The 230686-nt window shown below is 65.2% G+C and carries 196 protein-coding genes, 3 tRNA genes and 3 pseudogenes (1 of these 202 only partly in view); 99 read left to right on the forward strand and 103 right to left on the reverse strand.

Annotated features, from left to right (window positions below):
• The 9 genes and pseudogenes from G6N28_RS05995 to G6N28_RS06035 form a co-directional block, all read right to left on the reverse strand.
• Positions 1–235, reverse strand: partial view of an ABC transporter ATP-binding protein gene (locus G6N28_RS05995; protein WP_163898094.1) — the start only. The gene continues 845 nt to the left of window position 1, outside the view; 235 of the gene's 1080 nt are visible here — the first part of the coding sequence; the start codon lies at positions 233–235; its stop codon lies beyond the left edge, outside the window.
• 183 nt (positions 236–418) lie between these two features.
• A complete protein-coding gene (rplL, locus tag G6N28_RS06000) occupies positions 419–814 on the reverse strand; it encodes a 50S ribosomal protein L7/L12 (protein WP_163898096.1) in 396 nt (131 codons plus the stop codon).
• A gap of 42 nt (positions 815–856) precedes the next feature.
• Positions 857–1384, reverse strand: a complete 528-nt coding sequence (gene rplJ, locus G6N28_RS06005; RefSeq protein ID WP_163898098.1) for a 50S ribosomal protein L10 — start codon at positions 1382–1384, stop codon at positions 857–859.
• Positions 1385–1667: 283 nt separating this feature from the next.
• Positions 1668–2108 carry an anthrone oxygenase family protein gene (locus tag G6N28_RS06010; RefSeq protein WP_163898100.1) on the reverse strand — a complete coding sequence of 147 codons (441 nt, stop codon included), beginning with the start codon at positions 2106–2108 and terminating at the stop codon, positions 1668–1670.
• A 56-nt stretch (positions 2109–2164) separates the two neighbouring features.
• On the reverse strand, positions 2165–3070 hold the full coding sequence (locus G6N28_RS06015) for an ROK family protein (RefSeq protein ID WP_163898102.1): 906 nt from the start codon (positions 3068–3070) through the stop codon (positions 2165–2167).
• Between the two features lie 479 nt (positions 3071–3549).
• Positions 3550–3615: pseudogene (locus tag G6N28_RS27495) on the reverse strand (DUF7158 domain-containing protein); the annotation flags it as partial.
• A complete protein-coding gene (locus tag G6N28_RS06025; protein ID WP_163898109.1) occupies positions 3612–7826 on the reverse strand; it encodes a glycoside hydrolase family 38 N-terminal domain-containing protein in 4215 nt (1404 codons plus the stop codon). The gene G6N28_RS06025 and the pseudogene G6N28_RS27495, both read right to left, overlap by 4 nt.
• A gap of 47 nt (positions 7827–7873) precedes the next feature.
• Positions 7874–8215: a hypothetical protein gene (locus G6N28_RS06030; protein WP_163898112.1), complete on the reverse strand. Its 342-nt coding sequence runs from the start codon at positions 8213–8215 to the stop codon at positions 7874–7876.
• 51 nt (positions 8216–8266) lie between these two features.
• Positions 8267–9034 (reverse strand): endonuclease/exonuclease/phosphatase family protein, encoded by a 768-nt coding sequence (locus G6N28_RS06035; RefSeq protein ID WP_163898115.1) that lies wholly within the window; start codon positions 9032–9034, stop codon positions 8267–8269.
• 45 nt (positions 9035–9079) lie between these two features.
• Between G6N28_RS06035 and G6N28_RS06040 the strand changes: the two genes are divergently transcribed.
• On the forward strand, positions 9080–9634 hold the full coding sequence (locus tag G6N28_RS06040) for a nucleotidyltransferase (protein ID WP_163898118.1): 555 nt from the start codon (positions 9080–9082) through the stop codon (positions 9632–9634).
• A 64-nt stretch (positions 9635–9698) separates the two neighbouring features.
• Here the strand turns inward: G6N28_RS06040 and G6N28_RS06045 are convergent, their stop codons facing one another.
• Together G6N28_RS06045 and G6N28_RS06050 are read right to left on the reverse strand one after the other, a co-directional pair.
• Complete coding sequence (locus G6N28_RS06045; protein WP_163898121.1) at positions 9699–10655, reverse strand: helix-turn-helix transcriptional regulator; 957 nt, start codon at positions 10653–10655, stop codon at positions 9699–9701.
• Between the two features lie 20 nt (positions 10656–10675).
• The gene (locus tag G6N28_RS06050; protein WP_163898124.1) at positions 10676–13525 is read right to left on the reverse strand and encodes a cation-translocating P-type ATPase; all 2850 of its coding nucleotides are present in this window, start codon (positions 13523–13525) and stop codon (positions 10676–10678) included.
• Positions 13526–13582: 57 nt separating this feature from the next.
• Here G6N28_RS06050 and G6N28_RS06055 point away from each other — a divergent pair, with 57 nt between their 5' ends.
• Positions 13583–14083 carry a DinB family protein gene (locus G6N28_RS06055; RefSeq protein ID WP_407665006.1) on the forward strand — a complete coding sequence of 167 codons (501 nt, stop codon included), beginning with the start codon at positions 13583–13585 and terminating at the stop codon, positions 14081–14083.
• A gap of 6 nt (positions 14084–14089) precedes the next feature.
• Positions 14090–14686, forward strand: a complete 597-nt coding sequence (locus tag G6N28_RS06060) for a DinB family protein (RefSeq protein WP_163898131.1) — start codon at positions 14090–14092, stop codon at positions 14684–14686.
• Here G6N28_RS06060 and G6N28_RS06065 read toward each other — a convergent pair.
• Complete coding sequence (locus G6N28_RS06065; protein WP_163898135.1) at positions 14683–15036, reverse strand: hypothetical protein; 354 nt, start codon at positions 15034–15036, stop codon at positions 14683–14685. The two genes, G6N28_RS06060 and G6N28_RS06065, sit on opposite strands and share 4 nt — an antisense overlap.
• Before the next feature lie 566 nt (positions 15037–15602).
• On the reverse strand, positions 15603–16199 hold the full coding sequence (locus G6N28_RS06070) for a TetR/AcrR family transcriptional regulator (protein WP_163898138.1): 597 nt from the start codon (positions 16197–16199) through the stop codon (positions 15603–15605).
• Between the two features lie 89 nt (positions 16200–16288).
• Here G6N28_RS06070 and G6N28_RS06075 point away from each other — a divergent pair, with 89 nt between their 5' ends.
• The 5 genes from G6N28_RS06075 (at position 16289) to G6N28_RS06095 (ending at position 21638) form a co-directional block, all read left to right on the forward strand.
• On the forward strand, positions 16289–17278 hold the full coding sequence (locus G6N28_RS06075) for an oxygenase MpaB family protein (protein WP_163898141.1): 990 nt from the start codon (positions 16289–16291) through the stop codon (positions 17276–17278).
• A gap of 77 nt (positions 17279–17355) precedes the next feature.
• On the forward strand, positions 17356–18714 hold the full coding sequence (locus G6N28_RS06080; RefSeq protein WP_163898145.1) for an ABC1 kinase family protein: 1359 nt from the start codon (positions 17356–17358) through the stop codon (positions 18712–18714).
• A complete protein-coding gene (locus tag G6N28_RS06085; RefSeq protein WP_163898148.1) occupies positions 18715–19614 on the forward strand; it encodes an alpha/beta fold hydrolase in 900 nt (299 codons plus the stop codon).
• A 110-nt stretch (positions 19615–19724) separates the two neighbouring features.
• Positions 19725–20597, forward strand: coding sequence for a cyclopropane mycolic acid synthase family methyltransferase (locus G6N28_RS06090; protein ID WP_163898151.1), 873 nt, complete (start codon positions 19725–19727; stop codon positions 20595–20597).
• Positions 20598–20741: 144 nt separating this feature from the next.
• On the forward strand, positions 20742–21638 hold the full coding sequence (locus G6N28_RS06095) for a cyclopropane mycolic acid synthase family methyltransferase (RefSeq protein ID WP_163898154.1): 897 nt from the start codon (positions 20742–20744) through the stop codon (positions 21636–21638).
• Positions 21639–21656: 18 nt separating this feature from the next.
• On the opposite strand, the gene G6N28_RS06100 is transcribed toward G6N28_RS06095, so the two are convergent.
• Both G6N28_RS06100 and G6N28_RS06105 read right to left on the reverse strand, forming a co-directional pair.
• Positions 21657–22301 carry a porin MspA gene (locus G6N28_RS06100; RefSeq protein WP_163898157.1) on the reverse strand — a complete coding sequence of 215 codons (645 nt, stop codon included), beginning with the start codon at positions 22299–22301 and terminating at the stop codon, positions 21657–21659.
• 325 nt (positions 22302–22626) lie between these two features.
• Positions 22627–24192 (reverse strand): PE-PPE domain-containing protein, encoded by a 1566-nt coding sequence (locus G6N28_RS06105; RefSeq protein WP_163898160.1) that lies wholly within the window; start codon positions 24190–24192, stop codon positions 22627–22629.
• A 115-nt stretch (positions 24193–24307) separates the two neighbouring features.
• On the opposite strand from G6N28_RS06105, the gene G6N28_RS06110 reads away from it, so the two are divergent.
• From G6N28_RS06110 to G6N28_RS06165, 12 genes are all read left to right on the forward strand, one after another.
• A complete protein-coding gene (locus tag G6N28_RS06110; protein WP_163898164.1) occupies positions 24308–25255 on the forward strand; it encodes an endonuclease/exonuclease/phosphatase family protein in 948 nt (315 codons plus the stop codon).
• A 73-nt stretch (positions 25256–25328) separates the two neighbouring features.
• Positions 25329–25625: a hypothetical protein gene (locus G6N28_RS06115; protein WP_163898167.1), complete on the forward strand. Its 297-nt coding sequence runs from the start codon at positions 25329–25331 to the stop codon at positions 25623–25625.
• A gap of 106 nt (positions 25626–25731) precedes the next feature.
• Positions 25732–28458 (forward strand): AAA family ATPase, encoded by a 2727-nt coding sequence (locus G6N28_RS06120; RefSeq protein ID WP_163898170.1) that lies wholly within the window; start codon positions 25732–25734, stop codon positions 28456–28458.
• 137 nt (positions 28459–28595) lie between these two features.
• Positions 28596–29234, forward strand: coding sequence for an LpqN/LpqT family lipoprotein (locus G6N28_RS06125; RefSeq protein WP_235674477.1), 639 nt, complete (start codon positions 28596–28598; stop codon positions 29232–29234).
• 182 nt (positions 29235–29416) lie between these two features.
• Positions 29417–29800 carry a hypothetical protein gene (locus tag G6N28_RS06130; RefSeq protein ID WP_163898176.1) on the forward strand — a complete coding sequence of 128 codons (384 nt, stop codon included), beginning with the start codon at positions 29417–29419 and terminating at the stop codon, positions 29798–29800.
• A gap of 221 nt (positions 29801–30021) precedes the next feature.
• A complete protein-coding gene (locus G6N28_RS06135; RefSeq protein WP_163898179.1) occupies positions 30022–30399 on the forward strand; it encodes a hypothetical protein in 378 nt (125 codons plus the stop codon).
• A 442-nt stretch (positions 30400–30841) separates the two neighbouring features.
• Entirely contained in the window at positions 30842–31219 is a 378-nt protein-coding gene (locus tag G6N28_RS06140) for a hypothetical protein (RefSeq protein ID WP_163898179.1), read from the forward strand.
• A 169-nt stretch (positions 31220–31388) separates the two neighbouring features.
• Entirely contained in the window at positions 31389–33107 is a 1719-nt protein-coding gene (locus tag G6N28_RS06145) for a DUF4012 domain-containing protein (RefSeq protein ID WP_235674729.1), read from the forward strand.
• 428 nt (positions 33108–33535) lie between these two features.
• Positions 33536–34981: a tyrosine-protein kinase domain-containing protein gene (locus G6N28_RS06150; protein ID WP_163898182.1), complete on the forward strand. Its 1446-nt coding sequence runs from the start codon at positions 33536–33538 to the stop codon at positions 34979–34981.
• A gap of 468 nt (positions 34982–35449) precedes the next feature.
• Positions 35450–37000 (forward strand): asparagine synthetase B family protein, encoded by a 1551-nt coding sequence (locus G6N28_RS06155; RefSeq protein ID WP_163898185.1) that lies wholly within the window; start codon positions 35450–35452, stop codon positions 36998–37000.
• Positions 36997–37419, forward strand: coding sequence for an FAD synthase family protein (locus tag G6N28_RS06160; RefSeq protein WP_163905880.1), 423 nt, complete (start codon positions 36997–36999; stop codon positions 37417–37419). The genes G6N28_RS06155 and G6N28_RS06160 overlap by 4 nt, the downstream gene beginning before the upstream one ends.
• A 190-nt stretch (positions 37420–37609) precedes the next feature.
• Positions 37610–38392, forward strand: coding sequence for a class I SAM-dependent methyltransferase (locus G6N28_RS06165; RefSeq protein ID WP_163898188.1), 783 nt, complete (start codon positions 37610–37612; stop codon positions 38390–38392).
• A gap of 6 nt (positions 38393–38398) precedes the next feature.
• Here the strand turns inward: G6N28_RS06165 and G6N28_RS06170 are convergent, their stop codons facing one another.
• Positions 38399–39631, reverse strand: coding sequence for an O-antigen ligase family protein (locus G6N28_RS06170; protein WP_163898191.1), 1233 nt, complete (start codon positions 39629–39631; stop codon positions 38399–38401).
• A 1770-nt stretch (positions 39632–41401) separates the two neighbouring features.
• On the opposite strand from G6N28_RS06170, the gene G6N28_RS06175 reads away from it, so the two are divergent.
• On the forward strand, positions 41402–42667 hold the full coding sequence (locus G6N28_RS06175; RefSeq protein ID WP_264072568.1) for a lipopolysaccharide biosynthesis protein: 1266 nt from the start codon (positions 41402–41404) through the stop codon (positions 42665–42667).
• Between the two features lie 272 nt (positions 42668–42939).
• Here the strand turns inward: G6N28_RS06175 and G6N28_RS06180 are convergent, their stop codons facing one another.
• The gene (locus G6N28_RS06180; RefSeq protein WP_163898197.1) at positions 42940–44088 is read right to left on the reverse strand and encodes a CDP-glycerol glycerophosphotransferase family protein; all 1149 of its coding nucleotides are present in this window, start codon (positions 44086–44088) and stop codon (positions 42940–42942) included.
• 563 nt (positions 44089–44651) lie between these two features.
• Here G6N28_RS06180 and G6N28_RS06185 point away from each other — a divergent pair.
• Complete coding sequence (locus tag G6N28_RS06185) at positions 44652–45521, forward strand: glycosyltransferase family 2 protein (RefSeq protein ID WP_197745776.1); 870 nt, start codon at positions 44652–44654, stop codon at positions 45519–45521.
• Here G6N28_RS06185 and G6N28_RS06190 read toward each other — a convergent pair.
• Complete coding sequence (locus tag G6N28_RS06190) at positions 45444–46859, reverse strand: sugar transferase (protein WP_235674732.1); 1416 nt, start codon at positions 46857–46859, stop codon at positions 45444–45446. The genes G6N28_RS06185 and G6N28_RS06190 overlap by 78 nt on opposite strands.
• Before the next feature lie 80 nt (positions 46860–46939).
• Positions 46940–49261, reverse strand: a complete 2322-nt coding sequence (locus tag G6N28_RS06195) for a UDP-glucuronate decarboxylase (RefSeq protein ID WP_163898207.1) — start codon at positions 49259–49261, stop codon at positions 46940–46942.
• A gap of 886 nt (positions 49262–50147) precedes the next feature.
• Between G6N28_RS06195 and G6N28_RS06200 the strand changes: the two genes are divergently transcribed.
• Positions 50148–50666 carry an arsenate reductase/protein-tyrosine-phosphatase family protein gene (locus G6N28_RS06200; RefSeq protein WP_163905882.1) on the forward strand — a complete coding sequence of 173 codons (519 nt, stop codon included), beginning with the start codon at positions 50148–50150 and terminating at the stop codon, positions 50664–50666.
• A 65-nt stretch (positions 50667–50731) separates the two neighbouring features.
• On the opposite strand, the gene G6N28_RS06205 is transcribed toward G6N28_RS06200, so the two are convergent.
• The 16 genes from G6N28_RS06205 to G6N28_RS06280 form a co-directional block, all read right to left on the reverse strand.
• On the reverse strand, positions 50732–51046 hold the full coding sequence (locus tag G6N28_RS06205) for a DUF732 domain-containing protein (RefSeq protein WP_163898210.1): 315 nt from the start codon (positions 51044–51046) through the stop codon (positions 50732–50734).
• 135 nt (positions 51047–51181) lie between these two features.
• The gene (locus tag G6N28_RS06210) at positions 51182–51802 is read right to left on the reverse strand and encodes a hypothetical protein (protein WP_235674733.1); all 621 of its coding nucleotides are present in this window, start codon (positions 51800–51802) and stop codon (positions 51182–51184) included.
• Complete coding sequence (locus G6N28_RS06215) at positions 51802–52131, reverse strand: hypothetical protein (RefSeq protein ID WP_235674479.1); 330 nt, start codon at positions 52129–52131, stop codon at positions 51802–51804. Before G6N28_RS06215 ends, G6N28_RS06210 begins: the two co-directional genes overlap by 1 nt.
• A 244-nt stretch (positions 52132–52375) precedes the next feature.
• On the reverse strand, positions 52376–57208 hold the full coding sequence (locus tag G6N28_RS06220) for a cadherin-like domain-containing protein (RefSeq protein WP_163898213.1): 4833 nt from the start codon (positions 57206–57208) through the stop codon (positions 52376–52378).
• A 154-nt stretch (positions 57209–57362) separates the two neighbouring features.
• Positions 57363–62921, reverse strand: a complete 5559-nt coding sequence (locus G6N28_RS06225) for a cadherin-like domain-containing protein (protein WP_235674734.1) — start codon at positions 62919–62921, stop codon at positions 57363–57365.
• 467 nt (positions 62922–63388) lie between these two features.
• Positions 63389–64096, reverse strand: a complete 708-nt coding sequence (gene rplA / locus G6N28_RS06230) for a 50S ribosomal protein L1 (protein WP_163898219.1) — start codon at positions 64094–64096, stop codon at positions 63389–63391.
• A 132-nt stretch (positions 64097–64228) separates the two neighbouring features.
• Positions 64229–64657, reverse strand: coding sequence for a 50S ribosomal protein L11 (rplK, locus tag G6N28_RS06235; RefSeq protein ID WP_046751206.1), 429 nt, complete (start codon positions 64655–64657; stop codon positions 64229–64231).
• A 72-nt stretch (positions 64658–64729) separates the two neighbouring features.
• On the reverse strand, positions 64730–65548 hold the full coding sequence (gene nusG / locus G6N28_RS06240) for a transcription termination/antitermination protein NusG (RefSeq protein WP_163898222.1): 819 nt from the start codon (positions 65546–65548) through the stop codon (positions 64730–64732).
• Between the two features lie 27 nt (positions 65549–65575).
• A complete protein-coding gene (gene secE / locus G6N28_RS06245) occupies positions 65576–66025 on the reverse strand; it encodes a preprotein translocase subunit SecE (RefSeq protein WP_163898225.1) in 450 nt (149 codons plus the stop codon).
• Between the two features lie 67 nt (positions 66026–66092).
• Positions 66093–66165: transfer RNA gene (locus G6N28_RS06250), tRNA-Trp, on the reverse strand.
• 145 nt (positions 66166–66310) lie between these two features.
• A complete protein-coding gene (hadC, locus tag G6N28_RS06255) occupies positions 66311–66862 on the reverse strand; it encodes a (3R)-hydroxyacyl-ACP dehydratase subunit HadC (protein ID WP_163898228.1) in 552 nt (183 codons plus the stop codon).
• Positions 66863–66865: 3 nt separating this feature from the next.
• Positions 66866–67294 carry a (3R)-hydroxyacyl-ACP dehydratase subunit HadB gene (hadB, locus tag G6N28_RS06260; RefSeq protein WP_046751210.1) on the reverse strand — a complete coding sequence of 143 codons (429 nt, stop codon included), beginning with the start codon at positions 67292–67294 and terminating at the stop codon, positions 66866–66868.
• Complete coding sequence (gene hadA, locus G6N28_RS06265) at positions 67281–67733, reverse strand: (3R)-hydroxyacyl-ACP dehydratase subunit HadA (RefSeq protein ID WP_276000903.1); 453 nt, start codon at positions 67731–67733, stop codon at positions 67281–67283. The genes hadB and hadA overlap by 14 nt, the downstream gene beginning before the upstream one ends.
• 42 nt (positions 67734–67775) lie before the next feature.
• The gene (gene rpmG / locus G6N28_RS06270) at positions 67776–67943 is read right to left on the reverse strand and encodes a 50S ribosomal protein L33 (RefSeq protein ID WP_046751212.1); all 168 of its coding nucleotides are present in this window, start codon (positions 67941–67943) and stop codon (positions 67776–67778) included.
• A 37-nt stretch (positions 67944–67980) separates the two neighbouring features.
• Positions 67981–68054, reverse strand: a tRNA-Met gene (locus G6N28_RS06275).
• Positions 68055–68086: 32 nt separating this feature from the next.
• A tRNA-Thr gene (locus tag G6N28_RS06280) sits at positions 68087–68159 on the reverse strand.
• A 313-nt stretch (positions 68160–68472) separates the two neighbouring features.
• On the opposite strand from G6N28_RS06280, the gene G6N28_RS06285 reads away from it, so the two are divergent.
• The 8 genes from G6N28_RS06285 to G6N28_RS06320 are packed head-to-tail and all read left to right on the forward strand — an operon-like array spanning position 68473 to position 74421.
• The gene (locus G6N28_RS06285) at positions 68473–69327 is read left to right on the forward strand and encodes an NYN domain-containing protein (RefSeq protein ID WP_163898234.1); all 855 of its coding nucleotides are present in this window, start codon (positions 68473–68475) and stop codon (positions 69325–69327) included.
• A gap of 20 nt (positions 69328–69347) precedes the next feature.
• Positions 69348–70064, forward strand: coding sequence for an MBL fold metallo-hydrolase (locus G6N28_RS06290; RefSeq protein ID WP_163898237.1), 717 nt, complete (start codon positions 69348–69350; stop codon positions 70062–70064).
• A 7-nt stretch (positions 70065–70071) separates the two neighbouring features.
• Complete coding sequence (locus tag G6N28_RS06295) at positions 70072–70278, forward strand: hypothetical protein (RefSeq protein ID WP_163898240.1); 207 nt, start codon at positions 70072–70074, stop codon at positions 70276–70278.
• Between the two features lie 14 nt (positions 70279–70292).
• Entirely contained in the window at positions 70293–70934 is a 642-nt protein-coding gene (locus G6N28_RS06300) for a glycoside hydrolase family 25 domain-containing protein (RefSeq protein ID WP_163898243.1), read from the forward strand.
• Positions 70935–70993: 59 nt separating this feature from the next.
• Positions 70994–71950 (forward strand): T6SS phospholipase effector Tle1-like catalytic domain-containing protein, encoded by a 957-nt coding sequence (locus tag G6N28_RS06305; RefSeq protein WP_235674480.1) that lies wholly within the window; start codon positions 70994–70996, stop codon positions 71948–71950.
• Between the two features lie 51 nt (positions 71951–72001).
• Positions 72002–72703: a crotonase/enoyl-CoA hydratase family protein gene (locus G6N28_RS06310; protein ID WP_163898246.1), complete on the forward strand. Its 702-nt coding sequence runs from the start codon at positions 72002–72004 to the stop codon at positions 72701–72703.
• A 7-nt stretch (positions 72704–72710) separates the two neighbouring features.
• A complete protein-coding gene (locus G6N28_RS06315; RefSeq protein ID WP_163898249.1) occupies positions 72711–73694 on the forward strand; it encodes a magnesium transporter CorA family protein in 984 nt (327 codons plus the stop codon).
• Positions 73695–73737: 43 nt separating this feature from the next.
• Complete coding sequence (locus G6N28_RS06320) at positions 73738–74421, forward strand: DUF3060 domain-containing protein (RefSeq protein ID WP_179962025.1); 684 nt, start codon at positions 73738–73740, stop codon at positions 74419–74421.
• 241 nt (positions 74422–74662) lie between these two features.
• Here G6N28_RS06320 and G6N28_RS06325 read toward each other — a convergent pair whose 3' ends face one another.
• Positions 74663–75817 (reverse strand): zinc-binding dehydrogenase, encoded by a 1155-nt coding sequence (locus G6N28_RS06325; protein WP_163898255.1) that lies wholly within the window; start codon positions 75815–75817, stop codon positions 74663–74665.
• Between the two features lie 31 nt (positions 75818–75848).
• Complete coding sequence (locus G6N28_RS06330; RefSeq protein ID WP_179962026.1) at positions 75849–76580, reverse strand: ZIP family metal transporter; 732 nt, start codon at positions 76578–76580, stop codon at positions 75849–75851.
• Positions 76581–76702: 122 nt separating this feature from the next.
• Between G6N28_RS06330 and G6N28_RS06335 the strand changes: the two genes are divergently transcribed.
• The 11 genes from G6N28_RS06335 to G6N28_RS06385 all read left to right on the forward strand — a co-directional run bounded on the left by G6N28_RS06335 (position 76703) and on the right by G6N28_RS06385 (position 93480).
• Positions 76703–77599, forward strand: a complete 897-nt coding sequence (locus G6N28_RS06335) for a universal stress protein (RefSeq protein WP_163898258.1) — start codon at positions 76703–76705, stop codon at positions 77597–77599.
• A 19-nt stretch (positions 77600–77618) separates the two neighbouring features.
• Positions 77619–80864, forward strand: coding sequence for an exodeoxyribonuclease V subunit gamma (gene recC / locus G6N28_RS06340; RefSeq protein ID WP_163898261.1), 3246 nt, complete (start codon positions 77619–77621; stop codon positions 80862–80864).
• On the forward strand, positions 80864–84100 hold the full coding sequence (gene recB, locus G6N28_RS06345; protein WP_163898264.1) for an exodeoxyribonuclease V subunit beta: 3237 nt from the start codon (positions 80864–80866) through the stop codon (positions 84098–84100). Before recC ends, recB begins: the two co-directional genes overlap by 1 nt.
• Positions 84097–85755 carry an exodeoxyribonuclease V subunit alpha gene (recD, locus tag G6N28_RS06350; protein ID WP_163898266.1) on the forward strand — a complete coding sequence of 553 codons (1659 nt, stop codon included), beginning with the start codon at positions 84097–84099 and terminating at the stop codon, positions 85753–85755. The genes recB and recD overlap by 4 nt, the downstream gene beginning before the upstream one ends.
• Positions 85756–86055: 300 nt before the next feature.
• Positions 86056–87111, forward strand: a complete 1056-nt coding sequence (locus G6N28_RS06355; protein ID WP_163898268.1) for a tartrate dehydrogenase — start codon at positions 86056–86058, stop codon at positions 87109–87111.
• A 47-nt stretch (positions 87112–87158) separates the two neighbouring features.
• Positions 87159–88430 (forward strand): metal-dependent hydrolase family protein, encoded by a 1272-nt coding sequence (locus G6N28_RS06360; RefSeq protein WP_163898270.1) that lies wholly within the window; start codon positions 87159–87161, stop codon positions 88428–88430.
• Entirely contained in the window at positions 88417–88860 is a 444-nt protein-coding gene (locus tag G6N28_RS06365; RefSeq protein WP_163898273.1) for an SRPBCC family protein, read from the forward strand. The genes G6N28_RS06360 and G6N28_RS06365 overlap by 14 nt, the downstream gene beginning before the upstream one ends.
• A complete protein-coding gene (locus G6N28_RS06370; protein WP_163898275.1) occupies positions 88853–90661 on the forward strand; it encodes a sulfatase-like hydrolase/transferase in 1809 nt (602 codons plus the stop codon). Before G6N28_RS06365 ends, G6N28_RS06370 begins: the two co-directional genes overlap by 8 nt.
• Positions 90662–90702: 41 nt before the next feature.
• On the forward strand, positions 90703–91440 hold the full coding sequence (locus G6N28_RS06375; protein WP_179962027.1) for a TspO-related membrane protein: 738 nt from the start codon (positions 90703–90705) through the stop codon (positions 91438–91440).
• A gap of 72 nt (positions 91441–91512) precedes the next feature.
• Positions 91513–92091 (forward strand): YdcF family protein, encoded by a 579-nt coding sequence (locus tag G6N28_RS06380; RefSeq protein WP_163898280.1) that lies wholly within the window; start codon positions 91513–91515, stop codon positions 92089–92091.
• Positions 92092–92448: 357 nt separating this feature from the next.
• Positions 92449–93480, forward strand: coding sequence for an esterase family protein (locus G6N28_RS06385; protein WP_407665007.1), 1032 nt, complete (start codon positions 92449–92451; stop codon positions 93478–93480).
• On the opposite strand, the gene G6N28_RS06390 is transcribed toward G6N28_RS06385, so the two are convergent.
• The 7 genes from G6N28_RS06390 to G6N28_RS06420 all read right to left on the reverse strand — a co-directional run bounded on the left by G6N28_RS06390 (position 93477) and on the right by G6N28_RS06420 (position 99271).
• Positions 93477–93770: a hypothetical protein gene (locus G6N28_RS06390; RefSeq protein ID WP_128108311.1), complete on the reverse strand. Its 294-nt coding sequence runs from the start codon at positions 93768–93770 to the stop codon at positions 93477–93479. The two genes, G6N28_RS06385 and G6N28_RS06390, sit on opposite strands and share 4 nt — an antisense overlap.
• Positions 93763–94578 carry a slipin family protein gene (locus tag G6N28_RS06395; protein ID WP_163898286.1) on the reverse strand — a complete coding sequence of 272 codons (816 nt, stop codon included), beginning with the start codon at positions 94576–94578 and terminating at the stop codon, positions 93763–93765. Before G6N28_RS06395 ends, G6N28_RS06390 begins: the two co-directional genes overlap by 8 nt.
• The gene (locus tag G6N28_RS06400) at positions 94578–95210 is read right to left on the reverse strand and encodes a hypothetical protein (protein ID WP_163898289.1); all 633 of its coding nucleotides are present in this window, start codon (positions 95208–95210) and stop codon (positions 94578–94580) included. Before G6N28_RS06400 ends, G6N28_RS06395 begins: the two co-directional genes overlap by 1 nt.
• Positions 95207–97621: a nitric-oxide reductase large subunit gene (locus tag G6N28_RS06405; RefSeq protein ID WP_163898292.1), complete on the reverse strand. Its 2415-nt coding sequence runs from the start codon at positions 97619–97621 to the stop codon at positions 95207–95209. The genes G6N28_RS06400 and G6N28_RS06405 overlap by 4 nt, the downstream gene beginning before the upstream one ends.
• A 93-nt stretch (positions 97622–97714) precedes the next feature.
• Positions 97715–98167 carry a cyanase gene (gene cynS / locus G6N28_RS06410; RefSeq protein WP_163898295.1) on the reverse strand — a complete coding sequence of 151 codons (453 nt, stop codon included), beginning with the start codon at positions 98165–98167 and terminating at the stop codon, positions 97715–97717.
• 4 nt (positions 98168–98171) lie between these two features.
• Entirely contained in the window at positions 98172–98921 is a 750-nt protein-coding gene (locus G6N28_RS06415; protein ID WP_456093976.1) for an SDR family NAD(P)-dependent oxidoreductase, read from the reverse strand.
• Positions 98918–99271, reverse strand: coding sequence for a Fe-S protein (locus G6N28_RS06420; protein WP_163898298.1), 354 nt, complete (start codon positions 99269–99271; stop codon positions 98918–98920). Before G6N28_RS06420 ends, G6N28_RS06415 begins: the two co-directional genes overlap by 4 nt.
• Positions 99272–99310: 39 nt before the next feature.
• Between G6N28_RS06420 and G6N28_RS06425 the strand changes: the two genes are divergently transcribed.
• Positions 99311–100327 (forward strand): TIGR03617 family F420-dependent LLM class oxidoreductase, encoded by a 1017-nt coding sequence (locus G6N28_RS06425; RefSeq protein ID WP_163898301.1) that lies wholly within the window; start codon positions 99311–99313, stop codon positions 100325–100327.
• On the opposite strand, the gene G6N28_RS06430 is transcribed toward G6N28_RS06425, so the two are convergent.
• The gene (locus G6N28_RS06430) at positions 100324–100890 is read right to left on the reverse strand and encodes a helix-turn-helix transcriptional regulator (protein WP_235674481.1); all 567 of its coding nucleotides are present in this window, start codon (positions 100888–100890) and stop codon (positions 100324–100326) included. The two genes, G6N28_RS06425 and G6N28_RS06430, sit on opposite strands and share 4 nt — an antisense overlap.
• Positions 100891–100905: 15 nt before the next feature.
• Between G6N28_RS06430 and G6N28_RS26990 the strand changes: the two genes are divergently transcribed.
• The 7 genes from G6N28_RS26990 to G6N28_RS06460 all read left to right on the forward strand — a co-directional run bounded on the left by G6N28_RS26990 (position 100906) and on the right by G6N28_RS06460 (position 108675).
• Positions 100906–101274, forward strand: coding sequence for a hypothetical protein (locus G6N28_RS26990; protein WP_235674482.1), 369 nt, complete (start codon positions 100906–100908; stop codon positions 101272–101274).
• The gene (locus G6N28_RS06435; RefSeq protein WP_235674738.1) at positions 101220–101792 is read left to right on the forward strand and encodes a YncE family protein; all 573 of its coding nucleotides are present in this window, start codon (positions 101220–101222) and stop codon (positions 101790–101792) included. The genes G6N28_RS26990 and G6N28_RS06435 overlap by 55 nt, the downstream gene beginning before the upstream one ends.
• 74 nt (positions 101793–101866) lie before the next feature.
• The gene (locus tag G6N28_RS06440; protein ID WP_163898307.1) at positions 101867–103450 is read left to right on the forward strand and encodes a peptide chain release factor 3; all 1584 of its coding nucleotides are present in this window, start codon (positions 101867–101869) and stop codon (positions 103448–103450) included.
• A gap of 123 nt (positions 103451–103573) precedes the next feature.
• Positions 103574–105928 carry a DEAD/DEAH box helicase gene (locus tag G6N28_RS06445; protein WP_163898310.1) on the forward strand — a complete coding sequence of 785 codons (2355 nt, stop codon included), beginning with the start codon at positions 103574–103576 and terminating at the stop codon, positions 105926–105928.
• 24 nt (positions 105929–105952) lie between these two features.
• Positions 105953–107245 (forward strand): alpha/beta hydrolase, encoded by a 1293-nt coding sequence (locus G6N28_RS06450; protein ID WP_163898313.1) that lies wholly within the window; start codon positions 105953–105955, stop codon positions 107243–107245.
• A 44-nt stretch (positions 107246–107289) separates the two neighbouring features.
• Positions 107290–107625, forward strand: a complete 336-nt coding sequence (locus tag G6N28_RS06455) for a hypothetical protein (RefSeq protein WP_163898316.1) — start codon at positions 107290–107292, stop codon at positions 107623–107625.
• 12 nt (positions 107626–107637) lie between these two features.
• On the forward strand, positions 107638–108675 hold the full coding sequence (locus G6N28_RS06460) for a DUF2293 domain-containing protein (protein ID WP_128108326.1): 1038 nt from the start codon (positions 107638–107640) through the stop codon (positions 108673–108675).
• Positions 108676–108769: 94 nt separating this feature from the next.
• On the opposite strand, the gene G6N28_RS06465 is transcribed toward G6N28_RS06460, so the two are convergent.
• From G6N28_RS06465 to G6N28_RS06485, 5 genes are all read right to left on the reverse strand, one after another.
• Positions 108770–110422, reverse strand: coding sequence for an SWIM zinc finger family protein (locus G6N28_RS06465; RefSeq protein ID WP_163898319.1), 1653 nt, complete (start codon positions 110420–110422; stop codon positions 108770–108772).
• Between the two features lie 98 nt (positions 110423–110520).
• The gene (locus G6N28_RS06470; RefSeq protein WP_163898322.1) at positions 110521–110691 is read right to left on the reverse strand and encodes a hypothetical protein; all 171 of its coding nucleotides are present in this window, start codon (positions 110689–110691) and stop codon (positions 110521–110523) included.
• A 227-nt stretch (positions 110692–110918) separates the two neighbouring features.
• Complete coding sequence (locus G6N28_RS06475; protein WP_163898325.1) at positions 110919–111467, reverse strand: class I SAM-dependent methyltransferase; 549 nt, start codon at positions 111465–111467, stop codon at positions 110919–110921.
• 101 nt (positions 111468–111568) lie between these two features.
• Entirely contained in the window at positions 111569–112600 is a 1032-nt protein-coding gene (locus G6N28_RS26995; protein WP_235674483.1) for a hypothetical protein, read from the reverse strand.
• A gap of 15 nt (positions 112601–112615) precedes the next feature.
• Entirely contained in the window at positions 112616–114274 is a 1659-nt protein-coding gene (locus tag G6N28_RS06485) for an NERD domain-containing protein (RefSeq protein WP_163898328.1), read from the reverse strand.
• A gap of 46 nt (positions 114275–114320) precedes the next feature.
• Between G6N28_RS06485 and G6N28_RS27250 the strand changes: the two genes are divergently transcribed.
• Both G6N28_RS27250 and G6N28_RS06490 read left to right on the forward strand, forming a co-directional pair.
• A complete protein-coding gene (locus G6N28_RS27250) occupies positions 114321–114761 on the forward strand; it encodes an IS1096 element passenger TnpR family protein (RefSeq protein ID WP_264072478.1) in 441 nt (146 codons plus the stop codon).
• Positions 114683–115684, forward strand: coding sequence for a plasmid pRiA4b ORF-3 family protein (locus G6N28_RS06490; protein ID WP_264072477.1), 1002 nt, complete (start codon positions 114683–114685; stop codon positions 115682–115684). The genes G6N28_RS27250 and G6N28_RS06490 overlap by 79 nt, the downstream gene beginning before the upstream one ends.
• 8 nt (positions 115685–115692) lie before the next feature.
• On the opposite strand, the gene G6N28_RS06495 is transcribed toward G6N28_RS06490, so the two are convergent.
• Entirely contained in the window at positions 115693–116838 is a 1146-nt protein-coding gene (locus G6N28_RS06495; protein WP_163898331.1) for a serine hydrolase domain-containing protein, read from the reverse strand.
• Positions 116839–117065: 227 nt separating this feature from the next.
• Between G6N28_RS06495 and G6N28_RS06500 the strand changes: the two genes are divergently transcribed.
• Together G6N28_RS06500 and G6N28_RS06505 are read left to right on the forward strand one after the other, a co-directional pair.
• Positions 117066–117407 carry a DUF732 domain-containing protein gene (locus G6N28_RS06500; protein WP_163898334.1) on the forward strand — a complete coding sequence of 114 codons (342 nt, stop codon included), beginning with the start codon at positions 117066–117068 and terminating at the stop codon, positions 117405–117407.
• A gap of 49 nt (positions 117408–117456) precedes the next feature.
• Positions 117457–118428 carry a hypothetical protein gene (locus tag G6N28_RS06505; RefSeq protein WP_163898336.1) on the forward strand — a complete coding sequence of 324 codons (972 nt, stop codon included), beginning with the start codon at positions 117457–117459 and terminating at the stop codon, positions 118426–118428.
• 38 nt (positions 118429–118466) lie between these two features.
• On the opposite strand, the gene G6N28_RS06510 is transcribed toward G6N28_RS06505, so the two are convergent.
• The 3 genes from G6N28_RS06510 to G6N28_RS06520 form a co-directional block, all read right to left on the reverse strand.
• Positions 118467–119165, reverse strand: coding sequence for a mycothiol-dependent nitroreductase Rv2466c family protein (locus G6N28_RS06510; protein ID WP_163898339.1), 699 nt, complete (start codon positions 119163–119165; stop codon positions 118467–118469).
• Between the two features lie 83 nt (positions 119166–119248).
• Complete coding sequence (locus G6N28_RS06515; protein ID WP_163898342.1) at positions 119249–120331, reverse strand: serpin family protein; 1083 nt, start codon at positions 120329–120331, stop codon at positions 119249–119251.
• 419 nt (positions 120332–120750) lie between these two features.
• Positions 120751–121119, reverse strand: a complete 369-nt coding sequence (locus G6N28_RS06520) for a hypothetical protein (protein ID WP_179962028.1) — start codon at positions 121117–121119, stop codon at positions 120751–120753.
• Between the two features lie 206 nt (positions 121120–121325).
• On the opposite strand from G6N28_RS06520, the gene G6N28_RS06525 reads away from it, so the two are divergent.
• A complete protein-coding gene (locus tag G6N28_RS06525; protein ID WP_163898345.1) occupies positions 121326–122426 on the forward strand; it encodes an HNH endonuclease in 1101 nt (366 codons plus the stop codon).
• Between the two features lie 80 nt (positions 122427–122506).
• Positions 122507–125593, forward strand: coding sequence for a DUF3427 domain-containing protein (locus G6N28_RS06530; protein ID WP_163905897.1), 3087 nt, complete (start codon positions 122507–122509; stop codon positions 125591–125593).
• Positions 125594–125802: 209 nt separating this feature from the next.
• Here the strand turns inward: G6N28_RS06530 and drmC are convergent, their stop codons facing one another.
• From drmC to G6N28_RS06565, 7 genes are all read right to left on the reverse strand, one after another.
• Positions 125803–126507, reverse strand: a complete 705-nt coding sequence (gene drmC, locus G6N28_RS06535) for a DISARM system phospholipase D-like protein DrmC (protein ID WP_163898349.1) — start codon at positions 126505–126507, stop codon at positions 125803–125805.
• Positions 126497–128548, reverse strand: a complete 2052-nt coding sequence (drmB, locus tag G6N28_RS06540; protein ID WP_163898352.1) for an MrfA Zn-binding domain-containing protein — start codon at positions 128546–128548, stop codon at positions 126497–126499. Before drmB ends, drmC begins: the two co-directional genes overlap by 11 nt.
• Entirely contained in the window at positions 128548–132261 is a 3714-nt protein-coding gene (gene drmA / locus G6N28_RS06545) for a DISARM system helicase DrmA (protein WP_163898355.1), read from the reverse strand. The genes drmB and drmA overlap by 1 nt, the downstream gene beginning before the upstream one ends.
• Entirely contained in the window at positions 132261–136331 is a 4071-nt protein-coding gene (locus G6N28_RS06550) for an Eco57I restriction-modification methylase domain-containing protein (RefSeq protein ID WP_163898358.1), read from the reverse strand. Before G6N28_RS06550 ends, drmA begins: the two co-directional genes overlap by 1 nt.
• Complete coding sequence (drmD, locus tag G6N28_RS06555) at positions 136331–139768, reverse strand: DISARM system SNF2-like helicase DrmD (protein WP_235674484.1); 3438 nt, start codon at positions 139766–139768, stop codon at positions 136331–136333. Before drmD ends, G6N28_RS06550 begins: the two co-directional genes overlap by 1 nt.
• 1235 nt (positions 139769–141003) lie before the next feature.
• Positions 141004–142689, reverse strand: coding sequence for a zinc ribbon domain-containing protein (locus G6N28_RS06560; RefSeq protein WP_163898361.1), 1686 nt, complete (start codon positions 142687–142689; stop codon positions 141004–141006).
• Between the two features lie 387 nt (positions 142690–143076).
• Positions 143077–143673 (reverse strand): TetR/AcrR family transcriptional regulator, encoded by a 597-nt coding sequence (locus tag G6N28_RS06565; protein ID WP_163898364.1) that lies wholly within the window; start codon positions 143671–143673, stop codon positions 143077–143079.
• Between the two features lie 73 nt (positions 143674–143746).
• Between G6N28_RS06565 and G6N28_RS06570 the strand changes: the two genes are divergently transcribed.
• Positions 143747–145309, forward strand: coding sequence for a phytoene desaturase family protein (locus G6N28_RS06570; protein WP_163898367.1), 1563 nt, complete (start codon positions 143747–143749; stop codon positions 145307–145309).
• Positions 145310–145326: 17 nt separating this feature from the next.
• Here the strand turns inward: G6N28_RS06570 and G6N28_RS26805 are convergent, their stop codons facing one another.
• The 6 genes from G6N28_RS26805 to G6N28_RS06600 form a co-directional block, all read right to left on the reverse strand.
• Complete coding sequence (locus G6N28_RS26805; protein WP_179962029.1) at positions 145327–145947, reverse strand: VldE C-terminal domain-containing protein; 621 nt, start codon at positions 145945–145947, stop codon at positions 145327–145329.
• A 204-nt stretch (positions 145948–146151) separates the two neighbouring features.
• Entirely contained in the window at positions 146152–146760 is a 609-nt protein-coding gene (locus G6N28_RS06580; protein WP_163898370.1) for a TetR/AcrR family transcriptional regulator, read from the reverse strand.
• Positions 146761–146817: 57 nt separating this feature from the next.
• A complete protein-coding gene (locus G6N28_RS06585) occupies positions 146818–147522 on the reverse strand; it encodes a hypothetical protein (RefSeq protein WP_163898373.1) in 705 nt (234 codons plus the stop codon).
• A 93-nt stretch (positions 147523–147615) separates the two neighbouring features.
• Complete coding sequence (locus G6N28_RS06590; protein WP_235674485.1) at positions 147616–148782, reverse strand: acyl-CoA dehydrogenase family protein; 1167 nt, start codon at positions 148780–148782, stop codon at positions 147616–147618.
• 2 nt (positions 148783–148784) lie between these two features.
• Entirely contained in the window at positions 148785–149732 is a 948-nt protein-coding gene (locus G6N28_RS06595) for an LLM class flavin-dependent oxidoreductase (RefSeq protein WP_163898376.1), read from the reverse strand.
• Positions 149729–150979 carry a cytochrome P450 gene (locus tag G6N28_RS06600; protein WP_163898380.1) on the reverse strand — a complete coding sequence of 417 codons (1251 nt, stop codon included), beginning with the start codon at positions 150977–150979 and terminating at the stop codon, positions 149729–149731. The genes G6N28_RS06595 and G6N28_RS06600 overlap by 4 nt, the downstream gene beginning before the upstream one ends.
• 267 nt (positions 150980–151246) lie before the next feature.
• Between G6N28_RS06600 and G6N28_RS06605 the strand changes: the two genes are divergently transcribed.
• From G6N28_RS06605 to G6N28_RS06625, 5 genes are all read left to right on the forward strand, one after another.
• Positions 151247–151927 (forward strand): TetR/AcrR family transcriptional regulator, encoded by a 681-nt coding sequence (locus G6N28_RS06605; RefSeq protein WP_163898383.1) that lies wholly within the window; start codon positions 151247–151249, stop codon positions 151925–151927.
• Positions 151928–152059: 132 nt separating this feature from the next.
• Positions 152060–153592, forward strand: a complete 1533-nt coding sequence (locus G6N28_RS06610; RefSeq protein WP_235674486.1) for an aldehyde dehydrogenase family protein — start codon at positions 152060–152062, stop codon at positions 153590–153592.
• A 204-nt stretch (positions 153593–153796) separates the two neighbouring features.
• On the forward strand, positions 153797–155296 hold the full coding sequence (locus tag G6N28_RS06615; RefSeq protein ID WP_163898389.1) for a carotenoid oxygenase family protein: 1500 nt from the start codon (positions 153797–153799) through the stop codon (positions 155294–155296).
• 26 nt (positions 155297–155322) lie between these two features.
• Positions 155323–156384 carry an LLM class flavin-dependent oxidoreductase gene (locus G6N28_RS06620; RefSeq protein ID WP_235674487.1) on the forward strand — a complete coding sequence of 354 codons (1062 nt, stop codon included), beginning with the start codon at positions 155323–155325 and terminating at the stop codon, positions 156382–156384.
• 23 nt (positions 156385–156407) lie between these two features.
• Complete coding sequence (locus G6N28_RS06625; RefSeq protein WP_163898392.1) at positions 156408–157424, forward strand: LLM class flavin-dependent oxidoreductase; 1017 nt, start codon at positions 156408–156410, stop codon at positions 157422–157424.
• Positions 157425–157440: 16 nt separating this feature from the next.
• On the opposite strand, the gene G6N28_RS06630 is transcribed toward G6N28_RS06625, so the two are convergent.
• The 11 genes and pseudogenes from G6N28_RS06630 to G6N28_RS06680 form a co-directional block, all read right to left on the reverse strand.
• On the reverse strand, positions 157441–158856 hold the full coding sequence (locus G6N28_RS06630) for an MCE family protein (RefSeq protein WP_163898395.1): 1416 nt from the start codon (positions 158854–158856) through the stop codon (positions 157441–157443).
• On the reverse strand, positions 158857–159987 hold the full coding sequence (locus G6N28_RS06635) for an MCE family protein (RefSeq protein WP_163898398.1): 1131 nt from the start codon (positions 159985–159987) through the stop codon (positions 158857–158859). It lies immediately after the preceding gene.
• On the reverse strand, positions 159984–161237 hold the full coding sequence (locus G6N28_RS06640; protein WP_163898401.1) for an MCE family protein: 1254 nt from the start codon (positions 161235–161237) through the stop codon (positions 159984–159986). The genes G6N28_RS06635 and G6N28_RS06640 overlap by 4 nt, the downstream gene beginning before the upstream one ends.
• Complete coding sequence (locus tag G6N28_RS06645) at positions 161234–162499, reverse strand: MCE family protein (protein WP_170307885.1); 1266 nt, start codon at positions 162497–162499, stop codon at positions 161234–161236. The genes G6N28_RS06640 and G6N28_RS06645 overlap by 4 nt, the downstream gene beginning before the upstream one ends.
• Entirely contained in the window at positions 162496–163524 is a 1029-nt protein-coding gene (locus G6N28_RS06650) for an MCE family protein (protein WP_163898407.1), read from the reverse strand. Before G6N28_RS06650 ends, G6N28_RS06645 begins: the two co-directional genes overlap by 4 nt.
• Before the next feature lie 48 nt (positions 163525–163572).
• Entirely contained in the window at positions 163573–164889 is a 1317-nt protein-coding gene (locus tag G6N28_RS06655; RefSeq protein ID WP_163898410.1) for an MCE family protein, read from the reverse strand.
• Positions 164890–164893: 4 nt separating this feature from the next.
• The gene (locus G6N28_RS06660; protein WP_163898413.1) at positions 164894–165748 is read right to left on the reverse strand and encodes an ABC transporter permease; all 855 of its coding nucleotides are present in this window, start codon (positions 165746–165748) and stop codon (positions 164894–164896) included.
• Positions 165745–166554: an MlaE family ABC transporter permease gene (locus tag G6N28_RS06665; protein WP_163898416.1), complete on the reverse strand. Its 810-nt coding sequence runs from the start codon at positions 166552–166554 to the stop codon at positions 165745–165747. The genes G6N28_RS06660 and G6N28_RS06665 overlap by 4 nt, the downstream gene beginning before the upstream one ends.
• Before the next feature lie 308 nt (positions 166555–166862).
• Positions 166863–167534, reverse strand: coding sequence for a TetR/AcrR family transcriptional regulator (locus G6N28_RS06670; RefSeq protein WP_163898419.1), 672 nt, complete (start codon positions 167532–167534; stop codon positions 166863–166865).
• Positions 167535–167683: 149 nt separating this feature from the next.
• Positions 167684–168436: a hypothetical protein gene (locus G6N28_RS06675; protein ID WP_235674488.1), complete on the reverse strand. Its 753-nt coding sequence runs from the start codon at positions 168434–168436 to the stop codon at positions 167684–167686.
• 230 nt (positions 168437–168666) lie between these two features.
• Positions 168667–169886 (reverse strand): annotated as a pseudogene (locus G6N28_RS06680) (IS110 family RNA-guided transposase).
• A 223-nt stretch (positions 169887–170109) separates the two neighbouring features.
• Here G6N28_RS06680 and G6N28_RS06685 point away from each other — a divergent pair.
• From G6N28_RS06685 to G6N28_RS06695, 3 genes are all read left to right on the forward strand, one after another.
• Positions 170110–170904: a hypothetical protein gene (locus G6N28_RS06685; protein ID WP_163898422.1), complete on the forward strand. Its 795-nt coding sequence runs from the start codon at positions 170110–170112 to the stop codon at positions 170902–170904.
• A gap of 60 nt (positions 170905–170964) precedes the next feature.
• On the forward strand, positions 170965–171567 hold the full coding sequence (locus G6N28_RS06690) for a cytochrome c oxidase subunit 3 (protein ID WP_163898425.1): 603 nt from the start codon (positions 170965–170967) through the stop codon (positions 171565–171567).
• 63 nt (positions 171568–171630) lie between these two features.
• On the forward strand, positions 171631–171912 hold the full coding sequence (locus tag G6N28_RS06695) for a cytochrome C oxidase subunit IV family protein (RefSeq protein WP_163898428.1): 282 nt from the start codon (positions 171631–171633) through the stop codon (positions 171910–171912).
• Between the two features lie 14 nt (positions 171913–171926).
• On the opposite strand, the gene G6N28_RS06700 is transcribed toward G6N28_RS06695, so the two are convergent.
• A complete protein-coding gene (locus G6N28_RS06700) occupies positions 171927–173237 on the reverse strand; it encodes a protoporphyrinogen/coproporphyrinogen oxidase (RefSeq protein WP_163898431.1) in 1311 nt (436 codons plus the stop codon).
• 67 nt (positions 173238–173304) lie between these two features.
• On the reverse strand, positions 173305–173934 hold the full coding sequence (locus G6N28_RS06705; RefSeq protein WP_163898434.1) for a TetR/AcrR family transcriptional regulator: 630 nt from the start codon (positions 173932–173934) through the stop codon (positions 173305–173307).
• 98 nt (positions 173935–174032) lie between these two features.
• Between G6N28_RS06705 and G6N28_RS06710 the strand changes: the two genes are divergently transcribed.
• The 11 genes from G6N28_RS06710 (at position 174033) to G6N28_RS06760 (ending at position 185935) form a co-directional block, all read left to right on the forward strand.
• On the forward strand, positions 174033–175136 hold the full coding sequence (locus tag G6N28_RS06710; protein ID WP_163898438.1) for a spirocyclase AveC family protein: 1104 nt from the start codon (positions 174033–174035) through the stop codon (positions 175134–175136).
• Positions 175133–176488: a protoporphyrinogen/coproporphyrinogen oxidase gene (locus tag G6N28_RS06715; protein ID WP_163898441.1), complete on the forward strand. Its 1356-nt coding sequence runs from the start codon at positions 175133–175135 to the stop codon at positions 176486–176488. Before G6N28_RS06710 ends, G6N28_RS06715 begins: the two co-directional genes overlap by 4 nt.
• Positions 176489–176522: 34 nt before the next feature.
• Complete coding sequence (locus G6N28_RS06720; protein WP_163898444.1) at positions 176523–177335, forward strand: hypothetical protein; 813 nt, start codon at positions 176523–176525, stop codon at positions 177333–177335.
• On the forward strand, positions 177332–178912 hold the full coding sequence (locus G6N28_RS06725) for a phytoene desaturase family protein (protein WP_163898447.1): 1581 nt from the start codon (positions 177332–177334) through the stop codon (positions 178910–178912). Before G6N28_RS06720 ends, G6N28_RS06725 begins: the two co-directional genes overlap by 4 nt.
• Before the next feature lie 27 nt (positions 178913–178939).
• Positions 178940–179695, forward strand: a complete 756-nt coding sequence (locus G6N28_RS06730; RefSeq protein WP_163898450.1) for a hypothetical protein — start codon at positions 178940–178942, stop codon at positions 179693–179695.
• A gap of 3 nt (positions 179696–179698) precedes the next feature.
• Positions 179699–180454, forward strand: a complete 756-nt coding sequence (locus G6N28_RS06735; RefSeq protein ID WP_163898453.1) for a hypothetical protein — start codon at positions 179699–179701, stop codon at positions 180452–180454.
• Positions 180455–180518: 64 nt separating this feature from the next.
• The gene (locus tag G6N28_RS06740; protein ID WP_163898456.1) at positions 180519–182093 is read left to right on the forward strand and encodes an AMP-binding protein; all 1575 of its coding nucleotides are present in this window, start codon (positions 180519–180521) and stop codon (positions 182091–182093) included.
• 2 nt (positions 182094–182095) lie between these two features.
• Positions 182096–183259, forward strand: a complete 1164-nt coding sequence (locus G6N28_RS06745) for an acyl-CoA dehydrogenase family protein (protein ID WP_163898459.1) — start codon at positions 182096–182098, stop codon at positions 183257–183259.
• Entirely contained in the window at positions 183256–184395 is a 1140-nt protein-coding gene (locus G6N28_RS06750; RefSeq protein WP_163898462.1) for an acyl-CoA dehydrogenase family protein, read from the forward strand. Before G6N28_RS06745 ends, G6N28_RS06750 begins: the two co-directional genes overlap by 4 nt.
• Positions 184396–184427: 32 nt before the next feature.
• Positions 184428–185240, forward strand: coding sequence for an enoyl-CoA hydratase/isomerase family protein (locus tag G6N28_RS06755; RefSeq protein WP_163898465.1), 813 nt, complete (start codon positions 184428–184430; stop codon positions 185238–185240).
• The gene (locus G6N28_RS06760) at positions 185237–185935 is read left to right on the forward strand and encodes a hypothetical protein (RefSeq protein WP_163898468.1); all 699 of its coding nucleotides are present in this window, start codon (positions 185237–185239) and stop codon (positions 185933–185935) included. Before G6N28_RS06755 ends, G6N28_RS06760 begins: the two co-directional genes overlap by 4 nt.
• 16 nt (positions 185936–185951) lie before the next feature.
• Here the strand turns inward: G6N28_RS06760 and G6N28_RS06765 are convergent, their stop codons facing one another.
• Positions 185952–186575: a TetR/AcrR family transcriptional regulator gene (locus tag G6N28_RS06765; protein ID WP_163898471.1), complete on the reverse strand. Its 624-nt coding sequence runs from the start codon at positions 186573–186575 to the stop codon at positions 185952–185954.
• A gap of 70 nt (positions 186576–186645) precedes the next feature.
• Here G6N28_RS06765 and G6N28_RS06770 point away from each other — a divergent pair, with 70 nt between their 5' ends.
• From G6N28_RS06770 to G6N28_RS06785, 5 genes and pseudogenes are all read left to right on the forward strand, one after another.
• Positions 186646–187989: an FAD-dependent oxidoreductase gene (locus G6N28_RS06770; protein WP_163898474.1), complete on the forward strand. Its 1344-nt coding sequence runs from the start codon at positions 186646–186648 to the stop codon at positions 187987–187989.
• Positions 187986–189092: a hypothetical protein gene (locus G6N28_RS06775; RefSeq protein ID WP_163898477.1), complete on the forward strand. Its 1107-nt coding sequence runs from the start codon at positions 187986–187988 to the stop codon at positions 189090–189092. The genes G6N28_RS06770 and G6N28_RS06775 overlap by 4 nt, the downstream gene beginning before the upstream one ends.
• Positions 189089–189976, forward strand: a complete 888-nt coding sequence (locus G6N28_RS06780) for a DUF1295 domain-containing protein (RefSeq protein ID WP_163898480.1) — start codon at positions 189089–189091, stop codon at positions 189974–189976. Before G6N28_RS06775 ends, G6N28_RS06780 begins: the two co-directional genes overlap by 4 nt.
• A pseudogene (locus tag G6N28_RS27410) lies at positions 189964–190122 on the forward strand (FAD-dependent oxidoreductase); the annotation flags it as partial. The gene G6N28_RS06780 and the pseudogene G6N28_RS27410, both read left to right, overlap by 13 nt.
• A gap of 12 nt (positions 190123–190134) precedes the next feature.
• Positions 190135–191532: a phytoene desaturase family protein gene (locus tag G6N28_RS06785; RefSeq protein ID WP_407665008.1), complete on the forward strand. Its 1398-nt coding sequence runs from the start codon at positions 190135–190137 to the stop codon at positions 191530–191532.
• Here the strand turns inward: G6N28_RS06785 and G6N28_RS06790 are convergent.
• Both G6N28_RS06790 and G6N28_RS06795 read right to left on the reverse strand, forming a co-directional pair.
• Positions 191519–192250, reverse strand: coding sequence for a hypothetical protein (locus G6N28_RS06790; RefSeq protein WP_163898486.1), 732 nt, complete (start codon positions 192248–192250; stop codon positions 191519–191521). The two genes, G6N28_RS06785 and G6N28_RS06790, sit on opposite strands and share 14 nt — an antisense overlap.
• Positions 192247–193572, reverse strand: coding sequence for a protoporphyrinogen/coproporphyrinogen oxidase (locus G6N28_RS06795; RefSeq protein ID WP_163898488.1), 1326 nt, complete (start codon positions 193570–193572; stop codon positions 192247–192249). Before G6N28_RS06795 ends, G6N28_RS06790 begins: the two co-directional genes overlap by 4 nt.
• Positions 193573–193685: 113 nt before the next feature.
• Between G6N28_RS06795 and G6N28_RS06800 the strand changes: the two genes are divergently transcribed.
• Positions 193686–194312, forward strand: a complete 627-nt coding sequence (locus tag G6N28_RS06800) for a TetR/AcrR family transcriptional regulator (RefSeq protein WP_163898491.1) — start codon at positions 193686–193688, stop codon at positions 194310–194312.
• 45 nt (positions 194313–194357) lie between these two features.
• Here G6N28_RS06800 and G6N28_RS06805 read toward each other — a convergent pair whose 3' ends face one another.
• Complete coding sequence (locus tag G6N28_RS06805; RefSeq protein ID WP_163898494.1) at positions 194358–195131, reverse strand: hypothetical protein; 774 nt, start codon at positions 195129–195131, stop codon at positions 194358–194360.
• Between the two features lie 76 nt (positions 195132–195207).
• Between G6N28_RS06805 and G6N28_RS06810 the strand changes: the two genes are divergently transcribed.
• On the forward strand, positions 195208–195840 hold the full coding sequence (locus G6N28_RS06810; RefSeq protein WP_163898497.1) for a TetR/AcrR family transcriptional regulator: 633 nt from the start codon (positions 195208–195210) through the stop codon (positions 195838–195840).
• 21 nt (positions 195841–195861) lie between these two features.
• On the opposite strand, the gene G6N28_RS06815 is transcribed toward G6N28_RS06810, so the two are convergent.
• Positions 195862–196929: a spirocyclase AveC family protein gene (locus G6N28_RS06815; protein ID WP_163898500.1), complete on the reverse strand. Its 1068-nt coding sequence runs from the start codon at positions 196927–196929 to the stop codon at positions 195862–195864.
• 199 nt (positions 196930–197128) lie between these two features.
• On the opposite strand from G6N28_RS06815, the gene G6N28_RS06820 reads away from it, so the two are divergent.
• The 4 genes from G6N28_RS06820 to G6N28_RS06835 all read left to right on the forward strand — a co-directional run bounded on the left by G6N28_RS06820 (position 197129) and on the right by G6N28_RS06835 (position 201355).
• Positions 197129–197713, forward strand: coding sequence for a TetR/AcrR family transcriptional regulator (locus tag G6N28_RS06820; RefSeq protein WP_235674489.1), 585 nt, complete (start codon positions 197129–197131; stop codon positions 197711–197713).
• 121 nt (positions 197714–197834) lie between these two features.
• A complete protein-coding gene (locus tag G6N28_RS06825) occupies positions 197835–198905 on the forward strand; it encodes a spirocyclase AveC family protein (RefSeq protein WP_163898503.1) in 1071 nt (356 codons plus the stop codon).
• A gap of 45 nt (positions 198906–198950) precedes the next feature.
• Positions 198951–199718 carry a hypothetical protein gene (locus tag G6N28_RS06830; protein ID WP_163898506.1) on the forward strand — a complete coding sequence of 256 codons (768 nt, stop codon included), beginning with the start codon at positions 198951–198953 and terminating at the stop codon, positions 199716–199718.
• A gap of 50 nt (positions 199719–199768) precedes the next feature.
• Positions 199769–201355, forward strand: a complete 1587-nt coding sequence (locus G6N28_RS06835) for a phytoene desaturase family protein (RefSeq protein ID WP_163905912.1) — start codon at positions 199769–199771, stop codon at positions 201353–201355.
• 30 nt (positions 201356–201385) lie between these two features.
• Here G6N28_RS06835 and G6N28_RS06840 read toward each other — a convergent pair whose 3' ends face one another.
• The 5 genes from G6N28_RS06840 to G6N28_RS06860 all read right to left on the reverse strand — a co-directional run bounded on the left by G6N28_RS06840 (position 201386) and on the right by G6N28_RS06860 (position 205721).
• Positions 201386–202207, reverse strand: a complete 822-nt coding sequence (locus G6N28_RS06840; RefSeq protein WP_276001432.1) for a CbbQ/NirQ/NorQ/GpvN family protein — start codon at positions 202205–202207, stop codon at positions 201386–201388.
• A gap of 28 nt (positions 202208–202235) precedes the next feature.
• Positions 202236–203999 (reverse strand): nitric oxide reductase activation protein NorD, encoded by a 1764-nt coding sequence (locus G6N28_RS06845; protein ID WP_163898509.1) that lies wholly within the window; start codon positions 203997–203999, stop codon positions 202236–202238.
• Positions 204000–204052: 53 nt separating this feature from the next.
• Complete coding sequence (locus G6N28_RS06850) at positions 204053–204760, reverse strand: hypothetical protein (RefSeq protein ID WP_235674490.1); 708 nt, start codon at positions 204758–204760, stop codon at positions 204053–204055.
• A 65-nt stretch (positions 204761–204825) separates the two neighbouring features.
• On the reverse strand, positions 204826–205101 hold the full coding sequence (locus G6N28_RS06855) for a cytochrome C oxidase subunit IV family protein (protein ID WP_163898515.1): 276 nt from the start codon (positions 205099–205101) through the stop codon (positions 204826–204828).
• Positions 205102–205103: 2 nt separating this feature from the next.
• On the reverse strand, positions 205104–205721 hold the full coding sequence (locus G6N28_RS06860) for a cytochrome c oxidase subunit 3 (protein ID WP_163898518.1): 618 nt from the start codon (positions 205719–205721) through the stop codon (positions 205104–205106).
• 225 nt (positions 205722–205946) lie between these two features.
• On the opposite strand from G6N28_RS06860, the gene G6N28_RS06865 reads away from it, so the two are divergent.
• Positions 205947–206720: a hypothetical protein gene (locus tag G6N28_RS06865; RefSeq protein WP_163898521.1), complete on the forward strand. Its 774-nt coding sequence runs from the start codon at positions 205947–205949 to the stop codon at positions 206718–206720.
• A 32-nt stretch (positions 206721–206752) separates the two neighbouring features.
• On the opposite strand, the gene G6N28_RS26810 is transcribed toward G6N28_RS06865, so the two are convergent.
• The 7 genes from G6N28_RS26810 to G6N28_RS06895 form a co-directional block, all read right to left on the reverse strand.
• Positions 206753–207748 carry an acyl-CoA dehydrogenase family protein gene (locus tag G6N28_RS26810; RefSeq protein ID WP_179962031.1) on the reverse strand — a complete coding sequence of 332 codons (996 nt, stop codon included), beginning with the start codon at positions 207746–207748 and terminating at the stop codon, positions 206753–206755.
• The gene (locus tag G6N28_RS26815) at positions 207745–208869 is read right to left on the reverse strand and encodes an acyl-CoA dehydrogenase family protein (protein ID WP_179962032.1); all 1125 of its coding nucleotides are present in this window, start codon (positions 208867–208869) and stop codon (positions 207745–207747) included. The genes G6N28_RS26810 and G6N28_RS26815 overlap by 4 nt, the downstream gene beginning before the upstream one ends.
• Positions 208866–209675 (reverse strand): enoyl-CoA hydratase/isomerase family protein, encoded by an 810-nt coding sequence (locus tag G6N28_RS06875; RefSeq protein WP_163898524.1) that lies wholly within the window; start codon positions 209673–209675, stop codon positions 208866–208868. The genes G6N28_RS26815 and G6N28_RS06875 overlap by 4 nt, the downstream gene beginning before the upstream one ends.
• A gap of 78 nt (positions 209676–209753) precedes the next feature.
• Positions 209754–210314 carry a TetR-type transcription factor C-terminal domain-containing protein gene (locus tag G6N28_RS06880; protein WP_235674491.1) on the reverse strand — a complete coding sequence of 187 codons (561 nt, stop codon included), beginning with the start codon at positions 210312–210314 and terminating at the stop codon, positions 209754–209756.
• 131 nt (positions 210315–210445) lie between these two features.
• Entirely contained in the window at positions 210446–211213 is a 768-nt protein-coding gene (locus tag G6N28_RS06885) for a crotonase/enoyl-CoA hydratase family protein (RefSeq protein WP_163898530.1), read from the reverse strand.
• Entirely contained in the window at positions 211210–211974 is a 765-nt protein-coding gene (locus G6N28_RS06890; protein ID WP_163898533.1) for an SDR family NAD(P)-dependent oxidoreductase, read from the reverse strand. The genes G6N28_RS06885 and G6N28_RS06890 overlap by 4 nt, the downstream gene beginning before the upstream one ends.
• Before the next feature lie 57 nt (positions 211975–212031).
• Entirely contained in the window at positions 212032–212862 is an 831-nt protein-coding gene (locus G6N28_RS06895; protein ID WP_163898536.1) for a mycofactocin-coupled SDR family oxidoreductase, read from the reverse strand.
• A gap of 132 nt (positions 212863–212994) precedes the next feature.
• On the opposite strand from G6N28_RS06895, the gene G6N28_RS06900 reads away from it, so the two are divergent.
• The 5 genes from G6N28_RS06900 to G6N28_RS06920 all read left to right on the forward strand — a co-directional run bounded on the left by G6N28_RS06900 (position 212995) and on the right by G6N28_RS06920 (position 217065).
• Positions 212995–213468, forward strand: a complete 474-nt coding sequence (locus G6N28_RS06900; RefSeq protein WP_163898539.1) for a PaaI family thioesterase — start codon at positions 212995–212997, stop codon at positions 213466–213468.
• A gap of 72 nt (positions 213469–213540) precedes the next feature.
• Positions 213541–213966, forward strand: a complete 426-nt coding sequence (locus tag G6N28_RS06905) for a nuclear transport factor 2 family protein (protein ID WP_163898542.1) — start codon at positions 213541–213543, stop codon at positions 213964–213966.
• Between the two features lie 30 nt (positions 213967–213996).
• Positions 213997–215187, forward strand: a complete 1191-nt coding sequence (locus tag G6N28_RS06910) for a thiolase family protein (protein WP_163898545.1) — start codon at positions 213997–213999, stop codon at positions 215185–215187.
• Positions 215184–216221: an acyl-CoA dehydrogenase family protein gene (locus tag G6N28_RS06915; RefSeq protein WP_163898548.1), complete on the forward strand. Its 1038-nt coding sequence runs from the start codon at positions 215184–215186 to the stop codon at positions 216219–216221. The genes G6N28_RS06910 and G6N28_RS06915 overlap by 4 nt, the downstream gene beginning before the upstream one ends.
• A 43-nt stretch (positions 216222–216264) precedes the next feature.
• Entirely contained in the window at positions 216265–217065 is an 801-nt protein-coding gene (locus G6N28_RS06920; RefSeq protein WP_163898551.1) for an alpha/beta fold hydrolase, read from the forward strand.
• A gap of 11 nt (positions 217066–217076) precedes the next feature.
• Here G6N28_RS06920 and G6N28_RS06925 read toward each other — a convergent pair whose 3' ends face one another.
• A complete protein-coding gene (locus G6N28_RS06925) occupies positions 217077–218225 on the reverse strand; it encodes an acyl-CoA dehydrogenase family protein (RefSeq protein ID WP_163898553.1) in 1149 nt (382 codons plus the stop codon).
• Between the two features lie 208 nt (positions 218226–218433).
• On the opposite strand from G6N28_RS06925, the gene G6N28_RS06930 reads away from it, so the two are divergent.
• From G6N28_RS06930 to G6N28_RS06945, 4 genes are all read left to right on the forward strand, one after another.
• The gene (locus tag G6N28_RS06930) at positions 218434–219591 is read left to right on the forward strand and encodes an acyl-CoA dehydrogenase family protein (RefSeq protein ID WP_163898555.1); all 1158 of its coding nucleotides are present in this window, start codon (positions 218434–218436) and stop codon (positions 219589–219591) included.
• 151 nt (positions 219592–219742) lie between these two features.
• Positions 219743–220987 carry a cytochrome P450 gene (locus G6N28_RS06935; protein ID WP_163898558.1) on the forward strand — a complete coding sequence of 415 codons (1245 nt, stop codon included), beginning with the start codon at positions 219743–219745 and terminating at the stop codon, positions 220985–220987.
• Positions 220988–220992: 5 nt separating this feature from the next.
• Entirely contained in the window at positions 220993–221187 is a 195-nt protein-coding gene (locus tag G6N28_RS06940; RefSeq protein ID WP_163905916.1) for a ferredoxin, read from the forward strand.
• A 3-nt stretch (positions 221188–221190) separates the two neighbouring features.
• Positions 221191–222735 (forward strand): aldehyde dehydrogenase family protein, encoded by a 1545-nt coding sequence (locus tag G6N28_RS06945; RefSeq protein WP_163898561.1) that lies wholly within the window; start codon positions 221191–221193, stop codon positions 222733–222735.
• 15 nt (positions 222736–222750) lie between these two features.
• Here G6N28_RS06945 and G6N28_RS06950 read toward each other — a convergent pair whose 3' ends face one another.
• From G6N28_RS06950 to G6N28_RS06965, 4 genes are all read right to left on the reverse strand, one after another.
• Entirely contained in the window at positions 222751–224703 is a 1953-nt protein-coding gene (locus G6N28_RS06950; RefSeq protein WP_163898564.1) for a flavin-containing monooxygenase, read from the reverse strand.
• Between the two features lie 213 nt (positions 224704–224916).
• Entirely contained in the window at positions 224917–225537 is a 621-nt protein-coding gene (locus tag G6N28_RS06955) for a TetR/AcrR family transcriptional regulator (protein ID WP_163898567.1), read from the reverse strand.
• A 10-nt stretch (positions 225538–225547) separates the two neighbouring features.
• Positions 225548–226330, reverse strand: a complete 783-nt coding sequence (locus G6N28_RS06960; RefSeq protein ID WP_163898570.1) for a hypothetical protein — start codon at positions 226328–226330, stop codon at positions 225548–225550.
• 123 nt (positions 226331–226453) lie between these two features.
• Positions 226454–228775 carry an esterase-like activity of phytase family protein gene (locus tag G6N28_RS06965; protein WP_163898573.1) on the reverse strand — a complete coding sequence of 774 codons (2322 nt, stop codon included), beginning with the start codon at positions 228773–228775 and terminating at the stop codon, positions 226454–226456.
• A gap of 201 nt (positions 228776–228976) precedes the next feature.
• Here G6N28_RS06965 and G6N28_RS06970 point away from each other — a divergent pair, with 201 nt between their 5' ends.
• Positions 228977–229225: a type II toxin-antitoxin system Phd/YefM family antitoxin gene (locus G6N28_RS06970; protein WP_163898575.1), complete on the forward strand. Its 249-nt coding sequence runs from the start codon at positions 228977–228979 to the stop codon at positions 229223–229225.
• Positions 229226–229621, forward strand: a complete 396-nt coding sequence (locus G6N28_RS06975) for a type II toxin-antitoxin system VapC family toxin (protein WP_163898579.1) — start codon at positions 229226–229228, stop codon at positions 229619–229621. It abuts the gene before it with no gap.
• Positions 229622–229633: 12 nt separating this feature from the next.
• On the opposite strand, the gene G6N28_RS06980 is transcribed toward G6N28_RS06975, so the two are convergent.
• Positions 229634–230674 carry a patatin-like phospholipase family protein gene (locus tag G6N28_RS06980; RefSeq protein WP_163898582.1) on the reverse strand — a complete coding sequence of 347 codons (1041 nt, stop codon included), beginning with the start codon at positions 230672–230674 and terminating at the stop codon, positions 229634–229636.
• Positions 230675–230686 lie beyond the last annotated feature (12 nt).

Raw genomic sequence — 230686 nt, forward strand, 5'->3', positions numbered from 1 at the left:
TCTCGTAGAGCTCCTTGGCGGTGCACTGGATGACGTCGGTGCCGTCGACGATGATCTTGCCGCGCTCGGGGCGCAGCAAGCCGATCAGGGACTTCAGGAAGACCGACTTACCGGTACCCGACGGGCCCAGCAGCACGCTGACCTCGCCCGCGGGGATGTCCAGCGTGACGTCCTCCCAAATTCGCTGGGGCCCGAAGGACTTGGTCAGCCCTTCAACCTGAATACCAATGCCCACGCGAAATCCTTCCGCCAGATTTTTTTTCGCCACAAGTCACCCACCTGTGGCTTGAGTCACTGTAGCTTATGCCGTCTCGTCAGAACACAAGAGTGCGGTCATCGTGATATTGACGTGGCCGGCAGTACAGACGGCTGTGGGGCCGGCCTATTTGCTAGACCAGCCCCACAGCGTCGAATTTGCCTACTTGACGGTGACCGTCGCGCCGGCGGCCTCGAGCTTCTCCTTGGCCTCGTCGGCCGCAGCCTTGTCGACCTTCTCGAGCAGCGGCTTGGGAGCGCTGTCGACCAGGTCCTTGGCCTCCTTGAGGCCCAGGCCGGAGACGATCTCGCGGACGACCTTGATGACGCCGATCTTCTTGTCGCCGGCGCCCTCCAAGATGACGTCGAACTCGGACTGCTCCTCGGCGGCCTCGGCGGGGGCACCGCCGGCGGCAGCGCCGGGGGCGGCCGCGACGGCGACCGGGGCGGCGGCGGTGACCTCGAAGGTCTCCTCGAACTTCTTGACGAACTCGGAGAGCTCCAGCAGCGTCAGTTCCTTGAACGCGTCGAGCAGCTCGTCGGTGGACAGCTTGGCCATGTTGGGGTCCTTCCTAGTTTTGGATTGGGTGGTATCGGATGGTTAAGCGGCTTCTTCGCCGGCCTTCTTCTCTTGCAGTGCCGCGGCCAGTCGCGCGACCTGCGACGCCGGAGCGTTGAACAGGCCGGCAGCCTTGGTCAGATTGGCCTTCATCGCGCCGGCCAGCTTGGCCAGCAGCACCTCGCGCGATTCCAGGTCGGCGATCTGCTCGACCTCGGCGACGCTGAGCGGGCGGCCGTCCATGTAGCCGCCCTTGATGACGAGGGCCTTGTTGTCCTTGGCGAACTTCTTGAGCGCCTTGGCAGCGTCGACGGCCTCGCCCTTGACGAACGCAATCGCGGTGGGACCGACGAACAGGTCGTCGAGACCCTCGATGCCAGCTTCCGCCGCGGCACGCTTGACCAGCGTGTTCTTGGCGATCCGATAGCTGGCGGAATCACCGAGCGACCGACGCAGTTCGGCCAGTTGGGCGACCGAAAGACCGCGGAACTCGGTGACGACCGTGGCCGTCGACGAGTTGAATCGCTCGACGATGTCGGCAATTGCGGCGGCCTTGTCCTCCGTGGCCATGCATGCCTCCTCGTGGTTGGTTGTCGACGTTCCGCCTCAACCGCCCCGAGAATGACGAACGCCCCGACGCAGACAGGTCGGGGCGCACACGAATACAGCGTTAGCCTCGTCCTCCTGCGTGGGCCGCCGGGTCAAACCCGGACCTTCGACCGATTTTGCAAGCGCTCATCGGTGACCGACGGTCTTCGGTGGAACCGACACAGGATAGCCTGCCGCGCGCCGATCAGCCAAAACGCCGCCTCCCCTCCGCGATTTCGGCGCGTGCATGGCCCGTCAGGGTCGATCAGCGCGCCGAAATCACCACGCCGATGACCAGCAGCACGTACAGCGCGACGAGCAGGAACACCCGCCGCCAGTGCAGCCGGTCCCACAGCCGCGCGTCGTCCCGCGACGCGTCGACCGCCCCTGACCAGCGGCCGATCCGGTTGTTGACCGGCACCATCAGCGTCACGGTCATCAGCACCACCACGGCCATCACGGCGGCCGCGGTGATGACGTACCAGTCGCGGGTGACGACGGCGGCCGCGATGAGCACCAGCAGGGTGCCGATGTACCAGAACGGCATCACCTTGCCCAGCACCCGGCTGCCGTCGCTGCGGGCCTGGGCGAACCCGTCGTCGGGCAGCCGGGCGAACACCGGGTTGGTGAATGCCGCGACGGCGATCTCGACGCCGACCATCGGGCCGCTGATTAACAGGGCAAGGGATCCCACGACTGCGTCCATGCCCTCGACCCTCGCATCTTTGCGATTTGGGCGCGATCATAGCCCGCCGGCGGCTATTACCGCGCCGAAATCACCAAGGCGGCCGCCCCGATCAGCCCGGCCTCGCTGCCCAACTCGGCCGGCAGCACCCGCAGGCCGTGCAGGAAGTCCAGCCCGGCGTAGGAGGCCAGCGCCTCGCGCACCGGGTCGAACAGCAGGACGCCGGATTTGGCCACGCCGCCGCCGATGACGACGAGGTCCAGATCGCACACGGCGGCCACCGACGCGATCATGGCGGCGACGGCGGTGGCGCCGCGCCGAAACGCGCGCAGCGCCACGGCGTCTCCCGCGGTGGCGGCGTCGGCGAGTTCCTTGGCGTCGGCGTCGACGGGCGCGTCCCAGCCTTGGGTGCGGGCCCACTGCGCCATCCGCGGGCCAGCGGCGATCGTCTCGACGCAGCCGCGCCCGCCGCAGCTGCACGGCGCGCCGTCGGGGTCGACGACGACGTGGCCGACGTGCCCGGCGTTGCCGGTGCGTCCGCCGTAGGGGGCGCCGTCGAGGACCAACCCGCCGCCGACGCCGGTGGACACCACCATGCCGAGCATGAACCGCGCGGCGCGGCCCGCCCCCCGCCACCGCTCGCCCAGCGCCATGCACAACCCGTCCCCGCGCAGCCGCACCGGCGCGTCGACCACCGCGGCCACCCGGTCTGCCAGCGGAAAGCGTTGCCACTCAACGATGTTGATGGGGCTGACGGTCCCGGTTGTCATGTCGATCGGCCCGCTGCACCCGATGCCCACCCCGCGCACGCGGCCGCCGGCCGCCGCCAGCGCCTCGCCGATCAGCGCTTCGACGGCCGCCCACACCGTCTCGGCGTCACCGTCGGGCGTCGGCGACTTGAGCTTGTGCACCAGGGTGCCGTCGTCGTCGACGAGGCCGACGGCGATCTTCGTGCCGCCGATGTCGATCGCCAGCGTGGTCATCAGTGCCGGTGGGTGTTGTCGGGCTGGCGCGGGTCGCCGGGGTGCTCGTAGCCGGGGGCGAGTTCGACGACGGCGGCGCAGCGCGCGTCCAGCCACCGCCGAAACGCGCGGCGACGGGCGGCCCCGCGCAGGTGCGCGGCGACCGCGTCGGCGTCGTTGAACCGCAACGGGTTACGTCGCCGGTACGACGCCACCTCTTCGGCGGTGACGTCGACGCCGGCGGTGACGCGGGCGAACACCGCGCGTGCCAGCGGGTCGGCCAGCGCCGACGCCGCAACGCTGCCGATCTCCATGCGGGTCACCGTGTCGGGCAGCAGGTCGTCCTCGCTCGGCGCATTGTCGGCGCTCAGCCCCAAGGCCCGGGCCTCGGCGGCGAGCACCCGTTCGGTCACCAGCAGCTGGGTCAGCCAGCGCCGCAACTGCCGTCCCTCGCTGGTGCCGGGCCGCGGCAGCGCCGACGCCAGCCGCGACGCCCGCAGCTGCGCCTCCCGCGCGTCGACTTCCTCGACCGTCACGGCCACCCCGTCGACCGTCGCCGCGTTCATCGCACCACCACCTTCACCGCCGGTGAGTACAGCAGGCTTCCCGCACCGCCCACCCGGATCAACGCCCACCACTCCCCGGGCTCGATCCACGCCGGCGGTGCGACGTCGAAGCCCAGCTCCGCCGTGCCGCCGGCGACCAGCTCGGCACCGAAAGCCGCGGGCCCCAACCACTCCCACGTGCCCCACGGGCTGATCAGATGCGCCTCCACCGCGATGTCGGCGTGGGCGTCGGTGCCGACGGTGGCAGATAGGCGCGCTTTTTCGCCGGCCGCGACCTCGACCGGCGACGGCTCGGTCACCCACCGCAACAGGCGGTCGGCGGGCGGCGCGGCGACCGACACGACGCAGACGTCCTCGACGACCTGGCGCCACGACGGCGGCATCGCGGGATGGCTGCCGGTCACCGCCAGCTCCGCGCGCACGGGATACAGCCCCGGTGCCGCTGACGGCGGTACGGTCACGGTCACCTCGGTCTCGAGGTGCTCGCCGGGAGGCAGCATGAACGGCAGCTCGGCCGGTTCGGCGGCCCAGCCGTCGGGGCAGAGCAGCCGCACGTGGCCGTGCAGCACCGCGTCACTGCAATCGCTTACCGTCGTTAGTCGTAGTACCACAGGGGAATTCGGGGCGGCGTCGATGTTCTGCGGGTGCAGGTGAGCGACCACGGGCATGCCGCCGAGCGCGGCGGGCCCGCGGTTGTGCAGCCAGTAGCGGGCGGACAACGGTTGGGCGGCTTCGGCGTCGGGCGCCAGCACGGTGTGGTCGGCAGCGAGGATGCGGGGCAGGTTGAGCTGGGCCTGTACGGTGGCGATCTCGTAGCCGTGCAACCTCAGCTCGCCGGCGGGTGACGGTTGTTCAAGCAGATCGACACGCCTGGCAGACACCCGACGCAACCCGGACTGCACTGTGACATCGGTTGTCGCCCCGCAGGTTTCCACCAACCTCAGCGTCACGCCGTCGTTCGGCTGCCCGCTCGTGCTGCTGCCGGATTCCAGCGGGTTGCCCGCGGCTTTCAGTGCACCGAGCTGAACCTTGCCCGCGGGCTCGATCTCCAGCAGCGAGCCTGTGGCGGGCAATCCCCCTGCGGCATCGTGCTTCTCGGCGACGGCCAGCAGTGGGCGGGAGAATTCCGCGCTGCGGGCGGGAAGGCAGGCGTGGCGCCAGTCGCCGTCGCCGGAGACCAGCGCGTAGTCGAAGGTGTGGGTCCAGTGCTGCAGCTGGAAGTTGGAGCCGTCGGGCGCGGTGCGCCGGGGCGGGTCGATCCAGGTGCCCGACGGCCACCCGGTACACGACCGCATCAGCGACATGTGCAGGGTGCCGTCGGATTCCACGGCGAAACCCGGCATTCCGCGGTTGAGCACCGCGACGGTGCGCGCTTCGAACGGCTCCAGCTCGGTCGGCGCTGTCTGGTCGACGACGATCTCGAAGTCGCCGAGGTCGGTGACCATCTCCGCCACCGCCGCGCCCAGCGCCGAACCCGCGACGATCAGCACGGGCAGCGCGCGCACGTGCCGCAGGTCGGCGCTGGGCACCCAGGTCGCGGCCAGCGGCGCGACGGGCGGCACCCACACCCTGGCCGTCCCGGTGGTGTACAGCTGGCGTTTGAGCTCCTCGGTGTAGCCGACGTCGGCTTCGGCCAAAACCGCGGCGGTGAACGCGTTTTCGTCGGGACCGCCGAGCGCGATCCGGGTGTCGGGCAGGTTGGAGTCGACGCTCAGATCGCCGTAGCGCGGCTTGTCCGCACTGCTGCACGTCGCGGTGACGCCCGCCCGCACCAGCGCGACCAGCAGCTGGCGCGCCAGCTCCGCCGAGTCGGCTTCCGTCGGCACCACCACCTCGGCCACCGACACCGCGCGCACCCCGTCGCCGACGCGGACCCGCACCGCCGACGAGAGGCCGAACCAGCCGTATGCCGGATTGTCCAGTGTCCACGAGTGTTTCGCCGAGTCGACGGCGGATTCGGAGCCGTCGTGCAGCAAGCCGAACCCGCGCCCGATCACCGCGTCGCCGACCTCGCTGACCGGCAGCGCGCCCGGCACCGGGCACGGCCAGCGCACCCGCAGCAGGCGATCGGCGCCGGTGAACCCGTCGATCGTCGTCTGGCAGTCCACCCGCGCCACCCCGTGCCAGAGCGTCACGGTCTGCGTGTAGCGCAACAGCGCCGAGATCGACGTTTCGGCGGAATCCACTCGCACTTTCCCGCCCGTTTGTCCCTTTGGGCGGGGATAGATCGCGCCCTGTACGACGATCCGCTCCCCCAGCGGCCCGCGATAGGCTTGCACGCGCGCGGGCGCGGCCGCCGAGGTGACGACGGGCCCCTTCGGCAGCAGGTGCCACGGGCCCTCCCCGGCCTCGGGATGCGCGGAATACTCGTCGTAGACGGCCAGTTCGTTGCCGACCCGCCCGTCGGCGATCAACTCGCGACCACCCTCGCGCAGCGAACAGACGCCGCCGCCGCGCTCCGGGTCCACGGTCAGCCGGTAGTGCGCGTTGCCGATGCTCACGCCGTCCACCGGCTCCCAGCCCGCCACCGTCTCGTCGGGCCGCAGCCGGTAGGACTGCCACCCCAGCGACGGCACATCGCGGGCCAGCCAGCTCACGCAGCGACCGTCGGACCACACGTGGGTGGGCAGCGCGGCACCGTCGGGGTCCAGCACTCGCACCCGAGCCGGCTGCGAAAATCTGGCGGTGACGATGTCACTGCGCTTGTGCGCCAGCGGATTCCAGACGACGACGTCGCCGTCGACCGCGCTGGACAACAGCGCCAGCGCGTTGTCGCGGGCGGTCCGGCCGAGTTCCCAGGCGTCGCGCCATCCGGTCAGCAGGTCGAGGTACACCTGATCCGATTCCGAGCCGGTGATCGCGTCGTGGTGGGCGCCGTAGGCCAGCTGCACCCACGCCTTGGCCAGCGCGGCGCGCGGATAGGTCGCGCCGCCGAGCAGGCCGGCGAACACCGCGAACTTCTCCGCGTCGAGCACCGCGTCCTCGGCGGCCCGGTTGGCCTGTTTGGTGTCGATGTAGGACACGTGGCAGCCGGTGTAGATCGGGTTCATGTCGCGGGTCTGCGGCGACGGGGCGGTGCCGCGCGCGGCCAGTTCGCGGCGCACCGCGGCGAAGAACTCGCGCGGCAGCGCGCAGACGAACCGCGGCCAGGTGTAGCGGGCGTTCCAGTCGCGGTGAATCTCGGTGACCCACTTGTTCGGTGGCGTGTAGTCGGTGCCCACCGGCAGCAGCACGTTGCGGGTCAGCGCGACCGTCTTCAGCGAGGTGAACAGTTCGTAGGTCGCGGCCTCGGCGTCGGCGAGGGTCGCTGCGGAATCCATCCACCAGCCGGCCGAGTAGTGCGCGGGCATGTAGTGGGTCAGCAGGCCGCGCCCGGACGGCGCGATCCACTCGAACTCGCTGCTGAACTGCATCCGTTCGGGGTCGCCGCCGCCGGCCATCGGGCCCCACTGGTGGTGCGGGCCGCGCGCCCAGGAACTCGATGTCAGCCCGGCGTCGGCGGCCATGCCGGGAAACTGGGGGTCGTGGCCGAACGCGTCGAGCTGCCACGCGGTCTCGGGTGAGGCACCGAGCACGCCGCGTTGAAATCCCGCGCCCGCCACGAAGTTCCGGACCGTCGTCTCGGGGCTGGTGAGGTTGGTGTTGGGTTCGTTGTAGGTGCCGCCCATGATCTCGACCCGCCCCTCGGCGAGAAAACGGCGCAGGTCGGCGCGGTCCTCGGGATGGGTGTCCCAGTACGGCTTGAGATAGTCGACCTCGGCGAGCACGAATTTGTATTCCGGTTCACGACGCGCCACTTCGAGATGTGCCCGCACCAGCTCGAACCCGTTGGTCTGTCGCGCCCGGCCCGGCGGGTCCTCACTCCACACGCTGGTGTAGGCGGCCTGGGTGTTCCACCACACCGGGTCGTAGTGAAAGTGGCTGATCATGTACATCGTCCAGCCGGGCTCGGCGACGGTGAACACGAACGGGCTCACGGCCTCGCCGGCGACGACGCGCGCGTGCCGCTGCTGGCCCACGACCGGATCGGTCACCGTCACTGGGATTTCAACGGTGCCGTCAGCACCGTCCAGCGTGGCCTGCCCGCTCAGCCCGTCGCCGTCGACGCGCACGGTCTCGCCGCCGTCGGCGTAGCTGACCCGCACCAGTTGCAGCGGCGCGTCCGGCGGCCCGACGAACAGTTCCGTCGACTCGGCCGAAGTCACCCGCACGCCAAAACCCTACGTGCCTCACGCGGTTGCGGGGAGCAGACAGGACGTCAGAGCCGGTCGATGATCAGGTCCCGCAACTCCGCAATGTGCTCGTCAATCGAGCGGAAGGTGGCCCGCGTCTCGGTGCGGAAGCCGACAAACTCGGTCTTGAAAGCCGCGACGTCGGTCTTGAAAGCCGCGACGTCGGTCTTGAGAGCAGCCATGTCGGTCTTGACTGCAGCCATGTCGGTCTTGACTGCAGCCATGTCGGTCTTGACTGCAGCGAGATCGATCGCGTGTTCTCGCTGATTCTCACCGAGCGCGTTCACCGCCCTGAGCACCGCTCCGTAATCGGCTCGAGACGCTTCGAGCGCCGCGACACGCGCCTCTAGGTCGTCGATCCTGGCCACGACATCATCCTAGGGCCCTCGCGCCCAGGCCCGCCGCGGTTATCCACAGCCTCACGACCGTGACACGTCGACCAGCAGCGCGCGGTGATCCGACACCGGCAACAGCGGCGCGCAGCACCGCTCGACGCGCAGACTCGAGTCGTCGGTGAGGATGTGGTCGAGCTGGCGGGTCGGCGCCTCGGCGGGAAACGTCATGCCCTGCCCCAGCTCCCGCAGCCCGCTCCAGCGTCGCACCGGGCCTGGCGTCAGGTTCAGATCACCCATCAGCACCGTCGGCGACGCGAACCCCCGCAGATCGCGCAGCAGGTGGCGCAGCTGCACCCGGTTCCAGCCCGGCACGAACGACAGATGCGTGTTGGCGACGGTCAGCGGGCCCAGCGGCGTGTCCAGCCGGCCCACCATCGCCGCGCGCGGCTCCTCGTCGACCACCTTCACCCGGTTCGGCCCCGGCAGATACATCGGAAACCGCATCGGGATCCGCGGCAGCCGCAGCACCTGCCAGTTCTCCGCGGGAAACCGCGACAGCAGCGCGATGCCGTAGGCCGCGGTGCCGGGCTGCTCATCGCCGGTCGCGGCCATCCACGTCGCGCCCGGCGTGCCCGAGATCGCGGCCACGAACCGGTGGCTGAGCGCGCCCATCGCCTCCGCGGCGATCGCGGTGAGATCCGTCTTGCCCGACCGCGGCTGGTCGAAGTCGACTTCCTGCAGCGCCAGGATGTCGGCGTCGAGCATCTTGACGGCCTCCACGAGCCGGTCCCGCTCGACCACGCCGTCGTGCACGCTGCGTCCGTGCAGGATGTTGAAGGTCGCCATCCGCATGGGTACTCAAGTACCCACATTGACCGCCGAGCCCTCAGGAGCGATGTGCCCGCACGAAACGACGATCTGCGCGACGCGCTTCGGCGCGCCGCGTCGGCGCTGCGCGACCACGGGCCCGACTTCGCCCTCGGCGGCAGCTACGCGCTGTGGGTGTTCGGCGGCCCCGAACCGGTGCACGACGTGGATTTCGTCGTCGCCGAACCCGACACCGAAGCCGCCGCGCTGACGCTCGAGAAGGCCGGCTTCACCATCGAGCGCACCCCCGAGGACTGGTTGTTCAAGGCCTGCGTCGAGGACGACTTCGTCATCGACGTGCTGCACCGACTCAACGGCGTGCCGGTCGACGCCGACACCATCAACAGCGCCGAGGAGTACGACGTGCTCGCCATCCGGATGAAGGTGCTGGCGCCGACGTACGTGATGGCGGAAAAGCTCAATGCCCTGAACGAGCACAACTGCGACTTCTCGGCGCTGCTGCCCGCGGTGCGCGCGGTGCGCGAACGACTGGACTGGCCGCGGCTGCGCGCCGACACCGCCGACAACCCGTATGCTGCGGCGTTTCTGGTACTCACCGAGAAGCTGGGCATCACCTCCCCTTGAGCGCGAGCAGACGCTAACACCCCCAAAACGGGGCTGAAATAGGGGTTTTCACGTCTGCTCGCGGTCAGCGGGAACCAGCCCGCCCTAGGCGCTGCGCGACGGCGGCCACCGCCCGCACCAGCTCCGGCGGCTCGAGCACCTCGAAGTCGGCGCCGACGGCCGCGAAGTACAACACCATCCGCTCGGGATCGTCGGCGCCGGCGGTGACGATGCACGCGTCGGGCCCGTCGGGTTCGACCGTCACCGACATCGGGGGAAAGCTCTGCGCCACCACGTCTTCCGGCGCGTGATAGCGCACCCGCGCGACGTAGCGATAGGGCGAGCTGGTGATCGACCGTCGCACATAGCTGGCCGCGTCCGGCGCGTCACGCGCAACGAACGTCGTGCCCAGCGCACGCACGTTCGACATCCGGTCCAACCGCAGGCTGCGCCAGTCCTGCCGATCGCGGTCGTAGGCCAGCAGATACCAGCGCCGCCCGGTGGTCACCAGTTGGTAGGGCTCGAGCCGACGCTCGGTGGCGTTGCCGCGGCCGTCGACGTAGGAGGCGGCGACGTGTTCGTGGTCGCGGCTGGCGCGCGCCAACGTCATCAGCACCTCGGGTTCGACGGGCGGATCCGGCGACGGCGACGTGAGCGTGACGGTGGCGTCGTGCACCGCGGACACCTGTGACCGCAGCCGCGACGGCATCACCTGGTCGAGCTTGGACAGCGCCCGCAGCGCCGACTCCCCCACCCCGGCGATCGTCCCGCCCGCGGCCAGCCCTAGACACACCGCCACCGCGACGGCCTCGTCGGGGTCGAGCAGCAACGGCGGCAACGCCGCACCCGCCCCGAGCTGGTAGCCGCCGCCGTGGCCCTTGCTGGCGTGCACGGGATAACCCAGCCCCCGCAGCCGCTCCACGTCGCGGCGCACGCTGCGCGTCGTGACCCCCAGCCGTTCGGCGAGCTCCTCGCCCGTCCACACCCGCCGCGACTGCAGCAACCCCAGCAGCTGCAGCACCCGGCTCGTCGTTTCGGACACCACCGCAGACTGCCACAGTCTTAGGACAAAACCCGTCCGCTATAGCGTCGGCGCAGGACCACCTTGCGCAGTTCGTCGAACCACAACACCGCGGATGCCATCGCGATCGCCGCGGCCCAGTGCGCGAAGTCCAGACCGGTGGTGCCGAACGCGGCCTGCAGCAGCGGCAGCTGCACCACCGCGATCTGCGCCAGCGCGCCGAGCGCCACCGCCCCCCACAACCAGGGGTTGCTGAACAGCCGGTGAAACGCGCTGGTGGTCTCCGAGCGGGAGTTGAACGTGTTGAACAGCTGCGCGAACACCAGCGTGGTGAACCCCGCCGTGCGCGCCACCTCCGGCGAGTCCGAACCCTCGATCAGCCCGCCGGGCAGGAACATGTCCATGGTCAGCAGCGTCACGGCGGCCATCACCAGGCCGATGAGCAGGATGCCCGTCCACATCTGCCGATCGATGATGCGGTCGGTCAACCGGCGCGGCGGGCGCATCATCACGTCGTCGATCTCGGGATCCACCCCCATCGCCAGCGCCGGGGTGGAGTCGGTGACCAGGTTGATCCACAGGATCTGGGTGGCCAGCAGCGGCACCACGACGGCCTCGCCCGGCCCGGCGGTCAACCCGATGAAGCCCGCGAACACCACCCCGAAGAACACCGTGAAGACCTCGCCCATGTTCGACGAGAGCAGGTAGCGCACGAACTTCTTGATGTTGTCGAAGATGATGCGGCCCTGTCGCACCGCGGCGACGATGGTGGCGAAATTGTCGTCGCCCAGAACCATTTTCGCGGCTTCCTTGGTCACTTCGGTGCCGGTGATGCCCATCGCGACGCCGATGTCGGCGGACTTGAGCGCCGGGGCGTCGTTGACGCCGTCACCGGTCATCGCCACGATGTGGCCCTGCGACTGCAGCGCATCGACGATGCGCAGCTTGTGCTGCGGCGCCACCCGCGCGTACACCGACGTCTCGGCGGTGGCGTCGATCAACTCGCGCCCGGACAGTTCGTCGAGTTGCTGTCCGGTGATCGCCGATGCGCCCGCCTCGACGATGCCCAGGTCCTCGGCGATCCGCACGGCGGTGCCGGGGTGATCGCCGGTGATCATCAGCACCCGGATGCCCGCGCGGCGGGCGTCGGCGATCGCGTCGGCGGCCTCGTCGCGGGGCGGGTCGATGATGCCGACCACGCCGAGATAGATGAGGTCGTGTTCGAGCGCCTCGTCGACACCGTCACGCACCTCGGCCTCGTCGACGCGCCGATAGGCGACCGCCAGGGTGCGGAACGCCTGCCGCGACAGGTCGTCGACGTCGGCGAGCGCGCGCTCACGGCGGGCGTCGTCCAGCGGCACCACGTCGTCGCCGACTTGCATTGCCGCGCAACGCCCCAGCAGCACGTCGGGTGCGCCCTTGGCGATCAGGGCGGGACGGTCGTCGTCGGCGCGGCAGAACACCGACATCATCTTGCGCTGGGAGGTGAACGGGATCTCCCCTTCCCGGTGGTAACGCTGGGTGCGTTCGGTCGCGTCGGCGAGCTTGTGCGCGGCGACGAGGAACGCCGCCTCGGTCGGGTCGCCCTGGATCTCCCACTGGTCGTCGCGGCAGTACAGCGCGGCGTTGTTGGCCAGCGCGCCGCCGGCGACGACCATGCTGGCCTCGGTGGCCAGCGCCGGGTCGGTGATCTCGCCGCCGTCGTGCAGCGCGGTGCCGTCGGGTCGGTAGCCGACGCCGGTGAGCTCGATCTCGCCGGAGGCCGTGCGGATCCGCTGGATGGTCATCTCGTTTTTGGTGAGGGTGCCGGTCTTGTCCGAGGCGATGACGGTGGCCGAGCCCAGCGTCTCCACCGAGTGCAGTTGCTTGACGACGGCGTTGCGCGCGGCCATCCGCTGCACGCCGATGGCCAACACGACCGACAGGATCGCCGGTAGGCCTTCGGGCACGGCGGCGACCGCCAGCGACACGCCGAGCAGCAGCACGGTGACGAACTCCGATACCGTGTCGACGTCGTTGATGGCCGCGGTGACGACCATGACCACGACGGCGATGGCGACGACGGTGATCCCGAGCAGCCTGCTGACACCGGCTATTTCCCGCTGCAGCGGGCTGGGTTCCTCCTCGGTGGCTTCGAGCAGCCCGGCGATGGCGCCCATCTCGGTGGCCATCCCGGTCGCGGTCACGACCGCGCGGCCCACGCCCTGCGCCACCGCGGTGCCCTTGTAGACCATGCCGCGGCGGTCGCCGAGCGGGACGCGACGCGGCAGGGTCGACGGGTCCTTGGTGACCGCCTCGCTCTCGCCGGTCAGCGACGCCTCCTGCACCCGCAGCGCCGAGGCCGAAAACAGCCGGGCGTCGGCGCCGACGGCGTCGCCCTCGTTGAGCACGAGGATGTCGCCGCGCACGAGTTCGTGCGAGGGGACCGTGCGCAGCTCGCCGTCGCGCAGCACGGTCGAGGCCGCCTCCGTCATCGACTTGAGGGCGGCCACCGCGGTCTCGGCCCGGTTCTCCTGGATCAGGCCGAGCACGGCGTTGAGGACGACGACGGCGGCGATGACCGTCGCGTCGATCGGCACGCCCTCGTGGCCCTCGGCCGCCCACGCGATCAGCGAGATGGCGACGGCGCCCAAAAGCAGGTAGATCAGCGGATGCTGGAACTGCGCAAGTAGCCTGCGCCACAACGGAACCGGGGGCTTGGCGCGCAGCTCGTTGGGTCCGTCCTCCCGGAGCCGGCGCGCGGCCTCGGCGCTGGAGAGCCCGACGGCGGGGTCGACGTTCAGCTCGGCGGCGACGTCGGCGGGGTCGCGCAGCGACGGGTCGGATGCGACAGTGGCAGCGAGCGAATCCACCCGACCAGTCTGACCCGTGGAGGCGCCGCGGACAGTCATAGGACCGCAACTGTCCTAAAACGGTGAAAGCATCGTGACATGAACGTGAGCGCGCTAATGGCCGACCAGCTCGACTTTCACTGGACGCATCAACTGCGGCCCCGCCTCGACGGGCTCAGCGACGACGAGTACTTCTGGGAACCGGTGCCGGGGTGCTGGACGGTGCGTCGGGACGGGTCGATCGATTTCGCGTATCCGCCGCCGGAGCCCGCGCCGTTCACCACGATCGCGTGGCGGCTGGCGCACGTCATCGTCGGTGTGCTCGCGGTGCGGAATTACTCGCACTTCGGCGGCCCGGAGGCGAGCTATGAGACGTGGCGGTACGCGACCGACGCCGCGACGGCGTTGGGTCAGCTCGACGACGCGTACGCCCGCTGGATCGCGGGGGTGCGGGCGCTGTCCGAGGAGGATCTGAGCCGTCCGGTCGGGCCGGCGGAGGGGCCGTGGTCCGAGCATCCGATGTCGGTGCTGGTGTTGCACATCAACCGGGAAGTGATTCACCATGGCGCCGAAATAGCTTGTATCCGAGATCTTTACGTCCATACAACTCAGAGGTGACCAGCGATGCCAGGAATGCCCGCACCCGCAGCCGATGAACGACAGACGCTACTGAACGTCCTCGCGTTTCAGCAGAACGCGTTCTTCGCGGCGGCGTACGGCCTGACGGATGAGCAGGCGCGTTCCACGCCGTCGGTGAGCGCGCTGTCGATCGGCGGGCTGATCAAGCACGCGGCGGGCGTGCAGAAGGGGTGGACGGAGCGCGCGAAGTACGCGCCGGAGTTTCCGCCGAAGGACGAGCGGCCGATGGCAGAGATCATGGCCGAGTACGCCGACCAGTACGTGATGCACTCACACGAGACGCTCGACGGGTTACTGGACCAACTCGAGCAGCAGAACGCCGAGACGCTGCAGGTGTTGGGCTCGGTGGCGCTGGACACGCCGGTGCCGGTGCCACCCGAGGTGCCGTGGTTTCCCAAGGACGTTGACCACTGGGACGTGCGATGGGTGGCGATGCACCTGATCGAGGAGCTGTCCCGGCACGCCGGGCACGCCGACATCATCCGCGAATCCATCGACGGCGCAACGATGTACGAGTTGATGGCCGCCCACGAGGAGTGGCCGGAGACGGACTTCATCAAGCGCTGGCGCCCGTCGGCCTAGGCAGGCAGGGATTTCAACCACGCGTCCATGAAGTCGTCGTCGTTGTCGAAACCCCGCAGTCGCGCAACCTCGTCGAACAAGTCGAGCACGCGCTGGTGGATGTGGTAGGCGGTGGAGCGGGGCATGGTGCCGGGTCCGTAGACGCCGCGGCGCAGGCGGCGGACCCGGCCGCGGCGCAGCTCCCAGCGCAACGCGTCGGAGACCGCTTTCGAGGGGTTGCCCACCACGGCGAAACCCTGCGATTCGAGCAGCTCGAGCATGTCGTAGATGCTGGCCGGGCCGTGCACGTCGAGGTTGTGCGTCAGCACGTACCGCAGTTCGATGCCGCGTAGGACTCGTTTCTCTGCCATGACGCCACCCTGGCATCCGGGGCTGACAAATCCTGTTCGCGCGCGGCCGGCTCTGGGGGTACGTATGCCCGAGTGCCAAGCTATGAGCGAATCTTTCGCTCAACTACTACCGCCCCCAACAACTTCAGCGAATCATTCGCTCAGAGCTTGGCAATCCGCACAGTGACCCCGAAGACCCCAAGGGAAACGCAGCACAAGCAAAGCGCCGCCCCGCCCCCGTGAGCCCGGCCGCCCCGCGCCGTCGCCCCGCCCCCGTGAGCCCGGCCGCCCCGCGCCGTCGCCCCGCCCCCTCGCGCCGCCGGCCCAGGCACCCCGCACCATCCGGGCCGCCCCTGGCCCGCGCCCCCGCGCCCCGCCCCGTTCTTGTCCTTGCCTAGAACGCAACCACCCACCAGCGGAGCTTCCCCGGCGGACAGGCTCCGGGGGTACGTACGCCCAAGTGCCAAGCTATGAGCGAATCTTTCGCTCAACTACTACCGCCCCCAGCAACTTCAGCGAATCATTCGCTCAGAGCTTGGCAATCCGCACAGTGACCCCGGACAGGCCCCCAGGAGAACCGCAGCGCCCTACCGCAGCACCATCTTCACCGCGTAGTCCACCACCGCATCCAGGTCCGTGCCCAACCGGCCGGCCAGCCACTGCTGCGCCAACTCGGCCATCGCGCCGGTGTACATCGCCGCGCCCACCTGCGCGGCCACCGGATCGAAATCCGGGTGCAGGCGCCAGCCTTCGGTCAACACGCCCTCGCGCAACTGATCCTGCGTCGCCGCCCGCCGCGCCGCCAGCACCGGGTTCGACCGCGCATCGGTGAACAACACCCGCCCCCGCCGGGGATCCTCCGAGCTGAACCCCAGTACCGCGGCGATCCCCGCCCGCGTCCTCGCGCGCAGCGATTCCCCCGCCCCCTCCATCGCCTCGCTCACCGCGACAGCCAACGCCGAGCTCACCTCGTCGTACACCGCGCCCAAGAGATCGTCGACGTCGGCGAAGCTCTCATAGAAGTACCGGGTGTTCAATCCGCACGCGCGGCACACCGAGCGCACCGACACCGCCGTCTCGCCACCCTCACCGAACAGCTCGAAGGCCGCGGCGACCAACTGAGCGCGGCGCTCGGCGCGCCGGTCGGTCAGCGGGACGCCGGCCCATCGGGTGGGACTCGTCACGCCCTCAGCCTAAGCCGACTCTGGTCACGCATGTAACCAGACTGTATTCTGGTCACACGCGTGACCAGACCTGAAAAGAGGTTCCCGCCTTGTTCCTGCCGCACCAGCTCGTAGGCCAGATGCTCAACAAGGGTTTCGACCAGGCCGTGAGGCGCAACTTCTTCAAAGGCATGGAATTCGCCGCGCCGGTCGGCGACCCCGGCTGGTTCGGGCCGGGCAGCGCCGTCTGGCATGTGCACTCGCACACGTACGCGCTGATCTTCGGCCTGCAGTGCGCGGCCTACATGGAACGGCTCGACCCGTCGATCTACTGGATGGGCATGCACCACTCGCGGCTGGTCCAACGCGACGAGAACGGCGTCGCGATCCCCAAGATCGACCCCAAGGGCGCCCTGGTGCGGCTCGGCCACTCGGTGGCGTTCTTCATCGGCACCGCCTACGGCACGACCGAAACCGCCGAGCGGCTGACCCAGACCGTGCGGGCGATGCACCACACCATCAAGGGCACCCGCCCCGACGGCGCCCCCTACGACGCCGACGACCCCGACTGGCTGCGCTGGAACTACGCCACCGTCGTGTGGGGGCTCGCCACCGCCCACGAGCTCTATCACCCGAACCCGTTGCGCGGCAAGAAGATCGACAAGTACTACGGCGAGTTCGTCCGCGTCGGCCACGCGCTGGGCGGCACCGACCTGCCGACCACCAAAGCCGAGACCGCCGAATGCCTGGAGTCGTATCTGCCCAAACTGGCCGTCACCCACGGCACCGCGATGGCCACCGGCCCGAACCTGCCGATGCCGCAGGCCGCGGTCGACTGGGCCATCCGCGACACCATGCCAAAGTGGGCCAAACAGATGATCCAGCACACCGACCCCAACATCGTCGAGCGCACCGCCCGGCGCGCCACGGTGTGGGGCATCATCAACGGCCTGCAGGCCGCCGCGGGCACCCCGCCGGAGTTCCGCCAGGCCCAAAAACGGGTCAAGTCCGGCACGACCGTCACGCACACCCTGCCGACCTATCAGCCGGGCGACGACCCGGTACGCACCCGCGAAGAGATCGAACACAGCTTCGCCTGACGCCCCAAGAGCAGGGACACACCCCTGCTGAAATGCAGCTTCGCGGCATCCCAGCGACATTTGAGACACTGGGCCCCATGAGTACGACTAAACAGCGCGACGTCGCGAAGCTGGATCGGGTCCCGTTGCCCGTCGAGGCTGCGCGCATGGGAGCGACGGGTTGGCAGGTAACCCGCACCGGCGCGAGGGTCGTCAGCACGCTGGCCGGCAAAGGCTCGCTGCAGCAGAAGATCATCAAGCAGATCCCCAAGACGTTCGCCGATCTGGGGCCGACATACGTCAAGTTCGGCCAGATCATCGCGTCGAGCCCCGGCGCGTTCGGCGAGCCGCTGTCGCGGGAGTTCCGCAGCCTGCTCGACCGGGTGCCGCCGGCCGACCCCAAGCAGATCCAGAAGCTGTTCCGCGAGGAACTCGGCGACGAGCCCGCCAACCTGTTCAAGAGCTTCGACGAGAAGCCGTTCGCCAGCGCGTCGATCGCGCAGGTGCACTACGCGACCCTGCACTCCGGCGAAGAGGTCGTCGTCAAGATCCAGCGCCCCGGCATCCGTCGTCGCGTCGCCGCCGACCTGCAGATCCTCAAACGCGGCGCGCGGCTGGTGGAGTTCGCCAAGCTGGGCCAGCGCCTGTCCGCGCAGGACGTCGTCGCCGACTTCGCCGACAACCTCGCCGAGGAACTGGACTTCCGGCTCGAGGCGCAGTCGATGGACGCCTGGGTGTCGCACATGCACGCCTCCCCGCTGGGCAAGAACATCCGTGTGCCGCAGGTCTTTTGGGACCTCACCAGCGAGCGCGTGCTGACGATGGAGCGCATCAATGGCACCCGCATCGACGACGTGGCCAACATCCGCAAGAAGGGTTTCGACGGCACCGAGCTCGTCAAGGCGCTGCTGTTCAGCGTGTTCGAGGGCGGCCTGAGACACGGCCTGTTCCACGGCGACCTGCACGCGGGCAACCTCTACGTCGACGACGACGGCAAGATCGTCTTCTTCGACTTCGGCATCATGGGCCGCATCGACCCCCGCACCCGTTGGCTGCTGCGCGAACTCGTCTACGCCCTGCTGGTGAAGAAGGACCACGCCGCGGCGGGCAAGATCGTCGTGCTGATGGGCGCGGTGGGCACCATGAAGCCCGAGGCCGAGGCCGCCAAGGACCTGGAGAAGTTCGCCACGCCGCTGACCATGTCGACGCTGGGCGACATGAGCTACGCCGAGATCGGCAAGCAGCTGTCCGCGCTGGCCGAGGCCTACGACGTCAAGCTGCCCCGCGAGCTGGTGCTGATCGGCAAGCAGTTCCTCTACGTGGAGCGCTACATGAAGCTGCTGGCCCCCAAGTGGCAGATGATGTCCGACCCGCAGCTCACCGGGTACTTCGCCAACTTCATGGTCGAGGTGTCCCGCGAGCACGATAACGAGCTCGACAGCGAGGTTCAGGCCTAGATGCAGGTCCGCAGCGGCATCGCCAAGTCGGGCGAGCTCGACATCTTCTACGAGGACATGGGCGACCCCAACGATCCGGCGGTTTTGCTCATCATGGGTTTGGGCGCCCAACTTCTGTTGTGGCGCAAGGAGTTCTGCGAAAAGCTCGTCAACCAAGGCCTGCGGGTCATCCGCTTCGACAACCGCGACGTCGGCCTGTCCAGCAAGCTGGTCGGCCAGCACGTGCAGACGCCGCTGGTGCTGAGGATGATCCGCTCCCAGCTCGGCCTGAAGAGCCCGGCGCCGTACACGCTCGAGGACATGGCCGACGACGCGGCCGCGCTGCTGGACCATCTGAACATCGACCGGGCGCATGTCGTGGGTGCGTCGATGGGCGGGATGATCGCGCAGGTCTTCGCGGCGCGGCACCAGGCCCGCACCAAGACCCTGGCGATCATCTTCTCGAGCAACAACCAGGCGTTGCTTCCGCCGCCGGGGCCGCGGCATCTGCTGGCGATCCTGCAGCGGCCCAAGGACTCCTCGCCGGAGGCGATCGTCGCCAACGCGATCCGGGTCAACAAGATCATCGGCAGCCCGGGCTATCCACGGGACGAGGCCACGCTGCGCGCCGAGGCGATCGAGGCCTATGAGCGCGCCTACTATCCGGCGGGCATCGGCCGGCAGTTCGCCGCGATCCTGGGCAGCGGCAGCCTGCGCCGCTACGACCGGCAGATCACCGCGCCGACGGTGGTGCTGCACGGCAAGGCGGACAAGCTGATGCGCCCGTTCGGTGGGCGGGCCGTTGCGAAGGCAATCAAAGACGCGCGGCTGGTGTTGTATGACGGCATGGGCCATGACCTGCCCGAACCCCTGTGGGACGACATTGTCGGCGAGCTCAAGAACAACTTCTCGGTTCGTTGACTCCCCATAGGCGCGCGTAGCATCGCGCATTGAGTGCTTCAGGGCTTTACGACTGTCGGTGCCGACTTCCGGCAGGGTTCTGATCCGCCCCCGAGAAAGGCACACAATCGATGGCAGTCAAGACCCGCAAGCTGACGCCTCACTTCAAGGACGTCCAGGCCCACTACGACCTGTCCGACGAGTTCTTCCGGCTCTGGCTGGATCCCACGCAGACCTATAGTTGCGCGTACTTCGAACGCGACGACATGACGCTGGAAGAGGCGCAACTCGCCAAGATCGACCTGGCCCTGGGCAAACTGAACCTCCAGCCGGGAATGACGCTGCTCGACGTCGGCTGCGGCTGGGGTTCGACGATGATGCGCGCGATCGAACGCTACGACGTCAACGTCGTCGGGCTCACCCTCAGTGAGAACCAGAAGGCTCATGTGGAAGAGGTCTTCGCGCGGTCATCGAGCCCTCGGGACAAGCGGGTCTTGCTGCAAGGGTGGGAGCAGTTCAACGAGCCCGTCGACCGGATCGTGTCGATCGGCGCGTTCGAGCACTTCGGGTTCGACCGCTACGACGACTTCTTCACCAACGCCTACGCGCAGCTACCCGACGACGGTGTCATGCTGCTGCACACGATCACCGCGCTGACCTTGCCGCAGATGGCCGATCGCGGCATGCCGTTGACGTTCGACGTGGCGCGGTTCGTGAAGTTCATCCTCACCGAGATCTTTCCGGGCGGTCGGCTGCCGTCCATCGAGAAGGTCGAGGACCACTCCGCCAAGGCCGGCTTCACGCTGGCGCGTCGCCAATCCCTGCAGCCGCACTATGCGCGCACCCTCGACACCTGGGCGGCCGCGCTGGAGGCTCACCAGGACGAGGCGATCGCTGTCCAATCGCCAGAGGTATACGACCGCTACATGCACTACCTCACCGGCTGCGCGAAAGGCTTCCGCGTCGGATACATCGACGTCAATCAGTTCACCCTGCACAAGTGACGGCCGCCGTCACGTCGGCTGGACGTAAACGGCTACGCTCTACCGCTTGAGAGGCGTGTCCGCCGTTTAGCCGCCGTGCGTGGAGTACGGTCAAAATATTTACGTGTGTGATTGGCGTCACCAGGAAAGGCCAAACAGGGAACTATGTCTGACAACTCATCCGGCACTAAGGATCTGACGCCGCATTTCGAGGACATTCAGGCCCATTACGACCTGTCGGACGACTTCTTCGGCGTCTTCCAGGACCCGACGCGCAAGTACAGCTGCGCGTACTTCACGGGGCCGAACGTGACGTTGTCGGAGGCGCAGGTCGCCAACGTCGATCAGCACCTCGACAAGCTCGATCTCAAGCCGGGGATGACGCTGCTGGAGGTCGGCTGCGGCTGGGGCCTGACGCTGCAGCGGGCGATGGAGAAGTACGGCGTCAACGTCATCGGCCTGACGCTGAGCAAGAACCAGAAGGCCTACTGCGACCAGCTGCTGAGCAAGGTCGACAGCACCCGGACCTTCGACGTGCGGCTGGAGGGCTGGGAGCAGTTCCACTCCCCCGTCGACCGGATCGTGTCGATCGAGGCGTTCGAGCATTTCGGCTTCGAGCGCTACGACGACTTCTTCAAGACCTGCTTCGAGATCATGCCCGACGACGGCCGGATGACGATCCAGAGCAGCGTCGGCTACCACCCGTACGATCTGGCCGCGCGGGGAAAGAAGCTGACCTTCGAGATGGCCCGCTTCATCAAGTTCATGATCACCGAGATCTTCCCGGGCGGGCGGCTGCCGACCACCCAGATGATGGTCGAGCACGGCGAGAAGGCCGGCTTTGTGGTGCCCGAGCCGCTGTCGCTGCGCAACCACTACATCAAGACGCTCGGCATCTGGGCCGACCGGCTCGAGCGCAACAAGGACGCGGCCATCGCGGCCACCGACGAGGAGAACTACAACCGCTACATGCGGTACCTCAAGGGCTGCCAGTACTACTTCATCGACGAGGGCATCGACGTCAGCCTGGTCACCTACCTGAAGCCGGGCGCCGCGGCGTAATCGGCGTCGCGGCCCGGGTCAGTTCATGTTCCACGGCTCGCCGTAGGTGGTGACGCTGTCGCCGTCTGAGGAGATCAGCCGGGCGAACGGGCGCAGCACGACGCCGCCGGCCGCACCGGTCACCGTGCCGTGCGCATTGGACACGGCGACAGCGCCTTTGGGCCCCTTGACGTTCACCGAGAACGTCGCGACCTCTTGAATGCCGGGGCCGTTGCCGAGGTCGGCGCTGATCGTCGCGCCCGGCAACAGGTTCGGCGTGGTGATGAAGCCGTAGCCCAGCGCGTCTAGGGGGCCGAGCACCAGCGGCGCGTTGTCGAGCAGCACGTTGGGCGTGGTGTAGCGGAAGCTCATGCCGACGCCCAGCGACCACGGGAAGCCGATCTGATAGCCCAGTTCTAGCTTGCCGCGAAACGATTTGGCCTTCGGCCCTTTCACGCTGTACTTGGCGCGACCGGCATGAAACCACTCGCGGGTCAGCCGGTTGCGGTCCATCGGGGTGACGCCCTCGAGGTGCGTGTCCCACTGCTGGATGGTCAGCGTCCGATCCGTGCCGTCGACCACGCTGAGTTCGTTGTCCATCGTTGCGTGGGAGGTGCCGGTGGCTGCGAACAATACCGCGACAGCGATGACGAACACGAGCCCGACTCGACCAATTGCCTTCATGTCCCCCACTTCGTCGTCGGCCGCCTGGTCGGCCCAGCGTGTGTCGGTCGTACTGCTATCGCACGTCTGAAAAAGACGCGCAGCGGCTCACCATAGTGATCATCCGCAACACAAGAAACATAGCGCGTCCGTAAATTTCGGATGCTGAGGGGGTTCGCGGGGGCTGGGCGAGCCCTCGCCGCCTTCGTCAGACGCGTCGGCTCTGCGGGGTAGATGTCGCAAGTGCCAAGCTATGAGCGAATCTTTCGCTCAACTTCGACGCGGTGTAGCACGTGAGCGAATCTTTCGCTCAGAGCTTGGCAAAGCAGTAACTAGGGGCGAACGCTCAGGCCGCGGCCTGCCCGGTGTCGCCGTCGGAGTCGTCGGAGTCACCGGCGTCGGCATCGGCGTCGGCCTCGCCCTCGTCGCCCTGGTCACCGTCGCCCAAGTCGGCGTCGACGTCCTGGGACTCGACGTCCTCGCTCTCGGTGCCGAGGTCCTCGTCCTCGATGGCGTCCAGGTCCTCGACCTCGATGACGTCGGTGCCGTCCTCGGACTCGGTGCCCTCGGTCTCCGAGGCCTCCGAGGTCTCCGAGGTCTCCTCGTCGGTGGCGGAATCCTCGGCGACGTCTTCTGCGGAGTCCTCTGCGGTGTCCTCTGCCACGTCCTCTGTGGAGTCCTCCGCGACGACTTCGTCTTCGACGACGACGTCGTCTCCGGCCAGTGCCACCTTGGCCTCCCCGCCCTCGGCGGGCGGCGCGACCATCGTCGCCGCTCCGATGCCGAAGGCGTTCTGGATGCCTTCACCAACCGCCTCGACCAGCTCGGTGCCCACCGCCAGCCAGTTCTGGAACGGGTTGAACGGCAGCGGCACCGCCCACCGCGTCTCCCCCGGGTCCCCGCTCCAGTCGTAGCCGAGTTTGATCAGCACCCGCAGCACGGGCGAAACGAGCTCGACGATCGGCTCGAAGAACGGCTGCAACGGCGCGGGCACGATCTGCATCACCATGTCGATGATCGGCAGGCTCTTGGCCGGGATCATGAAGTACCGGTTGCCCTGCGAGTCGACACGGCAGTTCGGCCCCGGGCAGGGCCCCGACAGGATCTCGGCGAGCTCTTCCTCGGTGTAGCCGTAGGCGATCGGGTTGGACGAATTCCCGGTCGGCGTCAGATACCTGCCGTGCACGCCCTGAAACGCCGCGAACGCGTTGATCATCGCGAACGGGTTGAGCCAGTACCGCGGCGCATAGATCACCGGATCGAACTCGAAGCCGGTGGTCGTGATCTCGAACCCGAGATCGGTCGGCATCGACGGACCGAACGTGATGTCGAGGAACGGAATCGTCGGCAAGAACCCCAGCCGGGTGAAGATGCCGCCGTCGGGGTTGTAGGCGTTGCCGATCACGAACACCGACAGCCGTTCCTTGAGTTCCGGGCTGAGGCTGGCGAGGTTGCGCAACTCGTTGGAGACGACGGCACCGCCTTGCGAGTAGCCGGCGAGGATGACGTCATCGTCGGTGTTCACCAACACGTCGATCAGCGCGGTGTTGAGGTTGGTGACGCCGGTGCCGACCGAATCGTTCCACGTGTTGCACCGGCCGGGCACGCACCACCCGGAGAAGAAGAACAACGGAAAGAACGACGCGGGATAGTTGACCCCGGCCAGGGTGCAGTCCGTTTCGGCCACGCACTCGGCGGGCAGCGCCTGATCGGTGCCCCCGATGTAGCGGTCGTAGAAGTGGGGCATGTAGTCCTCGACCACGTTCGCGTTGGGCGTGCCCGTGCCCGGCACGATCAACACGGTGCTGGCCGCCAGGCTCAGGGCCGCCATCACGGCCGTGACGACACCGAAGACGGCAGTGCTCAGCGCACCCAGAAAAACGAGGAAGATAGCTCGACCGGCCTTACGCATATGTCGAATATCACACAACGCACCGGTCCGTGGTGGGAGAACACGACAAAGTTGCTCCAGCAAAGTTTGCCTGGCCGTCCTCAAGCGCACATCGAGCTCAGGTAGACAGTCACACATGGGTCGACGGCTGTGGGCCACGCTGGGCGTGGTGGCGACGGTGGCGGCGGCGGCCGCGCTGGCGGTGCGGTTCGTGCCGACCGTCCACCGGCCGCTGGCGGCGACGGCGGCGTCGGCGCCCTACCTCATGGTGGGCGCGCCGATCGCGCTGATCGTCTTCGCGGCGCTGCGCCATTGGCTGATGGCCGCGCTCGCCGTGGCGCTCACCGCGGCGGCGGTCACGGTACAGGCGCCGCTGTACATCGCCGACGACGCGCCCGACGGCGTCACCGTGCGGGTCGCGTCGGCCAACCTGCGCTACGGGGAAGCCGACGCGGCCTCCGTCGTCGACATGGCCCGCACACACGCCGATATCCTTGCGGTACAAGAACTTACGCCCGAGGCAACACGCCGCATCACGGCAGCGGGTCTGAACGAACATTTCCCTTATCAAGCATTGCTGCCGCGGGAGGGCCCAGCCGGCGTCGGCATCTGGAGCCGGTATCCGATCGCGTCGAGCTCACCCGTCGACGGCTTCCGGCTCGGATTCCTCACCGCGCGGGTGCGCATCCCCGACACCGGCACCGAGACGACCGTCGTCACCACGCACCTGTCGGCGCCCTGGCCCGAACCGATCGAGGGTTGGCGCAACGACATTGCCCACCTCAAAGCCACCCTGCAACGCCTCGCCGCGGCACCGGGCGCGGTGATCGTGGCCGGCGACCTCAACAGCACCGCCGACATGCGGGAGTTCCGGAGCCTGATCAGCGACGGCTACCGCGACGCCGCAGAACAAGCCGGTGCCGGCCTGGTCCCGACACACCCCGCCGACATCGGCATACCTCCGGTATGGGCGGTCGACCACATCCTCACCCGCGACTGCACGGCAATCTCGGTGCGCACGTTGGGAATCAACGACACTGATCATCGAGCGTTGCTGGCAAGCGTGGTGCTGTCGCGGAAGTAGATTTTCGATCGGAACGGAAAGATAGGGAAACCCCCGATTCCATTTCGGCTGCCGACCGCTACTGTGCACGGTTATGGAGGCGGGAGACGAATCCCCGTGCTATCTCGCGGAGTGGTATCTCCCCGAGGTGACCGAAGAGTCCGTCGACGACATGGTGGCCCGGATCGACGCCGCCGCCGCGACCGTCTCCAACGAAGGCACGCCCGCGCGGCTTCTGGTCACGCTTTCCGTTCCCTCCGACGAGGTGGTCTACGGCGTGTTCTCCAGCGAGTCCCCGGAGATCGTCTCGAGGATCTGCAACGCGGCAGGCGCCCCGCATCAACGGCTGTCCACCCGCGTGGGCACCCGCATCCGTGAGCAACGTTCGTAACGTTGCCATAGACGCCTCCGCCCGGGCGACCCACGCTGATTGACAGTTGACCCCGCCGGCGACCGACGCCGTTATAGTCTCGGTTTGCTGTCGGGGAGAGGTGGTAATGGCTTCCGGCGTGATCGAGCGGCCGGCTGAACATCGGGTGGTGGCGCAGTTCCTGCAATCCGCCGCCGCGCGCCCGGCAGCGCTCGTCCTGGAAGGCGAGGCGGGGGTCGGCAAGACCACGATATGGCTCACCGGGGTGGACGACGCCCGAACGCGGGGTTTTCGGGTGTTCTCGGCCCGGGTCGGCCCGCAGGAGACCACACTCACCTACGCCGCTGTCGCCGATCTGCTCAGCGAAGTGGAGCCGGCCATTCTCGACGCGCTGCCGGAGGTGCAACGCCACGCCGTCGACCACGTGCTGCTGCGCGCCAGCGGCACCGGCCCCGCAACGGACCAACGCGTGATCACCGCGGCGCTGGTGTCGGTCGTCGAGCAGGCGTCACGTGACGCACCCGTGCTGGTGGCCATCGACGACGTGCAGTGGCTCGATCCGTCGAGCCAGGCCGTGCTCGCGTCCGCGGCCCGCCGGTTCTCGGGTCCGATCGGGATGTTGCTCACCGAACGCCACGAGCACGACGGTGACCCGGCGACGTCGGACTGGTTGGAGCTGGCCAGTCCCGACGGCATCGTGCGACACCACGTCGGACCGCTGAGCCTGGGCGCGTTGCGCGCGCTGATCACCGCACGTCTCGGGCGGTCGATTGCACGTCCGACGTTGGTGCGCATCGCCGAGATCTCCGGCGGAAACCCCTTCTACGCTTTGGAATTGGCGGGCGCCATCGAATCGGGCAGCTCCGTGTCCGCGCTGCCCGCCACGCTGGCCGAGGTGATGCGGCTGAGGATCGGCCGCCTCGACGACGACGCGCAGGAACTCCTGCTGGCCGCCGCGTCCGCCGCGGCTCCGACGGTCGAGTTGCTCGCCGAGGTCACCCGCACCGACGCGAAACGCACCCGCGAACTGCTCGACGAGGCAACGGCCAAGGGCATTGTCGAGGTTGACGGCGACGCGGTGCAGTTCAGCCATCCGCTGTTGGCGCGGACCGTGTACAACGACGCCACCCGACGCGCGCGAAGGGCCATGCACCGGCGGCTCGCGGAGGTGGCGACGCTGCCCGAGGCGCGAGCCCGGCACATGGCGCTGGCGGCGTCGAGCGCGGACGACGCGACCCTCGACGCACTCGACGAAGCCGCTGAAGCCGCCCGCGCGCGCGGCGCACCCGCTGCCGCAGCCGAGTTGGTCGAGTTGGCGATCGGGTTGGGCGGTGACACCCCGCTGCGCCGAATTCGTGGCGCCGAGCACTATCTGCACGCCGGCGATCTGGAGCGTGCCCAGGACATGCTCGACACGCTGATGGCGCAGAAGCCCGCGGGCCCGCACCGGACGGCGGTGTTGAACCTATTGGCCACCATGCGGATTCACCAGAGCCGCTTCGAAGAAGCGGTCGCGCTGCTCGAGCAGGCACTCGACACCGCCGACTGCTGCGGCGAGGTACGGGTTCGCACGCTGCTGTTGCTGTCGTACGCGCGACTCAACGCGGGCGAGTTCGCGCCGGCCCTGCACAACGCCGAACGCGCCGTCACCCACGCGGCCGACGTCGACGACCCGGACCTGACCAGCCAGGCACTGGCGCTGCGGACCGCCATCGCCTGCATGTGCGGCCGCGGCGTCGACCTGCCCAGTCTTCGGCGTGCGCTGGCGTTGGAGCGCTCCGACAGCGAGGCACCGATCGCGTTCCGTGCCAGCGGCAACAGCGGGTTGCTGTTGGCGTGGACGGGCCGATTGACCGAGGCCAGTGAACAGTTGGCCGAGCTGCGCCAGACTGACCTGACGTTCGTCGGCGTGGCGATAGCGCTCAACGAGGTGTGGCGAGGCCGCTACGCCGAAGCCGCGCGGGTGGCCGAGGAGACCGTGGAGCGGGCCGAGCAGCTCGGCGGCGATCAGCTGTGCGTCGTCGCCAAGGCGGTGCAATCGGTCGTCACCGCACACGTCGGAATGATCGCGGAGACTCGCGAAACTGCAAATGCCGCAATAGCTCTCGCGCAAAAGTGCGGTGCACCGCACCTGGCGGACTGGGCGTCGATCGGCTTGGGCTTCTTGGAGGCCTCACTTCGCAATTACCGAGACGCGGCACAGATTCTGCAACCGCTGATGGATCGCTTCCCCTTCGTGCCCGGCACCGAGATCATCAACGCGGCGTACGTGCCCGACGCGGTCAGATCGCTGATCGCACTGGACCGCCACGCCGAGGCAGAACCGATGATCGATGCGCTCGAGAACAACGGCCGACTGCTGGACCGGCCGTGGATGTTGGCCATAGGCGCGAGGTGTCGAAGCTGGTCGCTGGCGGCCCAGGGCGACGTCAAGGGGGCAATCCGCAAGGCACAAGAGGCCCTGGCGCACCATGACCGATTACCGATGCCGTTTGAGCGCGCCCGCGCGCTGCTGCTGCTGAGCCAGCTGCAACGTCGTAGCCGCAGGAAGGACATGGCGCGCGCGACGGCGTCCGAGGCGCTGCAGATCTTCGAGGGCTTGGGGGCCCTGATCTGGGTTGACCGCGCCCGCGCCGAACTGGACCGCGACAAAGTGTCCGGTAGGGACGAGTCGGGGTTGACGCCGTCGGAGCGACGAGTCGCCGAGTTGGCGGCAACGGGGATGACGACGCGGGAAGTCGCCGCGGCGTTGTTCGTCAGCCCGAAGACCGTCGAAGCCAACCTCGCCCGTATCTACCGCAAGCTCGGCATCAAATCCCGCGCCGAGCTTGGCCGGCTCATGGCCGACCGCTGATACGGAGCCGCACGGGGCCGCTGCGGATGTCTGAGTAATCTGGCTGCGGCAGTGGTTTGCTGTCGTAGGCTGTTGCGAAATTCTGACCGACAGGGGGCTTGATGAAATCGTCGTCGTTCGGGGCAAGCGTTGCCATCGTGGCTGTTGCACTCGGCATTGGGCTGACCGGCTGCGGATCGGACACCGATACCGAAGCCACGACAACCACGTCGCCCACGGAGACGACGACCGAAACGACCAGTCAACCCGCACCCGAGATGACAGTCGCGGAATACATCCAACAGAACAACATCGTCGAAACCCCGGTCCACCGCGGCGATCCCGGCGCACCCACGGTCGAGCTACCCATTCCGCCGGGCTGGCAGAGCGCAGGCAACCGCGCGCCGGCAGATGCCTACGACGCCTTTGTCTACGGGGATCCGACCGTGCCGGGCCAGCCGTCGATCATCGCCTACGTCGTCAAGCTCACCGGAGATGTCGACCCGGCGAAGATCCTCGAGTACGCGCCCGCCGAGATTCAGAGACTGCCAGATTATGACGGCCCGACGACCGGTAGCCCCACGCAGCTGGGCCCGCTCGATGCGACTCAGATCGGCGGTGCCTACATGAAGGATGACGTGTTGCGCGCCGTCGGTCAGATGACCGCGGTGATGCCGGTCGACGACGGTCTGTACGTCGTGCAGCTCAACGTCGAGAGCCCCGGGCAGCCGGAGCTGGTGCAGCAGCTCACCACCGCGACAGCGGATATCGCGCTGCGGGCCAACATCGCGCCCTGATCAGCGGTTGCCGCGTCGACGGCGTCGTGAGCAATGCCTGATCGCCCTGGGTTCGCACTGGCCAGTAGAGGTTTCGCAATCCCGAGCGAACGACACATCTCGCCGCAAATATTGACAGCGACGTCAAGGCCTGTAATGCTTGCAGACGGTAAAAACCTTTGGGGAGAGTACTGGGGGAGTAAATGCCTGTTTCGGCCGTTTCCAACAAGGTTCGTATCGCCACTGCTGGCGCTGCTGTTGCCGCCGCTGCCGCTTTCGCGCCGGTGGCCGTCAGCCACGCCACCCCGGCAGTGCCGGCACCCACCGGCTTGGGCTCGTTCTCCGCGGCAGCGGTCGAAGCCTGCAACCCGGCCGCCGAGGACTGCGTCGCCGCCGCCAACGGCTCGGGCTCGCGGTACCAGAACCAGTACCTCTGGATCGGTGCGGCCAACCCGAACTTCCAGCCACTGCTCGGGATCACCTTCCCGAACTTCTTCCGGCTCAACTTCGAAGCCTGCGTGCTCGGCGGCGCCCTGCACCTCTCGCCCTACGGCGGCGGGTTCGTCGGCATCGGCCACGGCTGCTAGTAGGTACGGCAACTTGATCGAGCCCCCAAATCGGGGGCTCGATTGCTGTGATCGACCTCTGACACACCGTGAAAACAGTTAGGTTGGCCAATTTGTATGCCCTGCGGGTCTTCTGGGACTGGCCTCTGGGAAAAGAAAGGATGACCAATACGCGGGTTTCTGTTGACAGAGCGCACTGGTATCTGACAAGCTTCAGCTAATTCTCAAGAGGGGGGAACCCAATGCATACCGTTTCCAACAAGGTTCGTATCGCTACTGCCGGCGCTGCCGTCGCCGCCGCTGCCGCGTTCGCGCCGGTGGCCGTCAGCCACGCCAGCCCCGCGGTGCCGGCACCCACCGGCTTGGGCTCGTTCTCCGCGGCAGCGGTCGAAGCCTGCAACCCGGCCGCCGAGGACTGCGTCGCCGCCGCCAACGGCTCGGGCTCGCAGTTCCAGAACCAGTACCTCTGGATCGGCGCGGCCAACCCGAACTTCCAGCCACTGCTCGGGATCACCTTCCCGAACTTCTTCCGGCTCAACTTCGAAGCCTGCGTGCTCGGCGGCGCCCTGCACCTCTCGCCCTACGGCGGCGGCTTCGTCGGCATCGGCCACGGCTGCTAAGGAACCCTCAACGCCACCACTCGTCCGTCACCAACGCTAGCCGTCGGGGACGGGACGGGTTGGGTGACATAACGAAGACCTCCGAGTGAAGGGGGCACACCGTAAAGGTACGTGCCCCTCACTTCGGAGGTTTTCGTGTTTCTGGCGACGGTAATGCTTCCGCTACGTTCCTCTGACCCGCAGGCGCGGAACGCTGCAAAGACTTCGACTGCCCGTTCCCCAGCTACATCCATGCCGAATGCACCTCCGCACTCGCCGGGCCGGCCCCATTGGTCAGCCGCCCCTAACCTTTCGGACCAGTACGGATGCCCAATCTGCATGGCATGTGCGTCTTCTGGCGCCACCGCCGAGGAAGAATGCATTTACCAATGCGTGAGTTTCTGTTGACAGAGCGCACTGGTATCTGACAAGCTTCAGCTAATTCTCAAGAGGGGGGAACCCAATGCATACCGTTTCCAACAAGGTTCGTATCGCTACTGCCGGCGCTGCCGTCGCCGCCGCTGCCGCGTTCGCGCCGGTGGCCGTCAGCCACGCCAGCCCCGCGGTGCCGGCACCCACCGGCTTGGGCTCGTTCTCCGCGGCAGCGGTCGAAGCCTGCAACCCGGCCGCCGAGGACTGCGTCGCCGCCGCCAACGGCTCGGGCTCGCAGTTCCAGAACCAGTACCTCTGGATCGGCGCGGCCAACCCGAACTTCCAGCCACTGCTCGGGATCACCTTCCCGAACTTCTTCCGGCTCAACTTCGAAGCCTGCGTGCTCGGCGGCGCCCTGCACCTCTCGCCCTACGGCGGCGGCTTCGTCGGCATCGGCCACGGCTGCTAAGGACATCCACACCACAGTTTCGGAAACAATCTGAGTGCCCAACTACCCGCGGAACCCATTCAGGCGTGGGTCGAACGACTTCGACGACGATAACCCAGAATCGGATAACGGTGACGTACATCGCCGTCGGTTGAACATTTTCAACCGACGTGGCGCGATAGTCGCTGGTCTGGTGCTGCTCGTTGTCCTGGCCTTCGGTTCCTGGCTTGCGTACGAAGCGGTTCAAGCAAAATCGAATCTGGAGCAGGCGCGGCAAGCCGTGCGCGAAGCGCGTGAGTCCTTACTCAAAGGGGACTCCGACGCCACGTCACAGTGGGTCGACAAAGCCGAAGGGCACGCCAACAAGGCAAGGAACGCAACGCATTCACTACCGTGGAACATCTCAGCGGCCATCCCGTGGTTGGGAAGCCCGTTGAAGACAGGTCAACAGATCGCCGATGTCGTGCAGGCCTTGGCGGTGGACGTCATGCAACCATCGGCGGACGTCGCGGAGGCGCTGTCGCCGGACCGGCTTCTCGAAGGCGGGCGGGTTGACGTCCAGTTGCTTCGCGATTCGGCTCCGAAGCTGAACGAGATCTCCGCGGCAGCAGCAGAGCTGGAGGACCAGGCCAACGCGATCGGCGAGCCCACGTACTTTTCGGCGCTCGCCGATGCACGCACTCAACTCCAGGAGCAGTCAGCCAACGTCACCGGGCTACTCAGGTACACGGATCTGGCCGCGAAGCTCGCTCCCCCGATGATGGGTGCGGACGGACCGCGCAGTTACTTCATGGCGTTTCAGACCAACGCCGAGGCTCGCGGGACTGGCGGATTGCTCGGCGGCTTTGGCGTTTTGCGCTTCGACAATGGCAAGCCAACCGTCGACAACCTCGGGCCGAACACGGAACTGCATGGCGCATCCTCGTCGCTGAACCTTGGCCCGGAGTTCGCGCAACAGTACGGGTTCGCCAACCCGTTCACCGACTTCCGGAACAGCAACTTCAGCGCACACTTCCCGTACGCGGCCCAGATCTGGCGGTCGATGTGGGCTGAACAGTCAGGGATGACGGTCGATGGCGTGATCGCCATCGATCCGGTGGCCTTAAGCTACATTTTGGGCGCGGTCGGGCCGGTGACGATGCCGGACGGTGAGCGGATCACACAGGACAACGTTGTCGAATTAACCGAATCCACTGCCTACAGTCGGTTTCCCACGGATCAGGTGGCCCGCAAGCAGTATCTCCAAGACATTGCCAGCGAGGTGGTGACCAAAGCGACTGGCGAGGTCAAGTCGCCGCGCAAACTGCTCGAAGCTCTCGGCAAGGCGGCCAGCGAAGGCCGTATCGCGGTGTGGAGCGCGTCTCCGGAGGAACAGGCACTCCTCGAAGAGACCCCGCTGGCGCATGTGATTCCCGACGATCCTGCGCCGTATGCCCAGGTTGTGGTCAACAACCTGGGCGGTAACAAGATGGATTACTACTTGACGCGGCAGATTGAGTACGCTGCAGACGGGTGCGAAGGGGAAACCCGGAAAACCACGGTCACGGTGAATCTGTCGAACGAGGCACCCGACGGCCCGCTTCCTGATTACGTCGCTGGCTTCGCTGGCCTTGAAAACATCGCAAACAAGCCGCCTGCCGGCACGAATGTCGCGTCGGTTTCACTTGTCGCGACTCAGGGAGCCGACTTGGTGGGTGCGGTCGCCAATGGGCAAAAGGTGCCGATATTCACGGGCGTGGATCGCGGGCACCCCGTGTTCGAAGCGCAGATCGCGGTACCCAAAGGAGACTCTGTCGAACTGAAGTTCCTTCTCGAGGAACCAACGACCGCTGGTGAACCTCGCGTGCCGATCCAGCCGCTTGTGGATGAAGTCACGCCGGTGATCTCCGTTCCGGACTGTGAGGCATGAGCTTTAAAATGGCTGCCAAGCACCCTCTCCTCGATGCTCTATTCCGACCGGACCTCGTGCCGCTGACCAGAGCGTTCGAAAAACGGCGATCGCTAATCGAATTCTTCCCTGGCTGGACAATCCGTCGGCAGTATCTTCAGTTTGATCTGCTCGCGGGGCACCACGGCCACCTGTCGCATCGCGATGTCGCCTCACCTTCAGTGCGACACCCTATGCCAATCCGGTGGTCGGCGTACTCGGTGGAAACCACAACCCGCCCGCGAGGCGGGAGATCGAGTACTTTGCCGATGGGTGCGGCAACGAGGCGCGGAAATCAACCAGCTTTCGACCAGCTAAACAACGACGTCACTGCCGGATCGTCGTAGTCCGAGTGTCCGGATTGGGCTATCGATGCATAGTATTAAGACCAAGCTAATGAGGGGCCAGCGTTGACGATCCAAGACTTCGTGAAACTGCTGCGCACTCGTTGGCTCATCATCTTTGCCACCGTCGTCGTCGCAGTAGTGGGGGCTGTGGCAGTTAATCTGCTAACGACTCCGCTCTATGAGGCGTCGACGAGGCTCTTCGTGTCGACCTCATCAGGGGCAACGCTAGCCGACACGTATCAGGGAAATCGATTCTCACAGGAACGCGTGATTTCCTATACCGAGCTTCTCAAGGGAGAAACCCTGGCGCAGCGAACAATTGACAAGCTCGACCTCGACATGGCGGCCGAGGAACTCCAAGACAACGTCAAGGCCAGTTCAAAACTCGACACAGTACTAATAAATGTGTCTGTTCTGGACGAATCGCCCGTCCGTGCGCGTGATATCGCCGACGCACTCTCCGACGAGTTCGTCGTTATGGTACGCGAATTGGAGACCCCGCCGGACGGAACCATGCCGAACGCCCGTGTCGTCGTAGAACAACGGGCCTCAATCCCAGATGATCCGGTAACTCCCAAGACGACTCGGAATCTAGCAATCGGCCTTTTGCTCGGCTTGCTGTTAGGGGTTGGCCTTGCAGTACTACGTGATGTACTGGACAACACCATTAAAGATCGAGAAAATCTTGAAGAAGTGACCGGTGTGGGCTTAGTCGGGAGTATTCCGCTTGATAAGGAACGCCGAAAGACGCCTGCGATCTCCTTCGAGAGCGACAACTCACTGATGGCCGAAGCCTTGCGGAAGCTTCGCACCAATTTGCAGTTCCTAGCGGTGGATAATCCGCCGCGTGTAATCGTTGTTACCAGCTCGATGCCCAGTGAAGGCAAATCGACTACCGCGATCAACATCGCACTAGCATTAGCAGAAGCCGAAAACGAAGTCGTCCTCGTCGAAGGCGATCTGCGGCGACCGAGGATACACAAATATCTGGACTTGGTCGGAACGGTTGGCTTTAGTTCAGTACTAGCAGGCCAAACTGACCTTGAGGAATCGCTCCAAAAAACACGCTTTCCCCGACTGACTGCGCTGGCCTCAGGCGTGCTGCCGCCTAATCCGAGCGAATTACTCGGGTCAGAGACAGCTAAGAAAGTCTTAGACGAGCTTCGCGGTCGATTCGACTATGTCATCATCGATTCTTCCCCGCTACTTGCGGTCACAGATGCTGCGATTCTTGCGGCCAGCGCTGACGGCGTACTTATCATGGCACGTCACGCGCATACGAAACGTGACCAACTAGCGCACGCAGTCGGAAGTCTTCGAGATGTAGGTGCTCCATTACTTGGCGCTGTATTCACAATGACGCCTACTCGCGGCGCCTCAAGCTACAGTTACCGCTACTACGGGGAAACAACAACCCAATCCGCTTCCGAAAAGAGTGGCATTTTCGGTCGTTTCCGTCGCAACCTCTCAGAGCATCGCCGCCTTGGTTCAGTGGGGCCTCGAGCATAAATGAGTTCTGGTCCGCCGCGAATGAGTTCTCGATACCGTTCACGATCTGCGCGACCCCGGCATCGACTCGTAATGAGTTGTCTTAGGACTCAACGGGACCATCCGGTCTGCAGCCAGCGGTTCGGTGGAAGCACCGCACAGAACGCTGACAAAGCAGTCCATGGCGCGGCAACATATGCGTTGGAGCTAGCAACTAAAGTTGGTTGGGATCATCCATCGATCGCACTCAAGCGGATACATCAGTGTTTCAGGTTCGCATTCGTGTCGGATCCTCGCGGGCGAGCAGTCCCCGCGTCAAGCCTCCGCCTGATTTTCCGGCTACGCCGGCCGTGTTACGACAACCGCAGCGACAGCCATCCGTGCACGCCCGTGCTCGGTTTACCTCGCACGCTGCCCGGTGAGGTAACGCGACCACCTTCCGAACTCGCCTCCCGGCACCCAGGCATATAACTCCGTAGATGAACCAAGTTGGAGCTTTTCATGTGCGGCCTATTCGCCACTAACGACCTCAGTACTCGCAATCGGCTTCCAGAAATTCTGCGCGCTAGGCTCGCCTTTCGCGGGCCCGATTGGCAGTCACCTGTCATCGAGCACAAAGGGTGGCTTTTATACCATGCTCGTCTGTCAATCATTGCGCCGACGCCTGAATTTTCGCAGCCATACATCACGAAATCTGGCGGCGCGCTGCTGTTTAACGGCGAAATACTCAATTTTGCCACGCTCGCTAAACAATATGGACTTACTAATTCCGGCTCAGACACCGATATACTGGCAAACCTCTTAGAGCTGCCCGGATTTGATCTCAATGCGCTTGAGGGGTTCTTCGCTTTCATCTACCTCGACTCGAATGGCAAGATGACTCATTGTGCCCGAGATCGGTTTGGGGTCAAACCGTTGGTGTACGTCAAGTCGCAAAACAACCTGGCAATTTCTAGTGAAGCTTCGGTGCTGTCAGATCTATATAATCTTCCCCACAGTCAACGTGCGCTCGCAGAATATAAGGCTTTCCGCGCACCGATCTTTACAAGCTCATATTTCGACGGCGTAGCCGAAGTCGTTCCAGGGACATGTTTGGTAAACGGCCCATATTTTGACACCCTCGACCACGTCACCGACGATTATCTGCCCGCTAACGACGTACAAGATGCCCTAAGTGAGACCTTGCAATCCGCTGTGAGGTCTAGGTTAGTTTCAGACGTCCCTGTCGGACTTCTATTAAGCGGCGGTATTGATAGTAATCTAATTCGCGCATATTCCCACAGGAAGTTTCAATGCTTCACCGGAGGTACTGAGAATGATTACGACGTAGAATATGCCGAATCCCTGGGGAGCGGCGCAGTACACATTGTGGACGTAAGTCGCCAGAAATTCCGCACGCGCTTCAGCGAAATGATTCAGCTAAGGAAAGAGCCGTTATCCGTTCCAAACGAGGTAATTCTGTCATTTCTAGCCGAACGCTGGCAGAAGAATGGTGGCCGTGTGTTACTTTCCGGTGAAGCAGCTGACGAGTTCTTCGGAGGCTACGATAGAATCTTCTATTGGGCTGCAAATGCTGAACGTTTCTGCATAGACACCTTCCTAAATCTATACAGTTATGCTGACGAAAGATCAATCGCGGAAGACATCCGGGCTGATTTCGAACACTTCTTTAGAAGCTTGCCCGGCATCAGCCCTTTCGAATCCGTCCGTCAGTTCTTCTTAAAGAAGCATCTGCCCGTGCTATTTCGGAGACTAGACTTTGCTCTAATGTATGCGGGAGTTGAAGGGCGTGAGCCGTTCGCACATTACGAGATGTTCAAACTCGCGATGCGCATCAAACCGAGTCAGTTATTCATCAATAAAATTGGTAAACGCCCACTACGGGAGTTGGCGGCCAAATGCTACGGTGACAAATTCGCCTTCGAACCGAAGGTCGGCTTCCCGATCGACGTTGGATCCATCTTTGGTTATGGGAAAACCGAGGACCGCATCTCAAACTACAAAGTGTGGCGCCAGGAGAATATGAGGCTGATCGCATGATAATCGGATACACCACTGGAGTTTTCGACTTATTTCATATCGGACATGTCAACCTTCTCCGCAACGCGCGGTCCCTATGCGACAAGTTGATTGTGGGGGTCACAGTCGACGAATTGGTCTCATACAAGGGCAAAAATCCAGTAATACCCTTCATGGAGCGAATCGAGGTCGTGCGCGCGTGCCGATATGTCGACGTCGCCATCCCACAACTGTCGATTGACAAAGTCGAGGCTGTCAACAAGTTGAATGCCAACCGTTTATTCGTAGGTGACGACTGGTACAAAACCGAACGATGGCAGGAAATGGAGGCAGACCTGCAAACCTTGGGTTGCGATATCGTCTATCTCCCGTACACGCGTGGCGTTAGCAGCACTCTCATTAATGAGACACTCACGTCTCTACGTGCCGCTCAAGAATAGTTCCGCTGATTCCCGCGGATGTTTACGACGACAAAAGGCAGACCTATATGTGCCGCCGGACAAATAGCCGTTACTCCCCCACGCCACAAGCCAGAGTGTGGGCGCAGGTACCGGGGCAACGCGAGTCGGCCAAATATTGCTTCGGTGTAGTAGCCCTTAAACTAGCCGGCCACGAAAGGGAGTTGACGATATGAAGTTTAGTGAGGTCGAGCGCCTGGTCAAAGGCATTCCATTCATCGATAGAGTCAACGCTGAGGCGCTCTATAGCTTTATTATCGGACAAAATCTGAAAGACTGCCTGGAGCTGGGGTTCGCTCACGGTGTCGCGAGTTGCTTCATGGCTGCAGCTCTCGATGAGCTGGGGGGCGGTCGATTAGTTTCGGTGGATATTGAATCGGCGCGGGAGTGGCAAAAGCCGAGCATCGAGGAGCTTCTCCAGAGGGTGGGTTTACCACAATACGTGGAGATCCACCGCGAGCGAACGGGATATAACTGGTATCTTCAGAAGCTTATCGCTCAACGCTCAGAAAATGATCTCAATATCTGCGAACCGATTTTCGATCTCTGCATTATTGATGGTCCGAAGAACTGGACGATAGATAGCAGTGCATTCTTCCTTGTTGACAAGCTTCTTAAGCCGGGGGGTTGGATAATTTTCGATGATTATTACTGGAGCTATGCCAGTGCGGATCGAACGAGAGATGCAACCGATGGTATCGTGCACCGAGATTTATCAGACTCTGAGCGGACGACGCCCCATATCAGGCAGATTTTCAACCTTCTTGTCATGCAACATCCTGACTACAGTAATTTCCGGATACAAGAAGATTCTGGGTGGGCTTGGGCTCAGAAGACTGATGCCCCACTAAGTACAAAGAGAGTCAGTTATGAGCTTTCCTACAGTTCACGCGACTATCTGTCGAGAGCTCTCCACAAAGCGCGGCTTGCCCTCACGCGCCAACGGGCCGGGTGAATGAAGTTACGCTTTTGAATTGAGAGCTTGCCGCATGGTTCCAGAATCGTTGCGGCTCAGGTCGCGTCGGACGTCATTACGCTCCGACCGCGTCACATTTCTTTCTATTGATATTGCTATACCGATTGCACACCACGCAGGTACGCTCACGAGCGTCGCATTCTGAAACATTAGCACTTCGGTGCCGTTGTGAATGACGAACATCAGAAACAGCGCGGAACCGAAGCGACCTGCTGCTGTGTTAGCTCGGGAGAGGATGCCCCAGAGGTAAAGCAGGAATACAAGTAGAACGCTCAGGCCTAAAATACCGACCTGCAGATATACCTGGAGATAGTAGTTATGGGCAGAAAGTTGGGTGGTGAGGAAGTCTCTCGGTAAGGCAGCTGCGCCTAATCCAAAGAGTGGGTTTTCTTTGGCGGCGCGCAATATATAGGGCCAAAGAAAGTCCCGACCCGAGTTTGCCCGGTGGCCGGATAACTCCATTATTTTCGCAGATAAGCTTGCTGCTAGCGGGGAAGTGTTTATGTTCAAAAAGAACCAGAGTGTGGCACCGATGGTCGCGACAGACGCGAAGATCCCGATAAACATATAGGTGCGACTGCGCAGTTTCATCGAACAAACGAAAGCTATTAAGAAAAGTGCTGAGTAGACAATGAGGGAACGGACATTATATATAAGTGCTAGCGAACCACTGAACGCAAAGAATGCTAGGGCAACCGCCCACGCAGTTCTTGGTGAAGTGTCAGCGCGCCGAAGAATACAAACGAGAGCGACTGCAGATGCGTAAACCATTGCACTGGCTGTGGCATTCTTGGGTAATTCCGCGACCGCGATAGCCAATAGATCGACGGTCACGAGTGTAAATAGCAAAACCCTGAACCAGGTGAATGACAAAAATGCCGCGCCATACATTACGAACGCTAAAAGGACTGTAGCGGTTGATGCAACGGCTACAGTATGCTCCAGGCCTCGGCTACGATTATATGTAAACGCAGCACTCAGTGCATACAGACCAACGAATACCAATACGAATGTGGTCGGCCAGATTATTTGGTCGATCCGCGCAAGCAATATCGGTGTGAGGGTCGCGGTGAAAGCTACCAGAAGCCATCCGCGGGAATCGCTGAGCGTCGCCGCAACAGCTGGGTATGAGATAACGAGCAATGCTAACGGCGCGACCACGGCGGCTACTCGAGAGTAGCGCTTCTCGAGGGAAGTGAGATGCTGCGAGTTGTCCAAGGAATGAGGGTTGCGCTTCTTTAATTCGCTCGCCTTAGGTCGCACATCCTCCCGCAGTCGATTCGATCCCTGATTGCGGCCCTGACCCGTCATTGGGCGAGGCACCGTAACATGTGAGGCATGCCACTCCGTCGGCGTGAGTATATAAGGTTCGGTCCACTATAAGGTGTTAAGGTCATGACTTCAGGCTCTTTGCTGCTTTCACTCTTCAGGCAGTATGCCGCGTAAGTACCATTTGGGGGTTGATCTCTGAATCCATCGGGTGGGACACGTGGTGGCCGGCAACAGGGAGCCGCGGGTTACATGCGATTGCCAGCCAGCTACGGCAATGCCAGCCAACGAGCACTTGGGTGCGACACGCGCCGCGGACCTGCGACCTTTGCCAACGGCTACCACGCTAGGTCCCTCACAGCTCCATAGCAGGGTTTTAGGATGCTTAGAACAAACACCTGGATCGGCAACACGGGTAGGTTCCGTCGGGGCGGCCGTGTCGGATTGGTCAAGCGTGGTGTAGTCGCTGTACAAGTCGGCTTCTATGTACTTTGGTTGCGCGGAATCAACCTGTTCTCGCTGCGCCGGGTGACGGGCGACTGCGATGTCGACGTGTCATTAACAACCTACGGGAACCGCGTGCGATCGGTTTGGAGCACTGTGGAATCCATCGGACGCGGGACCGTGCGGCCACGCCGAATTATCCTCTGGATCGAAGATCCGTCGATCGTCGCGAATCCGCCTGCCCCACTGCGCCGATTGAGACGGCGGGGGCTCGAAATCAAGCAATGCGACGACTTCGGACCTCACAAGAAGTACTATCCATACCTCCTGGAAGGCGAACCAACTCGTACTTTAGTCACTGCCGACGATGACATGTACTATCCGCGCCGCTGGCTTGAAAACCTGCTTGCTGCGCATCGAGATGGCGAAGTAACCGCATACCGGGCGCGCTTACGTACGGACGGACCATACGCGAGTTGGCCCGCATGCACGACGGACAAGCCGTCCGACCGAGTGTTTGCTACTGGGGTCTCCGGAGTGGCATATCCGTCTAGTCTGCTGTCTGCACTGCGCGCGCGAGGTGATTCGTTCATGGACATATGTCCTCGTGCGGACGATTTTTGGCTGCACTTCGCAGCACTCGCAACGGGTCTAACCATCCGGCAAGTCGCAAACTTTCCTGCAGACTGGTGGCCGCAGCTCCGACTCGCGGGAACCGGGCTGTGGCCAGAAAACTTGAAAGAAGGCGGGAATGATGCGATCGCTGCCCAAACTGCGCGAGCCTGGCTACGCCACTGAGGATGCGAACCTCGACACATTCACCCGTCGCGGCGCGACCGGGGCCTCAGCTCCATGGCTCTGTTGATGATCGGCCCTAGGTCGATACTGCCCGATAGCACCGGTATGGATTCCCACACCCTGCCCAGGACGGTTGCGAGGATCAAACAGTGCTTCAACGGCCTTACTGCTCGGATTTTCCATCTTCAACTCGAGCCACGCCAGGGGCAAGCGCTCGTACATTGCTGGCTCCAAATTCTCTGCACTAACGTCTCGGACGACGCCGTGCGCAGCCCTGTGATATCGCTACGTACGCCGCGTCCAAGCCAGGAAACAGACGACTCGCGGTATTCGCGGCTAATGCGTTTAGAAAGCAAATAAATGTGCGTTAACGTGCTTGCAATTTTCTGCGTGATCAAGACCTCAACTTAGATTTTAGTTCGAAGTCGATCACGTGACCACAAGGAGCGGCTCCTGAACGAGATCGTACGACATATCATCACCGCCCTTTTCGGCCGAGGCATACTGCGCCTAGCCCAATTTGTTGCGTTTCTATTTCTAGCTCGTCTCATGTCACCGGCCGAATTTGGATGGTTCGGAATAATTACGACCACGATCGGCATTGCCGGCATGCTAGGAAGCCTGGGGTTACGTCAAGCCTTCGCCTACGAAATCGGTCAGCACTACCGATCATCAGGTGAAGCCGCAGGCACCGCACTCGCCGTTTGGTTGCCGTTAGCCGCTGCTACTACAGCTGTTGTGTATCTCCTATACGGCCGAGAATTGCCGCGCTTTTCACCGCCTGAGGCTGCCGCCATGATCATGCTAGGCGTAAGCACCTTGCTGCTTCTGATGTTTTGTCAAGGTATTTTCTTAGGACGCGGCGATATTCGCGCTTATACGATAAGCGAAACCATTCCTCGCCTGGTGTTGATGGCGGTTGTAATCCTATGTGCCGCTTTTATCGTCATAGACCTGCAAGTCGCACTGTGGGCGTTCAGCGGAGGCACAGCCGTAGCCGCGGTCTACAGTGTGTATGTTGTATTGCAAGATACTGACAAAATTGCGACACGATTCCGCCGATTCAGTGTAACCGTACGGTATGGACTTATTAGTGCGGTCAATGCGTCGCTGGTTGCGCTGAGCGCGCGCTTATCAATGTTCGTCATCGAGCACTATTCAGACGCAGCAGCCGCAGGAACATTTTATGCAGCCGCTCGCGTCAACGAGACCATACTCGAGGCGGCCACCGTCGTAGGTATGGTTTTATTCTCAAACGCAGCTCGCCAGAATAAGCATTCCGGGACCTTCACCCGTAATGCCAAAATTGCTTCTTGGATGTTGTGGCTGTTTTTCGTACTTGGTGGAGTCGTAGCACTTGCTGCGCCCTTAGTTATAACGGCATTGGTCGGCTCAGATTACGCCGCAGCGGTCCCAGCTTTACAGATACTTGCCCTTAGCTTTGGCCCGACGGCCGCGACCCGGGTAATTTATCCAACCCTTTCCGGCAGCGGAGCCCCCCATTTCGGAACTCCGATCATCATCTTCAGCCTCGTGGTGAATACAGTCCTCGCGATGGTCATGGTACCTACGATGGGTATCAATGGCGGTGCCATCGCAATGGTTGTCGGGCAGTTCGTACTGTTCTTTGGTTATGTGATCGCCTGCCGCACGAATTTTGGCATCAATATTCGTGACTTGCTGCTTCCCCGCCGGAAAGATGTACAGCGCATGTTTGTTTATTTGTCGCGAAAATATCGGTAACGGTTAACTCCTGAAATCCTTATTCCCTGCCGCCGAACTGAAATTGTCTGAACACCCGCGAGCGCGCCGGGAGCGGACATCCAATTGTGGTCACGCACTTGGCGCGGAAGCCCGACCTTATCCCACTCAAGCCCATTCGGCTCACAACAGCCATCAGCTTGCCCGCGTTCGGGGTGCCCGCGCAGATTGACTTTCCCAGCCGAGCGCATCACGAATGGGGGTCCGTTGGTTTGGCGTTTAATTTCGCGCGCAACGACCTTCATGGTCCTGCGTTAGGGCTGCGAAACGTTCCGCGCGCTATGTCTATCCACTACGCCTCGAGCACATAGCTCTTCGAAGATTCGCGCAGCGACGGCGCCGTCGGCAGCTGCGAGTCCGAGGTGGTCGGCAACTTCAAGGCGCTTCGCCTGTGAAAGCTTGCCGCTCGACTGCACGTCGGAAACATAGAGCTCAACATCCCGTGCATTCCTGATCCGAGGGCCAGGTAACCAGCTCATTGCATCAGGCGGGTCAAAGCCCCGATTCGAGCTGTACGCTTCTTCATCCGGCACGATGAAAGCGATCGGTCGATCCAGTGACAGATAGTCAATCCACACGCTTGAATAGTCAGTTAACAAGCCACTGGATAGGCCTATCAATTGGTATAGAAGCAGGCCCGCTGACAGCAGATCGTCGTTTGTGACTGTGATTGCCCCAGGGATGTGATGGCTATCAGCATCGCTTGGGTGCGGTTTAACGACGGTCTGAATTCCTGCGCGAGATAGACCGGCGATCGTCATTTGTGCGAGATCATTAGTATCTTGAATGGCCGCAGACATATCGGCATAGCCTCCATTAGAATCGGCTAACCGAACACTACGGCGAAATGTGGGCATCCAGATCACGAATGGTCGGCTAGGGTCAATTCCGAGTGGCAGAGCTTGACTCCGATTGCCTTGGCCGAATTGGTCGATCCGCGGACAGCCGGTAACGAGCAATCCATCGTCGGGAAGGCGACACCTCTCGGCCATGATTAACCCAATCTTCTTGGTTCCAGCGATAAGAAAATCTGAATGTACCAGCGGTCGACCCCGCGAGTCTGTCAAGACTCCGGCCTTCAGCGGATCTCCGTGCCACAGATTGACCAAGGTCTTCCGTGGCACGCGCCGCGGACATCCATAGACTCCGTGCGTGAACATCGCAACTTCGGCCGTTACAAATGCCCTCAGACCTGTTAGTGACCGATGCGCAATCGCGTTTAACCTTTCGCCCTCGATATTAGCGGATCGCAAGACGCGCCTCGCCACTTCGGGGTCAGCAACCAAGAAGTAAACCTGCCCCGGATATCGCGCGGTGATAGCTCTCACCATCTCTATCGCATTTCCCTCAGAGTCGGGGTATCCGAAAATGGCGATATGCGGTCGCCTGGGTGTGACCAACATGAGGAGCGATACCGCCCAGTGCTTTATCAGCCGTGCAACTTTCCGTTTCCAGGACAAATAGCTTCAGGCTCCGATCATCCGCCAGGTTTTCTCATCACACTACGACAGGTTTTCTCATCACACTACGAACGAGATTATCAGGCGGCGGGGCTAACCGAAGCACAGAGGAACCGCTTTAAGCTCCCGGCTCTCCGCGGTTTCTTCGATGGCGTGCCATTATAGGCTGGGGTCTCGTGTGTCACCCCGCGTGAGGATTCGATCATGCCTCCACTCCCCTGCCAACGATCCAACATCACGGTGACCGGTGGCTAACGCAAGCGATTCTGGCGACATTCGATACGATCGCTCCGGTGAAGCCGTTTTCGCGTTACAATCAGTTTATCCACAGCAGCGAACCAGTTTGCCGTTTCCCGCGGTTCAAACGTGAAGCTCGATAGTCGACAAATTCGATGGCCACTCATAGCTTCGACTCTTTCTGGCGTCAGCTATCGAAGCCGTAAGCTTCGAGCGGGTAACCCGCTTCGGATCAAGGCGATGGGAGATGGACTACATTGAAACCATTAGTGTCGGTGATCACACCTACGTTCAACTGTCGCAACTACGTCGAGGAAGCAATCGCTTCGGTGCAGTCTCAGACTTACGATAACTGGGAGCTAGTAATAGTTGATGACTGCTCGGAAGATCATACTTTTGAGCTAGTACAGCGTGTCGCGCAGAATGAGCCCAGAATCCGGCTGTTTCGTCACGAAATCCGCAAAGGCGCAGGGCCTGCTCGCACCCGAGCGCTAGAGGAAGCGAAGGGACGCTTCATCGCATATCTCGATGCGGATGATATCTGGTATCCGCGTAAGCTCGAGGTACAAGTTAATTTTATGATCGAAAATTGCTGTGGCTTCTCTTGCACATCGTATGAGGTTATAAGTGACAGCGGCAAGCGGATGAATAAGTCGGTTCATATGTTACCGAGAGCTGGCTACCTTGATTATCTAACAAATAATCTCCTGCAGACGGTGGGGATAATGATCGATACGGATGTCGTGCCCAAAGACCTGCTGCGCATGCCGCCTTTGGAGCGCCGTCAGGACGTAGCTACTTGGCTGCAAATACTGAAAGCTGGCCATATTAACTACGGCTTACCAGAAGTGTTGGCCCAGTATCGGAGGTCCAAGAATTCACTTTCCAGCAACAAGTTTAAAGCTGTACGGGGAATCTGGACTCTATATCGCGACGTCGAAGAGCTTCCATTGCTCTTTAGCTACTATTGTTTTGCTCGCTACGCCGTATTGGCCGTCTGGAAACGATTGTATCTCAATCGGATGCGTCGTCTCGATAGCCCTGCTTCGTCGACGATTCCGTCAGTAAGCGCCGCTGCGTCCGAATACCACCTGAGGCGTTTGAGCGATGATCCGCAGGTCCCACATCAGAGACCATGAGCGGACGTATACGGAATCGAGATGCTGAAGGTCCGCGTAAGTGAGGTCGCTACGGCCGCAGACCTGCCAGAGCCCTGTTATTCCCGGCTTGACATCGAGGCGAGCCAGCGCGGCGCCGTCAATACGAGCGGACTCCTCGACGGGTAATGGCCGTGGCCCGACCAAGGACATTTCTCCGCGAACCACGTTGATAAGTTGAGGAAGTTCATCAAGACTCGTCTTGCGGATGAACGCACCGACGCGAGTAACACGTGGGTCCTCCGCCATCTTAAACAACGGTCCGTCTACTTCGTTTCGTTGCGCGACTGTGTCGCGCCGCTGCCATGCGTCTGCGGTCATGGAGCGGAACTTAAAAATCCGGAATGGTTTGCCCCTGAGGCCGCCTCGCTCCTGGCGGAAGAAAACGGGACCTGGGCTGTCCAGCTTGATAGCCAACGCAATGACAAGCAGGATGGGCGAAGCCGCAACAAGGGCAAGCGTTGCAAGGGTTACATCCATGCACCGCTTCGCAATTCGTTCGCTGATTGCGAGCGATAATATCGGCAAATGCATCAAAGTCAGACCGTGCAGCTCTTCTGCCTCGCTGCGCCAATTATGCAATTCAAAATAGCGGGGAATCTCTGACACGGGTACTTGGCCCTGGAGCTGGCGCAGCGCTTCGAGCACAATGGCATCGCTTGTGTTTGGAAAGGCGACGATGACTCGATCAACTTTGTTTGCGGTACATACCAAAGACAGCTCAGAAAGACCTCCCAGCACGTGTGTGCCCGGGGCGACGTTGTCATCTACGTGTCCGACAACCACGGTGTCTGGGCACCGCCGCAGTCTCGACGTCAGTCGCTCGCTAATGGGTCCGGTACCGACCACCAATATGCGAGTGACCGTAGGGTCGAACATCCGGACCACCATTCGCCGGCCGAACGGAACTAGAGCGACAGCGGGCAAGGTCATCGCCACCGCTGCTGTTAGCGTCATTCGACCGCTTTCGAGAAAAAAGGCGCCAGCGGCGAGCGTGAGCAAGGCAGCGGTCGGTACGCAACGCGCTACGACCATGGGTCTCCACCATCCGCTCGGTCGCAACCGGGAGGCTGGTCGACGATACAACCCGTGCAGATGTAGCGCGGCAGCCATTGAGATCACGGCAAGAACGATCTCTCGAAGGCCAAGATCTCCCGCCCGCTCCGGACTGACCTGACTTAGAGCTACCGCCCCGACGAGCGCGGAGGTTGTCAGGGTTATTAAATCGGAAAATTGCAAGAGATACCGGTGCCGACGACCGAACCTGGGGGCCTCCGGACATGTCTTGACGTCACCGTCAACTCGCTGCCGTGGTGACACGAAATTCGGGTCCGCGATCCCACCGACCCGCGAAGGTGTTGCCTCGATTGTCATATCTTTCCCCAATGATTCATACGCAACTACCAGCCAAAGCCGACCAGTCTGAGACCAGATCCAACAAAGTCAGCTTCCGGTAGGCAATTGCGGCCGTCCAATACGAGGTTTCCTCGCATCACACGCCGCAGCCCAGTTGGATCAATGTCCCGAAACTCCGGCCACTCTGTGACTACTACCACCGCATCCGCTCGGTCAGCGGCATCGTATACATCAGGCGTAAGCCGTACACCCGCGTATTCGTCGGGCAGAACTTTAACCACTGGATCAAATGCCGAAACCGCTGCACCGGCCGCCAACAGCCTGCGTGCAATATCTAATGCCGGAGCGTCACGCAGATCGTCCGTGCCGGGTTTGAAGGTCAATCCAAACAGTGCGATTCTACGTCCCTTGAGAATATGTAACTCGCGCTGGAGTTTTCGTATTGCACTCGCTCGCTGCAGCTTATTGATTTCCACTGTCGATTGCAGCATCGAGGACGTATACCCATATTCTTGGCCCGTCGAAATCAGCGCAGCAACGTCCTTACCGAAGCATGAACCACCCCATCCGACGCCGGGGTTTAAGAAGGCGGCGCCAACACGATGGTCGGCTCCGATGGCGGGAAGAACCTCACGGGCGTCGGCACCAAAAAGCTCGCAGAGTTGCGCCATCTCATTCGCGAAGCTGATCTTCGTCGCCAAGAATGCATTGGCGGCGTACTTGATCATCTCCGCAGATGCCAGTTCGGTAGTAATCAACAATGGCGTGATGCCCTGCCGACCTCGGTCAAATGATTGATCAAGCACCGGCCGGTATAGCTCTGCTACCCGGTTGACATCAGGCTGGGCTCCGCCGAGCACAATCCGATCTGGGTATAGAAAATCTTCGATTGCGCATCCCTCGCGAAGGAATTCAGGATTAGAAACGACGTGAAAAGATAGATCGCGGTCATTTAAAGCGTCCTCAAGGATGGTGCGAGTCCAATTGCCAGAGCCAACCGGGACGGTTGATTTGTTGACTATCACCGCGTCCGCGCGTAGATATGGAGCTAATGCTTGAATCGCGCTCTCGAGTTGGGTGAGGTCTGGCGACCCATCCTGACCTGGCGGAGTTCCTACGCAGAGGAAAACAAACTCTGCGTCCGATAATGCCTCAGCGTAGCTATCAGTGAACCGCAGCCGACCGGTCGACAAAGTCGACTGGAGTAGCTCGGGAAGATTCGGTTCGTGGAACGGTGTTTGACCATTGTTGAGTTGGCCGACCCGCGCCAAATCCGTGTCAAGACCACAAACGGTGTGGCCCAAGGACGCCAAGCAGGTCGACGTGACCGCGCCGACATAACCGGTGCCGATGACAGCAACACTCCGGCGAGAGAACGCTCGCCTCTGCTGACCAATGCGAAGCAGCCCGACATCTGATCTTGATTTTTCGGTGTCTACATCGCGGAACCACGCAATGGTCTCCAGCAAACCTTCACGAACATCGCGCTTCGGTTCCCAATGCAGTTCGTTACGCGCGAGTGTGATGTCCGGTCGACGCTGCGATGGATCGTCCTGTGGGCGGTCAACAAACTCGACGGGAGCTTCAGATCCAGCAAGTTCACGGATCAGGTTCGCTAACTCCAGAACCGTCATTTCATGCGGGTTACCGATATTGACTGGCCCTGCCAGGCCGGAGAACAACAGCCGCAATGCTCCTTCGACCAAGTCGTCGACATGGCATACAGACCGTGTCTGATTCCCATCGCCGTGAACAGTGAGGGGCATACCAGCAAGTGCCTGGGTGATGAAGGTCGGAATCGCCCGACCGTCGTTGGGCCGCATCCGAGGGCCGTAGGTGTTGAAAATACGCATAATGGCGGTATCGACACCGTGCTTCTGCCGATATGACGATGTCAGTGCCTCGGCAAAGCGCTTCGCCTCGTCGTAACATGCGCGCGGACCGACTGGATTTACATTTCCCCAGTAACTTTCGGGCTGGGGATGCACAAGAGGGTCACCGTACGTTTCCGAGGTAGACGCCAACAGGTAACGGGCACCCTTTTCTTTCGCGAGACCAAGCGTGTGCAGCGTCCCAAGAGAACCAGCCTTCATCGTCTCGATGGGAAGCTGCGCATAGTCCACTGGTGACGCAGGGGACGCGAAATGCAGCACGTAATCAACAGGACCGGGTATTGAAATGTAGTCGCTGACATCGACTTTCATCAGTCGAAAACCATCGTGGGCCTGAAGGTGTGCTACGTTCTCCGGCGCGCCCGTGACAAAATTGTCGAGGCATATCACATCGATTTCATGTGCGAGCAGTCGTTCTGCGAGGTGGGAGCCGACGAATCCCGCTCCCCCCGTTATCACTGCCCGGCGCCGCATACTTCCCCCCTAGATCCCCTCGGTCCCCATGTGGGTCCCTATGTGCTGGTAGGTGCGACACTGCCAGCACGTACGGATGCGGATTCCCTTCCGCACCGTAAAGTAGCCGTCCCCATAACGGCCTTGTCGCTAAGACCCTCCGTTGCAGGTCACGGATTCCTGCCTGCCCGACGGTAACAAGAGTCTGTCCTGCCTGCCTCAACTAGACAAACAGCATATTAACTGAAGCTGGCAAGCAAATCAGGGGTTTCCCTATGTTTTTGCCAGGTGTCCAGCCCCTGACTGGGCCTCCAGCACCGAACACCGCTGTTTGCGGTAGGCGAAAGGCTGAAACGGCTGGAACGACGCTACTTGGCACCGGCTCACCCTCGGACGCACCCCTGAAGCTTGGCGAAGAATTCGGTTAGCTGTGCGCCCGTGCATGGGCCATTCTTACAGCCAACGTTGATATCTACGGCGGTCGCCAAGACGGCATCCTCGGAGACGACCTTGTTGCCATTGCCCGATGGCGTCAGCAACCTTTGCCGGACTTCGGTCGATTCGTTGGCCGCCCGGTCGTGTTCACTACGTTCGAAATAGGCATGGTGCCACCGAAGAATGCCGAGGGCGAAGAGCCGCTTCCGCTGGAACCGAATTCACGGATGTGGAACCGGTCAGCAATACTCAGCGACTGGGTCTCAGGAAGACCGAACGGGCTAAGGACGTTCGACACCGGTACGGCGCACCCTCCGTGCCGGCGCGCCACCCTTTCAAGCCGCGCGCGGCGGCTAGCTGTCGTTACGCGGCATACTGCAACAACGCTAGCTGACTGGGAGTATCTTACCGGAGCGATGTCCTATCCTATGGTCGGCTACCGACACCTCGTTGCCGCCGACAAGGAGTTGTTCTGCGCGTACTATTCGTCTGCACTGGAAACATCTGCCGATCACCCATGGCGGAGAGGCTTGTCAACGCCTATACCACGCGACTAGGGATCCCTACCCTCAGGGCATCCAGCGCCGGAATTCGCGCTGTAATCGGTCACCCGATCCAACCTGACGCAGCTCTGGTCCTTCAGCAGCTTGGCGGCGAAACGAATGACTTCGCCGCGCGCCAACTTTCGTCCAAGATCGCTTCAGAGGCCGATCTCGTACTAACCATGACAAGAGCACACCGGGATGCAGTTCTGGAACTCGCCCCGCGCCAGCTCCATCGAACATTCACGTTGGGCGTCGCTTCCCAACTTGTGTCGGAACTCGGCGCGCAAACAATCGGCGACCTCGCCGTGCTCCGTCCGCAATTGTCTGGCGAGGACCAGTTCGATATCCCTGACCCGATCGGCCAGTCGGCCGACTTCCATGCGATGGTTGGTTCACAAATCGCCAGCTTCCTGCCACCGATAATCGAGTTGTTGCAGAGTGAATAACTCGTTCGATCCCATATCGCGGGTCTTAGCAACCACCATCACAAGGGGCCAGATCGGCTCAACTATCAGCAATAAGCCCGAATGGCGGCGCGGGCGAAATCTTGCATCTCAGACCCACTCCATCCCATCTTCGTCATCACATCGTTGTTCACGCGACCCATGTTCGCGTTCGGCCTAGTGCGGTCCAGGCAGTACTGCTTCCCGGCGCGGATTACCTCGGTTTCGTTCGCGTAGGGCACGCCCTCGAGTTCGAGCAGCTCGATGAATTGGTCGTCGTCCTGACCAGCCTGCGCGGGCGCGACCGCGACCGCGCCGCCGACCCCCACCAGCAGCGCCGCTAACGCCGCGAAGAGGCAACGGCGAAAAGCATTGAATCCCATTTTCCTCCCCTACTTTTCTGGCCGCTTCTACACCCTGCATTTCGAGCAACCGCACACACACGTTACCGAAAGCCTGCAGCGCAATCCTCAAAGTCGATCGATCACGCCTCGACCAGCTAAGACGCGGCCGCCCAGCTAGGGACTCTGGGCCAACACCGGCGGCCGGGGCACTTCCTGGCGCCGATCGCCGGGAAAACACGGCGAAGCCCCGATCAGCGTCGGCGCCTGAGTCAGGTCGGTCCGGGCCTGAATATGCAGCACATAACCATCCGGGGCGAAGCCGAACCGGTTCGGCTTGTCGAAGCCGTCGCGCTCGACCACGTCCCAGCCCCAGCTCTCCCAGATCCCGCCGACCTGCGCGACGAGGGCCTTCATGTCGGTCTCGGGCGGCACCCTCATGTCGCGCCAGTCCTCGAGCTTCACCGGGGCGCCGCGGTCGGCGGGATTGTCCTCGCAGTACGTCGTGCCGTCACCCACCATGTAGCGCGTCCCGTCCAAACTGATGCCCTCCGGCAGCGCGTCGATGGTCTGCTGCAGATACCGCAGCGCCGTGTCCTGCGCCTCCTGCTGGCTCGTCGGGATCTTCGGCGAGGCCGGAACCGGTGGCTGCTCCGTGGGATCTTTTGCGATCTCGGTGGCCCCTGACGGCGTGGGCGGCCCGAGCGGGCCCGACGATTCCTGCGCCGACGTGTCACAGGCGGCGATCAGCGCCGCCAGCACCGCCGCGGCGGCCAGCGCTTCGATCGCCCGACGCATCACGGTGTGAAGGTCGGCGGTGTGACGTCAGTTCTTCCGGCAATGATGCGGCCCATGTTATCCAGCGCCGGGTTGGCCGGGGGACCAAAATAACTGTTGTGCGCGTCGAGCGTGGGCGTGCCGAAAGGGCCCGCGGCCGCCGCCGCCTCAAACGGGATACCGCCAAAGCGGCTGGTCATCGGGTCCGGACCCAACGTCGCGTACGTGGCGATCACGCTCACGTCGTTCTCCGCGCGCGACGCGAACACACTGGCCCCCGACGCCAAGCCCCGATGGCTGGCATTCTCGGCGAGAATCCCCGGACTACCCACCGCCACAACGTTGTTCACTCGAGATGATTGCCGTCGAGTGCGGCCGCACCCATCAGCGTCGACCCGTAGCTGTGCCCGATCACCGTATCGACGGACGGAGCACCTCGTGCGACGCGCGCATCCCCACGTCAGGTCCTGCCGGTGCCCGGCACGAACGTCCAATTGCGTTTGGCGGTATCGGGATTGCCCATCGACACCGCCGCATGTCCCTCGTCGTCGATCTACCCGAGCAGCCGCGCCACCCCGTGGTTGGACCGCGTTCCTACACGACTGTTGTGTTGGGGGTGATGGGGATGGTGGAGACGGTGTTGTTGTCTGGGTTGGTGATGTAGGCGTGGGTGCCGTCGGGGCTGATCGCGATCCAGGTTGGGTTGGTGCCGAAGAGGGTGTCGATGACCGTGCCGGTGGCGGTGTCGATCACTGAGATGGTGTTGTCCCCGGGGTTGGCGATGTAGGCGCGAGTGCCGTCGGGGGTAAACGCCACACCACCCGGGGTGCCGCCGACGGTGATGGTGTCGATGACGGTGCCGGTGGCGGTGTCGATCACCGACACGGTGCCATCGAGTTGATTGGTGACATAGACGATATTGCCATCGGGGCTCAACGCCATACCGACCGGAGCCTCGCCGACGGTGATGGTGGTGACAGTGCCGGTTGCGGTGTCGATCACCGATACGGTGCCATCGAGTTGATTGGTGACATAGACGATGTCCCCGTCGGGGCTGACGGCCACACCGACCGGAGCACTACCCACGGTGATGGTGTCGACCACGGTGCCGGTGGCCGTGTCGATCACCGACACCGAGTCCCCGAGTTGCTTGGCGACATAGGCGATGGCGCCATCAGGACTAAACGCCACACCGCCCGGAGCGCCGTCGACGGTGATGGTGTCGACCACCGTGCCGGTGGCGGTGTCGATCACCGACACCGTCTCATCACCGGAGTTGGTGACATAGGCCAAGCTGCCGTCGGGGCTGACCGCCACCAGGACGGGAAACTCACCGGCGGTGATGGTGTCAAGCACCGTGCCGGTGGCGGTGTCGATCACCGACACCGTGCCATCGGTGACGTTGACGACATAGGCGACATCGCTGTCGGGGCTGAAGGCCACCCCGAACGGTTGATCACCCACCACGATCTTCGCCGAGGTATCAGACGAGATCGAGATCACCGACACGGTATCCACCGAAGTCTCCGACACCGTGTCACCGACATTGTTGACGATGTAGACACGGCTACCGTCGGCGCTGACCGCCAGCAGCGACGGCACATCGCCGGCAGCGACAGTGTCAATAACCGTGCCGCTGGCCGTATCGATCACCGACACCGAATCATCACCAGCGGTCGTGACATAGGCGATGCTGCCATCAGGACTAAACACCACACCCAGCGGAATACTGCCCACCGCGATAGTGCCGGTGACGGTGCCGGTGGCAGTGTCGATCACCGACACCGTCTCATCACCGGAGTTGGTGACATAGACCAGAGCGCCATCGGGGCTGACCGCCACACTGAACGGATCACGCTCCACAGCGATCGTGTCAACCACAGCGTTGGTGGCCGTGTCGATCACCGACACCGAATCATCGTAGGTGTTGGTGACATAGACGCGGTCCCCATCAGGGCTGACCGCCACACCCAGCGCCCGACCACTCACATCGACGGTGTCGACGACGGTGTTGGTGGCCGTATCGATCACCGACACCGAATCATCGTTGGTGACATAGACGCGGGCCCCATCAGGACTCACCACCACCCCAAACGGGCGGAAACCCACAGCAACAGTGCCCAATTCGGCAAACGTGGTGGCATCAATCACCACCACCGAACCCGCACTGCCGTCATCGGGATCCAACGCGACATAAGCGCGGCTGCCATCAGGACTCAACGCCACCCCGAACGGATCGCTGTTACCCACCACACCGAACAAAGCGGCGCTACCGGTAGGCGTTTCCACCGAAACCCGGTCACCGCTGGTGATCCAGACACTGGTGCCATCAGGACTCACCGCGATCCCATTAGGACTGGAGAAAACACTAAAACCGTCAACCACCACCGCCACACCCGGCGCGATCGGAACATCCACACTGACCGCGGTGACCCCACCATTGCCGTCATCCACCGCAACCACGAAACTGTCGAACTGCTGACCCCCAGCAACAAACGCCTCAAGACGCGCCGCCTGCGTCGGCGTATACCTAAACGTCCCATCAGCATCGACAACCACACCACCCCGGCCCGGCTGACCAATCACCGTGTAACTCAACGCATCCCCATTGGGATCCATCACATTCAGATCCCCACCAACCACACCCCCAACATCAGGATCACCAAACGTCGGCAACGCCGTCGGCGCCTCATTCCCACCAACCCCCGACACAACCTGGATCACCGATATGGTGCCGCCGTCGCCGTGGGTGACGTAGGCGAGGCTTCCATCGGGGGTGAATGCCACATAATTCGGGAAGTCACCCACGGTGACGGTGTCGATGACCGAACTGGTGGCGGTGTCGATCACCGAGATAGTGCCATCGTCGAAATTGGTGATGTAGGCAAGACTTCCGTCGGGGCTGACTGCCACCCGGCTCGGGAAGCCGCCGACGGTAATCGTGTCGATCACCGAGTTGGTGACGGTATCGATCACCGATACGGTGCCGTTTAGGCCGTTGGTGACGTAGGCGCGGCCACCACCGGGGCTGAGCGCCACACCGAACGGTTGATCGCCCACGGTGATACTGCCGGTGACGGTGTTGGTGGCCGTGTCGATCACCGACACCGAATCATCGAGCTGGTTGGTGACGTAGACCCGGCCGCCGTCGCGGCTGACGGCCACGCTCAGCGGCGAAGCACCGACGGTGACGGTGTCGATGACGGTGTTGGTGGCCGTGTCGATCACCGACACGGTGCCATCGGCACCGTTGGTGACATAGGCGCGGCTACCGTCGGAGCTGACGGCTACGCCCATTGGCGTATCGCCGACCCCGACGGTGGCGGTGACACGGAGTGTGGCCGTGTCGATGACCGAGACTTTGTTCTCGGCGGTGCTGACGATGTAGGCGAGGTCGCCGTCCGGGCTTACCGCAACACTCACGGGAAGGCCGCGGATGGCCCGGCTGGCGATGGTGATGCCGGTGGCAGTGTCGATCACCGAGACGGTGTTGTCGCTGAAATTGGTGACATAGGCGTGGGTACCGTCGGGGCTGAACGCCACGCTCACGGGAACACCGCTTTGGTTGATGGTGTCGGTGACGACAGCTTTACCCGGCTCGATCGGGACATTGGCGACGTCGACCAGGGTCATGCCACCATTGCCGTCTTCGACGGTGACGGTGAAGCTGTCGAAGTCCTCATCCGGGGAGGCGAACGCATTGAGGCGCTCCACTTGACTCGGGGTATAGGTGAAGGTGCCGTCGGCGTTGACGACGACACTCCCCTTGGCCGGGCCAGTGGTCACGGTGAAGGTCAGCTCATCGAGGTCGGGATCGACGACATGGAGGTTGCCGACGACCAGTCCGTCGGCATCCGGGTCGCTGAACGTCGGTGAGGCGTTCGGAGGATCATTCTCTGCGCTCACGGTGATCGTCACCGTCGCGGTATCCAGGGTGGTGCCGTCGGAGACGGTGTAGCTGAACGAATCTGGGCCGCTGTAGTCCGCGTCGGGGGTGTAGGTGAACGACCCGTCCGCATTCAGGTCCACGGTGCCGTGGTTCGGGCCGGTGTGCAGCGCCGCGCTCAGCGAGCCGCCCTCGGGGTCGGTGTCGTTGCCCAACACCCCTGGACCCGCGACGGTCAACACGGAATCCTCGGCGACGCTGTAGGCGTCATCGATGGCCACCGGCGCTAAATTCGCCGATGTCACCTCGATGACCACGGTGCCGGTGGAGGCGTGCCCGCCGCTGCCGCTGGCCAGGCTGCCCAGGCCGTGGACGTGAAAGCCGCTGTCGACATCGGTGACGGTGACGGTGACCTCGTCGGTCAGGACGCCGACCCCATCCCAGCCCGGATCCGGGGTGTAGGTCCAAGTGCCGGTGGCCTGATCGATGCTGATGGTGCCGTGAGCCGGCCCGCCGGGCTGCCCGCTGGCCGGCACCGAATACCGCAGCGCATCACCGTCACCGTCGACACCGCCGAACTCGATCGGGGCGCTGACCTGCCCCGGATTGAGCACCAACGTCACCTGGCGCGAATCCTGCACCGAGGGAGTGTCATTGGACAGCGTCTGGCTGGCCTGGCGCCGCGCCCACGCCAGCATCCCCCACAACATCGCGTTCTCCAGCGGGGCGCCCGGCCCGATGATCGGCTGGAAAAACCCCACCACCAGATCGACCGTCGCACTCAACAACGCCGCCGGAAGGGCCAACACCGCCGCGATCGGATCCCGCGCCCCGACCCGCACCTCCGTCGACGCCGGCTCATCCGCGGTCACCGCAGACTCCCCGGCCATCACCACCGGCGCATCCACCACCTCCGGCAGGTCGACATCCGTGTCTACCGGGTCTTCGTCGGCAGTGCTGGTGTCGTCGCGGTCGGTGACGGTGTCCGCCGCGGAAGGCTCGGTGGGCGGTGCGGATGATGCGGTGGTCGACGCCGCGTTGCGCGAAGACGGCGACGTGGGCTCCGCAGGAGGCGGCGCGGGCGCATCGGCTTCGGCATCCGTTTCGGCGACCGTGTCGTCATTGGTTTCGACAACGGCGTCATCGTCATCGCCCTCGTCGAGCAGCTCGGTCTCGTCGGCCGCGACGACGTCGTCGTCGTCCCCGCCGGTCAGGTCGTCGTCGCCGCTCTCGGCGTCGTCTTGACCGTCGTCTTGACCGTCAAGGCCATCCGCGTCGGTGTCATCACCGGCTTCGGCGGCGGTCTCGGACTCGGTGTTGGCGGTGGCGCCGTCGCTCTCGGGGGCCGCGACCGCCGGGGCGATGCCGTAACTCGTCGACACCGCCATGCCCACGCCTAGCGCCACCGCCAGCGCGCCCACCCGGCCGATGTAGCGCGAATACCTCACCTCGGTGTTCTGCGCACCCGGCGTCGCGGACCACTCGAGCGCGCCGCCACCCCCTCGCGATGCGATCCGGCGAGCATGCCGCGGCGAGCCCATAACCAGTCCCCCCTGAGGTCAGTCCACAGTCCATCCGACGAAGATCGTAAATTGACAGTAACGTCAGGGCAGGCGCAACGAATCGGGTGTTTCCCCATAATCGTCATGATCATCAGCAAACCCGACTCGTCGAGCCGACGGCGTTATCGGCGGGTCACACCTCCTCGTTTGCCGGCGCGATCGTGATGATCGACACCGCCTCGACGAAGGTCGACGGGTCGTAGCTGTACACGTAGCCGTGGACGCCATCGCCGGTCATGGCAACTCCGTAGAGTTCTCCGCTGTACGGCGCCAGGGAGAGCACGCTGTAGTCGGTGGTGTCAATTGCGGCTAGAGCGAACTGCTGGGAACCGTTCCCCGGCACGACAACGTAGGCGACGCTGCTGTCCGGGCTGAACGTTATCTCGCCGGCTATTGGCAAGAATCCATTGAATGCGTCCGGACTGAATTTGTGGACGACATCATGGAACGTGGGGCTGGCCGGATCGGTGTCGATCACGGCCAACATTGGAAACACGTCGGCGCCATCGTCGTCGAAGCCGTCCACATAGGTGAAGAGTTGCTTGCCATCCGGGCTCAGCGTCGGCAAGCCGACGGCAACTTCGGCACCCGGGAAAGCAGCTGCCAGATAGTCGATTAGCTCGCCCGTGGCAGTATCCACGACCCGTGTCGCGGGCCCGCCGGACGGGTCTATGCCGAAGTAATACACGTGGCTGGCGTCGGGTGACACGTCCAAGGTGAAGGGTATGCCTTGCACGGGGATCGGGTCGCCAAACCCTGTGCCGCCGGCATCGAGAAGCCTGATCTCGACGGCTACCGAACCGTCATCGCCAAGAGTTCCGCTCGCGACCACGAGTGTGCCGTCCGATGCGATCGCGATCGCGGTCCCGATTTCGCCAACATCACCAATCTGAATGCTGGCGATGTCGTTGCCACTCGCGGTCTCGATGATCCGGACGGAACCGACTTCGACGGGTTGTCCATCCTCGTCCGTCTCTGTTGTATTCACCAGGACATACAGCCGCTCACCATCCGGGCTGACGACGTGTGCCGGCCGGAATAGCGTGGTGGGTTGACCAACGTCGAACTCAGTGAGGTCCGTGACGCTGCCGTCGGGGTTGACCGAGTACACGGTCGTGCGGGGGGAGCCGTCCTCGCCAAATGATGTGGTCACGACATAGCCACGGCCGTCGGGACCGGCCACCACCGGAGCCGCTGGCCACACCGGCTCGTCGATGAGCGGGTCGATCCGAATCGATTCGGGCGCAACGGCGATGTTGTCGACCGTGACGGTCACCGGGACGCTGGCATAGTCGGTGACCTCAATGGTGAAGCTGTCGACAAGGCCCTCCGGGGCAATTGCGGCCTTGAACTGGGCGGCCTGCGTCGGCGTGTAGGTGTAGGTGCCCGCGACCGGATCGATCTCGACGGTTCCCATACCCGGGCCGGTCACGATGTTGTAGGTGATTGTGTCCCCGTCCGGGTCGGTGACGCCCAGCGATCCGGTGACCACCCCGGTGCTCGGATCCTGCAGCTCGCGGGTGACTGCGTCAGGATCAAAGATCGGCGCCGAATTGTCCGCGTCGACGACGTTGATCGACACCGTGGCCGGTGCGCTGCTGGCGGTGCCGTCAGAGACCGTGTAGCTGAACGAATCCGGGCCACTGTAGCCCTCGTCGGGGGTGTAGGTGAACGTGCCGTCGCCGTTGTCGCTCAACGTGCCATGGCCGGGCTGGGTGAGCGACGCCACCGACAACGCATCACCATCGGTATCCGAGTCGTTGCCCGTCAGCTCCGTCGCGCTGAACGTCAAGGACTCATCCTCAGCGGCGAGCAGGCTGTCCCCGTTGGCCACTGGGGCATCGTTGACCGGTGTCACCGTGATGGTCACCATCGCGGGCACGCTGGTGGCGGTCCCGTCAGACACCGTGTAGGTGAACGAATCCGGACCGTTGTAATCGGCGTCGGGCGTGTAGGTGAACGTGCCGTCGCCGTTGTTGGTCAGCGTGCCATGGCCGGGCTGGGTGAACGACGCCACCGACAACGCATCACCATCGGTATCAGAGTCATTGGCCGTCAAGCTCGTCGCACTGAACGTCAACGCCTGATCCTCGGGGGTGCTGTAAACATCACCCACCGCGACCGGGGCTGCGTTAAAGGGCACCTCGGTGGGCACGATCGTGACGATCGACACCGCCCCGGCATCATCCGCGGTATTCAAGTTCAGCAGGTAGCCGTGGACTCCGTCGCCACTCATCACCAGTACCGATTGATCGTCTCGTGCGCCCGGCACCGCAACGTAGAACACGCTGCGGTGTGCTGTGTCCACGAAAGCCATACCGGCGAAGTCCTCGTCCACAACGGGGGCGAAGGCGACGCTACCGTCCGGGCTGAAGGTCACCACGCCGCTGGGCCCGAATCCGTAGAACTCATCCGTGCTGAATTCATGGATGACGTCGAGGTACGTCGGGCTTGCGGGATCGACGTCGATCACGGCGAGCTTAGGTTGGCCGACACCGCTGTTGTCTTCAATGGCCACAGTCGTATAAAGCTGCTTGCCGTCCGGATGCGGCGACGGCAAACCCGCAGCGGTGAGGATGGCCCAGAGATCATTCTCCAGGAAATCGGTGTTGACGCCTGTGGCGGTATCCCAGACCGACGAAACATAGGAGACCACTTGGTTGGCGGGGCCAAGGCCGAAACTGGCGTAGTACACGCGGCTGCCGTCTGGTGACACACTCACCAACAAGGGCAGGTCATCAAACACGAGCGGGTCGCCGATCACCGCGCCGCTGGCGTCGAACCGCGTGATCTTGCCGGCGAGGTCGGATGGCGTGCCGTCCGGGTTGAGCGTTGCGGCCCCGCTTGCGACGGCGAATGAGCCGTCCGACGCGATCGCGATCGAGACGGCAAGTTCACCGGTATCTCCGACCGGAATACTGCCGAGGTGATCGCCACTGGTGGTGTCGATGACGTGGACGAGACCGGTACCGATGAACTGGCCACTCTCATCCGCTTCCGGCGGGTTCACGAGGACGTACAGCCGCTCACCGTCTGGGCTGACGGCATGTCCCGAGCTGAATGTGTTCTGCCCCCCAAACGTGTCGAACTCGTGGAGAACCTCGACTGTGCCGTCCGGGCTGATCTCATACACGGTTCCGGACGAACCCGAAGGCACGTCGAGAACATATCCGCGGCCGTCGGGGCCAACCACCACCTGAGCAAAGGGCGACAGCTGCAGATCCAAAACCGGCCCGATGTGGATCTTTTCGGGGGCAATGTCGATGTTGTCGACCGTGAAGGTCACCGGGGCGTTGATGCCGTCGCTGACCTCGACGGTGAAACTGTCGACGCGAGAAGCCGACGCGGACTGCAGCTGCGCGGCCTGAGTCGGCGTGTAGGTGTAGGTGTTGGTGGTGGGGTCGATCTCGACGCTGCCCATCGTTGGTCCGGCCACGACCGTATAGGTGAGCGTGTCCCCGTCCGGATCGGTGACGCCCAGCGATCCGGTGACCTCCCCGGTGCTCGGATCCTGTAGCTCGCGGGTGACCGCGTCGGGGTCAAAGACCGGCGCCGTATTGGCCGCGCCGATGTTGACCGTTACCGTGGCCGCATCCGTGGCGGCACCGTCAGAAACCGTGTAGCTGAACGAATCCAGACCGCTGTAGCCCTCGTCGGGCGTGTAGGTGAAGGTGCCATCACCGTTGTCGGTTACCGTGCCGTGGCCGGGCTGGGTGAACGATTCCACCGTCAACGCATCACCATCGACGTCGGTGTCGTTGCCCGTCAGCTCCGTCGCGTTGAAGGTCAACGGCTCATTCTCATCGGCAACCAAGGTGTCCGGGTTGGCCACCGGCGCGTCGTTGACCGACACCACCGCGATCGACACCGTCGCGGTATCCGAAGCGGTGCCATCAGAGACCGTGTAGCTGAACGAATCCGCCCCGTTGTAATCCGCATCGGGGGTGTAGGTGAACGACCCGTCCGCATTCAGGTCGACGGTGCCGTGGCTCGGGCCGGTGTCCAGCGTCGCGGTCAGCGGCTCACCCTCGGGGTCGGAGTCGTTGCCCAACACCCCCGGGCCCGCCACCGTCAACACACTGTCCTCGGCGACGCTGTAGGTATCCCCGACCGCCTCAGGTAGGTCGTTGACCGGCGTCACGGTGATCGACACCGTGGCCGTGTCCGTATCGGTGCCATCAGAGACGGTGTAGCTGAACGAATCCGCCCCGTGGTAGTCCGCATCGGGGGTGTAGGTGAACGACCCGTCCGCATTCAGGTCGACGGTGCCGTGGCTCGGGCCGGTGTCCAACGTCGCGGTCAGCGGCTCACCCTCGGGGTCGGAGTCGTTGCCCAACACCCCCGGGCCCGCCACGGTCAACACACTGTCCTCGGTGGTGTCGTAGGCGTCGTCGACGGCCACCGGCGCCATATTCGCCGGTGTCACCTCGATGCGCACGGTGCTGGTGGAGGCGTGCCCGCCGCTGCCGCTGAGCAGGCTGCTCAGGCCGTGGATGTGGAAGCCGCTGCCCACGTCGGAGACGGTGACGGTGAACTCGTCGGTCAACACGCTGGCGCCGTCCCACCCCGGGCCCGGCGTGTAGGTCCAGGTGCCGCTGGCCTGATCGATGCTGATGGTGCCGTGAGCCGGCCCGCCGGGCTGCCCGCTGGCCGGCACCGAATACCGCAGCGCATCACCGTCACCGTCGACACCGCCGAACTCGACCGGGGCGCTGACCTGCCCCGGATTGAGCACCAACGTCACCTGGCGCGAATCCTCAACAGCGGGAGTGTCATTGGACAGCGTCTGGCTGGTCTGGCGCCGTACCCACGCCAGCATCCCCCACAGCATCGCGTTCTCCAGCGGGGCACCCGGACCCACGATCGGCTCAAAGAACCCCACCACCAGGTCTACCGTCGCGCTCACCAGTGCCGCCGGAATGGCCAACAGCGCTGAGATCGGATCCCGCGCACCCACTCGCACCACCGTCGACGCCGGCTCGTCCGCGGTCACCGCCGGCTCCCCGGCCGTCACCACCGGCGCATCAACCACCACCGACACCTCGACATCGGCATCTACCGGATCTTCGTCGGCGACGACGGTGTCGTCGTCGGCCACCACCGTCGACTCGATCGTCGACAGCGGCTCCGAAACCTCCACGCCGGCAGCCTCACTGGCACTCGACGCGTCCTGGGCGTCCCCACCCGACACCGACTCGACCGGCGGTGCGGTGGTCGGCTCCGCCGACGGCGCTTCCTCGGTCACGGCCTCGGTCTCGGCCTCCTCGGTGTCGACCACGGTCTCGTCGTCGGCGCCTTCGGTGTCGTCGCCGCCGCCTTCGGCGTCGTCTTCGTCGAGCACACCGACCTCATCAAGGGCGTCGACGTCGTCCTCGTCCCCGCCGGTCGTCTGCGCACTGATGCTCACCGCGGCGGTCTCACCTCTTAGGCCCTCGCCGCCTTCGACGCCGTCGTCACCGTCGACACCACCATCGTTGCCATCGGCATCGGTCTCGGACTCGGCGCTGGCGCTGTTGCCGTTGGCCGGCGTGGCGGCCGCGGGCGCGATGCCATAGCTCGTCGACACCGCCATGCCCACGCCCAACGCCACCGCCAACGCACCGACCCGGCCGATATAGCGCGAATACCCCACCTCGCCGCCCGGCGCCGCAGCCCACTCGATCGCGACACCCCCGCCACCCGGCGATGACACCAGCAAGCCACCACCGTGCTTGCGATGCGATGCGGTCCGACGCGTGTGCCGTGGCGAGCCCATGATGCAATTTCCCCCTCGGTAGTCACTGCCCATCCCCACGATGTGGGAGAAATTGACACTAACGTCAGGGGGTGTCGCGATAAATAGGGTGTTTCCCTATACTTTCGCAAACGCAAAAGTTTATAGCGAACATTTATTCGCCTTTTATATTTAAATTTCGTTGTGCGGATTTAGCGCATCGTCGTTTTAAATCTGCAGCTCATGCCGATGTCTTAGTAACATTTGGCTCAAGTGAAAAACGCGCAGCACCATCGCGGACACAAACTTTTTTGTGAATGGCCGTTTGCCACGTGTACCGAGCTCATCGTCACGCTCGCAGCTAAGATCCAGCGCGCCCAACAGACGCGAATTCCCCCGAAACAACCGGCTTTCGGGGGAATTCGCGTCTTGTCGCGTGAAGGCGCTTAGACCTCGGCGAAGTTGCGCGTCACCGTCGGGTCGACCGGGATGCCCGGGCCCGTCGTCGTCGACACCACGACCTTCTTGAGATAGCGGCCCTTCGACGACGTCGGCTTGGCCCGCAGGATCTCGTCCAGCGCGGCGCCGTAGTTCTCCGCCAGCGCCTTCTCGTCGAACGAGGCCTTGCCGATCACGAAGTGCAGGTTGGCCGCCTTGTCGACGCGGAAGTTGATCTTGCCGCCCTTGATGTCCTGCACGGCCTTGGCCACATCGGGCGTCACCGTGCCCGTCTTCGGGTTCGGCATCAGCCCGCGCGGACCCAGGATGCGCGCGATGCGACCCACCTTGGCCATCTGATCCGGCGTGGCGATCGCGGCGTCGAAGTCCAGGAACCCGCCCTGGATCTTCTCGATCAGGTCGTCGCTGCCCACGATGTCGGCGCCGGCGGCCTCGGCCTCGGCGGCCTTCTCACCGACCGCGAACACCGCGACGCGCGCGGTCTTGCCGGTGCCGTGCGGCAGGTTCACGGTGCCGCGCACCATCTGGTCGGCCTTGCGCGGGTCGACGCCCAGCCGGATCGCCACCTCGACGGTCGCGTCCTGCTTCTTGCTCGACGTCTCCTTGGCCAGCCGCGCGGCCTCCAGCGGGTGATACAGCTTCGACCGGTCGATCTTCTCGGCGGCCTCGCGATATGCCTTGCTCTTCTTGCTCATTGATCTCTCCTGTGGTTAGAAGTTGTGGTCGTTCGGGCCGATGCCAGCCCTGCCACTTTGTTCGTCGAAATAGCGTTCCAGGTTGCTGAACGCTGATGTCAACCGCCCGGAATGCTATTTCGGCGAAGTCTGCTATTCGACGGTGATGCCCATCGACCGGGCGGTGCCGGCGATGATCTTGGCGCCCTGCTCGATGTCGTTGGCGTTCAGGTCGTCCTTCTTGGTCTCGGCGATCTCACGCACCTGATCCCAGGTCACCTTGGCGACCTTGTTGATGTGCGGCTCCCCCGAGCCCTTCTGCACACCGGCGGCCTTCAGCAGCAGCTTGGCCGCGGGCGGGGTCTTCAACTTGAAGTCGAAGCTGCGGTCCTCGTAGACGGTGATCTCCACCGGCACGACGTTGCCGCGCTGGTTCTCCGTCGCGGCGTTGTACGCCTTGCAGAACTCCATGATGTTGACGCCGTGCTGGCCGAGCGCCGGACCCACCGGCGGGGCGGGGTTGGCCTGCCCGGCCTGAATCTGCAGCTTGATCAGCCCGATGACTTTCTTCTTCGGGGCCATTTCTTCCTCTCGTTCCGGTGATTTCGGCGTAGTTCGTCACGCTGACCGTGACAAAACGCGCCGAAATCGCTCCTAAAGCTTGGCTACTTGGTTGAACGTCAGTTCCACCGGGGTTTCGCGGCCGAAGATCGACACCAACACCTTCAGCTTCTGCTGTTCGGCGTTGACCTCGCTGATCGACGCGGGCAGCGTGGCGAACGGGCCGTCCATGACGGTGACCGACTCGCCCACCTCGAAGTCCACCTCGATCGGCGCCCGCTCGATACCGGCGTCGGCCGCCGCGGCCGCCGTCGACGCCGCCTTGCCCGGCTTCTTCGCCGCCGCCGGCGGCAGCAGGAACTTCACCACGTCGTCCAGCGACAGCGGCGACGGCCGAGACGTCGCACCCACGAACCCCGTCACACCCGGGGTGTTGCGCACCGCGCCCCAGGACTCGTCGTTGAGCTCCATGCGCACCAGGATGTAGCCGGGCAACACCTTGCGGTTGACCTGCTTGCGCTGGCCGTTCTTGATCTCGGTGACCTCTTCGGTGGGCACCTCGACCTGGAAGATGTAGTCGCCGACGTCGAGGTTCTGCACGCGGGTCTCGAGGTTGGCCTTCACCTTGTTCTCGTAGCCGGCGTAGCTGTGGATGACATACCACTCGCCGGGCTTGCTGCGCAGCTCGCGCTTCAGCGCCTCCGCCGGATCCTCTTCCTCTTCCTCCTGCTCGGCAGCCTCCCCGGCGGTCTCGTCAGCCGCGGGCGCCTCAGCCTCGGACGCCTCGGACGCCTCGGGCGCCTCGTCGGTCACCGCGTCGTCGGCGACGTCGTCCTTCGCGGCCTCCGTGGTGGCATCGTCGACGAGATCGACGGCCTCGGCCGAAGGCGTGTCGCCCTCGAAGCTAGTCACGTGTCAGTCCTCTCACTTATCCGCTCGTCAGCCGAACACCAGGTTGATGAGCTTGCTCAGGCCGAAATCGGCGGCCCAGATCATCGCGACCATGAACGCCAGGAACGCCAGCACCACGATGGTGTAGCTGACCATCTGCTTGCGGTTCGGCCAGATGACCTTGCGCAACTCGGCGACGACCTGCTGTAGGTAGGTCCAGACGAAAACCAACGGATTGCGCGACGGACCGTCGCCGCGCTTCTTGGCGGTCTTCTTCTTTTTGCCCGACCCGTCCTTGGTCGGCGCGGCCTCGGTTCCGGTGGCCAGGTCGACGGCGTCGCTCTCCCCCTCTGCGACAGCGCCGCGCCGCGACCGCTTCCCGGTCGGTCGCGCAGGCGTCGCCACCGCGGTCCGACCGTCGCTGTCGCGACCGTCGCCGGGGCCAGGGTTGCTGCCGGCGCCTGTCGAATCGGGGCGTGCCGGCTCGGAATCGCTCACCGCATGCCTTTCGTCTGAGTGATGTGGTCACCTTCCAGTGTCCACACTTGTCGAGTATTCAGTTGAGCAGGGGCGACAGGACTTGAACCTGCAACCTGCGGTTTTGGAGACCGCTGCTCTGCCAGTTGAGCTACGCCCCTTCAGGATGGCACGGCAGGCAACCATCCGGTCCGGGGCTCACACAATTCGCGCGCTCCCCGATCGGTGGACCGAAAACCGATGGACAGCGCGCTTGGACTGGGAAAACCCCGAGCTACGAGTGTAGCGCGCCACCCGAGCCAGTTACTAATCCGCCGCCTGCGCCTCGGTCTCGGCGCTTTCGGCGGTGTCGTGCGTGACGGGCTTGCGCGTCACCTGGCCCGTCTTGGGGTCCCAGCCCGCCGAGATGGAGTTGTCGCCCTCATGGCCCATCAGCGTCGTGAAGGACTCCATCACCACCTCGCCGCTCGGGTCGGTGAGCACGTTGCGGGTGGTGACGATGTCGGCGCCGAACCGCTCGTCGACGGTCTCGATGTGCAGCACGCCGGTGAGCGCGTCACCCTCCTTGATCGGGCGGTGGTATTTGAACTTCTGGTCCACCTGCACGATCTGCATGGTCTCGAAGCCCACGTCGTTGTGCTGGAAGAAGTGCCGCTGGATCATCACCGCGAAGATCGACATAAACGTCAGCGGCGCCACCAGCCCGTCATGCCCGGACGCCTCGGCGGCCACCATGTCGTAGCTCTGCGGGTCCTCGGCCCTGACCGCGTTGGCGTACTGGCGGATCTGCTCGCGGCCCACGACGAACGGCTCGGGGTACTTCCAGACCATGCCCCGGATATCGATTTTGAGGGCCATGGGCTACGCCAGCTTCGCGACAGCGATCGCGCGGCCGAAGATCTTCTTACCCCCGGCGGTGGCCGACAACGCGATCGTGACGGACTTTGTTTCTGGCTCAACGGATTTCACGCGACCGTTGAACACGATCTCGGCGCCGACGCCGTCGTTGGGCACGGGCACCACCGCGGTGAAGCGCACGTTGTACTCGGTGACCGCGGCCGGGTCGCCCACCCATGAGGTGACGTAACCGCCGCCCAGGCCCATGGTCAGCATGCCGTGCGCGATCGCGGTGTCCAGGCCCACCTGCTTGGCGATCTCGTCGTCCCAGTGAATCGGGTTGAGGTCGCCGGACACCCCGGCGTAGTTCACCAGGTCCTGCCGCGTCAGCGGGATCACTTTCTCGGGAAGCTGATCACCTACCTTCACCGAATCGAACTCACGCAGTGGCATCGCTGAAACCCTCTTCTCCCTCTTCACCGGTCCGACCCGCCAGGGTCGTGTACGTCTCCTGCACCAGGTCACCGTTCTCGTCGGTGACGACGTTCTTGGTCACGATGATGTCGGCGCCGTGCGCCTGCCGAACCGAATCCACGTAGACGTCGCAGTAGAGCTTGTCCCCGGCGTAGATCGGTTTGACGTACTTGAGCACCTGGTCGACCTGCACGATCTTCATGTCCGAGATCCCTACGTTGGCGTGCTCGAAGAACGCCACCTGCGCCATGTAGCCCAACACCGAGGTGAACGTCAGCGGCGCGGGCAACCGGTCATGGCCCAGCTCGGCGGACGCTTTCTCGTCGAAGAACACCGGATCGTCGTTCTTGACCGCGGTCGCGTACTCGCGCACCTTCTCCCGGCCCACGACGTAATGGTCGGGATAGCGGAAGTGCATCCCGACGAGCCGCTCTGACAGAGACACGCTTCGGGGAACCGCCTACCGCGACTCTTTGTGCGGCTGGTGCTTGCCGCAGTTGGGGCAGAACTTCTTGATCTCGAGCCGGTCGGGATCGTTGCGGCGGTTCTTTTTGGTGATGTAGTTGCGGTGCTTGCACACCTCGCAGGCCAAGGTGATCTTGGGCCGGATGTCGGTGCTCGAGGCCACTTCGTCTGTCCTTTGTTTACGCGTCGTTGTGCTCTTGTAGCGGTGGGGGGACTCGATCCCCCGACCTCACGATTATGAGTCGTGCGCTCTAACCAGCTGAGCTACACCGCCATACCGGCGCCGCCGCCGCGGGCGGCCCACCGAGCCCCCTAACGGAATCGAACCGTTGACCTTTTCCTTACCATGGAAACGCTCTGCCGACTGAGCTAAGGGGGCCGCGACCCGCAACCGTACCGCGGGCCTTAAAGAGGGTACAGCCTCGCCGTTTGGCGCGCCAAACCGCAGGCTGTCGGGGGGCGTCTGCGGGGCCGGGGCGGGGCGCCGGGCGGGCGGTGGCGAGTGCGGGGGCCAGTTCGGGGTCACATCCCTGGGTGCCAACCTCTGAGCGAAAAATTCGCGGACGTTACCCACCGCGGTAGTAGTTGCGCGAAAAATTCGCGCCTAGCTTGGCACTTCGCACACCCACCCCCAACCTCCGACCGCAGCCGTTTCGCGTACCGCGCCCGCCAAGGGTGATAGGACAAAAGACGTGACCGATACCGACGCGGCGCGGGTTGCGGTGTACCTGGACTTCGACAACATCGTCATCTCTCGCTACGACCAGATCCACGGGCGCAACTCGTTCATGCGCGACAAGGCCGCCGGCTTCCACAAACACCCCGGCCGGCTGGCCCAGGCCCGCGTCGACATCGGCGCCATCATCGACTTCGCCTCCTCGTACGGCACCCTCGTGCTGACCAGGGCCTACGCCGACTGGTCCGCCGACGTCAACGCCGACTACCGCGACCAACTCGTCGCCCGCGCGGTCGACCTCGTCCAGCTGTTTCCCGCCGCCGCCTACGGCAAGAACGCCGCCGACATCCGGCTGGCCGTCGACGCCGTCGAGGACATGTTCCGGCTGCCCGACCTCACCCACGTGGTGATCGTGGCCGGCGACTCCGACTACATTCCGCTGGCCCAGCGCTGCAAGCGGCTCGGCCGCTACGTCGTCGGCATCGGCATCACCGGCTCCATCAGCCGCTCGCTGACCGCCGCGTGCGACGAGTACGTCTCCTACGACGCGCTGCCCGGCGTCGCCCCGGTGAAGCCGGCCAAGCGCCGACGCACCAAGGCCGACGTCGACCAGGAACCCGAGGCTCCCGATCCGCAGGCGGCGGCGACGGCGTTGTTGGAGCGTGCGCTGCGCATCGGCCACGAGAAGGACGACGCCGACTGGCTGCACAACTCGGCGGTCAAGGCGCAGATGAAACGCATGGACCCGTCGTTTTCGGAGCGGTCGCTGGGCTATCGCTCGTTCAGCGACTTCCTGCGCTCCCGCGGCGACCTCGTCGAACTCGACGAGAGCAGCACGATACGGATGGTCCGGCTGCGCAACGACGACTGAGTCGCCGATACCCTCGTGCCATGGCTAACGACGACCGCCTCTACTTCCGGCAGCTGCTGTCGGGTCGCGACTTCGCGGCCGGCGACATGATGGCCCAGCAGATGCGCAACTTCGCCTACCTGATCGGCGACCGCCAGACCGGTGACGCCGTGGTCGTGGACCCCGCGTACGCCGCGGGCGATCTGGTCGACGCCCTGGAGGCCGACGGCATGCGCCTGTCCGGTGTGCTGGTGACACATCACCACCCCGACCACGTCGGCGGGTCGATGATGGGCTTCGAGCTCAAGGGGCTGGCCGAGCTGCTGGAGCGGGTCAGCGTGCCCGTGCACGTCAACAGCCTTGAGGCGGACTGGGTTTCGCGGATCACCGGGATCGCGCGCAGCGAACTCACCGAGCATCAGCACGGCGACGTGGTCAAGATCGGTGACATCGAGATCGAGTTGCTGCACACGCCGGGCCACACGCCGGGCAGCCAGTGCTTCCTGCTCGACGGGCGCCTGGTCGCCGGCGACACGCTGTTCCTCGAGGGCTGCGGGCGCACCGACTTCCCCGGCGGCAACGTCGACGACATGTTCCGCAGCCTGCAGGCGCTGGCCAAGCTGTCCGGCGACCCGACGGTGTATCCGGGGCACTGGTACTCGATGGAGCCCAGCGCGTCGCTGTCCGAGGTGCGCCGGACCAACTACGTGTACCGGGCGAGCAACCTCGACCAGTGGCGCATGTTGATGGGCGGCTGATCCGACCGTGCCCCCACCGACCGATCATGACATCCGCAAGCTCATCGTCTCCTACGCGATCGCGTGTTCGGCCCTGCTGACGGTGCTGGTGCTCGTCGTCATCTACGGGGTGTTCATCAACGAGACCGCGTTCGTCGCCCCTGACCATCCCGAAACCAACACGCCCACAGGGGAAATCGTGACCAGCGGGTGGATCACGCTGCCGTCGTCGTAAATTCGGTGCCGAGCGTGTCCGACACCCTTTACGCCGACGTCTCCGAATGGCAGGCGAGCGTCGACGACAGCTACCCGTACCGGGTGCTGTGCATCCGATCCAACGACGGTACCTATCGAGATCGGCGGTGGGACAACAACTATGCGTGGTGTCGACGGGCTGCCGACAGCGACCGGTTGGCGTTTTTCATCGCGTACTTCGTGTGGCGGCCCAACTGGCGGCAGACCGTCGACACGTTCACCGCGCAGGTCGGCACGCCGCATCCGAAGATGGCGGTGATGCTCGACGTCGAGTCGTGGGGCGGGCAGATCGGTGGTGACCGTTCGGCGGGCATCAACGCCGCCTACCGCGCGGTGGGTGCGTACGTCGGCTCGACGGCGAAGGTGCTCGGTTACGGCAACGTCGCCGACCTCGACACGCTGTGGCCGCACAAGCCGCCGGGGATCCGGCTGGTGGTCGCGGCCTACGGGCACAACCCGCGGTATCCGGGCAAGGTGGCCCACCAGTACACCGACGGCTCCGGGTACGGCGGCGGGCTGCCGGAGGGCGCGGCGCCGTTCGCCCGCTGCGACATGAACTCCGCCGACGGGCTCGCGCCGGAGGATTTCGCCCGCGCATGCGGCGTGAAATCGGCATTTCCAGCGAAAGGAGCCTAGACACCGCGATCTTTGCCGTGCAGACTGAGACGAGCGAGGCACCGAGCCATGGGGGGTTCGTGGTGAAGAAGCTCGTGTTGTGTTTCGACCGCGACGAGGGCGGTTCGTCGCCGCGGGATGCCACCGACTCCGTACGGTTGCTGAGTTTGCTGGTCCAGGGAAATCAGCAACTGAGCTGGCAGCACGATGCCGCGTCGAAGGCGCACCGGATACCCAGCCGCAAGGCGGCCGCCGACGAGGCGAGGGCGGCCATCGCGGAGGCCTACGGCTTCCTGGTCGACCACTGGGAGCCCGGGGACCGCATCTTCATGTTCGGGTCCGGGCGCGCGGCGTACTGCGCGCAGGCGCTGACCCGGCTGCTGGGCACCGTCGGGGTGCTTCCCGACCTGATGGACTTCGTGCTCGACGCGTACGCGGTGCCGCGCACCAAGCGCACGCCGCAGGACTGGCAGCGGGTGGCGCGGGTCGCGGCCGAACTGTCCGCGCGACACGACGTCGTCGTGCCGGTCTGGTTCCTGGGGCTGTGGGACACGCTGCGGATTCCGGGCTTCACCCGCCGCACCACGCCCGCGCCGCTGGACAACGTCGTGCTCGGCCGCCACGCCGTCGCGATTGAAGGGTTGCCCGGTGAGCGCCGGATCGGAACGGCGTCGCGGCGCATCGAGGAGGTCTGGTTCCGCGGTTCGCACCGCGACATCACCGGCGAGCCGGGCGCCTGCCGGGAGTTGGCCGCAATCACGTTCGACTGGATGCTCGACGGCGCGACGCGGGCCGGGCTGGAGGTCTGGCCGCGGCTGCGCTACGCGGTGCCCGTGCCCACCGAGTGCGACGCGGTGGCGGGCAGCCCGCACCGGCTGGCGCTGCGCCGGCTGCCCGACGGCGCGGCCGTGCACTCCAGCGTCGACGTGTACCTGCGCGCGCATCCCGAGTACTGGCGGCGGCTGCCGGCCCGGGTGACGTGGGCCGACCCGGAGTGGCTGGCCCGCGGCGAGCGACTGGTTCCGCTCGCGTCGTGACCATTCGGCGCTAGCATCCTGTCGGACACCTCGTCGCCGTAAGGAGATCCGATGACCAGCGCTGTCGGCTATGACCTCACCGAATCGGTCGCCACCCTCACCATGGACGACGGCAAGGTCAACGTGCTCGGCCCGACCATGCAGGCGGCCGTCAACGATGCCCTGGATCGCGCCGAGAAGGACAACGCCAAGGCCGTGGTGCTCGCGGGCAACGAGCGGGTATTCAGCGGCGGCTTCGATCTGACGGTGTTTCAGTCCGGCGACGTCGAGGCCGGCCTCGGCATGCTGACCGGAGGATTCGAGCTGGCGGTGCGCTGCCTGACGTTTCCCAAGCCGGTCATCATGGCCGCGACGGGCCCGGCGATCGCGATGGGCTCGTTTCTGCTGCTGTCCGGCGATCACCGGGTCGGCCAGCCGAAGTCCAGGTGCCAGGCGATCGAGGTGGCGATCGGCATGACGATCCCGATCGCCGCGCTGGAGATCATGCGGATGCGGTTGACGCCCGCGGCGTTTCAACGCGGCGCGTCGATGGCGTCGACGTTCGCCGGCGACGAGGCGATCGCGGCCGGTTGGCTCGACGAGATCGTCGACGCCGACCGTGTGCTGACCCGCGCGCAGGAGCTGGCCGCCGAGGCGGCCTCGAGCCTGCACGCCGGTGCGCACCTGGCCACCAAGATGAAGGCGCGCGATTCGGCACTGGCCGCGATCCGCGCCGGAATCGACGGCTTGGCAAGCGAATTCAGTCTGCGCTAGGCCTCATGTGAAGAAGGTCCGGGGGCGGGTGTGGCGCGGCGGCAAGCCGCAGGACGACTTCGTCTTCGAATCGATCTCGGACTACCTGGCCGAAGACGACGCGCTGGTGTGGTGCGACATCTACGACCCCGACCACGAGACGTTCAAGGCGCTCGCCGAGGAGATCGGGCTGAACATCTGGGCCGTCGAGGACGCGATCGCCGCGGCTGAACGCACCAAAGCCGTTTCCTACCACACGCACACGTTCTTCACCGTCTACGCCGTCTCGTGCACCGAGCCCGCCGACGACAACGCGTCGACGATCCAGACCCACCGCATCTCGAGTTTCGTGCTGCCGCACGGGCTGATCACCGTGCGGCTGTCCCCTCATTTCGAGATCGACGCGGTGTCACAGCGGTTCGACGAACTCGGCGGCCAGGAGTTCGGGGTGGGTTCGCTGGTGCACGGGCTGCTCGACGTGGTCGTCGACGGCCACTTCGACGCGGTGCAGGTGCTCGACGACCGCATCGAGGCCGTCGAGGACGAACTGTTCGCCGACCGACCGCAGAAGGCGTTGCAGCGACGCACTTTTCAGCTGCGCAAGGATCTAGTGAAGCTGCGCCGGGTGGTGCTGCCGATGCGTGAGGTGGTCAGCTCGATACAGCACCGCCGGTTCGACACGAAGACCGCGCCCGAGCTGGACCCGCTGTACGCCGATCTCTACGACCACGTGCTGCGGGTGTCGGAGTGGACAGAGTCGTTGCGCGACATGATCACGACGGTGTTCGAGACCAACCTGTCGCTGCAGGACGCGCGGCTGAACACGGTGATGAAGAAGCTCACCGGCTGGGCGGCGATCATCGCGGTGCCGACGGCGATCACCGGCTTCTACGGGCAGAACGTGACCTATCCCGGCATCGACACGGTCGGCGGTTTCGTGACGAGCAGCGTCATCATCGTGCTGCTCGTGATCATCTTGTACATCAGCTTCAAACAGCGCGACTGGTTGTGAGAAGCCCGCCGCACCGCAACCGGGAGTGTGCCAAAATCCGCCCATGAATCCGCAGGACGACCCCGAGGAGCGCATCCGCCAGCTCGAGCAGCTGCGGGCCGGGCAGGGCGCCGTCGAGTTGGGTGCCACCCAGCCGACCACCCAGCCGACGACGCAGCTGCCACCGCCGGCGTATCCGAGCCCGTACGGCGCGCCGCAGTACGGGGTGTCGTATCCGCAGGTCCCGCGTCGCCGGAGATCGGTGGGGCTGATCTTCACGATCGGTGCGATCGGCATGTTCGTGATGTTCGGCGTGGTCGTGGCGATCGGGTTAAACATGAGCACCCAGGCGCCGACCAGGGAGCCTGGAGTGGCCGGTGGCGGCGGGTTGCTGGATCCGGGTCCGAGCGTTGACATCCCCGAGATCGACATCCCTGCGATCGAGCCGATGCTGCCCGGCAACGACTCGGTGGTGAGCGCACCCCCGGGCGGAAGCCTGAGCGTCGCGGGCGTGGACGGCACCAAGACCGTCGAGTGCGACGACAGCGAGATCAGCGTCAGCGGCGTCAACAACACCGTGACGATCACGGGCCACTGCGCGCTCGTCACGGTGTCGGGCGTCGACAACGAGGTGGTCCTCGACAGCGCCGACACCATCCGCGCCTCCGGGTTCGACAACCGCGTGACCTACCACTTCGGTGAGCCCTCGATCGACGCCACCGACCGCAACGTCATCGAACGGGGTTGACGCCCTGCCCCTCGCCAGCCCTGCCCCTCGCCAGCCCTGCCCCTCGCCCGCCTTCCTTGCGCGCCGCTCTCCGGGGGACGGTGCCCGAAGTGCCAAGCTACGCGCGAATAATTCGCTCTTACCGACCGTCGTTTTCGATAGCAGCGAATAATTCGCTCAGAGCTTGGCACCCGCGCATACCAGCCCCGGAGAGCCACCGCGGCCCGGAGAGCCACCGCAACCCCCGGAGGCCCCCGCCCACCTACGGCGCGTCCGCGTCGCTCTTGGGATCGATCAGAATCTTGGCGTGCGCCTCGGGATCGCCCAGCGCGTCGAACGCCGCCTCGACACCGCCCAAGCCGACAGTGCCCGTGATCAGCGGGGCGGCGTCGATCTTGCCGTCGGCCAACAGATACAGGGTGTCGCGGAACTCCAGCGGCGTGTAGCCGAGCACGAAGCGCAGGTCGATCTCCTTGTTGATCGCCATCGCCGGACGTATCCGATCGGCGCCCATACACACGCCCACCACCACGACCCGGGAGAACACCGGCGCGCTGCTGATGATGCTCTCGATAATCCCCGGCACCCCAACGCATTCGAAGATGACCGGATGCTTCGGCGTCGTCGCCCCCGCCGCGTCGGCGGCGCGCCACACATGCCACCACGGCAGCCGCAGCTTGTGGATCTTCTCGATCGTGTTTAACGCCAGATCACCCGCGTCGGTGAACGATTCGAGGAACCCGTGCGAACCGTCGAACGGCGACTCCTGCGCGGGATCCACGACGACGTCGGCGCCGCACCGGCTGGCCAGCGCGCGTCGTCCCGCCGAGAAGTCGCTGGCGACCACGGTGCGCACCCCCTTGGCCTTCAGCCCCAGGATCACCGCCAGCCCGATCGGCCCACAGCCGATGACGATCGCGACCTGCCCCTTGGCGACCTCGCCGCGCTGCACCGCGTGCCAGCCGACGGCCATCGGCTCGGTGAGCGCGGCGACGTCGGCCGGTAATCCGTTGGGCACCGGGAACGTCAGCGCCTGCTCGACGAGCAGCTGCTCGGCGTACGCGCCGGGCGCCTTGGCGGTCAGGCCGATACCGTGCACGCCCTGGCCGCGGCGCAACAGCGGCATCGCCACGACGGTGGTGCCGGGTTTGGGCGCCTTGCGGGTGCGCGGGCCGTGGTCGACGACGGTGCCGCAGAACTCGTGGCCGAACACCACCTGCTGGTCGGAGCGCATGAAGTCGTCGTAGCCGGTCTCGGCCATCACGTCGGCGAGCTCGTCCATGTGGTGGCGCGCGTGCAGATCCGAGCCGCAGATGCCGCACCGCAGCACCTCGACGAGCAGCTGGCCCCGGTCCGGGATCGGGGTGGGTTGGTCGACGACGCGCAGGTCGGCGTTGGTGCAGACGACGGTTTTCACCCGTCCGAGCGTATCCACGCAGGCGGCGTCGTCAAAGCAAGGCGATCATCCCGAGCAGCACCAGCCCGACGATGAAGATCGCGGTGTACAACGCCTTCTCGCGAGGGTGTGGGGCGCTGGTGATCTCGGGCAGCAGGTCAGCCAGGGCGATGTAGATGAAGTTGCCCGCGGCAAACGGCACCAGGAACGCGACGTTGACGTGCCCGGCGAAGCCGTACGCGATCAACCCGCCCAGCAGAAACGTGAGCGCCGAGACGACGTTGTACATCAGCGCGTTCCGCGCGCTCCAGCCGCTGTGTATGAGGATCCCGAAATCGCCCAGCTCCTGCGGGATCTCGTGGGCGGCCGCGACCACCCAGGTGAGGATCCCCAGCCGGATGTCGACGATGAACGCACTGCCGACCGCGACGCCGCCGACGAGGTTGTGCAATCCGTCGGCGATCAGGATCAGATAGCCGAGCGGCTCATGCTCGCCGACCGCGCGGTGACAATGGTGCCAGTGCAGGAATTGCTCGAGGATGTGAAACGAGACCATGCCTGCGGCCACCCACACATAGACCGCGAACTGGTTGCCCAGCACCTCTATCGACTCGGGCAGCATGTGAAACAGCGCCCCGCCCACCAGAGTTCCCGCGGCCAGCGCCACCATCGGCAACACCACGCGCGAGAACACCGGCTGCGGCAACAGCAAGGCCACACCGCCGACCAGGGCCAACGCGCTCATCGCCAGACCCGACACCACGATCCAGCCCAGCACCGACATGGTCAGACACGGTAACGGCCAAAAGCCCGGCCAGTTAGGGACCAAAGGCCACAGACACGGCGGCCGACCGGCACCTAACGTCAAGAGCACTTGGGCCTGGCGTCCTTGGAAAGGAGATCGAAGTGTCGGATCAACAGGGCATCGTGGTCGGTGTCGACGGCTCCCCCGCCTCGATGGCGGCGGTCGAGTGGGCCGCGCGCGACGCCGAGTTACGCAACGTACCGCTGAAGGTCGTTTATGTCGTCGTGCCGCTGGTGGTCACCGAGGGATGGTCCGAGGCCGCGGGCGACTACGCGCACTTCCAGCAGGAGCAGGCGCGCCAGATCGTCGAGCACGCCCACAAGGTCGCCGTGGAGGCCACGTCCTCGGACCGCGCCGCCCAGGTAAGCACCGAGACCTTTCACGCCCCCGTGGTACCGACCCTGGTGGAGCTGTCCAAGCGGGCCGACATGGTCGTGGTAGGCAGCCGCGGGCAGGGCGCGGTGGCGCGGGCCCTGATGGGCTCGGTCAGCTCCGGCGTGGCGCATCGCGCGCACTGCCCGGTGGCCGTCGTCCACGACGACGTACCGTTCGCCGAGCGCGCGCAGGCCCCGGTGGTGGTCGGCATCGACGGGTCATCGGCCTCGGAGCTCGCGACGCAGATCGCCTTCGACGAGGCCTCGCGCCGCGGCGTCGAGCTGGTGGCGCTGCACGCTTGGAGCGACATGGGCCCGCTGGGGTTGCCGCGGACGAACTGGGCGCCCATCGAATGGCGCAACATCAAAGAGCAGGAAGAAGCCCTGCTCGCCCAGCGGCTGGCGGGATGGCAGGAGCAGTATCCCGACGTCGTCGTGCGCCGGGTCGTGGTGTGTGACCAGCCGACACCGCGGCTGCTGGAGCAGGCCGAAACCGCTCAGCTGGTGGTGGTCGGCAGCCACGGCCGCGGCGGGTTCCCCGGCATGCTGCTGGGCTCGGTCAGCTCCGCGGTCGCCAACGCCGCGCAGATCCCGGTGATCATCGCCCGCATGCCTCGGGACTGAGCAGGGCAGAATCGGTTCGATGGCTCTGTTTATCCATCGGGCTGAACGCACCGACCTGCTCGCCGACGGACTGGGCGCACTGCTGTCGGATCCCCTGGCCGACCCGTTCGCCGAAGAGCTGGTCATCGTGCCCGCCAAGGGCATCGAGCGCTGGCTGAGCCAGCGGCTCTCGCACGTGCTGGGCCGGGCCGGCGGCGACGACGGGGTCTGCGCGGGCATCGCGTTTCGCAACCCGCGCTCGCTGATCGCGGAGTTGCTCGGCATCGACAACGGTGCCGACGACCCGTGGGCGCCCGACGCCATGGTGTGGCCGCTGCTGGAGGTGATCGACGCCAGCTGCACCGAGCCCTGGTGCGAACCGCTGGCCACCCACCTCGGCCACTTCGAGGCCGGCGAGGAGAAGGAGCTGCGCCAGGGCCGCCGCTACGCGGTGGCGCGCCGGCTGGCCGGGCTGTTCGCCTCCTACGCGCGGCAGCGCCCGCAGCTGCTGGTCGACTGGGAAGACGGCGTCGACGCCGACGTGCCAACGGATCTGCTGTGGCAACCGCCGCTGTGGCGGGCCCTGCTCGACAAGGTCGACGCCGACCCGCCGCACATCCGACATGCGAAAACCGTTGCGATGCTTGAGGAATCGCCCACCGAGCTGCCGCAGCGCCTCTCGTTGTTCGGCCACACCCGGCTGCCCAGCACCGAGATCGAGCTGCTGCGCGCGCTGTCCACCCACCACGACCTGCACCTGTGGCTGCCGCATCCCAGCGACCGGCTGTGGTCCTCGCTGCGGGGCGTGCACGGGCAGATCCCCCGCCGCGAGGACACCAGCCACCGCGAGGTCGACCACCCGCTGCTGGCCACCCTCGGCCGCGACCTGCGCGAGCTGCAGCGCGCCCTGCCCGCCGACCCCCACACCGACGAATACCTGCCCGGCCCCGAACGCCCCGACACCCTGCTGGGTTGGCTGCAGTCCGACATCACCGCCAACGCGGTGCGCCCGAAGGGCCGGGTGCACAACGCATCCGACCGTTCCGTGCAGGTGCACAGCTGCCACGGCCCGGCACGGCAGATCGACGTGCTGCGCGAGGTGCTGCTCGGGCTGCTCGCCGACGATCCGACGCTGGAGCCGCGCGACATCCTGGTGATGTGCCCGGACATCGAGACCTACGCGCCGCTGATCGTGGCGGGCTTCGGGCTCGGCGACATGATCAAGGGCGTGCACCCGGCGCATCAACTGCGGGTCAAGCTCGCCGACCGCGCGCTGACCCAGACCAACCCGCTGCTCGGTGTCGCGTCGCAGCTGCTCGCGCTGGCCGGCGGGCGGGCCACGTCCAGCGAGGTGCTCAACCTCGCGCACGCCGCGCCGGTGCGGGCCCGGTTCGGCCTGACCGACGACGACCTCGAGGACATCACCCGCTGGGTCCGCCAGGCCAACATCCGCTGGGGTTTCGACCGCGAGCATCGCCAACCGTTCGGCGTCGACTTCATCCAGAACACTTGGCGTTTCGGCATCGACCGGGTGCTCGCCGGGGTGGCGATGTCCGACGACTCGCACGCCTGGATCGACACCACGCTGCCGCTCGACGACGTCAGCAGCAACCGCGTCGAGCTGGCGGGCAAGCTGGCCGAGTACGTCGATCGGTTACAGCGGGTCGCCGAATCCCTCACCGGCGCAAGGCCGTTGAAGGACTGGCTGGCCGCGCTGACCGATGGTGTCCAGCTGCTCACCGATGTCGGGGACGCCGACGCGTGGCAGATCAGCCAGTTGCAGCGCGAATTCGGTGACGTGCTCGCCGGCGCCGGGTCGCGCGCCGACACCCTGTTGCGGCTGCCCGACATCCGCGCGCTGCTGCAGCGGCATCTGGCCGGCAGGCCGACGCGGGCCAACTTCCGCACCGGCACGCTGACGGTGTGCACGATGGTGCCGATGCGCTCGGTGCCGCACCGGGTGGTGTGTCTGGTCGGGCTGGACGACGGCGTGTTCCCGCGGCACGGCATCGTCGGCGGCGACGACGCGCTGGCCCGCGACCCGATGACCGGTGAGCGCGACATCCGTTCCGAAGACCGGCAATTGCTGCTCGACGCGATCAACGCGGCCACCGAGACGCTGGTGATCACCTATACCGGCGCCAACGAGTACTCGGGGCTCCAGCGCCCGCCGGCGGTGCCGCTGGCCGAACTGCTCGACGCGCTGGACCTCACCACCGAGCAGCCCGTGCGCAAGCGTGTGGTCGTCGAGCACCCGCTGCAGCCCTTCGACACCCGCAACGTCATCCCCGGCGGGCTGGTGCCCGAGCAGCCGTTCTCGTTCGACCCGACGGTGCTGCGGGCCGCGCAGACCCGAAGCGGCGAACGACACGAACGCCCGGCGTTCATCTCCGGTCCGCTGCCCGACCCGAGCGCCGACGACGTGGTGCTCGCCGACCTCGTGGCGTTTCTGCGCGATCCGGTCAAGGGCTTCTACCGGGCCCTGGACTACACGCTGCCGTGGGAGGTCGACGGCGTCGAGGACGCGATGCCGGTCGACATCGACGCGCTCGAGGAGTGGACGGTCGGCGACCGGATGCTGCACGACATGCTGCGCGGCATGGACCCCGACGAGGCCCGCCAGGCCGAGTGGCGCCGCGGCACCCTGCCTCCGGGAAACCTGGGCTGGCGCAAGGCCACCGAGATCCGCGACCAGGCGGCACTGCTCGCCGAGGCCGCCGCACCGTACCGCAGCGCCGAACCCTGGGCCGTCGACCTCGACATCGACCTGGGCTCCGGGCGGCGGCTCACCGGCACCGTGTCCCCGTTGTTCCGGAACCATCTGGTCTCGGTGACCTACTCCAAGCTGGACGGGCGCCACCTGCTGCCGTCATGGATCCGGTTGCTGGCGTTGGCCGTTCACGATCCGGGCCGCGAATGGTCGGCGGTCTGCATCGGCAGGCGCAAGCACGGCACCAATCCGCGGGAGGACACGCTGCGCGCCCCCGCCGGTGGTGCCGCCGCACTGCTGGCCGACCTGGTGGCGCTGTACGACGAGGGCCGTCGCGAGCCGTTGCCGCTGCCGGTCAAGACGTCGTTCGCATGGGCGGAGGCCAAACACAGTCGCCGCGACCCCGAATGGGCGGCGGGCAACCGGTGGCGCACCCAGAACTACCGGGGTGAGGATCAGGAGCCCGCGCACGTGCGCACGTGGGGCCGGGGCGCATGGCTGAAGGTCCTCATCGACAAGGGGCTCGACTCGTACGCGAGCAGGCTGTGGCTGCCGATGCTGGAGGCCCTGGACTGATGAAGGCCTTCGACCTGCTGGGCCCGCTGCCGGCGCCGGGCTCGACCACCGTGCTGGAGGCCAGCGCGGGCACCGGAAAGACGTTCGCGCTCGCGGGGCTGGTCACGCGCTACATCGCCGACGGCGAGGCGACGCTGGACCAGATGCTGCTGATCACGTTCGGGCGCTCGGCCACCCAGGAGCTGCGCGACCGCGTGCGGAGCCAAATCGTCGACGCCGTCGCGGCTTTCGACGACCCTGCGGTGGCGGGCGATAACCAGCTGATCCAACAGCTGCTGAAGGGCAACCCCGCAGAACTCGAGGCGCGATGCCGACGGCTGCGGGACGCGCTGGCCTCCTTCGACGCGGCGACGATCGCCACCATCCACCAGTTCTGTCAGATGGTGCTGCGCTCGCTGGGGGTGGCCGGGGACACGGACGCGGGTGTGACGTTGGTGGACAGCCTCGACGAGCTGGTCACCGAGATCGCCGACGACCTCTACCTGCGCCACTTCGGCCGCGAGCGCGACGACCCGCTGCTGAGCCACGCCGACGCGCTGCGCCTGGCCCGCGAGGTGGTCAAGCACCCGGCCACTCAGTTACGCCCGGTGGACCCGGAGCCGGACTCACGGGCCGCGGTGTGCGTGCAGTTCGCGAAAGACGTTCTGGCCGAGCTGGAAATCCGCAAGCGCCGCGGGGGCATTCTCGGCTACGACGACCTGCTCAGCCGGCTGGCCGGCGCGCTGGCGGCCCCGGACTCCCCCGCGCAGGTGCGGATGTATCGGCGCTGGCCGATCGTGATGGTCGACGAGTTCCAGGACACCGACCCGGTGCAGTGGCAGGTGCTCGAGCGGGCGTTCTCCGGGCGCTCCACCCTGATCCTGATCGGCGATCCCAAGCAGGCCATCTACGCGTTTCGCGGCGGCGACATCGTCACCTACCTCAAGGCCGCCGAGACCGCGGGTGTGCGCATGACGCTCGGCAAGAATTGGCGCAGCGACGGCGCGCTGGTCAGCCGGCTGCAGGCGGTGCTGCAAGGCGCCGAGCTCGGCGATCCGCGCATCGTCGTGCATCCGGTCGAGGCGCACCACCAGGGTTCACGGCTGAAGGGAGCCGGCGATCCGTTCCGGCTGCGGGTGGTGCGACGGGAGAGCTTCGGGCGCAACGGAACCCAGGTGATACCGATCGCTGACCTGCGTGAGCACATTCCCCGCGACCTCGCCGCCGACATCAGCGAACTGCTCACCGGCGGCGCCACGTTCGACGGCCGCGGCCTCTGCCCGCGCGATGTCGCGGTGATCGTGGAGCGCCACGATGATGCCCGCGCGTGCTATCAGGCGCTGTGCGACGCGGGCATTCCCGCCGTGTACACCGGCGACACGAACATCTTCAAGTCCGAGGCCGCCGACGACTGGCTGTGCCTGTTGGAGGCGTTCGACCAGCCGCACCGGCCCGGCATGGTGCGCGCCACCGCGGCGACGCTGTTCTTCGGTGAGACCGCCGACGGTCTGGTGCGCGGCGGCGACGCGCTCACCGACGCGGTGGCGGACACGTTGCGCGAGTGGGCCGGTCATGCCCGCGAGCGCGGCGTGGCCGCGATCTTCGAGGCTGCGCAGCTCAACGGCATGAGCGACCGAGTGTTGTCGTGGCAGGGCGGTGAGCGGTTGATGACCGACCTGGCCCACGTCACCCAGCTGCTGCAGGAGGCCGCGCACCGCGAACACTTCAGCCTGCCCGCCCTGCGCGACTGGCTGCGCGCCCAGCGCGAGGAACGCAGCGCCGCGGTGGAGCACTTCCGGCGGCTGGACCACGACGCGACCGCCGTGCAGGTCATGACGGTGTGGGCGGCCAAGGGCCTGCAGTTTCCGGTGGTGTACCTGCCGTTCGCGTTTCAGCGGTCCGTGCCGAAGCCCGACCTGGTGCTGTTCCACGAGGGCGACACCCGCTGTCTGCATGTCGGCGGCAAGGACAGCCCCGACTACGCCGACGTGGCCAGGCTGGGGGTCGCCGAGGACGCCAGCGACGACAGCCGGTTGACGTATGTGGCGATGACGCGGGCACAGGCCCAGGTGGTCGCGTGGTGGGCCCCGGCGTTCAACGAACCCAACGGCGGGCTGTCGCGGCTGATGCGGGACCGTCGACCCGGCGACTCCGCGGTACCCCATCGCTGCTCGCCGGAGAAAATCAGCGACGACGACGCGATGACGCGGTTCAAGGAGTGGGAGGCCGCGGGCGGACCGGTCGTCGAAGAGTCGGTGTTGCGGCCGATCAAGCCGCTGCCGCGCCCGTCGGTGCCGGACACGTTGGCGGCCAGGCATTTTCACCGCTCGATCGACACGTCCTGGCGGCGCACGTCGTACTCGGGGCTGATCCGCGCCGCGGAGGCGACGCCGGTGAGCAGCGAGCCCGAGGTCGACGAGCTCGACGACGAGGTCGCCGAGATACCGCTGGTGACCTCGCCGGTCGGCTCCGATGTGCCGTCGCCGATGGGCGACCTGCCGACAGGGGCGAAGTTCGGCTCGCTGGTGCACGCCGTGTTGGAGACCGCCGACCCGTTCGCACCCGACCTCGAAACCGAGCTTCGGGCCCACATCGTCGAGCACTCGGTGTGGTGGCCCGTCGACGTCAACGCCGAGGATCTGGCGGCGGCGATGGTGCCGATTCACGACACCCCGCTGGGTCCGCTGGCGCCGGGAAAGACGCTGCGCCAGATCGGGTTGCGGGACCGCATGCGTGAGATGGAGTTCGAGTTCCCGCTGGGTGGCGGGCACCTTCGCGCGGTCGGTGAGCTGCTGCGAACGCACCTGCCCGCCGACGACCCGCTGGCGTCGTACGCCGATCGGCTGACCGGCGCGGCGTTGGGCGGACAGCCGTTGAAGGGATACCTGTCGGGCTCGGTGGACGCGGTGCTGCGCGTCGACGACCGCTATCTGGTGGTCGACTACAAGACGAACTGGCTGGGTGACCCGTCGCGGCCATTGACCGCCGCCGACTACGGGCAGCCGCGACTGGTGGAGGCGATGCTGCATTCGGACTATCCGCTGCAGGCGCTGCTGTACAGCGTTGTGCTGCACCGGTTCCTGCGGTGGCGGCTGGCCGGTTACGACCCGTCGCGGCATCTGGGCGGGGTGCTGTACCTGTTCCTGCGCGGGATGTGCGGGCCGCAGACCCCGCTGGTCGACGGCCATCCCGCGGGGGTGTTCAGTTGGAGGCCGCCCGCGGCGCTGACGGTCGAGCTGTCGGAGTTGCTGGCATGACGAGCGTGGAGTGGCGACGGGCGGTCAGCGCGAGGGGCCTGCTGCGCAGGTTCACCGACGACGAGCTGATCGAGTCGTCGGATGTGCATGTGGCGCAACGGTTGACGCAGTTGGCGGGCGAGTCCGACGAGCGGGTGGCGTTGGCGGTCGCGCTGCTGGTGCGGGCGCTGCGGGGCGGGTCGGTGTGCCTGGATCTGCCGTCGGCCGAGGCGCAGGTGGAGGTATCGGGGCTGGCGGCGGCGGTGCGGGCGAGCCCGCTGACGGGGGTGGCCCTGCGCGTCGACGGGAAACTGCTCTACCTCGACCGGTACTGGCGCGAGGAGCAGCAGGTCTGCGACGACATCCTGGCGATGCTGGCCGCCCAGCCGGCGCGGGCGTCGGCCGATGTCGACCGGCTGTTTCCGGCGGGGTTCGAGGAGCAGCGCGCTGCGGCGAAAGTGGCGCTGTCACAGGGGCTGACGGTGCTGACCGGCGGCCCGGGTACGGGCAAGACGACGACGGTGGCGCGGCTGCTGGCGTTGTTGGCGGGCGGAACCCGGTTGCGGATCGCGTTGGCGGCGCCGACGGGTAAGGCCGCGGCGCGGCTGCAGGAGGCCGTGCAGACCGAGGTCGACAAGCTGTCGGCGGCCGACCGGTCCGCGCTGGCGGGCCTGCAGGCGACGACGCTGCACCGGCTGCTGGGCAGCCGGCCGGACACGTCGGCGCGGTTCCGGCACAACCGGGCAAATCGGTTGCCGCACGACGTGATCGTCGTCGACGAGACGTCGATGGTGTCGTTGACGATGATGGCGCGGCTGCTGGAGGCGGTGCGCCCGGATGCGCGGTTGATCCTCGTGGGCGATCCGGACCAGCTGGCGTCGGTGGAGGCCGGCGCGGTGCTGGCAGACCTGGTGGACGGGTTGGGGGCGCAGCGGATCGCGGAGCTGAAGACGTCGCACCGGTTCGGCGAGTCGATCGGCGCGCTGGCGGCGGCGATCCGGGCGGGCGACGCCGATGCCGCCGTCGAGGTGTTGCGTGCGGGCGATGCCCACATCGAATGGGCCGACACCGACGAGCCCGCCGAGCACTTGCGAAAGATACTGGTGCCGTGGGCGATTGAGCTTCGGCAGGCAGCGATCCTGGGTGACGACACCGCGGCGTTGGCCACAGTGAAGCAGCACCGGTTGTTGTGCGCGCATCGCCGCGGCCCGTACGGCGTGCGGTACTGGAATCATCAGGTCGAGCGGTGGCTGGCCGAACGCACCGGCGAGCCGATCTGGTCGGACTGGTATGCGGGCCGGCCGGTGTTGGTGACGGCCAACGACTATGGGCTCGGGCTCTACAACGGCGACACCGGCGTCACGGTGCAGCGCGACGGGGTGCTGCGGGCGGTGATCGCGGGCACGTCGCGGTCGGAGTTCGCGACCAGCCGGCTGGCCGATGTCGAGACCATGCACGCGATGACGATCCACAAGTCGCAGGGCAGCCAGGCCGACGAGGTGACCGTGCTGTTGCCGCCGCAGGACTCGCGGCTGTTGACCCGCGAGCTGTTCTATACGGCGGTGACGCGGGCCAAGTCGCGGGTGCGCGTCGTCGGCCCGGAGGCGTCGGTGAGGGCGGCGATCGAGCGGCGGGCGGTGCGAGCGTCGGGCTTGGCCCACCGCCTCGCCGGCTGAGGCTATTCTCGCCGCGAACGTGGGTTACCCGCACACCTACGCGCCGTTTGGCGTGCGTCGAGCCCACACTCGGCGCACGACGGGTAGGCCCACCCCCTTGTCGGCGCGAACGTGGGTTACCCGCACACCTTCGCGGCGTAAAGCGTGCGTCGACCCCACACTCGGCGGGTGAAGCGCACAGAGGGAACGCCCATCGCCGCGAACGTGGGTTACCCGCACACCTACGCGCCGTTTGGCGTGACACGAGCCCACACTCGGCGGCAAGAGGGAGCGGCGGGAGAGCCTGCTAGGTTTGGGCGGATGAGCTCCATCGCCGTCATCCCCGGGGACGGGATCGGTTCGGAAGTGATCGAATCGGCACGCGCCGTGCTCGACGCCGTCGCCGCCAAACACGAAATCGACTTGTCCTACACCGAATTCGACTGGTCCTGCCAACGCTACGAACGCGAGGGCGCGATGATGCCCGACGACGGCATCGAAACTCTCAGCCGCTTCGACGCCATCCTGCTCGGCGCGGTCGGCTGGCCCGGCGTGCCCGACCACGTGTCGCTGTGGGGGCTGCTGATCCCGATCCGGCGGGCGTTTCGCCAGTACGTCAACCTGCGCCCGATCCGGGTGTTCGACGGCGTCGCGAGCCCGCTGCGGCAGGCCGACGGCGTGGACTTCGTCGTCGTGCGCGAGAACGTCGAGGGCGAGTACAGCGAGATCGGGGGCCGGCTCAACCGCGGCTTCCCCGACGAGATGGCCGTTCAGGAGTCGGTGTTCACCCGCGCCGGGATCAGCCGCATCGCCGACTTCGCGTTCGAACTCGCCCGCAAGCGGCGCGGATACGTCACGTCGGCCACCAAGTCCAACGGCATCGTGCACACCCTGCCGTTCTGGGACCAGATCGTGGCCGAACGCGCCGAGCAGTTCCCCGACGTCCGCTTCGACAGCGAGCACATCGACGCGCTGGCCGCCAAGTTCGTCCTGCAACCGCAGCGCTTCGACGTCGTGGTGGGCTCAAACCTGTTCGGCGACATCCTTTCTGACCTCGCTGCGGCGGTCGCCGGGTCGATCGGGATCGCGCCGTCGGCCAACCTCGACCCCACCAAGCGCTATCCGTCGATGTTCGAGCCGGTGCACGGCTCGGCCCCCGACATCGCAGGCCGGGGCGTCGCCAACCCGGCCGGCGCGGTCTGGTCGGCGGCGTTGATGCTCGAACACCTCAGGCACCCGCAGGCCGCCGCCGAGGTGCTGGCCGCGATGGAGTCCACGCTGGCCAGCCCCGACACCCGCACCGCCGACCTCGGTGGCAGCGCCTCGACCGCCGACGTGACGCAGGCCCTCGTCACGCGGGTGATTTCGGCGCGCTAATCGCCCGTCACGGTCCATAAGCGCGCCGAAATCGCTAACTTGGACGCATGCGGCTGCTGATCAAGAACGTCGAGATCTTCGACGGCCTGTCCGACCGCCCGACCTCCGGGCACGTGCTGGTCGACGGCCGCACCATCGCCGCCGTCGAGACCTCGCCGATCAGCGAGGACGGCGCCACGGTCATCGACGGCAACGGCCGCACGCTGATGCCCGGCATGACCGACGCGCACGTGCACCTCGTCGGGATGGCCAACACGCTGATCGACTTCGTCATGGCGTCGCAAACCCAGCTCGCCGCGATGTCGCTGGCCAAAGCCAAGGACGTCGTGCTGCGCGGGTTCACCACCGTGCGCGACATGGCCGGCGACACCGCGGGCCTGAAGAAGGTGATCGACGACGGCCTCGCGGTCGGCCCACGAATCTATCCCAGCCAGGCCGCGGTCTCGCAGACCGCCGGGCACGGCGACTTCGGCTGGGTGTATCAAACGCCGACGGCGCTGGGCGGCAAGGAGTCTCGGGCCGAGGAGATCGGCTTCATGCGGGTCGCCGACGGCCCCGACCGGGTGCTGGCCGCGGTGCGCGAACAGCTCAAGCTGGGCGCCTCGCAGATCAAGCTGATGGCCGGCGGCGGCGCGGCGTCGCTGTACGACCCGCTCTACACGTTGCAGTTCACCGAGGCCGAGCTGCGGGCGGCGGTGATGGCCGCCGAGGACTACGGCACGTACGTGGCCACGCACGTCTACAACGTCGCGGGCATCCGCCGGGCCGTCGACGCCGGGGTGAAGTCGATCGAGCACGGCCATCTGGCCGACGAGGCCACCGTCGCGCTGCTCGCCGAGCGCCGCGTGTGGCTGTCGATGCAGCCGTTCGAAGAACACGACCACCTTTTCATCAGCGAAGACAGCGCCGCCAAGAACCGCGAGATCTGCGGCGGCACCGTGCAGGTCTACGAGTGGGCGAAAAAGCATGGGGTCAAAACGGCTTGGGGCACCGACCTGCTGTTCGAGCCCGAGCAGGACGCCCGCCAGAGCGACATGATGGTCCGGCTCAGCGAATACTTCACCAACCTCGAGGCGCTGAAGATGGTGACCTCGGGCAACGCCGAGCTGTTCCGGATGGCCGGCGAGCGCGACCCGTACAAGTCGGCGCGGCTGGGCGAGATCACCGCGGGCGCGTGGGCGGACCTGCTGCTGGTCGACGGTGACCCGCTGGCCGACCTGAGCGTGCTCGGCGACTCCGGGAAGAACCTGGCGCTGATCCTTAAAGACGGCACGATCGTGAAGAACACGTGCGATATTGGTACCCGTGGCAACGATTGACCGCACCCGTACCATCGCGGCGCCGATCGAAGAAATCTGGGACGTACTGGCCGATTTCGGCGCGATCAGCACATGGGTCGACAACGTCGAGCACTCATGCATCCTGGTCAGCCGGGCCAAACCGCTCGGCACCGCGCGCCGGGTCCAGGTCGGGCGCAACACCCTCGTCGAGACGATCGTCGAGTTCGACCCGCCGCACACCCTGGCCTACGAGATCGAGGGCCTGCCCAAGCAGATGGGTGAGCTCACCAACCGCTGGACCCTGCGGCGCGAGGGCGAGGACACCACGGTGACGTTGACCAGCACGGTCGAGATCGGCTCGCGGCCGGACCAACAACTGGCCGAACGCGTCATCTGTCGCATGCTGGCCCACCAAAACGCGTCGATGCTGGCCGGGCTGGCGAAACGAATGGAGAGAGCACGTGTCTGAGCGTCCCGACATCGTCATCATCATGACCGACGAAGAACGCGCGGTTCCGCCGTACGAGGCGCCCGAGGTCCTGGCGTGGCGGGACCGAACGCTTAAGGGCCGCAAGTGGTTCGACGAGCACGGCGTCAGCTTCCAGCGGCACTACACCGGTTCGCTGGCCTGCGTGCCGAGCCGCCCGACGATCTTCACCGGACAGTACCCCGACCTGCACGGCGTCACCCAGACCGACGGCATCGGCAAGACCGCCGACGACACCCGCATGCGCTGGCTGCGCAAGGGCGAGGTGCCCACCCTGGGCAACTGGTTCCGCGCCGCCGGCTACGACACCCACTACGACGGAAAGTGGCACATCTCCCACGCCGACCTGATCGACCCCGCGACCGGCGAACCGCTGGCCACCAACGACGCGGACGGCGTCGTCGACCCGGCCGCCGTGCAGCAGTACCTCGACGCCGATCCGCTTGCACCGTTTGGCTTTTCGGGATGGGTCGGCCCGGAGCCGCACGGCGCACCGCTGGCCAACGCGGGCATCCGGCGCGACCCGCTGATCGCCAACCGTGTGGTGGCGTGGCTGACCGACCGGTATGAGCGCCGCCGCGCCGGCGACCCCGACGCGCTGCGGCCGTTCCTGCTGGTGGCCAGCTTCGTCAACCCGCACGACATCGTGCTGTTCCCGCTGTGGTCGCGCAGGAGCCCGATTTCGTCGTCCCCGCTGGATCCGCCGCCAATTCCGAAGGCGCCCACCGCCGATGAGGACCTGAGCGACAAGCCGGCCGCCCAGATCGCCTACCGCGAGTCGTACTACTCGGGCTACGGGGTCGCGCCCGCGATCGAGCGGATCTACAGCCGAAACGCCCAGACCTACCGCGACCTGTACTACCGGTTGCACGCCGAAGTGGACACCCCGATCGACCGGGTGCGCCGCGCGGTCACCGAAGGCGGTTCCGAGAACGCGGTGTTGGTACGCACGTCGGATCACGGCGATCTGCTGGGCGCCCACGGCGGCCTGCACCAGAAGTGGTTCAACCTCTACGACGAGGCGACCCGGGTGCCGTTCGTGGTGGCGCGGATCGGGTCGGCGGCCACGACCGCGCGCACCGTGACCGCGCCGACGTCGCACGTGGACATCGTGCCGACGCTGCTCGGCGCGGCCGGGGTCGACGTCGATGAGGCGGCGGCCAAGCTGGCCGAGACGTTCAGCGAGGTGCATCCGCTGCCGGGCCGCAACCTGATGCCGGTGGTCGACGGCGAACCCGCCGACGAGTCGCGGCCGGTGTACCTGATGACCCGCGACAACGTCCTGGAGGGCGACACGCTGGCGTCCGGGCTGGCGCGTCAGCTCAAGCAGACCGTCAAACCGCCTGCGCCGCTGCGGATCCAGGTGCCGGCGTGGGTGGGGTCGAACTTCGAGGGCCTCGTGGTGCAGGTCGACGGCGTGCCCGGCGGCGAAGGCCATCTGTGGAAGCTGGTGCGCACGTTCGACGATCCGGGGACGTGGACGGAGCCGGGGGTGCGTCACCTGTCGGCCAGCGGGCTGGGCGGCGAGACCTACCGCAGCGAGCCGGTCGACGACCAGTGGGAGCTCTACGACCTGACCACGGACCCGACCGAATCCGAGAACCGGTGGGACGACCCCGCCCTGCACGAGCTGCGTCAGCACTTGCGGATGGAGCTCAAACAGGCTCGGGCGGCGTCGATTCCGGAACGCCACAACCCGTGGCCGTACGCGTCGCGCAGCGCCCCGCAACCGGGCCGCGGGGTGCGTGGCGCGCTGCAGCGGATCGGGGTGCTGCCGAGTTGACGAACGCGACCCACACCACGCCGAGGCGAAACTCGCCGCGGGTGACCACGTGGCGGTGGATCGCGGCGATCTTGGCGCTGACCCAGTTGGCCGCGCCGTTCGTCACCCAGGCGGTGGCGGGTGACTTCCTGGAGTCGGGGGCGACGAACGCGGCGCTGATCACCCCGGCCGGCTACGCGTTCAGCCTGTGGGGCCTGATCACGGTGCTCAGCGCGGCGACGATGCTGGCGGTGCTGCGGTTCGGGCTGGGCGCGTGGTGGGAGACGCGCGTGCTGGTCGACGCCAGCGTGGTGTTCGCCGGGTTCAGCGTGTGGCTGCTGGTGGCCGCGCAGGGCTGGCTGTGGGTCAGCGTGGCGGTGTTCGCGCTGATGGTGTCGGCGCTCAGCCACATCATGCGGCTGTTGGTGCGCCGCAGCCATGACCTGACGTGTGCGCGGTGGCTTGCGGTGTTGGCGACGGCGACGTTCGGGCTGTATCTGGGGTGGAGCAGCATCGCGGTGTTCGCCAACGTCGCCGCGGCGCTGATCGACAGCGGTGTGCCGGCCACGGCGGTGTGGTGGCAGCTGGCGGTGTTGGTCGCGGCCGCGGCGTTCGCGGTCGGGCTGGCGCGGATGCTGCGCGGGACGCCGGCGTATGTGGCCGGGGTGTTGTGGGCGCTGGTCGCGATCGCCATTGGTGCTGCGCAGCGCGGCAGTGCGGTGTTGGCGACGACGGCGATGCTGGCCGCGGCGCTGGTGCTCGTCGCGGCGGTGACGGCGATGCACCGACGCCGGGTCTGACGGTTCCGTAACACCCGCGCGGCGCGCGGCGATGATCTTGACGTAGGTGCCGTTCGGAGTCGGGGAGGCCGTGTGCGTCGTCGCTGGAGGGCCGCGCTGGTAGCGGTCGCGCTGTCAGTCGCCGTCGTCGTCGGAGAGTTTTCGCCCACAGTGGCGCAGGCGCAGCCGACGGCCGCGGTGAAGGACTTCTCCAAGCCGGCGATCGTCATTCTGGGGTACGGCCTCCATCCGAACGGCACCATGCGCCCGGTGTTGCGTCGTCGCGTGCTGATGGGGCTGACCGTGGCGCAGTTCTTTCCGCAGTCGCCGGTCATCGTGACCGGCGGCAACCCGCGCAACGGCATCACCGAGGCCGCGCAGATGCGCCGGATGCTCACGCTGCTGGGCTTTCCGCCGCACCGGATCATCGTCGAGGACAAGGCGAACAGCACCGTGCAGAACGCGCGGTTCTCGGTGCCGCTGGCCGAGGAGGCGGACACGTCGGGCATCATCCTGGTCACGTCGTCGTCGCACCAGGACCGCGCGGACACTACATTCATCAACGAGGGCGCCAACATCCTTGCCACGGTGAGCTTTCCCGATGAGAACCCGCAGACCAACGTGGTGCAGTTCGTACACGACGTGATGAGCCCGTTCATCAACGTGCGCTAGCCCGGTGGTATCGGCGAGCCGCCGAGTGAGTAGCTACGGTCGCGATCCGGCGGGTTTGACAACCGTGGCTGCTATCTCGGCGCCAACGGCCAGCGGCCCGCCGCCGAGTGAGTAGCCACGGTCGCGATCCGGCGGGTTTGACAACCGTGGCTGCTATCTCGGCGCCAACGGCCAGCGGCCCGCCGCCGAGTGAGTAGCCACGGTCGTGATCCGGCGGGTTTGACAACCGTGGCTGCTATCTCGGCGCCAACGGCGAGATAACAAGGTGATCACTGCCCCGCGCGGGGGCACGGACACCGACGGCGTGGCTGCTACTTTCGCGCGGTGACGAACGGATTCGTGCAGGTTGCGCGCCGGGTGTGCGCGGTGGTGGGCGCCGCGGTGACGCTGGCCGCCGCTGGTGCCGTCGTCGCGCCGCAGGCGGCGGCGTACTCGCGCGACGGGCTTCCGGTGGAGCGGTTGAGCGTGCCGTCGCCGGCGATGGGCCGCGACATCATCGTGCAGTTCCAGGGCGGCGGACCGCATTCGGTGTATCTGCTCGACGGCCTGCGCGCCCGCGAGGACGAGAACGGCTGGGACATCAACACCGGGGCGTTCGAGTGGTTCTATGAGTCGGGGATCTCGGTGGTGATGCCGGTCGGCGGGCAGTCGAGCTTCTACAGCGACTGGTACGCCCCGGCGAAGGGCAGCGAGGGCACCGTCACATACAAGTGGGAGACGTTCCTGACGCGTGAGCTGCCGACGTGGCTAGCGGCCAACAAGGGACAGGACCCTCGCGGCAACGCGGTGGTGGGCCTGTCGATGTCGGGCGGGGCGGCGCTGACGATGGCGGCGTGGTATCCGCAGCAGTTCATCTTCGCCGCGTCGCTGTCGGGCTACCTCAACCCGTCAAAGGGGTTGTGGCCGACGCTGATCGGGTTCGCGATGAAGGACGCCGGCGGCTTCGAGGCGGTCGACATGTGGGGCCCGCCCAACAACCCGGCCTGGCAGCGCAACGACCCGATGCTCAACATCAACCGGCTGGTGGCCAACCGCACGGCGCTGTGGATCTACTGCGGCAACGGCGCGACAAGCGATCTCGACGCCGGCGGCGACTTCGGCACCCAGTTCAGCGCGCAGTACCTGGAGAACATCACGCTGAGCACCAACAAGGAGTTCAAGGAGAAGTACCTGGCCGCCGGCGGGCGTAACGCGGTGTTCAACTTCCCGCCCAACGGCACGCACAGCTGGGGTTACTGGGGCGCCCAATTGCAGGCGATGAAACCGGATCTGGTGCGGATCCTCACCACGCCGGTGCCTCCCCCGCCGCCGCCCGTGCCCGTGCCGGGCGCGCCGATGCTGCCGCCCGCGCTGCCGCCTGCTCTTCCCGCGCCGGCGCCGGTCGGTTAGGCCTCGCCTTGCCGGTGCAGGTGCTTCCACCACCGGGCACCGCCGGCGAACGCGACGAGCAGGCCGATGCCGCCGATCACGATGCCGGTGAACAGCGACAGGAACATCGGGTCGACGGTGTCGCCGATCGTGCCCGGGCCGAACATGCCGCCGACCAGGAAGCCGAACAGCGGGGCCAGCACCGCGACCGCCAACCCGAGAAGGGTCGGCCACATCCCCGGCGGCGTGGGTTCGAGCACGACGGGACGTCCGTCGTCGAGAGGTTCTTGATCGGGTGGGGCGCTAGTCATCGGACCTCACTCTCCTGATATGCGAAACACCGTCACCCGTGGAATCGGCTGGGCGTTCGGTGCTTTCGAGGAACGGACGCACGATGTCCATCGGGATGGGGAACACGACGGTGGAGTTCTGGTCGGCGCCGAGCTCGAGCAGGGTCTGCAGATAGCGCAGCTGCAGCGACGCCGGGCTCTCGCTGAGCGTCATCGCGGCGTCGCGCAGCTCGGTGGAGGCCTGCAGCTCGCCGTGCGCGCTGATGACCTTCGCGCGGCGTTCGCGTTCGGCCTCGGCCTCGCGGGCCATCGCGCGCTGCATCATCTCGGGGATCTCGACGTCCTTGATCTCCACCACCTCGACCTGAATCCCCCACGGCTCGGTCTGTCTGGCGATCGAGGCGGCCAGGTCCTCGTTGAGGTCGGCGCGGTGCGCGAGCAGGGTGTCCAGATCGGCGCGCCCGACGACCGACCGCAGCGTGGTCTGGGCGATCTGCGAGGTGGCCACGGCGTAGTTCTCCACGGCCATCACGGATTTCGTCGCGTCGATCACCCGGAACAGCACGACGGCGTTGACGCGGGCGGTGACGTTGTCGCGGGTGATGACCTCCTGCGGCGGGATGGTCAGCGTCACCGTGCGCAGGTCGACGCGGACCAGCTTGTCGATGCCGGGCAGCACGACGACGATGCCGGGCCCGAGCGGCCCGCGCAGCCGCCCGAGCCGAAACGCCACCCCGCGCTCGTACTCCTTGATGATGCGCAGCGACGCGATGCCCACGCCCAGCAGCACCACGGCCAGGAAGACGATCACGACCACCCAGGCGCCCATCAGCGTGGCTCCCGACGATCGGATGCGTATGAGGTGCGACGACGAAGTTCCGCTTCGGCCAGTCGGTTTCGCTCCTCGATGTTGTCGTCAAGCGACTGGAACACCACGCCGTCGGGCACCGCCGGGGTGCGCCGCAGGTGTGACCACAGCGGCAGCGACACCAGCCCGGCGGCCACCGCGCTCCCGATCAGCAGCAGCGCCTCGGGCACGGTGTCGGCGGCCAGCGCCATCGCCAGCGGCCAGATGACCGCGATAGCGCTGACGGCGCAGGCGATTCCGCGGTGAAACCGGGCCGCCTCCGATGCGGGCCAGCTGTCGATCGCCCGGCTGACCTCGCGGCCGTCCTGCGAGGTGGTGCAGGTCTGCTTGACCGGGCAGGCGTTGCAGATCGACGGGCTACCGCGGTAGCGCATGACGCGGTTGTCCGGGTCGAACGACGTCGGCCACAACCACTGGTCCTCGGGGCACAGCCAGGCATCGTGGTCCTCGTGGTAGACGAACGGACCGTTGCGGTGCCCCTCCACCGCGGCCGCCGCGCGCCGAGCGAAAGTGTCGATGCCGTAGGCGATCAGGACCAGCAGCGCGGCGTAGCCGATGGTCAGCCAGGTGGCGGCCTCGATGCCCACGGTCACGGGCTCGCCCCGGTGTCACGGTCATCGGGTGCCGGCGGGCGCCGGTCCGAGGCGTAGCGCGACGTGCTGCTGCCGCCGCCCGCGGTGGCCAGGCCGGTGCGGTCCTCCTCGGCCTCGGCGTGCTCCTCGACGAACAGCGTCTCGGGCGGCAGCGTCCTGGCCGTCGCCTTGATGCCGTATCGCACACCGAGCCAGGCGATCCAGAGGAACGGCAGCACGCCCCCGATGATGAACAGGAAGTCTCCGGGCATGCGCAGCCACTCCAGCACGGCGTTGCCGGGCTGGGCGATATAGCCCAGCGAGCGGGCCTCGTAGTAGCCGTCGTTGACCGAATGCCACAGCTGCAGCACCCCCAGCGGCAGCAGCGTGGCGAACACCATCCAGGCCAGCCCGATGTTGAGGCTCCAGAACGAGATCTTGGCCAGTTTGTCGGGCCATTTGTCGGCCGGGATGATGTAGCGCAGCGCGAACAGCGCCAGGCCGACGGCGAGCATGCCGTACACGCCCATCATCGCGCCGTGCGCGTGGTTGGCGGTCAGCGCCGTGCCGATCTGGTAGTAGGACACGATCGGCAGGTTGATCAGGAAACCGAACACGCCCGCGCCCACGAAGTTCCAGAAGCCGACCGCCACCAGGAACATCACCGCCCAGCGGTGCGGGAACGGCGCGCTGCTGCGGGACTGCTGACGCGAGCCCAGCTGCAGGAACGTCCACGCCTCGACGGTGAGGAAGGTCAGCGGGATGACCTCCAGCGCGGAGAAGAACGCGCCAAGGGCCATGTGCTCCACCGGAGTTCCGGAGAAGTACAGGTGGTGCATGGTGCCGATCACGCCGCCCGCCGAGTAGAGGATGACGTCGAGGAAGATCAGCTGGATCGCGATCTTGCGCCGCACCACGCCGAGCATCACGAAGATGTAGGCGACCATGACCGTGGTGAACAGCTCGAGGAAGTCCTCGACCCACAGGTGCACCACCCAGAACCGCCAGAATTCGGCGACGGTCAGGTGGGTTTCGGTGCCGGCGAGCAGCCCGACCGCGTAGAACGCGGGGATGGCCAGCCCGGCGTAGAAGAACAGCCACGGCATGTTGAACTTGCTCTCGGTCTTCAGCCGCGACCGGATCGAGCGGAAGACGATGGCCATCCAGATGAACAGCCCGAGAACCAGCAGGATCTGCCAGAACCTCGGCAGGTCAAGGTATTCCCACTGCTGGTCGAAGAAGATCGAGCCCTTGGCCCAGTCCACGCCGAAGGTGCTCAGCGCGGTGCCCGTCAACGTGCCGGCCACGACGATGAACAGCGCGCCGAGCAGCGCGTAGGCCAGCCAGTGCTGCCGTCGCGGTTCGCGCCCGGAGATGATGGGCGCCAAGAAGATTCCCGCCGCCAGGAAGGACGCCGCCGTCCACAACAGCGACAGCTGCACGTGCCAGGTGCGCGCCAGGTTGAACGGCAGCAGCCGGGCCAGGTCGATGCCGAAGAAGCTGCTCAGATCGGCGCGGTAGTGCTCGATCGCCCCGCCGAGCACCGCCTGGCCGAGGAACAGCACGGCGACCACGAGGAAGAACCAGGCGGTGGCCTTCTGCGACGGCGTGATCTGCACCTCGCCGGGTTGACGGAACGCCAGCGACGGGGTTTCGGTTGCGTGCCAACCGATCTTGCGGCTCCACCGGCCGTAGAGGGCGAACAGCGCGCCGAGCCCCGCCAGCAGCGCGACCAGCGACATCGCCGACCAGACCAGGATGTCGGCCGTCGGGGTGTTGTTGACGCGGTGCTCGGGCGGCCAGTTGTTGGTGTAGGAGTAGGAGTGGCCTTCCCGCTCGGCGGCCGAAGCCCAGGCGGTCCACGCGAAGAACGCGGTCAGGTCGTTGATTTCCTGCGGGTCGGTGATGACGCGCGGGATCAGGCCGTATTTGGTGGAGTCGGTGCCGAAGATCTCGGCGTAGTGGTCGCGGATGCGCTCGAAGGCGGCGGCCTGCTCGGCGGTGAACTGCAGTGTGCCGGTGGCCTCGTCGAAGCGGTTGGTGCGCATCATCTCGACGACGGCGGCGGTGGGATCCTGCACGCCGCGGTCGCGCAGCGCGTCGCCGACGTGGTCGGCCGACAGCCGCAGGTACTCGGCCGTGTAGTCGGGGCCGAGGTAGCCGCCGTGACCCATCACCGAGCCGTACTGCTGCAGCCCGCGGCGCAGGAAGATCTGCTGGCCGTCGGTGATCTGCTGTTCGGTGAACAGCGTCTGGCCGTCCGGGCCGACCACCCGCTGCGGCAGCGGCATCGAGTCGGTGTAGGTCCGCGCCGCGAGCACGCCCATGATCAGGAAGCCGAAGACCATGACAAGCGCGACGCCCTGGACCCACCCTTTCGAGATCGCGAGCTCCGCCTTGGTCGGGCGAGGTTCCAGGAACTGCTCGGTCATGCCAAACCCCCGGGGTTGAGATTCAGAGCGTTCTGATGGTCAAAATAGCCCTAAGCGTTGAGATATTGGGGATGTTGGCGATTCCGGCGCGGTTCAGTCGGCGGCGGTCCAGTCGTAGGGCAGGAACTTGCCGTCGAACGTGACGACGACGCGGTCCCCGGACGGGTGCGGTTTCTTCTCGACGTTGACGCTGAAGTTGATTGCGCTCATGATGCCGTCGCCGAACTCCTCGTGGATGAGCTCCTTGATCGCGCCGCCGTAGACCTGCAGGGCCTCGTAGAAGCGGTAGATGGTGGGGTCGGTGGGCACCGCGGTGGGCAGGCCGCCGCGCATCGGCACCGCGGCGAGGACCGGTACGACGGACTCGTCGAGCCCGAGCATGCCGACGAGCGTGCGTGCGGACTCGGCCGGGATCGGGTGCTGCCCGAGCAGCGCGGAGGTGGTCCACACGACGGGCTTGTCGATGGCGTCGGCGAGTTGCTGCCAGGTCAGGCCCTTGGCGAGGCGCGCGGTGAGGATCTGCTGGGTAATTTCTTCTCGGGTCATGTCCCTATCGTGCCGCTCTTCGCACCGAGATTTCGCGAGACGTACACCAGGGTCGCGATCGCGGACGATCCGCGGCCCTGGGTGTACGTCTCGCGAACCGGATTAGGCGGCGGGGCGGATCGCCGGTAGGCCGCCGCCGACGGTCAGGATCGCGCCGTTGACGTAGCTGGCGGCCGGTGAGGCGAAGAACGTCACGGCGTTGGCGATCTCCTCCGGTGTGCCCGTTCGGCCCAAAGCCATTGCGCGGCCCAGGCGAAACGGCGTTGACGCGTACGCCCCTGGCCCCGAACTCGTCGGCCCACAGCTTGGTCAGCAAGTCCAGACCGGCTTTGCTCGCGCCGTAGATGCCTGCGTCGGCGGCGGGCGTGCTCGCCGCCACGGTGCTGACGTTGACGACGGTGCCGCCGCCGCGCGCGATCATGCCCGACACGAGCTTCTGCACCAGCACGTAGGGCGCGCGCAGGTTGGTGTTGATCTGCTCGTCGAAGTCGGCGTCGGTGGTGTCGGCGGTGGCCGCGAAGCGATAGATTCCGGCGTTGTTGACGAGGACGTCCACGTCGCCGGCCGCATCGGCGAACCGACGGGCATCGGTGGCGTCGGCGAGATCGGCGGCAATGAATCGTGCTTTGCCGCCGGCGTTTTCGATATCTCGCACCGTCTTCGCGCCGCGCTCGGCGTTGCGGCCGTGGACGATCACCTTGGCGCCTTCTGCGGCGTAAAGCCGGGGGGTCGGTCGTTTATCCGTGAGCGTCACCACAGCACGGCGATGGCGGCGGCCGCGAAGGACAGCACCCCGATCGACCAGAACATCGGCCGCGGCACCGGCTCGCCGGTGCGCTTCTGGCGCGCGCTGCCCATGCCCAGCACCCCGCCGAGGACGATCAGGATGACGAGCTTGACGCCGATCTTCGGATAGTTCAGTTCGATGCCCGCCGGCCACGGCGCCGCCAACGCCAGCCCGGTGATCAGCGACAACACCAGCCCGTAGTCCATGGCGCGGGTGGCGCGGAACCGGGCAGCGGCGGCTTCGGCGACCCAGGCCCCGAAGGTCACCGCGAACCCCACGATGTGCAGCAGTACAACTACGTCGCGTAGTAGGTCCATGGCGCCAAAGTCTAGCCGCAACGGCGTAGCGTCCGTCCCATGTTTGTCGACGCGATGACCACCCCGCAGCCGTTGGCGCAGATCGGCGAGGTCGCCAGGCGCACCCAGGAGGCGGGCTTCTCGGGGTTGTTGTTCACCGAAACCGGCCGCACGGCGTATCTGAACGTCGCGGTGGCCTCGCAGGCGGCGCCGGGTCTGGCGTTGTCGACGGGGGTGGCGGTGGCGTTTCCCCGCAGCCCGTTCGTCACGGCGGCGACGGCGTGGGAGCTGCAGGAGTCCGCCGGCGGCAACTTCCGGCTGGGCCTGGGCACGCAGGTGCGCACGCATGTGGTGCGCCGCTACGGCGTGGAGTTCGAGCGGCCGGGCCCGCGGCTGCGCGACTACGTGCTGGCGGTCAAGGCATGCTTCACGGCGTTTCGCACCGGCACGCTCGATCACCACGGCGAGTTCTACGAGCTGGACTTCATCACCCCGCAGTGGAGCCCGGGACCCATCGACGCACCCGACCCGAAAGTGGATGTGGCGGCGGTGAATCCATGGATGCTGCGGATGGCCGGCGAAGTGGCCGACGGTGTGCATGTGCATCCACTGGGCGAGCCCGGCTACATCTGGCGCCATGTCGTGCCGAACATCGCGATCGGGGCGGAGAAGTCGGGCCGCTCCCCCGACGACGTGGCGGTGATCGTGCCGGTGCTGACGATCGTGGGTGACACCGACGAGGAACGCGCCCGCGAGCGTGAGCTGGTGCGCGCGAGCATGAGCTTCTACGGCAGCACCCCCAACTACGCGTTCATCTGGGACGAGGCCGGCTTCGAGGGGACGACGGCGCGGATCCGCGAGAAGCAGAAGGCCGGCGACTACAAGGGCATGGCCGAGCAGATCACCGACGAACACATCGCGAAGTTCGCGACGGAGTCGACGTGGGATGGATTGGCCGACACCCTCATTGAGAAGTACGGCGGCCTGGCGACGCGCATCGTGCTGTACAACTCGCTGGCCGATCCGGAGCGCATCGAACGCTACGGCGCCGTCGCGCAGCGCATCGCGGGTTCCTAGTCCAACGGGTCGATCAGGCCGGCCAGTGCCGTGCGCGATCGGATACCGAGCTTGCGGTAGATCCGGGACAGGTTGGCCTCCACCGTTTTCGGGCTGATGAACAGCTCGGCGCCCACTTCCCGGTTGGTCATGCCCGAGGCCACCAGCTCCGCGACCCGCCGCTCGGACCTGGTGAGCTGCGCGCCGTCGCCTCGGCGGACGGTCATGCGATCCAGCTCGGCGCGTGCGCGAGCGCCCCACGGCGCGCATCCGAGATCGTCGAACACCGCCAGCGCGGCATTGATATCGGCGCTCGCATCGTTGCGGCGGCGTTGCCGCCGATTGAGCTGGCCGCAAACCAGTTGTGTGCGAGCCCGTTCCAGCGGCATCGGCAACCGTTCGTGGTGCACGAGTGCCTGCCGCGCGGCTTTCGCGGCCGCCCCGACCTCCCCGCGCGCCGCCAACGGCATGCTGCGGCACCGTCCGCCGACGGCCAGCAGCCGAGGCCGTTCGAGCAGACGACCCCGGCGCTCGAGCCGGTCGATCAGCGTCTCGGCTTCGGCGAGCTGATCGACGTTGATCAACGCTTCGACCCCCGGTTGACGGCCGGGGTCGTCGGTACCGACGGCTCCGACGCCTTCACCGTCGTCGCCAGCGACGGCGAAGCCACCGCCGAGACGACGATCACCGTGCCGATCGCAGCGGCGGTCATCACCACCAGTTCGATCGCGCTCGGCGAGACCCTCGGCTATGTCTCGGTCAGCCCCGACGGCAGCACCGCGTACGTCACCGCTGACACCGCCCTGTTCGTCATCGACCTGGCAACCGAAGCCGTCACCGGGCTCGACACGTCCGACACAGCGTGGTGTTCATCAGCGCTCCGGTGGGTGAGGTGGTCAGCGCCTTGCCGGTCGTGGTCGCGCCCGACGGTGGGCAGATCTACGTCGGCGGCCCGACCAAGAAGGTGACAGTGCTGGGGAGCGCCAACGGCGGGTTCATCAAAGACATCGATATCGCCGGCGACCCCGTCGCGATGGCTGTCAGCGCGGACAACACCACCCTGTATCTGGTCTCGACCAGTGCCGATCACTTCCTGTCGGCGGTCGACATCGCCACCGGCGTGGAAACCCCACTCGCGGCGTACACCGCATACGACCTCGCCTTGAGCCTGGATGGCGAGCTGCTGTACGTGACTGATCCGGCGAACGAGCAAGTGGTCGTGTACTCAACCGCGACCAACGAGGAGCTTTACCCGATCGCGGTGGGTGCCCATACGTCCGCGGTGGCCATCAGTCCCGACGGCAGCCTGCTCTACGTCGCCAACCCCGGGGCGGTGACGGTGATCGACACCGCCACGCAAACGGTCATCACGACATATCCCGCGGGGTTCATCCTCCTGGACATCGCGGCCGGCCCCGGCGGCTCCTACGCGGTCGATCTGGTCAACGACGCCCTGATCACCGCCCACCTCGTGTCCATCGTCTGACGGCCCGGTGTCGGGGCCGCTTGTCGGTCGCGATTACGGAATCGGCCCCGCGGCGAAATATCATCGCTGCCGATATGACCGACAACGCCCTCGCCGCCGAAGCCGCCCGGCGCAGAACCTTCGCCGTCATCAGCCATCCCGACGCCGGCAAATCGACGCTGACCGAGGCGTTAGCCCTGCACGCCCGGGTCATCACCGAGGCAGGCGCGGTGCACCGCAAGGCGGGCCGACGCGCCACGGTGTCGGACTGGATGGAGATGGAGAAGGCCAGGGGCATCTCGATCACGTCGACGGCGCTGCAGTTCCCGTACCGCGACTGCGTCATCAACCTGCTCGACACCCCCGGCCACGCCGACTTCTCCGAGGACACCTACCGGGTGCTGACGGCCGTCGACTGCGCGGTGATGCTGGTCGATGCGGCCAAAGGGCTTGAGCCGCAGACGCTGAAGCTCTTCCAGGTGTGCAAGCATCAGGGCATCCCGATCATCACGGTGATCAACAAGTGGGACCGGCCCGGCCGCCACGCGCTGGAGTTGATGGACGAGATCGCCGACCGGATCGGGCTGCGCCCCACTCCCCTGACCTGGCCGGTCGGCATCGCCGGCGACTTCAAAGGGGTGCTGGACCGTCGCGATGGTCATTTCATCCGGTTCACCCGCACCGCCGGTGGGGCCACCGCGGCACCCGAAGAACACATCGCCGCCGTCGGCGCCCATGCCGCCGCGGGTGACGACTGGGACACCGCCGTCGAGGAATCCGAGCTGCTGTCGGCCGACGGCGCCGACTATGACCGCGACCAGTTCCTCAGCGGCGCAGCCTCTCCGGTGCTGTTCACCTCGGCGGCGCTGAACTTCGGGGTGAACCAGCTGCTCGATGTGCTGATCGAGCTGGCACCGGCCCCGGCCGGCGCGGTCGACGTCGACGGGGTGTTGCGCGGCACCGAATCCGCGTTCAGCGCTTTTGTTTTCAAGGTGCAGGCCGGTATGGACTCCGCGCATCGCGATCGCATCGCGTATGCCCGGGTGGTCTCGGGGACGTTCGAGCGCGGTGATGTGCTCACCCACGCCGCCACCGGTAAGCCGTTCGTCACCAAGTACGCGCAATCGGTGTTCGGTCAGCATCGTTCGACGCTGGACACCGCGTGGCCGGGCGATGTGATCGGGTTGGCCAACGCGGCCGTGCTGCGTCCCGGCGACACGCTGTATCGCGATGTCCCCGTGGTATTTCCGCCGATCCCGAGCTTCTCCCCCGAGCATTTCGCGGTGGCCCGCGGCACCGATCCGAGCAAGCACAAGCAGTTCGGCCGCGGTATCGAACAGCTCGAGCAGGAGGGTGTGGTGCAGGTGCTGCGCTCCGACCGGCGCGGTGACCAGGCCCCGGTGCTGGCGGCCGTCGGCCCGATGCAGTTCGAGGTGGCGTCGCACCGGATGGCCACCGAGCTCAGCGCCCCCATCTCGCTGGAGTCGCTGCCCTACCAGGTCGCGCGGGTCGTCGCCCCCGAGGACGCCGAGTTCATGGACAAACAGGTCTCCGCCGAGGTGTTGACCCGCACCGACGGCGTCATGCTCGTGCTGTTCTCCACCCCGTGGCGGCTGGAGGGCTTTCAGCGCGACAACCCCGACGTTGCGCTGGGGTCGTTGGTGGCCGCGGGGATGTAGCCCTGGATGTGCTCGGGAAGTTGCTATGGGTGAGATTGCGCTGAGGGCTGTTGTGTCGCCGTCACAGCCCTGGTTTCAATCTCGTGCATAGCGTCGCAAGCGCACACGGTTTACTTGGAGCCGATGGCACTGGACCGCGAGATCATCCTCACCGAGGAGTTCCGGCACGCACTGGCGCTGCTGGCCGACGGCAGGCACATGTTCCTCACGGGCAAGGCCGGCACCGGCAAGTCGACCCTGATCCGCCACTTCATGGCCAATACCGACCGCAACGTGGTGGTGGTCGCGCCGACCGGTATCGCCGCGCTCAACGTCGACGGTTACACCATCCACCGGCTGTTCGGGTTCCGCACCACCACATCGTTGGCCGACGTCAGCAGCGGTGACTACCGGCCAAGCCGGTTCACCAAGACGCTGGCGTCGCTGCAGACGTTGATCATCGACGAGGCGTCGATGGTGCGCGCCGACATGTTCGACATGGTCGCCGGCGCGTTGGAGCGGTTCGGTCCCGCGCCCGGGACGCCGTTCGGCGGGGTCCAGATCGTGCTGGTCGGCGATCTGTACCAGCTGCCACCGGTGGTCAGCGACGGTGAAGAGGCTTACTTCTCCACCGCTTACGAGACGCCGTACTTCTTCTCGGCCCACCGGTTCACGCGGGAGGACTTCCCCACCGTGTCGCTGACAACGGTGTTCCGGCAGCTTGGTGATGACCGGATGACGGCGATACTCAACGAGATTCGCGAAGGCGTGCTGCTCGGGCACGCCCAGGAACAACTCAACGCCCGCGCCGACGCCGAGTTCGTGCCGCCGGACGGGGAGTTCTGGTTGACGTTGGCGCCGACCAATCGGCTGGTCACTGCACGCAACCGTCAGCACCTCGAACGGCTGCCGGGCGACGAACTGATACACCGGGCACGGGAATCCGGGGATTTGTCGCTGTTCGACAAGCCGATCGAGGACGAGCTGCGGTTCAAGGTCGGCGCGCAGGTGATGATGCTCAACAACGACCAGGGCGACCGGTGGGTCAACGGCTCGATCGGGCGCGTGGTCGGCGTGGACTACGACCGCTACGGCGCCGTCGTCGAGGTGGAGTTCGCCGACGGATCATGCGCTGACGTCACGCCTTTCACGTGGGAGGCGACGCGCCCGGTGATCGAGGGCGGTTCGCTGCGTCGCGAAGTGATCGGCACCTTCACGCAGCTGCCGTTCAAGCTCGCCTGGGCGATCACGATCCACAAGAGCCAGGGGCAGACGCTGGACCGCCTGGTCGTCGACCTCACCGGCGGGATGTTCTCGACCGGTCAGCTCTACGTGGCGTTGAGCCGGTGCACGTCGTTGGCCGGTTTGGTGCTGAAACGTCCTGTGCTGCCGAAGGATCTGAAGACGGACCGGCGCATCGCGCGGTTTCTGCGCGACTCGGGCGATCGGGCCGCGGCGCGGCGCTACTGCGCGATCGGCATGCTGACGGTCGGCGACGAGGGCCGGATGTCGCGGCCGAGGCCGGTGGAGTTGGCGGTGGCGTTCGACGACGGCACCGGGTTGTCGACGCTGATCAATCCGCAGCGTGATCTCGCTGATGCGCGAAATGCGTTCGGTATCAGCGTGTCCGATGTGCTGCTGGCGCCGACGCTTCGGGAGGCGTGGGCGCTGATCGCACCGATGCTGGCGGGGTGCACGCCGGTCGGCGCCGGGGTGGACGAGACGCTGGGGTTGATCGACTTCGAGCTCAAGCGGCTGGGACAGGTGGCGGTGATGCCGTTCGGGGTCGAGCTCGGGCGGGTGCCGGTGACGGGGCGCACGGCGTTGGAGCGGGCGCAGTCGGCGCTGAACGCGCACGCATCGACCGAAGCCCAGGGCGGCTCGTCGGCGTTCGAGGAACCCGAGGAGGCCGAACTGGTGTCGGGGCTGCTGGTCAGCCGCGACCACGCGACCCCGACGCCGTCGGCCGATCATCTGCCCGGGTTGTCGGCGTTGCTTCGGGTCAGCCGCGGGGTCGGGGCGGTGGTGTTGGGCAGGCTGTCGGCCGCCGAGGTCGACACCGGGGATGCGACGACGTGGGACGCGGCGGCCCGCCAGTCGGTGGCCGACCAGCTGCGGGCCGCGGCCGCACGCGCGCCGTTGCCGGATGAGGTGGTGGCGCGCCTGCATGAGGCGTCGGCGCTGCTGGGCGTCGACGTGGTGAGCGGGGCGGCGACGGCTTCGCGGCACGATATCGACGCGACGTTGGTCCCGGGCGCCCGGATCTGCTTTACCGGAACGGCTTTGGACGCGGCCGGGCGGGTGGTGGAGCGCGACGAGATGGAGCGGTTGGCGGCGTCGGCGGGCCTGGCGCCGGTACGGACGGTGACGAAGACACGGTGCGAGGTGTTGATCACCGCCGAGGCCGGGACGCAGTCCGGTAAGGCGCGCAAGGCCCAGGAGTACGGCAAGGCGGTGTTCACCGCCGAGGAGTTCTTCGCATGGCTGGCGGGCCGGTGACTCCTTGCCTCGTATGGTGACCGCATGCGCAAATATCGAGTTCTTCACATCGCCCGGCAGGTGGCGGCGCTGGCTGTCGCGGCAATGACCGCGGCCTCCACCCTCAACGGTTACCGGCCGCTGGCGCGTAAGGGCTACCCGTCGATGGTCTCGTTCGGGTACGGCCTGGTGGTCAGCGAACTCCCCCAACAGACGCTGGCAAGCCAGCTCGCCGGGCTGGCGTTGACCGGGCGCCGGCTGACCCGGCCGGTGCGCATCATCGCCTGGGTGGTCGCCGCGATCTCAGCGGTGGGCCTGCTGAACTTCAACCGCGCGGGGCACCGGGCCGGTACCCCGCTGAAGGAAGCGTTGGACCGCGGTCTGGGCGCCGATCGCCGCACGGACTCGACGGGCCTGTGGCGTCGACCCGCCGGCGCGGGCACCGCCAAGAGCCCGGGCGCGCTGCGGATGCTGCGGATCTACCGCGACTACGCCCACGACGGCGACATCAGCTACGGCCCCTACGGCAGCGCCAATCATCTCGACATCTGGCGGCGTCCGGACCTTGACCGCAACGGGAAGGCGCCGGTGCTCTTCCAGGTCCCCGGCGGCGGCTGGGTGACGGGTAACAAACGCGGACAAGCGCATCCGCTGATGAGCCACCTGGCCGAGCTCGGCTGGATCTGCGTGGCGGTCAACTACCGGCACAGCCCGCGCAACACGTGGCCCGACCACATCGTCGACGTCAAGCGCGCGCTCGCGTGGGTCAAGGCCCACATCGCCGAGTACGGCGGCGACCCCGAGTTCATCGCGATCACCGGCGGCTCGGCCGGCGGGCACCTGTCGTCGCTGGCCGCGCTGACGCCCGGCGACCCGCGGTTCCAGCCGAGCTTCGAAGACGCCGACACCCGGGTGCAGGCCGCCGTCCCGTTCTACGGGGTCTACGACTTCACCCGCTTCGACGATGCGATGCATCCCTCGATGCCGGAGCTGCTCGAGAAGATGGTCATGAAACAGCCCCACACGACGAACTTCGAGGCGTACGCCGAGGCGTCGCCGGTCAACCACGTGAGCGCGGACGCGCCGCCGTTCTTCGTGTTGCACGGGACCAACGACTCGCTGGTGCCCGTCGAGCAGGCGCGCGCGTTCGTGGCCAAGCTGCGCGACGTTAGCACCCAGCCGGTGGTCTATGCCGAATTACCGTTCGCCCAGCACGCGTTCGACATGTTCGGCTCGGCGCGTGCCGCGCACGCCGCGGTGGCCGTCGAGCAGTTCCTGGCTGAGATCTACGCGGACTGGCAGGCGGCGGCACGGCCCGAGGACGTCAGCGCCAGGTGAAATCGGTGCAGTCGATGCCCGGAAATCGCCGCTAGGCTCGACGCGTGGACTCCGGAGACCTCGAATCACGCGTCAGCGCGCTCGAGGAGCAGGTGCAGGGCCTGACCGGGCGGGTGCGCGCCACCGAGCACGACGCGGCGGCCGCGCGGGTGCTGGCCGGGGCCGCCGACCGCGACGTCACCGAGTTCCGGGAGGAAATCCGCGACTTCCGCAGAGCCACCGCGGCAAGCTTCAACGCAATGCGCCAGGACTTCGTCGACCTCCGCACCCACGTCGACAACGGCTTCATGGAGATACGCGGCAAGTTCGACGTCATGGCCGCTGGGCAACAGCAGATCGTGGACCTTCTTCAGCGCATCAGCGCCGGGTCGGCGCGGTAGTCGGACGGCATCATGGCGACGCTTCACACCCGGGTGGCGCGCATCGCCGAGGCGACCATGGCCGAGCACGGCTTCGTTAGCCCCGTCGACGTCCTCGTCGGCCTGGGCTGGCTGGCGCAGGTCAACGTCGAGCGCTGGGAAATGGGTCGCGTCCCTGTGCTCGCCCGGTGCGCGGGGGTCGACGCCGACAAGCTCGGCGCGGCGCTGATAGCGGTGCAGCAGTGGGCCCGCGACCGCGAGCTGCACCCGTACGAAATGGATTACCGGGACCGGCAATTCAGTGAGGGCGGCGATCCCGACACCGAGCGCGCTTACCGCACTCAGTGGGGGTTGCCCGGCGGACCGGACCCCGTCTCCGAGCGCCCGCGCCAACGGCCGCAGGACATCGTGGTGATTTCACCGCACGACTCGTTTGTGTGCGACGCGTGCGACGAGCCCGGCGACCTACTCGTCAAGGACCCGAAGGGCACGTTGTGCCTGGACTGCGCGGACCTGGATCATCTTGAGTTTCTGCCGTCCGGCGACGCGGCGTTGACGCGGCGCGCACGAAAGGCCAGCCGGTTGTCGGCGGTGGTCGTGCGGTGGAGTCGACGACGCAAACGCTACGAGCGGCAAGGGGTTCTGGTGGAACCGGCCGCGATCGAGCAGGCGGCGCAGGAATGCCTGTCCGACGCGGACGCGCGCGCCCGGCGCAGGGAGCGGGATCGCAGCCGGCGGGCTGTGGAGGACGAGGAGTTTCGCGGTGAGTTCGCCGCGGCGATCCGCCGACAGTTTCCGGGGTGTCCGGCCGAGCGCGCCGAGGCCATCGCGCTGCATGCCGCGGCGCGGGGCAGTGGGCGGGCCGGGCGAAGCGCGGCGGGACGCTCGTTGGACCGCGAGGCGGTGCGCCTGGCTGTCGCGGCGTCGGTGCGCCATCTCGACACCGACTACGACGACCTGCTGATGTCCGGTTACGACCGCGATTCGGCTCGCGCGCAGGTGTATACGCGCGTGGAGGACGTGCTCGACGCGTGGCGCCGCGGCGTGGTGACGCTCGACGGGCCTGGCTGAGCTCGCGGTCGTCGAGTTCTGCGCCAGGGCTGTGGTCCGAGCCGCGTCACGACCCTGGTGCAGATTTCGCGGCGCATGCGCTCGCTCAGGGGTTTCAGAGCCCTTCGGCGTCCAGCGCCTTCATCAGTGCCGGCCGCCTGCCGTAGTCTTTGCGGATCTGCGCGATGAACGACGCGAAATCTGCGCTGCGACCGCCCTTCTCGTAGAGTCGCGCCATTTTTGCCAACGTCTCGGCGATGCCCGGATAGCACGTGGAGTCGGGGTAGCGCAGATCGCTCTCGAGCTGCGGTCGGTACAGGTCTGCCGCCGCGACGGGCCGGGCCTCGGCGCCCCGGTCCGCTAGTTCCCGCCACGCCCGGCCGGCGCCGTAACGGTCCGCGGCTCGCCACGCGGCGTCGATATCCCCCTCGCTCAGGCAGAGTTGCACCAGGACCGCGCCGGCGGCGAAATGGTCTGAGGCGAGTTCGCGTGCGTGCTCAAAGGCCCAGTCGCGTTCGGTCTCGGTGCGGTCGACGCCAGCGGCGAAATCCCGGAGAACACTGTAAGTCTGGACAGACGGTTGTCGAACGAAATCTGCACGCAGGACGGCGACTGCGTCGTCGATGCGGCCGAGCTCGCGGTAAGTCCGGGCGACGTCGTCAGGACTCAGTCGGTACGCGGTCCCTCCGGCGTAGCTGGTGACGCATCCGTCGGCAACCGCGCGGTCGATCCATGTCAGCGCCTCCGCGGCGCGTCCGCCCGCGCGCAACCGGTCGACGATCGTGCCGTACTCAGGGTGTTGCCCTTGGCTGAGTAACTCGATGGCCCGGTCGACGTCGCCGTCGTGATCGGCGAGCTCCAACAGCATTGCGTCGACCTCGTGCCGCTTCCATTGATCAAGACCGGCGAGCTCGCGGTCCAGCGCTGTCACGGCGCGCCGATACGTCGCGAGGGCCCGCTCGTCGAACGCATCGACGAAGTCGGCCAAGGTCACGTTCGGCCACCCCGGCGAGTCGGCCCGGAAGTTGACTAGCCATGTGGCGAGCTTGACCGGATCCGGGTAGCCCAGCCGGCAGGCCCGCGCGTAGAGGCCGACGGCCCGCTGGCATTGATCACCGATCGAGCCTGAGGAGTCGTCGGCCTGCTCCATGATCTTGCGTAGCCGGGTCAGCGCGCGCAGCAACGCCGGGCGCACGATCTCGGCAGCACCAACGTCGAGGTGGTCTTCGAGTTCGTCGAGCATTTCGCTGGCCACGGCCGCGACCTCGAAGGAGCGCCGGTAGTCGATAAAGCCGCGGAACCTCAACGTGTTTCGCACATAGGCCTCAAGCTCCGCCTTGGCCTGCGCGTCGTCGCCGGAGGCGGTCTTGGCGCGAAGCTCCAGCATGCGCCGCAATCCGTCATCGCGTTGTGCGAGCGTCATGACCATTTGGCGCAGTTGGTCGACGCTCATGGCCTCCACAACCGCCTCCAGCCCCAGGGTGGGATCGTCGTCGACGGCGACCCGCCCGGAGTCGATCACAGCGAGGCCGGTCGCGACCAGGTGCTTGCAGAAGTTGCCGTCGGCGTGGTGAGGGCAGGTGCAGGTCCCGACGGGTCGCGGACCCGACCAGTCCAACTCCACGGTGTAGACGTTCTTGGCCTGGATCGACGCGTAGGCCTTGACGTTGGTGACGCGCAATCCGCGCACGTAACGGACGTAGTCTTCGCCCCGGGCGTAAACGACATCCCCGGCGATGTTGCGCAGCATCGTCTCGGAGAGCGTCATGGCACCATGGTGCCCCATTGGTCGGGGAACTCGCCCCCGGATGCCTCAACCAGACCACTGCAGTCTCTAGGTCATGACAACGTGCGCTCGATCAGGGGCTAGTGCCAGGTCGGCTCGTCGTCATCGTGACCGCGTTCGTCCTCTTTGTCCTGCGCGTAGCGGACGGCATAGCCGACGACCGCAGCTATGACGAACATGATCAGCAGCTGCCAGACCCTCACCGTGACAGGCAGATCTAGAAACGCCGTCGTGAGGCCGCTGTCGGTCATTTCAGGCACCCGAATTTATCTAAGCAATATTTGTAAATATCGCTCAGACCATATCGCGAGCGACGGCCAGCTTGAAAAGCGGTACAGGCGCCCCCCGCCGGCACAGCCACGACGAATCCACGTTTGCGCATCATCCCCCCTTGATCCGCGCGAACACCTCGACCATAGACACGGCCACCGACAACTACGGCGACGATGAAGTGCGGAGAGCCTAAATCCGCAGGTAATCAGGGCTTTCTGGCCAGCAGCCATGCCTCGCCGTCGCCCTCACCCGAGGCGATGACCTCCAACTGGGCGAACGCGGTCGTCAACTCCCCTGGCGCCGTCCGGAATCGACCCGGTCCGGCGCCGACGACGCTTCGCGTCGAGATCGCCAGCAGCCCACCGGGTGCGAGCCGTTCGATGATCCGTTGGTCCAGCCGCCGGTCCCGGAACCGGTGACAGAGGACGACGACGACGGGCGGGCCCGCGGGCAGACCGCTATCGAGGTCGACGACGTCGAATCGGCACCGATCGCCGACACCGCTGCGCGCAGCCAGATCTCGCGCCTGGTTGATGGCTGTCGGCGAAATGTCGATTCCCCAGACGTCCATGCCGCGTAAGGCGAGCCACACGCTGGCCCGCCCTTGCCCGCATGCCAATTCGAGTGCTCGCCCCTTCGTCGGGAACAGGTCCTCGAACGGCGCGAACACGGCAGGCAGACGCACCTCGTCCGCCTGTGGTACGGCGCGACTTCGGTAGCGCTCCTCCCAGCGATCGCGGTCCAGCTCGCTCATCGAGGTCAGAGTACGCAACGACTCTGGCGATCACTGATCGGCTCCGACGGCAAAGGAAAATCTCCAGCGGGCAGAGTCGCGTTCGCAAGACCGCTCGGCGTTTAGTTGCCTTCCGCGATTGACGGGTGCGCGACGACGGGATAACCGTGCCGCAGTGCTCCCAGGGACGGCGCCGGGGTTAGAACCTCAGCCTCGTCGACATCGAAGTCGATCAATGCAATAGATTCTGTGTAGCCGGTTGTCGTCCATCGGTGGAGCTGGCCTTTCCAGATGAGACGAATGTCGTCTGGGGCGAGTCGGATGAACGTTCCATCGGGCAGCGTTTCGAGTAGTGCCGTCACAGGCGGCTTCTGTCGAGCGGCGCGCAGCAACCCGTCTAGTTCGTTTGCTCCTTCGATCGGCCTTTCAAGTGCTGACTGCACGGCTGCGAAGTAATCCCGGTAACGGTCGCGGCGGCACGTAAAGCAAGGGCGATGCCCAGCCGCGAGCGCGACAGCTTCGTCGAAGAAGAACAGCTTTTCGTACTTCCGTGGCTCTTTCAGATTCCGTGGGAAGTCGAGTTCGCAGATCAACCACCGAGAACCGTCAGCACGGTTACCCATGAAAATGCCCCGCGTTCGCGACGCAATGATTTCGCCGGTCGGTGCCACCCGGTTCCGCCGAGACTCACTGTGCGTCCGCGTTTCTAATTCTGGCCGATGCTCCGACACCCGCGGAGGTGGGCTCCACGCGGAATCGGGGCGTTGCAACGCTGTGGCGCCGGCAGAAAACCTATCCGAGAAGTGCCGTGCGAGGTTATAGCCCTCGGCGACTCTGTCGTCGAACTTGAAGCAGGGCCGGTGGATCCATTGCTGACGGCCTTGCGGGCTGGGTACGAGTGTGAACTCGGCTCTTCGCCAGTCAACCGTCGCTAACCGCCGTGGTTTGTCGACATGTGTGACGACGCCCAGTGCATGAACGCGACCGACGAGGTCGACCGAGTCCCAAGACGCCAGAGCGATGCCGTGATGAGTTGCCAGATCCCGGGAAATGCGGCCTTCGGGTAGCTCGAGTGCCGCATTCTCAAGAACGGCGCCCGGACGCCCGTAGTCCGCTGGATCCAATCGCCAGAATGTGCTGATGGTCAATGGCATTTCTTAATTCGACGGTTAACCTGACGGCAGGTTCAGCCGCCGCGCGAGGTCAGGTCCGCCCACTTCCCGGATGAAGCCGGCATCGCCGCACACCACGAGTTGGTCGCGGGCACGGGACAATCCGACGTAGAGCCGCTCGCGGGAGCGGTCGAACGCGGCCTCCTCGTTGACGACGAGCACCACCGCACGTCGCTCAAGGCCTTTGAACCCCAGCACGTGCCCGTAAAAGACCTGGTCGGTATCCCAGAAACTGTCCCAATACGCCCGGTGCCCGGCTTTTTGGCGTTCGATCTGCTCGGGATGCCGGCTGCCGGTGGTCAACAGCGCCACATCCTCGGGGCGCCAGCCCTCCTCCAGAAGCCGCTCGACCTGGTCGTCGCCGACGTCCATCGCGTCCTCGCGCGTACACGAAATGAACTGCACCGCGGGCCCTTCTCCGCCGAGGTAGCGCATCGGGTGATCGACAAGGGGCTGAAACGCATTGGCGATCTGGCGGGTGTTGCGCAGGTTGTGGTCGAGCAGCAGCGGCACCAACGGCACCGGCGGCGCGCCGAACCGGTTGAACACCCGCTGGCCCTCGTCGGTGAACACGTAGATGCCGCCCGTCTCGTCGTCGTTGAGCGCCGCCAACAAGGGATCCCACCAGGCGTCGGCGAAATCCTGGGCCTCGTCGACGATGATCGAGTCGAACCGATGACCCGGCTCCAGTTGCGTTGCCAACTTGGTCATTTGCAGCGGCAGGTCGTGTTCCCAGAACTGGACGGTCTCCTCGGTGCGCAGCGACTCATCGGGTCCTTCCGGGGCGCCCCACAGCTTGCCCAGATCGTGGAACTCCCCGACGTAGGCGGGTTGTTGGCGTCGCGGCCAGGTGGCGCAGATACGCTCCAGATACGACGCCAGCCCGTGCGAGTAACAGACCAGCGCGACGCGCTGCCCCTTCGCCGAGAGCCGGCGGGCCTGCTCCATCGCCAGGAACGTCTTGCCGCTGCCCGCTCCCCCGCGGATCTCCACCCGGTTGAGCAGCTGGATGGCGTCGAGGATGACGGCCTGGTGTTCGGTCAGCGCGTCGGCGGAGTCCTCGTTGGCCAATGCGCGCGCGACGATGCTGCGTTGCGGTAATCCCCTGCCGCTCAGTGCTGTCGAGAGTTGCGTGATCCCCTCAGCGCTCAGCAGCGGGCGGTCGAGTTCCTGACGGATGAGCACATACTTGAGTTTGTCGACCAGCGTCGGCAGATCGTTGCGGTCGATGACCTTCCAGCGCGGGCACTCCGGCAGCGCGAAGTCCGCGGCGATCTCCGCGTTGGGGAACACGACGACGTGGTCCCAGCGCAGGCGCCCCTGGGTCCAGCGGTCGTCTTTCTCGATGAACTCGCGCAGCGCGTAGCAGGCCTCCCGGGCCTGGCGCACCGGGTGGATCTTGTGCTCGTGCCCGCGACGGCGTTGCCGCCAGGACTCGCCGTCGTGCCAGACGTCGTTGCCCTTGACCTCCAGGCAGACGATGCCCGCGCCCTCGATGGCGACGACGAAGTCGACCTCGTGGTCCTTGAGGTGGTCGGTGACGCGCTGGCCGGCGATCACCGCGTCGTTGGGCTGCAGCTGGTCGCGCAGGCACTGGTAGACCCGGCGCTCGGCGGCGTTGGCCAAGCGCGGCGTCTCATCAGGCGTGATCGTCATCGTGTTCCCCCACGGTCTTGCAGGGTAGAACGGTCGGCCGACAAATATGCGGGATCGCGGTCCGCCGCGAGGGCGGCCGCACGTCGGTTACCGTGGCCACGTGTTCGGTACAGACGCCTCCCCACGCCCGGAACTGCGTCGGCCCCCTCGGGACGAACTCGCGGTCTATCGCGTCCGCGTCGACCTCGACCAGGCCCGCCCGCCGATCTGGCGTCGACTCGATCTGCGTTCCGACGTGACGTTGGACGTGCCGCATCAGGTTCTTCAGGCCGCCTTCAGCTGGCTCGATTACCACCTGCACCGATCTCGCTGGGCGGCGGCCCGTTTGAGCCCGACAGCCAGGTGTTCTTGTGCCCGTACGACGCCGACAACCCGGAATCCGACGACGACGGTCCGCGAGCCTCGCAGGTGCGGCTCGACGAAACGCTGCAGGATCCCGGGGATCGTTTGCACTATCTCTACGACTACGGCGACAACTGGGAGCTGACACTGCAGCTCGAGCAGGTGACACCCGCACGCGACGATGCCCCCGTTGCGGTCCTGGTGGATGGCGAGCGTGCGGCACCGCCGGAGGACTGTGGCGGGTTGACCGACGCCGAGGAGCTCGCGCAGGTGCTCGACGATCCCGCCCGGTTTGAGCCCGGCGAGATCACCGCGGCGCTGCGCGGTCCCTTCTTCGTCATGCGCGAGGCGGGCATTGATGCCCGTCTGGCCGAACTGGTGCATCGGCTGGAGCCGACCCCGCTCGGTGCGGGCCTGGCGGGCCGGGTGGCACGGCTGGTCTCGGAACCGACGACGGTGGACGATGCTGACATGACGGCGTCGCTGCGCGCGTATCGGTGGTTTCTCGACCGGGCCAGCGACGGCGGCATCCCGTTGACTTCGGCCGGCCACCTGAAGCCCGCCGACGTGGCGGCGGCGACGGAAGTTGTTCCGGCGATGGGTGATTGGCCGGGAAGCAGTGATCGGGAGGTGCATTGTCCTCCGCTGCTGCACTTCCGGCAGTCGCTGCAGTCACTGGGATTGCTGCGCAAACACAACGGCGTACTGCTGTTGACGAAGGCCGGGGCTGCCGCTCGGCGCGACCCAGCGGTGCTGTGGGAGCACTTGGCTCGCCGGTTGGGGCCGGGCGACGAGAGCACGTTTGAAGGCCAGGCGAGCTTGCTATTGCTTGCGTATGCGGGCAGCAGCGCCGACGGCGACGTGCCGTTGGACGAGATCGCCGCTGCGCTGACGGAACTCTATTGGCGACATGCGGACGGTGACGTAGTTCGGGACGGCGTTCTGTACTGGTTGCCCACGTACCTTGCGCTCATCAATGTCTCCGACCGGCCTAGGGTTTGGGCGCAACGGCGCTGGATCAGTCCTGCGGCATCCGCACTGGCGCGAGCGGCATTGCGCCAGACCTGACACGACCGCTACGACGTGCCGAGCTCCGCGTAGACCGCCGCCTCGAACCCGAGGATCGTTTGGACCATCTTGTCGTCGAAGAACGGCAGCAGCTGGGTGGCGATCACCGCGCCGATCCCCGCCTTGCGGTCGATCCAGAAGAAGCTGTTGAACAGCCCTGACCAGTCGGCCGAGCCGGCGCTGCGCATACCGGGCAGATCGGCCAAGTAGAGATGAAACCCGAGACCCCAACCCTGCGGAACGTCGAGCAGCTCGACCGGGTTGGCCAGTTCAGGAATGGTCGGCTCCATCTTCTTCGGCAGCGGCGCCCCGTCGAGGTGATCCCGCAACGCGAGCTCGACCGTCTCCTCCTTGAGGATGCGCGCACCCTCGAGCTCGCCGCCGTTGAGCCAGGCCCGCACGAACCGCCCGTAGTCGGTGATCGTCCCGTAGGACCCGTGGCCGGCCGCGTCCCATTCCGACTCGGCGGGCAGGTCGAGCTCCGTCGCCACGAGGCGGCCGTCCGGCGCCCGGAAGCGAATGGGCAGCAACCGGGTCCGCTGCTCGTCGCTGGGGGTAAAGGTCGAGTCGGTCATGTGGAGCGGGGCGTAGATGTGCTCGGCAAGGTAGTCGGCCAGCGTCTGGCCGCTGACGGCCTCGACGACCATGCCGAGCCAGTCCGTGTTGACGCCGTACTCCCAGAGCGTGCCGGGGTCGTGGACCAGCGGTGCGCTGAGGCTGCGCTTGATGCCCTCGAGAGGGTTGGGGAAGCCCAGTTCGGTGCAGTAGGTGAAGAGCTTTGCGTTGAGGAAGTGGTAGCTGCAGCCGGCGGTGTGGGTCATCAGCTGGCGCACGGTCGCCGGCGTTGTCGGCTCGCGCAGCACCGGCTCTCCGCCCTCGAACCCGTCGAGGACCTGGAGCTCGCCGAACTCGGGCACGATCGAGGCGACGGGTGCGTCGAGCTCGATGCGCCCCTGCTCGACGAGTTGCAGCGCGGCGGTGGTGGCGACGGTCTTGGTCATCGATGCGTTGCGGAACATGGTGTCGGGCTTGGCATCTCCGGCTGCACCCTGGTAGAGGACGCCGTCGCGGCCGACCACGGTGGCGGCGACGCCGTGCAGCGTCCCGTCGGCGGTGACGCCGTTGAGGAGGTCGTCGATGCGCTCGAACCCCATCTGAAGCTCCTTTGCTCTGGGATATGCGGGCCATCATCGCACGGTGCCCGCGGGCGGCGTCCGCTCTGCGGAGAATCGAAGGTGACGACCTCACCGCGGTCGATCGACTCCCAGTCGCGGGCGGTCCTGCTCGTTCGCGCAGGTCAGCGTGGGCGGGGACCGCGGCGCGCGGATTTGTCGGTGGCCGGGGTTACCGTCGGCTCGGAAGCGCTAATCAAGGGGGGATGATGCGCGGACGTGGGGGAATCGCGAGCGTGCTCGCGGTGTGCGGAGCAGTGGCGTTGTCGGGTCCGGCGCAGGCCGACGAATACGACTTCATCGCGCAGCTCGACGGCATGGGGGTGTACTACACCTCGATGATCGACATGATCGATATCGGCAAGGAGCTGTGTCACGAGCTGCGCTTCGGGGTGGCGCCGCCCGCGGTGCTGGGCAAGTTGCAGCGGACGGGGTTCGCCCCGGCCGAGGCGGCGATCGTGTTGCTGGCGGCGGTGGACACGATGTGCCTGGACGCCAAGCCGGCGGTCGTCGAGTGGGCGCGCGGCATCGGCTACACCCAGCCGCTGTAGGGGCGGGTGTGGCGATGTGTACCGGGTTCGACGGGCTGGGGCGGCCGTGATGGCAAGGCGTGGTTCGGATTCCGGCGGTGCGGCGGCGTTCTTTGGTGTGCTGGTGCTGATCTGGGTGGTCATCAACTACTACTGGGTCATCGTCGGTGTGGGGGCGGCGATCGGGCTGTTCTTCGGCATCCGGGCGCTGATCCGCCGCGAGCAGGAACGGCGGCTGGCCGCCGAGCGGGACGCCGAGATCCTGGCGTATCGCGCCGATCGACAGCATCGCTGGGCGCTGCGCGGCGACACCCGGGGTGTGTACGGCGTCGAAGGGGCGAAGTTGATGAAGTCGATCACGCCTCAGCCCGACGTTCCGTCGGCCAGTACGCCCGAGGATGACAAGCCCTACGCTGTGATCGCCTACACCGCAGAGGATCTCGACGTCCTGCTGAGCGAGAGGCCGACGGGATGGACGTGGGCGGCCTTTGTGTCGGTACTCGTGCAACGCTACGCGAAGGTGCGGCCGCGCCTGCGTGATTGCGAGCTGAATTACTCTGCGGCGCCGATTCGACACCTGCGAAGGGGCTGGGAGGTCGCGGCGTACTTCGAGGACTGCGTCGACAACCTGTGCGAGCTCACCGAGCGGTTGGCATCGTTCATGCACTCGCCGGCATTCAAGGACGTGATCGGCTTTGACGACGAGGATCTCGCCGACGCCGACGGGATCGTGCACGTGGCCAATCGGATGATGGACTTTCACGTGCGGTTCCTCGCGCTGGCCGAACGCTGCCGTGATGTCAGCGTGCCGTCGGCGTACAGCGGGCTGCTGAAGGACTGCACGCACCTGATGGGCATCCCGCTCGACGGGTACCGGGCGTGCATCGACGAACTCGTCGAGATCGTCGACGGCATGCCCGACGTCCTGCGTCACGCGCCCAGCGACGATGTCTATCTCGGCGCAGTCGTCCTGGAGATGGTCGCCGACGACCGGCTCATGGAGCGCATCTGTAAGCAGATCGAGGCGGCCGCGAAAGACTGAGTCGTGTACTGGCCGGACCCGCGGACTGCGCCGCGGGGTCACTCTGCCGTGTCGAAATTGATGACCTTGCCCCGGTTGATCGAGACCCAGTCGCGGGCTTGCAGGTACGGGCGGAAGGTTTCGGTGATCGCTTGCTGATCGGCGGGTGTTTTCGGCCGCTGCAGCTCGTAGAGGTGCGGGAACTCCGTCCACGCGACGACGGCGTCCCACAGCCGCACCGCCGCCTCGCCGACGGGCGGGTCGATGAGCACCGGCCCGAACAGGCACTGCCCGTCGGGGAAGAACAGCGTCGGCACGCCGTAGCCGCCGGCGTCGACGACGCGCTGGTGATCGGCCAAGACCTCGTCATTAGTGGTCGGGTCGGCGATAGCCTGGTCCACCAGGCCGGGATCGAAGCCGAGTTCCGCCAGAAGCGCTCGGGCGACGTCCTTTTCGTGCGGTTTGAGACCTTCGACGTGCAGGGCGCGGGCCGCGCGTTCGTACCACGCGTCGACGTCGGCCATCGACTGCCGGCGCAGCAGCGCGCCGATGCGCATCATCGACCATCCGTAGGACCACTCCCGTTCCCAGGGGTGCTTCTTGCCGTCTTCGCGGTTGATCTCCTCGAGGCTGAAGAAGCGCCAGTTCACCTCGAGGCCGGTGTGATCGCGCACCTCGCGGATCCAGCGCGACGTCTGATACGCGAACGGGCACATGATGTCGAAGTGAAAGTCAACGGCGGCAGGGCGATCGGTCACATCGGGAACCTTAGACTGGCCGGCGCGGGTGGGTCGTCATCTTGCCGGCTGCTCGTGGCGGGTTGGCCATGACCCGCGGTTCCTCATGGTGTGACCCAGCAGTGGAACAGTGGCATGCCCTCCCAGGCACCGCCGCGGGCGACCGCGACGACCGCGTGTGGGCGATCGAAGGTGACGTCGACGCGGCGGACGGTGCGTTCGACGAAGTGTGGGGCGCCTGCCGTCATTCCTATGGCTGTGACGGCGGCGGCCTCGAATCCGTGTTCGTCGTAGGCGGCCGTGGCCGCTTGCACGCACTCGATCGGCCCGTCGAGCCCGGGGACAGCCTGCCCCAATGAGGCGACGAGCTCGGCCACTCCGGGAGCGGCGGTAAGCGCGGTGTCCACGGAGGCCTTCCAGCGAGGTAGGTGACTGCGCCAAAGGCAGTCGTCGCCGGGCGCGTCCAGCAGGTCGACCGCCTCGATCGTCTCGCGGACCGTCCACGCGTGGCCGTCAACGAGCTCATCGCCGGGCGTTTCACCGTGCCATAGGGCACCCTCGTTGAGCTGGGCGACGACCTCGTCGGTAGCGCGCCACACATCGATCGGCGAGAGGTCCGGGGCGGCAACGACACTGACGACGTCGACCGCGTCTTCGCTGAACGGCTTGGCGACGGCGACGAGCCCCGCGGCATTCGTGTCCACGATGGTCTGCAGCCCCCCGTCGAGGACGAGCCGACCGTTTTCGTCGGTGCGCATTTTCTTGGTCCAACGCGGCTGCAGGACCAGCGCGGTAGCCAGGACAAGCATGGTCAACGGGTTCACCTGTAGCGGGAAGCGTTCGATGAGGCCACGGGTGTGCTCAGATGCCCAGCGGTCCAGCCCGGCCTGATCGGGCAGCTCATCGAGCGCGACAGGAATCGTGGCGGTCGGCGGAACCCGCGACCACGCACCGAGCGCCGCGGCGACGGTCCGATGCGGTGCGTCGAGCAGGTCGGCGGCCAGCGAGGAAGCGTCCTCGCAGGACACGCCGAGCACATCCGCCAGGCGCTCGCGGTGTGCGCCGGTAGCGACAGGCGCCAATCGCGCGAGCAACAGCCACAACCCCAGATACGAGATCGCCGGCGTCTGCGCCGTACCCAGCGACTGCCGCGTCGCCGCGGCATACGCGGCGATGAGACCGGCCATGTCCGGACGGCTGGCTGTCGTCCACGCGGCATCGTCGGACGAACCAAGAAATTTGCGCTGTCCACAGCTTAGACACTCGGTGGTCCAGTCGCGCTCCATCATCGAGCACCCGGCCAGCATGAAGTCCCGCCGACGTTCTACCTCCTCCAAGAGCTCTGGAGAAGGCATGCCGTAAGCCTTGTAGTGCAGTGCGGTCGATCCGCATCGACCGCAGGCGGGATTCTCGTTCGTCATGGCTGGCAAAATACATGGACGCACCGACAAACCAGCACGCGAAAGGTCGAAACCCGCCGATAGACAGTACTGAACTCGCCGCGAGCGCCGAACATGTTGCACACACGCGATGGTTAGTCAACCACGTTTGGGGGCAGCGGCGTGCCGAGATAAGCCAGGGAAGACACGGTTTCGAGCAGCTTCGGCTATGACTGGCCGGTCGTACGGGTGAGCGCGAGGACGGTGGGATAGATCGAGCGGACGACAACATCAGGGAACTGAGCCAGCAGCGCCATGACAAACGCTGAACGCTTCACGTTGAGCTCGTTGAGGAGCTCATCGTGGCTTAATTCGCCTTTGATCTTCAATCGGTTCCAGGCGGCTACGATCATCCAAGCCGGAACGAGTTGCGGTGCGGTTCCGAGCCGTCGAGACCGTAAGGTCTCGACCCAGACCCCACTCGCATCGAACCGGTCGATCCAGTTCGGTCGCTTGTTGGTAAGTGTCTCGATCTCGGCATGGGCTTCGAAAACGGCCTGAATTCGTTCGAGCAGATCGTCATCGAGATTCTTCAATCGCGGATGCGTAGAAATTCTCCACCTCCTCGTCTGCCCGGTCGAGGCCGATAAGCCGCTCGACGTACGACACAGACGGCACAACTGGTTTTCAATCGAGACCCCGTATTGATCGCCAAGATAGCGGATTCTCATCGTCTTTCACCAAGAACTCGGACCTGCGGGCGATAATCTTCTGGTGCGAAACGGTGGAACGGTCCCAGATCATGGGTAATAAGTCAACCGATCCGCTGCTGCTTGGTCAGCGGGTCGTGGCCATCCTCGAAACCGGTCAACGCGACGCCACCTACAAGCTAGCGACCCTGATGGCGCTGATCGAACACTGCATCGAAAATTTACCTGAGCAAGCCACCGATACGCTGCGGGTGCCGATCCCCGAGTTGGCGCACCGGGTGCTGGCAATCTACTGGCGTCAAGTTCGCCCCTTCGAGGGACATGAGCTCGCACAACGCAGGACTGGGAGGAAGGCGCGGATCATTGACGCGACCAAGGAGTTGCGCGATGCGGCGCGCACCGGCGACACCGCACTGTCGCTTGAGGTCGCGATGATGCGGACACCCAAGGCCTATCAGCAGGCGATCGACAAGATCGTCATCGCACTGGCCAAGCAACCGCTGCCGAGGTTGCAGAAGCTCCCCGGATCGGCCACCAGTGATCCGTTCCTGTACGACGATTCCTTTCTGGGCGAGAATGTTTCGCGGCGAACGTTGCGCCAACACGGCGACGCAATTGTGCTCAACCCAGGGGTTGCGCACGGCCTGGCCCGACTTGCCGGTCTGCTGCGGCCCACGCTGGAGATCATGTGGGTCGAAGACGTGCGGCAGATGAACAAGTTCCTGGACGCGGAAGTGCCCGACGTCGCCGGGCACCTGTTCGGGCGGGAACGAACAGCCCTGACCGTTGTCCGCGACCCATTCAAAGAGGCGTTCGGACCGCACTGTTTCTATTGCGGCACCCACCTGCCCGCCGATAATCCGATCGATCACGTTCTCCCGTGGTCGCTAGTGGGTATCGACGGGCTCGCCAACCTCGTTTTGGCTTGTGCCCGGTGCAACGGCGACAAACGGCACGCACTGCCATCAGTCGACATCGTCAATCGTGTTCTCACACGGGACCGCGAAGCCCTCGAGGAGATCGCCGCCGACCTGCAGTGGCCGACCCAGCACGAGCGCGTGACTGCCGCGGCGCGAGGCATCTATCGCGGCCAGCCCGAAGGAGTCCCAACGTGGGCTGGTTACAAGCAAACCGAGCGGCTCGATATCAGCTTCCCGCCGTGGTGGATAATGACGGGCTACAGCCCGCGATGAGCTATGGCGCCGACGCCGATACCTCCGCAGTGGAGACGGTCGCCGCCGTCCGAGCGTTTTGAGGTCGACCTGTGGTGGATATGGATCCAGGAATCTACGAACTACTTGTCACTGAGGCGCTGCACACACGTCTTGGCTATCTGGATAGCACCCTGCGCCCGACGCGCGCTCTGCACACGGCCGAGGCGGCCGATCGGATTGCGCTGCACCTGAGCCGGGAAATCGAGAGGTCTGTCGAGGCATTACCTGACAAGGACCGCGTCAAGATCGGCATCGAGATCGCCCGCCAACTGATTCAGCGACTGAGCGAACTAGCCGAGACTGACACCTCCGCCGCACCCGTCGAACCAGGTGAGGTTCTCCACGCGATTCTCGAAAAGCAACCTGACGGGAAACCTCGTACGATCACCGAACCACTTATCCCCCTTCTTGACACCACGCTGCTCACAAATGCTCCCGGTGACCCGGTCCTGATGACCCAATTGGACGCCGAGATCGACTCCGCAACAGACGGAATCGACGTGGTGATGGCATTTGTCCGCCGCAGCGGCATCAACCCCCTACTCAGCTCACTACGGCGTCACTGCGAACGAGGTAGACGGCTGCGTCTGCTCACCACGATCTACACCGGTTCCACCGAACGAGCAGCGCTGGATCAACTGAGCAACCTCGGCGCCGAGATCGGCGTCTCCTACGACGTGACCAGCACTCGATTGCACGCTAAAGCGTGGATTTTTCATCGCCGGACCGGGTTCTCAACCGCGTACGTCGGCTCATCGAATCTGACGCATAGCGCCCAACACACTGGCCTCGAGTGGAATGTTCGTGTCTCGTCAGCGCGCAATCCCGACGTGCTGGCCAAGTTTGACGCAATGTTCGAAAGCTACTGGCAGGGTGGCGACTTCATTCCCTACGATCCCGACCAGTTCGACATGGAAACACGGCGGGCCACCCATACCGACCAGGGCCCACATATTGTCCTTAGTCCGATCGAGCTGCGGCTCGAGCCTTTCCAGGAGCGATTGCTCGAACAGATCTCGGTATCGCGCACCAAAGGGCATCATCGCAACTTGCTCGTCGCCGCGACCGGCACGGGAAAGACCGTCATGGCCGCCGTCGACTACGCGCGGCTTCGTGAGGAGCTCCCGCGCGCTCGGCTGCTCTTCGTGGCTCATCGAAACGAAATTCTTGATCAGAGCCTTGCCACATTTCGATATGCCTTACGTGAAGCGTCGTTCGGTGAGAAGTGGATCGGCGGCTCCCGACCTCAGCTCTTCGACCATGTCTTCGCCTCCATCCAAAGCCTGAATGCCGCCAACCTGGAAGATCTACCGCCCGATCACTTCGACGTTGTCATCATCGACGAGTTCCATCATGCGGCAGCGCCGTCGTACCAAAAACTTCTGGACCATGTTCAGCCCCGAGAGCTGTTGGGCCTTACTGCCACGCCCGAACGCAGCGACGGCCTTTCGATCCTTCACTGGTTTGACGACCGCATCGCCGCCGAACTGCGACTGTGGGATGCCATCGACCAACAGCGCCTTACACCGTTTATGTACTTCGGGATCCATGACGGACTCGACCTCACCGAGATCCCCTGGCGCCGCGGCCGCGGTTACGACCTTGAGGCATTAAGCGATCTGTACACCAGCACCGACGCTTGGGCTCGCACCATCGTGCAAGAGGTGCAGCGGCGAGCCGAAGACCCGCGCTCCATGCGGGCTCTCGGGTTTTGCGTCAGTATCGACCACGCTCGGTTCATGGCGACGCACTTCAACAAGCACGGCATCCCTGCCGTGGCGGTTTGGGGTGATAGCCCGCGGGAGGAACGCAAGGCGGCGTTGCGGCAGCTGTCCGCCGGGGAGATCCGTGTTGTCTTCTCGGTCGACCTGTTCAACGAGGGTGTCGACGTGCCCGCTGTCGACACCGTGCTGATGATGCGTCCCACCGAAAGCCCGACGTTGTTTCTGCAACAGCTTGGCCGTGGTCTGCGGCGGTCGAAGGGCAAAGCCTTTTGTACGGTCCTCGACTTCGTGGGTACGCATCGCCGTGAGTTCCGCTTCGACCGCCGCTATCGTGCACTCATCGGTGGCACGCGTCGCGATATTGAACGCGCAGTGCAGCAAGGTTTTCCGTTCTTGCCGGCCGGTTGCTACATGCAGCTGGACCACAAGTCGTCAGAGATCGTGCTGCGTAGCCTGCGCGAGGCGATTCCCACCCGTTGGCCTGCCCGCGTCGAAGAATTGCGGGTCGTGCACAGCAAATATCCCGACGTAACGTTGTCGAAGTACCTCGAGGAGTCCGGGCTGGACTTGCCCGATGTGTACGACGGGTCACGGAGCTGGTCGGATCTGTGCGAAGCGGCCGCGGTGCCGGTCGCACCTTCAGGCCCACATGAGAAGTCACTACGTAGGGCGGTCGGTCGGCTGTTGCATGTCGATGACGATGAGCGCATCGCTACCTACCGCGACCTCCTAGAGTCAACAATCCCACCGGATGTCTCGACGTTGCCCGAACGGCAGCGACGGTTGGTCCGCATGCTCGTCGCGAGCCTCGGCGACCAAGTCCTGACGAAGGACCACTCGGTGCAGGACGCTGTCGATCTCTTGTGGGCGCACCCACAGATACGTGCCGAACTCGCCGAGCTTCTCGTCGAGCTCGACGATCGGGTGGATCACTTGCACGGTGATCTAGAGCATCATCCCGACGTACCGCTGCAAGTGCACGCCCGCTACTCGCGCATCGAGATTTTGAGCGCGTTCGGTATCGGTACAAACGCCAAAGTCGCTGCTTGGCAGAGCGGTGTGTACGAAGCGAAGGAGGCCAACGCCGAGTTGCTTGCGTTCACACTTGATAAGAGCACCGGCGCGTTTTCGCCGACGACCCGCTACCGTGACTACGCGATCAGCCGCACCCTTATTCACTGGGAAAGCCAGTCGACCACAAGGGAAGACAGCGCTACGGGCTTGCGCTACCGCAATCACGAACGCGACGGTCGCTCCATCATGCTGTTCACTCGTCTGCGCGCCGACGACCGAGCCTTCTGGTTTCTCGGCCCGGCCAGCTATCGCGGTCATGTCGGCGAGAAGCCGATGGCCATCACGTGGGAGCTGGACACACCCTTGCCGGGTGACCTATATCAGCAGTTCGCCGCCGCGGTCGCCTGAGAGCGGACATTGACGGAAGCCTCGGGATCAAACGACGACACTAGTCGCAGAGCACTCTATTTATCTCGGTCGCGCCGTGGCCCGATACCCAACATCAGGCCCCGATCACTGGCAAAGCGGGCTTAGAGATAGGTGCGTCGCTCCAGATTCGGCGCCAGGTTTCTCGTATTTCCTGACGCAACCAGTACCGGCGGATACCTCCCACTCCCTCAGATGAGCTCGTACAAACTCCCCCGCTTGCTGGCCATTGTGGATTCCATCGATGCTGCCAGCCCACCGTCATGGATGCGCAGCCCAAACTCGACATTGCGATTTTCGGCATTGTAGGAGAAGTTTGCACTGGTCAACAGCACGATCTCGTGATCGACGATGATGAACTTGGCGTGGCTGACAATAGGTTGGCTATCGGGCAGCGTGGCTGATCTGTATACGGTGGCGCTGGGCAGGCGTGTCTTGACTCCGGTGGGGTCGCCTACCTCGGAGTCGACATACACGCACACTGCGAGATCGGGTTCCTCAGAGGCTCTTTGGAGTGCGTCCCACATGGCCGAGGTCGGTGAGAAGTTGTAGGTCGCGCAGGTAACAGCCACGCGGGCGGCTGCGACGACATCGTGGAACTGGTTCGTCAAGTGGCCGACGGTTGCCTCCTGGCCGGGCATGGTCCAGACCGGAACGAGCTCACGGTGAGCAAGCTTCGCCCCAGCGATACCGCGTAGCACCGCAGCCGCCAGTTCTGGTGAATCGTGCCCGATTCCAGCTGCCTTCAGCAGGCCGGATACGCGCTCGCGTCGTGAGAGACTGATCGATGCCAGTGCGTGCGTGGTGTGCTCACCAAATTCAAAGAGCGCGGCCAGGCTGTCGGCCTCGGTCGCAGTCAGGTATTGCCCAAGTTCCTTGAACGGGTCATCGGACATCAGGGCTCCCGAAGAAACCGGGAACCGGTTTGTCGTCCCCGCTCGGTAGCGTGAGCAGGAATCGCCGATCGAGGTACCGGTTGGCTTTCTCGCACGACGTTTCCGAAGCGAATGTGCAGCAGTGGCATGCTGCGCCATGTAGAAAGTCCTCAGGATCGCTGGGTGTTCGCATTGCACACACCGGGTCTGACGAGCAACGAGTTGCTCGTCGCAACGCCGAGATCACCAGTCCCTGCAATCGAGTAGGTTCTGCCAGAGCGACGAGTCCACCGAGCGTGCCCTCACTGTCTGACGCGGTAGTGCAAATCAACAGTCCAGCCGCACCTTCGCGGTGCGCGGACGCCGGCCAGCCGTAGATTCGCTCGGTCAGGCTGGCCGCACCGTAACCACACGACATCGCCATCTCACGAATCAAGATGTGGGACAGCGTATGCAGCAGCCAGTATCGCGGCGCGGGGAGCCGCGTATCTGGGTCGACGGCCTCGGCGGTCTCCGAGAACCTACGCGCGAAGTTACGGCGATTGGCCGCCCGATGCGCCGTCCATAACGGCGTGTTGTAGACGGTGTTCTCCCATTCCTCGACCGCATCGAGACTCAGCTGCAGGAAGATTCCCTCGCCACGGTCTTCGGTGGCCGGCACCCATGTGGGACTCCCGTTGCGGGTGAGTTTCACCAGCCGCCCCGGCAGGTCATTGACGCGGTCCATCTCATCGAGACGGGTGAACCCGATGAAGGCGTTGACTTTCTTCATCTGGTTGACTGCGACGACCCGGCTGATCTGTGCGGGGAGCTCAGGGCCACGGGTCATATCGGTCACCATCAGCCCGGTGGTGTTTTTCTGGGTGGGAAACAGCGCCGGCTTCTGCAGATATTGCCATTCGGGCACCAGCAGTTCGACCGGATCCCAGTCGTCTCGCTTCTTCTTGCGCTCTTCGTCAGACTCCGGCGGCGACAACGCATCCGCGATCGCAGAAGCAAGGCTCTCGTCCGAGTACGCGGTCAGGTCGATATCTTTCAGCTCTGCCATGCTTCGGATCACATCGAGTTGTCCAGCGAACTGCTTGAGAATGTCGGCGCCGAGTTCCAGGCGCAGTAGATCCCCAAGCGCTTCGGCCTTCTCGGCGTCGGTGCGGGGCATGACGATGATCGACTGGGTGGAAGCAAACCACAGGTTAGACGCGCCCATCATGATGAGAGCTGGTCTGGCGCTGCATTCTTTGTCGAAGGCATTCAGGTGCGGGTGCCTCCCGCGGCATGTTTGGGGCAGCTTGTCTCGACCGACCGAGCCTTGTGCCTCGGCCATGCCGCGGGTAGCCCCACACTGGGTGCACGCGATAATCGAGCCGACGCTCTTGCCTACGTTGGCGTCTCGCATCTTGAGGTCGGGGCGCTCCGCCTTTGGGCACCGTCGTCCGCGGTGCACCCAGAGTTCGTAGGGGAACTCATCGAGATGACCGTTGGTACATGTCAATAGGTGCTGGGCAGGCACCGCAGGGCTTTCCCTTTGCCCCCTCTTTGTCCCTGTGCGCTGTGTGCCGCGGCCCGGGCAGCTCTTGTGGGTGAATTGTGCCAGGTCAGGCCGGAAGGGATGGGTGTTCGTGTAGCTGAACCGTGGCAGTGGGCCGAGGTAGTCGCATCCGGTACAACGCAACCATTGCGGAAACACCCTGGCTGGGATGCCGAGGTCTGCGCCTTCCGTGGCGAATGAGTTCCGCTTGGGCTGCCACGGATACGGCCGAAGCGCCTCCACCTGATTGCCAAGGTGCATGCGGACTACGTTGAGCAGTCGGGGTTCGATGATCGACGGAATACGTTCGCGCCGTTTCCAAATAGGTTCCCAGTCGTCCAGGCCTGCCGGCATTACCGAGAACCCCGGCAAGTCCATGATTGCTCCGGGTCCATAGGTGTACAGCAGCGACGACGGTCTCGATGAGCCGACCTTGGCCCGGTTCTTCGCCACCGCATCTTCGATGTCAGTCAACGGATCCAGCGTCTCGTCCGGATCGTGGAGCATCACAGCGTCGGGTGTCGTGTCGGTCATCAGTCGTCATCCCCAACAGGCAACGTCCACCGCGGTGCCCCTTCGGGCACCCGCGTGAATAGGCGATCCGGGATCGGGCTTACGAGGATGTTGATCTCCGGCTGGACTTCTCGCATCGAATTCGCGACGACGAATGGCGGCTGGGTTGAGGACGCAGCGTCAGCCTTCGCATTCTCCGGACTCATCAGCAACGGCAGATACTTGTCCCCGTCCCCGGTGCGTTCATAGACCAACGTCTTATGCATGTCGCTGGCGCGGCCGGCCCAGTCAGCCCACCGATCGATACGGTTCACCAACCGGTCGCTTGCATACTTCACCGCCGCCTCATCGAGTGCGGCGGCTGCGACTCGCGCTTTGAGGCGTTCCGCGGCTCGATCGACAGTGGCGCGTTGCTCTTTGATCCGCCAAGCATTCCGCTCCTGTGACAGCCCCTCGTCGAGAGGCGCTTGTACCACCCGCGCCACGCTGACCAATAGTCCGTCCAGACCGCGATCCAATGACGTCGGTGAGTACGGAGTAACAGATAGAGCTTCCACTTGGGAATAGAAAGTCTCGTGATAGTGGCGGAACTGTTCGAAGTGCGCCAGGTCGCGTGGTCGAGCCCAGTTACCGAGTGTCACGACCAAACCCGGACGTTTGGGATCGCGACCGACGCGCGAGGATGCCTGGATGTACTCGGCCGTGTTCTTCGGCTGTCCGACAACAAGCATCAACCCCAGGCGCTGCACGTCGACGCCAACCTGAAGCATCGAGGTCGCCAGGACGACGTCGAACGGCGCCTCTTTACGAGTAGGCACCTTCCTGCCCTCGCGCTGAGCTTCCATCCGGGCCTGAAATGCTTCCGTGGTGTCGTAATCAGGATCGAACTCCAACCCCAGACGGTCGAGCGTGCGGCCGATCTCCGAGGATGCGATTCGCGCCGTCAGCTCGCCGGAGTTGAGCAGTCCGAACGCTGCACCGTGGCGGGGTGGGAACCCGGAGTCTTTTCGTGGCCGCTTGACCCGGTTTTGAACGTCGTCCCCCATGTATCGGGTCATGCCGGCCAACTCGCGGGTGGCGTTGAAGTAGCCGACCAGTGTCATGTAGGGGTCGGCGGCAATGCCGCTGCGGTCCAGCAGGAGCTGACCGGCGGACAGTAGGACCTCCGAGACCCGTATCTCGGCACTTGCCAAACGCACGCCCTGTGCGCTCACCCCAACATAGCGGCGCCCGGGTGTGGCCTCGGTGATGGAAATTTCGCGAGAGAAGTAGGTGTCTGAGACGTCGAGCACCTGAGGAGGAAAGATTTCGACGCGCCGCCCGTACAGCCCGCGCACCTGTTCCTGCGCGTTGCGTACGGTCGCCGTGGACGCGACGATCAGCGGACGTACAGGCTTGCCGTCGGGGCCTTCCCAGGACGCCAGGGTCTCCACCGCGACTTCGAACAAACCAACCGCGGTGCCCAGGGCTCCGGTGATCAAGTGCAGCTCGTCCTGGATGATCAGGTCTGGTGGCCTCAGCCGCTTCACTGGATGAACGGTTGCTGTGGGGTATCCAGGCACCGCGGGGTGCGCGGTGGAGATGTTGCATGCGGCGTAGTCGGGATGAACGTACCCGTGACGTCCGCAGCGTCGGCCGACGTAGCCGAACAGGGCCGCGGCTTCGCCTTCGCGGGCCAGTCGGGCGAACTTATCGACGGTGGCTATGACGAATGCCGGTGTGAGACGGTAGATCTCCTCATCGACAGTCAGGATCGGCAACCCTTCGCTGACCTGTCCGCCCTTGGAGAATGGGCACCGCGCCAGGTCGTCGCCGCAGTAGACGAACACCCGCCGCGCGGTGGCGTCGGCTTTGACCTGGGAGGCTGTGATCGGGGTCCCGCACCAGGGGCAGCGCTGCACCTGCAGCACCGTGAGACGGTGCGCCCCGTACTCGTTGGCCTTGGTCAGCTGCTCGTCGGCCTCTTCGAAGCGTTTGGGACTTACATCGGTGCCGACCCAAAGGCCAATCCGGAATGGTTCTGTCCCCCAGGTGGTTTCATCAGCTTGGCGAACCAGTTCGGCTGCACACACCAGTGTGGTCGCGCGCTGGAACTGCTGGGCAGTGAGTAACCGCAGCGTGTAGCGCATCAGCACCGCTACCCCGTCGCGGCCATCTAGTGGGCCGTCAGCGGATTCGACGATTCCCTGTCTGCGACGGATGGCGAACGTGTACGCCGCCAATCCGAGGTATGCCTCAGTCTTGCCGCCGCCAGTCGGGAAGAACAGTAGCTCGACTCGGGCCAAGTGTTCGGCGCTGCGCAATGGTGCCGATGGGTCGGTGAGTGCGCCAAGCTGCATCAGGATGAAAGCCAGCTGGAAGGGCCTCCAGGAGGCGGCCTTCGGGCCGGTTTCAGCGACCTTGGCCTGCGCGTCGCTGATCGACAGGCCGGGATCCGAAGCCCGCATTGCAGCAACCTGGGACGCGATGCGCTGGTCGCGCATCACAGCATTCATGAACTGGAAGCAGCGCAACGCCTCTGCGTCGGCGACCACATATGCCAGTCCGTCCTGCAGCCGTTTGAGGGCACGGCGGCCCTCCAACAACGCCAAATCCGCTGTCTCGCGGAGATGGTTCGGTAGCTCGGCGGCGGTGGCCTCCTGGGTATCGAGCCACTCACCATAGCCGGCTATCAGCGGCCCGAGTCCAGTGCGGACTTGGTCTGCAGTCGCGGTCGCCAGCGCATCCATAGAGAGCAGCGCATTTTCTACATCGCGCGCCTGGGTTTGCGGGGTCTCAGCAACCGGCAGCCAGGTGGTCCACACGGCGCTGGCGCGCCGTGAGCCTTTCTTGACCGTCCAGTCCGCCGAGCAGGTCCGCCCGATCGCGTACTCAAGCCGGTTGCGGTACTGCAGGTTCAGCCGCTGTACCTCGGGGTCGTGTTCCGGCCAAGCCTGTTCCAAAACATCACGAACCGGCAGGAACACTTTTTCTCCGCCGGCATCGACATATAGCTTGGTTTGGAACATCCACATCCCGATTGGGATCGGCATCGGCGTTTCGCGATCGTTGCACAAGGCGATTTCGATAAGCACACGGTTATGAGATGGGTCGTCGAAGCGGTCGACTCGCAGGCAGATAGTGTCGCGCAGCGGGATCGTCGTCGTCTGCCCGGCCTTTAGGTCTGCCAGCCGTACCGAACGTGGCTCTTCAACCGGGATGCGCTGGAAATGGCGGATCGGGCGACCGCCCTTCGTGACCTTGTCGGTCTGGACCGACTCGTAAGTCCCCCACGACGCGGTGACGGTGAACGACTCCAGGTCCGGTGGCACCTGGAATCGCAGTCCCATCGACGAGGGAATCATCAGGCCTTGCTTGGGCGCTCGGTCCTCAGGATCGTCGTCATCGGAGTCGGCTTCGTGCTCATCGGTTGGAGGAGCCGGGACGCCTCGCACCTCGGTTACCGCGTTCACATCGGCGCGGGGTTCGACGAGTTCACCGCGTTCGGTGTTATCCCCTGAGTCGGGACCACCTGCCGCAGCTCCACTGAGCCGTACCGGAGCGATGTGTCCGACCAGGTACTGCGAACGCGGGCTAAACGGCAATAGTTCGTCTGGGCCATGAATGGGTCCCAGAAGCTCACGTTCCAGGATGTCGACTAGATTTTCGCGAACGGTGAACGACGAATCGTCCGGCTCGTAGGTCAGCTCGTAGGCTCCCGCCGGGCCCTTTGACTTCTCACTGACCTCAGCCATTACAGCAGTGTCCCTTGCTCATCCGACACATCCTTAATGCGACGAGCTTTGCCTGGCTTCGTGGTCTCTTTGGCTTCCTTAGCGGCACGGCGGTGATTCTCTTCTAAGAGCCGGTCCAAAATTTCTACCCGCGCCGAAGGGCTTACCGTCCAACGTTCCATTTGCCGGTAGGTGTGAAAGCCATGGTCGAGCGCGATGTCCGACCAGCCATACGCTTCCATCACTGCGTTGTCGAGTTCGATATGAATTTCACGTATCCGCGCCACATCTGCGTCCGAGGCATCGGTGATCTGCTCGTCGTTCACGAGGTTGTAAAACTTGGTCAAGCCCAAACTACGCCGCAACAAGATCTCGCGACGCACCTCGTCCAGAGTGCGGCCGACTCCTTCCAAACGTTCGGTTACCTTTGGTCGTGGAAATGTCTCGAACACGTCGGAAGGCGTGTAGCGGACTCCCACCCCCAACGTTGAGCCGTATTTTATCGCCCACAGCTGATGTACCGAGGATGACAAAGCGGCCTGGTCACCATAAGAATCCGTGGCGAAAACGCCGAGCATATGACTAAATACCTGACCAGTTGGTACTCGCACAGGCATTACCGAGTTACTCACTAGCGCTATCACTAATACTTCGTCCAAGTCAGCGATGGCCCTCCGGAGCGCGGGACGTTTATCGCCGTACTGCCACCAACGATCCCGATGCGCCTTGCGCTTGACTTTCTTTCGCTCGGGAAGAACACGTTCTTGAACACGCTCAAATGGAATCTTCCAACGCGAGGCCTTCTCTAAGGTCGCGTCGTTGAAGTCGATAACCCAACGTGATGCGGAACAGTTCGGACGAGAGTTCAGGTCCTCACCATTCAGGTACGGAAAAAGCACCGCGGCGTTGTGCGCATCCATCGAGATCCACTCCGCAGCTTCACTGGGGTCGACCACGAATCCCAGGCCAACGACGACACAGCCTTGGAATGCGACACCAGCATTCGCAATTAGGCGGATTGGGTTTCCTTCGACGCGGCCGCTTGGCTCTAAAAGAGGGGAGATCCTTGCTACAGGTACCCCGTCGCTGATTCGGGGTACAACATCGGCAACCTGCCCCACGGTGCCCCACACTGCCGCATACTCCAAGGAAGCATTTGCCACGGGCCATTGTTTGCTCTGAATAGCCCTCGTGATAGTGAATCCTGACTCAACCATCCTATCCAATCCCACTTCGCGGGTGTCCCCTTGCGCGATGGTATTGGTCGCGATCAAGCCTAAGGTCCCGCCGGTTGAAAGCAATGACTTAGCACGCAAGAAGAAATACGCGGCCTGATCAGCGTTACCGGTGGCACCCCGAGCGATCACATTCACAAGCCATTCGCGGACTTCGGAACCGATGGCGCCGGAGATCTTCTTACCACCAAGAAAGGGCGGGTTGCCCACAATCGCATCGAAACCGCCGCGATTTAAGATCACGTCGGGTGCTTCGATCACCCAGTGATTGGGAAGCCAGCGGTCGTAGTCAGTGTCGACCGTAGGCTTAAGACCCTTATCGATGATGGAGTGAAGCATCGTGTAGTCAGGTTGGTCAGAGTCGGGATGCGCGGCCCTGACTGCGACTCGCAAGTTCTCGTAGGATTCATCCAGCGCCCTACAGGTTTTCCCCCCAAGTGGCAGCCCAGCTGCGACAATGCCGTCAGCAATCCTTCGCAATTCCGCTGTAAAATCACGCATTTGAGCAAGCTGTCGCCGCTTCGCTGCACTAGTCCGGGCCGGATTGTTCTCATCGACCTCGGTGGCGAGTTTTCGGCGCAGGTCGGCGGCCTTACTGATAATGGCGTCAATGTCGACGTCAAAGATGTCGAACATGTCTCCTGCCTGAACTCGGGATGGATCGATATGCAGCTTGCGCAGTTGGTCGAGACTGGTGATACCGAGCAACGAGTTTCCAAAAAAGATCTTGTCGTCGACGAACGAGAAAGGCAGGTCGCGGTCGAGTGACACCAACCACAGCGAAAGCTTGCACATCTCGACGGCCATGTCGTTGATGTCGGCGCCGTAGAGGCAGTTCGCTACCACTTCGCGAATGGCTCGCCGGTGCAGATCATTGCGGTGTGCGTTTGCGGGATTCTCGGCGGTCCACGCTTCGACCACCCGGTCGGCCAGGTAGTTGGCAGCTGACACCAGGAATGCGCCAGAGCCACAGGCGATGTCGGCGACCTTTAGGCTCAGCAGGTCATCGGACGACTTGAGCTTCCACTGTGATTCATCGGCGGTTTGGTAGGGGCCAGGCTCGTAACAGAGCGGCTGCAGTGCGTGCAGCACGACTTCCATGGCCAGCGACTTGGGCGTGTAGTGCGCCCCGGCATTTTTACGTGATGGAGTTTCCTTGACGAGCAGGCCACCGTCGAGCACCACGAACGGGCGGCCTCGAAGGTCCAGACGCATGATGCCTAGCCAGGGCAAGACACGATCACGCAGAGCGGCGTCGTCACCGACAGCCTGCGCCAGTCCGCTCACCACTGTCGGTTCCAACTGAGCACTAAGGTTTTTGACAATCGCAGCTACGGATTGAGGTTTGGCTGATGGTTGGTCAACCGCAATGTGCGCGCGGATCGCTTCGGCGAGTTTGTTTGGTGCTGTGTTGGTAGCGGCAAGGCGCTCGAGCTCGGAAAGCGTGATCTCGGGTTCCTCGCCGCGGGTCCCCTGCAGACCGAGATGGGTCTGAGTGACGGTGACGGCGGTGTAGCCGAGCAATCCCTCGTAGATGTAGCCGATCTGCTCGACGTCGATGTCGCGGAACGAGATCCGGCGCGCCTCGCCGCCCTTGAGAATGGCCAGCTGCACTGAGCGTAGGACATGCAGCATCACCCGGTCGGATACGGTGATCGCGAGAGTTCCGTGTGTCGTGGTTGAGGTTAGGAACGGGAAGCGTGCCGGGTCAAACAGAGAGCCACCATAGGCGGGCACCCGCATATTCTCAAAGGAAGCCCCTCCGTACAGAGCCTGGCTGGTCGCGAGGAGTCTGTGCCACGTGAGGGAAGTGGCGTCGAGGGCTTCCTCGCTCTCCTCGGCTTCCCTGCTTTGCAATCGATCCAGTTCGCGTGAGATCCCGTAACCCTGCTCAAACAGTTCTCCCGACGGCAAGAGGCCGCGTTCCTCGGCAAACAGCAGGAACACGATCCGCATCATGATGGTTACCGCTGCCTCGTAACTTTGGTGAGTCTCAACAGGCAGCGGGTCGGGTTCGCCGCGCTGACGAGCGTCGCGGGCAGACTCGGAAAAAGATTGGATGAGAAGCTCGACAGCGCTGCGCACCTGTGCGCCAAGGGCTTCGGTGATCTCTTCGGCTGCGGCCACCGATTGTTCGAATAGCACCGGTAGCCGCTCGTCGTCCTTGCCGCCGATGATGTGCTGGCGCGAAATCAGCGTCAGGAAGGCGTCGCGGGTGCGGGGCTCCTCCACCCAAGTAAGTGCGTCCACGACCCCGGAGGCGGTCATGGCACCGGACCGTGCGCATACCAATGCCCACCAGCGTCCGTCGGTGACGATGCCGATCGCAATGCCGTTGCTGCGCAGCAGCGCTTCCATGCGGTCGATAGGGGTCGCCGCCCATAGGTCACTGGGAACTTGGCGCAGCGAATCGACCGGGTCGATCACTGACACCAGAGCACCGATGTTGCCGTCCGGATCCACTAATGCCGCCTGTGCACCAACAGTCACCGCCCGGTTGGGCGACTGCGCCTCCACTCCTGGAACGGACCCCCAAGCTAGTGATTCCGCCCAGCCGGCGACATCACGTAGAACAGTCTCCACCCATTTGTCCCGCGCGATCCGGTACGCATCTTCGGCTGCAGGGTCGTCACCGAATGCGCGGTCAACGGCCTCCCACGCCGCTTCGAAGTCCTTGCGCGCGAACAGCAGGGCTTCTTTGCGGATGTCGTCCAGCGTGGGCATGCCTTGCGGCCAGACACGTTTGAGCGGGGCGATCGCCAGGAATGGACCGTCAGTGTCGACAAGATCAAGCCACGCGCGGTGCAGCTCGGAGGCATTCGGTGTGGAGCGTCGGCGTGAGGTACGGGGCGCCATCAGCGCAAACCTCCTTTCGCATCCTCTGCCGTGAGGGCGAATACCACCGCGGCTGCGGTGGTATGTGGTTTGACATCGGCATAGCGGTCGGAGATCGCCGCAATCTCGCGTGCTTCCTCGTCATCAAGTTCATCGAGGCGGCGTTGCATCGACTCGATATCGCGCCGCCATTGCTTTTGCTGCTCGTCGGCCCACAACATCGCCTCAGCTTCGGCGTCCTTGCTCCGCAAAAGATCGAGTGATTCACGCAGGTTAGTGCGGAACGCGGCGAAGATGTCGCGGGCGCGTTGGATGTCAGAGGCGCGGCGTTTGTCGAGCTGTTCCAGTACCCGCTCGTGTCGGCGTTCGGCTCGCGAGTGCATGGATTCCTCTAGCCGGATGCGCAACGGAGCGTCTGAGGCGTTCCAGATTTCACAGAGCTCATCGCGGACTCGGCGGCTCGCCAAATTGAGCCGGTCGCCATCGAGCGCTTGATCGAGGGCGCGCTCTGCTTTTTCCTCGGCCATTGCGCGGCGGCCTCGTAAACGAACGCCAACGAGGAACACCTCCTCGTGAAGGCGCACTCCCCCGCGTCCGACCAAAACCATGCGGGTCACGGCCGCGACAAATGATTCGGCCATGCCGTCGATGACGACCGCGGTGACCCGGTTCAGCGTCGAATCCACACTCCACAGTGATCTGCGGAGCAGTCGTTGCGCCTTCTGCACGATCGGATGCCCCAGGTGTACGTAGACCAGGTCACTGCGCCCTTCGGCCGCGGCGGGGTCGAAGGTGATCGGGCGCAGCACATCGGGTTTGAGCCGAGTAGCCAGTCCCTTGAGGGTGTCCTGCCAGGACTGGCTCAACGCCGGCATCTCGAAAACCTCGGCGTCGGTGTCGGCGTCACCGACCGGCTCCAAGGGAAGCTGGTGGTTGATCCGCAGCGCAGTGTCAACGACGCGTCGCAGGTTCTGCGGTTCGAGATGCAGGTCAGCGCGGGAGGCGTCGTAGCCACGTTCCAGCTCTGTTAGCCGCGAGTTGAGTTCGATGCCGCCGGCCAAGGCCTCCTGGATCACCTGGTTGCCATCGAGACTCTTGGCTTTGCGCTTGGACGGTGTGCGTCGCGCGAAATGCTCCTGGATCTCCTCACCGATCACCTGGTTGGCGGATCCGAGGTCAACCTCGACCTGGGCGATCTTGCGGGCGATACGCGCCATGAAGTTCGCGTCGGCGGCGTAGGTGGAGGACTTCTCGTCGGGGACGAAGTGAAACACCTCGGGTGTTTCGGTCTGTCCGTAACGGTCGATGCGACCGATGCGCTGTTCAAGCCGGGACGGGTTGAATGGGATGTCGAAGTTCACCAACCGGTGGCAGTGGGTTTGCAGGTCGATGCCCTCGCCGGCCGCGTCGGTCGCCAGCAGGACCCGCACTGGTTCCTCGGTTGGGTCGGCGGTGAACTGTGAGCGGATGTACTCACGGTCGTCGGTGGGGGTCGCGCCTTCGATGACGGCCAGCCGGTCGGCGTAGCCGCGTTGGGCCAGTACCCGCTGCAGCCAGCCCAGGGTGTGGGCGTATTCGGTGAACACCACGACCCGCTCGTTGGTCCAGTGGATGCCGTCGGGTCGGCAGATGGCGTCGAGGAAGGTGAGCAGCCTCTCCAAGCGTGAGTCCGGCCGGCTTTCGTAGCTCAATCCCCAGTCGGCGAGTTTCTCCAGCTGTCCTGGTTCGGCGGCGCTGAGTGGGTCGGATGCCTTCGACTCGCGTAGCCGCTCGGCTTCGTCGTGTTCCCAGAGGCCTTCTTCTTCGTCGGCCTGCCCTTCGCCGAAGATGTCGTCATAATCGTCGTCGCGAAGGCCTCGGCCGGCTCTGGTGTCGAGGTAGTGGCTGATGGTCATGCCGAACGAGAACGGGCTGGACAGAAATCGCTTTTTCAGCAGCATGGTGACGATGTCACCGCCGGGTTTGGTGCCGTTCAACTTGGCGCTGCGGGTGACGATCTCATCGAGTAACGAGAACATCTCCTGCTCAGTACTTGCGGGGCTAAAGTCCAAGACCTTGACCTCACGGTCTTTGAACCCCTTGCCCTTCAGGTCGCTCTTGAGCCGGCGCACCGTCACGTCCTTGAGCGCGGTGGAGTCCAGGAGCGCACCCCGGGAGAACCGGCGGGGGTCGATCATCTCCATCAGCGCGGTGAACGACTCCGGGTAGCCGTTGTGTGGAGTCGCGCTCAAGAACAGGCGGTGCTCGCACGTTTCGGCGAGTTGGCGCACCGCCACCGTCCGCTGGGTATCCACCGAGTAGCCGCGTCCACTGGCGACAGCCGAGGGACTCGACGGAGCGACGTGGTGGGCTTCGTCGACGATGAGAATGTCGAAGGCGAATCGTTTGCCCAGTTTGGGGTTTTTGGCCTGGGCGTAGACATCGCGCAGCAGGCGCTGGCAACGCACCTGCGGCAGCCACGCCATGGACACGATCACTCGGGGATAGAGCTGGAATGGGTTGGCATGCAGGCCGTGGGTGCGGCGCACCTCGGCCATCAGCTCGCTGTTGACGATGACGAACTGCAGGCCGAACTTGTCGCGCATCTCGTCCTGCCATTTCAGCGCCAGGCTCGGTGGGCACACGATCACCGCGGTGCGGGCGCGATGCCGAAGGAACAGCTCTTGGACCACCAGCCCGGCCTCGATGGTCTTGCCCAGACCGACGTCGTCAGCCAGCAGCAGGTTGGTCCGCGGGCTGGTTAACGCCCGCCGCAGCGGTTCGAGCTGGTACGCCTCGACCGTGACGCCCGACCAGAACGGCGCCTGGTAGCGGTTGGGGTCCGCCGAGGTGACGGCGCCCCACCGCATCGCGTCAATGAATCCCGCCAACGTGACCGGGTCGTCGAAGCCCTCCAGGTTGATCTGCTCGGGCAGACCCTGCGGCGGGGTGACCGTCTTCCCGACCTCAAGCTCCCAGATTACCGACAGCTGTTCGCCGAGGCGGTCCTCGTCCAGCGACTGCAGGTCCACCACGTGGTTGATCTGGGTGATGGCGTCGTCGGCGGGACTGAGGTGCAGGCCCTGGGCATAGACGTTGGCGACCGCCCATGTCGAGCCGCGGACCTCGACGACCTGGCCGGGTTCGGGCAGGGGCGGGGTGCCAGGAGCGCTTTCGCTGTTAATAACAGCACATATGGCGTCCTCGGTGAGTCCGAAGTGCTCAGCCAACCTGGCAACCGCAACGGCGACCGCGTGATCCTCCTGGCCACGTGCGGTCGACGCCATCGCTTCGCGAATCTCCCTGCGTATTCTGTTGCGCTGTCCCGCCGCCAGAAGCTCTTCGGGAAACACGTCCGGTAGCCCGTCCCGGAGTAGATAGTCGATCGTCGCGTAAGAGATGCCGTACTTTTTCTGTAATTCGGCGCAGGTGTTTCGCATCGCCCAGTCCTCACCGTGCTGGTCGATAGCCTCTTGCACAGCACGCCGGATCGTCGAGCGCTGCCCCTGTGACAGTTGATCGGCTTCAACTTCTGGTGATGCCTCCACAGAAGGACACCGTAGCCGGGCCCCACGACCCTATGCAGATATGTCAATCGATCTCGTGTAAGACCATGGCCCGCATGCGGTTGGCATATGAGCTTATGAATACGCGGCAGTTGCCGTAGCCCTGTTTCCATAGAACGTATCTAGACGATCTCAACTCGACAACCGTCGACTAGAATAACCTCGGTTAGGAGCAGAGACCCCGCACTTGCGAGCTGGCGGACTTAGACCCAACCTAGCGATCGAGGGAGTGTGCTGCGTCTATTTGCCGCCCGGCTGAACACTTCATCGCGAGCCCGACATACTTGCAGCGCGAGAGGCGAATGCCGCGCGCATAGAAACATACGCTAGGTAGGCAGTACTACGTAAAGGCGTGGGTCCTCCTTCTCGGCTACTAGCAATGTCTCCTTCCGATCTGAATGCGCGCCACAGCTGCGTCCAACGGTCGCGATCCAACGTCCAATCCCCAAGTAATAAACCGTCTCTGAGCCATCCAGTGAGGATGCTCTCGAAAAGAAGCTGATTGTACGAGCGCAGACACGCTGTAATTACGCTGACGATTTCATGAATCGCGGCCGGTGAGTCAAAAGCTATCCAGCTTCCAGGTGGCACGCCAAGTTCTACAGCATTTCGCGTCGATACGTACCCGCCTGCGTGGATCGCGGCGTGTCGAATATGACAAGCACGTTCGAACTCTGCAAGCGCAACCTCTAACGATCGCTGGTTGTTTAGATCGACACCCGCAATCCTCTTTGACCATTTTATGACATTCGACTTACTCGAAAAACTCTCGCCATCAAGCATCCCTCTCACCGCATCTGCAACTGACCCCGAGAAGACGAACTCCATTCGTGTCTCCAGGGGCTGCACTCGCGTCATGCAAACCGGACAGATAGTGACAACGTCCGTCAAAATTGATCGGAAATAGTCTTCAGCTGCGGCCACTGCCGACGAGCTGAGAATAAGTCCGTGTTGCGTGTTCCAGCTCGGCTCTTCGTTCACGGCTACCTGCGTGACAACTAAGAGTGAGTCGAAAGCGACATCGATGGCGGAGCGATAAGCCCCTGTATGACGGTGGGTCGACACTGCGGCATCGGTCAACCTGGTCAAAGTACCCGCACCAACATGTGATGCCGAAGCCAGACAGATCTGCGGGAATATATGCGTCATTACAGGGTCACGAACTCATCAGCGCGAGCCTTGATACGCGCTGCCCAAGTACTCCCGATACTTGGAACCGTACGCAATTGCAGCCCTGCGTCGTCAAGGATGACGTCCTGTACCGTTCGAAGATTGGTGAGCTCTAGTATTCGCTGCAGCTTAATAGGCGTAAGGAGCAGGCTCTCAAGGGGAGACGAGAGCAACTCGATGTACACCGATTGTTCGGTTAATGCTGTCCCGCACCTGTAACAGAAGACTGAATCTTCGGAAATACGCGGACTATGACATTTTGGACATGGGGAAAGGTTCAGGCGACAGCGCTCTCTCTGATCGAGAGTCAAGACTCCTACTGGCTGGCGCCGAACAAAATCGTCGGCACTCTGCCGCCGCAGAGCGACGAGGTGATCTTCTATCGATGGGGTCTGGGGCAGTCCTAGAGCGTTGTCCGCGATGAGGAGCGAAGTATGAATTTGAACCTTTTCATATCGGTCCCGACCACGTGAAACCGATCCGAGACGTCTGACAACACCTGCGTATTCCATAAGAGAAATAACTTGACTGAGTTCCGCATTCCAAGGTTGAGCAATTGCCACGCCGATATATTTAGCGCTTCGCTTTCCCCGCTGCCGGTTTGTGACCCTAATAGATGCAAGCATGCTATCCTGCACCTCCTGGCCCACTTGTATGAAGTTTTCGTATCTAGGCAGCTTCCGTGAAACCTCATCGAAAAGCGATCGCACCCGCACCGCGTTCCTACGGATGGCTTCACGAACCTTGCGCAAAGTGGGAGGTACAAAAGTTACTGTTTCGTCTTCTTCATCGGGGTCACCAATAGAGTCAGAGAGAATGTTCAGGAAGTTTCTCGGGAGCCCAAAAGAAGCATAGGCAGCGAGGTCGATCAAATCATTACGCACAGACCCTTGGAGGGTCAGCGGAAATCGAGCGGCGAAGATCGCACGCATGGTCTCCAAATATTCGGGTAAGTCAGTACGGATCCACACCTCGATCTCTTCTGCTTCGTGACCAATATTAAAGTAAGGGCTATAGGAGGTAACTCCTGGATAAATAGCTGCCTTACATGCGACTGTTCGAGAGCGAAGCGCACGAAATATTTCAAAGAATTCACGTTGCTGCTGAGGCATAAAAGCGTGTGCCGCGTCATCCATCAGTAATACAGCACGCGAACATCCCATACTCTCGGCCCAATTTTCAATAAGGGTCAGTAACTCAGCCGGCGCGATCGCTGTCGGAGCAAATCTTGGGATTTTACCTACCGAAGTTTGCAGTTCATTTACAAACCGAGTACCATCATGCGCCAACTTTCGGAGATCTTTCGGACAATCTTCCGCTGCACTTTCGGCCAGCGCAATAATTACTTTATATATTAGCCATTGTCGAAAGTATTCGAGAGCGCGCTCGGAACGCAACATCACAGGCTCAAGCGCCAGGTGCTGCGAGTAGTTAATATACGCAACCAGAACATTATCACTTGCGCGAAGTCGGAAGTATGCTCGTTTAAGATAATTCGACTTTCCCGAGCCTCGCGGCCCTTTCAAGAGTTTAGGTCCTGGGCCAGTCAAGCGACGAAGGATCGACTCGTCCCCGGGCACCTCGGCAGTGAGTCGTTCCAGATCAGCTTCCGAGAGATCTTCAGCTCGGAGCGTGTATAGGGCATCGAGATCCACGTCTGCCATGCCACGATATTAGTAACGAACAATTCACTAGGTGTGGTTCCAGGGGCTTTGCCTATTGCCAGAGCGGTTAGACGGTGTGCAGAGGTCACGGACCCGCGGTCCCCAGGCGTCATGATCAGGACCGAGCCGAATTCCACGTATTGTCATCGTTCAATAACTTGATCCGGTCGCTCCAGGCATTCACCATTACGTTACGACCACATCCCAGAGGTGAGCGGGAATGGGGCAGCCCGTGAAACATGGACAGAGCCGACGGTCTTCATCGCGGATGCATACGCCTCCTTAACAAACCTGGGCTCTCGATCATCGTCCCACAACCCCCAACCACGATCGAGGCGAGTAAGCGCAAGCATGTTGACGTCAAGACATCGATTGTTAAGCAGCGGATCAGGCCAGTGGCGCGAGCCCTGACCGCACCAGCTCCACACTCTCCGTCACGATCTGGCCCAGGTCGCCGGCGCAGCCGCCGCGCCCCCAGTTCTCCACCGCGACAACTAGTGCGGCCGCAAGCACCACGCCGGCGACCTCGGCCTGCAGGTCGATGCCCGGCAGATCGGTGTAGCGCTTGCGCACGAAGTCGGTGATCACCGAGGCGAAGGACGCCTGCACCACACGCAGATGGCCGGCTGCCCGCTCCCCGATGAGACTGGCCCGCAGCAGCGCCGCCTGGTGCACCACCTCCAGGTCGTGCGGGAAGCTGAGCACGCTCGCCAACACCGCGTCGAACACCGACTCCGACGCCGGTCGTCGTGCCAGCGCCTCGGCCAGCCACTCCAGGTGGGTCTCGTAGTCGGCGAACAGCACCGCTTCCTTGGTCGGAAAGTGCCGAAAGAACGTGCGCTCGGTGACGCCGGCTTCGGCGGCCAGCTGAGACACCGTCACATTGGCGAACCCATCCTGCGCGAACCGCGCCAACGCCACCCGCCGCAGCGCCTCCTTGGTGGCCTGCCGACGCTGCGTATGCAGGTTGATCGGTGTCGCCATGGTGCCCGCATCCTAACCCACAATTTGTCAGTTCCGACCCATTTATGTCAGTCCTGACATAACCTAGCGCACCATGACTGACTACGACGCCATTGTCGTCGGCGCCGGGCACAACGGGCTGACCGCCGCCGCCGTCCTGCAACGCGCCGGCCTGCACACCCTGTGCCTCGAAGCCAACACCTACGCCGGCGGCATGGCCGCCACCGTCGAACTCATCGACGGCTTCCGCTACGAAATCGCCGGCTCCGTGCAGTTCCCCACCCCCAGCCAGATCACCAAAGACCTCGGCCTCGACACCCTTCCGACCGTCGACTCCGACGTCATGTCGGTCAACATCGGCGAGCACGGCGAGGAAGCGATGGTCTTCTACCGCGATCCCATGCAGCTGATGACCCACCTCGCCGACAAGCACGGCACCGACGCCGTCACCGGCATGGCCGAGCTCATCGCCTGGAGCCAAGGCCCCGCCCGCGCACTCGGCCGCTTCGACGTCCGCACACCGCCCAAGACCATCGACGAGATGTATGCCTGCGCCGCAAACGAATCCGAGCGGCGCGCCATCCACAAAACGCTGTTCGGTTCGGCGATGGACGTCATTGACCGCTACCTACCCGACAAGAAGCGCCACGCCGTCATGCGCGGCATGCTGGCCTTCCTGGCCATCAACTCCACCTACCGCGGCCCCTACACCCCCGGCAGCGCGACCTGTCTGGCCTTCGCCCTCGCCGTCCCCGAGGACGGCACCGCGATGATGACCAAGCTCGAAGGCGGCATCGGCGCCCTCACCGAGCACCTGCGCGAGATGTTCGAAAGCCGCGGCGGCGAGATCCGTTACCGCACCAAGGTCGAGCAGATCCTCGTCGACGACGGCCGCGTCACCGGCGTGCGCTGCAAGGACGGCGAGACCATCACCGCCCCCGTCGTCGTGTCCAACCTCTCTCCCGACACCACCCTCACCGAACTCGTTGACCCCGAGCACCTCTCGGCCCAACTGTTCGACAGGCTCCAGGGCCGCGACCACCGCGCCTCCTTCGTCCAGATGCACTTCGCGCTCGACGGGCTGCCCGAGTTCGCTCCGCCCTACGACCTGCTCAACGAACCCGGCATGCAACCCTCGGTCGGTATCTTCGGCTCACCCGAAGAGCAGCAGCGCCAGTGGGAGAACGCGTGCCGCGGCATCATTCCCGACAACCCGTCGCTGGGCATCCAGATCCCATCAGTGCACGACCCCAGCATGGCCCCACCCGGCATGCACGCCGCCAGCGCCTACGCATACGCCTTTCCGGTCGAAACCCCACGCGATCAACACGGACACCTCAAAAACGAAATGGCACAACGCGTCATCGACAAAATCACCCGCTACGCCCCGAACTTCAAAGACATCCAGATCCGCCACATCACCTTCGCCCCCTACCACATGAACACCATGTTCGGCGCCCCCGCCGGCGACTTCTGCCACGGCCTGCTGCACCCCGACCTGATGGGACCCAACCGGCCCGGCCCGAAAGGCTTCCGCGACCTGCCCATCGGCATCGACGGTCTCTACCTCGGCGGCGCCGGCTGCCACGGCGGACCCGGCATCACCTTCATCCCCGGATACAACGCCGCCTACCAAGTACTCGACGACCTCACCTGAATCACGAATGTCGCCCATCAGCGCAGGTAAACCTGGCCCTCCGACGGGAACCCGCCGCCCCTGGTCGCGATGTGCACATGGTCGTAGTGGTTGGCGGTATCCGACCCGCGATTCGACATCAGCCTTTGCGAACCGTCAGGCTTGTAAATGGTCTGCCGCCAGATGGCGTGCACCACGCCGAAGCGCTCCGCGTTCTCCAACACGTACGCCAGCACACTGTCGCCCAGCGCTTTCCCCGCCTCCGAGCGCGCATTCGGAATCATCACGTCGATCGCCAACCCGTGCGGATGCCACTTCAACGGATCCGAGCGAACCCCACCGATATCGAGGATCTCGGGAAACGTCGCACTCACCGCCCGCGCCGCCAGGATCGTGTCCACCTGCAGACCCGTCTCCTTCGCCACCCCCTGCGGCAGCTCCGGCGGAACCGGCGGGGCCGGTGGTTGGGCCGCCATCAACCGCACCGGCTGCGCGCTCGGCGCTGGCGCCGCCGCCATGGCCTCGCAGCACTCCGCTGCGGCACTGCCCTGCGGGTGGCCGTCCCCACCGACGACAAACAACGCGGCGGCCGAGATCGCCCCCGCGACGACGGCTAACCGCGGCCTCCTACGCGTGTTGGCTAATGCGTGTCTTCCCATCGGCCGGGCAGACTACCGACGCCACGCACACACCAGCCAATTCGCCGCAGCGGCGTCCGGCCCCCTCGAAAGCCCCGCGCCGAGCCGAAACGTCCCAGGTCACACGGCCAAACCGCACTCCATTGCGACCGCCCCGCCACGCGCACCGATCGTGGCGAACGTCATGTCGGGCGCCGATTGTGACGCGGCCGGCCCGAGAAACGGTCAGCGCGCGCGACGGGCCCGCTGCCCACCCCGGACCTGTGCCTTCTCGTCGGTGAACACCGAGGGCAGCGCGAACTTTCGTAGCTCGTCGCGCAGCGCCTTCGGCGACGGCGCGTCACCGAGCAACGCGAACGTGAGCACGCCCTGCAACCAGCGGCTCGCCTCTTCGATCGTCACACCGGGGCGCAACCGCCCTTCGGCCTGCGCGCGTCGCAGGATCGGCCGCAGGCTGGACCGGATCAACGCCTCCACCGGATGTGACTCGCCCAGAACCGCACGAACCCGCTCCGGCGGAAGGCTGGCCGTCAGCGCCGCCAATTCTTCGTCACCGCCGGTGATTTCGACAGCCCTGGCCAGAAACTCGACGAGGATCTCGTCGAGGTCGCCGTCGGGATCGAACTCCCAGGAGTCGATCTCCTGCTGAAGTTCCTCGCAGCACTGCACGATCGCCAGCTCGATGAGCTCGTCACGGCCCGACACCGTGTAGTAGAGGGTCTGGCGCACCACCCCCGCCGCGCGTGCGACGTCGGTCATCGTCGCCCGGTCGGGACCGAACTGGGCGAACGCGTTTCGGGCTGCCCGCACGATGCCGGCGGTGGGCTCGTCCATCCGCCAACTGTATCCATCCGGCGGAGTCCGCCGATCCGCGACCGGATGCCGGATCGGCTACCCCGGCTCGGAGCCCTCGGCGATCTGGCGGCCGAGGGCCTTGTGCACCTGGTAGCTGATCGCCCCCACCCAGATCGCGAAGGCGGCCAGCGGAATGTAGATGCCGACGACCCCGTTCCACGCGAACGGCCCGACCTTGAAGAACAGCACCACCCCCGCCGGCGTGATGAGAAGCGCCGCCCACGCCGTCAGGTAGGCCAGCCACCGCGGCAACACCGGTTCCGGACGGCGGTCGAGAAAGATCGCAATCACGATGCACCACATCTGAACCCACACCGACCAGATGACGGTGACGAACAGGATCCAGCCGAGGTCGTGGAGCGCCTCGGTGATCTCAGCGGCGCGTCCGTCGAACCGGAACGCGGCCGCCATCCAGACGCCGATCGGGGTGATGAACTCCAGCGACAGCAGGCCACACGACACGAACTGAACGGCGGCCAACGCCTTGGCCCCGTCAATTCGCCTGAGCTGCCCCGAGATTGCCGCTGCCCAAGGCACCAACAGGGCCGACGCCGCCATCACCACGACCAGCCCCAGCTTGATCAGGTTCGGTTTGGCCTCGTACAGCGCGCGGATCTCCTCCGCCGTGGCGCTGGGCCGAGACGGCGGGAAGTACCCCATGACGAAGATGAAGATCGCGAACCAGACCGCAACCATCACCGGTCCGCACCAGATCATCACCCGCTGGACACGTGCCTCCACGCGGTCACCTCCCCACCCGGCCGGGTCGCACCAAGACCCTAACAGGACGTACGACGATACGACAAGATATGTCGTAATGTCGTAACCGCGGTCTCAGTAGGACCGTGGCAGGCCCAGCGAATGCTCGGCGACGAAGTTCAGGATCATCTCCTTGGACACCGGGCCCATGTTGAGCATGCGGACCACCCAGAAATAGGTGGCGAGTTGATACTCGTGGGTGACGCCGTTGCCGCCATGCACCGCCACGGCGGCATCGAGCGCCTCGAGCCCGGCGCCGGCGCCCAGATACTTCGCCGTGTTGGCGAGTTCACCGACCTCTGCAGCCGCGTCATACAGTGCGCAGGCGCGTTCGGTCACCAGTTCTGCCGCCTGCAGATGCATATACGCCGCCGCCAACGGATGCGCGACGCCCTGATGCGCGCCGATCGGCACGTCCCAGACCCGGCGCGAATTCGCGTACGCCACCGCCTTGGTCAACGCGTACCGCCCGATGCCCGTGCACAGCGAGCTGGTCAGGATCCGCTCGGTGTTCAGCCCGGTGAACGCCACGGCCAGACCCCGGCCCTCCGTCCCGATCACCTGTTCGGCCGGGACCGCGACGTTGTCGAAGAACACCTGATGGCTCTTGTCCGGCTGGCCCATCACGGTGCGGATGGGTGCCCACGACAGGCCCGGTGAGTCGGTGCTGACCATGAACACCGACAGGCGACCCCGCCCCGTCGCGTCGTCGACGCTGGTGCGGGCGACCACCATCACCCAGTCGGCCGACTCCATCCCGGTGATGAAGACCTTCTGCCCGTTCAGCACATAATGATCGCCCTCGCGTCGAGCGGTCGTCGCGATGCGATGCGCGTTGGATCCGGCGTCCGGTTCGGTGATCGCGAAGGACAGCCGTGTCTCGCCACTGGCCACGCCCGGCAGCCAGCGTTCCTTCTGTTCGTCGTTGGCGCTTCGGTCCAGCACGGTCCCCGTGACGCCGGAGGAGAACAGCATCGCCTGCATCGGGCAGCCGCTGCGGGCGGTGTGGTGCACGACGAGGTGCAGCTCCGACAGCCCCAAACCGCCGCCGCCGTACTTTTCGGGCAGGTGGACACCGAGATATCCGTTGGTGCCCAGCTCTTTCCACAGCTCGGCGCAGTGCCCGCCCGAGTCGACCTGCTCGTGGTAGTAGTCGGGCCCGTACTTCGCGGTGATGGCGTCCACCGCTTCGGCGATCGCGCGGTGTTCATCGGCCATCTGCCCGGCTGCCAGTGCTGCCATGTTCATGCTCCCGCCTGCGAGGTGTTGGGTTGGTTCGGATCGGTGCGCACGCGCGGCAGGACGTCGCGGGCCAGCGTTGCCAGAATGCGCTGCCGGTGCTCGTGGGTGTGCGCGGCGATCTGCAACAGGACGGTTTCCGCGCCGGCGTCCCGGAATTGGGTGATCCTCCCGGCGACGTCCGTGGGGCTGCCGACGAGCAGGTACCGATCCGCCAGTGGCCGGAAGTCCTGCCGGTAAGCTGCGCTCACACACTCGATCCCGATATTTCGCGCCCAGTCGGCGTCGTCGTCGACGGCGACCCAGGCGAACAGCGCCGCGGAGACGCCCGCAGGATCGCGTCCGGCATCGGCCGCCGCGTCGCGAACGACGGCCAGCCCTTTCGTGAGGTGGCGTGGCTCGACCATGTAGGGCAGCCACACGTCGGCGTACCGGCCGGCGCGCTGCAGCGCACGCTTTCCGCGTCCACCGAGCCAGATGGGTGGTCCGCCCTGCTGGACGGGCGGCGGGTTCAGTGTCACGTCCTGCAATGTGGCGAAGCTGCCGTCCATGCTCGTCGGTTGCCCGGAGAACAACGCGCGCAACACCTCGAGACCTTCCTCGGTCCGACGAAACCTCGACGCGACGTCCACTCCGGCGGCGGCGAACTCCGGTGGATACTCGCCTCCGGAGCCGATGCCCAATTCGACACGGCCGCAGGAGATCCGGTCCACGGTCGCCGCGATTTTCGCCACCAGCGCCGCGGGATACAGCGGCAACAGCGTGATGGATGAGACGAGGCGGATCCGCTCGGTGACCGCCGCCGCCGCTGCCAGCATGGTCAGACCGTGCGGCGTGGGACCGTGAAAGAACAGATGCTCACCGCAGCCGAGCAGGTCGAACCCCAGCTGCTCGGCCTGGCGGGCGTCGGCCACGACCGTGTCCGCGTTGTCGACGGTGACACCGACCCTCATGCGGGGCTGACGGTAACCGGCAACTCGAGGACACCGTGGCTGAAGACGTCGCGGACGTAGACGATGTCACCGGTCGGGTGGATGTCTCGGGTGCGTTGCAGCAGTTCCTCGAGCAGGATCTTCATCTCCAGCACCGCGATGTGCTTGCCGAGACAGGTGTGCTGGCCGCGACCGAAACCCAGATGCCGGTTCGGGGTTCGGGTCAGGTCGAACCGCTCGGGTTCATCGAAGACCTCGGGGTCGAAGTTACCGGAGGGAAGCAGCATGCAGACACGTTCCCCCTCGGCGATCGGCTGGCCGTGCATCTCGATGTCCTTGGTCACCGTCCGCACGAAATGCAGGAAAGGTGTTGAGATGCGCACCATCTCCTGAATGGCGGTGTCGGGAATGTCATCGCAGTGATCGCGCAGCCACGCCATCTGATCCGGGTCACGCATGAGTTGGTGCATGGAGTGGGTCAACGCGTTGCGGGTGCTCTCCGCGGCGCCGCTGGCGAGCAGGACGAAATTGCCGAGGATCTCGTCCTCGGACATGGAATCCGCGCCGTCGGCACGCACCATCTGGCTCACCACGTCGTCGTCCGGGTTGGCGCGCTTCTTCGCCGCCAGATCACCGGCGTACGAGGTGAGGCTGAAGATCGCCTCGAGCACCGCCTCGAACGACGGCGTGATGCGGGTGTCGAACGGTGCGGCGAAGCGGTCCACCCAGGCGAAGAACTTCGGGCGGTCCTCGGCCGGCACACCGAGCACGTCGCCGAGCGCCTCCATCGGCATCGCGTGCGCGACATCGGTGACGAAGTTGAACGAGCCCTTCGCCAGCGCCTGGTCCACCACCGCACGGGCGTAGCCCCGGAACTTCTCCTCGAGCCGGCGCACCATGCTCGGGGTGAACGTCCGATTGACCACCCCACGGTGTCGCCGATGGTCGGCACCGTCCTGGGTGAGCATGGCCGGTTTGCCGCCAGAGGTCGGGTCGATCGGATTGACGGTCCAGATGTTGACGAAGCCGCGGTTCGCCGCGAACGTGTCGGCGTCGCGGTCCACGGTCAGGATGTCCTCGTAGCGGGTGAGCACCCACACCTCGTTGATGAGCAGCGGGTCGTCGAACGTCTGGCGGTAGACCGGTTCGTTCTCTCGCAGGTACTTGTACTGGTCCAGCGGCAATCCGTAGGTATCCGGATTTCCGTTAGCGTAGGTATCAGGATCGAGCACGCTGATCGCGATGTTCTGTTCGGTTACGCCCGTCATGCTGGTAGGTCCTTCCTCTCGCAACGAAGGCAGCGACGGACACCACTCGCCCGTCGATATCGAAGTGAATAATGTTTGATATCAACAGCTTTTAGACGTGTGTAGCCACGGCGCGACAACGCGGCGGGGCCGCGCGTGTCGTGCGCGAGACCGGCTTGCGCCGGTATCGAAAAGTGAAGCAGCCCACACCGCCCACGTCAAGAGACAGTTTGTCTCTTAATTGTTGACGGGCTGCCTACGCCCCCGCGACGGTGGCACAATGACGCGGTGGCCAAACTCGACGTCGCGCCCACCCCTGTCCGTCGTCGGCCTGCCGAAGTGCGACGTCTTCTGCTCGCGGCCGCCGAGCGGGTCGCGGTCCGCAAGGGAATGTCCGCCAGCGCGCAGGAGATCGCCGCCGAGGCCGGCGTGCACCGGTCCGTGCTCTACCGCCATTTCACCAGCGCCGAGGAACTGGTGCAGATGGCCATGCTGCGTCCGTTCGACGAATTCCTCGAGCGCATCCAATTGATGACGGCGCGCTCCGAGGAGGCTGAGCCGACGCCGCTCTGGGACTTGATGGTCGGGTTCCTCGGCGATCTGCTCGACATCCTGTTCGACCACCGAGACTTTCTGAGCATGGCGCTTTCGGAGTCCTCACCGCTCGGCGACGCCGACCGCACGGAGCTTCAGCACCGGTTGGGCGGCGTTCTCGACGACATCGGCGAGCTGGCGGTCCGCGCGGGCGTCACGCGGGGCCTCGACCTACAGAACGCGCGGATCAACACGCGGCTGGCAATCGCCATGGCGAGCGGCGTCGCGACCTATGAGAGATGGCTGCTGCCGGACCCGCACTGGCCTGAACAGCGCGAGACACTCATCGAGCAGATGGCCAGCGTGCTGCTGTACGGGGTTCGCGCGGTGCCCGACGCGCAGAAACGCCCGGACCGGCTCAGCCCGAAGCGATGACGGCTAGCGCCGACCCCCCCCTCCACAAATTGAGACACTACGTTCCAATTTGATCGCGGCTGGTGCATGATGGCTCGTGCGACGGCTGAAGAGGGCAGCCCACCCAGCCAAACCTTCGGTAGGAGAGTCGAAGTGTCCACAGCAGCTGATAGCCGACCCGACATCGACGTGCGCTCACCGGCCACTGGCGAAGTGATCGGCGCCGTGCCCGACATGAGTTCGGCCGAGGTGTTCGAGGTTGCCCGTAGGTTGCGGGCCGCCCAGCCGCATTGGCAGGCGCTCGGTTTCGAAGGCAGGCGCACGTGGTTGCACCGGTTCCGCGACTGGATCCTGGACCACGAAGACGAGATCCTGCGGCGAGTGCAGGCCGAGACCGGCAAGAGTTGGGGCGATCTGCCGATCGGTGAGATCGTCGCCTCGGTCGACGTACTGAACTACTGGGCCCGTCACGCCGAGAAGTTCCTCGCCCAGGAGAAGACGCGTCCGCACAGCCCGCTGATGATGACCAAGCGGCTGTGGGTCGAATTCCACCCGCACCAACTCGTCGGGTCGATCACGCCCTGGAATGCGCAGCTGGCGATGCAGATGCTCGACATTCCGGCCGCGCTCATGGCCGGCTGCGCGGTGTTGACGAAGGCATCGGAGGTCACCCCACTGGGTTGGGCCTATGCCGTCGAGGGCTGGAAGTCCATCGGGGCGCCCGACGTTCTCGATGCCGTCACGGGGCGCGGCGAGGCCGGTGCCGCGGTGGTCGACGCGGTGGACATGATTCAGTTCACCGGATCGGTGCGCACCGGTCGAGCGATCGGGATGCGCGCCGCGGAGCGCATGATCCCGTGCTGCCTGGAGTTGGGCGGCAAGGACGCGATGATCGTGCTCGCCGATGCCGACATCGACCGTGCGGCGAAGGCCGCGGTCTGGGGCGGGTTCTACAACGCCGGACAGATCTGCGTCTCGGTGGAGCGGATATACGTGGAATCGCCCGTGTACGACGAGTTTGTCGCCAAGGTGGTCGAACACACCCGCCGCCTACGCGTCGGCACCGACGCGCCCGGTGAGGTGTCTCGTGATATCGGCGCGGTCGCCACCGAGGATCAGCTCAAGATCATCGAGGAGCACGTCAACGAGGCCGTCACCAAGGGTGCGACGGTGGCCGTCGGCGGGCGCCAGCTCCCGGGAGACGGCCTGTTCTTCGAGCCGACGGTCCTGCTCGACGTCGACGAGTCGATGCTGTGCATGCGCGAGGAGACCTTCGGGCCCACGCTGCCGATCGTCCGGGTCGCCGATGCCCAGGAGGCGGTCCGCCGCACCAACGACTCCCAGTTCGGGCTGGCCGCAAGCATTTTCACCAAAGATCGAGAACGAGGACGAGCGCTCGCCGCGCAGATCGATTCCGGCTCGGTGAACATCAACAACGTCATGACCAACGTCTTCCAGCTGCCGGTGCCCTTCGGCGGACGTCGCGGTTCTGGGATCGGCTTCCGGCACGGTGGCGCCGAGGGAATCCGCAAGTACTGCTGGCGGAAGTCGGTCATCGAGGAACGGTTCGATCTGCCCGCGGAGATCTACTGGTATCCGACCAAGGCCAGGAACCTGCAGCTGATGACACGCGCCGCCAGGTTCATGTCGGCCGGGGACTGGAAGCGCCGCCTCAAACTCCGCTGATATTCCGGGGCCAGACGATAGCGCTCGTTAACTAATCGGTGTCATGGCAGATTGGCAGGTCAACTGGTAGAAATCACCGATGTCAGCAGCATCACGTACACAGTTTGTGAGCGATCGTTTACAACCTTGGTCCCGAGTGGATAGCATCATCGGCAGCGGCGCCCGGCGACGGGTGCAGGACCGGTACGACTGTTGGAGAGGCAGATGAGCTACGCGATCCCCGATACGGTGGCCACCAAGGGCCCGTTCACGCCGATGCGGTTCGAGGCGACGGTGGAGGAGTGCATCGTCACGCACGGTGAGATCCCCAAGGACCTCTACGGCGGCATCTACCGCACCGGCCCGTGCTGGAAGCGCCCGACGGCGCAGGGCGGCACGCCGCTGCTGGCGATGGACGGCATGGTGCAGGGCCTGGTCTTCGAGAACGGGCGCGCCGACTTTCGCAACCGGTGGATCCGTACGCCGAAGTATCTCCTCGAGGAGAAGCACGGCCGCAGCATGTTCGAGTATTCCGACGGCGGCTTCGGCGATTACCGGGATTACGGCTACGGAACGGTCAAGCGGACCAAGGAGAACGCCCACACCCCACAGGGCACCAACTTCATCAACATCTTCCCGCACCGCGGTGAGCTCGTCGCCTCCGGCGAACTCGGCAGCCCCCCCAACGTCATCGATCCGATCACGTTGGAGACCAAAGGTATCGTGGACTGGGCACCGGCACTGACACGCGGCATCCACGACCAGGTCTGCTTCGGCGACGGCGCGTTCTGCGCCCATCCGAAGTGGGACGAGGACAGCGGCACGCTGTACGGCTGGACCTACGGGGATCAGAAGCCGTTCGTGACCATGCACTACATCCACGCCGACGGCTCGGTGCAGTCGCGTCCGCTCGACGACGCCCCGTATAACGCGGTGGCCCACGATATCTGGCTGACCCCGGAGTGGGTGGTGATGCCGTTCCAGCCGTTCATCATCGACGCCAAACGCAACGCGAAGGGCCTGGCGGTGTTCGGCTGGGAACCCGACCTGCCGGTCGTGCTGGCCCTGATCCCGCGCCACAACCTGCAGGGCGAGATCCGGTGGATCAACACCGATCTGCCGCCGCAGTACGTCATGCACACGCTGGCCGCCAACGTGCAAGGTGACAAGCTGGTCCTGGATGCACCGGTCTTCCAGGAACCGCCGTTCCCGATGGAGAACAACTTCAGCCCGGGTGATCAGGCCGCGCTGTTCTTCAGCAACGCCGCGAGCTATCTGGGCCGCTGGACCGTCGATTTGACCACGGGTGAGACCAAGGCCGAGCAGCTGTCCGATCTGCCGTCGGAGATCGGCAAGGTCGATCAGCGCTATTACGGCAAGGGGCACCGTTACGGCTTCCAGATCGGCGGTCAGCCGAAACGCCGCGGCATGCGGATGGACAGCCTGATCCGCAACGATCTCGACAAGTGCACCGAGGAGGTGTACCGGATCCGCGACGACAAGGGGTTGGCCGCCGTCCTCGAGGGATCGTTCGCACCGCGCACCATCGACGCCCCGGAAGGCGACGGCTACTTCATCGTCCCGGTGGCGTGGTGGGGCGAGCGCAAGGGCGAGTTCCAGATCTTCGACACCGACGACATCACCGCGGGCCCGATCTGCAAGATCGAACTGCCGTTCCACATGGGGTGGACCCCGCACGGTCACTGGATGGACTTCCGCGACTGACCCGGCATCGATCGGACGGCGGTTCAATGCACAGCCGACCCAGCGGCCTGCACATCGGGCACGGCCACTTCTTCCAGAACCTCGACGGTCGCCCCGACGCCGAGGTGTGGCGGGCCGAAATGGCCTTGGCCGATGCCGCCGAGGGTCTGGGCTTCGACTCCGTGTGGGCGGTCGAACACCACTTCGCGGGGTACTCGATGTCCACCGACCCGCTGCAGTTTCTGACCTGGGTCGCCGGCCGCACCCGCACGGTCAAGCTCGGCACGATGGTCTCGGTGCTGCCCTGGCACGATCCGATCCGCCTCGCCGAACACGCGTGCGTCCTGGACCACCTGTCCGACGGGCGCCTGATCCTCGGGATGGGACGCGGGTTGGCGCGCTCGGAGTTCGACGGGTTCGGCGTGCCGATCGCCCAGTCGCGCGAGCTGTTCGACGAGTACGCCGCCGAGCTGTTGGATGCCTTCGAGACCGGGCGGATACGCGGTGTCGAGCTGCGGCCGCGGCCGCTGGCTCCGCTGCGCGGCCGCGTCTTCGCGTCCTCGATATCGCCGGCGTCCGCCGAGGTGCTCGCCCGGGTCGGCGCGGGCGTCATGATCTTTCTGCAGAAACCGTGGGAACAGACCGTCGGCGATCTTCAGCGATACGCCGAGCACTACCGGCTCCACCAGGGCAGCGAGCCTCCCAAGCCGATGGTGGTGATCTTCAACGCCTGTCACGAAGACAGGTCGGTGGCCGCCGAGCTCTTCGAGCAGGTGGTCAACTACTACCGATCGACCATCGACCACTACGGGTTCGCCGATCCGACGATGGGTCAGACCCCGGGCTACGAGTACTACACCAACATCGCCCGCACCATCGAAAAGCACGGACGCGAACGGTTCGCCCAGTTCTTGGCCGAGCTGCAGCCCTGGGGCACGCCCGACGAGGTCATCGAGCAGACCCGCGAGATCATCCACCGCACGAACGCCGGTGGCCTCATCGTGGTTTCGGCCTTCGGCGATCTCACACCCGAGGCCGCCCGCGAAAACCAGCAGCGCTTCGCGCGCACCGTCCTGCCCACCCTGTCGCGGCTGACCGCCACCGTCTGATCGACCAACCGAGAGGTGTTGAGATGAAACTCGGAATCACCATGCCGAGCCGGACCGCCCCGCTCGAGCGGATCCCGGAATACGCCAGGATGGCCGACGAGGCGGGCTTCGCGTCCATCTGGACCTACGAGGTGTACCGCAATCCGTTCCTCATGTTGGCCACCTCCGCGCTGACCACATCGCGGGCGGACCTGTGCACGGGACTGGCCACCGCCTTCACCCGGTCGCCGTTCGAGGCCGCCAACGCCGCCGCCGATGTGGACGAACTATCCGGTGGCCGAATGAAACTCGGGCTGGGCACCGGTGTCCCCGAGTTCCTGGGGGCCTTCCACTCCACCGACTTCAAGACCCCGATCGGTCGGCTCAGCGAATACGTCGAGGTGCTGCGGCGGTCGTGGGACTACCTGGCCGGTGAGCCTGTCGGCAACTTCGAAGGCAAGCACTACCAATTCGCGGCGCCCCCGATCAACCCGTGGGGACTGCGGGAACAGCCCACCAGGCAGATCCCGATTCTGGTGGCCGGCATGCGCCCGAATCTGCTGAAGTTGGTCGGCGCCAAGGCCGACGGCTGGGTGGGCTACCTCTACACGCCGAAGTTCTACGAACAGATTGTCGTGCCCAATGTCACCGAGGGCGCCCGCAAGGCCGGCCGAAACGCCGACCAGCTCGAGCTGTCGTGCGAGATCATCTGCTGCGTGCACCCCGATCGCGATATCGCGTTGGCGCGGGCCAAAAAGCATGTCGGCTTCTACATCGCGCACCCGGTTTCGGATATCGCCGCCGAGATCGAGGGCGTGCAGGACCTGGTCAACGAGCTGCGGGTGGCGATGATGCAGAAGGGACCGGCGGCCTTCGAGGACACCCCGGAAGAACTCGTGGAGCTGTTCTCCATCACCGGCACACCCGAGGAATGCCGGCAGAAACTCGACCGGTACAAAGACCTGCCGCATCTGGCGCTGCACACGTCCTACGTGCCGCCGTTCACCGCCGAGGAGTCCGAGGACTGCTACCGCCAGATCATCGATGCCTTCAAGCGCTGAGTGACGTCGTCGCCCGCTAGCGCGCGGGCGGGATCAGCATCGACTGCCAGGTCTGCTGCGGGTTGTCTCGGGCGAGATCGGCTTGGGTGTAGGCCTTTCCGTCCGGGCCGACGTAGGTGCCGGTGGCCGGGTCGTAGGGTACGGCTGCGATCGGCTGCGACGGCGGTTGAGGCACGGCCTGGCCCGACAGCGTGGCGTTGGGGTCGCCTTTCCAGTTGTTGCCGTCGTTGAGCGGCACGTATTCCTGGTCGCTGCGGCACATCTTGGCTGTCGGGGCCCGCTTCCCGGGCTTCGTCGGACACGGGGTATTGCGCACCCCGCGCACCCCGAACATCGCGTCCTGCGGGATCCGGCAGTACAGGTCGCCGGGTTGGCGCTCCGGAAAGTCGAGTTGATCCGGGGTGCGCTGCTGCTGCACGGGGATGTATCCGGTGGTGCAGGGCGGCGGAACGTTGATGTTGAGGTTGAAGCTCAGATACAGCCCGCGCAGATTCTGCCGGGTGTTGGCGTTGGGCAACGCCAGCGAGGACTCGACCGCGATGCTGTGCGGCAGAAGCACCAGCAGCTGTTCGACACTGGCGTTGTAGGTCAGCGCGACGTCGGCGATGCCCGACAGGTTGACGAGAATCGTCGGCAGGGTGGGGTCGATCCGATCGAGCAGCTGCTGAGCCTGCGCGGCGGTGGGTCCGCCGTCGTCGATGAACCCGGCAACCGCATGGTCCTCCGCCTTGAGCTGACCGGCGATGTCGGCGACCTGGGCCGCCCATGCATCGATCGCGCTCGAGGTGTCGGATTGGCTGTCCAGCACCGGTTTCGCCTCGTCGATCAGTGCCGTCAGGGCATCGAGGTGTTGGCGGGCGTCGATCGCGAGCGCCGTCGAACCCTTGACCAACCGCGCCAGCTCAGGGCCCAAACCCCCTACGGCGACGTAGCTTTCGTCCACCATGGTGGTCAACGCGTCATCGGGGATGGCGTCGAGGCCCGCGTTCGCCGAGTCGAACAGGCTGTTGATGTCCGGCGGAACCCAGGTGTCCGCCACCGGGATCACGTCGCCGTCTTTGAGCGGTGGCGAATTCTCGCTGCGGGGAATCAGGGCGACATACTGCTCGCCGACCGCCGAGACGCTGTGCACCTCGGCCCTGACGTCGGACGGGATGTCGATACCGGATTTCAGCGACAGCGTGGCAGCGACGGAGCCGTTGGGGGTGACCTTCACGTCGTCGACGCGACCGACCTCGACCCCGCGGTAGGTGACGTTACCGGTGGCGTACAGGCCGCCGGATCGCGGCAGCTCCACCGTCACGGTGTAGCGACCGACGCCGAAGAGCAGCACCGGCAGCTTGACGTAGACGAAGATCATGACCAGCCCCGCGATCAGGCTGACGACGCTGAAGACGGCCAGTTGGATCTTGATGCCTCTGGACAGGTGCATCTACGGTCCTTGGTTGAAGTGGTAGGGCGCCACCAGCGGGTTGGCGGAGGTGTAGGGGCTCGGCATCTGGCCGATCGTGCGGCCCCACTGCAACTCCAGTTCGGTGAGATCACCCTCCCATCGGGTGCCGGTGAAGATCGCCGAGTCGATGCGGCTCAGCGTCAGGTCGATGATCGCGGTCAGGTTGGCGTAGTCACCGCGGAACCAATTGGTCAGGTTCTCTTTCACCCACGGATACGTCGACAACAGGCCCAGCGACTCGGTCAGGTCCGGTCCGGCGTCGGCCAGCGCTTTGAGGACCGGAGCGACATTGCGCAGGTTGGCCACCAAACTCTCACGCGTCTGATGCGTGACGTCGGCGGCCAGGGCGCTGAACTTCCCCAGTTTGTCGATCGCCTCAGCCAGGTTGTCACGCTGCCTGCTGAGTTCGGCCAGCGCGTCGGGAATGATGTCTAAAGCCTTGTCCAGCACCGGCTTCTGGTCGGCGATTTGCCCGACCAGATCATTCAGGCTGGTGTTCGCCTCGATGATCTCGTCGGTCTGCGCGCTGAGCTTGCCGATGAAGATGTCCAGCTGCGTGATGAAGCTGCGCAACTCCTGCTCGCGGCCGCGGAAGGCCGTCGCGAATGCCTTCGTGATGTCCTGCAGCTGACCGATCCCGCCGCCGTTCAACAACAATGACAGGGAACCGAGCGTCTGTTCGGTGGTCGGATAGCTTCCTGAGCGGGACAGCGGAATCAACGAGCCGTCGTGCAGACGGCCGTGCGGCGGTTCTGTCGCCGGAGAGGCCAGCTCGACGTGGAGCGTGCCGAGCAGGCTGGTCTGCCCCACTTTGGCGGTCGCGTTCTCCGGCAGTTCGACATCACCGTTGAGGCGCATGGTCACCAGGGCGTGCCAACCCTGGCGTTCGATCCTGGTGATGTGGCCGACGGTGACGTCACCCACTCGAACCCGTTGGTTGCGTTCGATGTTGGTGACATCGGGCATCTCGGCGCGCACCTCGAACGAATCGGGCCCGCTACCTTCAGTGCCCGGCAGGGGCAGCGAATTGGCCCCTTCCCACTCCGCGCATCCGGACACGCCCAGCGCGACGGCGAGCAGCACCGCCGCGGCCCGCCCCCGGGCCGTCACGACCCGCTCCCGGGCGGCACCATGATGCCGCTCAAGCCGTCCCCGGGATCGGGCACCGCGCTCTCCGGCGGCGGCGTCGGCCGATGATCCGGGCGCAACCAGTCTTCGCTGTAGGTCAGCTCGTTGGGTCGCGCGGCGGCACCGACGAACGGATTGAAGCCGATCGGCGGGAAGTTGTACAGACGGTTCTTCATGATCGGCGCCAGGTATTGAACGCACAGCTTCGCCGACTGTTCGGCGTTGAGCCGGGATGCCGCCTGCACGGCGCCGCACAGGAACGACACCGGGTTGGCGAAGTTGTTCAGGCCCAGCACACCGGTCAGCGTGTTCTGCGCCGGTTGGTAGATGTTGATGAAGTTCGAGATCGTCGTCGGCCCGATGTGCAGGAACTGCTCGATGTCGTCCTTGCTCTCGCCCAAGGCGGCGGCCACCGCCGCCAGCTTCTCCGAGGTGGTCGCGACGGTGTCGGCGTCCTCGGTGAGAAACTGCCGCACATCTTTCACCGCGGCGTTGAGATCGACGACCGCCTGACCGATCTCGTCGGGGGCGTTGACGAAAAGGCCGCTCACCGCGGCCAGGTTGATGTTCAGCGCCTGCATCACATCGGTGCTGGACTGGAGCGCGGAAACCAGGGTCGACAGGTTCTTGACCGTGCCGAAGACGTCCTTGCTGTGATCGCCGAACGCGGAGAACGCCTCCGACATCTTGATGATGGCTTCCCGGATGTCGGCGCCCTGCCCACGCAGGTTGTCCGCAGCGGTGTTGATCAGCGCACCCAGTGGGCTCTCCCCACCCGGCGTGGCGGGTTGCAGGGTCTCGGTGAGCTTTTCCAACTGCACACGCAGGTCATCCCATTCGACCGGCACCATGGTGCGCTCCCGCGGGATCACCGCACCGGACTTCAATACCGGCCCCGTGGTGTAGGCGGGCGTGAGTTGGATGGCACGGGCGGTCACGAGCGACGGCGCCAGGATCGCCGCCTGCACGTCGGCGGGGATCTTGTACTTCTTGTCGACCCACAACGTCACTTTGACTTGTGCGGGTTGGGGTTCGATGGTGTCGATCTTGCCGACGGGAACACCGAGGATTCTGATCTCGTCGCCGGGAAAGATGCCGTTGCTGTTGTCGAAATAGGCGGTGATGAGGATGCGATTCGAGGCCAGCGCGGACCGCGCCAGAACCCCGGCGCCGGCGATCAGGGTGAGCACCAGCACGGCGGCGACGATCGGTGTGAGCATGCGTCGGTTCATGGCTGTTCCGGTTCGACGTGGATCGGTTGCGGGGTCGGCGCCGGCGCGACGACGGCGGGTGGTCCTGGCGGCGGTCCACCGGGCGCCGGCGCGGGCGGCGGTGGCCGGTACGGATAGCGCGGGTCGCCCGGGTGGCCGGTGATGGCGTCCGGAACCGACAGCTTCGGTTCACCGCCCTGGCCGGTGCGGGGGAACGGCGAGGGCAGCGCCGGCGTGCCCGGCTGGCCCACCTGGGGGTCAGCCAGCTGCGACGGCAGCAACACGTTGGGATCCAGACCCAGATCGGAGAACGCGGCGTCGATGAACGGCTGAATGAACTGGCCGGGAAGCAGATTGGCGAGGTAGGCCTTGAAGAACGGCCCTGAGGACAGCGTCTCACCGAACGACATCCCGTAGGCGTTGAGCATGCTCAGCGACTTCTGGATGTTCACCTTGTACTTGTCGACCAGGGCCAGCACGCCGTTCAATTTCTCCAGCGCCGGCTTGAGCTTGCCGCGGTTGTCGGATGCGAAGCCGGACAGCTGGGTGGCCACCGCGGACAGGTGCGACGACATGGCGTCGAGCGAACCGCTCTGGGTTCGCAGCGCGGCGAGTACCGCGTTGGTGTGGTTGATCAGGCCGGCGACATCGGAACTGCGTTGTGACAGCACAGTTGTGGCCTTCTCGGCGTTGACCAGCAGGCTGCGCAGCTCCGCGTCGCGCTTGCTCAGGGTTTCGGAGAACCGCGCCACCCCTGCCACCGCGACCTGCAGATCCGGTGGCGTGTCCCTGAAGGTTTCGGCCAGCGTCGCAAACGATTCCGAAAGTTGATCGGTGTTCAGCTCGCTGATCGCGGAGGCAACGTCGCCGAGCGCCTCGGGTAATTGGTACGGCGGGGTGGTGCGATCCAGCGGTATCGGCGCCTCCAGCCTGCCCTCACCGCGCGGGCTGATCTCGAGGATCTTGGAACCCAACAGGGTCCGGGTCTTGATGGCGGCTTCGGTGCGGTCGCCCAGGGGCATCGACTTGTCGACCTTGAAGGCGACCAGGACACGATTTCCGGTGAGCTCCAGATCGGTTACCTCACCGACCTTGAATCCGGAGACCTGTACCGGGGCACCCACCGCCATCCCCCCGACCTCACTGAAGTACGCGGAGTAGGACTGGCCGTTGTTGAAGAACGGCAGGCGTTTGTATTGCAACGCGGCGACCAGGAACACCGCGAAGACCGCGACGCCGACGGCGCCGACGACGATCAGGTTGCGTTCGGAGAACGACTTCACTTGGGCGCACACCTCCCTGAGGATTGGCCGGCGACCTTGACGTAAACCGGTTGTCCGCCTTTGCCGTTCAACTTCAGGAACAGGTCGCACAAATAGAAGCTGAAGAAGTCGCCGTAGAGACCCTGCCTGGCCAGCGCGCGATAGGCGTCGGGCAGCGTCGCAAGCAGATGGTCGAGGTAGTCATGGTCGGCCATCGCCAGTTCCGAAACACGGTCGGTCTGCTCGACGGTGTCGGCCAGCGGGGGGCGGGCCGCCGCCATCAGGTCGGCGATCGACTTCGTCGCCTCGTCGATGTAGGCGATCCCGGTCGTGATGTCGTCGCGCCGCTCGGAGAGCGCCGTCACCAACTCGTTCACCGCCGAAAGGGACTTGTCGAACTTCTTGTTCTGGTCGGCGAGTGAGCCCAGCACGACATTGAGGTTGGAAATGACTTGTCCGATGAGGTCGTCTCGGTCGGCGAGCGTGCTGGTGAACTGGGCGGTGTGGGCAAGAAACGAACTGATCGTGGCACCCTGGCCCTGCAGCGCCTGAATCAGTTGTGCTGTCAGGGTGTTGACCTGTTCGGGATCCAGCGCCCGGAACAGGGGTTTGAAGCCGCCGATGAGCGCGTCGAGATCGACCGCGGGTGAGGTGTTGCTCACCGGAAGGGTCTGGCCGGCCAGCAGGCGCTTGGTATCGCCCGCGCCTTCCTGAAGTTCGAGGTAGCGGTCACCGATTGGGTTGTCCCAGCGAATGATCGCACGTGCAGCGTGGGTCAGCACCACCGATCGGTCGACTGTGAATTCGACCGTGACGGTGGTGTCCGGACGAATAGAGATGTCGCCTACCTTGCCGACCTCGACGCCGGCGATCCGGACGAAGTCACCTGACTTCAGGCCGGTGATGTCGGTGAATTCCGCCCGATAGGTGTCCTCGGGCTGGAATCGGAGCTGGGCGAAGATCGCGAAGATCGCGAAGATGCCGAACGCGCAGACCACCACGAAGACGGCGAAACGCCAGACGGCGCCTGCCAGGTTGTCTCGCACCGAAGTCTCCTAGGTATGAGCTGGTATGAGCTTTCGTGCTCGGCCGGGTCAGGGTGCTGAGGGGTACAGCGGTGTGCCGTCGGGTCCGTAGAGGGGGGCGCCGTAGGGCGGCGCACCCGGGTACGGCACGGGTCCGATCGCCGGTGGGCCGTCGCCGTGCACTCGGGGCGGCTCCGGCACGGCCTTGGTCACCGGGAACCAGTTCACCAACCAGGGATGGCCGATACCCGGGTTGGGCCGCCAGTCCAGACCGGTACCCCAGCCGGTGTTGGTCACCAATTGGCGCACCGGGAACTTCTTGCTCGGGTCGGGCAGCGACCCGCAGCCGGGCCTGCCGCCCGGCCCGCCCTTGGCGGCGACGACCGGCAGATGCGTGGGGTACTTATACGGGTCGTCGCCCGGGATCAGAGCCGCGTCGAGAATCACCGATCGCCCGTTGCCGCCCATGGCGTCTCGGCCCCCGTTGTTGAGGAACCACACCGCGCCCTGCAGAGTGCAGGTGTAGGTCGCGTCGTACTTGTGCAGTAGGTCGGTGGTCGGCGCCACCGTGCGCATCAGGTGCACCAGGTCGTTGGCGTTGCGGCCGAGCACGTTGGCGCCCGACTGGGCGAAGCCGATGCTGTTGAGCAGGACGGTGTTGAGCTGCTCGGCGTGATCGGTGATCGTCTTGCCGGTTTCGCTGGCGCCGTCCAGGATTTCCATGATGTCCGGCGCAGCGGCGGCGTATGCATCCGAGAACCCCTTCAGCGAACGCCAGTCAGCGGCGACGGTGTCCATCCGCGGATTGAGCGCCAGCAGAACCTGATTGGCGTCGGTGGTGGCCTGACCGATCCGCTCGCCCTGTCCGCGCACTCCGTCGGCGAGGGCGGTCAGCGTGGCGTTGAGCTTGACCGGGTCGAGTTTGGTGGTCAACTCGTAAAGGTTCTCGAACACCGTGTTGACCTCGCTGCTGACGTTTCGCGAAGTCAACACCGTGCCGGCCTTGAGCCGCTGGGGACTGGGATCTTCCGGATAGATGAGGTCGACGTACTTGGCGCCGAAGGCGGTGGTGGCCATGATCTGCGCACCGACGTTGGCCGGGATCGCGCTGACGGCATCGGGAAACATGTTGAGCCGCACGACCACGTCGCGCCCGGTCCCCGTCACCGAGGCGATACGACCGACCTGTACGCCGCGCAGCTTGACCTTGCCACCCGATTCCAGGATGAGACCGGAGCGGTCCGACGTCAGCGTCACCGGCACGAACTTTCGGAATGTTCCGGTGAACAGCGCGGCGGTCATCAGGACCAGGCCGACGATGAGGGCGAGCAGGATCGCCGTCCACCAGGCCGGCTTGATCCGCATGTCCATTCGGTCGTCGAACATCGCGTTACCCCGACAGGTCGAAGTTGCCGGACTGCCCGTAGACGGACAGCGTGATGATGACGGAGACGAAGGCCGCCGCGATGAGCGAGGTACGCACCGCGCGGCCGACCGCCTCGCCGACGCCGACGGGCCCGCCCGAGGCGGTGAACCCGTAGTAGGTGTGCACCAGCATCACCACGATTCCGATCACCACTGCCTGGAAGAACGACCAGATCAGATCGGTGCTGCGCAGGAACGTGTTGAAGTAGTGGTCGTAGACGCCGGTGGACTGCCCGTAACCGAAGGTGGTGCCGATCCGGGCGGCGAAGAACGAGGCGATCACCGCGATGCAGTACAGCGGGATGACGACGAACACTCCGGCGGCCACCCGGGTGGAGGCGAGGTAGGCGATCGACCGGATGCCCATCACCTCCAGGGCGTCGATCTCCTCGCTGATCCGCATCGCACCGAGTTGAGCGGTGGCACCGGCGCCGATGGTGGCTGCCAGACCGATCCCGGCGACGACGGGCGCGATGATCCGGACGTTGGCGTAGACCGAGATGAAGCCCGTCAGCGCCTCAACCCCGATGCCGGCCAGTGAGTTGTACCCCTGCACAGCGATGATCGCCCCGGCCGACAGGGTCAGAAACCCGATGATCACCACGGTTCCGCCGATGACGGCCATCGCACCTGTGCCCAGGCTCATCTGGGCGACAAGCCGCACCACCTCAAGCTTGTAGTGGATGAAGGCATTTCGGATTTCGGCGAGGGTTCGGGTATAGAACGCCATCTGCATTCCGACGGTGTTCCAGCTCCTGGCGAAATTCTCGGCGGCCCGGGCGAGGCGGCCGAACCGCGTGCTTGGCCGTGCGCTCGTCACTGCGCTGCCTGCACGCCGATTGCGGTTGCGATGACGTTGATGAAGAACAACGCCATGAACGAGAGCACGACGGTCTCGTTGACCGCGTTGCCGACGCCCGCCGGCCCGCCGCCGACGGAAATGCCCTTGTAGCAGGCGATCAGGCTGGCCGCCAAGCCGAACACCGCGGCCTTGCACAGCGCGACGATCACCTCCACGGGTCCGGTCAGGATCGTCATACCGGCGGCGAACGCGCCGGGGGTGACGTGCTGGACGAAGACCGAGAAGACGAAGCCGCCGCTGAGCCCGATGACCGACACGATGGAGTTCAAGAGCAGGGCAACCAGAGTGGCGGCCAGCACGCGTGGCACGACGAGGGTTTGGATGGGGTTGATCCCGAGAACCCGCAGAGCGTCGAGCTCCTCGCGAATCGTTCTCGCCCCGAGGTCCGCGCACATCGCGGTGGCCCCCGCGCCCGCCACCACCAACACGGTCACCACGGGTCCGATCTGGGTGATGGCGCCCAGCGCGGTGCCGGTCCCCGAGTAGTCGGCGGCGCCGAACTCGATCAGCAGCACGTTGAGGACGAACACCGTCAGCACGGTGAACGGGATCGACAGCATGATGGTGGGCACGATCGACACGCGCGCGACGAACCAACTCTGCAACAGGAACTCACGCCAAGCGAACGGTGGCTTGAACATCAGCACGAAGGTGTCGAGGACCATCGCGACGAATCCACCGATCGCGGTGGCCGGCTTCGCCAGCGAAGATGCCGCGCCACGGGCCAGGCTTCGCTGAGGTGTTGCTAGCGCAACTTCTCCCATCTGGGACCTCCGATCCTGGGCTGGTAGTACCGGAAAGAACTCTGACCTGCGTCTGTTTGCGGCGGGTGAGGAACGTAGGCATCTCCTGGCCGATGCGCAACGCTCTTGTGCGATTTTCACTCAGCTCAAATCGCCCCCGAACAGTGTGATCTTTATTTAGAGCTATGACGTCTCAGAAAGATACCGCAACTTGGTCTCCGTGCAAATGCTTCTGTGTCATCGGATCGACGATCGGCGGCGGTGGTGCCGGCGAGCAGGTGCTCGTCGATGAGCGCGGGAACGATCACCCGCGGGTCGGACCGCCGTGGTCAGCCGGACGTGTCCCGGCCGGCGACACCGTATAGCAGCATCCGGCTCGCCTCCTTGATCTGGCGCGCCCGGCCCGGCCGCCGCTGCGCCGGCGAGAAGAGCCAGTCGTCGAGTAGCACCATGGAGAGGACAGCTCCAACGGAGAAGGCGACGGTGACCGGTGCGTCGACATCGCGGAAGTGCCGGGCGGCACTGTGTTCCAGCAACACACGCCGGACGAGTCCGAGGTTGTTGGCGAGCTTTTCGCTGACCCGGGACGCGGCGTCGGCCAACCCGGGATCGGCGCCGTTGACCCCGGCGGCGATGATGGTTCTCAACAGTTCGCGATGTTCGTCGGCGAGGTTGTAGAAGCCCTTGACGAACGACTCGGCGACCTGCGCGGCATCGGTGGCCGAGGTGGAACTGGCGTCCCAGGTCGCGGCCCAGTCGTCCACGAACTCGGTGAAGGGGGTAAGGACCGTCGTTTCGAACAGCTCGGCTTTGGAACCGAAATTGCGGAAGATGACCGACTCCCCCACGCCTGCCTCTACGGCGATCTGCCGCGTGGGGGTGGCGTGGTAACCCTGTGTGGCGAACAGTCTGCGGGCGGTGTCGAGGATCAGCCCGCGGACCTCGTCTGGCGCTCGGCGCCCGCTCTTGCGCCTGCCACCGCGACGGGTAGTCAGCGCCACTCACCTCCCGTCAGGTCACCTCGCCGTGACCGTGTTCCAAGCCTCACCCTGTGCAGCCTAGCGGGTGGGCCTGCACTGCTGGGGGCCGAGGTGGCGACGTTGTCCGGTACTGCGCCGCAACGCGGTTGGGTTCGCGCCGCCGACGACGCTCACCGCTGCGACGCGGCGATCTGACTGCTGAGATTGCGATGGACCGTCACGGTCATCGCGGCGATCCAGATGACGAACGCGCTCAACGGGAGATAGAGGCCGACCACTCCGTTCCACGCCATCGGGCCGGACTTGAAGAACAGGACGGCGCCCGCGGGCAGGATCAGGAGGGCGACCCACAAGTTCAGGTAGCCCAACCATCGAGGCAGGATCGGGACGGGACGCCGGTCGATCAGGATCGCCACGCCGATCGCGATGAGTTGTACCCACAGCGACCAGATCACGGTCATGAACAGGATCCAGCCCAGGTCGTGCATGCTCTCGGTCAGCTCGGCCGACCGGCCGTCGAAGCGGAAGCTGGTGGCCATCCACACCCCGATCGGGGTGATGAACTCCAGCGACAACAGCGCGCAGGACACCATCTGGACGTCGGCGAGCGCACGAGCGCCGTCGATTCGCTTGAGCTGACCGGAGATCGCGACGGCGTAGGGCACCAGCAACGCGGAGCCCAGCATCGAGATGACCATCCCGAACTTGATCGCGTTGGCGTTGTCGTCATAGAGCCGCACGATCGCCGCCGGGCCCGCTGTCGGACGTGACGGCGGGATGAAACCGGCGATGAACAGGAATGCGCCGAGCCACAACGCGAGCATGCCGAACCCAGACCAGATCAACACCCGATGGACCCGCAGCTCCATAGTGGACTCGGCAGGTGTCGCCGCGGTGTGCTTGCGGGATGCGGTGACCGACACGGAACCTCCTCGCATCTTCTGGCATCGCTGTGGGGTTGGGCGGTAGAGGGAGTGACACTAGCTATCGCCGATGGACGGAATCTATTTTCGGTTGCAGCCCCGTGTCAACTTGTTCTTTAATTAGTGCCACTCACGCTTTAAGCTAGTGCCACTCATTAATGACAACAGTGCGATGTGCGGCTTGGCCGGCACGCGCGCCACGACGGTCAGGAGGATTCTCAATGAGGTTGTCAAGCCGCTGCGGCAGTAGGCGTGGTGGGTTGATAGGTCGTGTGGTCGCGCAGCATTGCCCACAGAACATTGAGACGCCGACGTGCCAGGGCCAGGACGGCTTGGCTGTGGCGTTTGCCTTCGGCGCGTTTGCGGTTGTAATACGTGCGCGAGACGGGGTCGGATCGAATGCTGGACAGCGCCGACAGGTAGCAGGCGCGCAGCAGGCGCCGGTTGTAGCGGCGGGGTCGTTGAAGGTTGCCGCTGATGCGGCCGGAGTCACGCGGTACCGGAGCCAGGCCGGCGACGCCGGCGAGGCGGTCAACGGAGTCGAAGGCACTCATGTCTCCGCCGGTGGCAGCGAGGAATTCGGCGCCGAGCGTGACGCCGAAGCCCGACATGCTCACGATGATTTCGGCGTGGCGGTGGCGGCGAAATCGCTCCTCGATCATCGCATCGGTGTCGCCGATTTCGGTGTCGAGGGCCATCACCTCCTGGCCAAGCGGGCAACCATGGCCGCAGCGAGTTGTTGTCCGGGTATGACGGTGTGTTGAGCGTGAGCGGCCTGCAGGGCTTTGGCCGCGACGGCGTCGGCGTTGCGGGCCTTGCGTTTACCCAACCAGGCTGCCAGTCGAGCAGCACCGGCTCGTCGCAGCCCATCGGGAGTTTGATAGCCGGTGAGCAGCAGCAACGCGGCCTTGCTGGTGCTGTAGTCGAACGCGCGTTCCAGGGCTGGGAAGTATTCGAGCAGCTGGGCACGCAGTCGGTTGATCGTGCGGGTGCGATCAGCCACCAGATCGGTGCGCCGGCTGGTGAGAATGCGCAGCTCCACTGCGATGTCATCTCCGGGGCGCAGTGGTTGCAGATCGCGGCGCATCCGGGCCTGATCGGCAATGACGGCGGCATCTTTGGCGTCGGTCTTACCCTCCCCGCGGTAGCTGCCCGAGGCGTGGTGCACGGTGCGGCCGGGGATGTAGAGCAGCCGCTGGTCAGCGGCGATCAGCAGCGTGATCAGCAGGGCCGCACCGCCAGCGTTGAGATCGATGGCCCAGGTGACCTCACCGCCGTCAGCCATGGTTGCGACAGTGCTGATCAACTTCAACAGAGTCGCTTCGTCGTTGGCTACCCGCTGCGACAGCAGTCGCTTTCCCTCAGCATCGATGACCACGCAGAAGTGGTCCGATTTCCCAGCATCGATACCCGCCCAAACAGCTTGTGTCACTACCGCCTCCGTGCTCATCACCATTTCCACCAGCCCGGCAGACGACCACGCCGTCGTGTCCTTACACAGCGATCGAATCGCATCTCTCAATTAGCGGTCGAGTCGTCGCGGGACAGCGGGCGGCCAATCCTCCTCGGCCATCAAGGGCTGACCAATGAAAGCCATACCCGCTGTCCCTGGGTGAATCGAAGCCTAACTAAGGCCAGCGGCCCCGAACACCCTCCAAGAAAGGTAAGGACCAGTGATCAAGCAGATCGAGCTCGACAAGAGCGTGGCGAAGGCGTTTACCTGGTCCGCGGCAGTCGTCATCTTCGGGCTGCTCATCGCCCAGGGATTTCTGATGAACTTCTTGCCCGCTCCACCGCCCACCCTCAGCGCCGAGGAGCTGCGGCAGATCTTCGTCGATCGGCGTTTCGAGATACAGATCGGATCGATCGTCCAGATCATCGCCTGGAGCTTCTGGGCGACCTGGGGCATCGTGGTGACCACCTTCATGCGGAAGATGGAGCGCGGTTACCCCTTCCTCACCTACGCCTCCATCGCCCTGGTCGGCGGCGGCTACGTCTTCTTCCTGTTCATCCCGATGACCTGGGCGGTGTGCGCGTATCGTGCCGACGAAATGGACCCGCAGATCCTTCAGTTCGCCAACGACTGGGTGTGGTTCGACTGGCTGTTCACCTGGCCGCCGTTCGCGATCTGGTTCTTCGTGGTGGCGGCTGCGATCTTCAAGGACCACAATGTCCCGACCATCTACCCGAGATGGGTTGGCTACTTCAACCTTTGGTGCGGCTTCCTGATCTTTCCGGCGGCGCTGATCGTGTTCTGGAAAGACGGCCCCTTCGCCTACAACGGAGCGCTCGCGTTCTGGTTCCCGGTCGCGATCTTCTTCGGCGAGATCACCGTCATGATCATCGTGTCGCTGAAGGTGATCAACCAGCAAGCCGCTCGGCTACAAGCCCGGGCGGAGGCCGGTGATCCCGAGGTCACCAGCGTCGCGGTCGCCACGGTGGACGCCCGACCGGGCGTCACGGCCTAGCGGAACCCGGGGCATGGGCGCCCGTTTCGGGCGCCCATGCCGGTCAGGAATGGGAGGGTGATGGCGACCGTACTCGACAGCGTTCGTGCATTCGGATCGCGAAGACATCCGCCACGTGTGCCCGGCGAGGCGGGGACATGGATCTTCATCCTCGGCGACATGTCGATCTTCTCCGGATTCTTCGTCGTCTACCTTGTCTACCGGTCCGGAGACGCTCAACTGTTCGACAGCTCGGCTGCCTACTTGCAGCCGCTGTTCGGCGTGATCAACACGCTGTTGCTGCTCAGCAGTTCACTGCTGGTCGTGGTGGGCATACGTGCTGTTCGACTCGGAGAGCGCACACTTGCGCCCGGGTGTTTCATCGGCGCCATCCTGTGCGGAGTGGGCTTCTCGGTGATGAAGATCCTGGAGTACAGCGACAAGGTCCGCCACGGCATCACGCCCACCACCAACGAGTTCTGGATGTACTTCTACGTCTTGACGGGCCTGCACTTCTTTCACTTGCTGGTCGGCATCGGCGTATTGCTGTACCTGACGGTGAAGGCGCGCAAGGTGATTCTGACCGCCAAGGAGCTCGCGTTCATCGAAGGCGGCGCGTGCTTTTGGCACATGGTCGACCTGCTGTGGATTGTCTTGTTCCCCCTGCTGTATTTCGTGAGGTAGATCATCGTGCTCACTGAGCCTGCAACCGCCGCTCCGGGGACTTCGCGCCCCGGCCGGCCAAGCATGAAAAGTCTTATCCTCGGGCCGTTCACGGTCGTGTGGTGTGTCCTGATCGCCGCCACCCTGCTGACCTGGTACGTCGGCGAGGACGGCATCCGAGATCACCATGTCGCCTCGGTGGTGATCCTGCTGGTGGCCTTCGTCAAGGTGCGCTTCGTGGGGCTGTACTTCATGGAACTGCGCGACGCACCATCGCTGCTTCGAACGATCTTCGAGCTGCACTGTGTCGTCGTCTGCAGCGTCATGATGATCGTGTATTTGGTCGAACCGCTTGCGCCACGCTGACCGCCAAACCCCGGTCAGCGCACGTGATGGGCCAGGATGTTCCGCGCGGCCCGATTGCCGAACTCGACCGCCGTGTTCTGTCCGGCAGCGGACATGAAGTCGGCGGCGTATTGAAGGGGTGAGCAGGCCTCGAGTGCGGCGTTGAGCCGGCCGATCATCCGGTATGCGCCAATCCGCGTGTACGGCAGGGCCCGTCGCCACCGGGTCACGTGCACGAAGTCCACGGCTCCTCGTAGTTCGGGAAAGACGTCGAAGACTGTGGCCAGCGTGTGATCGCGCACCTGGTCGTCGCCGGCGTCGATCATCCGTTCCGACGCGGAGGTCTCCCACAGGCAGCTCAGCAGGCCTCCGCCGGCCGGCACCCGGTCCGGGGACTTGTTGTGGTCGAGGAACATCAGCGCGATGTCGGGGTTCTCCGTCGACGGGAACATCACCAGGAACGCCGGGCATTGGGGCGGTCGGGTGGTGCCTACCGCCACGCTGATGCACTGGGTGTAGGCGAGGTCGCGGCTCAGCGGTGCGAGGACGGGTCGGTCGTCGGGGCATATCTCGACCGCCTCGGGCAGTGGGCAGGTGACCACGCAGGCGTCAAAGCGCGACGCCGCACCCGCGCGGGACACCCGCACGCCCCCGCCGGGCAGCCGAACCACCTCGGCCACCGGCGTTTTGAGATGCACGTCCAACCGGCGGCACAGCGCGTCGACCATGCGGTCCTGCCCGCCCACGACGGTCTGGATCCTGGCGGTGAAGATGTTGGCGATTCCAGAGAACAGTTCGACCTTGGACACCTTGTCGGTGTCGGCGATCAGCATCGTGCGCACGATGGGCTCACACAGATAGCTGTCCAGTTCGGGCCCGAGTGCGCGCAGCGCGTAATCGCGGGCGCTCTCGGTGTCCAGCGGCGCCGCCTTCGACATGTCGGCGTAGTCCAACCGGCCCCGCACCCTGGCTGCGGCGACGTCGAAGGCCAATCGCGACACGCGCAGCTTGGCGCCCCAGGACAACAGCGGGGTGCGCACTCCCGTCCGCACCACGTGGTTCATGTCGAGCAGATGCGTGGTGCCGGCTCGCCGGATGCCCACGTACGGCGCGGTGTCGACGATCTCGACCCCGAGTTCTCGGGCGAGGTCAAGATACGCACGATAGGTCGAGCCCAGCGCCGACGCTCCGGTGTCCATCGCGTAGGACCCGGCGCGTACTGTCTGCACCCTTCCACCCGCGACATCTTCGGCTTCGAAGACCTCGACGTCGCAGCCGGCGGTCTGCAGACGATACGCGGCGGTAAGACCGGCAATCCCCGCCCCGACAACGGCAACACGGGTCACAGGCGACTCCCAACGATGACGGATCACCTGATGTTAACGGTCGTTGACGACGCAAGGTCCGGCAGGCTCACCTCCGCCGACGGGCGTACCGCTGCGCCGCCCGGTCGCGAAACGCCCGGATCTCCCCGGCGAAGTCATAGCCGTCGCGGCGCAACGCCGACCGGAAGCACAGCCCGATCGCATAGGACACCAGCACTTCCGCCTCGCGCGCGGGATCGATCCCCGCGGCGACCGAACCGTCGGTTACCCCGTCGGACAGATGCCCCGCCAGCTCGGCCTGGTAGTTGCCGATCAACGTGTCGAACCAGCCCGCGAACTGTTGCAGGGGGCCCGGCGTCTCAAAGGTCAGCACGATCATCGCCCGCATCGTCTCAGGCTCGCGTTGCACCGCATGAAGCAGATCGTCGATCTGACCCAGCACCCGCTCCAAGCCGTTGCCGATGCGCTCACGACGCACCGCAGGCAGCAGCTTCCGGGCGAACTCATCGAAGACAGACTGCAGCAGCGCCTCTTTGGAGCCGTACCGGTCGCGCACCATGTTGCGGCTGAACCCGGCATTGGTGCCGATCTCGGCAGCGGTGGTCCGCTCATAGCCCTGCCGGGCGAACAGTTCGATCGCCGACGCGATCAGGGCCAGGGTGGATTCCTCGACGCGCTCACGATTCGTCTTGGGCCGGCGTTTCAAGGCGGGCGACACGTGCCGAGCCTACACAACCGACCTGTTCTCGGACAGATATCTGCTCGAAAGCAGAAAACGTCTGTTCACGGACAGATGAGGGTGTTATCGTCACCGCCATGTCGGTGGAACGACCGTTAACGACGGGTGCGCTGCCCGAACAGCTCGGCCCCGACCCGGCCCAGGCGCAGGCCAATTGGGCCAAGGTGTGGATCGTCCACGGCGCCGCCTGGCTGGCGCTGATCGCCTACTGCTGGACGATGTGGGTGGTCAGCGGCGACTTCACCCCCAACACGCTGGGCCGCGGAACCGAACCCGGCTGGTTCGTCATCCTGGTACGCGCGGTCGAGGTGATCTTCGGCATCCTCATCACCGGCTGGATCCTCTGGCATTTCGTGATCGGGCCCAAGCTGCGCACCGGGCGGTTCAGCTTCGACGGGCTGTTCTTCTTGGCCGGCTGGCTGATGTTCTTCCAAGAGCCGTGGCTCAACATGATCACGTACCAATTCCAGTACGCGACCACGTTCGTGAACTTCGGCAGCTGGCTGCCTCACATCCCCTGGTGGAGTTCGGGTAACGGGGAGTTGATCCCGGTCCCGTTGGTGTACTTCACCGCCTACCTGTGGATGTGTGCGATGGCCGGCTACGCCGGCTCCAAGTACATGGCCTACCAACGCCGTAAAGACCCCTCTCGCAGCGTATTACGCCTGATATTGCAGACCTATCTGGTCATGATCATCGGCGACATCATCGTCGAGCTGTTCATGACCAGGACCCAGTTGATCAGCTACTCGGCGACCATTCCCGAACTCACCCTGTTCGCCGGAACCGACCACCAGTTCCCGATCCTCGAACCGCTGAGCTGGCCGGGCACGTTCATCATCCTCAGTTGCCTGCACTTCTTTCGCGACGACAAAGGCCGGACCTGGGTCGAGCGCGGCATCGACAAGATCAAGTTCAAACGGGAAGGCACCAAGACGTTCGCGCGGTTCTGCGCGATCGCCGGGTACTGCCAGCTGGCCATCCTGATCGCCTTCAACATCCCCTACTCCCTTTACGCACTGCATGCCGGTCCGATGCCGACTCCGCACATCGAGCGCGAATGGAAGAACGGCGGCGTCTGCGGGCCCACCACTGCATTCGACTGCCCTGACCCGAGCCGACCCATCTCCCGGAAGTCGGCCCCCGACCGACCCGAACTGCTACCCGAGAGGACCAAATGACCGCACACAGCACGGCGGCGGTGATCGGCGGCGGCATCGCCGGGATGGCCGCCGCCTACGAGCTGAAGAAGGCCGGCTTCGCGGTGACCGTGTTCGAGTCCCGTGACCGTGTCGGCGGTCGCATCTGGACCGTCCAGAAGGGCGACTTCGTGATGGACCTGGGCACCGCGGTCTATCTGGGCACCTACCGCGAAGCCGTCGAGATGATCCACGAGGTCGGGCTGTCAGACGAATTCGTGGAAACCCCGGTTATTTTCGGCATGCCGCGGCAAGGTAAGCAGCACTACCTCGACCTGTCCCAGCCGATCCGGGCGAGCATCACCACCGGGGTGATCTCGTGGCCGGCCAAGATCAAGGCACTGCGGCTGTTCGCCGATGTGTTCAAGCACCGCGCCAGCCTCGGCTACGACACCTACGACGGGCTGGCGGAGATCGACAACGAGACCGTGCTCGACTACAGCCGCCGCGTGCTCAACGAGGAACTGGCCCGCTACATCTCCGCGCCATTGGTCAGTGGCACCTGGGTGCATGAGGACCACGACACCTCGGTTGCGCTGCTGCACTGGACTGTTCGCAACATGCTGGTCAAGTCGGTGTTCAACCTGACCTCCGGGGTCGCCGGCCTGCCGAGGAAGCTCGCCACCCTGGTCGACACCCGCTATCAGCACCCGGTGACGAACGTGACCGACACCGGTGCGGGCGTTGAGGTGACCTTCTCGTCGCCGCAGTCGCGCGGCGAACGCACCGAGACATTCGACACCGCGGTGATCGCCACCACCGCAGAGCCGGCCGTCGCGATGTATCCACAGATGGACGAAAACCACCGCATGCTCTACGAATCGGCGCGCTACCACCGGCTCGGCAACGTATCGATGGGGTTCTCCGCCCGTCCGAACGACCCCGGCACCTTCTCGATGGTCTCGCCTTACGACGACCCGGACACCATCGCGGTGATCGCCGATCACAACAAGGCGCCCGGCCGCGCGCCGGCAGGCAAAGGACTGATCTCGGTGCTGTTGTCGCCGTCCTATCTGAATCGCACCGACGACAAGGACGACGAGTATCTGCTCGAGCACGCGCTGGAGCGGGTCGAGCACTACTACGGCAGGGTGCCCGGCGAGCTCGAGGAGTGGGCGTTGATGCGCTGGCCCGAATCGGTGCCCGTCATCGACAAGGGCCGGTTCAAGCTCATCGCGGAGTTTCGCAAGAAGATCGATCCCACCGCGCGCGTGCAATTCGCCAGCGACCTCGACCGCATTCCGGGGCTCAACGGCGGCTTGGTCAGCGGCAAGGAGGCGGCCGCGCGGGTGTCACGGCGGTTCGCCGGCCGGACCTCTGCAGCTGTCCGTTAACCGACTCACACCACCAGAAAGGTTGGGCATCGCAATGACCACAACAGTTCTCGCGGTCGCTGAGCCGCCGTGGGAGATGACCACGCCCGCAACCGCGGAGCTGGTGATCACCACCATCATGGCCGTCGTGGTCGCCGGGTTCGTCGTCGCCGCGGTGCTGGACTGGCGACGCAGCGGACGGCCGATCTTCTTGCTCATGCTTCTCGGCGGGCTGGTGTGCTCGTTCAACGAGTCCACCGTCGACATCCTCGGTCACTGCTATTTCCCCGCCGACGGCTGGATCGTGTACTCGGCGTTCGATCACGCGGTGCCGCTGTGGGTGGTCCTCGCCTACGTGGTGTTCTTCGGCGGACTGTCCTACCTGATGGCGATGGCGTTCAAGAGGGGCGCCACCCGCAAGAACATGTGGACCGGCATCGCGATCTTCGGTGTGCTCAACCTGCTGCTGGAGTTCCCGATGCTGGCCTCCGGCCTGTACGTCTACTACGGAGATCAGCCCTTTGAGATCGGCGGCTTCCCGATCAGCTGGCTGGTGATCAACAGTCTGGGCTCGTTGTTCGCCGCGGTGGTGATCACCCGGCTGGACTGGTTCTTCACCGGTGCGCGCCAGGTGTTGATCGTGTTCGTGCCGTTCACCACATACATGGCGTCGTGGGCGCTGGCGATGCCCCACTTCGCCGTCACCAACACCGATGCGCCCTCGGTCGTCCGAATGGTCGCGGCGGCGGTCAGCATCGTGATCGGGCTGGTCGCGATCGATGCCCTGATCAAGCTGGGCACCGGCCAGCTGCGGCTGCTTCCACCCGGAGAGACCGTCCGCTCTGCTGAACTAGTGGGAACACGATGACCGACAACACTTTTGACTACATCGTCGTCGGGGCCGGCCACAATGGCTTGTCGGCGGCGTGCACCCTCGGCGAGGCCGGACGGTCGGTCGTGGTGATCGACCCACTGCCCTTCCTGGGTGGCCTGTCGGCGAGCCGCGCCTGGGTCCCCGAGGCGCCCAACCACCTGCTCTCGGTCGGCGCGATGGACGACATGCTGATGGCGCAGACGCCGTTGACCGAGGAACTCGGCCTGAGAAGGCATGGCTACGAACCGATTCCGCTCGAGGCGCCGTACGGCTGGATCAACGAGGAGGGCGACACCCTGCTGTTGTTCCGGGATTTCAACCGGACACTCGACGACATCAGGTACTTCTCGCCCAGGGATGCGGCGACCTACGCGGAGATCAAGCCGACCCTCGACCTGATCATGGACCTGGTCGAGCGCCTGGTCGTGCACTACCCGTCCCTGACCAAGGGTGATCTGGCCAAGCTGGCGGTCAAGCTCATCCCGGACAAGAAGTCGCGGGCGCTGCTGCAGAAGATGGTGGCGCTCAGCGTGTTCGAGATGATCTCGGAGACCTTCGAGAGCGACGCCATGCGCGGGCTGTGGGCCTACTGGACCTCGATGCTCGGTCCGGCGGACCTTGAGGGCACCGGTGTCTACCTGATGGGTTATCACGCCGTGCACCGCAAGCGGGGCGTGTTGCGTCCCCGCGGCGGCATGACTGGTCTGATGAATGCGTTCGCCGGCAAGATCGCCTCGCACGACGGGCAGATCCGCCTGGGTGCGGGTGTGCAGGAGATCCTGGTGTCCAGCGGCCGGGCCACGGGCGTCCGGTTGACCGACGGTACCGAGATACTCGCCCGGCGGGGCGTTCTGGCCAGCTGCGCTCCGCAGGTCACCCTCGGCAAGTTGTTGCCGGAGGGGGTGCTGGATCGCCGGCTCACCAACAAGGTGGCGATGATCCCCGCCAACGGCGTGAACGTCGCCGCGTTCAAAATCGACTTCGCCGTCGGCGGCCGGGTGGACTACCCGAAGGCGGCCGCCAAACGCCGCGACGCATTCGACGTCAGGCGCACCACGCTGATGACCGGAACGCTGGAGGAGCACTACGCACATCTGCTCACCACCAAGCGCGGCGAGATCGCCGAAAGCCCACCGGTGTACATGGCCGTGCTGTCGGCCAGCGACCCGACGATCGCACCGGCCGGCCAGGATGTGCTCTACCTGCACTCCAATGTGCCCGCCGACCCCGTCGGCGGGTGGGAGGTCAACAGGGACCTCTACACCCAGACGATCATCAAGTCCGCCGAACGGTTCCTGTCCGGACTCGACGCCGAGATCGGTCGGATCGTGCACACACCCAAGGACTTCGAGGATCGGTTCGCCACGCCCAAGGGGTGCTACTTCCACGTCGATATGACCCCGCTGCGCCTCGGCACCAACCGTCCGGCCCGCGAACTCGGTGGCTACAGCACCCCGGTGCCGGGTCTGTACCTGGCCGGAGCGGGATCCCATCCGGGTGGAACCGTCAACGGCTGGTGCGGCCGGCTCGCGGCACAGACCGCGATCCGCGATGAGACCGGAATCCGCTGAAACCCCTGCGCGCAAAGGACCAATCCGATGGAAAACATGAACATCACCGCCCAACGCCTCTGTGTGTGGGCCGGTCCCCTGATGATCGCGGTCTGGGCCCTCTCGTTCATCTTCCTGTGCCGCTTCATCCCACCGCCCCACCCGTCCAACTCCCGTGAGCGCACGGTCGAGTTGTTCAGCCAGCACACCGGCCTGATCAAGCTCGGGCTGGTGATCAGCGTGTTCGCCTGCGCGCTGCTGGTTCCGTTCTGTGCGGCGATCGCGGCGCAGATGCGTCGCATGGAGGGGGTGCGGTCGGTTTTCGCCCAGTCACAACTGGTGTCCGGCGGTCTGCTGTGCGTGGAATTCCTGTTGCCCTTCGCCATTTGGCAGACCGCCCTGTACCGACTCCACGAATGGAACCCCGAGACCGTCCAGATGCTCAACGACATGGCCTGGTTGATGTTCCTCGGGATCATCTCGTCGGCCTGCTGCCAGGTCGCGTCGATCGGCGTCGCGATCCTGCTCGACAAGAGCGCGAAACCGGTGTTTCCGCGGTGGGCGGGCTATTACAACATCTGGGTGTCGATGATGTGGGTTCCCGCGGGGATCATCCCCTTCTTCAAGGACGGTCCGATGGCGTGGAACGGCGTGTTCGCGTGGTGGATTCCGCTACTGGTCTACTTCAGCTGGTTCACGGTCATGGTGGTGCTGCTGCTGCGCGCGATCGCCGACGACGAACGCCAGCAGAACCGGGCACGAGAACACGCGTTGGCCATGCCGGTGCGAGAAGCGGTGGCCTAGAACGTGGATGCCCTGACGAGAACACGGGTGCAGATCTTCGGCGTCTGGTGCGGCATCGCCTATCTGGTGCTGATCTTCAGCGGCTGGGCTCTCGTCGCCGGATTCGTGCCCCCGATGCCGCCCACCACCGGCGCGGACGAGGTGGCCCAGCTGTTCGTCGACGATGCGCTGCGCATCCGCACCGGAATGGTGCTGGTGATGTTCTCGGCCTTGGCGCTGATCCCCTTCGTCGCGGTCACCGCCCAGATGATTGCCCGGATCGAGGGCTCCGCGGGGGTGCTGACCTACACCTTCCTCATCGGCGGTGTCGGCAACATGGTGCTGAGCTTCTATCCCGCGGTGTGGTGGCTGACCGCCGCGTATCGCGCCGATCGGGCACCGGAGCTGATCCATCTGGTCAACGACTTGTCCTGGCTGCAGTTCATCGGTGGAGTGACGATGTACTTCGGCATGCCGTTGACGATCATGGTGGCCTCGTTGTGCGATAAGAGCCCCGATCCGGTCTTTCCGCGCTGGTGCGGTTACACCATGGGCTGGGTGGTGCTGGTCACGGTGCCCGACCAGTTGCTGTTCTTCTTCCAGACCGGGCCCTTCGCGTGGAACGGGGTCCTCGGACTCTGGGTGCCCGCGGTCATGTTCGGCGTGTTCTTCATCTCGACGGTGGTTGTCGTCCGCCGAGCGCTGCTGCGTGAGCGCCAGAGCTTGCTCGCCGCCACCCGGGCGGCATCGGCGGCACCGCCTGCCACGGTTCGGCGATGACGCCCAAATGTTTGTGAAACAGTCTTCCGAACAGCATGCCGGCCAGATATAGTCCCTTTTTGAGATGACCAGTCACTTAATTCCGGACCTGCTTCGGACCCGCGCCGCGTCGGCCCCCGACGCCGTGTGCTGCGCCATGGATGACGAGGTCTACACCTACGCCGACATGGACCGCCGCTCAGACCGCGTGGCCGCCGGCCTCGCAGCGCTGGGGATCGGCCCCGGTGAACGGGTGGCCACCCTGGCGCCCAACCGGTCCGAACTCCTCGAACTCTTCTACGGCGTGGCGAAGTCCGGGGCGGCCCAGGTGCCGTTGAACGCCTACCTCAAGGGTGAGTTCCTGCTTCACCAGCTGCGGCAATCCCGCTCGGGTGTCCTGGTCACCGACACCTCGGGACGCGAGGCACTCGAACCGATCCGAGACCAGCTGCCCGGGCTGCGGACGGTCGTGATGCTCGACGAGACCGGCGCCGCCGAGATCAGCTACCAAAGCCTCCGGGAGACCACCGGTCCGCCCCCCGACATCGCCCTGACCGCAGCCGACACGATGTCGATCCTCTACACCTCCGGCACGACGGGGCTGCCCAAGGGATGTGTGGCCAGCCACGGTTACTACCTGCGCAGCGCCCGGTTGATCGGCGACGCACTGGAGATCGACGACACCGATGTCCTGCTGGCCGGACTGCCCCTGTTCCACGCCGGAGCGCGGCTGGTCACCGTCACGATGCCGCTGGTGTTCGGTATTCCCGCGTACCTGCAGGGCACGTTCAGCGCCAGCGGTTACTTCCCGAGGGCCCGGGAGGTCGGCGCCACCGTGATGATCGCGGTCGGCGCGATGGGCGCCGCCATTCTGGCGACCGAACCCGGCCCCGCGGACCGCGACCACAGCGTCCGCCGGATCATGTGTGCCCCACTGACACTGGAATCCCAGCAGATCTTCCGGGAACGGTTCGGTGTCGAGCCCTGGGTCGACGTCTTCGGGCAAACCGAATGCATGCCGACCACGCTGACACCGCTGTCCTCGGACCGCCGCGACCCGAAGGGCTGCGGCATCCCGGCGCCCGACCTCGAGGTGGCGCTGCTGGACGAGGACGGCAACGCGCTGGAGGGCGAGGCCGAGGGCGAGATCTGCATCCGGCCACGGGTGCCGCACGCAATGTTCGACGGCTACTTCGAGCAGCCAGCGGCAACGCAGGAGGCGTTCCGCGGATTGTGGTACCACACCGGCGATTTCGGCCGGCGCCTACCCAGCGGCGCGTTGGCCTTCGTGGACCGGCTGAAGGACTGCTTGCGCCGCCGCGGCGAGAACATCTCCAGCTTCGAGGTGGAGCAGGCGATCAACCATCATCCGGCGGTCGTCGAATCGGCGGTGCACGCGGTGCCATCGCCGCTCGGCGAGGACGACCTTAAGGCGTGCCTCGTGGTCCGTGAACCGGTCGAGCCGGCCGAACTGTTCGACTTCTTCAAGAACTCGCTGCCCTATTTCGCCATCCCGCGATACATCGAGTTTCTCGACGAATTGCCGAGGAACGGAGTCGGCCGCGTACTCAAGCACAAACTGCGCGACGTCGGGACCGGCGGCAATACCATCGATTTCAAAGAGCTCAACCTGTCGGTGGCCCGAGACGAACGGCGCTGACAATGGATTTCACCCTGACACCCGATCAGCGGGACCTACAGGCCCGCGCGGAGAAGCTGGGTAGGTCGTTCGCCGACCAGGCGGCGTCCTGGGATGAATCAGACGACGCACCCTACCGGGAATTGTTCGAAAGAGTTGGCGCGGAAGGGTTCTTGGGCATCGCGATGCCCACCGAGTACGGCGGCCAGGGTGGCGGCGCGGTGGAGTACCTGATCGTCGTCGAGGCGCTGTTTCGCTACGCGCAGTCCTGGCTGCCGCCCGAGCCTGTGTTCTGCACCAGCGGACCCGGGCCCTCGATGCTGTTGCTCGGCGACGACGCCGTCAAGGACAAGTACCTCCACGACATCGTGGCGGGCAGACGCGCCTGCAATATCGCACTCACCGAGCCCGACGCGGGTTCTGCGCTGACCCATCTGAGGACCACGGCCGTGCGCGACGGCGACGACTTCATCGTCAACGGCCACAAGAGCTTTCTGACCGGATCGAATGTCAACGATCTGAACGCGACGTTCGTCAGGTTCGACGAGATCCCCGGCCCGAAGGGCATCGGCGCCGTCGTCGTGGACGCCACCGTGCCCGGTGTCGAGATCCGCAGGGGCCCGGTGTTCATCGGCGACCGCGGTATCCACCACGGAGAGATGGTGCTGACCGACGTCCGGGTGCCTGCGGAGAACGTCATCGTGGGCCCGGGGCAGTTCGCCAGGTTGATGACCGCATTCAACCTCGAACGGCTGCACAACTGCGGGTTCTGGCTGGGCTTCAGCCAGGCCGCCTACGACGAGGCAGCGATCTACACCCAGCGGCGCGTGGCGTTCGGAAGGCCGGTCATCGAATTTCAGTCGGTGTACCACGATCTCGCCGACATGTGGGTGCAGATCGAAGCGCTGCGGCTGTTGGCGTATCGGGCCGCCGCGTCGGCGATCGACGGCCGATTTCCGCGCCTCGCGGAGGTCAGCCAGGCCAAGCTGTTCGGTGCCACAGTCGGTCCGCAGATCACGCTGAAGGCCATGGAACTGCACGGCGGATACGGTCCGACAACCGATTTCGCGATTCAGCGCATTCACCGCGACTGTGTCACCAACGTCGTCGCCGGCGGCGCGCCCGCGGTGCTGCGCAACGGTGTCGCGGCCGGCCTGTTTCCCGACCGGAAGTTCCCGCAGGGATGAGCCTGACCGTCGAGCAGCTCGACTTCCAGGCGGCGGTCCGAGACTTCTGTGCCCGCGAGTGCGCCACCCGCGAACAGCGCGAGGCCCTGCTGGACCCCGACGAGGAAGACCAGTCCGGCGCGCTGTACGCCAAACTGGCCGACCTCGGTTGGCTGGGTGTCGCCATCCCCGAGGAGTACGGCGGTTCCGGTGGCACCTACGTCGAGCAGACCGTCCTGTTCGAGGAGCTGTGGCGCGGCCTCGCCCCGGTGAAGGCGTTGGGGCCGACCACGACGGTGGCCGGGTGCTACAAGCGGTTCGGATCAGAAGACCAGAAGCGCGACGCGCTGGCTGCCATCGCCGGCGGCGACATCATGTCCATCTCGATCTCCGAGCCCGGCGCGGGCTCGGATGTCGCCGCGGTGTCCTGCGCGGCCACCAAGGTCAGCGGCGGCTACCTCCTCAACGGTCAAAAGACGTGGTGCTCATATGCCCACCGGGCGACCCGGATCCTTCTGGTGGCGCGCACCAGCAGAGAAGAGCGACGGCACAGCGGACTGACGATATTCGAAGTTCCCGGCGATGCTGAAGGCGTTGAGACGAAGCGGATTTCGACGCTGGGCGGCCGTGAGGTCAACGACGTGTTCTTCACCGACTGCTTCGTGCCGGACGAGAACGTGGTCGGTGATATCGGGCGGGGGTTCGCTCAGATCATGGCCGGCCTGGATGGCGAACGGCTGCTGGGCGCGGCCGTCGGGTTGGGCCTCGGCCAGCGTGCGCTCGACGACACCATCGCCTACGTCAAAGAACGCAGGCAGTTCGACACCACGATCGGGACGTTCCAGGCCCTGCGGCACCGGCTGGCCGATCTCGCCACCGAGTTGGAGTGTGCCCGCCTGCTCACCTACGAGGTCGCCGCACGAATGGAGCGGGGCCCGGACCCGGTGACCACCCGGATGACGTCGATGGCCAAGATCAAGACGTCCGAGGTCGCCAAGCAGATCGCGCTCGAGGGCATGCAGATGATGGGCGGCTACGGGTACGCCTGCGAGTACGACATGGAAAGCCACGTCCGACACTCGCTGGTGCTGCCGATCTACGCCGGTACCAACGAGATCCAGCGCGAGATCATCAGCGGCTCGTTGGGACTGCGATGACACGTGACGGCCGAGAGAGCACGGATTGCACAATGACCGAACGAGCAACGACCGAAACAGTGACCGAAGCCGATGTCGTCGTCACGCGCGACGGCGCGGTCGGCATCGTCACCATCAACCGCCCGCAACGGCTCAATGCAGTCACGCCGGATGCCGGTGACCGGCTGGCCGCAGCCTTCGCCGCGTTCGAGGCCGATCCCGGGATACGCGCCGTCGTCCTGACCGGTGCCGGTCGCGGGTTCTGCGCGGGTGCCGACATCGCCGGTGACGTCGGCAATGCCAGGGACGTGCTGATCGAGACCTGGAATCCGCTGGTGCGGACCATGCAGGCCTTGGAGATCCCGATCGTCGCCGCGGTCAACGGGGTGGCCGCGGGCGCCGGTGTCTCCCTCGCGCTCGCCTGCGACCTACGCGTCGCCGCGGAGTCAGCGCGGTTTCAGTTGTCGTTCACCAAGATCGGTCTGCTCCCCGACGCCGGTCTCACCTGGCTGCTGCCGCGCACGGTCGGACTGGGGCGGGCCAACGAGCTCGCGCTGCTCGGCCGCGATATCGCCGCACCCGAAGCGCTGCAATGGGGTCTGGTCAACCGAGTCTGCGCGGACGGCGAGGCGCTGAACACCGCGGTGGCCTTGGCGCAGGAGATCGCCGGGCTGGCAGGCAGTGTCACGTCGGTCAAGCGGGCACATCGGCGATCGTTCGAATCGACCTTCGGCGAACAGCTCGACTTCGAGGCCGACACCCAGGGCTGGCTGCAGCAGCAGCCCGACTTCGCCGAAGCGGTGGCGGCATTCGCCGAGAAGCGCCCCGCCCACCGAGCCCCGCGTACTCCCGGACGTCATCCGTGACCGGTCGCCATCAACGCCTGTGCGTCTGGGTCGGGCTGCTCTTCCTGCCGCTGTTCTGGATCGGGCTGATGGTCGCCGGCTGGTTCCCGCCGCCCTCACCTCATCTGACGACCGCCGAGGTCGTCGAGATGTTCACCACCGATCGCACCCGGCTCCGGTTCGGCGTGCTGATCCTGACCAGCGCCGCTCCCCTGCTGGCGTTCTACGGTGCGGCGCTGACGCACCAGATCAAGCGCAGCGTCGACGCCTCGTCGCCGCTGGCCACCGCGCAGACCCTCGTCGCGGCGTGCTTGATCCTGGAATTCATCATCCCGCAGATGATCTGGCAGGCCGGTGCGTACCGATCGGAGCGCGACCCCGAGCTGATCAGGCTCTGCTACGACATCGGTTGGCTGATGTACATCGGCGTGGTGGGCACCGCCATCGTGCAGATGGTGCTGTGCTCGATCGCCATCCTGCAGGACCGCAGGCCCGAACCCCTGATGCCGCGGTGGATCGGCTACCTGTGCCTCTGGTCGGCGGTCGGCGTCGCCGGCGGCAGTTTCTGCGTGTTCTTCCAGACCGGCCCGCTGGCCTGGAACGGGCTGATCGCGTTCTGGTTGCTCGCGGTGGCGTTCTTCGCCTGGATGGTCACGATGAGCTGGGGCATGCTGCGGTGCGCACACCCAGCGTCAACGATCGTTATCACCCGGTGAGCGGCCGGGCCCGGTGCTACTGATTCAGCGTCCGGTGCGCATAGCCCGCGGCCGTCGCGGCGTCCATGCCGGCCATCCGCAGCAGCACCGCGGCACAGGTCAGGTCCGCGCCCTCCCCCAACCGGCCGTCGACGATGCCGCGGATCACCTCGAACGCCGCGGCGATCGACATGGTGAGCACCGTCGGTAGATCGTCGATGTCGAACACCCCGGTCGCCATCCCGCGCTCCAACACCGCCCCCGCCTGCGGGCGGATGATCCGCTCGAAGCGGGCCTCGGCGTGTTCGAGATTGACCAGCAGGCGCGCCAGGGTCGGGTCGTCGTAGGCGATCCGCACGATTGCCCTGGTAGTCGCCGCAACTGCGAGCGCCGGGTCGTCGCTGGCGGGTGAGTTCTCAATCGAGCCGGCGAGGCCGACAAGTGCGTCGGCGACCACCGCTTCGACGATGTCGTCCTTGGCCTTGAACTGGTTGTAGAAGGTTCCGAACGCGACGTCGGCGCGCTCGGTGATATCGCTGACCCGCAACCCGTCGAGTCCCCGTTCGGCGATGAGTTCGGTGGCCGCCCTGATCAAGTCGGCGCGGGTCTGCGCCTGCCGGCGAGCGGCACGGGACGTCTTGCGGACGGTGCGGTCGACCACCGGGACAGCATATAAGTGAAATCGCCGATCAATATTGATTCCCGAATCATTTCAGGGTTACGCTGCCTCGGTGACCGATTTGCGAACGGCCGTTATCGGTGCCGGTGTCGCCGGACTCGCCGCTGCCCGCCGGATCGCGCAGACGGGCGGCGCGCCGACCGTCTTCGAATCGCAGGACCGGGTCGGCGGCCGGATAAAGACGATCCGGCGCAACGGCCTGACGTTCGACGTCGGCGCTTTCATCTACCTCGGCAGTTATTCCGAGGCGGCACAGGAGATGACCGACGTCGGCCTGGGGTCGCAGATGCGCAAGGTCGACGCCTACGGGGCGATGCCCAAGTCGGGCCGACTGCACTACCTCGACCTCCGCAATCCCCTTAAAACGCTTGGCACCGAGTATCTCTCGCTGGGCAGCAAGCTGAAGTTGGCCAAGCTCGCGTGGTTCTTGGCCAAGCATTGGAAAGACCTCAACTACACCGACGCGAGCGGGATCGCCGCGATCGACTCCGAGACGGTTACCGAGTACTGCCGGCGCGAACTCAACGAGGAGCTGCTGGACTATCTCGCAGCGGTGGTGGTTCGCGGACCCTGGCTCAGCGATCCGTCGTATGCATCGGTGGGCCAGCTTCTCTGGACGTTGAAGAACTTCTTCAAGCCGTACTTCTACGGGCTGGACGACGGTATGAACGCCCTACCGAGGGCCATGGCGGCAGATCTGGACGATGTCCGGTTGTCCACCCCGGTCATCGACGTCACCGACTCCGGGGATCACGTCGAGGTGACGTTCGAGCACGACGGCCGCCAGCACACCGAGGAGTTCGACACCGCGGTTGTCGCCACCACGACGTCGACTGCGTTGGAGATCTATCCGCAGATCTCAGGATTCAGCCGCGAGTACTACGCGAACACCGAATACATCTGCAGCGTCAACACCCACCTGGCGCTGAACGAGCGGCCGACCAACCCGGCGACCTACATCATGTGCTCGCCACGTGAACAGCCCGATCTGTGCGGGGTGATCGTCGATCACCTCAAGGCACACAATCGATGCGGCCCCGCCCAGGGCATGATCACCACCTTCTGCCGCCACGAGTGGTGCCTGGACCATCTGGACGCACCGGATCAGAAGGTACTCGACGCCGTACTGCAGTTCGTCAAACCGTATTACGGCGACCTGAGTTCGAAGGTCGAAGACTACGAGATCGGCCGGTGGCGCGAAGTGGTGCCGATCATGTCGAAGGGTCGGTTCAAAGCCGTGGACCGCTTCATGCGGGACACCGATCCGTCGGCACGGGTACAGCTCGCCGGCGACATCGGGCCCATTCCCGGTGTGAACGGGGCGTTGGTTTCGGGGCAGGCGGCAGGCGACCGGATTGCCGCACGGTCCCGCCGTCTGCGGAAGGCATCAGCATGACCGAAACCCGTTACGCGGTAAGCACCGCACGGCCGACAGTGCCCGCCGACCGGCCGACCGTGCCGGTCAAATGGTGGGCCGCGTTGGGCGCGACAGTGCTCGCGGTCCAGGTGGCGGTCGTGGTGCGCTGGATGACCGGCCCCTACTTTCACCGGGTCGACCCGGGCCCGAGGTTCGGCCTACGTCGGAACGGACAGCCGACTGCAAGTCCCGCCGGACACGCGACTGCCGGCGCCGGTTCCCGTCCTCAGCTCTGGTGGAAGCCGATGAGCGATAAACGAATTCAGCTGTGGTGCGTGTACTCGGTTTTCGGGTTCATCGCGATATTCCTGGTCGGCTGGGTGGCTCTGGCCGGCTTCGTCCCGCCGCCCTCACCGCTGGACGGCGCCGAGCGTATCGCCGAGCTCTATGAGCACCGATTGCTGGGTGTCCGCGTCGGCCTGGTGTTGTGCATCTTCGCCTCGGCGTTGTTGCTGCCGTGGGGCGGCGCCATTTGCGCCCAGATGCTGCGGATCGAAGGATCGCGCGCACCGCTGGTATGGGCATGGATCGCGGCCCAGGGCTGTGTTGTCATCGAGTTCGTCTATCCGTGCACCTTCTGGCTGGTGGCGGCGTTCCGCACCGAAGATTCCAGTCGGGTACTGACATTCAACGATCTGGGCTGGCTGCCGTTCCTGGGCGTCGTGTGCACCGGCATGTTCCAGATGGTCGCCCTCGCCGTGCTGACCCTGCGTGACCGCCGACCCGACCCCGTCTTTCCGCGCTGGTTTGCCTACTTTCAGCTGTGGTGCGCGGTCGGCGTCGGCTGCACATTCGGCGTCTACATCTTCAAGAGCGGCCCGCTGGCCTTCAACGGCGTACTCGGGTTCTGGGTGCCGGTCTGCGTCTACTTCATCTGGGTTGTGACGACCACCCTCGTCACGGCCCGCGCCATCAACAACGACGACGGAGCGGATACCCACGTCGCACTGGCCGAGCGCATCACGGTGGTGGAGAACCTGCTCGCCAAGCAGTTGCCCACCGGTGTCGAGTCGGCCAGCACGGCTTCACAACATAGCCCGGTCAGCACCGGGGCGATGAGAACGGACGGGATACGGGCATGAGCGAGTTCGTGAAACTGCTGGGCGTCGATCCGGCCAGCAACCTGAGCGTGTTCCTGTTCTGCACGATCTTCACCTTCGCGGTGGTCACGGTGCTGTGGGTGCTCGGCTTGTTCCAGGGCAATCACTCGATGATGGACGGCTGGTACGGGTTCGCGTATGCGGTGCCCGCACTGTTCGCCTATCTGATCGTCGACGCGCAGTCGGTCACCGCGGCGCTGCTTCTTGTCATGGTGATGCTGCACGGCGGGCGGCTCGGCTGGTACCTGGCCGCCCGGTGGCGGCGCTATGTTCCCAAGCACGGTGGGGATCCGCGCTACCTCGGCTTCGTCGAACAGTTCAGCCCGGGCTACTGGTGGAAGAGCTTCTTCCGGGTGATGGAACCGCAGGCGGTCATCATCGTGCTGATCGGTCTGCCGTCGGTGGTGGGGATCCTGGTGAACCGGGAACCCGACGGCGGAATCACGCCGCTCGCCGTCCTCGGCATCGTGGTGTTCGGCATCGGGTGGTATTTCGAGACGGTCGCCGACGGGCAGCTGCAGGCGTTTCTCGCGCTTCCCGAGCGACCGCGCTACCTCAACACCGGCGTGTGGACACACAGCCGTCATCCCAATTACTTCGGCACCACCACCGTGTGGTGGGGCATCTGGTTGGTCGCTGTGGCCGGAAACCCGGCCTGCTGGTGGACGGTGATCGGCCCGATCATCAACACCATCATGCTCACTTCGGTGCTCGGGTCGAAGTTCCAGGACAACTACATGGGCTCCCGGCCGGACTACCGGGAGTTGATGGCCCGTACCCGCAGGTTCCTGCCGATCCCGGTGTCGCAGAACGCAATCAGCCGCAATGCCGGAACCGCCGCACGCACCGGTCGGCAGAACGTATGACCTACGACGTAATCGTCGTGGGCGGGGGCCATCACGGCCTCACCTGCGCCGCCTACCTGGCCAAGGCGGGCAGGAGCGTGGTGGTGCTCGAGCGTAAGCCCTGGCTCGGCGGGATGACATACTCGCAGGAGACCGTGCCGGAAGCGCCGGGGTTCGTGATGAATCCGTGTGCGGTGGATCTTTTGTTCACCAACCTCGAACCGTCCATCATCACCGAACTGCGGCTGGAGTCGTTCGGCCTGCGCCAGGCCAGCCCGGACCCCTGGGGAGCGTACCTCGGCCCCGACGGGCAGGCGATCGGGCTGTGGCGATCGCTGGACCGGACCGTCGAGGAGATCGGCCGCTACTCGACACGCGATGCCGCGAAGTTCGCCGAGCTGTGCGAACTGTGGTGCGACTTCTGGTATGTCGCGGCGCCCTACCTGACCGACCATCCGACCCGGCCACGCGCCCGCACGATCGCCGAGCTCGGCTGGCGGGTACTGCGCAAGCGCAAGCACCTGGCACCGGTGGTCCGGATGCTGCTGGCCTCACCACACCAGCTCATCGAGACGATGTTCACCTCCGAAGAGGCCAAGACGATGCTGGCGGTCTACGCCTCCGGTTCCGAAGCACCGCTGCGGGAACCGGGCTCGGGCGCGGTGCTCGGCGTCATCATGTTGCACATTGCATGGGGTATCAAACGGCCGATCGGCGGAATGGCGCAGTTCACCCGTGCGCTCACCGCCTGCCTGCACCATCACGGCGGCCGGACCCGCACCGATACCGCGGTCGAGGAAATCCTGGTCCGCGACGGCCGGGCCATGGGCGTCCGCCTCACCGATGGAACGTCGCTGCACGCGCGCCACGTCGTCGGCGCCGTCGATCCGAGCACGCTGATGTGCAAGCTGGTCGACTCCGCTCATCTCAGCGATGACCTGCTGGCTGAGTTCCGCAACATCCGGATCAATGGCTGGGGCATCAACAACACCAAAATCGATGTCGCGCTTGACCGTCGACCAAAGCTCAAGTGTGAACGTCCCGAGCTGTGGGGAAGCTACATGCTGGTCGCCGACGACTACGCGTATGTCGAGCGTGCCCTCGACACCGCGGCGCGCGGAACCATCCCCGCCGAGACACCGATGTGGGCACTCATGCCGTCGGCCGCCGATCGATCTCAGGTGCCTCCCGGGAGCGCCGGGGACACCATGTACCTGTTCTGCACCGCGGTACCGGACAGGTTGACCGACGGTAGCGGCTGGCAGGCGCACCGCAAGTCCTTCGGCGAACAGGCGATCGCCGCGTTTGACCATGTGGCGCCGGGGACGGCAGACGCTGTCCTCGGCAGCTGGGTGAAAAGCCCGGATGAATTGCGGGACATGGCCGACGGGGGCAGCTACGTCGTCGTCGACATGTCGCTGAACCAGATGGGTCCGAACCGGCCGTCGCCCGCGCTGTCGGGTTACCGTACGCCGATCGCCGGGCTGTGGCACACCGGCGCCGGCGCGCATCCGATGGGCGGCGTGCACGGCTGGGCCGGCCGCACGACGGCCCGTCAACTCCTCAAGAAGCTGTAGCGACTGCTTCTGGCCGCCTTCGCCTTTCGTGTTCACGCTCGTCGTCGGCAATGGCCACGAACAGCATGCGCGACAGCGTGATCATCCAGGCCGTGAAGACCGCGACAGGAATCCAGAAGGACAGCAACCCGTTCCAGGCCAGTGGTCCGTCTTTGAAGAACGGGATCAACGTCCCGGGCAGGAATACCAGCTGTGCCCACAGGTTGAACCACCCCAGCCACCGGGGAAAGACCGGCCGTGGCGAGCGGTCGGCGAAGATCGCCAGCGAGATCGCCAGACCCTGCACGGTGATGACGGGCACTGGGATCAGAAAGCCCAGCCAGGCAAGATCGTTGAGCCGCTGGGTGATCTCGATGTTGTCCAGCGGCCGAAAGGCGGCGGCCTGCCAGAACACCGACGGGATCACGAAGACCAGAATGAACGCCGCGCCCAGCGCCAGCTGGGTGTAGGCCATCACCGGCGACCGGCCCTCGATACGCTTGAGCTGCACGGTGATCACCGCTGTCCACGCCCCGTACAGCGCGCCGCCGGCGAGCACGAAGACCATGCCGGCCCGGATTCCGATCGGGTTCTCCGCGTAGCGGGCGGCGACCTCGGCCGCTCCGAGGTTCGGCGCGATCGGTGGAATGAAGCGGGCCAGGAGAAGCAGTCCGATCAGCCAGCCGATGGCGGCGGCGGGGCCGGCCCAGGCACAGAGCCGCTGATTACGCGCGTTCATCGGTGATCATCGAGGTGCCGCAGTAGCTCTTCTGCGGCACGCTCGCCCCAACGTGTCGCCGATTCCATCGAGCCGGCACCGAACAGATCCCCCGCCACCTTGACTCGACCGTCTGTGGGCAGCGATTCGAGTAGCCTGCTGGATCGTCGCCAGAAGCCGGGATCGGCCAGATAGCCCGCCATCGGCCACCGAGTCACCACGGACATCTCCCTGCGCCCGACCAGCTCGGGGCACAGCCCCTCGATGATGCCGGCCGCCCACAGTTCCAGTTCGCGGTCGGTGCGGTCGAGAAACGAGTCGGTGACGGTGGTGTCGGTGTAGATGGTCACCAGGCTGTGGCCGTCCGGTGCCCGGTCGGCACATTTGTTGTGCTGCATGAAGATCAGCAGCGCCTCTGGGTTTTCCGTTGTCGGGACCAGGACCGGGTAGGCGCGGGTCGCGGTGTGGGCGGAATAGCCCAGCGACACGCTGATGAGCTTGACGTTGCGCAGCTTGTCCCCGAAAGCCGGGCAGGCCGCCGACAAGGTGGGCCACATCTCGGTGGCCTGGTGGTACATCGCGCCGATCACACAGCCGTCGGCGGCCATCTCGTGCTCCCCGGATTCGTCGTGGTATCCGATCACGACTCCGGTGGCGGTGTCGTCGACTCTGGTGACCGTGGCGCCGTAGCGCACATCGAGTCGGTCAGCGAGTTCGTCGGTGACAATCCCGAGCCCGCCGCGCACCGTTTTCAAGGAGCTCGACCAGGCTCCCAACGCGCCCAGCACGTTCACGCACGACGCGTTGGCCGCCCCGCTGCCCGTCGTCAACCGCATCAGTGGGTCGATGAGGTAGTCGGCGACCTCGGTCCCGAACAGGTCGGTCGCGAACTCCGCTGCCGACCGTTCCGGGTCGTCCCGCGCGGCCGAGCAGGACATCTCGTAGGAGTCCACCTCGGCAATGGCCTTGCGTGCGTGCACGAGCCCACCGAGCATCCGGATCTTGGCGGCGAAACTCAGTGCGGGCGTGAACGGCAGCCGCCACGGCTTGCCCGGGTCGACGTCGATGATTCGGCCGTCACGCACCAGGCCGATCACCGCGGCGGTGTCGGCCAGCCGGTGCTGCAGGCCGAGGTCTTCGACAAGCCGCAGATACCTGGCATAACCCGCGGTGAGCGCGTCCGGTCCGGTATCGACGACATAGGCGCCGTGCGTTTCGGTGTCCACCCGACCACCGGGGCGGGGACCCGCCTCAAGCACCACCACGTCGGCGCCGCCGGTCGACAGCCGGTAGGCCGCGGTCAGCCCCGACAGCCCGGCTCCCACCACAACGATTGAGCTCATCACCCCTCCGCCATCAATATGTGAACGATCGTTAGCACAGGTCAGCATATCCCGGGCTGCACGACTACGGAGCGATACAGCAGGCGATCGGTCGGCTGCGCTACCGTGGTCCGGTGGCCACATCACGCAACGAGCGTTCAGAGCGGATTCTTCGAGCGGCGATGCATCTGTTCCACGAACGCGGATATGACGGCGTCGGGGTCGACCTGATCGGTGAGCGGGCGGGGATGTCGGGTCCCGCCATCTACCGCTACTTCAGCGGAAAGGACGAGATCCTGATCACCCTGCTCGACGAGGCCATCGACCGGGTGTTGATGGCGACCGGTGGCGATTTCGACGACCCGCGCGAAGACCTCGAGCATCTCGTTCGCGGCCACGTGCAACGGGCGCTGGAGGAACGCGAGCTGATGAGCGTGTGGACCAGGGAGCGTCATGCGATCCCCCAGCAATACCGGTCCCGGCTGCGCTCCCGGGTCAACCGGTACATCGACCGCTGGGCGGACTGCCTGAACGCGTGTTATCCGGGAAATTCCCGGGACGTCCTGGTCAGTGCCGTGCACGCCACCCATGGACTGATCGATTCGACGGCGTTCTGGCCCGCCCCGTCGCTGAAACTGCCGGCCCTAGACGAGGTCCTGACCGGGATGGCGTTGTCCGGTCTGGAATACCTGGCGCAGGCCGCTCCGCGAACCCCTGCACGCAAGTCGGCGCGCAAAACCAGTGCCGGCCGTTCGGCCTGAACCGCTCCCCGACGCGCGGGGCAGGCGCTGGCCAAACGATCGTTATCATTGCGGAACGCCGACGCCGTGTCCGACCCTGCGATGGGTCGGCCGCGCACCCGCCGGTGGTGACCACGACGTGAACGGCACCCCCGCCCTATGCGCGTCGGCGATCACGATGAAACTCCACACGCACGCCGCGACACAGATGCCGACATACGGCCAGGAGTGAAAGAAGCCACCGCCGAAGAACGCGATCGAGACGATCGAATAGCACACGGCCATCACGCTGTAGCAGATCCATTCCAGCATCGACTGCCCGCGCCCGTCGGGCCGACGGCCCAGCAGCGCGCTGGCCGACGGCGCGCCCCACAGCAGCGTTGCCATGAAGGACAGCAGGTACAGGTCGTCGTTCAGGGCGCCTTTGACCAGTGCCCAGCTGATCGCACCGGCCGCCATCACACCCAGGATCCGCGCCGTGTGCTGGCCCGAGGTCTTACCGGGCGAGAGCTCGTCACGGCCGTACCTGATGGTCTGCCACGCGTAGATCGTCTCGGCGATGAAGGTGACCACGATCGCGAACCAGAACATCTGCATGAACCAGTGGTCGTAACGTCCGCCGAACCAGTCACCGAGGTGCAGCAGATACGAACCGTCGTGCGGCCACCACAATGCCGTCATCCACAACGCCATCGGGTAGACACGATCGCGCCGGCCCATCCGCGCACCCTCGATGAAGAACACGAACATCGCCAGGATCGACAATCCGCCGATCGCCACCACCGCGACGGCGTTGGCGGAGATCGCGTCGAGGACCGCTGCCGGCTCGTAGGTGCCCATATTTTTGAATCGTAGCAACTCAAAAATGTGCCGACCCGGAATTTCCGCCGGTATCTGGTTCAGTAATCTGTGACCCGTGGCCAGCCCTCGTTCCGACAGCGGAAGCGACGTTCGCGCCCGCATCCTCAAGGCAGCCCACGACTTGTTCACCAAGCAGGGCTTCCAGTCGACCACCACCAAAGAGATCAGTGCGCGGGCCCGGGTCGCCGAACCCACGGTGTTTCGCCACTTCGGTTCCAAGGTCGAGCTGTTCGAGGCCGCCATTCTGGAGCCGTTCAACCGTGTCGTCGACGAGTGGACGCGGTCCTGGTCCGAGATGTCCACCGAGATCACTCTGGAGCAGCTCGCCGAGAACCTGGTGGACAGCCTGTACTCGGTCATCTGGGAAGACCGCAAGGTCTTCCGCGAACTGTTGGCCGCGCGGTCGGACCCCAACTCGGCACTTTACCCTTCGGCGGTGGCGATCAGCGCACAGTTTCGCGAGGGCCTCAGCGCCGTTCTCGATGTCGGCATCGACATCGCCCGGACCAGGGAGCTGGTCTACGTGGACCCCCCGGCCACCATCGGTGCGGTTGCCAGCATGATCATCGGCTCAGTGCTGTTGGGTGACTGGGCATATCCGGCCAACCGGCGTACGCCGGGACGGACCCGGATGGTCCGCGAGATGGCGCGCCTGATCGTCGACGGCATCGCCCATCGGCACCCCTGACGAGACGGTCTGGGTTCGCGCTCAGGGGCTGCCGTCGGGTTCGAAGGTGTTCTTCACCGGCATCCGGAAGCCGGGACTACCGGGGCACGGGCCGTATTCGGTGGGCTGCGGCCAGTTCGGATTACCCGGAATATCGCACAGACCGTTGATCTGGTGTGCGGGATAACCTTCCGGGTAGGGCGAGGAGTGCAACCCCGCGGGAATCTGGATGAGCAACAGGACCCACATCGACATCGCGAACATCGCGATGGTGGCGAGGATCGACACCGTCGTCCTGGCTGCCGGGTTCATGGCGTCCAGACCGCGTTCCCCGATCGTCTCGCCGCGGTCGTTACGAAAGTAGCGAACCGCCGCGAAGGTCGTGAATACGATCGAGGTCGTGATGTACTCGGCCCACGCGAACCGTTGATCGTTGGGGAACAACGAGAATCGGGCCGGCGCCCCCGGCAGCCCCCACAGGTTGGACAGGAAGGTGGGCGCCTCGAGGCAGAACGCCAGCAGCCAGCCGTACGCGTAGGTGAAGGCGATCAGGCCGACGTTGTTGATCCGCGGGAAACGCCTCTGCATCCAACGCATGCCGTGGTTCAACACGATCGCAAACCCGAGCAACCCGAACGGGTAGATGAGCATGATGAAGACGGGCTGCGGCATGATCCCGGCGGTGGGGTTGACCACCCCGGGAGCGTGCGCCACCCAGGTATTCAGGTTCAGCCAGTTCGAGCTGTACATGAAATTGGGCTGCATCCAGTTGACCATCGGATCCCAGAACAGCGTGAAGAATCCGGCAATCACCATCACCGCGTCGAAGACCAGTCGACGCTCCCGGCGGCACTGACGAATGATGCGCACAGACAGCACCACCACGACCACCACGATGATGGATTCGTAGACTCGGGCCACCCACCACGACGGCGACGAGCTGTCCCGGCTCGCGGTGACCGGAGCTGGGCCGTCGAGAAGCCATGCGCCCCAGGTCCATAGCGCGTAGACGACGATGACGGCGCCCACCGCCGCCAGCATCACGGCCGCTGGAACCTGGCGAACCCTCGGTGGCGCTGCGGTGCTCACGTGATCGGACACAGCGGTCACAGCGACCTCGCTTTCCCCACTGCCGGTGAACGCACGTTCATGTACACGCGTGACGATACAAGCCGGAGCGACGTCAGGACAAGGTAGGTCGTAATGTCGGTCGGTGGTCGGTGCCATGACGCGACAGCACTAGACTGAGGTGACTATGCGAGCTGGTGGAGGTTCCCGGACAACGCGTGGCGGAGTTCGGGAGCGGACCGTGGCCGCCGCCCACGAGCTGTTTACCACCAACGGCTACCGGGGCACCACCACCAGGGAGATCAGCCGACGCGCCGGAATCGCCGAACCCACGCTGTTCCGCCACTTCGGCTCCAAGGCCGAGTTGTTCGAAACCACGATTCTCGAGCCATTCGGCGAGTTCATCGACAAGTGGATTGCTTCGTGGCAGGACTACTCAACGGCGACGTCGGTCGAACAAATGGCCCAAGGACTCGTCGAAGGACTGTTCACGCTGGTCCGACAGGACCGAAAGCTGTTCCAGGAGTTGATCGAAGCCCGAACCGATCCGACGAACGACCTACACACGTCTGCGGTCGCGATCAGTAGCCGGATGCGGGAGGGTTTGCGCGCCGTACAAGACACAGGGTTGGAGATTGCCGATGCTCGCCACCTTGAGCATCTGGATCCCCCGGCGACCATCGCAACCGTCGCGGCCATGGTGATCGGGGCTGTGTTGCTCGATGACTGGATCGTGCCCGCGGGGATGCGCGCGCCCAGCCAGAGCCGGATGATCAGCGAGATGACCAAGATGGTCACCCACGGCATAACCGGTCGACCCAGCTGATCAAGCATTCCAGCCTAACCCGTGGCGTTAGTGCCACTTGCATATTTGAGTCAGTACGTCGCATAATGCAAGCGGCACTTAACTCCGCCGTTCTGGAGCGGCCGACCAAAAGGGGCTAGGGGTGGCTACGATCTCCCGGGGGCGCGGCCAGGCCGCAGGCGGACTGCCGAACCTGCCGGTGGCGCAACGCTCCCGGCCGGTGCTGTGGTGGACTACCATCGGCGCACTCATTCTCGCCTTTCAGCTTGTGGTCCTGACTCGGTGGATCTTCGGCCCAAATTACATCCCGACAGCGCCCGGTCCCGATCCGCTACCTCATTGGCAGTCAGTCGTTTTCGCGGTGTTGCAGATCGGTATACCGGTCGGCGCGGTGATCCTGCTCTACATCTGGGTGATCCGGCCGTGGCGCATACACCGACACCTCACCACGGACTCCATGATCGCGTTGGCGGCGTCCACCGTGTTCTTTTGGGACATGTGTATGAATTACACGTCGGTGTCCCTGCTGTACAACTCTCACCTGGTCAACCGCGGCGCGTGGGCCAATGGTTCGTGGCCCACGTGGACCAGCCCAAACGCCAATAAGCTTCCCGAACCGTTGTTGATCGTTCCCCCGGCATACACGGCATTGGTGTTCTCGCAAGTGGTCGTCATTCTTTGGCTGCTACGCAAGGCCAAGGACCGATGGCCGCGGATGAATGTGGTCGGCACCATTGCCGTGATCGTGGTCGGCCTGACGCTTACTGACACCCTCGTGGAAGGATTGGTGCTGCGGACCGGTGTCTACGCCTATCCAGGTGGTATCAGGGCCATCACCTTGTTTGCCGGCGAGACTTACCAACTCCCCTTGTCCGAAACGGTCTTGTTCGGCGGATTCGCCCTCGGTGCGATCGCGTGCTTGAGTCACTTCCGTAATGATCGCGGCCAGACCGTCGTCGAGCGGGGGATCGAGTCGATCAAGCTGAGCGTCAAAGCCAGACAGGCGGTGAAGTTCTTCGCCATCTACGGCGCGATTCATCTGGCCTTCGTCGTCCTGTACATGGTGCCGCAGCAGTGGTTCGCTACCCACTCGGATCCGTTCCCGGACGGCTACCCGTCCTACATGATCAACGACATGTGCGCATCGGGTGCGGACGGAAAGACGTGCCCCGGTCCCGGTGTCCCAATGCCCAGGCCCGCCCACAACCCCTAGACGACTGGCCGACGACAGATTTCACCGTCACCGAAGGAGGACATAGTGCGCGCTGACGGGTTTCATCCGCAGATACTGAAGTTCTGCGCCTACACCGGAATCGCATTCGCGTTCTTCTGGCCGTTCGCGGCGATTATGGTGGCCAACTGCCAGTACATCCTGCCGCCATCAGCCGCCGACCCGGCCAACAAGGTCGTCGCCGACTACCTCGCAAACACCACCGGAATCCGCATCGCCACCGTGATTTTCATCTTCTCCTCCATCCTCTACACGACGTGGAGTTGTAGCGTCATGCAGATGGTGCGGCGACGGGAGAAGCAGTGGCCGATCCTGTTCAACATCATGGTTGTCTCGGTCGCGTGCGAAGTCGTGGTGGTGATGTTCATCGGTTTCTTCTTCGGTGCAGCCGCTTGGCGACCGGGTGAAACCAGCCCAGAAGTCACCCAGGCGCTCAACGACCTGGGTTGGCTTGGGGTTCTCTTCACCGGCGCACCATTCGCGCTGTTCCAGTTGGCGCTGGCTGCAGGCATTCTGATGGATAACAGCACCGGACCGGTCTATCCGCGGTGGTCGGGTTATTACAACATTTTCACTGCGTTCTTCATGTTCGAAGCCTGCCTACTGCTGTTCTTCAAGACTGGGCCGTTTTCGCAGAACGGCGTCCTGGTGTTTTACGTGCCGATGATCGTGTTCTTCGTCTGGATTGTCGTGTTTTCAATCCTTACTGTTCGTGCCATCAACACCGAAGCCGGTAGGACGATGAAATCCGCAACCCCCGGTACTCGTCCGGTGTCAGCGCCGGTCAGCGCCTGAACAACCCGGTGGACCAGGTCTGGTCCTCGCCGAGGACGGAGTAACACGTGATGACACCAGAACTGCGGGAGAACTACGACTTCATCGTCGTCGGCGGCGGCCACAACGGCCTCAGCGCTGCGTGCACGCTCTCCGACAGCGGCGCTTCGGTCCTGGTTCTCGAACAACGCCCACACATCGGCGGTTTGGCGAACAGCGGCCCGTTCCTCGCCGAGGCCCCCAACCACATCCTGAGCCTCGGCGCCATGGACGACATGTTCATGTCCTGCACACCGTTCATCGCCGATCTCGGCCTGCACCGGTACGGCTACCGCGGGACACCGGTCGAAGCACCCTACGGGTGGATCGGCGAAGACGGATCAACCCTGCTGCTGTTTCACGACCTCGATCGCACCCTCGCTGAGGTCCGCCGCTTCTCGGCAGCCGACGCACGGACCTACGCCGACCTTCAACCGGCGCTGTCCTGGATCTTCGAGGCGCTCACCAAGGTGATGCCGCATCATCCCGCCGAGCTGCCCAAGCGCGATCTCGGGAAGCTGCTGCTGAAGCTGGCGCCCAGCCGCTCGATTCGCCGCCACCTCGGCCACATCCTGTCCAGCAACCTGATCAACCTGGCGGCCGACCTCTTCGAGAGCGACCAGATGCGCGCGCTCACCACCTACTGGGGCAGCATGATCGGCCCCATCGACCACGATGGTGGCGGCTTCTACTGTGTCGGCCTGGCCGCGGTCCACCGCGACCCCGGGGTGATCCGGCCCCGCGGCGGCATGGGGGCCACCATGGCCGCCATGGCGGCCTACGCGGCCGAGCGCGGCGCGGACATCCACGTCAATACTCGTGTCGACCGGGTCTTGGTGACCAACAACCGAGCCGTCGGCGTCCGGTTGGCCACCGGCGTCGAAATCCGCGCCAGCCGTGCCGTTTTGGCCGCGGTGCCCCCGCAGTCGGCCTACGGCGGACTGCTCGACGAGGACGTGCTCGATTCCGCGACCAAAGCGAAAGTGGCGACACTGCCCGCCAGCGGAAACAACTCTGCCACCTTCAAGATCGACGTGGCCGTGGCCGGACCGGTGCACTACCCCAGCGGCGACAAGTACCGGCAACACATCGACGGGTTCGATATCCGCAAGACGGCCTTGATGACCGGAACGTTCGAGCAGAACGTCAAGCAATTGCAGGAGATCCGCAACGGCAGGACGCTCGACGAGCCTCCGGTGTATATGGCTGTCCTCACCGCCAACGACCCGTCGCTGGCACCTCCCGGACAGGACGTGGTCTATCTGGCCGCCAATGTGCCCGCCCAGCCGCACGGGGGCTGGGCGGATTACAAGGCGAAAACCGCGGCGGCCATGATGCGTTCCGTGAGTCGTCACCTGGCGGGATTCGACAACGAGATCGGCCGGATCGAAACCAGTCCCGCCGACTTCGGTGAGCAGTTCGCAACGCCGAACGGGTCGTACTTCCACGTCGACATGACGCCGCTGCGGCTGGCGATGAACCGGCCCGCCCCGGGGCTCGGCGGCTACCGGTCGCCGGTCCGCGACTACTACCACGCCGGGGCCGGCTCACATCCGGGCGGAGGGGTCAGCGGATGGCCCGGGCGCCTGGCGGCGCAGACCGCGCTCGGGCGGCACTAGCTTCACGCGGCCGGCCCAGGGCTGCCGGTACTAGGTGAGGTACGACTCGATCAGCACGGTCAGCCGACCCCGGGTCTCGTCGTCGTCGGAAAGTGGACTCGCGATCGCCGATACGGCCGCCGCACGTGGCGGCAGACCGGCTTTGATCAACCGCGCGGTCGCGACGAGTGCCCGTGTCGAGGCACTCTCGGTCAGCGCCGCATCATCGAGTCGTCGGATGGTCTGGCCGAGCCGGATGAGGTCGTCGGCAAGGTCACCCGTCACACCCGTTTCGGCGGCCAGCACCTGCATCTCGACCTCCGCAGGTGGAAAATCCAAGTCAATCCCAACCATTCGCTGCCTGGTCGACATCTTGAGATCCTTGAGCACGCTCTGGTAGCCGGGGTTGTACGACACCACGAGCTGAAAGCCGGGTGCGGCTTTCAAGGTCAGACCGCCGAGCCGCTCGATGTTGAGTTCACGGCGATGATCCGCCAACGAGTGCACCGACACGATCGCGTCCTGGCGGGCCTCGACCACCTCGTCGAGGTAGCAGATTCCGCCGTCGCGCACGGCTCGAGTCAGCGGTCCGTCAACCCATTCGGTGGTGGAATCCTTGAGCACGAACCGGCCCAGCAGATCCGAAGCGGTCATGTCCTCGTGACAGCACACCGTGTACAACGGCACGCCCAACCGGGCGGCGACATGCTCGACGAGTCGAGTCTTCCCACATCCGGTCGGCCCCTTCAACAACACGGGTAATTCGGATCGCCACGCGGCGGTGAAGACGTCGACCTCATCGCGCACCGGAATGTAGGTCGGCACGTCCGTGGGCACGCCGTTGTGGTCAGGCATCGTCAACGTCTCGCTCATCCTCACCTCTCGTCTTCAACTGTCTTGCTCACACATAAGAATTTCGGCGGCTGGCCGCCGCGCTGACCGCACGTCGCAGCTCCCGATGACCAACGGTCTGTACCTCGCGGCGGCGCCCGTTGCTGCGGGTTACGGCGAGGGCGGCGCCAAGGAGGCCCCGCACATGCCGTGTGACATCGGTCAGATCGTCGACCACCCGGAACGGTGCGACAGACCAAACCTCCTGCAGTACTTCGGGTTCCGTCGACGATCGGATACCGAGGCCGACGACGCCGATTCCGCGGTCGATTGCTTCCTCGATGGCCTGGCGCGCATCCGCGCGTGCGTAGCGGTCCTCGTACCCGTCGTCGTAGGGCAGGCCGTCACCGATGACCACCAGAATCATGTTCTTGGCGAGTGCCCGCGACTCCAATAAGTGTGTTGCGTGCCGGATCGCCGCGCCGATGCGCGTGAAGCCGCTCGGTTGGACCGCGGCGAGCCTGTGCTTGGCAGCAGCGTCGAAACCGGCGTTGAAATCCTTGATCCGCAGGAACGTCACCGCGTGCCGGCCGCGAGAATAGAAGCCGAAGGTGCCGACGCGATCGCCCAGCCGGCACAGCGCGGCGGTGAACTCGCCCGCCAGTGCGCGCTCCTCCTCGAAGACGACGTGACCGGCGGTGTGTTCGGCGGTTGAGCCCGAGCAGTCCAGTAGGACAAGTACCGACAGTTCGCGCTGGCTGAGTCGGCTGTGCTCGAAGATGTTCGGATCGGGATGGTCGCCGAGGCTGCGGTGTACCGCATAGTCCACGATCGCCGACGGGTCCAGCCCATCACCGTCCTGTTGCCGTCGATGACGCTGTGCCTGCAAGCCCACCCTTGCCAGCGGGCGGCGCAGGCTAGTACCGGTCGGCACGCTGTCCGCCACGTCGTCATGATCCGCCGGGTCGTACTCGGCCGCCGTGCACCAGTCGGGCCGGTATTCCCCGGCGTAGCAGTCCCATTCCGGGTAGCTGACACCATGCGCCGGGGGTGGCGCGGAGAACGCCGAGACGAACTGCCCGAGCCGGCCCTGCGGCGCCCGCCGGGCATGGCGACCGACGGTGCCCAAACGTTGTGTGCCGGCCGGGAGTTCGGCGCCACCCTGGTTCTTGTCCGGGGAGCGGCGGCCCATTCCCATCAGCTTCTGCAGCGCATCGCCCAGCGGATTGTTCAATCCCGGCGCCGACAGCAGCTTCAGGATCTTGCTGTCCTCACCGCCGTCGTCGTCCTCGGGGTCGTCGGCGACCTCGCCCAGCCGGCGCAGGTCGGCATCGGTCGGCGCCGCGCGCAGGTCCTCCTCGTCGACGCGGCGCAGCCGGTCCGGTAGCAGCGTTCCACACCAGTCCGGTGGGGCCGCAACCGGTTCGCGACCCTGGGCGAGCTCGAGCGATTCGTCGGCGTCGTGCGAAATACGCTGTGCGGTCTTGCTGGTGCGGCTTGCGAGCCTGCGGATGGTGGTGCCGGGCAGCACGTGCTGCAGCTGCGTGACGGTCCGGTCCAGTTCGAGGCTCAAGTAGCGTTCAATGACGGCAGAGCGGTGTCGGGCCAGGCGGATCATCAAATCCTTGCGGAGGGCACCGCCGGCCAGCAGCGCGGCCTGCGCAACGACGCCGTCGCGGATGTCGGCGAACTCGGCATGCGGGTCCACCACGATCGACGTGCCGTCGGTGTGTGTCGGCTGCCCGGGTTCGCGCCGGATTACCAGCCGTCGACCAGCGATCGCCGATCCGAGGATGGCCAACCTGTCGACCCGCAGGTCGCTAGTGTCCGACATTGCGTGGCGTGAGCCGCGACAGCCGAGGTAACCAGGGGACATCTCGCCGATGGTCATCGGGCCGCCGCACCTTGTTGGGCCCGCAGCAACCGGTCCAGGTCGCCGCGCATGCGTTCGAGGTCTGGTGGGGTGTCCTCTGCCATGGAGTCGACGGCCTTGGACAGGAACAGGGGGTTGATGATCAGCCACGACGCGAACACCACCAGCGGCAGATACCAGGCGATGATGCCGTTCCAGGCCAGTGGCCCGTCCTTGAAGAACACGTTGAATGTCCCCGGCGTGAACATCATTGCCACCCAAAGGTTGTAATAACCCAGCCAGCGCGGAAAAATCGGACGCTCCCGGCGGTCGAGCAGTATTGCGATGCCGAAACAAGCCACCTGCACCACCGCGGTCGACGTCAGGCCGACAAACGGTATCCATGCCATGTCGTTGAGCAGCTGGACGAGTTCCGGCGCCCGGTCGGTGCGGAAAGTCGCCGTCTGCCAGAAGAACAGGAGGTAGATGAACTCCAGGACGAAGATCGCGCCGAGGCCGAACTGGATCATCGCCAGAGCCGGAAACCGACCCTCGATGCGCCGCATGTGGATGGCCATCGACGTCGCGTACGTCATCAGCAGCGAAGCCGCGAACATCGCAACGATCATGCCCCAGCGGATGCGGGTCCGGTTGTCGATGATGAACTGTGCTGTCTCCAAGGCGCTTTGAGCCGGTGACCGAGTCGGAATGAAGCCGGCGATCGCGATGAAGCCGATTGCCATCACGACCAAGCAAAGCGTGCCGCTCCACGCACAGAACTTGTGGACCCGCTTATCCATTGCTCCCCTTAGGCCAGTAGATACATGCCGATGAGCACGCCCAGCAGCGCCACGCAATACCCCTCGAAGATTGCGCGGAGCGCCAGTGGCGCGTGGTTCAACTCCATGAAATACAGTCCCACCAGCCGAACTTTGAAGGTCGCGACGACGAAGATGATCAGGCTTGCCGGGACGTGGCTGCCGCCGCCCAGCATGTGCTCGGTGCCGAGGGCCCAGGAAATCACCGTCAGCGTCGTCAAGGCCAGCCAGGCCACCGACGCATTGCTACGTACCAATGTCCTCATGTTCACCGCACCAGGAACAGCAATGGGAAGATGACGATCCACAGCAGATCGACCATGTGCCAAAAACATCCGCCGCCTTCGAAGAACGCGATCCGGGTAGGCGTGGGCGACGGCTTGCGAGCCAACACCGACAGGGCAACCAGAACGCCGAGACCGATCACCACGTGTGCCAGGTGGAGTCCGGTCAACACGTAGTAGTACATGAAGAACTCGTTGGTGCTCGGCGTGATGCCGGCAGCGATCTTCTCGTGGTACTCGAAGATTTTGACGACCACGAAGAGACAGCCGATAGCGAACCCGACGATGGTCAGCCGCGGCGCCAACGACCGCCAGCGCTCGGAGCGCAGGGCGACGACGGCGAATACCACGAACACCGAACTGGTCAACAGGACCAACGTGTTGATGGCACCGAAGTTGCGGTTCAAGGCGTCCTGGGACTGCGCGAACAGCTCGCGGTCCTCGCCCCGACGGCTCAGGTAGACCACGAACAGGACGGCGAAAACGAGCATGTCCCCGAAGAGCAGCACCCAGATCCCGGCTTCACCCGGAATGTGCTTGCCGGGCGGGGACGGATCGGTGGCGGTGGCTTGCGGCCGTCCGATCACCTCCGATGTCGACATCCGCAACTGCCTCCTTATCTTTGAGATTAAGTGTCTCAGATTCTAAATCCGGCAGCTGGGCCAGTCAATGAGAAGCCAGCGGCTCTATCACGATATGACGCCCCTCGGCTCTTGACAGCCGTTTCACCTCAGCTTTATTTTTGAGACGTGTGATCTGAATTCTGGACCGCCCTCACACGGCCCTTCGGTCACCGTCTCGCCAAAGGATTTAAGGAGCGCCACGCTATGACCAGCAGCCGGAGCCGCTTTTCGGAGCACAGCCAGCGCGCGATCCTCTGGTGGGGGATCGCACTGGCCGTCATCTACTTCTTCGCGTTGTGGTTGCTGCTGGGCCAGGTGCCGACCAAGAACCCGGCCTGGACCGCCGAGCAGATCGCCGACTGGTATGCCACCAATCAGAGCAAGATCAAGTGGGGCGCGGTGATCTGCAGTTGGACCGGGGCGTTCATGATGCCGATCCTGGCGGTCGTCGCCGTGCAGATGGCTCGGGTCGAAACGGGCGGCTGGAAGATCTGGAGCACGCTCTCATTGGTCAGCGGCGCGATGATGTCGTTGTTCCTGATGCTGCCTCCGATGATGTGGGGGGTGGCGGCATACACCGCGCCCCGCAAGGATCCCGAGGTCACCGCGCTCATGCACGAGCTGGCCACGCTGACACTGACGACGACCGACCAGTACTACATCTTCATGTGGGTCGCCGTCACCGTGATCTGCCTGCGCCCGGCGACCCAGCTGGTCAAGCACAATCCGTTCCCGCGCTGGTGGGGCTGGATGTCGCTGTGGATCACGATCATGTTCGAAGCCGGCGCCATCGCGTTCATTCCGCGCAGCGGCCCGTTCGCGTGGAACGGTCTGTTGGTCTTCTGGTCGCCGTTGACGCTGTTCGCGACGTGGATCACGGTGCAGAGCTTCCTGACGTTCCGTGCGCTGCGGTTGCAGGCCGCCGAGAACGATCCCGCGCCGATCACTGACCCACGCGAAGCCGCAACGGTCTTCTGAAACATCCGGTCCGGCAAGGATCTTGACCGCGGTCAGGCGCTGAGCTGATCCCAGAAGGTCTCCTCGTCGACGGCCAGGGCCGCCGCACCGAGTCGGCCGCACCAGCTCAGTTCCGACCGATCGGCGTCGCGCTGTGCCCACAGGCTGCGCGTGAACCGGTGCAAGCCGTACTCGGTGGTGATACCGACCGCGCCGTGCAGCTGGTGCGCCGTGCGAGCCACCGCGGTGGCGCACTGGGCCGCAGCGATCCGCGCCGTCGCCGCAGCGCTGAGACGGCGGAGCGCGCTGTTACCGCCTCCCTGAGCCACTTTCACCGCACGGCGCAATGCCGCCTCAGCAGTGCGGATCCCGACCGCCATGTGTGCCAAATTACCTGTGACTGCCGAGATTTCGACCAACGGTGCACCGAACTGATGCCGCTCGACGACATAGCGCCTGGTCATGTCGTAGGCGCCCCAGCACCCACCGATCAGCGCTGCCGACCTGGCCAGCACCAGCCGCTCGGCCGCGGCGTCGGCGTGGACATCGGCGTGTGTGCACGGCGAATCGGTCAGCCGCACCCGTCCGGACGGCCGTCCCGCGATGTCGACCACTGCCTCGATGTCGGCATCGGCGAGTTCGAACACCGCGAGACCGGCAACCCCGATGACGACGGCCCGCCGCGCCAACGGTGCGAACGCGACGACGCCGAGGTCACCGCTCAGCGACGGGCCGCTGAGATCCAGCTCGTCGTGGGTGACGACGGTGTCGAACCTGCCGTCTGCGTCCGCAGCACCGATCGCGAAGGCGGCCGTCGCCGCTTCCACGATGGGAGTGTCCACTCCCGCGCGTGCCAACTCCCGAATCACTACCAGCAGGTCGTCGAGTTCACCGCCGGATCCGCCCTTGTCCTCCGGGATTCCGATCCCGGTGAGGCCGAGCTCACGGACGTTCGACCAAAGCGCGGACAACTGTCCGTCCGGCACCGGGTCAGCCTCCTTGGCAAGCGCCCGCACCAGGTCGGTCAACTCGTCGGCAAATCCGCTCATGACGCGGTCAGGCTCCTGATCTCGTTCTTCGCGACGATGGACAACAGCACATCCGACGATCCGCCACGGATACTGAACCCCGGTGCGGCGCAAAGTGCTTGGGCCAAGGGTTCGCCTTGCACGACGGCGAATCCGGTACGCCGGGCGAACTCGATGACATCGACCTCGAAGCGTGTGCCCAGATACTTCAGGGTGGCGGCCTCGGTGATGGGGGCACGACCCTCGTCCATGGCCTCGGCGATCTCCCAGCATTGACGTCGCAGCACCGAGAGTCGGGCGACCATGTCGCCCAGTTCGGCGTCGAATCGATGCTCGTCGGCATCACGCAGCTGCTGGATCACCTCGCGCAACAACGGATATGTGCTCAGCACCCGTTCGGGACCACCGCGTTCGAACGACAGCTGCTCGGTGACCTGGCGCCAACCGTTTCCGACCTGGCCGATCAATCGATTGTCCGGTACGAAGACATCGGTGAACAACACCTCGTTGAAATGGTGTTCGCCCGACATGTCCCAGATCGGCGATACCTGCACGCCCTCGCTGGACATGTCGACGATGAACTCCGAAAGCCCTTCGTGTTTGCGCCCCGACGAGTCGGTTCGAGCCAGCAAGTAGGCGTGGGTGGCGTGGTGCCCCTGGCTCGTCCATGTCTTACGGCCGGTGACCCGCCAACCGCCGTCGACCTTCACCGCGGAGGTACGCACGGCGGCGAGGTCCGAACCCGCTTCCGGCTCGCTCATCCCCAGGCAGAAAATGTACTCAGCGCGAATGATGCCCGGTAGCAACTCGCGCTGTAGCTCGGGTGAGCCGTAACGCAGTATCGCCGGTCCTATCTGCCGGTCCCCAATCCAGTGCGCGGCCACGGGTGCACCGGCCCGCAACAGTTCCTCGGTGACGGCCAACCGGGATCGGGCATCAAGACCGGCGCCGCCGAACTCCCTCGGCCAGGTGAGCCCGATCAACCCCCGCCTCGCCAGCTCCCGGGAGAATTCCAGATCGAACGACCGCAGCCAACAATCGCTTCGAGGGACATAACGACCAGCCGCCAGCCACTCTTCGGTCAGTTCCCGAACCACCTGCCGGAGTTCGGCTCCGGTGCGCACCTGCGCGCCGATGCTCATCGGGCGGCGAAGCTCGGGATCCGCCGCTCCACCGAGGCGCGCACCCCTTCGGCGAAGTCAGCGGTATCGCGAAGCCAGGCCTGTTCTGACCGCTCGTGATCGGTCGCGGCAGCGATCGCGTCAACCAATCCCCGACGCAGCGTCGTCCGAATACTGCGCACGGCCAGCGGTGCGGCCGTGGCGATCTCACCGGCAAGCGCGATCGCGGTATCCCGAAGCGCGTCGTCGGAATCGACCAGCCGGTCGACCAAGCCGATTCGATGGGCTTCGGCACCGTCGACCCGCCGACCGGTGATCAGAAGATCCGCGGCGCGCTGCTCTCCTACCACCCGCGGTAACGTCACCGTCAACCCGAACCCGTGGTGCAACCCAATCCGGGAGAAGTTCGCGGCCAACCGTGCCCCCGGGCCTGCGACGCGAAAGTCAGCCGCCAGCGCCAATCCCAGGCCGCCGCCGACCGCGGCACCCTGTACGGCGGCCACCATCGGAAGCTCGGACGCGAAAAGCCGAACCGCCGCCCCATACAGTCGCCGAGCCCCCTCATCAGGAGATACTTGGGCGGCACCACTGGTGCCACCGAAATCGGCACCCGCGCAGAAGTTCTTGCCGTCGGAGGCCAGAACCAGCGCGCGCACGTCACCCGATTGCGACAGCTCGTGAGCGGTTGCGGCGATGGCCTCGATAAGGTCGGCGTCGAAGAAGTTATGCGGTGGCCGGCGGATCTCCAGCACGCCGATGCCGTCGGCTCGAACTTCGACGCCGAGATCGGTGTCAGGCGGCGAACCGTCCGCTGCTTGTGTTGGCATCACAATCCCTAATTTTTGAGTTGATATATCTCAAATATATCGGCGGGGAGGCGGCTCGGTCAACGCAGCCGACAGGTGTTATGCGTTACCGGGCAGGATCAGCGATACCGCAACTCGCGCAATATGTTCCGTCTCAATGCCGTCTTCGGGACGGAACCAGCGCGACACCCACAGGCACATCCCCAGCAACAGCCGGGTGGTGGTCACGACATCGGCGGGTTCGAGCACTCCCTCCGCCATCGCCTCCTCGACGCAGGCGTGCCAGGTCGCCTCGTACTCGCGGCTCCAGACATGCCAACGTTCGAACACATCGGCGGGCAGGCCTTCGCCGCCGAAAAAGACCGGCATGTAACCACGCATCCTGACCGCCGCCTCGACCTGCATTTCGATCAGCCGGATCAGTTTGTCGCGCACGGTGGTTGCCGACCGGATCACCTCGTCCATAACCTCGGTCTGCTGGCGCGTGGCCCGCTCGAACATGATCCCGACCAGATCCTCCTTGGTAGGGACGAGCCGGTACAGGGTCGCGCGTGACACATCGAGCCGTTCGGCGGCCCCGACGATCGAGATCGCCTTGTCGCCACCGTCGATGACGAGTCCCGCAACGGCATCGGCGACCGCATCGAGGTCGATCACCATCCGGGGCCGACCCCGCGGTCGGGCGGCGGCCTCCGCCGCATCCTCTGGTGGCTGCCCCGACATGAATCACCTCCCGGGGATTAAATCTGAGACTTCTAGCCTCAGAATAGCCGACGCCCGGCAGGCCACGGTCAGGCGTCCTGCCACACCGGCGGGCGCTTCTCCACGAAGGCTCGCGCACCCTCGGCGGCGTCGGCCGACTCGCGCACCGGGTCGGTGTATCGGCGCTGCAGCATGAACCCGTCCGCGTCGTCCCAGCGCACGGCGCTGACCGCTACCGCCTTGGCTGCGCGCACGGCCATCGGCGCGTTGGCAGCGATGGCCGTCGCGAGGTCGATGGCCCTGGCCAGCGCCGTGCCCGCGGGCACCACGTCGTTGACCAGCCCGATCCGATGGGCCCGTTCGGCGGAGATCGGGGCACCGGTCATGATCATCTCCAGCGCGACCGCGCGAGGCACCCGGGTGGGCAGCCGAAGCACGCCACCGGCTGTCGCCACCAGCCCGCGGGCGACCTCGGGCAGGCCGAGGCTGGCATCGTCGGCCACCACGATGAGGTCGGCAGCCAGCGCGATCTCCAGCCCACCGCCGAGGGCGGCGCCCTCGACGGCCGCGATCGTCGGCTTGGCCGGCGGCCGCTGCACCACGCCGAAGGCTCCGCGCGAATCCGTGATGGGCCGTTGTCCGGTCGCCGTCAACGCCTTGAGGTCCATTCCAGCACAGAAGAATCCGCCGCGCCCGGTGAGGACGATGGCCCGAACCTCTCTGTCGTTTTCGAAGTCATCTAGGGCCGCGGCAATTTCGTCTGCGGTTGGCTTGTCAATGGCGTTGCGAACCTTCGGCCTGTTGATCGCGAGTACACCGACATTCTTCTCGACCTCGATTTCGATGCCGGACGTCATCGCGGTGCCATCCGAATCGCCCCGTCCAGCCTGATGGTCTCACCGTTGAGCATGCCGTTCTCGATGATCGCCAGTGCCAGATGGGCGAACTCGTCGGGCACACCGAGCCGGCTCGGATGCGGCACGGTCGCGGCCAACGAGGAGCGGACCTGTTCGGGCAGCCGAGCCAGCAAGGGCGTGTCGAAGGTGCCCGGCGCGATGGTGTTGACGCGAATCTGCTTGCCCGCCAGATCACGCGCGGCGACAATTGTCATGCCCACGACACCCGCTTTCGATGAGGCGTAGGGGATCTGGCCGATCTGACCTTCGAATGCCGCCACTGAAGCGGTGAGGACCACGACACCGCGGTCACCGTCGAGGAGGTCGTTTTTCGCCATCCGGGCCGCCGCCAACCGCAGCACGTTGAACGAGCCGATGAGGTTCGTGGTGACGATCTCGGTGTAGAGCTCCAGCGACCCCGGCTCGCCGTTCTTGTCGATGAGCCTGACCGGCCCGCCGCGGCCGGCACAGTGCACCACCGCACGCACCGGAGCGTGTTCGGCAGCCAGATCCAGCGCGGCGGTGATCTGCTCGGCACTGCGGACGTCCGCAGGCGCGAATCGCGCCCGCGATCCCAGTTCGGCGGCGATCGACGCGCCCTCCGACGTCGGTAGGTCGACGATCACGACATGCGCCCCGTTGTCGAGCAGGCGCTTGGCGGTGGCGAGGCCCAGACCGGACGCTCCCCCGGTGACGACTGCGGATGCGCCGTCGATGTTCATTTGTTGCCTTTCAGGGTGATTCGAGGTGATTCGAGGTGAGCACGACGGGGGGAATGGTCAGGCGCGACTGGAGAACCCGGCGTCGACACGGAACTCGGTACCGGTAATGAACTGACCGGCGTCGGAGACCAGGTGCATGATCGAGTTGGTCACGTCCTCGGGCTCCAGCAGCCCGTTGGGCACCGGCAACGGATTCTGCATGATCGCCGCCACTTCCGGATACTCCTGGACGAACCGTCCGAAGGCCTCATTGGCCACCATCGGCGAGTTGACGCCCGTCGGGTGCACCGTGTTGACCCGGATGGAATCCTTGGCCAGAACATTCGCCCAGCCCCGCATCAGGCCCACCACGCCGTGTTTGGCGGCGATGTACCCCTGGATCCCGGGTGAGCCGTCGGACAGACCGCCGGTCAGACCGGCCGTCGAGCTGGTGAGGACGATCGAGCCACCCCGCCCGCCGGCCCGAAGGTGCGGAATGGCCGCGTCCACGGTGTTGAAGACGCCGGTCAGCATCACATCGATGCCGACATGCCAGGCCGCCCGGCGCAGCCGATGCTCGCCGGTGATCGCCATGACGCCCGCGTTGGCCAACACGATGTCCAGCCGACCGAGTTGGTTGACCCCGTCGTCGACGACCTTCTTGACCGCGTCGTAGTCCCGGACGTCGGCCACCTCCACAATCGCTGTCCGGCCGAACTTTTCGATCAGCGCCTTGGTCTCCTCGAGGTCAGCCGGGGTGGCCAGCGGGTATTCGACCGCATCGTCGTCAGCGCAGATGTCGAATCCGATGATGTCGGCGCCTTCCTCGGCGAGACGCACCGCATGCGAACGGCCCTGTCCGCGCGCGACCCCCGAGATGAACGCGACCTTTCCCTCGGCTAGCCCCATGTCCTTCGTCTCCTTGCTCCGGCGCTTATTTTTAAGGTTCGATGTCTCATAATTGCGGGTGCCCGCGGCCGTGTCAACGGTCACAGTCGCGGAGCTTGGTAACGCTCGTTACTCACTCGCTACGCTCAACCCATGTCCGCTGATCTGGAAAACCCCGAATTGCGCGAGCCCTGGTGGTTGCCCGCCGGCGACACCGACGCCGATTGGCTGGGGTGGGTCAACGTGCTGCCGTTCTGCCGCGATCTCGGGTTGCGGTGCGAAGAGTTCACCCGAGAGGTCGCCGTGTTTCGAATGGCCCGGCCGGCGTTGACGCCCAACCCGAACGGCGCCGTCAACGGCGGCATCGTCGTTGCGGCGGCGGACCAGGTCATGGGCGCGATGGCCATGCGGGTCAGCGAACCCGGCCAGCTGCCCGCGACGGGTTCGCTACACATCCAATACCACCGGCCCGCGCTGGCCCCGCTGCTGTTCCGTGCCACCCCACTCGGCGGTGGCAGACGGATGAAATTCATCGAGGTCGTCGTCGAGGACGCCGACGGCAACCGGTGCGCGACAAGCCAGGGCACGATGGTGGCCGGGGGCTCCTCGGCTGTCCGGCTGACGTGAACTGATTGCCCAAGGATTAGTGAGACGCTAATGTTCTAAAATCGCTTCCCCCGAGAACACGAGGTGTCTTTCATGACCGATTCCGCCGTACCCCCACGCCAGCTCGTCACCGAGTTCTACAACGCCATCTCGGCCGCCGACACCGCGACGATCGAGCGCACCATCGAGAGCCGGTTCGCCCAAGATGCCGCGGTCGAGTGGCCGCCGTCGCTTCCGCACGGCGGTCGGATCGAGGGCGCCCGACGGGTGCGTGCCGTCTTCACGGCTTCGGCGAACCCCGACGCCCCGGCAGGCGCCAAGAACTTACGCCTGGTCAACGCCATTGGTGACGGCGACGAGGTGGTCGCCTGGATCACCTTCGACTGGCTACAGCCGGGAAGCACTGCCCCCGTGCCGAATCAGGCCCTGGAACTGTGGCGGTTCGCCGACGGGCAGGTGCAGGAGATCCGGGCGTTCTACTGGGACAGCGACGCGATCAAGACACCACAACCCGCCTGACCCGGGCGCTGAGCAGGCCAGAGGAGAACCATGACACGACAAGCGGTCATCATCGACGCCGTCCGCTCCCCGATGGGAAAGGGCAAGGCGGCCAGGGACGGTAGGCCCGGTGGAGCGCTCTCCGGTGTCCATCCGGTGGAGTTGCTCGGGCAGGTGATCGCCGCCCTGGTCGAGCGCACCGGAATCGACCCGGCGACCGTCGACGATGTCGTCGCCGGCTGCGTCAGCCAGGTCGGCGAACAGTCCGGCCCCGTCGGCCGGTGGGCCTGGTTGGCGGCCGGGCTGCCCGAGACCGTGCCGTCAGTGGCCGTGCACCGCGCCTGCGGCTCCAGCCAGCAGGCGGCCGACTTCGCCGCCCAGTCGGTCATCGCCGGTGCCTGCGACATCGTGATCGCCGCCGGTGTGGAGTCGATGAGCCGCATCCCGATGTTCACCGCCCGAATCGGGCAGGACCCGCACGGCCCCTCCGTGCGGGAGCGGTACACGCCCGGTCTTGTCCCGCAGGGTGTTTCGGCCGAACTCATCGCCGCACGGTGGAAGCTGAACCGCGAGGCGCTCGACGAGTTCTCGACCCGCTCCCACCGCAACGCCGCGGCAGCCGATTTCAGCGCCGAGATCGTCGAGATCAAGACCCCCGACGGCGTCGTGAGCCGCGACGAAACCATCCGGCCCGCAACCACCGTCGAAGGTCTGGGGCAGTTGAAGCCGTCGTTCTACTCGGAGGAGATGGCGGCGCGGTTCCCGGAGATCACCGAATGGTCGATCACCGCGGGCAATTCGTCACAGCTGGCCGACGGTGCGGCCGCCGTATTGATCATGGGCGATGACACCGCGGAACGTCTCGGCCTGCTGCCGCGGGCCCGGTTCCATGGATTCGGACTGGCCGGGGACGACCCGCTGACCATGCTGACCGGTCCGCTGCCGGCAACCGAGAAGGTGCTGCGCCGTACCGGTTTGACCATCGACCAGATCGATCATTACGAGATCAACGAGGCGTTCGCACCGGTACCGATGGCATGGGCACAACACTTCGGCGCCGACCCGGACAAGCTCAATCCGCGCGGTGGGGCGATCGCGCTCGGCCATCCCCTCGGCGCGTCGGGGGCCCGGCTGCTCACGACGATGCTCTACGCGCTCGAGAGCTCCGGCGGACGGTACGGGCTGCAGTCGATGTGCGAGGCAGGTGGAATGGCGAATGCCACTGTGATCGAACGACTGTGACGGTACTTGCGAGGCGATCCGACCGCACACCCGACCATCGGGCATTCCGAGACAGCGTTCGTCGTTTCATCGCCGGAAACGTCGCCGCCGACCTCGACGGCTGGCGCCGCGACGGTGCAGTCGCCCGCTCGGTGTTCGCCGAAGCCGGGGCGCACGGTTTTCTCGGCACGTACGTTCCCGAGGATTTCGGCGGGGGCGAGGCCGGCGACTACACGTTCCTCGCGGCCCTGGTCGAGGAGACCGTCGACGCGGGATCGATAGGCCTGGCGCTGCTGTGGGCGCTGCACGCCGGGGTAGTGATCTCGCAGGTGCTCGAGCACGGCACACCGGAGATCCACCAGCAACTGCTGCCACCCCTGGTGGCCGGCGACACCATCGCCGTCGCAGCCCGTGTCGACGACGAACACGCGGTGCCCGGTGCCCAGCTGGCCGACCTCGTGCTGATGCTCGGCGTCGACCGGGTGGGCGTGGTGGCGGTGACCCCTCCCACGACACCGGCGCTTGCCGGGCTGGCCGCGCCCGAAGCGGGCTGCGCGGACCTGACGATCGGCTCGTCGGCCGCGCGCTCCGGCATCCCGTTGCCGGTGCCGCCCGAAACCGTCCAACGCGATGTGGACCTGTGGATCGCGGTCATTGCGGTTGCCGCGGCGCGGCGGTCCACCGAGCTGGCGATCGAGTATGCACAGAATCGTCGGGTGTTCGGCACCCCGTTGTCGGAGTTCGAGAACACGCAGATGCGCCTGGCCGAAGTTGCTGCCGAACTGCTCTCGGCCACAACCTATGTCGACCATTGCCTGGACGCCCGTTCGAATTCGGCGCTTGGCTGCACCGAGGCCGCCGCGGCGCGGGAGATCTCGGTGCGGCTGGCCCGTCGCGCCGCCGATCAAAGCCTGCAACTGCACGGCGGGTACGGATACATGCGGGAATACCCGATCGCCCGGGCGTTCGCCGACATCCGATTTCTGTCCACCACGGCACAACGGTTCTCCGATCCGCGTCGTGTGGTGGCGGCCGGTCTGTTCAGCGGCCGGTAAACAGGCGCACTTATCATCAATTTGAACGGAGGTGCCACGGCGAATGGCCATGATCAACGTGGAAGATCAAGTGCGCGTGCATGTTCAGGATCTCGGGTCTGGCCCAGCCGTGGTGTTCATCTCGGGCTTCGGACTCGATCACCAACTGTGGGACCGCCAGGTCCGTGTGCTGACCGACGCCGGGTTCCGCACGATCTGCATCACCCAGCGCGGCCACGGACACTCCGACCACCCGCTACACGGCTACGACATCGACCGACTCACCGCGGACGTGCTGGGCGTGCTGAAGACCCTCGGCGTCGAATCGACCGCGATCGCGGGTCATTCCTTCGGCGGGCAGGTCGCCTTCCACACCGCGGCGTTGGCACCGCAGCTCGTGTCCCGGCTGGTGCTCGTCGGGTCCAACGCCGTCCGGGCCAGCCGCAGTGCCGAGTTTCCGTTCGGTGCACCACCAGAGGACACCGTCCCCCAGATGGTCAAGGCCGAAGAGACCGACCGGATCGCGGCCCGATATCGGCTGATCCAGGACAACTTCGCCACCGAGCCCGACCCCCGCGTGGTCGACTGGCTGATGTCGACCTGGATGCGGATGCCGAGTTGGTCGGCGATCGCCTGCTACCACACGCTGCTGCGCACCGATTTGATCGCCGAGATCCCGCTTGTCCGCCAGCCGGTGTTGCAGATCAACGGCACGGCGGACCGGGTGCATTCGGCCAGGGGTTCGCACTGGCTTCAGTCGAAGTTGTCGGACTCGACGATCGTGGAGCTCGACTGCGGCCACTTCCCGATGCTGGAGTCGCCGGACGAGTTCGACAAGACGCTCGCCGCTTTCCTAACCGGTTGAGGCCGGTTGGCTCAGATGCCCAGATCTTGGCCGATGATCACCTTCATGATCTCGCTGGAACCACCGTAGATCCGGCTGACTCGGCCGTCCAGAAAGGCATTCCCCAGCGCGGACTCGCTGTCCCATACCCGGGCCGGATCCCACAACCCCAGGCACCGGTCGACGACGCGGCCCTGCATCTCGGTGCAGTACAACTTCGCCACCGCCGCGTCACGACCGGTCAGCCGATCAGCGACCAGGGCGGTCACACTTTGGTCGACGAGCGCCTGACCGGCCGCCACCTCGGCAGCGCTCTGCGCCAATGTGAACTTCGCCTCTTGCCCGACACCACCGCGAGATCCACGCTCCCGCAGCATCTCTGCGGTCCACGTCACCGCCGCTGCGGCCGCAGCCTGGGAGTTGACCGCGATCGACAACCTCTCCTGGGCCAGATTCGACGTCAGATAGGCGAACCCCTCGTTCTCGCGGCCGAGCAGATTCTGCACCGGTACCGCCATGTCGGTGAACGACATCTCGGCGAGGTCCTGGGCCTTGAGACCGAGCTTGTCGAGCTTCCGGCCGCGTTCGAACCCCGGGGTGGAGGTATCGACCAACAGCAGGCTGATACCCCGTCGGCCGGCCTGCGGATCGGTCTTGACCGCGAGGATCACCAGATCGGCCGCCGCGCCGTTCGAGATGAACGTCTTGGCCCCGTTGACCACGTAGTGATCGCCTCTGCGCTCAGCCCGGGTGGCCATCGCCTTGAGGTCCGAACCCGCCCCCGGCTCCGAGAGCCCGAGCGCGACGACCGCGTCCCCGGAGGTCAGCTTGGGCAACCAGGTCTGCTGCTGTTCGGCCGAACCGTGATGGAGCAGATACGGCACACCGATGTCGGTGTGCACGCGCAGCCCGCCGATGGCCATCCCGAGCGCCTGGATCTCTTCGGTGACGACCACGCTGTGCCGGAAGTCTGATCCCGGGAGCCCGCCGTACTGCTGGGGGACTCCGATGCCGAGGATGCCGAGCTCCGCCGCCCCCTTCCAGAACCGCCGTGAAGGGCGGCCGTCGTTGACCCAGTCGGCGTATTCCGGTCGTACCTCGCGGACCAGGAATTCGCGGACTGCGAGGCGAAACCGGTGCTGGTCATCGGTGAAGATCGGACGCTCGGTCTCCGTGGTCATCGCGGCGGATCCTTTCTGCGCGAGCCGGAGCGGAACTCGTCACTGTGCTCGACAACGATCGCTTACGGCCGATGGATTCGCAGCCCCGACGGCACGCGATTGACCATGCCGGCCCTGGGGCCTACTATTTGAGACACTATAGCTCATAAATTGACTGCCGACCACGATGGTTTCGCAACTCTGCGATTCATCGTTCTCAGGAGGGCCCGTGGAAGCGTTGTCGCTGCCCCAGGAGCAACGTGAATTCGGCGCGGCGGTAAGCGAATTCGGCCGCCGAGAGTGTGGGACTCGGGAACAGCGCGACGCGTTGACCCACCACGGGGCCGAGCAGCATCACGCCGGGGTGTACCAGAAGCTCGCCGATCTGGGCTATCTCGGCGTATCCATTCCCGAGGAGTACGGGGGTAGCGGCGGCGGTCTCACCGAGCAGGTCATCTTGTTCGAGGAGCTATGGCGCGCCTTGGTGCCCGTCCACGGCGCGGGCACCTCCCACACCGTGGCCGGCATCTACAAGAGGTTCGCCGGCGAGGAGCAGAAGAAGTCGGCCCTCGGTGCGATCTGCGCGGGCAAGGTCATGTCGATCAGCATCTCTGAACCCGGCGCCGGCTCGGACGCCGCGGCGATCAGCTGTCGAGCCGACAAGGTCGACGGCGGCTGGCGCATCAACGGCCAGAAGACCTGGTGCTCCGACGCGCAGTTCGCCACCGCCATCCTGGTGGTGGTGCGCACCTCGCGGGGAACCCGCCCGCACGACGGCCTGACCCTGCTCGAGGTGCCCGCCGACGCCGCGGGCTTGCGCATCAGCCCGATAGCCACCTTGGGCGGTAGCGAGGTCAACGATCTGTATTTCACCGATGTGTTCGTGCCCGAATCGGCGGTCGTCGGCGTCGAGGGCGGCGGCTGGAAGCAGATCATGGCCGGCCTCAACGGTGAGCGGTTGGTGTGCGCCGCACAAGGCCTCGGAATGGCGCAGCGGGCCTTCGACGATCTCCTGGCTTACGTCACCGAACGGCAGCAGTTCGGCGCCCCGATCGGGTCATTTCAAGCCATACGGCACCGGATTGCCGATCTTGCGATCGAGATCGAGGCGGCCAAGGCGCTCACCTACGCCACGGTTCATCACATCGAGAACGAAATCGGCTCACCCGAGGAATGGGTGCGCGCAACCTCGATGTCGAAGGTCAAGGTCACCGAGACCGCCAAGCGCGTGGCGCTGGAAGGAGTGCAGATGATGGGCGGGTACGGCTACTCCTGCGAGTTCGACATGGAACGTCACCTGCGAATGAGCATCGCCCCCACTATCTACGCGGGCACCAACGAGATTCAGCGCGACATCATCTCCTCGACGTACGGTTTGCGAAAGTGAAAGCGATCCTTGCGCCGGTGTGATACTTGACACTGCATATTCACAGATTTCATAATTGAGACTGGATGTTTCATATATATTCCATACGGCGTTCACAAGGTCCCGTGCCGGCAACCGCCAGGTCAGCGCCACCTTCCGGTGAGGAGCAAAGATGACTGTCACACAACCCGAGATTCGCGTACTCGACGCGGAGACGTATGCCAACGGTGATCCGGCCACCTTCGGCCTGCCGCTGGACCAGTACGCGTGGTTGCGCGACAACGAACCCTGCTATCTGCAGGAGTTCGATGATCCGATGCTCATCGACCGGGCCTGGGTGGTCAGCCGCAACGCCGACATCTGGGCCGTCGATCGCAACGCCGAGCTGTACTCCACCGCACGGGGCGGCGTGAACATCTGGCGCGTCACGCCGCTGGACGCCGAGGCAGGCGGTAAACCCGCCATGCTGACGATGGACGGCGCCAAACACCGCGAACAGCGGGGGGTGATGAGCAAGGCCTTCACCCCCGGCATGGTGCGCAAGCTCGAGGAGAAGTTCCGCGAGTACGCCCGCAAAATCGTCGACGCCGCATTGGAGGAGGGCACGTTCGACTTCGTCACCGGCGTCGGCAACGCCATGCCGATGGAGGCACTCGGCGACGTACTGGGCGTGCCAGCCGCCGACCGGCCGAAGTTCTTCGGGTGGGTCGACACCTTCGCCGCGCCGTTCGACACCCGGATCACGCCCTCCTTCGAGCACGTCTTCAACGCGATCATGAGCCTCTTCGGCTACGCGGTCGAACTGGGAGATCTCAAGCGGAAGGCGCCGGGCGACGACGTGATCACCCAACTGGTTCAGGCCGGCACCGACGTCATCAGCGAGGACGAGCTGATGGGCAACGTCGCCCTGCTGGCCAGCGGGGCCGCCGAATCCACCCGCACCGCCCTGTCGCACGGCCTGCATGCGCTGATCCGTCACCCCGACCAGATGGCCTGGCTGCGTGAACGCGCCGACGACATCCCCGACACCGCGATCCAGGAAATCATCCGCATCGCCACGCCGTTCACGCACCTGGTGCGAACGGCCACCGCCGATCATGAACTGCACGGCAAGGAGATCAAGGAAAACGACAAGGTGCTCATGCTGTTCGCGGCGGGCAACTTCGACGAGCGGGCGTTCGACAATCCCAACGAGTTCGACCTGTCCCGCCCCCGCGAGAAGAACCCGCACGTGAGCTTCGGCCGCGGTCCGCATCAGTGCCTGGGCAAGCACGTCGCCACGCTGGAGATGAAGATCCTGCTCGAGGAACTGCTGCAGCGCACCAGCGATATCAAGCTCGCCGGTGAGATTCTCTACGTCCGCGACGCGTATTCGCGTGGTGTGTACCAACTTCCGGTGACGATTACGGCGGCGTGACGGTCATGCGGGTCATCGTCGACACCCAACGGTGCGAACTCCACGGCGAGTGCATGGTGGCCGCGCCCGAGGTCTTCACCATCGAGGCTGACGACACCTTCGTCACCGTGCTCAACCCCGAGCCCGGACAGCACCTGCGCAGCAAGGTGGAGGAAGCCGTGATGATGTGCCCGATGGGTGCGATCAGAATCGAGGACTGAAACGTGACCACCATCAGCGACCCCGCCGCGACCGCGACGAGCCTGGAGGTACGCAACCCCGCCGACGGCACGGTGGTCGGTCTGGTGCCCGACATGGACGCGGACGCCGTCACCGCCATGGCCAACCGGTTGCGCGCCGCGCAACCGGCGTGGGCGGCGATGACGCCGGATGCGCGGGCCCGGCACTTGCGTCGCTGGCTGGACTGGATCGTCGACAACCAGGACCGGATTCTGGGGTTGGTCCACCGGGAAGCCGGCAAGTCGTGGGGTGACGCGCAGATCGAACTGCTGGTCTGCATGGAGGTCATCAACTACTACGCCAAGCATGGAGCGGAGTTCCTGGCCGACGAGACCCGCCGTCCGCACGGGCCCGCATCGCTGACCAAGAATCTGCAGATCCGTTACCGCCCTTACGAACTCGTCGGCGTCATCACCCCGTGGAACTATCCGCTCGGCATGCCGATGATGGACATCCCCGGCGCACTGATGGCAGGGGCCGCGGTGCTCAGCAAGCCCTCCGAGGAGACCCCGCTGGCGTGGGCCGAAGTGGTCCGCGGATGGAATGAGGAGATCGGTGCGCCGGCCGTGCTCGGCTGCGCCACCGGACGCGCCGGCACCGGGGCCGCGGTGGTGGACGCCGTGGACATGGTGCAATTCACCGGTTCGACGGAGACCGGCCGGCGACTCGCCGCGCACTGCGGCCAACGCCTGATCCCGGCCAGCCTGGAACTGGGCGGCAAGGACGCGATGATCGTGCTCTCCGACGCGCCGCTGCCGCGGGCCATCCGGGGCGCCGTCTGGGGCGGTCTGTTCAACGCCGGTCAGTCCTGCATCGCCGTCGAACGGATCTACGTCGAAGCACCCGTCTACGACGAATTCGTCACCGGCCTCGTGGCCGAGGTCAACAGGCTGCGCCAAGCCCATGATCCGCAGGGCAGCTTCACCGCCGAACTCGGCGCCATGGCCACCGAGAAGCAACTGCAGATCGTCGAACGCCACGTCGCCGACGCGATTTCCAAGGGCGCCAAGGTACTAACCGGTGGGCAGCGCTCGACGAGCGGATTGTTCTATCCCCCAACGGTCCTCGTCGACGTCGACCACACCATGCTCTGCATGCGCGAGGAAACCTTCGGCCCGCTGCTGCCGATCATGAAGGTGCACGACGAAGACCAGGCCGTCGCGCTGGCCAACGACAGCGGATACGGGCTGGCCAGCAGCGTGTGGACATCGTCGAAGCAGCGTGCCGAACGGGTGGGCACCCGCATCGAGGCGGGCGGCGTGAACATCAACAACGCGATGATCAACGTCTTCCAGTTTCCGCTGCCGATGGGCGGCTGGAAGCAGTCCGGCCTCGGATATCGCTTCGGCGGCCCGAACGGTGTCCGCAAGTTCTGCCGCCAGCAGGCGTTCGTCAGCGAAAAGGTGCACCTGGAGAACGAAACCCACTGGTACCCCTACTCGCCACGCAAGGCGCGGGTGACCGCCGCGGTGCTACGACTGTTGGAGATGCACGACTGGCGGCGCCGACTCGGTCTGCGGCCGCGGTGACAGGCGCGCAACCCGTTACCCGGTCAGCTCTTCGGCGTCGACGGAAACCTCGACCTCGTGATAGTCGGCAGGGTCGAACGTCAGCAGCCGCTGCCAATAATCGATGTACTTCCACGGGCTGCTGACCACCACGCGTCCGAACTCGTTGCGGTAGTACGTCGTCATCCCGGGATGAGACCAAATGCAACGCGAAAGGGCGTCGTCGAGCTCGACGTTGTAATCCTCGAAGCGCTTCCTGTCGACTTCCAGTACACCGGAGGGGGTTTCGAGCAATGCCCTGATCGCCTGCATCACGTAGCGCACCTGGAACTCGGTGGCATGGATTGCGCTGCCGCCATGTCCGGCGTTGGTGTTGGGCCCGTTGAGGATGAAGAAGTTGGGAAAATCGGGCACCGTGATGCCAAGGTAGGCCCGTGCGTCGTGTATCCCCCACTGTTCGCGCAAGGTGGTGCCGGATCGACCGATGATGTCCATCGGCCAGAGGAATTGAAGGACCTTGAAACCCGTTGCCAGCGCGAGCACGTCGGCCTCGGCGCGCTTCCCGGACACCGTGACGATGCTGCTGTCGTCGACTTCGGCCACGGCCTCGTCGATCAGGGTGACGTCATCGCGTTTCACGGTGCGGTACCAGTTGTTATCGATCAGCGGGCGCTTGCCGTAAGGCGGATAATCGGGCACGCAGGCGTCGATCAGATCGGTCCGGTCACCGAGTTGCTCCCTGATGTAGTTGGTGAGGAACACCCGGTGTCGCTCGTTGGTCGCGTTGACCGAGCGTTCCGGATGCTCCCAGTTCGGGTCGATCTGCAACGAGGAGTGCAACCGGTCACTGAAATTCCAGAACGCCCGAAGTCGATACCACTGCAGATAATAGGGAACTTCCCGCATCAGGAGCCGAACGCCGGGGGCGACCTCGCGATGGTAATTCGGATGCGGAATCGCCCACTGCTTGGACCGCTGAAAGACCGTCACGTGTGCGGCCTCGTCGGCGATCGACGGCACCAGCTGCATTGCGCTGGCTCCGGTACCGATCACCGCCACCCGTTTGCCCTTCAGGTCCAGCGTGGGATTCCACGCGGCGGTGTGCAGGACGGGGCCGGGAAATTGGTCCAGCCCGGGGAGTTCGGGAATGAACGGGCGGTTGACCATCCCGACGGCACTGACCACGACGTCGGCGCGAATCGTCTGGGGCTGCCCGTTCGAGCGGAAATCGACGGTCCAGCAACCCTCCTCCGTCTCGTAGCGCATGGTGTCGACTTCGACACCGAATTGGATGTCCTTCCGCACGTCGAACTGGTCGGCGAGGCGTTGCAGATACTCCTGTACCTCACCGCGTCTGGCGAAGTAGCGGGTGATGTCCGGATTCGGCGCGAAGGAGAATGTGTACAGGTGGCCTGGGGTGTCGACCCCGCACCCCGGATAGACATTCTCCCACCAGGTGCCGCCGAGATCTGGGTTCTTCTCCAGGATCGTGAACTTGATTCCGGCCGCCGCGAGCTGGATGCCCATGGCGAGGCCGGACAGCCCCGCGCCGACGATCACCACCTGAAACTCGGGGTCGCGCACCGCGGCGGGAATCTCGACGTCGCGCGAGATGAAACCCATTTCCTCGGAGAGCAGCTCACCGTATTCGGTTGGCACGTTCTCGACCATCGCGCAGGCCAGCATCTCTGCGACGACGGCAGGTTCGGGCGTAATCGGGGTGAGGCGCCCCTCCCGGTAAGCGATGGCGGCGTCCAGAACCGCTTCGCGGACCTCGTCTTGAATCCCGGGGGGCAGCTCACCGGAATCGTTGTCGTCCAGTGGCTTACCGCGCCGCGGGCAGTAAGGTTCCGAGGTCCACTTGGGGTCGCCGGTCAAGTGCCGAAGAACCATCAGCAGCGTCGGGATGTTGCCCTCGGGCAGTGCTTCACGGATGGCATCGACCCATTCCCGGGACGCCGTCGACGGCACCGGATACGACATGTGCATGACCCCAACCTTCGCGACTCACAGCTCCGAACTGGTCCGGATGTTTTTGAACTTAGGCGTCTCAATATATCCGCCGTGACCGCCGCGCGCAATCGTATGGTCAGATCGCTTGCAATGATTAGTGATCGGCCGCTAGCCGCTAACGCTAGCGAGTTAACCGGTTAAGTGTCGATCTCACGACCATCGGGCGTACTGGACTCTGAGACACACAGGTCAGGGCTTGGCGACCTTCAGCCGCAGCAGGGTGATCGCAGCGTCCGCGATCTGATCGGCCGTGATCTTCTCACTGGGTCGGTACCAGCGTGACACCCAGATGATCATGCCGAGAATCAACCGGGTCGCCACCACCGGATCGGTCTTGTCCAGCCGGCCCTCGTCCATGCACGCTTCCACGACCCCCGACCAGCGCTTTTCGAACTGCTTGCTCCACCTGCGCCAGCGCATGAAGACGTCTGGAGGCAGGCCACCCCCACCGAAGAAGACGGGCATATAGCTGCGCATCTGGATGGCCGCCTCGGACTGCAGCTTGATCAGCTCGACGAGCTGCTCACCGGGTTCGACGATGTCGGCCAGCACGGCATCGGCACGCTCGGTGAGCTCGCGAGTGCTGCGTTCGAACAGGATTCCGAGCAGATCCTCCTTGGTGGGCACGGTCCGATACAGCGTTGCCCGCGACACCGACAGTTTCTCGGCGGTATCGGCGATCGACACCGCTTCGATGCCGCCTTCGGCGAAGAGCTCGGCCACTGCGTCGGCGACCGCGTCACGATTGATCTCCAGCCTCGGGCGCCCCCGTGACCGAGAGGCACGACCGCCGTCGTAGTTGGTTGACATCGCCACCTCATCAGACAGGAAAGCGCGCCGGCATGGCACCGCGCGCGGTCATCGCGTCGATTTTAGAGGCTGGGTGCTCCGATATTCCCGCTGGGCCGAGCGAGGTCGTGCCACGACGCAGCCGCGCGACCAGAACCGTCACCCCGACGAGCATGACGAAGGCCACGCCACCGGCCGTCAGGTACTGCCAGCTGACGAAGAACGGCCCGTAGAACGTCGCGGTGATCGACCACCACAGCACCACCATTCCCGCGAAGCAGCCGTAGATCAGCGCGTGTTGTGCGACCGCCGACCGGCGCCGCAGGATCAAGGCCGTAGCTGCCACCGGCAGAGCGAACAACGTGACGGCAGGCGCCGCCTGGTACAGCGGGTCGCCCCACATCTGCTTGAGGTACTCCCAAAGCACCACCACCGCGATGGCTCCGCCGGCCAGCAGCGCCGTCCACGTCGCGGTGCGCCCGTTCGGTAGGTACTCGCGCCGCCCGACGGCAGCCGCCTGATACAAGAAGACGAGCTCCAGCAGAAACGCCGTCAACAACCCCACCCAGAACAGCTTCAGAAACCAGTGGTCGTACGTGTGAAACCAGGTGTCGAATCGGACGACCACCCCGAGGTCGTGAGCGAACCACAGGTAAGTACACGGCAGCGGTATCGATATCCAGCCTTCGCGGTGTGTCATCACCACCGCGGTCACCATGGCGATGTTCTGCAACACCATGGCGAGACCGAATCCGGTCAGAATCGGCACCCCGTGCTGATCGATCGCGGAGAGGATCGTTTGCGGGTCGTACATGGTCACCTCGGTTGGCTCGGCATCAGCCTCCTAGCATTATGAAACTATACGTCTCGATAAAGCACGCGTTGGCCGTCTCTGAATATCGCAGGTGGCAGCAAGCCCCGCTGGCGCGTTCCCGTCTCAGCCTTTCAGCGCCTCGTTCGCCGGCCCCAGATCCAAGAACTGCGTCTCCCCGTTGGCGTCGTCGAGGCCGTCGTTGTCGGTCACCACGTACAGCCGGTGGTCACCGGCGACCGCGAAGCCTTCCACCTTCTCCTGCACGAACCCGTTGGTCGCCTGCAGATCCGGCAGCAGGTCGCGCGCCAACGTCTTCGGCAGCACCCGCGGCGTCTCCCCCGCTGACGTCACCCCCGGGCCGTCCGGCAGCGCCACCCGGTAGATCGCCTTCACCCGGGCGTCGGGCCCGTTGAGCTTGTCGCGTTCCAGCACCAGCAGCGCCCCGTCGTGCACGGCGATCTCCGACAGCCCGATCCAGTCGCCCTCCGCGGACGTGCTGTCCAGTTGGTAGCCGAACCACTCCCACCTGTCGTCCTCGGGGGTGTATCGGCCGATCCGCGCGACGCCCTCGGGATCGGACTTCAGCTCGCGCTGCACCGCCACCCAGACGCTGTCGCCGTCGACGGCGACGCCCTCCAGGCCCTGGCCGCCCACCTCGGAAGCAATGTCGGCCGGCAACCCGACCCGCCGCTCGATGCTCCCGTCGGCGGCGACGTACACGAGCTGGTTGCCCGGGCCGTCCTCACCCTCCACCGCGAGCACGAACCCGCCGTCTGGCCGCGCGGAGACGCCCTCGACGTCGAGCGTGACCGGCTGCCCGTTCTCGGTCACCGGCAGCGCGGTGTCGATCAGCGCCGGCGTCGTCGACAGATCGATCCCGAGGATCCGCGCCGGCCCGACCGCGATGTCCGGCGAGGTGTAGAGCCGGTTCTCGTCGGCCGGGTCAGCGCTCAGCGCGCCCAGCGCGCCCCACCCGATCGGCGCCCCGTCGACGTCGCCGGACACGATCGACGGAAACGCCGGCCCACCGGCCGCGGCGTACTGCGAGCCGTAGCCGTACACGGTCACCGAGGCACGCACCCGGTTCTCCGCCTCGTCAGCCTCCGACGAAATGACCAGCAGGTTGCGCGCCGGAATCGGCAGCACGCCTTCGGGTCCCGGTGTGGTGGGCAGGATCTGGCGGAACGCCGGCGCGGTCACGTCGCTGACGTCGTAGGCGGCGACGAAGTTGCTGCGCTCCGAGGCGACCAACGCCGTTGGGCGACCGCCGATCTCGGTGATCGCCAAGCCTTCGGGCTCCGGCCCCTTGGACTCGGCGCGGCTTTCGATGTGCAGGCCGGTGCGCACGGCGAGCTGCTCGAACGAGTTGCCCGCGTCCCACACCACCTCGCCGGTGTTGGCGTCGAAGATCGTCCACCCGCGGGTGCCGCCCTTCCAGTCGCCCTCGTTGGCGGTGGCGACGTGATCGTCACCGATCCAGCCGATGGCGTCGGGCTCGCGCGGCGTCTGCGGGATCGAGCCGGTCTGGTCGATCGCGCCGTCCTCGGCGGTGTCGATCCCTTCGACGGCAACGCTTCCCGCGTCATAGATCTGTGACACCTCGCCGGTGCGGCCGTCGATGATCGCGAACCCGTTGTTCTCCTGCAGCGTGACCGCGACCTGGCCGCGGGAGTTGATGCTGACGTATTCGGGTTCGAGGTCCTCTGGGGTGTCGAGGCCGGCCGCACGGGCGGTCTCGACGTCGAAGTCGACGCGGCGCGGCGTCCACGCGCTCGGCTCGCCCGTGAGGTCGATGAGTTGCACGAATCCGGTTGGTGGCTGCGGTAAGTCACCTTCCTCCCCGCCCGGCGGGGTGGCCTCCTCGTCGCGTTGGTTCTCGATCGCGATCGCGGCGAACGCGCCGTCGGGGCTGATCGCGATCGAGTCGGGTTGGCCGCCGAGGTCGATGCTGTGCACCCGGGTGCGGTCGCTGACGCGCACGACGTCCACCCGCCCCGAGGGCTCTGTGAAGTTGCCGCCGGTGGTGTCGACGACCACCAACACCAGGTCGCGGACGGCGGCCACCGAGGTGGGCTGGTCATCGGCGTTGCCCAGCTCGGCCAGTGAAAGTGTGCCCTGGCCAACCGGTTTCGCCGGGTCGCGGATATCCAGGAAACCGATGCGCTTGGCGGCGGCGTCGGTGTAGATGACGGTGTTGCCGTCGGGTGTGACGGTGGAGATCTCGGCGACGGTCTCCATCTCGACCGGTTCCTCGGCGGGCTTGTTCATATACACCGGGTAGGTGGCCAGCCGGTGATAGCGCTGTGCATCGGGCAGGTTGAACTCGATCGGCGAGGCGGCTCGGGGGGTGCGGGTCTCACCGGGCTCGTCCTGCCCGGTCGAACATCCGGCGACCACCAGCGCTGCCATCGTCGCCGCGGCCACGGCCCGAGCCGAGTTCGTCATCACAGGGGCGTCGTCCTCTTCTCTCGTCCGATGAGTCGAGTGAGCTTGGCGCGCACAGGTAGCCAGCCGGCGATCACCGGGTGAACGAGAGGCAACGGAGCGATTTCGGCGCGCTCATGGACTCTGTGGGGGCATCAGCGCGCCGAAGTCGCCGACCACTCCACCGTAGCGGTGTGTAGCACATTGCGCTACGTTCGACATATGGCCAAGATCATCCCGCAGCGGGAACTGCGCAACGAGAATGCCAAGCTGATGGATGCGGTGTCCGCGGGTGAGACATTCGTGGTCACCCGCAACGGCGAACCGGTCGCAGAGCTTCGTCCCGTACAAGCTGCCCGGAAGACGTTCATCACCCGCGACGACCTGGCGCGCATTTCCGCCGCGGGTGTCCGCATCGACCCCGACCAGTTTCGTCGCGAACTCGACGACGCCGTCGATCAGAGCGTGTAGATGTCAGCCGGGCTGCTCGACACGTCGGTGGTGATCGACTGGCACAATCCGTCGGTCGTCGCCAAGCTACCGGACGAAATGGCAATCTCGGCCATCACCGCTGCCGAGCTGGCAGCCGGTCCTCTCCTGGCGAGTACGCCGATCGAGGCCGCCAAACGCCAGTCGCGGCTGCAGGAGGTCGAATCCCTGATGGAGCCGATCCCGTTCGACGGCAGAGCAGTTCGCAGTTACGGACTCGTCGTCGCGGCGATCATCGGCGGAGGGCGCAAGTCCCGCAGCCGCTTCGCGGATCTGCTCAACGCCGCCACCGCCCATGCCAACGGCCTGGACCTCTACACCCGCAATGCCGACAGTTTCGTCGGTCTTGAGAATCTGGTCGGGGTGGTCGCGGTGTGACGTGTCGGCGGGTCAGCCCGCCCGATGAGCTCTGCGGAAGCGATCGAGGTAGGCCGGCCAGTCCCAGGAGGACAGGAACGTGGTCGCCGCCGAATACCCGCGCTGGTACAGCGCTTCGGCGTCCTGGCGGCCGATGCCGAAGTCGAGCACACCGACATCGGTGGAGTCCACCTGGATGGCGCGCACCTTGACCCAGGGCTGGTCGAGGTGTGCCTGGTCGTGGCCGACCAGCATGGTGGTGATCAGGCTTTCCAGCAACGTCGTTCCCCGCAACTTCAACGGGCCCAGCCCGGGAATGAGGTGTTCGATCCCCGGGGCAGGAAGGTAGGGAACCACCGTCACACCGAATGTGGGCCAACGGGGCTCCTTGCCATCGGGGCGGTCGAAGGAGTCGATCGGAAAGTTCGACAACACGCCGCCGTCGACCAGCGTGCATGGATGTCCAGCAGCGTTTTTCAGCGTGACGGGTCGGAACAGAAACGGTATCGCCATCGACGCCCGCACCGCGTCGGCCACAGACTGCTCGTCGGGGTCGCGGCCATAGAGCCGCCGGTAGTCCCATGGCAGCCGAACCAGTTGCCCGCTAGTCAGGTCGGCCACCGTGACCACCAGACGGTACCGACGCTCCGGCAGGAGATGATCGCTGTCGACGGCGAGGTCGCCAAACGTGCTGACCCCCAGGTTTTTTAGCTCACCGCGGATCCAGTCGTGAGCGAAATCGCCTCGGTAGACACCGGTTTCGCGTAGCAAGCCCCACGCCGTTCCCAACAGTGGGATCCGTTCGATCGGGCCACTGTCGGCGAACTTGCGATAGGGCACGCTCAATGCGAGGTCGCGCAACTGTTCGCTGGTCAGTGGATTCCGCTGCGACGCCGCAGCCACCACCGCCCCCACCAGCGACCCCGCCGACGTGCCCGACACCCGCTGGATCTCATAACCCGCATCAACGAGCGCGCCGACCGCCCCGACCAACCCGATGCCCTTGACCCCGCCGCCGGACAGCACGAGGTCCGCACGCCGGGACCCGCGGTCTGAGGATCGCTTCTCAGCCATGGGCCCTAGCCT

The organism is Mycolicibacterium pulveris (assembly GCF_010725725.1).
Lineage (GTDB): Bacteria > Actinomycetota > Actinomycetes > Mycobacteriales > Mycobacteriaceae > Mycobacterium > Mycobacterium pulveris.

What these genes read in the sequence shown, in the direction of transcription:
- hadC (WP_163898228.1), bottom strand. Translation starts at nt 66,862, where the DNA reads ATGGCCCTCAAAATCGATATCCGGGGCATGGTCTGGAAGTACCCCGAG.
- rplL (WP_163898096.1), bottom strand. Translation starts at nt 814, where the DNA reads ATGGCCAAGCTGTCCACCGACGAGCTGCTCGACGCGTTCAAGGAACTG.
- G6N28_RS06090 (WP_163898151.1), top strand. Translation starts at nt 19,725, where the DNA reads ATGGCAGTCAAGACCCGCAAGCTGACGCCTCACTTCAAGGACGTCCAG.
- G6N28_RS06100 (WP_163898157.1), bottom strand. Translation starts at nt 22,301, where the DNA reads ATGAAGGCAATTGGTCGAGTCGGGCTCGTGTTCGTCATCGCTGTCGCG.
- G6N28_RS06450 (WP_163898313.1), top strand. Translation starts at nt 105,953, where the DNA reads ATGCGCAAATATCGAGTTCTTCACATCGCCCGGCAGGTGGCGGCGCTG.
- G6N28_RS06965 (WP_163898573.1), bottom strand. Translation starts at nt 228,775, where the DNA reads ATGACGAACTCGGCTCGGGCCGTGGCCGCGGCGACGATGGCAGCGCTG.
- G6N28_RS06710 (WP_163898438.1), top strand. Translation starts at nt 174,033, where the DNA reads ATGTCGGTGGAACGACCGTTAACGACGGGTGCGCTGCCCGAACAGCTC.
- G6N28_RS06905 (WP_163898542.1), top strand. Translation starts at nt 213,541, where the DNA reads ATGACCGATTCCGCCGTACCCCCACGCCAGCTCGTCACCGAGTTCTAC.
- G6N28_RS06465 (WP_163898319.1), bottom strand. Translation starts at nt 110,422, where the DNA reads ATGACGCTCTCCGAGACGATGCTGCGCAACATCGCCGGGGATGTCGTT.
- G6N28_RS06470 (WP_163898322.1), bottom strand. Translation starts at nt 110,691, where the DNA reads ATGACCGACAGCGGCCTCACGACGGCGTTTCTAGATCTGCCTGTCACG.
- G6N28_RS06330 (WP_179962026.1), bottom strand. Translation starts at nt 76,580, where the DNA reads ATGTCGGTGCTGGGCTGGATCGTGGTGTCGGGTCTGGCGATGAGCGCG.
- G6N28_RS06895 (WP_163898536.1), bottom strand. Translation starts at nt 212,862, where the DNA reads ATGGGGCTAGCCGAGGGAAAGGTCGCGTTCATCTCGGGGGTCGCGCGC.
- G6N28_RS06840 (WP_276001432.1), bottom strand. Translation starts at nt 202,207, where the DNA reads ATGAGCGAGACGTTGACGATGCCTGACCACAACGGCGTGCCCACGGAC.
- G6N28_RS06860 (WP_163898518.1), bottom strand. Translation starts at nt 205,721, where the DNA reads ATGTCGACATCGGAGGTGATCGGACGGCCGCAAGCCACCGCCACCGAT.
- drmA (WP_163898355.1), bottom strand. Translation starts at nt 132,261, where the DNA reads ATGGCTGAGGTCAGTGAGAAGTCAAAGGGCCCGGCGGGAGCCTACGAG.
- recD (WP_163898266.1), top strand. Translation starts at nt 84,097, where the DNA reads ATGACGAGCGTGGAGTGGCGACGGGCGGTCAGCGCGAGGGGCCTGCTG.
- G6N28_RS06960 (WP_163898570.1), bottom strand. Translation starts at nt 226,330, where the DNA reads ATGTACGACCCGCAAACGATCCTCTCCGCGATCGATCAGCACGGGGTG.
- G6N28_RS06360 (WP_163898270.1), top strand. Translation starts at nt 87,159, where the DNA reads ATGCGGCTGCTGATCAAGAACGTCGAGATCTTCGACGGCCTGTCCGAC.
- G6N28_RS06850 (WP_235674490.1), bottom strand. Translation starts at nt 204,760, where the DNA reads ATGGCAATCGGCTTCATCGCGATCGCCGGCTTCATTCCGACTCGGTCA.
- G6N28_RS06395 (WP_163898286.1), bottom strand. Translation starts at nt 94,578, where the DNA reads ATGGGCGCCTGGGTGGTCGTGATCGTCTTCCTGGCCGTGGTGCTGCTG.
- G6N28_RS06495 (WP_163898331.1), bottom strand. Translation starts at nt 116,838, where the DNA reads ATGGGGTTCGAGCGCATCGACGACCTCCTCAACGGCGTCACCGCCGAC.
- G6N28_RS06355 (WP_163898268.1), top strand. Translation starts at nt 86,056, where the DNA reads ATGAGCTCCATCGCCGTCATCCCCGGGGACGGGATCGGTTCGGAAGTG.
- G6N28_RS06035 (WP_163898115.1), bottom strand. Translation starts at nt 9,034, where the DNA reads ATGCGGATGGCGACCTTCAACATCCTGCACGGACGCAGCGTGCACGAC.
- G6N28_RS06865 (WP_163898521.1), top strand. Translation starts at nt 205,947, where the DNA reads ATGACCAGCAGCCGGAGCCGCTTTTCGGAGCACAGCCAGCGCGCGATC.
- G6N28_RS06110 (WP_163898164.1), top strand. Translation starts at nt 24,308, where the DNA reads ATGGGTCGACGGCTGTGGGCCACGCTGGGCGTGGTGGCGACGGTGGCG.
- G6N28_RS06460 (WP_128108326.1), top strand. Translation starts at nt 107,638, where the DNA reads ATGGCGACGCTTCACACCCGGGTGGCGCGCATCGCCGAGGCGACCATG.
- G6N28_RS06720 (WP_163898444.1), top strand. Translation starts at nt 176,523, where the DNA reads ATGACCACAACAGTTCTCGCGGTCGCTGAGCCGCCGTGGGAGATGACC.
- G6N28_RS06920 (WP_163898551.1), top strand. Translation starts at nt 216,265, where the DNA reads ATGGCCATGATCAACGTGGAAGATCAAGTGCGCGTGCATGTTCAGGAT.
- G6N28_RS06935 (WP_163898558.1), top strand. Translation starts at nt 219,743, where the DNA reads ATGACTGTCACACAACCCGAGATTCGCGTACTCGACGCGGAGACGTAT.
- G6N28_RS06420 (WP_163898298.1), bottom strand. Translation starts at nt 99,271, where the DNA reads ATGGACCTACTACGCGACGTAGTTGTACTGCTGCACATCGTGGGGTTC.
- G6N28_RS06060 (WP_163898131.1), top strand. Translation starts at nt 14,090, where the DNA reads ATGCCAGGAATGCCCGCACCCGCAGCCGATGAACGACAGACGCTACTG.
- G6N28_RS06165 (WP_163898188.1), top strand. Translation starts at nt 37,610, where the DNA reads ATGAAGTTTAGTGAGGTCGAGCGCCTGGTCAAAGGCATTCCATTCATC.
- G6N28_RS06015 (WP_163898102.1), bottom strand. Translation starts at nt 3,070, where the DNA reads ATGACCACGCTGGCGATCGACATCGGCGGCACGAAGATCGCCGTCGGC.
- G6N28_RS26815 (WP_179962032.1), bottom strand. Translation starts at nt 208,869, where the DNA reads ATGAGCATCGGCGCGCAGGTGCGCACCGGAGCCGAACTCCGGCAGGTG.
- G6N28_RS06550 (WP_163898358.1), bottom strand. Translation starts at nt 136,331, where the DNA reads ATGGCGCCCCGTACCTCACGCCGACGCTCCACACCGAATGCCTCCGAG.
- G6N28_RS06755 (WP_163898465.1), top strand. Translation starts at nt 184,428, where the DNA reads ATGACCGAACGAGCAACGACCGAAACAGTGACCGAAGCCGATGTCGTC.
- G6N28_RS06805 (WP_163898494.1), bottom strand. Translation starts at nt 195,131, where the DNA reads ATGGGCACCTACGAGCCGGCAGCGGTCCTCGACGCGATCTCCGCCAAC.
- G6N28_RS06445 (WP_163898310.1), top strand. Translation starts at nt 103,574, where the DNA reads ATGGCACTGGACCGCGAGATCATCCTCACCGAGGAGTTCCGGCACGCA.
- G6N28_RS06950 (WP_163898564.1), bottom strand. Translation starts at nt 224,703, where the DNA reads ATGCACATGTCGTATCCGGTGCCGTCGACGGCGTCCCGGGAATGGGTC.
- G6N28_RS06205 (WP_163898210.1), bottom strand. Translation starts at nt 51,046, where the DNA reads ATGGGATTCAATGCTTTTCGCCGTTGCCTCTTCGCGGCGTTAGCGGCG.
- G6N28_RS06525 (WP_163898345.1), top strand. Translation starts at nt 121,326, where the DNA reads ATGGGTAATAAGTCAACCGATCCGCTGCTGCTTGGTCAGCGGGTCGTG.
- G6N28_RS06890 (WP_163898533.1), bottom strand. Translation starts at nt 211,974, where the DNA reads ATGAACATCGACGGCGCATCCGCAGTCGTCACCGGGGGAGCGTCCGGT.
- G6N28_RS06625 (WP_163898392.1), top strand. Translation starts at nt 156,408, where the DNA reads ATGAAACTCGGAATCACCATGCCGAGCCGGACCGCCCCGCTCGAGCGG.
- G6N28_RS06970 (WP_163898575.1), top strand. Translation starts at nt 228,977, where the DNA reads ATGGCCAAGATCATCCCGCAGCGGGAACTGCGCAACGAGAATGCCAAG.
- G6N28_RS06655 (WP_163898410.1), bottom strand. Translation starts at nt 164,889, where the DNA reads ATGTTCGACGACCGAATGGACATGCGGATCAAGCCGGCCTGGTGGACG.
- rplK (WP_046751206.1), bottom strand. Translation starts at nt 64,657, where the DNA reads ATGGCCCCGAAGAAGAAAGTCATCGGGCTGATCAAGCTGCAGATTCAG.
- cynS (WP_163898295.1), bottom strand. Translation starts at nt 98,167, where the DNA reads ATGACCCGAGAAGAAATTACCCAGCAGATCCTCACCGCGCGCCTCGCC.
- G6N28_RS06055 (WP_407665006.1), top strand. Translation starts at nt 13,583, where the DNA reads ATGGCCGACCAGCTCGACTTTCACTGGACGCATCAACTGCGGCCCCGC.
- G6N28_RS06795 (WP_163898488.1), bottom strand. Translation starts at nt 193,572, where the DNA reads ATGAGCTCAATCGTTGTGGTGGGAGCCGGGCTGTCGGGGCTGACCGCG.
- G6N28_RS06065 (WP_163898135.1), bottom strand. Translation starts at nt 15,036, where the DNA reads ATGGCAGAGAAACGAGTCCTACGCGGCATCGAACTGCGGTACGTGCTG.
- G6N28_RS06515 (WP_163898342.1), bottom strand. Translation starts at nt 120,331, where the DNA reads ATGGCCGGTCTCATCGCCGCGTATGCCGCGGCGACGCGGCAGTCGCTG.
- G6N28_RS06140 (WP_163898179.1), top strand. Translation starts at nt 30,842, where the DNA reads ATGCATACCGTTTCCAACAAGGTTCGTATCGCTACTGCCGGCGCTGCC.
- G6N28_RS06425 (WP_163898301.1), top strand. Translation starts at nt 99,311, where the DNA reads ATGTTTGTCGACGCGATGACCACCCCGCAGCCGTTGGCGCAGATCGGC.
- G6N28_RS06320 (WP_179962025.1), top strand. Translation starts at nt 73,738, where the DNA reads ATGAATCCGCAGGACGACCCCGAGGAGCGCATCCGCCAGCTCGAGCAG.
- hadA (WP_276000903.1), bottom strand. Translation starts at nt 67,733, where the DNA reads ATGCACTTCCGCTATCCCGACCATTACGTCGTGGGCCGGGAGAAGGTG.
- G6N28_RS06475 (WP_163898325.1), bottom strand. Translation starts at nt 111,467, where the DNA reads ATGAGCGAGCTGGACCGCGATCGCTGGGAGGAGCGCTACCGAAGTCGC.
- G6N28_RS06010 (WP_163898100.1), bottom strand. Translation starts at nt 2,108, where the DNA reads ATGGACGCAGTCGTGGGATCCCTTGCCCTGTTAATCAGCGGCCCGATG.
- G6N28_RS06690 (WP_163898425.1), top strand. Translation starts at nt 170,965, where the DNA reads ATGGCGACCGTACTCGACAGCGTTCGTGCATTCGGATCGCGAAGACAT.
- G6N28_RS06195 (WP_163898207.1), bottom strand. Translation starts at nt 49,261, where the DNA reads ATGCGGCGCCGGGCAGTGATAACGGGGGGAGCGGGATTCGTCGGCTCC.
- G6N28_RS06880 (WP_235674491.1), bottom strand. Translation starts at nt 210,314, where the DNA reads ATGGTGATCGACCTCGATGCGGTCGCCGATGCCGTTGCGGGACTCGTC.
- G6N28_RS06780 (WP_163898480.1), top strand. Translation starts at nt 189,089, where the DNA reads ATGAGCGAGTTCGTGAAACTGCTGGGCGTCGATCCGGCCAGCAACCTG.
- G6N28_RS06565 (WP_163898364.1), bottom strand. Translation starts at nt 143,673, where the DNA reads ATGGCGACACCGATCAACCTGCATACGCAGCGTCGGCAGGCCACCAAG.
- G6N28_RS06570 (WP_163898367.1), top strand. Translation starts at nt 143,747, where the DNA reads ATGACTGACTACGACGCCATTGTCGTCGGCGCCGGGCACAACGGGCTG.
- G6N28_RS06725 (WP_163898447.1), top strand. Translation starts at nt 177,332, where the DNA reads ATGACCGACAACACTTTTGACTACATCGTCGTCGGGGCCGGCCACAAT.
- G6N28_RS06615 (WP_163898389.1), top strand. Translation starts at nt 153,797, where the DNA reads ATGAGCTACGCGATCCCCGATACGGTGGCCACCAAGGGCCCGTTCACG.
- G6N28_RS06440 (WP_163898307.1), top strand. Translation starts at nt 101,867, where the DNA reads ATGACCGACAACGCCCTCGCCGCCGAAGCCGCCCGGCGCAGAACCTTC.
- G6N28_RS06080 (WP_163898145.1), top strand. Translation starts at nt 17,356, where the DNA reads ATGAGTACGACTAAACAGCGCGACGTCGCGAAGCTGGATCGGGTCCCG.
- drmB (WP_163898352.1), bottom strand. Translation starts at nt 128,548, where the DNA reads ATGACCGACACGACACCCGACGCTGTGATGCTCCACGATCCGGACGAG.
- G6N28_RS06740 (WP_163898456.1), top strand. Translation starts at nt 180,519, where the DNA reads ATGACCAGTCACTTAATTCCGGACCTGCTTCGGACCCGCGCCGCGTCG.
- G6N28_RS06955 (WP_163898567.1), bottom strand. Translation starts at nt 225,537, where the DNA reads ATGTCAACCAACTACGACGGCGGTCGTGCCTCTCGGTCACGGGGGCGC.
- G6N28_RS06160 (WP_163905880.1), top strand. Translation starts at nt 36,997, where the DNA reads ATGATAATCGGATACACCACTGGAGTTTTCGACTTATTTCATATCGGA.
- G6N28_RS06595 (WP_163898376.1), bottom strand. Translation starts at nt 149,732, where the DNA reads ATGAGGGTCGGTGTCACCGTCGACAACGCGGACACGGTCGTGGCCGAC.
- G6N28_RS27250 (WP_264072478.1), top strand. Translation starts at nt 114,321, where the DNA reads ATGCGGGATCGCGGTCCGCCGCGAGGGCGGCCGCACGTCGGTTACCGT.
- G6N28_RS06885 (WP_163898530.1), bottom strand. Translation starts at nt 211,213, where the DNA reads ATGACGTCCGGCATCGAAATCGAGGTCGAGAAGAATGTCGGTGTACTC.
- G6N28_RS06130 (WP_163898176.1), top strand. Translation starts at nt 29,417, where the DNA reads ATGCCTGTTTCGGCCGTTTCCAACAAGGTTCGTATCGCCACTGCTGGC.
- G6N28_RS06630 (WP_163898395.1), bottom strand. Translation starts at nt 158,856, where the DNA reads ATGCACCTGTCCAGAGGCATCAAGATCCAACTGGCCGTCTTCAGCGTC.
- G6N28_RS06750 (WP_163898462.1), top strand. Translation starts at nt 183,256, where the DNA reads ATGAGCCTGACCGTCGAGCAGCTCGACTTCCAGGCGGCGGTCCGAGAC.
- G6N28_RS06050 (WP_163898124.1), bottom strand. Translation starts at nt 13,525, where the DNA reads ATGACTGTCCGCGGCGCCTCCACGGGTCAGACTGGTCGGGTGGATTCG.
- G6N28_RS06180 (WP_163898197.1), bottom strand. Translation starts at nt 44,088, where the DNA reads ATGTTGGTCACACCCAGGCGACCGCATATCGCCATTTTCGGATACCCC.
- G6N28_RS06105 (WP_163898160.1), bottom strand. Translation starts at nt 24,192, where the DNA reads ATGCGTAAGGCCGGTCGAGCTATCTTCCTCGTTTTTCTGGGTGCGCTG.
- hadB (WP_046751210.1), bottom strand. Translation starts at nt 67,294, where the DNA reads ATGCCACTGCGTGAGTTCGATTCGGTGAAGGTAGGTGATCAGCTTCCC.
- G6N28_RS06940 (WP_163905916.1), top strand. Translation starts at nt 220,993, where the DNA reads ATGCGGGTCATCGTCGACACCCAACGGTGCGAACTCCACGGCGAGTGC.
- G6N28_RS06135 (WP_163898179.1), top strand. Translation starts at nt 30,022, where the DNA reads ATGCATACCGTTTCCAACAAGGTTCGTATCGCTACTGCCGGCGCTGCC.
- G6N28_RS06485 (WP_163898328.1), bottom strand. Translation starts at nt 114,274, where the DNA reads ATGACGATCACGCCTGATGAGACGCCGCGCTTGGCCAACGCCGCCGAG.
- G6N28_RS26805 (WP_179962029.1), bottom strand. Translation starts at nt 145,947, where the DNA reads ATGGGAAGACACGCATTAGCCAACACGCGTAGGAGGCCGCGGTTAGCC.
- G6N28_RS06560 (WP_163898361.1), bottom strand. Translation starts at nt 142,689, where the DNA reads ATGGCAGACGTGGATCTCGATGCCCTATACACGCTCCGAGCTGAAGAT.
- rplJ (WP_163898098.1), bottom strand. Translation starts at nt 1,384, where the DNA reads ATGGCCACGGAGGACAAGGCCGCCGCAATTGCCGACATCGTCGAGCGA.
- G6N28_RS06120 (WP_163898170.1), top strand. Translation starts at nt 25,732, where the DNA reads ATGGCTTCCGGCGTGATCGAGCGGCCGGCTGAACATCGGGTGGTGGCG.
- G6N28_RS06695 (WP_163898428.1), top strand. Translation starts at nt 171,631, where the DNA reads ATGAAAAGTCTTATCCTCGGGCCGTTCACGGTCGTGTGGTGTGTCCTG.
- G6N28_RS06530 (WP_163905897.1), top strand. Translation starts at nt 122,507, where the DNA reads ATGGATCCAGGAATCTACGAACTACTTGTCACTGAGGCGCTGCACACA.
- G6N28_RS06640 (WP_163898401.1), bottom strand. Translation starts at nt 161,237, where the DNA reads ATGAACCGACGCATGCTCACACCGATCGTCGCCGCCGTGCTGGTGCTC.
- G6N28_RS06980 (WP_163898582.1), bottom strand. Translation starts at nt 230,674, where the DNA reads ATGGCTGAGAAGCGATCCTCAGACCGCGGGTCCCGGCGTGCGGACCTC.
- G6N28_RS06600 (WP_163898380.1), bottom strand. Translation starts at nt 150,979, where the DNA reads ATGACGGGCGTAACCGAACAGAACATCGCGATCAGCGTGCTCGATCCT.
- G6N28_RS06620 (WP_235674487.1), top strand. Translation starts at nt 155,323, where the DNA reads ATGCACAGCCGACCCAGCGGCCTGCACATCGGGCACGGCCACTTCTTC.
- G6N28_RS06500 (WP_163898334.1), top strand. Translation starts at nt 117,066, where the DNA reads ATGCGCGGACGTGGGGGAATCGCGAGCGTGCTCGCGGTGTGCGGAGCA.
- G6N28_RS06220 (WP_163898213.1), bottom strand. Translation starts at nt 57,208, where the DNA reads ATGGGCTCGCCGCGGCATGCTCGCCGGATCGCATCGCGAGGGGGTGGC.
- G6N28_RS06775 (WP_163898477.1), top strand. Translation starts at nt 187,986, where the DNA reads ATGACCGAAACCCGTTACGCGGTAAGCACCGCACGGCCGACAGTGCCC.
- G6N28_RS06085 (WP_163898148.1), top strand. Translation starts at nt 18,715, where the DNA reads ATGCAGGTCCGCAGCGGCATCGCCAAGTCGGGCGAGCTCGACATCTTC.
- G6N28_RS26995 (WP_235674483.1), bottom strand. Translation starts at nt 112,600, where the DNA reads ATGCCATTGACCATCAGCACATTCTGGCGATTGGATCCAGCGGACTAC.
- G6N28_RS06845 (WP_163898509.1), bottom strand. Translation starts at nt 203,999, where the DNA reads ATGTCGGACACTAGCGACCTGCGGGTCGACAGGTTGGCCATCCTCGGA.
- G6N28_RS06115 (WP_163898167.1), top strand. Translation starts at nt 25,329, where the DNA reads ATGGAGGCGGGAGACGAATCCCCGTGCTATCTCGCGGAGTGGTATCTC.
- G6N28_RS06745 (WP_163898459.1), top strand. Translation starts at nt 182,096, where the DNA reads ATGGATTTCACCCTGACACCCGATCAGCGGGACCTACAGGCCCGCGCG.
- G6N28_RS06900 (WP_163898539.1), top strand. Translation starts at nt 212,995, where the DNA reads ATGTCCGCTGATCTGGAAAACCCCGAATTGCGCGAGCCCTGGTGGTTG.
- G6N28_RS06855 (WP_163898515.1), bottom strand. Translation starts at nt 205,101, where the DNA reads ATGAGGACATTGGTACGTAGCAATGCGTCGGTGGCCTGGCTGGCCTTG.
- G6N28_RS06390 (WP_128108311.1), bottom strand. Translation starts at nt 93,770, where the DNA reads ATGACTAGCGCCCCACCCGATCAAGAACCTCTCGACGACGGACGTCCC.
- G6N28_RS06715 (WP_163898441.1), top strand. Translation starts at nt 175,133, where the DNA reads ATGACCGCACACAGCACGGCGGCGGTGATCGGCGGCGGCATCGCCGGG.
- G6N28_RS06975 (WP_163898579.1), top strand. Translation starts at nt 229,226, where the DNA reads ATGTCAGCCGGGCTGCTCGACACGTCGGTGGTGATCGACTGGCACAAT.
- G6N28_RS06590 (WP_235674485.1), bottom strand. Translation starts at nt 148,782, where the DNA reads ATGGCAGCACTGGCAGCCGGGCAGATGGCCGATGAACACCGCGCGATC.
- drmC (WP_163898349.1), bottom strand. Translation starts at nt 126,507, where the DNA reads ATGTCCGATGACCCGTTCAAGGAACTTGGGCAATACCTGACTGCGACC.
- G6N28_RS06790 (WP_163898486.1), bottom strand. Translation starts at nt 192,250, where the DNA reads ATGAACGCGCGTAATCAGCGGCTCTGTGCCTGGGCCGGCCCCGCCGCC.
- G6N28_RS06095 (WP_163898154.1), top strand. Translation starts at nt 20,742, where the DNA reads ATGTCTGACAACTCATCCGGCACTAAGGATCTGACGCCGCATTTCGAG.
- recB (WP_163898264.1), top strand. Translation starts at nt 80,864, where the DNA reads ATGAAGGCCTTCGACCTGCTGGGCCCGCTGCCGGCGCCGGGCTCGACC.
- G6N28_RS06210 (WP_235674733.1), bottom strand. Translation starts at nt 51,802, where the DNA reads ATGCGTCGGGCGATCGAAGCGCTGGCCGCCGCGGCGGTGCTGGCGGCG.
- G6N28_RS06405 (WP_163898292.1), bottom strand. Translation starts at nt 97,621, where the DNA reads ATGACCGAGCAGTTCCTGGAACCTCGCCCGACCAAGGCGGAGCTCGCG.
- G6N28_RS06925 (WP_163898553.1), bottom strand. Translation starts at nt 218,225, where the DNA reads ATGACCACGGAGACCGAGCGTCCGATCTTCACCGATGACCAGCACCGG.
- G6N28_RS26810 (WP_179962031.1), bottom strand. Translation starts at nt 207,748, where the DNA reads ATGAGCGGATTTGCCGACGAGTTGACCGACCTGGTGCGGGCGCTTGCC.
- G6N28_RS06665 (WP_163898416.1), bottom strand. Translation starts at nt 166,554, where the DNA reads ATGGGAGAAGTTGCGCTAGCAACACCTCAGCGAAGCCTGGCCCGTGGC.
- G6N28_RS06730 (WP_163898450.1), top strand. Translation starts at nt 178,940, where the DNA reads ATGGAAAACATGAACATCACCGCCCAACGCCTCTGTGTGTGGGCCGGT.
- G6N28_RS06835 (WP_163905912.1), top strand. Translation starts at nt 199,769, where the DNA reads ATGACACCAGAACTGCGGGAGAACTACGACTTCATCGTCGTCGGCGGC.
- recC (WP_163898261.1), top strand. Translation starts at nt 77,619, where the DNA reads ATGGCTCTGTTTATCCATCGGGCTGAACGCACCGACCTGCTCGCCGAC.
- G6N28_RS06580 (WP_163898370.1), bottom strand. Translation starts at nt 146,760, where the DNA reads ATGGACGAGCCCACCGCCGGCATCGTGCGGGCAGCCCGAAACGCGTTC.
- rplA (WP_163898219.1), bottom strand. Translation starts at nt 64,096, where the DNA reads ATGAGCAAGAAGAGCAAGGCATATCGCGAGGCCGCCGAGAAGATCGAC.
- G6N28_RS06785 (WP_407665008.1), top strand. Translation starts at nt 190,135, where the DNA reads ATGAATCCGTGTGCGGTGGATCTTTTGTTCACCAACCTCGAACCGTCC.
- G6N28_RS06875 (WP_163898524.1), bottom strand. Translation starts at nt 209,675, where the DNA reads ATGCCAACACAAGCAGCGGACGGTTCGCCGCCTGACACCGATCTCGGC.
- G6N28_RS06290 (WP_163898237.1), top strand. Translation starts at nt 69,348, where the DNA reads ATGGCTAACGACGACCGCCTCTACTTCCGGCAGCTGCTGTCGGGTCGC.
- G6N28_RS06910 (WP_163898545.1), top strand. Translation starts at nt 213,997, where the DNA reads ATGACACGACAAGCGGTCATCATCGACGCCGTCCGCTCCCCGATGGGA.
- G6N28_RS06505 (WP_163898336.1), top strand. Translation starts at nt 117,457, where the DNA reads ATGGCAAGGCGTGGTTCGGATTCCGGCGGTGCGGCGGCGTTCTTTGGT.
- G6N28_RS06310 (WP_163898246.1), top strand. Translation starts at nt 72,002, where the DNA reads ATGACCAGCGCTGTCGGCTATGACCTCACCGAATCGGTCGCCACCCTC.